Genomic DNA, 230,686 nt, shown 5'->3' with positions numbered 1-230,686 from the left:
TTTTCTCGCTGCTCTCGAACCGGGCGGCCGCACGTCTTACTTCGAGATGGTGCGGCAGTTCATCTCGGCTTACCAGAAGCCGGGGCTGCTGATTGTCGTCTCCGACTTTCTGGACGACGGGGAAGTGTTGAAGCCCTTGCAGTATCTTGCCGATTTCGGCCATGAACTGATGCTGGTGCAGGTTTGGACCGACTCCGACCGGTCGCCGAACCTGAAGGGGGATGTTGTGCTGAGCGACGCGGAATCGGGCGGGTCGCTGGAGATCTCCCTGGACGAGGCAACTTGCCAGGCCTATACGGAAGAGTTCGATCGGTATGCGGGCGCCATAGAAAATCTTGCACTGCGCTCGGGCGGACGTTACGCCGGCTTCTCGACATCCGTCCCATTGGAAGAGGCCATTTTTTCGGCCTTGAATCAAGCCGGCGCGGAACTGCAACGCGCCCCGCGGAGTGCATAGCCTTTGTTTTTTGCCAATCTGAGTGCGCTTGAGTTCCTGGCCCTCTTCACGGCGGTGTCGGCGGCCACCGTGGCCTTGTACCTGCTCATCCGGTCGCGGCGCCAGTACACCGTCGCCACCCTGCGGTTCTGGCAGAATGCCCGGCAGGACGTTCAGCAGAAACGGCGGCGCAAGGTCGACCAGCCGTGGTCCCTGTTGTTGCAGTTGCTGGCCATTGCCTGCCTGCTGCTCGCCATTGCCCAGCCGCGGTTGGGCCGGCCCGATACATCCGGGCTCGACCATATCCTGCTGCTGGACAACTCCGCCTGGCTCCAGAATCCAGCCCTGCATGCCGATTCGCAGCGGTTGGCGCTGGCCTGGTTGAAGCGCGTGCCGTCGCAGGACCGCGTGATGGTGGTGCGGGCCGATTCGCTGGCCACGCCGGTGACGCGGTTTGAGTCGAACCACACGGCGGTAGAGGCCGCGATCAAAGGCTCAGTCGCGTCATCCTCCGCGCTGGACCTGCAGCCGGCGTTCGACCTCGCCCAGCAGGCGATGCGGCTGGAAGCACGCAGCGCGGGCGAGATCCTGTATGTCGGACCCGGGCAGATCGAGCCCTCGTCGTCGCTGAATCCACCCAGGAATCTGCGTGTCCTGAGTACCAAGGCCGTGCCGGCCAACCTGGGGCTGACGCGCGTGACCGTCCGGCGCGATGCCAACGACGCCACCCTGTTCAATGCGTCCGTCACCTCTCGGAATTACTCGTCCACTCCCTACAATGTGCCGTTGACTGTCGGCCTGGGCGGGGCGCTGGTGTCGAACCAGTTGGTGACCCTGGCGCCGCACAGCGACGCTGTTTCGAACTTCTCGTTCCGTTCCACGGCCGCCGGATGGCTGGAAGCGCGGCTGAATGCGCGGGACGGCCTGCCGGCCGACGACCGCGCGCTGCTCGAGATCCCCGTACCGCGCCGGCTGCGCGTCGCCGTCTATTCCAGCGAACCGGACCTGCTGCGGCCCATGCTGAGCTCCGATGCGCGGGTGGAGCCAACTTACTACCAGCCGTCGCAATATGCCTCGAACGTCGACGCGGACCTGGTGATTCTCGACTCCTTCTCGCCCGCCACCTTGCCGCTGAAGGCAAGCCTGCTGATCCGCCCGGGGACGAACGACGCCACCATCACCCGCTGGAACTCGGGCCAGCCCATCGCTTCCGGCATCCACTCCAAGGACATGAAGCTGAAGGGCGCGCGCGTACTGACGCCTGGCAGCGGAGACGTTGTGGTGGCAGAAACCGCGCAGGGGCCGGTGATTCTGGCCAGCGCCGTCCAGGGGCAGCCGAAGCGCGTGACGCTGGGTTTCCATCCCCTGCATTCCGACCTGCGCTACGAGCTGACGACGCCATTGCTCTTCGCCAACCTGATGCAGTGGATCTCGCCCGAGACATTTCTGCGGCAGGAGGTGTTGGCCGCCACTCCGGGCTCAGTCAGCGCGGACCTGAATGAACTGGCGGCTCCAGACCAGATCCGTGTACTCGACTCCGATGGCGCGGCGCTGCCGTTCACCGTGGACGGCCGCACGGTACGGTTCTTCACGGCTTCGCCCTCCACCGTGCGCGTGCTGGCGCCCAATTCGGAATTGATGTTCGCCCTGTCGCTGCCCGGCCTGGGCTCCACTGCCTGGGAGATCCCGTCGAGCGCCGCTCGCGGCCTGGCCGCGCCCGTGGCCACCACGCCGCTGCCCAAGGAGATGTGGCAGATCCTGGCCATCCTGGGCGCGCTGCTCATCGCGCTGGAATGGTGGCTCTACCGCAGCAAGCCCGCCGCTCCGCTGGCCATGGTGTTGAAGCTGGCGAGCATCGCCGCTGTCTTGATTTCGCTGTTCCAACCCGGCCTGCCGGTGCACGAGACGAAACTGGGCGTGGCCGTGCTGGCCGATACGTCGGCGAGCATCTCCGGCGGAGACCTGGCTCTGGAATCCAAACTGGTTTCGAGCATAGATGATGCCCGCGGCCGCCATATCGTGCGAGTGCTGCCGTTTGCGCGATCCATCCGGATGGCCCAGCCGCAGGAGTACGCGTCCGGCTGGAAGCTGCGCGGTACGGGCGGCGAGATGGGCCGCGAGACGAGCCTGGAAAGCGCGATTCGCGAAGCCTCGGCGACCCTGCCCGCCGGCCTGATTCCGCGCATCGTGCTCATCTCGGACGGTAAGGAGAACTCGGGTTCCGTGGCGCGCGCCGCCTGGCAGGCACGTCAGTTGGGCATCCCCATCGATACCTTCGCCTTGCCCGGCCAGCCGGAACCGAAGTTGAAGCTGGAATCGGCCCGCCTGCCGGAAGTGGCGTTCACTGGCGAACGTTTTCCCATCGAGCTGAACGTCGAAAGCCCCTCGAAAGCGTCCGGCACGTTGGAACTGCTGGCCGAGGGCAAGCCGCTGGGGTCCACCCAGGTGGCCCTGGAACCGGGCATGAATCATCTGCGGGTCAGCGCCGCGGTGGCGACGCCCGGAGCCATCGATTTCCTGGTCACCCTGAAGTCGCCGGAACTGGGCGAACTGCGCGTCGAGCAGGCCGTTTCGCTGCGCCGGCCGCGGCTGCTCTACCTCTCCCAGGACGCCTCGGGCATGGAGTCGCACCTGTTCGGCACGCTGACAGCGGCCCAATTCGACGTGGTCTCCAATGTCCTGTTCGCTGATGCGCGCTTCGACGACTACCAGTTGGTGCTGTTCAACAACTGGGACATGGAAGCGATGCCGGCCAGCCGGAAGGCAGACCTGGAGCGTTTCGTGCAGCAGGGCGGCGGCCTGATGGTCATCGGCGGCGAACACAATATCTACGTCGACAAGAAGAACCTGCCGCAGGACGCGCTCGACCGCACCCTGCCCGCGCTCATTGCACCGCCGCGCAGTCCGGAAGGCGCCTCGGTCATCCTCATCGTCGACAAGTCTTCCTCCATGGAAGGCCGCAAGATGGAACTGGCCCGGCTCGCCGCCATTGGCGTGGTGGAGAACCTGCGGCCCATCGACCAGGTGGGCGTCCTGATCTTCGACAACTCATTCCAATGGGCGGTGCCGCTGCGCCGCGCCGAAGACCGGACCCTCATCAAACGCCTGGTGGCCGGCATCACTCCGGATGGCGGCACGCAGATTGCCCCGGCCCTCACCGAGAGCTACAAGCGGATGACCACCGCCACCGGCGCGTACAAGCACATCGTGCTGCTGACGGACGGCATCTCGGAAGAGGGCGATTCGATGACGGTGGCGCGCGATGCGGCCAACAACCGGATCACCATCTCCACCGTGGGTTTGGGCCAGGATGTGAACCGCGCCTACCTGGAGAAGGTCGCCCTCACCGCCAAGGGCAAGGCCTACTTCCTGACGGATCCTTCCGGCCTGGAACAGATCCTGCTCAAGGACGTGATGGAGCATACGGGTTCCACCACCATTGAGAAGACCATTCAGCCCAAGGTCGCGCACCAGGCGGAGATCCTGGAAGGCCTGCCCATGGACAAGGCGCCTGCTTTGAAGGGCTATGTCCGCTTCCAGGCCAAGCCGACGGCTGAGACCATCCTGTCCATCACCTCGTCGACGGCTGGCGAGAAGGACGACCCGCTGCTGGCCCGCTGGCAGTATGGGCTGGGCCGCGCGGCCGTGTTCACCTCCGACGCGAAGTCGCGCTGGGCGGCGTCGTGGGTCACCTGGGCTGGCTACGACAAGTTCTGGGCGAACGTGCTGCGGGACCTGCTGCCGCACTCACAGCCTGGTCAATCGACATTGACCAACGACTCCGCCAACGGCAATCTGGTGGTCGAATACCGGCTGTCGCAAGCTGTGCCCGCGCCCGACAAACTGCCGGCTCTGTTTGCAATCGGGCCGGATGGATTTCAGGTTCCGGTGACGCTGGAGCGCCTCAGCGCCGATCACTTCCGCGGCAAGATCCAGGTGGGCAACCGCAAGGGCCTGTTCCGCGTACGCCCCCTGGTGGAATCGCGGGCCTTCCCGGAGGTCGGTTTGTACCTGCCCGAGCCGGAAGTGACGACCTACGGCAACAACACCCTGCTGCTGCAGCAACTGGCGGCCTACACGGGTGGACGGTTCAACCCCGCGGCCAAACGCATCTTTGACTCGACTGGTCCGGGCCTGCCTTCCTCCATGCGTTTGTGGCCGGGGCTGCTGGCCGCGGCCCTGCTGTTCAATCTGCTGGAACTCGCCTGGCGGCGCTTGTTCCCCGGCCTGAAATGGGGCGGTTTGAAGGCCCGCCTGCCGCGCGCGGCTTAGCAGTCCGTGGCAGAAGTCCCGCGAGCCCCGCGGCAAGAGCTTGCGAGCCCACGGCGCGAAGAGCCGACCGAACTAGTGCCGGCCACTCGGAGGAAGGCTCGACAAAGCCGTGGGCCGCAACCTCGTGCCGCCCTTTGGGTTCGCTCCGCCGCCGCTCCGCACTTTGGTCATGGCTCCGCTTTGTTGAAACTCATCTAGTCCCTGGTTAGTTACCGATGCAGTCCAGGCGGCGGTGCGAACGGGGCCGCGCGACTTCTGCCACGGGCTGCTACGGCTTGGCGCCGGCCGCCATGCGGGTGTCGATGGCTTCGATCACCGGCAGCAGGTCCTGCACGCTTTCGACGACGAAATGAGCCCCGGCCGCGCCCAGGCGGTCAGTCGCCCGGGTGACGCGGCGGGTGAGTTCGTCGGGTCCCAGGGATTCGCACTCCTGTTCGGTGAGGCCCACTTCATTGCCGGCCCAGGTGATGCCGATGGTCCACATGCCCGCGTTCAGGCCTTCTTCGATGTCCGCCACCGTGTCGCCTACCTTGACGCAGGCTTCGAGCGGATAGATCCCCATGCGCATGGCGGAAGTAACCGCCATCCACGGTGCAGGGCGTCCGGCCGGCACTTCGTCGGCGCAGATCAGATTGTCGGGCTGGAAACCATGCGGCGCCACGTCGCGCAGCAGGCCCTTGATCATCTCCCGCGTATAGCCGGTGGTCGCGCCGATGCGGATGCCGCGCTTGCGCAGCTGATTGATGGTTTCACTCACCCCGGGAATGACATCGGCGTGGCGGCCGATGGCGGCCGTCTGGATGGGGATGAACTCGGTGAACAGCCGCTCCGCGTCCGCATCGTCCGGCGTCTCCCCGTGCGCCGCGCGCCACTGCTCCACCACGCTGCGCGACTGCAGGATCGCGCGCAGGTGATCCTTCTTGTGGATGCCCATGGCCTGGCGCACATCTTCCACCGCAATCTGGATCTGGTGCCGCTGAAAGAGTTCGATCAGTGCGTCGACCGGAGCGCGGCAGCCGAAATCGACCGTGGTGCCGGCCAGGTCGAAGATCACGGCCCGCACCCGGCCGCGATAGCTGCGGCGATAGACGAAATCCATACTCACCCCCTCACCATAGTGTCGCTCGGGACGGCCGTGGCCGCAGGACGGGCCCAATCGACGCCCATGGAGGTGAGAATGCCGTGCGCCGCGCGGGTGAACCGCTCGAAGTCCTCGGGGTACAGATCGCCAATGGCGGCTACCCGGAAATAGCCGCCCGGGTGGGTATCGCCTGGATCCAGGACAAAGCCTTGCTGCTGCAGAAGGGCGGCAAACAGGTCGAACTGGAAACAGGGGTGGCCCGGTTGACGGAAGGCCGTGACGAGGTGGCTGCGCAGCGGCGCGGGCAGCAGCGGTTCGAAACCCAGCGCACTCATGCCCGCCAGCAGCGTACGGGTGTTGGCGGCATAGCGCGCCTGACGCCCGGGGACCCCGCCTTCCTCCCGCAGTTCCCGCAGACAATGATGCAGCGCCAGCATCACCTGGACCGGCGGCGCGGTCCGCATGCGGCCGGTCTGGCTCTGGGAGAGCCACTGGGCGGCCAGGTCGAAAGTGAAGCCCCGCGCCCGTCCCACACAGGGTTCCAGCGCCGTTCGCCGGGCCAGGACGAACGCGGCGCCCGGAACGCCCTGCAGGCAGCCTTCCGAGGACGCCGTCAGAAACTGGATCGCTCCGCTCTCCATGCCAAGCGGCGCGCCGCCCAGGCTGGCTGAGGCGTCCACGATCAGGCCGCGGCCGTGACGGGCCGCCAACCGCCCGATCTCACCGATGGGATTGAGCAGGCCGGTGGACGCTTCGCAGTGGACGGCGGCGACATGCGTGATGGCGGGGTCGCTCTCCAGGATCAGTCCGATCTGGCCGGGCTCCAGCGGCGCCTGTTCGGGCCACTCGATGCGCCGCGTGTCCACGCCCAGCGCGGCTCCAATGCGGGCAATGCGGCGGCCGCCGCCACCGTTGATCGCCACCAGCAGCCGGCCGGTGCGCGGAATCGCTGAGCCCAGCACGGCTTCCAGTGCGGCGGAACCGCAGCCCGGGAAAAGCACCGCGTCGTACTCCGCCTGGCTCAGGCCCGATACGGCCAGCAACTCGCGGCGGATCTCCGGGACCAGCGCCTGAAACTCACCGTCCTTTTCGCCCAGGTCCCGCAGCATGGCGGATCTGACGCCCTGGCTGACGGTGGCCTGGCCGGGCGTGAGCAGCATTCTTCCACGGCGCGGACGCTCCAGCGCCGTCACGACAGATTTCCCATGTGAGCCAGCAACCCTCTTTCCGCCTGTTGACTGTATCGAAAGAGTATTGCCGTTCAATGACGAAACAAATGCAGCGTGATGACGATTGCCGGTTACGGCTTCTTCGTCCACTCCTCCACCCAGTCCAGGAACGTGGAGTACCACAGCAGCGAATTCTGCGGCTTCAGCACCCAATGGCCCTCATCCGGGAATACGAGCAGCTTGGAAGGCACTTTCTGCGCCTGTAAGGCCGTGAACAATTGCAGGCCCTGGCCATAAGGCACGCGGTAGTCCAGTTCGCCGTGAATCACCAGCGTGGGTGTCTTGAAGTTGGCCGCGCTACGCGAGGGCGACCACTTGTCGTACATCTCCTGGTTCTGCCAGGGGAAGCCTTTGAACTCCCAGGTGGAGAACCACAGCTCTTCGGTCTCGCCGCCCATGCTGGAGAGGTCGTAGACGCCTGCGTGCGATACCAGCGCCTTGAAGCGGTTGGTGTGGCCTGCGATCCAGTCCACCATGTAGCCGCCATAGCTGCCGCCGGAGGCCGCCATGCGATCGCCGTCGGCATAAGGCAGTTTGGCGACATAGTCGGCCACCGCCATGATGTCTTCATACGCCCGTCCACCCCAGTCACCGTTGATGTCGTCGGTGAACTTGGTGCCATAGCCGGTGGAGCCGCGCGGGTTCGGCATCACCACCACAAACCCGGCCGTGGCGAACACCTGCTGGTTCCAGCGGTAGCTGAAGGTCTCGCCCCACGCGCCCTGCGGCCCGCCATGGATTAGGAACAGGACCGGGTACTTCTTGTTCGCATCGAAGTTCGGCGGCTTCAGCAGGTAGGAGTGGACCTGTGCGCCCTCGGCGCCGGCCACAGTGAACTCCTCCAGCTTGCGCAGGTCGTGGCTCGCCAGGAACGCCTCGTTCAGCCGGGTCAACGGCTCGGGCGCGCCGCCGGAACTAGCCGCCTTGTAGATCTCGGTCGGGCTGGCGCCGGTCACCTCGGTGTAAACCAGGGTCTTTCCGTCGGCCGTGAACTGCAGGTCGTCGACATGCGTCGCGCCCTGCGTCATGGCCCGCACTCCGCCGCCGTTGACAGAGATCAGTTGCGCCTGCTGGCGGCCGCGGTCTTCCACCGTGAAGGCCAGGCGGCGCGAGTCGGGGTGCCAGGTGAATCCGGTAACATGCCGGTCGAGATTCTCGGTGAGCACGTTGATCCGGCCGGACTCGCGGTCCATCACCACCAGGCGCCAGCGGTCGCTCTCATAACCCGCGCGCACCTGCATGCGCCACGCGATCCACTTGCCGTCGGGCGAATACTGCGGGCTGGCATCGGCGCCTGGACTCGTGGAAATCTTCTTCGGTTCGACGCCGTCCGACGGGCCCTCGATCGGAATCGTGTACAGCTCCCAGTTGGTGCTGGTGGCCTGGTCTTCGTCCAGGTTCGCGGCGTAGCAGACTTCCTTCCCGTCGGGCGAGATGGCATAGTCGCCGCCGCCGCCCAGGGAGAAAGGCGGCACGTCATACCTGAAGCCGGGTGTGAGGTCCTTCACGGCTCCGCCTTCCAGTTGGGCCGTCATCAGGTGCTTCACGCGCTTGCCGCGCCAGGCAGTCCAATGCCGGTACAACAGGCTGGTGTAGGTGCGCGCCTTGACCTTGTTCTTCTCTTCCGCCGCGATCAGTTTGGCGTTGCAGGCGTCGTCGGCGTTGCACTCAGGGTAGACCTCGCTCGTGAAGACCACCGACTTGCCGTCCGGCGCCCAGATCACCCCGTCCGCCTCGCTGCTCAGCTTCGTTACCTGCCTGGGATTGCTCCCGTTGGCGTCCATGATCCAGATCTGGCCGGAACCGCCCCGGGTAGAGATGAATGCGATTGATTTAGAGTCCGGGGAGAATCGGGCGCCGGTATTCCGGCCCTCCGTGGTGATCTTGCGCAGGCCGGTTCCATTCGGCGAAACGAGCCAGAGCTGACGATCCTGGGCGTTCTTGTCGACGTCCACTTCGCCGACGGTAAAGACAACAGCGTGTCCATCAGGGGCGACATTCGGTTCCGAGATTCGCTTTAGCTTCAGCATCTCGGCCGCGGTGAAGGGCGCCTTCTGTGCGTAGGCCGCCACATTCGCCAATAGCAGCACCGCCGTGAACAGCAAACAGAGCTTCATACTCTCGATGATACGATGGTAGTTTCTTGCGGGAACATCTATGATTCGTCCTTACCGGGGTATCTACCCCAGGATCGCCCAGACCGCCTACGTCGACCAGGCCTCCACTGTCATTGGGGATGTCACGATGGGTGAGCGTTCGTCCGTGTGGCCCAGCGCCGTGCTGCGCGGCGATGTGAACAAGATCGTGATTGGCGACGAGACCAACATCCAGGACGGCTCCGTGCTGCATGGAGAGCTGGACCGGTACCCCGTGATTCTGGGGAACCGCGTGACCGTCGGCCACATGGTCTGTCTCCATGGCTGCGTCGTGGAAGATGACGTTTTAGTCGGGATTGGCGCCATCGTCCTGAATGGGGCGAAGATCGGGCGAGGATCGGTGATCGCCGCCGGCTCGCTGGTGCCCGAAGGCATGGAGATCCCCCCAGAGTCGATGGTGATGGGCGTGCCGGCCAAGGTCCGCCGCCAGGTGACGGAAGAAGAGAAGGCGCGGTTCAAGGAAAACGCCCAGCGCTACATCCGTTATCGCCAGGACTACCGCGACGAAGCGGCTCACTAAACAAATCCAAATGATCAAAGCAGTCCGAGGGACCCGAGACATTCTGCCGCCTTCATCGGCCGTGTGGAACCATGTCGAAGCCGTGACGCGCGAGGTGTTTCGCTCGTTCCACTACCACGAGATCCGCACGCCCATCTTCGAAGAGACCGCTCTGTTTGCGCGCGGCGTCGGCGAAGAAACCGACATCGTTTCGAAAGAGATGTATACCTGGGACGACCGCGACGGGTCGTCCATCACGCTGCGGCCTGAGAACACGGCGTCGGTGATCCGTGCCTACATCGAGCATCGCCTGGACCAGATCCCGGGGCTGACCAAGCTCTACTACATCGGGCCCATGTTCCGGCGCGAGCGTCCGCAAAAGGGCCGCTACCGGCAGTTTTCACAGATCGGCGCGGAGTGCATCGGCACCGAAGCCCCGGCCGTCGATGCGGAAGTCATTGAACTGGCGATGGAGATCCTGACACGTTGCGGCGCGCAGAATCCAACGCTGCTGCTGAACTCGGTCGGCTGTAAGAAGTGCCGCCCGGTGTTTGTGGAAGCGCTCCGCGAGCGGCTGCAGTCCGTGAAGGACACCATGTGCACCGATTGCCAGCGCCGCGCGGATACCAATCCGTTGCGTGTGCTCGACTGCAAGGTGCCCGAGGATCAGCCCATCATCGACGCGCTGCCGTCGATCCTCGACTACCTGGACCCGGAGTGCTCCGCGCACTTCGAGACGGTGAAGTCGCTGCTGTCGGCACGCGAACTGAAGTACGAGATCCGGCCGCGCCTGGTGCGCGGGCTGGACTACTACATGCGCACGACCTTCGAAGTGACGCACGGTGCACTGGGCGCGCAGAACTCCATTCTGGGCGGCGGACGCTACGACGGATTGGCGGAGTCACTCGGCTCCAAGGTGCCGGCGCCAGGCATCGGCTTCTCGATCGGCGAGGACCGCCTGGTGATGGCCATCGAGGAGCAGACGAAGGCCGAGGACCTGGCCAGGCTGGATGTGTTCCTGGTGCCCATGGGCGACGCGGCGGTGAAGCATGCGGCCCTGCTGGCCCGCGATCTGCGGCGTGGTGGGCATATTGTCGAGGTCTCAACGGATCACAAGCTGAAGCGCGCGATGGAGACGGCCAACAAGCTGAAGGCGCGCTATGCGCTGATCCTCGGAGACAACGAGATCGAAGCCGGGGTCTATGCGTTGAAGAATATGGCTACCGGCGATCAGCAGAATTTGACGAGGGAGCAACTCCCGTCCGCGCTGCTGTAGTAGCAACCCAATGCCGTTCTCAGGCGCTGCTTGGCAGCACATTCCTCCTGTTGCCGGGGATTTGTATGCTGTACGAGGAGTCCTGCGGAAATTGGACATTGTTGCTCACGGGCTATACACGGCGGCTGCGGCAATATTCGTGAATCGGAGGCTGGCTGCGCCTGTTCGTTTGGGGTGGGCGGTATTCTTCGGTGTCTTCCCCGACCTCGCCAGCTTTACGGTTCCAGCGGTCTTGAGAATCTGGTGGCGCCTGACGGGCGCAACGACGACTCTATTGCCACAGCCTGGGGGGCCGCGCCTCGATTGGGTCTTTGGACTCTACAACTGCGTTCACAGTTTGTTGATCTTCGTTCTGGTCTTTGTGGCCGCATGGATCATTGCGCGGAGGCCGGTGTGGGAGCTACTGGGCTGGTTGCTTCATATCGCGGTCGATATCGTCACGCACCGCGGCTGGTTTGCGATCCAGCCTCTGTGGCCGGTTTCGTCCGTCCACCTCGATGGAATCCCGTGGGAGACGCCCTGGCTTCTCGCAGCCACATACGCGTTTCTGGTGGCCATCTTCTTCGCATTGTGGCGAACTCGCCCTCAGCCATTCCACCAGGGGACCGCGCACAGGCAGTCGCTCTGATTCGCATAGACCCGATGCGAGCAGGGCCGCCAGGCGAAACCCGGACCGATCCAGAGCCGCTGCCATGCCGGCCGCAGCATGGCCGAACAGCCGTCTGTTATCTCGCCAATCCGCCCAATCACGCTAAACTCTGCACCGGAATGAGGGATCTCTCACCTTCCTGCTACTCAGTCTCGCGACCCCGGCCCTGCCGCAAGCGGCGGAACACCTCACCGCCGAACACGAGGTGCGGGAAACCACCAGTCGCTACTTCGCGGCCTGGCAGGACTGCAATCGCGAAACCCTGGCGTCCCTGATTCGCCCGGCCTCCACCGGCTTCAGTTCGGGCGCAACCCGGCTGGGCAACCTGTTCGGACGCACGTCCGGTGACCAAAGAAAGCTCGCCCACTTCATCCGTCACCTGGAATTCCTGCGCCCCGACGTCGCGCTCGTCGAAGCTCTCGATGCGGATAAAGGCTGAGCCACGCAGCGTGGTCACGATATCCTGAACGTCCGCTCCTTCAGCCACCAGGATCTCAGGCAGGGCCGGAGAGGGAATCGCGACCTGTTCCCGGCTAGGGTCGCCAGCGCTGCAGCAGAAGTGGCGGGAATTGGGGTGGTGGCGGCGGGCTCTCAGGTAGATCCGCAGGCGCAGGCCGGTCCGCATGTCGATGCCTGCACTTCATGCTATCGTGCAGGCATGAAGAAGCAGGCACCCGTGGTGCCGTACACCATTCGCGGTGTGCCGAGCGAAGTGGACCTCATCCTCAGGCGCCAAGCAGCCAAACGCAAAGTAAGCCTCAATCAGATGCTTGTCGAAGAGTTGAGCGAAGCGGCCATCGGCACCAGGAACCGGGCCGACTTTTCCGACCTGGTCGGCAAGTGGACACCCGACCCGGCATTCGATGAAATCCTGGCGGCCGGCCGGCAACTTGACCGGGATAGATGGAAATGAGAGTCGCGGCCGGCACGAACCGCCTCACTGATCTATTGCGGGGCGATGCCCGGTTGGCGGAGCGTCTGGGAACGTGGGAGGAAGTTTGGGTTCCGCTCCCGGTGCTAGGCGAACTCAAGGCTGGATTCCATCGTGCCGCACAATGATCTTTGGATCGCCGCGCTCGCGCTGGAACACGATCTCACCCTGATTACGCGCGACCGGCATTTTGAGCGAATCCCGCAACTTCTCCGTGAGTCCGAATGATCAGGTCAAATCATCCAACATGAATCAGAGCCGCCTCGCTTTCCTGTTTCTGGCTTTCACGAATATTGCTCTTCCACAAGCGGCGGATCACGTCACCGCCGAACGCGAAGTGCGGGACACCATCAGTCGCTACTTCGCGGCTTGGCAGGACGGCAGCCGCGAGACCCTGGCTTCCCTGACGCGCCCCTCCTCCACTCGCTTCAGTTCCGGCGCAACCCGGCTGGGCAATCTGTTCGGACGCACGACCGGGGACCAAAGAAAGCTCGCCCACTTCATCCGTCACCTGGAATTCCTGCGCCCCGACGTCGCGGTGGCCGTGGGCCTGTGGCGGGATACCACCCCTGGCGCAGCTTATGCCTCGGGCGCCTTCAACTACACTCTCGTTCATGAGGGACAGTCCTGGAAACTGGCCACGGTCCACGAGACTCTGAATCAGCCGCTCCCCGCGCTCGACAGCTCCGTTCCGGCTGAACCTCTCAAGAAGGACGGAGACTGGGAGATCCTGTTTGACGGGCAATCCTCCGGGCATTGGCTCACACTCGGCGGAGCACGCGATCTGGGGCAATCCTGGCGCGTCGCGGAGGGCTGCCTCATCTCGATGCCCGGCAGCCAGGGCGCCGACCTGCGCAGCGACCGCGAATATCGGTCCTTTGAGATGAAGTGGGAGTGGATGGCCTCCGCGCGCAGCAACTCCGGCGTGAAGTACCGGCTGTTCGGCGCCGACACGATCAACTTTGGACCTGCCCGTTATGCCGCTGGCTGGGAATACCAGATGGCCGACGACGCAGGCGACCCCGGAGCCCGCGTCGACGACCGCCAGAAAAGCGGAGCCCTCTACGGCGTCGTCCCGGTTGCCCAACCAGCCGCCAGGCCGGCCGGTGAGTGGAACGAATCCCGCTTACTGGTGACCGGCGACCATGTGGAGCACTGGCTCAATGGAATATTGACCGCGCGCTACCCAGTGGACTTTGCGTTCGACAGTCCTGTCCTGCTGCAGCACCACGCTTCCGAGGTCCGCTATCGCAACATCCGTGTGCGCAGGATCCTGCCCAACTGACCATCCGCAGGGGCGGCTCCTCGCGGTCGCCGCTGAGCCGCCCCTGTGGCCGGCATCTCTTGCCCGCTCTATTTCCGCGGCTCGTATTTCACTTCCACCTCGGTTCTCACCTTTACCGGTTTGCCGCCCTGGACCGGGGGCTTGTAACTGAATTGAGACCACGGCACCGCTTCACAAAGCTGCGCGCCGGTTTCCAGTTCCGAGATCTTCCCGTCCGAACCAATGATGACCTTGCAGCTCACCGTTCCTCCGGCAGGCTCCCAAACCGGTGCGGGTTGAACGCCCACGCCCGAAATCAGCAGCGCCTTCTGCTTCTCAGCCGGCACAGTGACGATGTTGAGATCCTCATCCTTGTCCACAATGGGTTTGTCGCCCTTCTTGGCGGAGACGTGCAGGATCTTCGTCACCAGCAGGATCGGCCGCGCGGGATACCGCGAAATACGGCCGCGCAAGGCCGAAGCCTTCACATCGACTTCCTCGAAAGACATGCCGGGCCATGCCGTCTTGACGACACGCTCACAACTGGACAGCGGCGGGTAGCCGCCCTTGCCCCCAGCGACGTCCCCAATCTCCTCGATCATCTTTTGCGCGTGGATGCCCTCGACGATGTACTGGTCACCGTCGATCACGTTGGCCGTCCGCTTGGAGAACAGCCGGTATTGCTGTATGCCTTCCCAAACGAACACGGAGCCGCCGCCTCCATTGAGGGCGGAATCGCTCGTCGAGCCCGTGAGCGGCAGAACCCGGAGCTTGCCCTGAATCTTGAAGGGCGGCGGCGCGGCCTTCTTCGCTTCATCAGCCGATGGGCTGCTGGAGCATCCGCTCAAGGCGGCGAGTGCGGTCAGCGCGATTGAGAAACAAACGATGTGAGCTTTGCGGTTCATTCGACATGTCCTCGATTTTGAGATGATTTAGTCCGAATCGAGGCTATCACGCTGCATGACCGCCTGCAACGCAACCGCGAGCGGCCCAGCGGATCGCAAAACCACCGCAACCCAACGGAGCCGCGAACGTAAGTGAGTCGGATAGCCAACCGAACCACCGCACCCAACCCAGTCGGCCCGCCAAACCACCGCAAAACGCAACGAACCACGACCGTCAGGGAGTGGTCCCCACCGCGCCGCCAAACCAGCCGAAGTCGCAAACGGAGCCGTGAACGTCAGTGAGCGGATACCCACCCAAAGCCTCCACTCAGTTCAGCAGTGCGACCCATTGCCTGCGCGTCTTCAACGGATCGGGCCCAACCTTCACCAGAGCCCCCAGTCCGCCGGGTCTACGGGGTCGTCGTGCCCGCTGCCGCCACCACCAGTTCCGGCCGCTCAGTCAACAACGGCTCCGCCAGCCACGCCAGGGCAGACCGGAACAGCGCAATGTTTCCGTCATAGGGAAGACCCCGGAGGAAGTCGTCAGTAAAGGTGCGCGCGCTCGTCGCCAGCACGCGCCCCTTGCCCAACTCCGCCCCCGCGACAACGACGAATGGACCGAAAGGCTCGCCGGGTTGAGGCGTGGAGAGATTCAAGACGCTACGCCACTCGAGTTCGCTGGTCCAGGCCAACGGCTTCGCATCGGCCGAGAGGATTAGGCTCCCGGCCCAATTCACGCCGAATGCGGCATCAACCGCGATCGCAGGATGGTTCTCGAGGCGTGTGAGGAAGAAGCAATCCAGGCACGAATTGGTAGTGGGTTTGGTGGAAGTCTTCAGCAGGCCCGCATCCAGCCGGATCCCCAATGGTCCAAGAAAAGACTCGGCCGCCGGGGCCATGCTCGGATTCGCATTGAGCAGGTAGAGTACTCCGCCGCCTGACCGCACGAACTCCTGCATCGCTGTCAGTTCAGCCGGAGTGAGTGCGCTCCTCGCGCCCGCGAGGACAACAACGTCTACATCCCGCAGCACCGGGCTGGTCAGGCGGTTTGACGCGGCCAGCCGGCCAACTTCATACTCCCTTCCCAGGATCTCAGCCAGCATCGCGTAACTCACCCACTCCGGGTGTCCGGGACTGATCTGGTTCGCCACCTCAAGATTGATGGAGTTGATCTCCTGGTGTGTCTCGTCGAAGAGAATCCGCGCCTTTCGCGATGGTTGGATCCTGACCAGCCAGGAATACTGTGTCGTGCGGGTCCCGTCCGTAACAGTCGCCATCACGGAATAACTGGTGCGCGCCGATGCTGGAACTTTCAGTGAGAAGTCCGGCCCAAAGAAGTTGCTGATAGTCTCCCCATTCACCGTCCACGTGCAGGAGAGGGGATTCCCATCTGTGTCGGAGGCGTCGAGGTTGAACGCGAGCGTGGATCCGGCCTTCACTTCGATCTCCGGAGCCGGCGCTGTGGCCGTGATCAGCGGCGGAGCGGCATTCGCCTGCAGCGATAGCACAGCCCAGGCCTCCAACTCCGGTACGGCGGTTGTGACCGTTTCTCCATTCTGGGTGAATACAAGCGGCTGGGCCTGCGGCGAGTCGGGGGTTCTCAGAATCACCTCTTCGATCGTCTGCCCGCCAACCTGGACGGTCACCGTGAGATCCTTCTTCCCCTGGAACTGATCTGTCTCGTCGTCGTAGTCGTAATTGACGAGGTGAACCAGCAGGGTGCCGGTCCGGTCAGTGTAGTAGTAAGGGGTAACCCCGGGTTCACGGAAGAGGGCGGCGGGTCCGGCAACTTCTACTTCCGGTTGCGTGTAAGCGCGCAGGAACGCATGAAAGGTCTCGCGAGCGGTTCGCTGGCTGGCCGCGTCCGGCCGCTGGTACTGCACTCCAAAGGCCGTAGGGTTGTAGACGATCCGGCCCGCACCAAAGCGCATCTCTCCCGGCGTGGTGAGCAGGCCGCGCAGTTCGCTGCGCGCCGCCAGCGAATGGTCAGACTCGTTGGTGCCGAAATCGCCCAGGATGATCAAAGTGCCTCCCTGTTCGGCAAAACCCAGCAGGCCTGCAACTTGCGTGTCGTCTAGTGCAAACAGCGACGGCGCGATGAGCGTCTGGAAGCGGGCCAGTTGCTGCGGAGTGGGCGAGGGCAGGTCGGAGTATGTTGTGTCGGGCAGGAAGAGTGATTCATAGCTGAAGCCCCCATCGATCAGCAGCCGTGCCGTGCCGGTATACGCATCTCGGCCGTCCCTGGCATTCGCCTGTCCCGGCGTCGCGACGATGTTACCCAGCATCGACGAGGCGCCCTGAAGCAGCCCCAGCCGTTTAGGGATCGTCAGCTGTGTCATCAATTGGGGGTTCTGCAGAATAAAGCGGGCATACCGCGCGACCACCTCGGTATCCACAGCCTGCGCCGACTCGTAGCCTTGGTTCAGTTGCATCTGGGCTCCGCCAATCCCGCCCGAGGCATAAATGTCCGCCAGGATCAGGCGTTCCAGATTCACCGTTGGTTTGGAAAGAGGGCGGGTAGCGCCCCACTCCTTCACCAGCGCCAGGGGAATGACAATCATCGGCTCCTTCCAGCCCTTGGCGGCCTTGATGTCGAGGGCCATGAAAGGATGGTCCCGGCCCTGAAGGTAGGAGAGTTCCGACGTATTCATGTCCATCACATCGCGGTAGAAGAAGCTCGCCGGGTCGTTGTTCGCATTGGCGGACATCCAGATTTCCCGGCCATAGCGCTCCCGCGCATAGGTCTTTGTTTGTGTCGCAATTTCACGCAGGAAATTGCGGGATTCCTCCCTGCGGAACACGTAAAAGTCCAGCGCCAATCCGGTGAGAGGTTGCGCGTTCCAGGTCGCCTGTGTTCCTTGTGACCGGATGTAAGCGCCGAAGTCGAAATTGTCCAGCGCGGCGCCAAACTGCTCCTGGAACGCCTGCGGCTCATATTTAGCGAGCAGATACGCACGGAAGGCCGCCATCGTGATCCCGTCGAACGAGCCGGCATTGTTGCCCGTGCTGCCCACAATCCTTCCAATCTGCCAGCCGATATCATCGATGACCATTCCATCGGCGCCCAGGTCGATGAATCGCATCGCCGCGGCGATGGTGTCCTCCCGAAAGGTCCTGGCGGAGATGGTGTAGGTGTAATTGAGACCCAGATGGTCTACCTCATCGGTGTAGCCGCCGCTCACCGTGCGCATGCGAAATTCATCCCACTCCGGCCGGGGCAGCTTCTCAAACCGGTTCGACATGGAGATGATGCCGAAGTACATTCCGCCCTGCGAATGGAAAATGCCCACTTCCCGACGTGCCGGCACAGCGAAATCGGGGTTGTAGCCCAGCCAGCCGATGGCCTGGCCGGTAAAGGGGATCCCTGAAGCTTGCTCCTGACGGGAGTATGCGCCATAGGAGAAGAATTGAGGACGGCTGTACCAGTCGGGCGAAGCTTGTGCGAAACAGCCAGTCGCGACAATTAGAGATAAAAAGAGTCCCTTGACCATAACCGCCCCGCCTCATTCTATTCCAACTTCTGGGAAACAGACGTTCCCCAAAACGGACAGCGATCCGGGATAGCGTCGCCACTGCCGGCGCGGAGCGTCGCTGTCGTCAGGAGGTTATCGGCTCTTCTGCGCTCAAAGATTTCTGTGGGCGGTCCGTGTCACTGCCTGGATGTCTCCGCTCAGGGGCAATCCATGCCGCGGTCGCCGTGGCAGGAATGCCGGCGGGTTCGAACACTCAATGCAGGCGCACATGACCTCAGTGGGCGAAGTCGTATGCATCCGAGATCTCATGCTGGCCCACCCAGGCCCTCAGCTCGCCTTGCATATAAGCGCGCTGGTCATCCTCTGGCGGTGTCGTGGCGTTCTCGTCCCAACTCGCCCAGGGTGGTACCAGGAACCTCCACCCTCCGTTGGGTCCACAGCTCAGGCGCTGGATCCGAACGTAACCCAACACGTGAAAGAACGGTATCTTCCTATACGCTTTTTCGCCTGGGCGCCAGTGCCAGGGGCCATGCGGCATATGCAATTGACGTGCTTCGGTGTCGCAGCCTCGAAGCCCTCTACAGTTAATGGCCCACAAATAGAACCAGCCCCGGCTGTTCCGTTCAGGAAACGCCGCTGCGCCAAATAGACTGCGGCTGACACACACCGCCGTTTCGTTGAAGATGTCGTGATTCCCCGTCCAGATCCGTGCTCGCGGATCCGTCCGGATCACGGTCCGGTCCACACGCATCCCTCGGTGGTTCAGCATGAAATCATCGCTGAGCCGTTGCTGGCTCATACCCCCTGCCTTCACCCGGTTGACGTCGTCGTGGGAAGAGCCCTCAATGCGGAAGCCGACGCCAAACCGCTGGAAGGCCGGCCCCGGGACGCCCTGCGCCAGGGGTCCGCCCCCTGTCGGACGCATCGAGGACGGTAGGGGTGCGGGCGCCCCCGCCAATACTGCCGTGTCCTGCATGTTGTCGCAGACACAGTCGAAAGCATAGGGTTCGCAACTGGCCTCCCAGATGGTGTCAATGAAGTGCAGTTGCTGAAGCTCCGTATACTGGCGAAACTGGCGAATGGTGCAACCGGCAATCGCATGGTCTACCCGTTGAGGATCGGCTGTTCTGCCGCAGCATGCGAGCACGGTGAGCAACCGCTCCACCATGGGAATACTCACCGCGGGCGCCACCGGGGCGGTGGCCATCGGGCCTCTCAGCAATCCCTCGCCACCCAGGTTGCCGAGACGAGCGATCTTTGGGCTGTAGTGGTGCATCGGCTGCGTTCCATTTGGGCAAGTGGACCTGCCAATGGAACGAGTCGCCCAACAGACTTCTCCAATGTTGGCCGCCCAATAGTCGGGAGGGGCAGCAGCCATCGGCATGATTGGAGGAGGGGGAGGGGGCGGAGGCGGGGGAACCGGCTCACGGGACATCTTGAGAGCCTTCCTTTCAGTACAACTTAGTCACCGGGACAGGTCGGCTGGCCGCCCGGCTCGCGCAAATTATACACCTCTCTCTGAGTGCCGGCTCGACGTTTCTCTCTATCCCTTCCGGGTCCGGCCGGCCAGTTGAAACAGCGACGGAATTTCGGACGGGCACCATTCGGAACGCCCCAGTTCATTGCACCGCGTGCTGTCCGCCTGAGCCACCCTCGTGCTGGTTCCGCACGGGCTTCGCTGCACCCCGCTTCATCAGCAATTCGCGGTGAAATGCGGTAATCGTGGTGGATATGCGCGCCATCCTTCTCTTCGCCATACTCGCCTTGCCCCCAGCCCATCTTCTCGCCTGCGATTGCAGCGGCCCCATCACCCCCTGCGCCGCCGCCGGGAACGTGGCCGCCGCGTTCACCGGTACCGTCCTCTCCATCGCTGCCCCCGTGTCCGATAGCCTGCGCGCCACCCACGCCCTGCCCACAAAACCGGTGCCCCTCCGTCTCGTCCGCTTACGGGTCGGGTCCGTGCTTCATGGGCTACCCGCCGGGCAAAAGGAGGTGGAGATCGGTACGGGCCGTGGAGGCGGCGACTGTGGCTACATCTTCCAAGTGGGCACGGAGTACGTTGTCTATGCGACCTGGAACAGGGACGGCTGGCTGCAGACATACCTCTGCTCCGGCACACGCCCGGTATCCGAAGCGGCCTCGGATCTTGCCTATTTTCGCGCCATGGAACATGCTCCCAACAGCGGCAGCCTGCGCGTGCATACGTGGTCGAAAGGTGCGCCCCCCAACGCAAACCTGACAATCGCCCTCGAACAGGGCGGCTCACGTACGGCTACCTCCGCCGTCGACAAGCGCGGTATTGCCCAATTCCCAAGTCTGCCGGCCGGCACCTACCGCGTGCACGCCGTGCAGGATGGCGACCAGCCGGACGATCCCATCGTGGAAGTCCGGCCTAGAGCCTGCAATGAGGCACCATTCCCCCGCAGTCCGCGCATCACCGGCCGCGTCGTCACGAATTCCGGAGCGCCTGCCGCCAATATCGAAATACAGGCCCTGGCTGCCGGCGGTGGCTTCGACTCCAGCATCAACACCAATGAGGACGGTAGCTTCGATCTGCGCCTCTCCCAGCCCGGTTCCTATATCCTCGGCGTCAAATTGACCCACTCCGCGACCGTCGGCGTACCCTACCCGCGCTGGTTCCACCCGGGCGGCACCGATCCCGCCTCTGCCACCAGATTCACCCTCTCGGGACTGCGCGAGGTCCAGAACACCAGAATCGTCCTGCCCGCCCGCCTCGCCGAACGCACCATCAGCGGCATCGTCCTCAATCCGGACGGTTCACCCAACGGGGATGCGGAGGTACGCTTTCTGGTCGACGGGAACATGCAATCCAGCAGCAGTGGCGGCGGAGGCCGGTTTTCCATGTCCATGCTCTCCGGCACCAGGTATCGCGTGCACGCAATCTGGAGAGGCCGCAACGGCCAGTCCGACGTCTCCGCCGAGCCGGTCGATATTGCCCCGGGCTCTGAGCCGGTCAACCTTACCTTTCGTCTCACCCGGCCGGGTGACTCCTATCAGGACGAACTCCTGCAGCCGAAACGCAGTGGCCAATAGGTACGCACCCTCTCCCCAGGGGGTCTCGTGCGCTAGTGCAAAGCCGGTCACACGCTTTCAAAATAAATCAGAAGCTCCGATAACTGTTTGGTTTTCTGTGGCTTACGGGCTCTGTATCGCCCACTCCTGTAGCCACTTCCTTGGGCCTCGTCCACTACAATCCCGGCCAAGGAGATTTATGAAGCGACGGAATGGATCGGACCAGGCTCGAGTGAATGCAGTGGGCGCCCTCGGACCCGCTGCGCCCGCAGGCACGACGCAACCCATCTCGGAGCGCCGCCTCGCCGCCAACCGCGCCAACGCCCAAAAATCGACCGGCCCCCGTACGCCGGAAGGCAAGCTCCGTGTCGCCCAAAACGCTGCCCGCCACAACCTCTATTCGAAACTCCATCACCTGCCCGAGGAGATCGCGGACCTCCTCTACCGCCAGGCCCTGGAAGAAACAGCCAGCATCGCCGAACCGCGCTTCCGGGCCCTCCTCATCCACCGCTTCATGCTCCGCGGCCACGAGCGCCGCCTCTTCCAACTCGAAGGCAAACTCTGGGCCGAAGCCCTCCGTGTCAACCACGGAGTCGTCCCTGATGCCTCACTCTGGATCCGCCACAACCACGGCGTAATCGTCCAGGCCCTGGGCCGCTACCATGCCTGGATCTGCGTCCGCATCCGGCAAGTCCAGAAATCCGTCTTCCCCTATCTCATAGGAGACGAAGCACATCAGGCATTCATCCCCGCCAGGGTCCAAACGATGCTCGCCTCCGCCGCCGGCTCCGCAAGGCCCATAACCGTATCTGTCCAGGCAGCCCCACCGTGCGAATCCGAGCGTGCGTCATCAACCGCCGGCAGTCCGCAGGCAACCCACCCGAACCCGGGCCTGCAACTCCTCCTAAGAGGCCGCGGCTTCCGGGCCGTCCGCCCGGTCCCGGCGCCCCAGGCAGTAAAGGCCATCCGCCCGCCCACCGTCCCCGGCCTAAGCCTCCGCTTCCTAAACAAAACCCGCAAGCCCACAAACGGAACCGTGACACCAAACGGAGCCGTGAGCGTGAGCGAGCGGATAGCCAACCGAATCGCCCCAATCACCAAATCCGAAAAGCCCGCATCCCCCCAATCCACTCCCCACGAAGCATCAAACCCAACTCACCCCGAGCCCTTCACCACAACCACCAACCCCAACCGACGCTCTACCACCCCCCAGCCCGAGCAGGTTCACAACCCCCGGAATCCCGCCCCCCACGCAAACCCCCAATCCACTCCCTACGAGGGAACAAAGCCAATTCCGCTAGCCCCAGCCCGCCGGCCCCCGTAAGCCGCTCAGTCAACCCGCCCAGCTCCAAAACCAGCCCCGGCTCAACCTCTGAGTGCCGCCGGGCGTGCTCTTTGACAACCAAACCTTTCCAATCGGGCGCCCGGTCCCCCCCCACGCCCCTCACTCCCGGGAGGTGCTAACCTGAAGACGTCGAACTCCCTGTGGAAGCAGGGGGGCGGGGGACCCAAGTCCCGGGGCGTATCGGCCATGTCTGGCCGTAGGGTACTTTTCAGCCCGAGCCCGTCAGCTAACCTCGCAGACGAATTGAGAAGCCGCGGCCCTCATGGGGGCGCGCGCAAGGAGCCGTTTGTGGAAGCGTCACAGCGAGTGGCGATGACCCCGAATCGGGTTGTCATCGCCTCAACGATTGCCCTCTCGTTCATTTCCTTCTGGCGGGCCGCCGCCATCGTCCTCTCTGACCTGGCCTCCTCGGCCTACTACGTCGGCGGCATCACCGAAAAAGCCATCGGCAAGTCCGCCCCCTGGTTCATCCTGGCCATCATGCTCTTCTCGTACGCGGTCCGTGCCGTGTACATCGAGGGCTGCGCCATGTATGTCCGTGGCGGCGTGTACAGGGTGGTCCACGAGGCCCTGGGCTCGAGGATGGCCAAACTGGCCGTCTCGGCCCTCATGTTCGACTACGTGCTCACCGGGCCCATCAGCGGCGTTTCCGCGGGTCTCTATCTGGCGGGGTTGATCAACGAGACGGCCGAGCACTTCTTCCACCAGCAGCACCTCATCAATGACGCGGGGTTTGCCGTCGTGTTCGCGCTGGTGGTCACCGCCTACTTCTGGCGCAAGAACATCATCGGCATTCATGAGTCGAGCCACAAGGCTCTGCGGATCATGCAGGTCACCACCCTGATGGTCGTGATTCTCATCGCCTGGTGCCTGTACACCATCTTCCGCGGCCACTTCCAGGCAGTGCCCCTGCCGGTGCTCGGCAATATCAAGCTCAGCGAAGAGTCGCTCGGCTGGCTGCCTGGCTCGTGGGTACAGATGATCCCCGCCGTGGCGATTCTGGTCGGACTCGGGCATTCCCTGCTGGCCATGTCAGGTGAGGAGTCACTGGCGCAGGTCAACCGCGAAATCGCGCACCCCAAGCTCAAGAATCTCGAACGGGCCGGTCTGGTCATCTTCATCTACTCCCTCGTCTTCACCTCGCTGGTGTCTTTCTTCGCGGTCATGATCATCCCGGATACAGACCGCAAGATGTTCCTGGACAACCTGATCGGCGGCCTGGCGATGCACCTGGACGGGCCGATGCCGTTGCGCCTCCTGTTCCATGCCTTTGTGGTCTTCGTGGGCGCCCTGATCCTGTCCGGCGCCGTGAATACGGCCATCATCGGCTCAAACGGTGTACTCAACCGCGTGGCCGAAGACAACGTGCTGCCCAACTGGTTCCGCAGCCCGCATAAGAAGTTCGGTACGACGCACCGGCTGGTGAATATGATCGTCGCGCTCCAGATCGTGACCATCATCCTCAGCCGCGGGGACGTCTACCTGCTGGGCGAGGCCTATGCCTTCGGTGTTGTGTGGAGCTTCGCGTTTAATGCGACCTCGGTCCTGGTGCTGCGCTTCAAGGACAAGCGTCCGCGCGAGTGGAAGGTACCGCTGAACCTGCGCATCGGCGGCATCGAGATCCCCGTGGGCCTGGGCCTCATCGCACTGTCGCTGTTCACCCTGGCCATCACCAACGTCCTCACCAAGAAGATCGCCACAATCTCCGGCGTCATCTTCACCCTGGCCTTCTTTATCCTGTTTACGGTTTCCGAGAAGCTGAACCGCCGGCGTTCCCTGGACGTCGATGCCGGCCACGAGCAGTTCCGGTTGGAGGATGCCGAAGGCGTCTCCACTGAGATCCTCGACGTGCGGCCTGGAAACGTGCTGGTGGCGGTACGCAACCCAAACCGCCTGAATCACCTGCAGCGCGTCCTGCAGAAGACCGACGTGCGGAAAATCGATATTGTCGCCGTCTCCATCTCCGATGAGGAGGCGCCCTTCACGGCGCGCGAATCGGAGTTGTTCACCAAGGTGGTGACCCTGGCCGAGAAGGAAGGCAAGACGGTGAAACTGCTCACCGTGCCGGGCGACGATCCCAATGGTGCGCTGGTGGAGACAGCGGCGCGGCTGCAGTCCTCGAGAATCGTCATCGGGACATCCCCGAAATTGACCACCGCCCAGCAGGGACACGCCATCGGCATCCAGTGGGAACGCCTGCCGGAACCCAGGCCGGCCATGTCGCTGGAAGTGGTGCCCGACAATCCCGACGACCGGCCCAACTTCGTGAACCTGGGGCCACACCCGCCGCGGCTCTGGCCTGAAGACATTGAACTGCTCCACGAACTCTGGCTGGACCTCTCCTCGTCCGGTCCCGGACACCGTCTGCGTCACCGCGATGTCGTGGGAGTGGCTCTCCGCAGGCTCAAGGCGGAGCTCAACGACAAAGAGCGGGAAGAGATCCTGAAGGACATCCAGAAGTCGTCGGGACTGTAAGCGGCCCACGCCGCGTGCCATGATCACAGAGTGAGCGCGACAACCCGGGCCATGAAAGAGGTTGAGCAATGAGCATATGGGGCCGCCGACTGGGCGTGTGGGGCACCGTTCTGCGCTCCCTCGCCGGAATCGCGCTCGTGCTGCTGGTCTCCGCCGTGGCCCGGCTCGGCTTCGGCGTGAACGCCACGACGGTGGGCTTCGCGTTCCTCATCGTCGTTCTGGGCCTGGCGACGGCCTGGGGGCTGCACGAGGCCGTCGTTGCCTCGGTCGCGGCGATGCTCTGCTTCAACTTCTTCTTCCTGCCGCCCGTGGGCCTCTTCACCATCGCCGATCCACAGAACTGGGTGGCCCTGTGTGCCTTCCTGGCGACAGCCCTCGTCGCCAGCCACCTGTCGAACCGGGCCAAGATGCAGGCCGTGGAAGCGCGCGAGCGGCAGCAGGAAACTGAGCGCCTCTACTCCTTCAGCCGGTCGATCCTGTTGACGGATACATCACAGCCGGTAGGGCAGCAGGCGGCCCGTTTTATCGCCCAGACCTTCGAATGTCCCGCCGTAGCCCTCTACGATTCGGCGGAAGGCGAAGTCTACCGTGGTGGCGCCGGCGACCTGCCGGCCATCGACGACCAGTTGAAGCGGGTTGCCCTGGATGGGGTGCGCACTTCGGACCCTTCGCGCCTGCTGATGATCCTGCCCATCACGCTCGGCGGCCGCCCCATCGGTAGCGTGGCCATGCTGGGCCTGTGCTGCTCCGACGGCGCCATGGAGGCCCTCGTCAATCTGGTGGCGATCGCCCTGGAGCGCGCCCGGTCGGCCGAAATCGCCAGCAAGGCCGAAGCGGCACGCCAGAGCGAAGAGTTCAAGTCCACCCTCCTCGATGCCATCGCGCATGAGTTCAAGACGCCGCTCACCTCCATCAAGGCCGCCTCCACCTCCATCCTCAGCGAGCCGGAACGCGTGGCGCCGGACATCCGCGAGTTCACCGAGATCATCGACGAAGAGACAGACCGCCTGACGCTGCTGGTCAATGAAGCGGTCCGGATGTCCCAGATCGAGGCAGGCAAGGTGCTGGTGGAGAAGCAGGCCCAGCATGTGCCCTCCTTCCTTGCCCATGTGCTCTCCACCTTCCAGTCGAGGTTGGAAGGACGTACGGCGGTCGTCGAGGCGGCGGACGATCTGCCGCCCGTGCGCTTCGATCCGGACCTGATCTCGCTGGCGCTGCGCCAGTTGATCGACAACGCCCTGAAGTACTCCCCGCCGGAGACACCCATCCGGCTGACAGCGGCGGTGGCCGGTGGCGCCATGGAGATCCGGGTGATCGACGCGGGCAAAGGCATCCCCGAGAAGGAGCGCGAAAAGGTGTTCCAGGTTTACTACCGGCGCAATACATCGAAGGGCACAGTGCCGGGCACGGGCCTGGGCCTGCACATCGCCCGCGAGATCCTGAAAGCGCACAACGGCAGCCTGCATGTCGAAGGGGCCGCCGGCGCGGGCGCGGAGTTCTGCCTCCGGCTACCCTTGGAGGAAGCACGGGTATGACTTCCGGCAAGATCCTGATTGTGGACGACGAACCGCAGATCCGGCGCGTGCTGCGTGTCACATTGACCACGCACGGCTATGAGGTGCAGGACGCGCGCAGCGGGGAAGAGGCGATGCTGCGGCTGCGCGAGTCGCGCTTCGACCTGATCCTGCTCGACATGAACATGCCGGGCATGGGCGGGCTGGAAGCATGCCGGGAGATCCGGGCCACCTCCGAGGTCGCCATCATCATGCTAACGGTGCGCAGCACGGAGATGGATAAGGTGGCGGCGCTGGATGCCGGCGCGGACGACTACATCACCAAACCGTTCAGCACTCCGGAACTGCTGGCGCGCATCCGGGCCGCCCTGCGGCGCCTGCCGGTGAGCGAAGAAAGCAGCACGGAGGCCCTCCGGTTCGAAGACCTGGAGATCAACCTGGCCACGCGCCGGGTGATCGCCAAAGGCAAGGAGACCCGCCTGACCCCGAAGGAGTTCGACCTGCTGCGCTACCTGGTGGCGAATCCGAACATCCCCATTCCACATGGCAAGCTGCTGCAGGCCGTCTGGGGTCCCGACTACGGCGATCAGGTGGAGTACCTGCGCGTGTTCATCAACCAGTTGCGTAAGAAAATTGAGCAGGATCCCTCCCATCCGCGCTACCTGCTGACCGAACCCTGGGTCGGATATCGCTTCGCAATCCCCTCAAAATAAAGTAGTTCTGGTTCGGCGGGCGAAGACAATGGAATCCTTACCCCACCCTTATGACTTCCTTATGGCCTGCTCCGTAAGCTCGAAATCGGAGATAGGACATGATTCCGCAACGGGCGTTTCACAGCGAAGAGGCGGGGCAGGCCAGACAGAGTGCACCGCATTCCTTTGAGATTGTGGTGCTGTTCACGACAGTCCGCGAGACGCTGAGCGCCTTGCAGGCTGCCGGGCGCCTGGCCCAGGGCGTCGCTACCGGCATCCGTCTGCTGGTGCCCCAGGTTGTACCCTACCCGCTGCCCCTGGACGAGCCGCCTGTTTCGTCCAGCCACCTGATCCGCGAGTTTCAACTTGTGCTCGAGGACAGCCAGATGGAGACGCGTATTGATGTGCGGCGCTGCCGCGATCAGTGGCAGACCATCCGCGAGGCGCTGCGGCCGCGCACCGTGCTCGTCATCGGCGGTCATCGCGGATGGTGGCCCGGCAGGAAATTCCGGCTGGCGTCGCGGTTGCGCTCAGCCGGCCATCAGGTGGTCTTCTCCGATCCAGAGTGAGGTGCTCAATGCTTGATCTCTTCTATATGGCCATCGCAGTGGCCTTCTTCATCGCCTGCTGGTGGTTCACGAGGGCGTGCGAAAAACTTTGATGCCCGCCTGAGAGGCGCGAGCTGGGAGAAAGGAAAGTTGAGATGGACTACGTGATCGCGGGGATCGCTGCTGTACTGCTGTTCCTGTACCTGATCTATGCGCTGTTGAAGCCGGAGCGCTTCTAAGGGAACTGCCATGACTACACTGGGTGTACTTCAGATTCTGGTCTTCTTCGCGGTGATCCTCGCCGTGACGAAGCCGTTGGGCGTCTTCATGACGCGCCTGTTTTCAGGGGAAAAGACCTTCCTGCACCCGCTGCTGCGGCCTGTGGAGAAACTCATCTACGTTCTGTGCGGAGTGGATGAGAAGGAGGAGCAGCGCTGGACGAAATACGCGGCCAGCCTGATCTCCTTCAGCATGTTCAGCTTTATCGTGCTGTACCTGATCCAGCGCCTGCAGGGTGTGCTGCCCGTGAATCCGCAGGGCTTCTCCAGTGCGCACGCGCCCGGCGGTGCCACGGCGATGACGCCGGACCTGGCGTTCAATACCGCCGTCTCTTTCGTCACCAACACCAACTGGCAGAGCTATGTGGGCGAGACCACGCTCAGCTACCTGGTGCAGATGGCCGGGCTGACGGTGCAGAACTTCGTTTCGGCGGCGGCCGGCATCGCTGTTGCGGTAGCCGTGATCCGCGGCTTCGCCCGGCAGCAGGCCACGTCGCTGGGCAACTTCTGGGTGGACCTGGTGCGCGGCACCCTCTACCTGTTGCTGCCGCTGTCGCTGGTGGGCGCGTTGTTCCTGTGTTCGCAGGGCGTCATCCAAAACCTGAACCCCTATACGCAGGTGACGACCGTGGAAGGCAAGACGCAGGTGCTGGCGCAAGGGCCGGTGGCGTCGCAGGAAGCCATCAAGATGATCGGCACCAATGGCGGCGGGTTCTTCAATGCGAACTCGGCCCACCCGTTTGAGAACCCGACTCCTTTGACGAACTTCGTGCAGATCCTGATGATCTTCATCATCCCCGCCGGGCTCACCTATACCTTTGGGCGCATGGTGGGGGACACGAGACAAGGCTGGGCGCTCTTCGCGGCCATGAGCCTGCTGTTCTTTGCCGGGGTTTTCGCACTCTACGCCTCAGAGCAGGCGGGCAATCCGATCCTGGCCAAGATGGGGATCCAGACCGCGGCCACGGCCAACCAGCCGGGCGGCAATATGGAAGGTAAGGAAGTGCGGTTCGGTATCGCCGCCACCGCACTCTTCGCCACCGTCACCACGGATGCCAGTTGCGGCGCTGTGAACGGGATGCACGACAGCTTCACGCCGCTGGGCGGGCTGGTGCCCCTGTTCAATCTCCACCTCGGCGAAGTCATCTTCGGCGGAGTGGGCGCCGGCCTCTACGGCATGCTTCTGTTCGCTATCGTGGCGGTCTTCATCGCCGGCCTGATGGTGGGCCGCACGCCGGAGTACCTGGGCAAGAAGATCGAGAGTAAAGAGGTGAAGATGGCCATGCTGGCCATGCTGGCGACCTCGGCGGCCATCCTGCTGTTCTCCGGCATCACGGCGGTGATCCAGTTCCCGAAGGATGCTTACTGGAACGGGTCATACGGCCCGGGCGTCGGCAACCTGAACAACAGCGGTCCGCACGGCCTGGCGGAGATCCTCTATGCCTACTCCAGCGGCGCCGCGAACAACGGCAGCGCCTTTGCCGGCATCAGTGCCAATACGCCCTGGTACAACCTCACCATCGGATTGGCCATGCTGGTGGGCCGCTTCCTGATGATCATCCCGCTGCTGGCCGCGGCGGGCAGCCTGGCGGCCAAGAAACGCGTGCCGGTCACCAACGGCACCTTCCCGACGCATGGTCCGCTCTTTGTGGGCCTGCTGGCGGGCACCGTGGTGATTGTGGGGGCGCTCACGTTCTTCCCGGCGCTCTCACTGACGCCCATCGTCGAACACTTCCTGATGCAACAGGGGAGGCTCTTCTAACATGCCGCAAGCTACTAAAGAAGTACCGGTGGAAACACCGCAACACCCCGTGGACGGCGGCGAACTGCTGCCGAAGAAACTGGCCCATGCCCGTCCGCTGTTTGATCCGCAGATCCTGCGCCGGGCCATTGTTGAGTCGTTCGTCAAGCTGAACCCTAAGGTTCTGCTCAAGAACCCGGTCATCTTCGTGGTGGAAGTCGGCGCCCTGATGACCACCATCTTCATGGTGCGAGACATCGCGACAGGCGCGGGCGGCATCGGGTTCACGGCCCAGATCTCCCTGTGGCTATGGTTCACGGTCCTCTTCGCCAACTTCGCCGAAGCAATGGCCGAAGCGCGCGGCAAGGCGCAGGCCGATGCCCTGCGGAAGACCAAGACGGATTCCGTGGCGAAGCGTGTGAAGTCGGGCGGGGCCACGGAATCGGTTGCGGCCTCCATGCTGAGGGCGGGCGACGTGGTGATCTGCGAAGCGGGCGACATCATCCCCGGCGACGGGGAAGTGATTGAAGGCATCGCGACGGTGGATGAGTCGGTGATCACGGGCGAGAGCGCTCCGGTGATTCGCGAGTCCGGCGGCGACCGCAGCGCGGTGACCGGCGGCACCAAGATCCTCTCGGACCAGGTCCGCATCAAGATCACGTCGAACCCCGGGGAGACGTTCCTGGACCGCATGATCGCGCTGGTGGAGGGCGCCGAGCGGCAGAAGACCCCCAACGAGATCGCGCTGAACATTCTCATTGCCGGGCTGACGCTGATCTTCCTGCTGGCCGTGGTGACGCTGCAGCCGTTCGCGCAGTATAGCGCCGGCGCCTCGGGCACAGGCTCTGTCCCGTCGGTGGCGGTGCTGGTGTCGCTGCTGGTGTGCCTGATTCCGACCACGATCGGCGGGCTGCTGTCCGCCATCGGCATCGCCGGCATGGACCGTGTGATGCAGCACAACGTGCTGGCCATGAGCGGCCGCGCCGTGGAAGCTTCCGGCGACGTAAACACGCTGCTACTGGACAAGACCGGCACGATCACGATTGGTAACCGCGAGGCGGTGGAGTTCCTCCCCGTTCCGGGTGTCACGGAGAGCGAACTGGCCGATGCGGCCCAGTTGTCCAGCCTGGCGGACGAGACTCCGGAAGGACGCTCCGTGGTGGTGCTGGCCAAGCAGAAGCACGGCCTGCGCGGCCGGGAAGTGGCGCACCATGAGGCGCACTTCATTCCGTTCTCGGCCTATACCCGCATGAGCGGCGTGGACATCGACCAGCGCCGGCTGCGCAAGGGTGCGACGGAGTCCATCTGCCAGTTTGTGAAGGAGCAGGGCGGGCGCGTGCCGCAGGAGTTGACCGCGATCTCCGAGCGCATTTCGCGCCTGGGCGGAACGCCGCTGGCCGTGGCCGACGGCGCCCGCGCGCTGGGCGTGATCTACCTGAAGGACATCGTCAAGGGCGGCATGAAAGAGCGCCTGGGGCAGTTGCGGGCGATGGGCATCCGCAGCGTGATGATCACAGGCGACAACCCGTTGACGGCGGCGGCGATTGCGGCCGAGGCCGGGGTGGACGACTTCCTGGCGCAGGCCTCGCCGGCGGACAAGCTGGAGTACATCCGCAAGGAGCAGAGCGACGGCCGGCTGGTGGCGATGACGGGCGATGGTACAAACGACGCCCCGGCGCTGGCGCAGGCCGATGTCGGGTTGGCGATGAATACCGGGACCATGGCCGCGAAGGAAGCGGGCAACATGGTGGACCTGGATTCGAATCCCACCAAGCTGATCGAAGTGGTGGCCATCGGCAAGCAGTTGCTGATCACGCGCGGAGCACTCACCACGTTCTCGATTGCGAACGACGTGGCGAAGTACTTCGCGATCATCCCGGCGATGTTCATGGCGACGTATCCGGCCCTGGGCGCGCTGAACATCATGGGGCTGCACAACCCGCAGAGCGCGGTGCTTTCGGCGGTGATCTTCAACGCACTGATCATCATCGTGCTGGTGCCGCTGGCGCTGCGCGGCGTGAAATACCGGCCGGAATCGGCGGCCAGCCTGTTGCGCCGCAACCTGCTGGTCTACGGGCTGGGCGGCATCATCGCCCCGTTCCCCGGGATCTGGCTGATCGATCAACTGGTGCACGTGTTGAGGCTTGCGTAAGGAGCTTATATGTGGAAGCAAATTCTGCCAGGACTGAGAGTGACGCTGGTGCTGACCGTGCTAACCGGCCTGGCCTATCCGGGCATCGTGACGCCGTTGTGCCAGGTGCTATTCCCGAAGCAGGCGAATGGAAGCCTGGTCTCCCTGCACGGAAGGGTAGTGGGTTCGAGCCTGATCGGCCAGAACTTCAGCCAGCCGGGCTACTGTCATCCGCGGCCCTCGGCGGCCGGTTCCGACGGGTATGACGGTGGAGCGTCCAGCGGCTCGAATCTGGGGCCGACGAGCCAGAAGCTGGCCGATCGCGTGAAGGCGTCGGCGGAGCAGTTCCGCAAGGAGAATCCGGGCTATACCGAGCCGATTCCGGCGGACATCCTGACGGCGAGCGGCAGCGGCCTGGACCCGCACATCACTCCGGCGGCGGCGCTGGCCCAGGCGGCCCGCGTGGCTTCCGCCCGGGGAGTGGGCGCGGAGCAGGTGAAAGCACTCATCGACCAGGCCACGGAAGGACGCGACCTGGGCGTGCTGGGCGAGCCGCGCGTGAACGTGCTGGCCCTGAACATGGCGATGGACCAGAGGTTCCCACCGGCCAAATAAGCCTTGCGGCTGGTGTGACGAAGAAGGGAGCCATCTATGACAGGAGTGGATCGCAGGCCGAGTCCGGAGAAGTTCTTAAGGCAAGCGGAATTGGAAGAGCGCCACGAGCGGCGCGGGAAGCTCAAGATCTTCCTGGGGTACGCGTCCGGAGTTGGAAAGTCATACCGCATGCTGGACGAAGGCCGGCGGCGGAAGGAGCGGGGCCAGGACGTTGTCATGGCCGCCGCGCAGCATACCGTGTCGGAGGACGTGGAGGAACTAATCGAGCGGCTGGAGGTGATTCCGCCGCGGATGGACCTGGGCGCTCCGGCACTGGACGTGGCGGGCATCCGGAAGCGTCACCCCTCGGTGTGCCTGATTGACGGACTGGCGTACAACAACCCGCCTGGTTCCAGGAATCCCTACCGCTGGCAGGATGTCGAGGAGCTGCTGCGCAACGGGATCTCCGTGATTACCTCAATCAACCTGCAATATGTGGCGGAGCGGCAGGAACAGGTGGAGGCGATTCGCGGCCGGGTGGTGAAGGAGTCGGTGCCACTGGCGTTTCTGCTGACGGCGGACGAGATTGAGATAGTGGACGCTCCGCCGGAGTATTGCGTGGATCGTGCGAACAGCCGGACTGGCGTGCGAGTCGCGCCGGAGGAGCTGTCGAGGCAGCTCTCGGAGCTGCGGGAGATTGCGCTGCTGCTGGCGGCGGAAGTAGTGGATCATCAGCTGGAGGAGTACCTTCACCGCAACGGTGTGGAGCAGCACTACGGAGCGAATGAGCGTATTCTCGTCTGCCTCACGCCGCGTTCCAATGCGGCGCTGATGATCCGGCGCGCGCGCCGCCAGGCGGAGCGTTTTCACGGGGAGCTGTATGCGGTATATGTTGAGCAGCCCGACCTGGAGGACGAGGACAGGAAGACGCTGGACTTGAACCTGGCGCTGTCGCGGGAGGCGCGCGCGCAGGTGCATGTGCTGCATGGAGAGGATCCGGTGGGCGCCATCCTCAAGTTCGCCGGGGAGCAGGGTGTGACGCAGATCTTCGTCGGGCATAGCCAGCGGACGCGCTGGTGGAACAGTTGGCGGCCCAACCCGGTGGAGCGTCTGATACTGGAATCCGATGGCATTGACGTCAGGATCTTTCCCCATTCCGGAGGGGCGATGTGACTGAACCTTCGCCTCGCCCCGCGGGGCGGTTGAAGATCATTCTCGGGTACGCGGCCGGGGTCGGCAAGACCTTCAAGATGCTGGAGGAAGGCCAGCAATTGCAGAAGGACGGCCACGACGTGGTGGTGGGTTACTTTGAGCCGCACGGCCGCCAGGACACCATCGCCAAGCTGGAAGGGCTGGAGCTTGTGCCGCGGCGCACGATTGAGTACCGGGACCGGGCCTTCGAGGAGATGGACACGCCGGCGATTCTGGCGCGCCATCCGGAGATCTGCCTGGTGGACGAGTTCCCGCACACCAACGTGCCGGGCGCGGAGCGAAGCAAGCGCTGGGAGGACGTGATGGTCCTGCTGGAGGCGGGCATCGAGGTTCACACGACGATGAACATCCAGCATCTGGAGAGCTTGAACGACCAGATGCGCGAGATCACGGGGATCCAGGTGAGGGAGACGATTCCCGACTGGGTGGTGAAGCAGGCGGCGGAACTGGTGCTGGTCGACCTGCCGCCGACGGCGCTGCTGAACCGGCTGCAGCGTGGGGTGGTTTACGCGCCGGACAAGGCACAGCGCGCGATCAGGAATTTCTTCAAGGAGCCGGCCCTGGCAGCACTGCGGGAGCTGGCGATGCGACAGGCGGCGCACGAAGTGGACATACGACAGAGCGAAATTGAATTGCCGTTTCATCCGGCACGCCAGGCGATGAATGGCAGCCATGAGACGCAGCGGGAGAAGATTCTCATCCATATCACGGAGGCTCCGACGACGGCGGCCCTGATCCGGCGCGGACGCCGCGTGGCCGACTACCTGCAAGCGGACTGCTTCGCTGTGTGCATCCTGCCCGTGGCGGATCTCTCGCAACTGGCCGCGCCGGCGCGCCTGGCCCTGGAGCAGCATCTGGAGTTTGCGCGTAAGCTGCGCGTGGAAACGCGTGTGCTGGAGGGCGAGGATCCAGCGGACGCGCTGGTGGAGTTTGCGCGGCGCAACGGGGTGACGCAGATCTTCCTGTCCAAGCCGGCCAAGCGCCTGGTGGGCCTGGTGTCGCTGCGCGACTTCGTGATGAAAGTGGTGCGGCTGGCCAGCGATATGCAGGTGACGGTGGTGGCGGAACGCGCCAGCCGAACGAACTGATGCCGCGTGTGTCCGGGCATTCGCCGGAAGGCCATCTAGTACAATGACGCAGTGACGCAGAGTAAGGGCTCCGATGCTCCCGTATTCGCAATGCGGCTGTCGCTGTGGACCGGCGTGGTCATGCTGGTGGCCAAGAGTGGGGCGTGGCTGCTTACCGGATCGTCGGCGATCTTCTCGGATGCGCTGGAGTCGATCATTCACCTGGCGGCTGTTGCCTTTGCGTCATTCAGCCTGTGGCTGAGCAGGCGTCCGGCCAACGAGCGGTTCCACTATGGGTATGAGCGCATCACATTCTTCTCGGCCGGTTTCGAAGGGGCGCTGATTGCCGCGGCGGCGGTGGCCATCATCGTGACGGCCATCTACAAGTGGATGCAGGGATTGCAACTGGAGGCGCTGGGCCTGGGCGCTCTCATCACCCTGGCGGCCGGTTTGTTGAATGGTGGGCTGGGCTGGTATCTGATTCGTACGGGCCGCCGGAACAACTCAATCATCCTGATTGCCAACGGGCAACATGTCTTCACCGACTGCTGGACCAGCCTGGGCGTCATCGTGGGCCTGCTGCTGGTGATGGTGACGGGTTGGAAGCCGTTCGATCCCATCTGCGCAATTCTGATGGCCGTGAATATCTTATGGTCAGGTGGAAAGCTGATGTGGACCAGCGCGAGAGGCCTGTTGGACTATGCCGATCCCGATACGGAGAAACAATTGCGCGCCCGCCTGGCCAAGCTGGCCGATGAGCTTGGTGTGGAGTATCACGAGCTGAAACTGCGCGAGACAGGGGGCCGGGTGCTGGTGGAACTGCACCTGCTGTTTCCGGATCAGATGCCAATTGTACAGGCGCATGCGATGGCGACGCAGGTGGAGGCAGAGCTGGCTGGATGCCTTGACCGGCCTGTAGAAATCATCACGCATCTCGAGGGGAAAGACGATCATGAAGAGAGGCACCCGCGCCGGCGGTGAGGTGCTATTCTTTGGGAGTTCTGAATTATGGCATCCGGCGTCGACAGGCCCTACACCGTGCAAGAAGACCAGGAGCGCATGCTCCGTCACCTGGCTCATGAACTTCGCCAGCCGCTGAGCGGGATTGAGTCGATCGCCTACTATCTGGACATGGTGCTGGCGGCGGAATCGCCGGAGATCCAACTGCAATGCGAGCGGCTGCGGCGCATGGTGCAGCATGCTCACTGGCTGATAGAGGATGCCGCGCTGGCCCTGCGGCTGCAAGGGGCGGAACTGGGGCCGGTCTCGTTGCAGGACCACCTGATCCGTATTGGAACCGAGATGGCGCTGCACGAGGAGCGGAACCTGGAGATCTGCGTGGCTGAGCCTTTGACCCGGGCCTTGATGCCCGTGCAGTTGACGGGCGCTTTCTGCCAGCACCTGCTCGTTTTCTTCCGGGGTGTGGCCCAGGCGCGGGATCCAATTCGGGTGAATGTCGAGAATGAGGGCGCCTTTGTGCGGCTGGATATCCAGGCCGAGGTCCAGGCTGAACTGGACGATCTATTGCGGGCCATCGATCCACCTTCGCCCGGCAGCGGGGTGCGCCGCTTCGTCAAGTACTGTTCGGGCGAAATGCAGGCGATGGCGGAGGGGCAGACGCTGTCGTTATCCGTCCACTTCCCCTCGATCGAGTAGGCCGAGCAGCTTCTCATCTTCCATGTGGGCTGGATCCACGGCGAGCAGGGCGAAGTCGTGCTTGAGGTGGCGGATGGCCGTGCCGGATTCGACGATCCAATTGGGCGCGGCGGCCAATAATACCTGGAGTTCCGGTAGCGCGCTGAGCAGGTCGCCGCGCAGCCAGAAGGCGTGTGCCGCGCCGGCCTCATGAAAGCGTTTTGTGTCGCCCGCCGCGGCGTCGGGCAGCAGCGAATACGACGCGCCATCGGGCGGCGGGTGGTGCGAGATTTTGACGGCCGTCCAGTTGCGTCCTGGCGAAAGGGCGAGGATCCGGCAGATGAGTGTCGTTTTGCCGGTTTTGCGCCCGAGACCGCCGACGATGATCCTCACTCGTCTTTCTTTTCCAGGGCCTTCAGCCGTTCCTGGAGGTCCGCTATTTCGCGTTTGAGCTGCGGGATGCGGGCGACATTGGCCAGGGACTCCAGGTACTCCTTCAAAGGACGGGCCGGAGTGCCCCAATAGACTTCGCCGCCACCGCGGATGATCTTGGACGAGAGGACACCGGCACCGGAGCCGAGGATGGCACCGGACTTGATGGTCACGTTGTCGCCGAGCCCGACCTGGCCGCCGATGACCGCATGGTCCTCGATCACGGTGCCGCCGGCCATGCCTGTCTGGGCGACGATGATCACGTGTTTGCCCACACGGCAGTTGTGGCCGATGTGGACCATGTTGTCGAGCTTGGAGCCGTCGCCGATGCTGGTGATGCCGAGCGCCGCGCGATCGACGGCGCTGCCCGCGCCGATCTCCACATCGTCGCCGATGACGACGCGGCCGATCTGCGGGAATTTGGTGTAGCGGCCGTTCTCGAAGACAAAGCCGAAGCCATCGGCCCCGAGGACTGCTCCGGCATGGATGAGGGCGCGCGCTCCGATGGAGACATCCGAGTAGACGGTGACGTGGGCGTGGAGGCGGCTGTGGGGGCCGATCTCGACACGGTCGCCGAGGACGCAGAAGGGGCCGATGGTGCAGCCCTCACCGATGCGGCAGTCCTTGCCGATGACGGCCGTGGGGTGGATGCCGGGTTCCGGGGACTCCAACTTGCGGAGACGGGGGATGACTTTGGAAAACGCGGCGCGGGGGTCCTTACAGCGGATCACGGTGCGGCCACCGGTATTGGCGAAGTCAAGGCCGACGATGAGGCAGCCGGCGGCGGACGCCTGGGCGTCGCGGGCGGCGCGGCGGTTGCCGACGAACGAGATCTGATGGCTGCCAGCCGAATCGAGAGGAGCGACGTCCTCGATCATGCGTTCGCCATCGCCCTCAAAAGTCGCGCTGAGTTGCTCTGCAATTTCACGCACCAGCAATCGGGTTCTCTCCTTGTCCCGGGAGGGACCTGTATCATTAATAGTTTATGCCCGTTGATCCTTCGGCCTATGTGGCGCCGACGGCCCGAGTCCATCCGGACGCCGTCATTGGGCCGCAAACGAGAGTCGGTGAGTTCGTCGTCGTCGAGCAGGATGTCGAGATTGGAGCCGGATGCCTGCTGGAGCCGTACGTCCTGGTCAAGCGTTGGACCACCATTGGCGACCGCAATGAGTTTTCGGCCGGCGTGATTCTCGGCACCGATCCGCTGGATAAGAACTTCACGGGCGAGCGCAGCTACCTGATCATCGGCAGCGGCAACAAGATCAGGGAGCATTGGACTATCTCGCGCGGCACGGCGCCCGAGAGCAAGACGATTGTCGGCAACGACAACTTTGTGATGACCTCGGGCCACATCGCGCACAACTGCATCGTGGGCTCGAACATCGTGATTGCGAGTTGTTCCCTGCTGGCGGGCTATGCCGAAGTGGAAGACCAGGCGTTCATCAGCGGCGGCGTGGTGGTGCACCAGTTCTCGAAGATCGGGCGGCTGGCGATGATCGCGGGCAATGTGCGGGTGAACAGCGATGTCCCGCCGTACTTCATGTACTCCGACTTCAATATTGCCGCCAAGGGTTTGAACCTGGTGGGGCTGAAGCGGGCCGGATTCAAGCTGGCGGAGGTGTCCGCGTTGAAGACGGCTTACAAGCTGCTGTTCCGGTCCAATCTGAAGCTGGAGGAAGCGCTGGCGCGCATTGAGGCGGAGGCGCCTACTCCGCACACGCTGCATTTGACGGAGTTCGTCCGCGGCAGCAAGCGCGGCATCTGCCGCGAGTAACTCCTCAGCCTGGGTGCTTCATGCGGCCATCCGGCAGAAGCTCCGTTTTGCCGTTGCGCCAGTGGACTGTCCGGCCCATCAAGCCGGCCAGCCAGACGACGAAGGCCCACAGATCCCATAGCGGAATGAGCGGTGCGGCGAAGAGCGCGGGCCAGTGGCGCAGCACGAGGAAACCGCCGGTGACGCCCATGCTGATGCGGGCGACCACCAGGACCAGCGCCATGGAATAGTGTCCGGCGAAGATGTTGAGCAGCGCCCAGAGTCCGGCCTGGGTCACAGGCAGCCCCAGATAGCCTCCGCCGCGGGAGACGCGGATGGTGCGGGCCCACCGCAACTGGTGGCGCCAGACGGACAGCCAACCCGGATCGGAAAGAGTGGTGCTGACGGTGACTTCCGAGAGGAAGGAGTGCCGCCCCAACTGGGTGATGCGCCGGGCGAGTTGGTAGTCGTCGGCGATGAATTCCCTGATGGCCTCGAAGCCGCCAATGGCCTTGAGATCCGCGGCACGGAAGCAGAGGGTGGAGCCGAGGCCGAACTCCTTGACGCCCACGAGAGGAGCGACGAGGGTGGAGGGGATGAAGTCGGTGGCGATGCCGAGGGCTTCCCACTGGCCGGCGAGGGAGTTGGCGGTGGCGCGGTAGAGGCAGGTGACGACGCCGGTTTCCTTCATCTCCAGCGGACTGACGACGCGTTGCAGGTAGTCGCGGGGCACGGTGATGTCGGCATCATTCACGAGGAGGATGGCGTGTTTGGCGTGCTTCTCGAGTTCCAGCAGGATGGCGACTTTCCCATTGGGCGCATCGGCCGTGCAGTGGATGAGCTGGATGGGGAGCAGGGGGAACGACTCGATGAGGCTGCGAATGGCGGGCACGGCGGGGTCGTCCAGGTCGCGGACGCCGAAGAGGATTTCGTACTCGGGGTAGTCCTGTTCAGCGTGGCTGCGGATGGCCGCGGCGAAGCCGGAATCGAGGCCGCGCACGGGCTTGAGGATCGAGATTGGCGGCTTGGGGGTAGACGGAGGTTTGCGGTAGCGGAGGCGGGCGACACCCCAGTGGATGAGCGATGCCAGCAGGGCGGTGGCCTGGTAAGCCACTGCGATGGCGCCGGCGAAGAGGATGACGAGAGACAGCATTGTGGGGCTACAGCTTCAGTGCGAGAGGAAGAAGACTCCGGCGGCGACGAGACCCGCGCCGATCCAGCGGCGCAGGTCCACCTGCTCTTTGAGGATCAGTTTGGCCAGGATGGTTTCGAGTACGATGCTGGCGGCGCTGGCCGGCACGGCGAAGCTGAGGTCGGCCACGGTGAGGAGCTGGGTGAAGGAGAAGAACGAGGTGGCGAGGAAGACGAAAGAGAGGGGTACTTTCCAATTGGCGCCGCCTCGGCGCATGCCGTGCGACTGCAGGAGGTCGGCGCAGACGGTGGAGAGGACGACACCGGCGACGAAGAACCAGGGGGTCATCGTTTGGGGTCCTCATCGGTGGCGACGGGCGTGAAGCCGGTCATGGCGGCGCCGGCGAAGATGAGGACGGTGCCGCCCCAGCGCTGCAGGGAGACGTGCTCGTTCATGAAGGCGGCGCCCATCACGGCATTGAGAATGTAGCCGATGGCAGTGACTGGCAGGACGTAGCTGAGGTCGGCCAAGCCCAGGAGTTTGATGCGCAGCAAGGTCCAGGCGATGAGGGTGACGATCCCGAGGATGACGAAGGGCTGCAGCAGCGACAGGATGGGGCCTGCGCCGGCCGGGGCGTGCTTCATACCCCAGCCGAGCGCGAAATTGCCGAGGACGTTCAACACGACCACCGCCGCTGTCAGGAGCAGGGTGGCGGGTTTCATGGCCGCACTAGTCGCCGTTGGCCATACGCGCGGCGGCGGCGCCGCTGGCCGCCTGATCGGCCACGAACTGTTTCCGCTTGCTGCGCAGGTTGAGGTACTCGCGGGCTTCCTTGTAGAGCCGTTTGACGTCGCCGTTCATGACGGCCTTGCTGACGACGCGGAAGGCGGCCTTGGGACGGTAGTAATACTCGTCGTAGAAGCGCTGCACCCATTCCACGAGTTCGCCGCGGTTCAGGCCGGGATAGACGATGTTGGGCAACTGGTGGCCGGTTTCGTCGGTCATGGAAGCGCCGAGCTGAATCAGGTTGTTCTTCTGGGCGTAGTCGTAGAACTCGGTGCCGGGGTAAGGATGGGCGATGGAGACCTGGATGGTCTCGCAGTCGATTTCCTTGGCGAAGTTGATGGTGTTGCGGAGCGACTCGCGGCTCTCGCCGGGCAGCCCGACGATGAAGTCGGCGTGGATGGTGAGGCCCAGCTTATGAGCGTCGCGGGTGAAGCGGCGCGCCATGTCGATGGTGGCGCCCTTCTTGATGTTCTTCAGGATCTGCTGGTCGCCGGACTCGTAGCCGACGATCATGAGGCGGCCGCCGGCATCCTTCATGGCGGACAGGGTGTCGTAGTCGGTGGTCACGCGCGACGTGCAGGACCAGGTGACGCCGAGCGGAGCCAGTTTCTTGCAGAGCTCGATGGTTCGGGCGCCCTTGTAGTTAAAGGTGTCGTCGTCGAAGAAGATTTCCTTGAGGCCGGGGAAGTTCTCCTTGGCCCAGCGGACCTCGTTCACCACGTCGTCGGCGGAACGGAGGCGCCAACGGTGGCCGGAGTGGGTTTGGGGCCAGAGGCAGAAAGTGCACATGGCCGGGCAGCCGCGCGAGGTGTAGAGCGAGATGAAGGGGTTCAGAAGGAACGGGACGTTGTAGCGGCGGAAGTCGAGATCGCGCTTATAGACCTTGGTGACCCAGGGCAACTCGTCGAGGTTCTCGATGTAGCCGCCTTCGGGGTTGTGGACAAACTCGCCGTTTTTGCGATAGCTGACGCCGGGCAGTTCCGACAGCGGTGTGCCCTTGGCATAGTTGACGATCTGGTAATCGAACTCTCGGCGGACGACGAAGTCGATGGCCGACTCCTTGAGCGCCTTCTCCGGTTCCGTGGTGACGGGCGGCCCTACGAAGCAGACCTTGAGCTTCGAGTTCACGTCCTTCATCATGCGGGCCATCTTGACGTCGACATCGAAGCCCGGTGTGGAGGTAAAGAGCACCAGGAGCTCGAAGTCCTTCGCCATGGCGACGGTCTGCTCAATGGAGATCTTGTGCGGAGGCGCGTCCACGACCTTCGAATCGGGCAGCAGACCGGCGGGATAGCAAAGCCAGACAGGATACCAGTAGGATTCGATTTCACGCGTGGCCGGCCAGCGGGAACTAGCTCCGCCGTCGAAACCTTCAAACGAAGGAGGATTCAAGAAAAGAGTTCGCATTCACCCCTACCCAATTTTGATCGAACTTCCCAAACCATCATTGTATCAGGGCAGTTGATAGTAACGTCTGCACGGACGGGTGGGTGAGGGATACCCAAATGTGGGCAGGGCGGGGAGGTGAGCGCTCCGGACTGGCCGGAGCGCTGCGGAGGGACTAACGTTGAGTCGCGGCGGATGCAGCGGACGCGGCCGATTCGCTGCCGTGCGCGCTGTTGCTGAAAAGCACCAGGCAGCAGCAGATGAGCATGATGGCGGCGGCGATGACCCAGCGTGAGTTGAAGTGGAAGGAAGAAGGAGGCGGGACAGGCAGCTCGATGGGCGGCAGGGTTTCCACCACCACCTCGGGCTGGGGCTCTTCCAGGCGTTGCGGTTGTTGTTCAACGAAGGCCGGGGCATAGCCACCCAGGGGTACTTCGATGCGCAATTCGTGAGTGGCGCCCTCGCCTTCGTAGTACTGCTTCAGGCGTTTCCTGAGGCGATGCGCCTCGACTCGAACGATGGAATCTTTCTTAGGATCGAAGCCTTCGACGCGGCCCAGTGCCTCCAGGGCGATATTGGTTTCTTTGATGAGGTGCTGTTCGCCGGCGAAGTGCTTCTTACAGATATAGGAGAGGAATTGTGCGAGAGACGGTGCCCGGGCGAAGATGCCGGAAGCAATCACTGCCTCGAGTTCCGCCTGCTGTGCGGAGGTATGAATTTGAAGGTCCAACTTGGGACTCCCTGATAGCGGACTTAACGACTGGACAGAATATATCACCATCCTGACCAAGGCGTAAAGCCGGTATCGGCGTGCCATGTTAATGTTGCTGTGAAACGTTTGTAACTAGATTGAAAACAAACGTCTTACTCGAGAAGGTGGGGGTAGGCCGCGAGGACCCGGTCGATCTCCTGAGCCTGTCCCGGCGACAGGTCTTCGCTGGGGTTAAGGCACCAGCGGCCTGCCATTCGCTGCTGTCTGACGAGCACCTCGTGGATGCCCGCGATGCAGCCGCGGAAGCCGTTGGAGACGTCGAACAGGGCGGAGTTCAGGTCTGTGAGTTGTGCGCCGAGAGCAAGAAGTAACGAGGGGTTAGTGCCCTCGTGAATGCGTCGAAGTAACTGTACAGCGCTCTTCGTACCGACGGCCCATTGACCCAGGAGCCCGCCGGCGAAGCGTACCGTCGTGCCGCCGAAGGTGAAGGGGGTGAGGAGGTCGGCCACGATGTTGTCGTCGTTTCCTGTATAAAGCGCAATGTCGTTTTCACGACCGGATTCCGCTACCGCCCGTACTACATCCAGCGTCTGGTACCGATGGAACGGCGCGACTTTGATGCCGCACAGATTCTCGATTTCACAGAAGCGCTTCCAGAACTCGTGGGGCAGGATGCGCCCTCCCACCGCGGGCTGGAGGTAGAACCCGAAGACGGGGATGATTTCGGCGACGGCGCGGACGTGGTCGATCAGCTCATCGATGGAGGCGTCGCGCAGGGCGGAGAGGCTGAGCAAGCCGGCGTGGTAGCCGAGGTCTCTCGCCTGGGCCGCTTCGCGGAGCGCCTGGCTGGTGGGTCCGCAGACGCCGGCGATGAGGATGGCCGAAGAACCGCGGGCCTCGAGGGCGGCCAGTTCGAGGACGGGACGCAGCAGGCCGCGTTCCCGGATCTCGAACTGCGTCGTATGGACGCCCACGGCAATGCCACCTGCGCCCGAGTCGAAGTAGTAGCGGGTGAGCGCGCGCTGGGTTTGTTCATCGAGAGTCCTCTGCGCGGTGAGGCACAGCGGATGGGCGGGGATGACCAGCCCCTGGTGCAGACTATCTCGCCAGGACATGATCAGAAGCGCCCCTCTCTGTTCTCGAAGTGTGTGGGTTTGTTCAGCAGCCGGCCGTCCCGCTGGATCCATTCCGCAATCCAGGCGATCATTTGCGCGACGCTGACCTGGGGTGGACCGAAGAGGGAGTGGCAGAGGGCGGCGTTGTTGAGGAGGGCGGTGGGCGACTCGGCGCCATGAAACTCGACGGGGCGGCCGAGGCGGGTGGAGAACTCCTGTGCGATGTCGCGCACGGGCAGCGTGCCGGGTCCTGTGAGATTCAGGACGAAGGCCGGGCTGGAGCAATGCGCGAGGGACCGGATGGCCACGGAATTCGCATCGCCCTGCCAGATGACATTGACGTGCCCCATGGTGACATCGACGGGCGTGCCGCTGAGAACCTTGCGGCCGATGTCGACGAGGACGCCGTAACGCAGTTCCACCGCGTAGTTGAGGCGGATGAGGCTGACGTTGGTGCCCCATTCCAGGGCGGCGTGTTCAAACAGCCGTTCGCGGGCGAGAACGGATTGAGCGTACTCGCCGATGGGCTGCGGCGGGGTTTGTTCCGTGGCGCCGCCGGATTCGACGGGGACGAGGGGATAGACGTTGCCGGAGGAGAAAGCGGCAATGCGAGCCGCGCGATAGCGGCGGGCGACGAGGCCCGGCAGGAAGGAGTTGATGGCCCAGGTGAGCGAGGGGTTGCCGGTGGAGCCGAATTTGCGGGCCGCCATGTAGATGACGTTTTCAGCGTCGGGCAGTTGCTCAAGGGCGCCGGGCTGGAGCATGTCGCAGGAGAGCGTTTCTATACCCCAGGATTCGAACAGGGCTCGTGATTCCGGGGCGCTGAAACGCGAGACGGCGAGCACGCGGCCGGTGTTCCCCCCTGCCAGCATTGCGCGTTTGAGCCGGCGGGCCAGCGAGGGGCCCATTTTGCCGGCGGCCCCCAGGATGAGGATGGGCCCGCGCAGGTGGCGGACCGCTTCAATATCTTCCGTTGAAGGAGTGCTGAGCACGTCCTCCAGTTGGTCTTCCGTTTGAATCATACGCGAGTGATTGTCACAGTGTATCCACCTTCCGCCGGCGGCGTGGTGGTGGAGAGACGGATGCGCCGTACCAGCGGGCCCCAGATGGGCTGGAGGCGTGCATCGGCGGAAGAGTGGTCGTCGATGACCGCCCGCAGCGACTTGTCATAGCGCAGCACAAAGCCGCCCTCCAGGTGCAGTTCACCGGGCGCTGCTTCCTTCGGCTGGCGGATCGTCATGAAACTCAATTCAACCGACTGGGTCCGGGTGAGCTGGAACTGATCCTGAATGGAGACCGAGTTGGCTGTGCGATCGAGCCGCACTTGGCGCCGCCACAGTTTCACTCCGGCTTCCGGCGGGTAAGCGTGCTGCAGTTCCAGGGCGAAGAGGGCCGCGCGGTCATCGGTGGAGCTGGTGACGGAGCGAGCTTCGAACCGCCGCCCGGCCTGCTGGGCCACGCCATTAATGGTGGGGCAGTTGTGCCAGCCGGACTGCATGGTCCAGATCTCATAGCGGCGGCTGGAGAAGGTCTTGGCCGTGTACATCTCCACGCCCACATCGATAAGCACGGGTTCGCCGTTGTGGAAGACGATGAAGTTCCCCACGTCGTTGTGGTTGTGGCTTTCCGCGTTGTGACCACCCTGGGCGGCGACGTAGAAACCGTCCGTCGAGCCCTGCCCCTGGCGTGCCGCGAACACCTGAACGCCGGGCAGGAAGACATCCCGCACCAGCGGCGGCCTGGCCGCGGCGCTGGCCGCGCGCAGGTCCTTGGCATGGAAGACCACGTCGATGGCCCGGCCGAGGGCATCGGGTTCGACTTGCGGCTTCGGGTGGGCGGCGGCGATCCAGGCTCCGTGTGCGATCATGCCCGGATCCTGGATGCGTTGTCCGTAGCGCCAGACCAGATTACCGATGGGGACGACGCGAGCCGAAGCGTCGGCGAAGTTCACATACCAGTCGGCGGCGATGTGGGCTTTGTAGATATAGGTGCCGATCGCATGGACGAGGGGTGCGCCGAAGTAGTCGAGACGGCCGGAAGAGGCGGAGTGCAGCAGTTCCAGGCAGTCGAAAAGAGAGGCGCCGGCGCGGCTCCAATAGCTGGGGCCTTCGTCGCAGCCGCCGTCGGGGTGGTAGTAGTCGAGGAAGCGGTCGATCGAGTTGAGGATGCGGTAGGCAGTGGCGGAGCGCCTGGTCTCATCCTGCTCCATGAGGAGATTCGCCGCCAGCCAGTTGGAGTCGATCCACGGGGTCCAATTGTTGAGAGGACTCTGGTGTTGCGGGTCGAGACCCATCCAGCCGAAGTTGTTGCGAGTGGCGCAGGGATCGAGCATGCGGCGGCGGACCTCGGCGAGGAGCCGCGGCCGGATGAGCGGAGACAGTTTTTCCAACTGGGAGCCCAGCAGGTAGTCGGTCCAGGCCACGGTATTGGCTGTTTCCGCGGCGAAGAGGTCCACGATGGGTTCGCTGATATCGGGCAGCCCGTTGCCGGCTTTTTGCGCGCCGATGTGGGCCGGTACGCCCCAGAAGCTCTCCTCGCAGACTAGCCAGAGGCCATCGAGGATGTCGTCCAGGAAGCGGCCTTCGCCCTCCATGCACTCCGCCAGGACGGCCTGCCGGAGGCGATTGCGGCGGCCGAAGCTGAGGGCTTCGAAGCGGGTGCGGTTGCCATTGCGCTGGAAGTCGAGAAAGACCGTGGCCGGCAGGGAAGGCCAGGGTTGCCCTTTCTGGCGGTTGGCGGCTTCGATGAAAGCGGTGCGGAGGTCGGGCGGCAGGGCCTGCCAGGCGGCGCGATCGGTGGCGCGAGGGTAGGGGTTCCAATGGGACCGAGGCAGGAGGAGGGCGGCGAAACGGGCCGCCTCGTACTTCGAGGAGAGCAGCCGGCGCGATTCCGGCGGTAGTTTGACGTCCTGGGCATCGGCCAGCAGGGCTGCGGCGGGCGCCGCCAGGATGGTGCGCCGGGTTGGAGTGAACATAAGACATTCATACACAATTGCCCGCTTGTGTGTAGCCTGGAATAGATGAAGCTGCCTGAACTCAACGCGTACCTTCACCTGCTGGGGCCGACTCCGCTGGCGCCGATCCAGTTGAATGATGAGGGTCCGCTCATCTGGTGCAAGCTGGAATTCCTCAATCCCAGCGGTTCCACCAAGGACCGGATTGCCCGCCATATCCTGACGAAAGCCTGGCGCGAGGGGCACATCCAGCCCGGCAGCGTGGTTTTGGAGGCTTCCAGCGGATCGACGAGCATTGCCATGGCGCTGGTATCCGCCCAGTTAGGATTGCGTTTCATCGCCGTGATGCCCGAGGGCGTCAGCAATGAGCGTGTTCTGATGATTCGCGCGTTTGGGGGCGAGATCCGGCTGACGCCGAAGGCATTGGGGATTCGCGGCTCCATCGCCGAGACGGAGCGTCTGGCGGCCGAACTCAATGGCTTCCTGCCCTGCCAGTTCTCCAATCCGGAGAATGCCGTGGCCCACGCCCACACGACGGCCCGTGAGGTGCTGGACCAGATTCCCGGCGGACAGGTGGATGCGGTGGTGAGCGGGGTCGGTACAGGCGGTACGCTGGTGGGGCTCTACCAGGGCATTTGCGAGAGTGGCTGCACGCCGATTCCGGTGCTGGCCAAGCCGGTGGATTTGGGAGAGGCTCCGGAGTTGGAGTGCTGTAGCTTCAGCGCACGCATACCCGGCGTGATCGACTGCGTCTCCACGATCCTGAAACCGGAGGAGATGCCGGGCCTGGAGATTCTGGAGGTACGCGACAAAGAGGCTCTTGCCACGACCCGGGCTTTGATGCGGCGCGGATTTCCAGTGGGCGCCAGTTCCGGATTAAACTATGCAGCGGCGGTCCAGATCGCCCGGCGGCTGGGGCCGGCGGCGCAGGTGGTGACGGTGCTGCCCGATCGCATGGAACGATACTTCACGACCGAAGTGTTCGAGCCTATGCGTGCCGCCACATAGCTTCTCTGGGAGGACGCGATGCGACGAAGGGTGTTCCTGGCGGGCATGCCCGCCCTGGCTTTGCAGGCCCAACCGGAGGGGATGAAGCTGTTTCTGCTGGCCGGGCAGTCGAACATGGCGGGTCGAGGGGTGATCACACCCGAAGACCAGGCACCGATCGCGGGTGTCTTCGCGTTCAATAAGGAGATGGCCTGGGCGCCGGCGGTCGATCCTCTCCACTTTGACAAGCCGATCGCGGCGGTGGGGCTGGCCCGTTCGTGCGCGCGAACGCTGCTGCGGTTCGCTCCCCAGCAGAAGATTGGGTTTGTCCCGGCGGCGATGGGCGGCTCGAGCCTGGACGAGTGGAAGCCGGGTGGTGCGCTTTTCACCCAGGCGGTGCAGCGTGCGAAAGCGGCGGCACCGGCCGGAACGTTCTGCGGGATTCTATGGCACCAGGGCGAGGCGGATAGCGGAAAAGAGGAATTGGCCCGTTCGTACACGGCGCGTTGGGTGCCGATGATGACCGCTCTGCGCGGAGAGCTGGGTGCGCCGGAACTGCCTGTGGTTGTCGGACAATTGGGCGAGTTCCTGCGGACGAACGAGGGCGGCAGCCCGTTTTGCGGAGTGGTGAATGAGCATCTGGCGCAGTTGCCGCTGCGAGCGCGCCGGGTGGCGTTTGTGTCCTCTGAGGGCTTGAAAGACAAGGGCGACTCCGTCCACTTCGACACAGCGGGGCTGCATGAGTTCGGACGGCGCTATGCGCTGGCATACATGGGACTGGATTCTTCCTGGGGCTGAGCGGCTCAGGAGTTTGGAGTCGATCAGTCCTCGAGAAGACATCGCGGTCTGCTAGCCCTGCCGGTGGGGGGTGGCGCCGAGTCTGGCGACATTTGCCGGTTCGCCCGTTTCCCCCTCCATCAATCTACTGAGCAGCCGGGCCAGTTGCTTCATTGAACTGGACTGGGTCGACAATCCGTCCACGACAGCCCTGCTGCTTTCGGCGTGGGTTGCAGTTTCCTGTGTCACCGTGCCCATCAGGCCGATCGATCTCTCAATCTGCTCGATGCCCTGGGTTTGTTCGCTGCTGCTGAGGCCCATCGCCTCCACGAGGGTTGTGATCTTGGCGGACTCTTCGGTGATCGTGAGGATGACGGCCACCATTTCGTCGAGCTTGATTTTGCCGCCACTGGACTTGCCGATGGAGTCTTCAATGAGTACGGTAGTGTCCTGCGCTGCCTGGGCGCAGCGTTGGGCCAGATTGCGAACCTCGTCGGCCACCACGGCGAAGCCCATGCCTGCTTCTCCGGCGCGAGCTGCCTCCACCGCCGCGTTGAGGGCCAGAATGTTGGTCTGGAAGGCTATTTCGTCGATTACCTTAATGATCTTGGAGATTTTGCTGCTTTGCGCTTCAATCTCGCTCATGGCCTGCACCATGCCATCGAGGGCCTTGTTCGCCAGTTGGAATTTGTGCTGGGACTGGACTGCAAGATCAGCGACCTCCACCGAACGGTCTGAATTCCGGCGGGTGGCCGCGTGCAGTTTCTCGCTGGCCGACCGCGTCTCCAGGATGGATTCCTCCTGTCGGGCCGTACCCTCGGCCAGCCGGTTGACCATCTGGCCAATTTGACCTCCGGCTGCGTCCACCCGGGACGAACCCTGGCGCAACTCGTCGATGACGAGGCTGACGCGCTGATTCACCCCGCGCATCAGGAAGAGGACAAGAACTCCCACCAGCAGGGCGACGGGCACTACCCAGGCCAACGCGGTGAGCATGCCTGCACGGACCTCCGCTTCCAAGGGCGCTGTGCTGGCGTGCAGGACGAAGATGCCATGCAGTTGACCTGCTTTCCAGCCTTCCATCCGGAAGCCGACCAGGTCGCGGCCATCCTTCGAAGGGCTGGCCGAGGGATCCCCATGACAGGAGAGGCAATCGCCCGTCAGCCGCACCGGGCGTGCGAACACCATCTCGTGCCGGGTGTCGTCGACGTGGAAATACTCTTCCTGCCGGTGATCTTCCAATTTGGCGAGGATCGCGACTTCGTTGGCGCGCGGCTGATTCGCCGGGTTGCGTGGCGCATGCGCCGCGATCCGGAAGCGATAGCCCTGGCTCGCGGCGACGGTTTCGATGCTCTTCCAGGCTGAAACGACCGGCACGGTGCGGTAGAGCTTCGAGAACCGGTAATCGGACGTCCGTGTGTCCGCCGTCGCCAGGTCTGGGTTGAAGACGCCGGCCTCGCGCATGGCCGAAACAGACTGACGGACATTCTCCGCACCCAGGAGCACGCCGCGCATCGCGCCGCGGGTCAGTTCAATGCCCTGGCGGCGCAGGATGGAACGCTGAATCAGCAGGCAGGACGTGGCCGTGGCGAGCACCGCCCCCAGAGACAACAACAGTAGTTTGGTCCGAATTGACAATGATTTGTGAGACACCGCAAAGCATCCGTTCCAATAGCTTCTCGGCGGATCGAGGCGGAGTCAGAGGAAAACTTCCAGGTGGGCGTGTGGGCAAGGGGAGGACAGGCGGCAGGTTCCTGGCGCGCCCGGAGAGACTCGAACTCCCGACCTGCTGGTTCGAAGCCAGACGCTCTATCCGACTGAGCTACGGGCGCGCTCGATTTGTATTCTATCAGCCCGCGCAGGCAACGGGGCCGGCTGAACGCGGTCGGGTTATCAGGTTAAGGAAGCCCATCCGCCGGTCTTCTCGGCGGCCTCTTCCCAGTCGGCTTCCGACGTCCGGGTGAAGATCTGCTTCATGCGCTGGGCAGCGGGGACGCCAGTCTCGGCCAGCACCTTGCCGATCTTGGGATGGGTGTCGAAATCGGGCGCGACGAGGAACATCAGCGACACATACGCGGTGATGGCTTCGGGTTGTTCGATGCCGTGGCCCTGGGCCCGGCGGATGCCCAGCGAGGCCCTGCGGCGAATCTCATCGTCGGCAATTTCGGCTACCGATTCCGGCTGTTCCTCGCACAGGTAATCGAATACGTGGTCGAGCAGATCTTCCTCATCCGGCGTCATGACTCTTCATGGTACAGCGCCGCGCTGGCGCCCACCCACTCCATATTCTTGTTATGGTCCACGCCCATCATCTTGCCGCGACCCATCCGGATGATGTGGGTCACCGGGCGGCGGTTGATGTACATTACGCGGATCTCGGCCTTGGTGAGTCCAAACGGGGTCTCGACGACGGGAGTAAAGTCCACGCGTTCCTGGAGGATGAAGTTGGCCCGTTCCGCGACGGGGATGGCGTCGATATCCGACTTCTCGGGCCCGATCAGGACGCCCAGCCCGGCGAAGGAGTAGAGCGGTTTCAGGACCCACTTCGACAGGTCGTCCGGCAGCCGTTCCACACGGTCCAGGAAGATGGTTTGCGGCACCGAGGGATGGTGGAGGTAGGGGATGGAGAACTTCGAGACCCGGAAGTAGAAGTTGGGGTGCCCGGCCCACTCCACATCCAGGTCGTCGCGCCAGTCGAAGGGCATGCTCACCTGACGGCGCTCGATCTCGTCGACGATCGCCCGATTGTAGATCCGGCGAATCTCGACGGTGCGGCCGTCCCTCTGGTAGTAGAGTTTGCGGCCCTCTTTTCGGACCTGGGTGATACACACGGCCCGTACCCCGAGCATGCGTTCCGTCAGGAGGAAATCGCAGAGGGTCTTCTGGTGATCGGGATCCACCTCCAGCAGGACGACATTCTCAGGGTCGTGGCTGCCGACGATCGACTGTTTCAGTAACGCCCAGTAGCGCGGGTTGTCCAGTCCGTCCAGCAGGTAGTGGAGGTCCGCGGGCATTTCATAGGCGTCGATGTAGCTTTGCGCCAGCACCGGCTGGAATGCATAGAGAGAAGGGAAGCCCTGTATTTCCACCAGTTTGGGATGCAACAGGCCGTCTTCTCCACGGACGACGCCGAAGTCCACTTGAACAAACATGGGCTCGGCGGGTTCGTTTGGTACTTTGTACTGCTCCGGCAGCGAGGCGTCAGAGATCTGGCGGTAGGCGGGATCGTCGACCAACTGCCCGATGAGTTCGCGGCCTTCGCGGGAGATGCGCTGCATGAAGTCCGAGTCGAAAAAACAGGGCGTTTCGCAGAGCCGGAACGAGACGTGAGTCCCGCTGCGATCGTCGATCAGGGACTGGAAGCGCACGTAGCGTTGCGGCGTGAAGTGGTCGTTGAAGAGGCGCCGGAGTTCGTCGCCTTTCACAGCGCAAACTCCCCGTCTCGCATAATCAGGCGATCGTCGGCATGAATGGTGAACTTCCGGCCCACGACGTCGATATGAGTCGAGGAGTACCACTGCGCGCCGGTATGGTCACCATAAGGATTGCCGAAGGCGATGTGGACGCCCGGGATTTTCTCATCCTGCAGGATGTTGCCGATGACGTCGCGCACGCCCAGGTTGGTGCCGATGGCGAACTCGCCCACGCGGTCTGAGTTCTCATCGGTGTGGGTGTACTGCCAGAATTCGGTTTCCAGCTCTTTGTTGGCGCAGTGCGCTTCCTTCAGCCGGTTGCCTTCTATGATTAGCGTCAGCGGGGTGGGGCCCAGGTCGCCGTATTTCGCACACAGATAGTCGCCCACCACCCCATCCACGACAAAGCGGCCGTTGACTTCGCCGGGCGTGGTCCAGACTTCGCCGCCGGGCAGGTTGCCCCACGTATTTTCGCTGATAATCCCACTTGTTTTCAACCACTTATAGTCTGGATTCATGGTGGCGACGATGTCCGTGCCGGCTGCGTTCCGGGCGCGGATCTGTTTCGCCGGCCGGGTGATGTCCAGCAGGCGCAGGCTGAGGTCGTCGACGGCCAGGTAGTCGGCCCGCATGCCTTCGAGCATGATGCGTTTCTCGATGTTCACCATGTGGGCGTGGCGGATCTTGCGGCGGTTCACCACATCCGTCATCTGCATGCGGCTGCGGAGTTCGTTGCGCTGGGCCACGACGGCGAAGATGCTCACCTGGCTCGATTCCATGTCGTCCAGCACGACCTGGGGCATGGCCTCCAGCGGCCGGGTGGCGCACTCCTCCAGGACAAATGTCTGGTAGGGTGCGCCGATTTCGACCAGGGCCGCCTCCAGCGCGGCTGCGATTTCGCGGGAGACGTGATCCGTGATGACCGTTACTTTTTCGTACGGTTGGACGCGCAGGCAGACCCTGACCGCGTTGCGCGCGCCTTGGGTCAGTTCGGGGTCGAATGGGATCAATTGAGCCCCGCCTCCGTTTCCTGAATGATGTAGTCCACGACGGCTTTCAGGTCGCGTGTTTCGTGGAAGACCTTCAACTGGCGGTCGGCTCCGGTGCCTTCTTCCAGGATCCGCCGCAGGTAGTTGATCTCGTTCAGGCTGCCCAACTCTTCGGCCACCGGCGCCACCATGTTGAAATACTCTTCCATGAGGTCTCGGAACGGGACTTCCACCCGCTTGCCGAAGTCGATCAACTTGCCGTTGATGCCGTAGCGGACCGCACGCCATTTGTTTTCCATCAACAACATACGGCGGTAGAGCCGGAAGCCCTGGTTGTTGGAGTGGAGCTTCCACAGCATGACCACGGTGGCTTGGATCAGCGCCGCCAGGGCAATGGTCTCGTCCAGCCGCATGGGCAGGTCGCAGATGCGGAATTCGATGGTGGAGAACGTCGGATGGGGGCGCAGGTCCCACCAGATCTTCTTGGCATTGTCGATGCAGCCGGTCTGGATGAGCAGGTTTACGAGGCTTTCGTACTCGCCGTAGCTCTGGAAATAGTCCGGAATATTGGTTCGAGGGAACTTGTCGAAAACCTTGCAGCGGTAGCTGCGCAGGCCTGTTTCGTCACCCAGCCAGAAGGGCGAATTGGTGGAGAGCGCCAGGATGTGGGGCAGGAAGTACCGCGCGGCGTTCATGATGTGGATGGCGGTTTCGCGGTCCTCGATGCCCACGTGGACGTGCAGCCCGAAGATCAGGTTGGCGCGCGCCACGTTCTGCATATCCTCGACGATCACCCGGTAGCGCTCGTCGGGATAGATGCTCTGGTTCCGCCAGTGGGAGAAAGGATGGGTGGCGGCGGCGGCCAGCCTGAGGCCGTTGGCCTTGGCGAGTTCCACCATGTGGCGGCGGATGGTGGTGATCTCGGCGCGCGCTTCGGCGATGTTGTGGCAGATCTCGGTACCAACCTCGACCACGCACTGGTGCATCTCCGGCTTTACGCGCTCACGCAGCACCAACTTGCCCTGCTCGATCATCTCCGCGTCGATGTGGCTGCGCAGTTCCCGTGTCACGGGATCGACGGTCATGTACTCTTCTTCGATTCCGATGGTGAAGCTTGGGCGTGTCATCAGAGTCTCCTCGTGCCAACTTATCGTTGTCCGCCGGCCAGGAACCGGCCCCAATGGTAGTCGTCCTGCGGCAGGGCAGGGCTCAGCGCCGTGGCAATAGCGAGGTCGGCCATGGCTTCGAGAATCCACTCGAAGTTCTCTTCCCCTACGGAAAACCGGTCGGCATCCGGGGCGGGGTTCAGGTAGTCGATGGCATAGGGGATGCCGTCGCGCACCGCGAATTCCACCGTATTCATGTCGTAACCCAATGCACGACAGAGCTTTAGCGCGTCGGCGACGATCCGGTCGTAGAGCGGGGACTGCTTGGGGTCGGCCGTGGTGACATAGCGCTGCTCATGCGGCAGGCGCGGGTCGTAGGCCATGACGTGGACTTTTTCGCGGCCGATGACGTAGCAGCGGTAGTAGTCGGTGAAGTCGATGTTCTCCTGCAGCACCATGCCCAGGTCGCCGGTCTGGTTGTAGGCGGCATAGAGGTCGTCGGGCGAGTGCACCTTGTAGACATTGCGCCAGCCGCCGCCCAAATGCGGCTTCATGAAGGCCGGAAAGCCAATGTAGTCAAAGACTTCCTGCCAGTTGAGCGGATACATCAGGTTGCGCATCGACTGCGACGTGGTGCCCGGCGGGTGGGAGTGATGCGGCAGCATGACGGTCTTGGGCACGGCCACCCCAATCTGCTCGCCCAGCGCGTAATTGAAGAACTTGTCGTCGGCGCTCCACCAGAAAGGGTTGTTGATCACCTTGGCGCCGTGCAGGATGGCGTTCCGGAGGTAGGCCCGGTAGAACGGGATGTCGTGCGAAATCCGGTCGATGATGACCTCATAGCCGCTGGGCCGGTCCATGCGGAAGGCGCCGGTCATCAGGCTTTCGGCCATCACTCCGTCCACCTGGCGCGCGTTGATGCGGTCCACCAATGCCATCGGGAAGGTGTTCTCCATCCCGTACAAAAGCCCAATCTTCTTCATCACTTCGTCCTCCGTTGAAGATGATTCCGCGTTCTAGCTAAAGTACTTCTTTGACATGAGCTGCCACAAGGGCCAATCGTGGACCGCGCCCAGGCCCCAGTAGTCGAACCAGTGCGGGATGCCCTTGGCGTCGAAGATTCCGGAAATGCGGCGGTTCTCTTCCAGGCAGATGTCGTGCTCGCCCGCGCCGAATACCCAACGGATCTCCCGGCGGTATTGGTCCAGATACCAGGCGTCGTGCGTATTGGGTACGAAGTCCACCGGGTTGTTGAAGTAGCAGTCGTTGTCGTAATAGCCGCCCAGGAATTGTTTGATGTCGTAAGCGCCGGACATCGAGACACAAGTGTGGACACATTCCGGGTGGCGCAGGGCGAAGTTGGTGCAGTGATAGCCGCCGAAGCTGCAGCCGGTGACGGCCACGCGATGATGACCGCTCTTGGCCCGCATCAGGGGTAGTACTTCCTTCACGAGGTACTCCTCGTATTGCACATGTCTACGCACGCGGTCGGCTGGATGAATACCCTTGTTGTACCAGCTTTCCTTGTCGACGCTATCCACGCAGAACAGCATCGCCTGGCCCGTATCCAATTGCCATTGCATGGCTTGCACCATGCCGCGGTCCTCATATTCGAAGAAGCGGCCCATGGAGCTGGGGAACACCAGCATGGGGATTCCTCCGTGGCCGAACTGGAGGATCTCCATCTCACGACCCAGCCTTTGGCTGTACCACTTGTGATATTCGCGATTCATCGACGATCCCGGCGCCGGCCCCCTTCCCAAGGTATTCTCCCAGTGTAGAGCAGGAGATTCGCCGTTTGATGACGCCAGGCGGTCAGCGGAGCCTTGTCAGTGTAAAAGACTTGTCAGCTTGCCTACACAGCGCTCAACTTTCTTCCCCGTTCTGTCGATAATCCCGACATGGACATGCGCGCGAGCAGCCTTCGGCTGGCGGCGTGCCTGGCAGTGGTCTGCCTGGCACCCTCCCTGCATGCCCAGAAATTTGCGTTTCAGGAGTTTGGCTACGCCGACGGCTTGTTGAACCTGGCTGTCGAGCAGGTGATTCAGGACAAAGACGGTTTCCTGTGGGTGGGCACGCAGAACGGGCTATACCGTTTCGACGGACACAGCTTCGCCGAATTCGGTGTGAAGGACGGGGTTCCGGCCACCTCCCTGCAGTCGCTGCACCAGAGTCCGGATGGAACGATCTGGCTTGGGACGCCGGTGGGGTTGTGGGTCCAGAATGGCGCCCGGTTTGAAAAGGTGGACATTGCGCCCGCCAGGAAGGTCGTGGGCGCGCAAGGTGTCGCTTCCGACCGTGCGGGTCGGGTATACATCGCGACGCCGACCGGTTTGCTGCTGGCCGACCGGCAAAAAGCCGGCAATTGGAAGTTCCACTTTGCGACAGGTGTAACAAGTCCGGTGGCGAGCGTCATGGTGAATCGCCGCGGGGAGGTCTGGTTCGGGTGCCTGAACTCCATCTGCCGGTTGGAAGGTGAGAACCAGGTTCCGGCCGCGTCGTGGAAGGAGAAGCCGAAAGAGCCCTGGCAGTACATGTTGGAGGACAACGACGGCAATCTCTGGATCCGCAGCCGGGTTTCGGTGATGGTGAAGCGAGCCGGGGCGGAGTCCTTTGAGACAGTGCCGTGCGACCGGTCCCTCAGCAGCCCATGGGTGCCTCAACTGGCGCTGGATAACAAAGGCCGCCTGCTGGTGCCACTCAAAGAAGGTTTCGCGATTCTGGAAGAGACCCGCTGGCGATTTGTCACCCGTGGCCAGGGCCTGGCCGCCAATGACGTTTCGATGATCTTCCGTGATAAGGATGGGGCGATGTGGGTGGGCCTGCTGGGCCGCGGGCTGTTCCGCTGGATCGGCTACGGCGAATGGGAGGGCTACACCTACACCGAGGGGCTCAACGACGAACTCGTCTGGCAGATCCTGCCGGACGGCCGGGGCGCCGTCTGGGTGGCTACTCGCGGTGGTCTCTACCGAGGCTGGCGGAAATCGGAGAGTTACTTGTTCGAAGCGACGCCTGCGCTGCAGGGCGAGGAGATCCAGGCGCTGGTGAAGGATGCCGACGGCAGCCTATGGGCTGGATCACGCGGCTTTGGCATCGTACATCTATTCCCGGAAACAGGGCGCGTGGACCGGTTCCCGCTGCCGCAGTTGGCGCCGAATCACTACATCTCGCACATTGAGATCGACAAACAGGGACGGATCTGGGCCTCGGCCACCACGCGGCCCGGGTTGTTCCAGTTCAACCGGACGGCGCGCCGCTTCGAGGCGGTTGAGGTTCCGGGGGCGGAGAAGTCGACAGGGCTGACAATGAGGATCCTGCCGGACGGCGAGATCTGGTACGGCACGACCCACGGTTTGTTCCGGCACACCGGCGATCACTGGATCCGGTACGGCATGAAGGATGGGCTCAAGGACGAGAGCGTGTGGTCGATCGGCGACGGGCCGGACGGCACCCTGTGGCTTGCCTACCAGACCGGCATGGGCCTGACGCGCGCCGTGCGCGAGGGCGACAAGCTGCACTTCTCGCATCTCAACCCCGCCGACGGGCTGCCGTCGAACCAGGTCTACTTCACGCGGTTCGACAACAAGGGCAATATGTGGGTGGGCAGCGATCGCGGAGTGGGCGTCTTCAACGGTAAGCAATGGTCTCAATACCGGCGCGGCGACGGCCTGGTCTGGGACGACTGCAATTCCGATGCCTTCGCGTCGGAGCCGGATGGCACGGTCTGGATTGGCACGAGTGCCGGACTTTCGCGATTCCACGAGTCCGAGGTCAAAGCCAGTCCCGGCCCGCCGCGCGTTGTGCTGACTTCCATACAACTGGGCGGACACGCGCAAACCGTGACGACCAAAGCCAAGGTGGACTACCGCTGGAACACGCTGACGGTCCGGTTTGCCGTCCTGTCGTTCTCCCGCCCTTCCAGCCAGCGCTTCCGTTATCGCGTCGTCGGGCTTTCGTCGGAATGGCAGAACACGTCGCAGCGCGAGATGCAGTTCGCGGAAATGCCGCCCGGGGACTATCGCCTGGAGGTGTACGGGTTTGATGGCTACAAGGAATGGAGCAGGGAGCCGGCTGTTTTCGCCTTCACGATCATGCCTCCGTGGTGGGCCAACCGGTATCTGCAGGGCCTGGTGGTTCTGCTGCTGATTGCCGCCGGCATCTGGCGCATCGAGCGCGCGAAGAACCAGCACCGCGAGGAGACTGAACGGCTGGAGAGCGCGGTGGAAGAGCGTACGAAGCAACTGCGCCTGGAGAAGGAGCGCAGCGACCGGGCCAACCGACTGAAGGACGAATTCCTGGCCAATGTCAGCCACGAGATCCGGACGCCCATGAACGGGATCCTGGGGATGACGGAGCTGGCGCTGGGTACGACGCTGACGACGGAGCAGAAGGACTACCTGGAGACCGTCAAGATCTCGGCGGACAGCCTGCTGGCGCTGTTGAACGATATTCTCGATCTCTCGAAGATCGAGGCCGGCTATATGGAGATCGGCCACGAGGAGTTTCCGCTGCGCGACACGGTGCAGCAGGCGGTTCGCACGCTGGCCGGCCGGGCGGCGGCGAAGCGCCTGGAACTCACCTGTTCCTTCGACCGGCAACTGCCCAACCGCATGATCGGCGACAGCTCGCGGCTGCGCCAGGTGTTGTTGAATCTGCTGGGCAATGCGCTCAAGTTTACCGAAAAGGGTTCCGTCTCGCTGACCGTTGCGCTGGACCGCACCGCGGGCAATGACGCGGAGGTCCGCTTTGAGGTGAAGGACACTGGTATCGGCATACCGCTGGATCAGCAGAAGTTGATTTTCGAGGCCTTCCGCCAGGCGGACGGTTCCGTGACGCGGCGTTACGGCGGCACGGGGTTGGGTCTTGCGATTTCGGCCAAGATTGTCGATGGCATGGGCGGCCGGCTGGAGGTGGAGAGCGAGCCGGACAAGGGCAGCATCTTCCGTTTCTGGGTGAAGATGCAGTTGGTGGGGCCGCTGGAGAAGCAGCCTGAGGCTGAACCGGAGCCGTTGCCTGAGCCTTCGGTCCCAGGCCGGTTGAGGGTGCTGGTGGCTGAGGACAATCCCGTTAACCGCAAACTGGTGGAGCGGCTGATGAGCAAGCGTGGTCACGAGGTGGTGGCGGTTTCCGACGGCAAACAGGCCGTCGATAAGATCTCGGCTCAACCTTTTGACGTGATTCTCATGGACGTCCAGATGCCAGGCATGGATGGGTTGGAGGCGACGCGCCAAATCCGCAGCCTGGAGGCGGCACTGGGCGGCCACGTGCCCATTCTGGCGCTCACCGCCAACGCGATGAAGGGTGACGAGGGCTCCTGCCTGGAGGCCGGCATGGATGGCTTCCTCACCAAGCCGTACGAGGCCGAGAAACTGTTCGGTGTAATTGACGAGATGACCCGCCGCAACCCGGTTCCATGAAGCCTCGCGCCCATGCGTGGTAGTGTTCGATAGATATGGTTTCTGCATCGAACCGCTGGTGGATTCATGAAGATTGGCTGGCCGTCTGGTTGGGGTTGGCGACCCTGATTCTTGTGCCCCTTGGCTTGCGGCCTGCATTGCCCGCATTCAAATGGGCTTCCACCACCGCGCTGGGCGGTTTATTCAACGCCGCCAACATACAGACATCGCTGATTCTCTGCGCGATTTTGTTCGTGATGGCGCTGCCTGGCGCCCTGGCGCTGGGCGCGAAAGCCGGAAAGTTCGCACTAGGCTTCCTCGTCGTTTTCGCCCTGTCCTGGCTGGCTCAACTCATAGCCGGCAACAGTACGATGGCCTACTGGGGCATCGAGTACGTCATCTTCGCGCTGGTGCTGGGCCTGCTGTTCAGCAATGTGATCGGCTGCCCGGCCTGGTTGATGGAGGCGGTGCGTACGGAGTATTTCATCAAGAGCGGCCTGGTCATCATGGGCGCCACGATCCTCTTCCAGGACATCATGGAAGCCGGCGTCCTGGGCATGCTCCAGGCGGTGTTGGTCGTCGTGGTGGTTTGGTATTTCAGCTTCTGGCTGTGCCGCCGCCTGAAGCTGGACGATGAGTTCTCGGCGATGCTCTCCACCGCTGTGTCCATCTGCGGAGTGAGCGCAGCCATCGCGGCCTGTGGAGCCATCCACGGCGACCGCCGCCGGCTCAGTTATGTGGCCAGCGTCGTGCTGATTGTGGCCGTCCCCATGATCGTGATCCAACCCTGGCTGATCAAGACAATGGGACTCTCCGATGTCGTTGGAGGCGCATGGCTGGGCGGGACGCTCGACACGACGGGCAGCGTGGTGGCCGCCGGATCGCTGATCAGTGAGACCGCCATGAAGATGGGCACCATCGTGAAGTTCTCGCAAAACGTGCTTATCGGCGTGGCGGCGTTCCTGCTATCGGTCTGGTGGTCGATGAAGTCCGGCAATGGCAATCAGCCCAAGGCCAGTGCGCGGGTGATCTGGGAACGGTTCCCCAAGTTTGTGATCGGATTCGTCGCCGCGTCCCTGGTGTTCAGCTTCCTGGTGGATCCGGCTGTCGTGAAGGCGACCAAGGGCACCCTGACTGGACTGCGGACCGCCTGGTTTGCGCTCGCCTTTGCCTGCATCGGCCTGGAAACGAAATTCACCGATCTGCTGACGATGGAGAACGGCCGGCCGTTCTTTGCCTTCCTGGGCGCTCAGACGGCCAACGTGATCTGGACGCTGATCCTGGCCTGGTTGATCTTCGGCGGCATGTTCTTCGCCGTGCCGAAGCTCTGACGCTCTACAGGAAGCCCAGCCGGCGGCGGTACCCGCGGCTGATCTTGAGCTCCGTGCCATCCGACAGCACGGCGCGATGTTCGCCGTCGACGCCCAGTTGCACCTCGCGGATGCGGTCGATGTTGACGATGGTCGAGCGGTGCACGCGTACGAACTTTTCGGGATCCATGCAGCGCTCCATCTCGGCCATCGACTGCCGCACCAGGTGGGCGCGGCCGGCCACATGCAGCCGGACGTAGTAGTCGGCGGCTTCGATCCAATCGATCTCGGGGGCCCGCACGAGCACGAGGCGGTTGCCGGTCCGCACAATAAAGCGGTCGGTAAACGCGGCCTCTCCCTCTTTTACCTGCCCGGGACGGGCAGCCGCCAACGCTAGCAATCGTTCGCCCAATTGTTCCATTTCGCGGCACCTCACCTGTCTCTTGGCGTTCTCCAGCGCCTTCGCGAATCGCTCATCATCGAAGGGCTTCAGTACATAATCCACGGCCTGCACTTCAAAGGCACGGATGGCGTGCTGGTCATAGGCAGTCACGAACACAATCACCGGCATATTCTCCGGATCCAGCGTCGCGATGACGTCGAAGCCGTCGGCCTCGGGCATCTGCACATCCAGAAACACGAGGTCGGGCTCGAGTTTCGGAATATCCTCCATGGCTTCCAGCCCGCTGGCGCTTTCGCCGGCGACCTCGATCTCCTGGTCGCGCTCCAGCAGCAGCCGCAGGTTTTTCCTGGCCAGCGGCTCGTCGTCCACCAGCAGGGCGCGGATGCGGGGCGCGGCCGTCATGCCGGATCCTCGCGCAGCGGCAGGTGGATCACCGCCTCCACACCGGACGGCCTCGCATCGTGCACGTCCAGTCCGGCGCGCTCACCGTAGAGCGTCGCCAGGCGCTGGCGCGTGTTCGCGATGCCCACCCCGGCGCGCCGCGGGTTCTCCTGCAGCGACGGACCATCGTTATTCACCGTCAGCCGCAGCACGCCGGAAGCCTCGGCCGCGCTGACACGGATGTTCACCGCCGCGTTGCGGGCCGCGACACCGTACTGGATCGCGTTCTCGAGCAGCGGCTGCAGGATGAGGCTCGGCACCCTGGCTCCGCCCAATTCCTCCGGCACCGACCAGTTCACGCCCAGCCGTTCGCCATAGCGCATCTGCTGAATGTCGAGGTATTGCTTGGCGAAGCGAATCTCCTCGTCCAGCTCCACTTCCAGGTCCGGCGGGCTGTCGATTACATAACGCAGCAGATCGCTCAGGCCCACCAACATGCGGATCGCGCTGTGCTGGTTGCCGTCGCGCACCAGGGCGGAAATCCCGTTCAGGGTATTGAACAGGAAGTGCGGGTTTAGCTGGGCGCGCAACGCCCGCAGTTGGGCCTGCGAGAGCTGCGTCTCGAGCTGCGCCTCGCGCACGTCCCGTTCCTGCAGTCTCTGCTGCGACTCGCGCCACGCGCAAAAGATCATCACGCCCACATAGGCCAGCAGATCCATGTGAAGCTGGGCCAGGAATTGCCCGCCCAGACGCTCCAGAAACGTGCTCTTGCCTTCATTCGGCCAGTACTTCAGCAACTCGGTCGCCAGCACAACCAGCAGCACCGCCCGGGTTGCGGCAATGCAGATCCAGGTCACCAGATGCAGCGGCAAGGCCACAGCGAGGCCCGGCCTGCGCAATGGGTAGCGCCGGCCCAACTCCACCACCAGCGGCGTCGCCATAGCCCAGATCATCCAGCCCAGGAAGGCCCGGATGAAGAGAGGGGTGCCCGGCACTTCCGGCATCTCCGCCTTGACGCTGAGCACCACCTGGGTTGCATTGAACAGGGCAAACGCTACCCAGACGGCGGACAACTTCCACCACGTCACACGGATGCGCGACGGATCACGCGGTACAGCCGGATTCATGCCATGCATTCCATCAGATTGACGCACGCCGGGGATCCAGGTGCAAGGAGAGGCGCACCACGACCCCCTGCCTGCTCACCGTATTCGGCGTTACTTCCAGGACTCCGCGCCAGCTGCGGTCCCGCTCATCCCGAAAGCGCCACTGGCTGCGCAAAGGGGCGTCTTCGCCGTCGATCCGGGTCCATTGCGGCGTCGACTCCATCCAGGTCACATGTTGGCGGATGGCGGTCTGAAACGCCTCAAAGACCACCTCGGGCGAAGAGGGGTCTGTGACGGACCACTCATTCACCCACTGCTCTTCGTCGCCTTCCCGCCGGATCGACTGCGCGCTGGTCACCGCATAGCGAAAAGCGCACAGCCTGTCGGCCAGTTGCGACCTGACGAAGGATCCCTCGGGATCCCAGTTGTATTCCACGGCCAGGGCGGCCATCTGGGCCGCGCCGCGTCCGTCCAGCTTCTCCAGCACGTGCAGCGCCGCGTCGATGCCGGCGGACAGGCCCGCCGAGGTCACATACTTGCCGCTATCCGTATAGCGGACATCGTCGACGACCCTTGCCAGCGGGGCGATGCGGCGCAGGCCGTCCGTCAGCCCGAACGTGGCGGTTGCGGTCTGATCGTCCAATAGTCCGGCCTTGCCCAGGAGAAACGATCCATTGCTCACCGAGAGCACGACCTGCGCTTTGCCCGCCTTGTCCTTCAGGAAGCGGAGCAGCCGCGGATTCTCCAGTTCGGCCTTGAGGTTGCTGCCGCCGGGCACCAGCAGGATGTCTGGATCCGGCGCGTTCTCAAAGTTGTACTGCGCGTTCACGCTGAGATCGCCATTGGTCATCACGGTGGGTTGCTCCGCGACCGTGAATACGCTGGTTCCGCCATAGCGCAGAATGTCGATGGGGGCGGCGTAGCCCATCACCTGCGCTCCGGGAAACAGCACCACGGCGGCCGTCCGCTGCGGCAGCGTGCCGTCTCCACGGACGGCTGCCAGCGGCAACAGGACGGCGAAGAGAAGTCGACTGCATGTTTGGCTCATTACGGGGCCTCCCAGTCTCACCTGGATACAGCATGCGGCCAGGGGCGCGGTTCAGGTTACGGAATGCAGGGAGAGGCGGGGGATTTGCAGCGAATGGCGGTATCCGGTCAGGCGAGGGGATCCCACCCGCGGGGTTGTAAACTTTCTCCGGCGAGTGTGACGTGGCCGGGTTTGCCCTTCACGATGAGCCCCACGCGGGTCAGTTCCGGGGGCGCGCGGCGGCCAGCCGGCAGGGTGCAGAGCAGTTCGTAGTCTTCGCCCCCGAAGAGGGCGTGCTCCCGCGTGGCCTTCGGCGCGGAGGGCAGTGGACCATCCAACTCAGCCGCCACGCCGGACTCCACGGCGAGGCGGTGCAGATCCATCGCCAAGCCGTCGCTCAAGTCCATGCAGGACGTGGCTTTGCCGCGCAGCTTACGCCCCAGTTCCAGCCTGGGGATGGGACGGTCTTTGTATTCCCTGACTGCGGCCCTGCCCAGTTGGCCGCTGACATAGATCACGTCGCCCGGTTTCGCCCCATCGCGCCGCAGCGCCTTGCCGCGCGGCGTGGAGCCGATCACGATGATGTCGATGCTGAGCTTCTCCGTCCGGGAGACGTCTCCGCCGATGATCTGCACGCCATGCAGGCCGGCCAGTTTGTTGAAACCCTTATACAGATCCCGGACATAGTTGTGACAGCACCACGGCGCCAGGGCCAGGGAAACCAGGGCGTAGCGCGCATCGCCGCCCATCGCGGCAACATCGCTGAGACCGCGGGCGAGGGCCTTCCATCCGGTATCGATACCCGTTTGGGCGGCCCGTGTGAAATGGACATCCTCGATCACGAAGTCTGTCGTGAAGAGCAGGTCTTCGTTGGCCCGGGGGCGGATGATCGCACAGTCGTCGCCGATCCCCTTCACCACGCCCGGGGCTGCCGACCGGGGCGTCGACCACTTCCGGATCGCTGTGATGAGGCTGAGCTCGTTCATTCCTGCGCGGGATCCACCAGCACGAGCCCGGAGGGCAGTTCTTCACCGAAGACACGGGCCATCGAGTCGAGATCGCTGGGCGTGTCTCCTTCAAACAGCGACAGCAGTTCGGGCGAGCCAGCCAGCGTGCGCCGAACCATCTCCAGCGAAGCCGGCGGCAGATCGCGCGTTGCGTCGCCGGTGCTCTGCGCCAGCCGCGCAATGCACTCTTCACCGCCCTTCACTTTGCCGATGCCCTCAATCCAGCGCACCGCCGTTGCGGCCGGCAGCACCTGATTCAATGGTCCATAGAAGAGCTTACGGGCGCCAATGCGGGCCAGGCACCAGAAATCCGATGCATTTGGTTCGGAACGCAGCCGCTTCACCAGTGTGTTGCCGAGGTCGGTGCGCGTGCCCGCCGGCAGCAGTTCCAGCGACGCGGCGCAGCGCCACATTTCGCGCTCCAGGCTGGAGTTCAGCCGCTGCGGCTTGCCCTTCGGCAGCAGCGCATAAGCGGTCCGCTGGAAGACGTCGGCCTGCTGGTTCCGGTTCAGCCCGCCGGCCACGCGGCCCCAGAAGATCCACCACTGGGTTTCGTTCTCGGGTTTGTTACCGAACGCCGGACCTTGCGCCCAGACGCGTCGCGCCAGTTCAATGCGGTAGTCGTCGCCGGGATGCCCGAAGCCGGGGCGCAGGCACAAGCCGCCCAGGTTCAGCCAGCGTACCTCGTGGGCTGGTGACTTTCTCCGGCCCTCGTTCAACTCCAGGAATATGTCCGCCAGTTTGCGGATCACTTCCAGGGGCCAGGAATTGCGGCCCAGGGCAAGAGTCTGTTCCAGCCTTCCGGGGAGTTCCTCGGGCGCCAGCGTGCCATGCTGGAACACTGCCCGCACAGCTTCCTCTGCCGCGGTGAGGGCTTCGGCGCTGATCACCGCGACCGGCCGCGATTTCTTTATCTGCTCCGCCAGGACGGGCTTGCGCAGTTCAAACTGCAGCCGCCAGCGGTGTTCGCTGATCTTCGACTCCGCCCAGATCTCCAGCGTGCCCACTTCGCTCAAATGGACGCCGAGCTTCACGGGCACCAGGCGCTCTTCCGCTTTCTTGCCGAAACGAATGACCGCTTCCAGCGGAGCATGCTGGTGCAGGTTCTCGGCCACTTCCTGCATCGGGAACTCCACCACTTCGCCCACCTGGTCTTCCGTGCGCAGCAGGGAAGAGTAGAGCTTGAACTTCACCGGCTTGTTGGCGACCAGTTGCAGGTTCTCGAGATCCAGCGTGAGCGTCGAACCTTCTTCCGTACCACGCGGGACCAGGCAGACGGTCTTGAGCGTCGCCGCATCGGGGGAGTCGACACCCAGGAAATAGGCCCGGGGCAGGCCGCCGCGCACCAGCACGCCGCTGCCGGTTCCACGGACATAAGAGTAGTAAGCCGCGCCGACGGCCACGGCCAGGTCCAGGTCGTTGTTCTCGAAGACGAGGGGGCGCTTGCCATACCAGCTCTCCACCACGTCGGTGACCCGCTGTCGTAGGATCTCCGGGATGAAGAATCCGCCGTTGAAGAGGATCGCGTCCGGCGCCGGCGATTGCGACGACTGCAGGAACGCCGCCAGATGGCGCGTTACGGCCGGGTCGCTGACATACGGCAGGCCGATCTCGCGGAACAGGCTCTTCTTGTCTTCCTGCGGCTTTTCGTCCAGCCCGCAGAACGGCAGGAAGCCCTCCATCGCCAATTCCATTGCCTCTTCGCGCAGTACGGTCGCTTTGAGCGTCCCGCCGATCAGCGAAGTGCCGCCGCCGAGCACGGTGATATCCACGCTGGCCAGGTCCGCCGAGCCCAGTAGTCTTTCCTTGGCGGCCGAACACTGACGGCGCAATGCGCTTCGCTGGCGCAGCGAGAGCTGCTTGTTGAGCTTCGATTCCACCAGCCATGCCAGCGTCAGGTCCAGATTGTCGCCACCCAGCAGCAGGTGCCGGCCAACGGCGGTGCGCGTGAAGTTGACGCGGTCGCCTTCGCGGCCCACCCGGATCACGGTGAAGTCGCTGGTGCCGCCGCCCACGTCGACCACCAGGACAGTCATGCCGTCCGTCAGCGACTTCTGCGACTGCGACAGGTGGTTGGCGATCCACGAATAGAATGCGGCCGCGGGCTCTTCCAGCAGCGTCAGGTTCTCGATGCCCGCCTCGTGGGCGGCTTGTACTGTCAATTCCCGCGCTTCTTCGTCGAACGAAGCAGGCACGGTGAGCACGACCTCGTGTTCCGAGATGGGTCCGCGGCCTGTTGCTTCCCAGGCGTCGCGAATGTGTTTCAGATAGCGCGCGGAGGCTTCCACCGGCGACACCACGCGGCCGGCCTCCTGTGCGTCCCACGGCAGGATCTTCGCGGTCCGGTCCACCTCGGAGTTCGACAGCCACGACTTGGCGGAATGCACGAGCTTGGTCGGTACCAGCGCTCCCTGCTCGCGCGCGTTCTCACCCGTGAGTCCATCGCCTTCGAGATAGAGGAACGAGGGCAGGGAACGCCGGGGCTCGATCTGGCCGCCGATTACTTCCTGGGGGATCGACAGGATGTGGACTGGCGGGAAATCGGCGCCGTCCGCCTCGTTTGGGTCGATAAACGCGCACGCGGAGTTCGTCGTGCCGAGGTCAATACCGATCTTCATGGTTTTCGTTTCTGTCCAGCTTCGCGCACCTGAAACTCGAGCTTCCAGCGCCGGCCATCGCGGGCCACGCACCACAATTCCAGCACTCCGGTTTCGGTCACATGCGTCTCCAGGGACACACGCACCATCTGGCCTTCCTGGCCTTCCAGATGGACCTGGATGGGCGCGATCTCTTCCAGGTCGGAATCAATCTCTTCCAGCAGCGTCCCCGCCTCGTCGTGCTTGCGCGCCGAGGACGAGAAGAACCGGAACTCCGCCGGCTCGCCCACCACCAGGGCGAATTCGCGATTCGGAACCGTGGTGCCGGTCCCCTCTTCCATGCCGAACGGGACCACGGTTAGAGCTTTCATCGGAGCGGCGAATCCAGGCACTGCGGGCATGGCTGATTCGATGCCGATGTAGTAGGTCCGAGGGACACCGCCGCGAATCCGGATGCCGCGCCCTTGCCGCGCCCGGCCGTAATAGGCGGCCCCGCGGGCGACAGCATGCATCAGATCGTCGCCTTCCAAGGCGATAACCGGCGGCTTACCCTCTTCCGCCAGGAAGGCGTTGAGTACCTCGACTACACGCTCGCGCAGATGGCCGGCGCGGAACACGCCGCCATTGAAAAGGACGTGAGTCGGGCACGCCATTCCGGATGCGTCGCGCCGCAGGAATCGCGCCAGGTGGCGCGTGATGGCGGCGTCGGGTTCGTACGGCAGCCCCACTTCCATAAGGCCGGATCGCCGCTGGCGGGCCGGCATATCGTGCGACGTGACTACAGGGAAGAAGCCGTCCACCAACAGTGTCTCGACCTCGGTTCGGGTCAGCTTCCCTTTGATCGTTCCGCCGATCAATGAGGAGCCGCGGCCGAGGATAGTCAGCGGCGCTTCCTGCAGTTCGTCGTTCGACAGCAGGTTTTCCTTGGCCAGCCGGCACTGCTGCCACAGCGTATGGAACTGCATCGCGTCGAGCTTGCCCATGCGCGCGGCGGCGGAATGCGCCAGCGCGAGATCCATGTTGTCGCCGCCCAGCAGCAGATGGTCGCCCACCGCCACACGTTCCAGTTGCAGGGCGCCGGCCCCTTCCGTGACGCTGATCAGGGTAAAGTCCGTGGTGCCGCCGCCAACGTCGATCACCAGGATGAGGTCGCCCGGCTGCACACTCTCCCGCCAGTCCTCATGCCGCTCCAGCCATGCATAAAACGCGGCCTGCGGCTCTTCCAGCAGGATCAGGTTGCGGTAGCCCGCCTGCTCGGCGGCCTTCTGGGTCAACTGGCGTGCCACTTCGTCGAACGAGGCGGGTACCGTCAGGACAACCGATTGATCCACGAAGGGCTCATCCGGATGCTCGTAATCCCAGGCGGCCTTCATGTGTTCGAGGTAGCGCTGGCTGGCCTCGACAGGGGACACTCGCGGAGCCCCTTCCGGCGCGTTGACCGGCAGGATCGCGGCCGTGCGGTCCGCCCCGGTGTACGACAGCCACGACTTGGCCGAGGTCACCAGCCGCCCCAGGGTCTCCACCCCGCGGCGCGCCGCCAGCCGGCCCGTGATGGTCCGGTTGCCATCCAGCCAAGGCAGGTCCAGCGCACCTTCGGCGAACTCACCTTCCCGGGCCAGATAGAGCGCCGATTCCAGCAACGGTTCGGCCTGCACCTCGCCAGGATTCGTCAACTGCGGAATCGCAAACAGCTCCACCTGGGCCTCCGCATCGGCGGACGTCGAGGCAAACCCGCAGTTTGTGGTGCCGAGGTCGATACCAAGAAATCGCACGAAACTTCGCCGGCCTTTCCTATTCGACTTCCAGTTCCGCCGGAGCCAGAATCGACAGGTTCGTCTTCGGATTCAGCGTGGGCAGCAGAACGGAATCCACCCGCCAGCCCTTGTGCCGCAGCAATCCGCCGGTGGGTTTGCCCTGGGCCGGCAAATTGCCTACAAACTTGATGGCCGAGGCGTCCTTGGCCAGCGCGCCGGCGGATTCGGGCTTCGTGAACGTGCCTTCCACGCCGTCGATCACCGGGGCCAGCTTGAAATACTTCCGCAATGCTTCCTGAGACTGGTCGTGCAGCGACCGCACCGCGGCGCCCACCTGGTCGTCCGAATACGGCGCGATGTCTTCCATGACAAAATCCAGCAACCGGGCGTCCCGCTGAAGGATGCCAAGCACCTGCATGGCTCCGGCCTCCGGTTTCAGCGCCGGCTCCTTGGGCGGTTCAGGCGCCTTCTTTACCGGGGTCTTCGAATAACCGTGCGCCTGTGCGATGTCCTCTGCGAGAGAGCCTCCCAGAATCCCGAAAAACGCACGAAAAGCCATACCAATGCGGCTCAAAGCGGATCTACCTCCAAAACTCAAGGATACAACGGGCTTCAGTGGCGGACGCTACGTTAATACCTCGTGTCCTGGACCAGGTTCTGGATTGCGGCTCGATCTCTTTTGTTTTCTCTTGATAATCACATCTTGACGATCAAGAGAAGTGTGCCTTACGCTGAAGAAGCGGAATTGCTGTGACGGAACTCATGGACGAACAAAACACAGATCTTATCCAGGGCACGCTGGACATGCTCATCCTCAAATCACTCGACCTGGAGCCCATGCACGGCTTCGGCATCGCCCGCCGTATTGAGCAGGTGTCCCGTGGCGTTTTCAAAGTGAATCCCGGCTCGCTGCTGACGGCGTTTCAGCGGCTGGAGCGGATGGGCTGGCTCGACTCCGAGTGGCGTCAGACTGAAAATGCCCGCAAGGCGAAGTACTACCGGCTGACGCAAGCGGGCCGGATGCAGTTGGGCATCGAAACCGCGAGTTGGAACCGCCGTGCGTCTGCCATCGCACGTCTGCTGAAAGCCGAGGGTTGATCCATGTCACTCTGGCGCCAACTCTCCCGCGGCCTGCGCACGCTGACGAACCGGAATGCCGCCGACCAGGCGATCGACGACGAGATTGAGCATTTCCTGGAAGAATCCACCGCTGCCTTCACGGCAAAGGGCCTTCCGCCCGAAGAGGCCCGCCGGGCCGCGCGCCTGGAACTCGGCGGTTCCCTGGCGGCTCGGGAGGAAGTGCGTGCCTATGGGTGGGAGAACCGTGTCGACAACCTCTGGGCCGACCTGCGCTATGCGGGCCGGACCCTCACCGGCAACCCGGGTTTCACTGCCGTCAGTATCCTCACCCTGGCCCTGGGCATTGGGGCGTCGACTGCCATCTTTTCCGTTGTGGATGCTGTACTGCTGCGTTCGCTACCCTATCCGGAGCCGCAGCAGATCGTCCGAGTCTGGGAGCAGGCTCCGAACGGGCACCGCATCAACCTCGCGGATGGCAACTTCGACGACTTCCTGAAGCAGAACCATACCTTTGCATCACTGGCTGCCTATAACGAGCGCCCGGCCTCGGTCTCGGGCGGTAGCGAGCCGGTGCGCGCCAAATGGTCGGAAGTGTCCAGCGGATTCTTTGGCGCCTTTGGCGTCAAACCGCTGCGCGGGCGGGTCTTCTCCCCCGATGAGGGCCGGGCCCAGGGAACTCCCGCGGTGATCGTCAGCTTCCACTTCTGGCAGCGCTACTTTGGAGGCGCGGAAGATCTTTCGCCCCTCCACTTGAAGATCGAAGGCAAGGACTACGCCGTGGCCGGCGTGATGCCGGAGGGGTTCGACTACCCGGCTGGCAATGCACTGTGGACGCCGGTCGAACTCCAGTCGCAATCGCAGAGTCGCTCCGCGCACAATTGGCGGGGCATCGGGCGGATCCGGGCTGGCGTCACGCTGGCGCAGGCGCGTCAGGATCTCAGCGCCATCGCGCATCGGATCCGCGCCGAGTATGGAAAGAAGGTGGATCTGCAGGACGCCGCGGTGGTGCCGCTGGATAAGGCGCTGGTGGGCGACGTGCAGACCGCGCTACTGACCTTGCTGGGCGCGGTGGGCTTGCTGCTGCTGGTGGCGTGCGCGAATGTGGCTGGCCTGCTGGTGGCTCGTGGTGCGGCGAGGCGCAAGGAGTTGGCGTTGCGTGTCGCCTTGGGCGCCGGGCGCGGCCGCCTGTTACAGCAGTTTCTGGTGGAATCGTTGGCGCTCTCCCTGGCCGGTGGCACGCTAGGCGTTCTCCTGGCGGCCTGGGCAGTGCGGTTGCTGCCGGCGATCCTCCCTGCAAACCTGCCCCGGCAGCAGGGCATCGCCATGAACACGGGGGTGCTGCTGTTCGCTCTCGCTGCGACGTTCGCGGTGGGAGCGGTCTTGGGCGCACTGGCCGCCTGGCGGGCCGGACGCGGCAACGTGCAGCAGGCGCTTGCCTCGGGTTCCCGGGCCTATACCGGCACAGGCGCCAGCCAGCGGCTGCGCGGTGTCGTGGTGACGGGCGAGATCGCAGCAACGCTGGTGATTCTCATCGCGGCCGGACTGCTGGGCCGCAGTTTCCTCCGCCTGGTTACGACCAGCCCGGGGTTTCAGTCCCGCAACCTGGTCACGATGCAGTTCTCGGTGCCCATCGAGACGCAGCCGAATGGAGCGCTGGGGCCGGACGCCGTGGCGCGCCAGGCTCGTCTGCTGGAAGGTGTCTCGGCCCGCTTGCAGGCTCTGCCCGGAGTTGAGGCTGTGGGCGTCTCCGGCGCGATGCCGGTGGCCGAGGGGGACAACCTGGCCGAAGGCGATTTCCTGATTCTCAATGGCCGGAAACCTCCTGCCGATTTCGAGGAGTTCCAGCGCATGGGCCAGAATTCCGGACAGACGGGGCACGCCCTCTATGCGGTGGCCGGAGAAGAGTACTTCCGCACGATGGGCATTCCACTGGTGCGCGGACGGATGTTCGCTGCCCAGGATCAGGCGGATGCCCAACACGTCGCCGTGATCAGCGAGGCGCTGGCGCGGCAGCGCTGGCCGGGGCAGGACCCGTTGGGCCAGGTGCTGGAGTTCGGCAATATGGACGGGAATCTGAAGCCCCTCACCGTGGTCGGAGTGGTCGGCGACGTTCGTGCGCGCGGCCTCGATGCGCCGCCTGGTCCGGTGGTCTATGTCAACTACCGCCAGCGTGGGATGAACCTGAATTCGACGCCCACGCTTCTGCTGCGCACCGCTGCGCCGGCGAAGGAGGTCGTGCAGCAGGCGCGGGCGATCGTTCAGGAAATGGCGCCCGACGTCCCGCTCAAGTTCTCGACCTTCGAAGAGCAGATGAGCGGCTGGCTCGCTGACCGCCGGTTCCTGCTCCTGCTGGTGGGCGTCTTCGCGGCGGCAGCACTGTCCCTGGCGGCGATCGGGATCTACGGCGTGGTCGCGTTTTCCGTGGCTCGGCGGACGCAGGAGATCGGCATCCGCGTGGCGATGGGCGCCAGGCGAGGTGACATTCTCCGTTTGGTGGTCGGCGAGGGTGCACGGTTTGCCGTGTTGGGCGCCGCTATCGGCATCGCCGCCTCCCTGCTGATCACGAGGCTGTTGACCACTCTCCTGTTCGGGATCAGCAGCACCGATCCTGTGACCTTTGCGGGCGTGGCGCTGCTTCTGGGTTTGGTGGCCGTGCTGGCGTCGTACCTGCCCGCGCGGCGCGCCATGCGGCTGGATCCCAATACCGCCCTGCGGTATGAATAGACCGGCCGATTCCGCCTGACAGCCATCAGAGGCCGGATCAGCGGAGCCGGGCTAATCGAGAATCCGAGTGCTCCCGGCGGTCAGGTCTTCTTTGCTCGTCGGAGTCTGTGCCGGGCGCAGGATGTACAGCAGCGTCCCCATCACACCCTGCCAAACAGCGAAGCCGACAGCGAGACGAATGGTCTGGTCGGTGCCCTGCGGGGAGTTGATGTGCAGACGAAACTGAGTCAGCCACGGGCCGAGGGCAACGGCGGAAGCAATTGCTGCGGCACAGATCTTGGCGCTGATGGCGAGATTCGATTCGCGCTGGGATATCGCACGGCAAACTGAGAGTCCCATTCCTCCAATGAGCCCGCCTAGCAGCATCGGAAAGTATAAGAAATCGCCCAAACTTATGCCCATCAAGGTTGCGACATGGTAAGCCAGGTACCACGTCCCGACGATGATTGGAATCATCAACGCGCCAGCGATGCTCCTCCAGATCAAGGCGAACACCAACAGCCCGAACGAGAGCCCCACCAAGCCGATCAATGCTTCCGAATGGGATTCGAATCCTTCCTTAAACGCCGGTGCGGTCACAGCTCCGCTGAGTGCAAACGATAACGCAACGCCGCAGCGTTTCCAGTGTTCCAAAGAGAATTATATATTGAAGTCTGAATATCTGCGACAAAATTGCCAAAATGCCTTCGGCGGATCTGTCGAAGTTGACGCCTTCAATCGGTGATCACCTCTCGCCCGTTCCGCTTCCCGTTGTATCCTCGCCTCATGGTGTTCACCAAACGCCTCCGCGACGGCGTGCGCCGCGGCGAAATCACTTGCAGCGTCCGGATCTGGCAGCGTCCGCACGTCAAGGTCGGCGGCCGGTACGCAATGGAAGAAGGTGCGATCGAAGTGGACTCCATCACTCCTATCGGCCTGCCCGACATCACACCGCAACTGGCGCGCGAGTCCGGCTTCCTGGGCGTGGTCGATCTCCTGAAAGTTGCCAAGCATGGCCCCGGCGAGAATATCTACCTGGTCCACTTCCACTACCTGCCTCCCCATTCCAAGCCGGAACCCGTTTAGCCTGCCCAACAGGAGTCGTCCAGGGAACACTCGCCGCAGATACGGTGTCAATACCACGAGCATGAATTCAAAGGCCGCCGTACCCGTAGCCCTCGCCCTGTGTCTCTCCAGTTTGTGGGCCCAGCCGCCCCGTCCGTTGGACCCGGCTGCGTCCGTCCCCGCCTCCATCGTCAGTCTCTTTGACAGTCACCGGATCGTGATGCTGGGTGAGCTGCATGGCTCCGTCCAGCAACACGCGCTACTGAAGCAACTGGTGGCCGATCCGCGGTTTGCAGAGCGCGTCAACGACATTGTCGTGGAAGGCTGCAACTCCTTCTACCAGGAGGCCATGGATCGCTATATTGCCGGCAGTGAAGTTCCGCGGGAGCGGCTCCGGTTGGCGTGGGAGAACGTCGTTGGTGCGCCCGGCGGAGCACCCGTACCGCCCTACCACGGACTCTTCGCCGCAATTCGATCCGTCAACCTGAAGTTGCCGCGGGATCGCCGCCTCCGCGTCCTTTGCGGAGACCCGCCCATTGACTGGACCCGCGTCGAGACCAGGGAAGACATTGCTCCTTTTCTGGGCTTCCGCGACGAGCACTACGCCAGCGTGGTCCGCTACCAGGTCCTCGCCCTCCGCAGGAAGGCGCTGCTGATCATGGGCAGCGGGCACTTCCAGAGAAGGGAAGGGAAGCCGGGCCTCATTGAACAACAGATGATCATGGCCTTCGTGAAGCCTTACGTGATCCTGCCGGGCAGCGACATCGTGGGTGGCTACGACGACCTCGATGAACGATTTCAGCAACAGCCTGCACCTTGGCTTGCAGAGATGAAGGACCACTGGGTCGGCGCCTTGCCCCGTTGGCAGGAGTCGCCCGTTGTCGGCTACCCCGCAATGACCCCAACCAAAACGAAATTGGGCACCTGGGCGCAGACCGGCGATGCCTACCTCTACCTCGGGTCCCGCGACAAGCTCACGCAAGGCGGTGAAGCATTCGACCTGGAGGGCACGCCGTACGGGGCCGAACTGCGCCGCCGTTGGAAGATCATCTTCCCGAAGCCGCCCCAGGAATTGCCGAAGTCAGATGGCCAGGAGCGGCCTCTGTTCCCGAAGATGGCGCCGCCCGCTCCGGCTCTGCCTCGGGTACCCTCGCCCAACTAATTCGGATGACAGCCGTGGGAAGGAGACGGTTTCCGCCTGGCCTGCGGAATCTCCTTTCATCGCGCTGCCATGGATCGCCGTGATCCGGAACTGGGCTGCCCGGCTGCCCAGCGAGGGGCTGATGCCAGGCACTCAAAAGGTTGTCCGCATCAGCCGCATGCGTCCATAATGGCTGAAAGGCTGGGGCTCAACGGCCCGCCCGGATGCCCAATGCTTCCGAAGAGAAGGGCGCTGAATCACAAATGGCCTGGAATCCATCGCACCCATCGATACCCATGCTGGCGCCGGCCGTAGCTCAGCCCGGTAGCCTTCCCGCCGGCCTCTGCCTGTTCCGGGCGTCGATGCAGGAAGTGTCCCGGTAATGAACCTCGCCCTGGATCCACACCTCTCCATCCACCACGTCCACCTCTACGTCGGCGATCTGGATCGCAGTCTCCACTTCTTCACGCAACTCCTGGGCCTCCGGTTGATTTTTGACTACGAGGCTGAGACGGTTGGCCGCTTCATCGCCGTGGCCCCGCGGGACGGCACCGCCATCCTCGGCCTGCTCACCCCGCGGCCGGGCACGCCTGAGCATGACTTGATTGGCCGCTCCGGCCACACTGTTTTCGTCACAGACGACATTCAGGCCAAATACGAGGAGTGGATCAAACGCGGCGTCATCTTCCGCTCCGGCCCGGCGGAGACCGACTGGGGCGGAGTCTTCGCCACCTTGACGGATCCGGATGGCAACTCATTCGCCCTCATGAGCCACAACGAACTGAGCCGCCGCCTGGAGGATGAGCGCCGCGCCCTCGCTGACCGTGCGGAAGAGGAACGCCGCTCCCTTCGCGAGATGGCGATTGCCCGCGAGTTCCAGGCTCGCCTGTTGCCCCAGGAGTTGCCGGCCTTGCATAGCGTCGACTTCGCAGGCCGCTGCATCCAGGCGCGGCAGATCGGCGGCGACTACTTCGATTGCCTCTCCCTGGGCGGTGACGCTGTCGGATTCGTCATCGGCGATATCTCCGGCAAGGGCATCGCCGCCGCCCTGGTCATGGCAAACCTGCAGGCCGTCGTTCGCAGCCAGTTAGCGCTCGCCGTCGAAGATCCGCCGCGTTTCATGCAATCCGTGAACGGGCACCTGTTCGACAACACGGTGCCCAATGCCTATGCCACGATGTTCTTCGGCGTGTACAACGAAGGGTCCGGACGTTTTCGATATGTGAATTGTGGTCACCCGCCGGCCCTGCTGCTCCGCGCCAACGGAACTGTCGAACTGCTGGGAGCGACCACCACCGTGGTTGGGCTCTTCGCTGTCTCTGAATGCCCGGCCGCCGTCACCCAACTGAGCCCGGGTGACACGCTGCTGCTCTATACCGACGGCGTGACGGAGTGCTTCGATCCCAATGGCGTCGAGTTCGGCATGGAACGCCTGATGGCCCTCCTTCAGGGAACTCGCGAACGGAGCGCCGCCGAAATCCTCGAGGAAATCGTCACCGCGGTGAGCGAGTTCGGCGGGCCGGAACAACAGGATGATGTCACCCTCATCGTGGCCCGCTGCCGTCCGGCCTGATCTCCGCCTCTGGCTGCACTTTCGCCTGTGCTTCGCCTTTCCACTGAATCGAGTGCGATCTCACAATCGCCGGCAACAGGCCCGGGAACCGCTGCTCAATCTCCGCGCAGCGCGCGGTGTTGAACATCTCCACTCCACCGCGCTCACTCCGGATGAGACCCGCCGCCCGCAACACTTTCAGGTGCTGCGAAAGCGTGGACTTCGGGATCTTCCGCTTTCTAACCGTCAGAAAACCCGAACTGTTGCGCGGACACGCCTGCTCGAGAATCTCGACGAAGAGCGCCGCCCGGACCGGGTCCGACAGCGCATGCAGAATGCCCTCCACCGTGATTTCACCGATCAACGGATGGAAGAGGGGTCGCACACCTATAAGAGCATCCGCACCCTCCATATAGTTTCATAGTTCATAAGTACGGAACAATTGAATCTTGCGGGGCGTCTCGCCCATCTATCCAGCTGAACCAGAGGGCAGGCCCCGTAGAGGCAGACCCAAAACGGTTTCAGATTTCACCAGCGGTACCGGATAAGGACAAACCAATGAGCAAGCTCGCAGGAAAAGTCGCGGTCGTCACGGGAGCCTCCAAAGGCATCGGCGCCGCCATCGCCAAGTCACTCGCCGCTGAAGGCGCCTCTGTCGTCGTCAACTACGCGTCCAGCAAGACCGGCGCCGAGACTGTCGTCAAAGCGATTACCGCTGGCGGCGGGAAAGCTGTCGCCGTGGGTGGCGACGTATCCAAGGCCGCGGAGGCCAAGGGCATCATCGACGCAGCCATTCAGCACTTCGGCCGTCTCGATATCCTCGTGAACAACTCCGGCGTCTATGAGTTCGCGCCGGTCGAAGGATTGACTGAAGAGCTCTTCCATAGAACCTTCAACATCAACGTGCTCGGTCTACTCCTGACCACCCAGGCCGCGGTCCCCCATCTGGGCGAAGGGGCCAGCATCATCAACATCGGCTCGGCCGTCACCAGCCTGACTCCGCCGAACACAAGCGTCTACTCCGGCACCAAAGGCGCGGTGGACGCCATCACAGGTGTCCTGGCCAAGGAACTCGGACCGCGTAAGATCCGCGTCAATTCCATCAATCCCGGCATGGTCGAAACAGAAGGAGTCCACTCCGCGGGCTTTTTGGGTAGCGATTTTGAGAAGGACCTCGTCAAGCAGACTCCGCTCGGCCGCATCGGCCAGGGGGACGACATCGCCACTGTCGCTACCTTCCTGGCCTCCAGCGACTCCAAGTGGATCACCGGCGAACTCATTCGCGTCAGCGGTGGCATCCGCTAAGCGCTATCCGGAACAGCCCGCCGCCTAGGCCAATCCGGCGGCGGGCCTCAACCATCCACCCGCGATCAAGGAAAGAGGAATCAACATGGGAAAACTCGAAGGAAAAGTAGCGGTCATCACCGCCGCCACCTCCGGCATGGCTCTCGCCACGGCGAAGCACTTCGTCCAGGAGGGCGCCTACGTCTTCATCACGGGCCGCAACCAGGCCAAACTCGATGAGGCCGTGAAAACAATTGGCAGGAATGTCACTGGCGTCCAGGGCGACGCTGCGAACCTGGCAGACCTGGACAGGCTCTACGAGACCGTCAAGCGCGAAAAGGGTAAGATCGACATCCTCTTCGCCAGCGCCGGGCAGGGTGAGTTCGCCAAGCTCGAAGAGGTGACCGAAGAGCACTTCGACAAGACCTTCAACCTCAATGTGCGGGGAACTCTCTTTACTGTCCAGAAGGCCCTGCCGCTCTTCAACGACAACGGCTCCATCATCCTCAACGGCTCCATCGCCAGCATCAAGGGCTTCCCGTCATTCGGCGTCTACAGTGCCAGCAAGGCCGCCGTCCGTTCCTTCGCCCGCACCTGGCTCCTGGAACTGAAGGAGCGCGGAATCCGCGTGAACATCCTCAGTCCCGGCACCATCGACACGCCAGCGCTGGATCCACTGGGACCCGACGCCAAGGCGTTCTTCAAAACCCAGATCCCTCGCGGCGAAATGGGACGCCCGGAAGAGATCGCCACCGTGGCCCTATTCCTTGCCTCCAGCGACTCGAGCTTCGTCAACGGTATCGAACTCTTCGTCGACGGCGGTACGGCCCAGGTCTAGCCCCGGTGTCGTCCATCCCGCGCGGCGGCTCCGAACAACTGGGGCCGCCTCAGCTGGGTCCCTGCATAAGCCTTTTATGACAATCAGGTGCGATTACCCAGGCGCGGACCCTCACAACCCGGCCCTCGAGAATTTACTTCGCCAATAGCCTGCTTCCCGCTACGATCCCATTGAAAGGATCCCGTTCGACGGACCTTTCACAATCAGGGAAAGGATGTGATGAGCACCACACGGAGAGGCTATGTGCGCGGCGCTGGAATGGCCTGCGCGGGTATGTTCATGGAGGCGGCAGCCTCAACGGCCGCGGAATCGCCGGACCTCCTCTCGCTCTTTGCGAAGCGTCAATCAGTGCGACGCTACAAGCCGGACCCGGTTCCGCAGGAGCACCTGACTCGCATCCTGGATGCGGCCCGTCGCGCGCCCACCTCGGGGAATCAACAGCCCTGGAAGTTTCTGGTCGTTCGCGACCCTGCCAAAATCGCCGCCATGAAGGCGCGCTGCCTGCAGTCGTACGAAAGCCGCCTGCTGGAATTGCCCGAAGACAAACGGGTGGCCAGAAGGCGTGAGATCGAGAAGAGCGCCGGCGGCTACTTCTCGGCGCCTGTGTATGTTGTCGTGTTGACCGACTCTCAGTCGGAATACCCGTCCTATAACCATCACGATGGACCCCTGGCCGCCGGTTACCTGATGCTCGCGGCGCGTGCGCTCGGCTATGGCACCGTCTACATCACCGATGCCATCCCTGAGAAGGTGACCCGCGAGGTGCTGGCAATCCCCGATCGCTACCAGCGCGTCTGCATCACGCCCATCGGCATGCCTGAGTCCTGGCCCGAGCCCAAGGCCAAGAAGAAGCTCGAGGAACTCGTGGCCTACGAGACCCTGTGACGGCCCGCTGCCAGTTGGCCGCTTAAAAAATAGTTACAGGTGCAATAATCTCTAACACGGTCTTCAAGTGCAGGCAGCCAGCCCAGCGCGGCGCGGCTCTTGGGGTCGCCACCGTATTCGGGAAAGGCTGGTGAACCTTCATGATGAGGCGCCGAAGCTTTCTAAAGAGCTCTCTCCTGGGCAGCGGAGCACTTCTCGATACGCCAACAGCGCTCTCCGCGCCCGCCGCGAAAGCTTCACCTCAATTCCCGAAGGGCTTCCTCTGGGGCGCCGCCACGGCCTCTTACCAGGTGGAAGGAGCCTGGAACGCCGATGGCAAGGGCGAATCTATCTGGGACCGCTTCGCGCATACACCCGGGAAGATCCGCGACGGTTCCACCGGCGACGTGGCCTGCGATCAATACCGCCGCTTCCACGAAGACATCTCCATCATGAAGCGGCTCAACCTGAAGAGTTACCGCTTTTCCACCTCCTGGCCGCGCGTCCAGCCAAGCGGGCGCGGAGCCGTCAACGCGAAGGGCCTGGACTACTACAGCCGTCTCGTCGATGCACTGTTGGAGGCCGGCATCCGCCCGTTTTGCACCCTCTACCACTGGGACTTGCCCCAGGCTCTTGAGGACCTCGGCGGCTGGCCGAACCGCGACCTCGCTGACTACTTCGCCGACTTCGCCGCAGTCCTCGCCCGGCGCCTGGGCGACCGCCTCACCGTCTGGGCGCCTTTCAACATGCCCTGGACCTTCACCCGCAACGGTTACGGCGGCACAAGCCTGCCGCCTGGCCGGAACGACCTCGGGTTGGCGCTCAAGGCGGCCCATACCGTGAATCTGGCGCAGGGCAATGCCTTCCGGGCCATCAAGGCGGCCTCCCCCAAAGCCACGGTTGGCAGCGCCTATGGCACTGAGCCGATGTATCCCAAAACCAATAGCGAAGCCGACCGCGCTGCCGCCGCGCGCTGCCACGCGTTCCGGAATCTCTACTTCCTCAACACCGCCATGCACGGCGACTATTCAAAGGCCGCCTTCCCTGGTGAAATCCCATACGAGGCGATGGGCTTCCGCGAGGGCGACGGCAGCACTATGAAGGTCCCACTCGACTGGATCGGGATCCACTACTACCTGCGCCTCCTCGTGTCGGCGGTCCCAACCGCAAAGGCCCCTGCCGGCGCGAGTATTGATCCACTGGCTGGCATCAGGATCGAATTAGCCAATGAAGGGCCCAGGACGGATGGCGGCCTCGAGGTCTGGCCGGCGGCCTTCTACGATCTGCTCATGCAGTTCACCCGCGGCTACAGCAGCCCGGTTCTCGAGATCACCGAGACCGGGTGCGCCTACAACGATGCGCCCGATGCCGGCGGACGCATTGCCGACCAGCGCCGCATCGCCTTCTATCGCGATCACCTGAAGCAGTTGGCCAGGGCGATGGCGGATGGCGCCAAGGTGCGCGCCTACCATGCCTGGACCCTGCTCGATAACTTCGAGTGGCAGCACGGCTACGCCAATCGAATGGGGCTCACCTATGTGGACTTCGCGACCCAGCGGCGCACCATCAAGGACTCGGGCTGTTGGTATGGGCGGGTAGCCGCCACCAATCGCGTCCAGGAATGACGCGCAGCTTTGCCGCTGATCCAATTCGCACTATCCCTTCGGGTGGAAATGGCCTTTGGGACAAACTGGTCTGGCAAGACCACCCGCTCAGGCGAGCATATCCGTTCAGGGACAGGCACGCCCTGCGGCCTGCCGCCTCAACCAGCGAAGTGTCGCGAGTCAGGGATCCATCGTGCACCGCCCCATTCCCGCTCCCAGACCTCCCAGTGTCCATCCAATAGGAGCTCGGCCAGTATCTCTGCTTCGCCTCGGCTGTCGAACTGGACGGTCATCGGATCATTCGGTGAATCCTGGCTGATTGCCGCAAATACCGCATTCAGCAGGGCCTCCGCCTGCAGCCAGTCTTCCCGGTTGGTTCCGAGGGGACACCCCTTGGCCACCCAAAGCTGATAAGCCAGCGCGGCGATTTCACTTTCTGTCGGCCCCTCCCGCCTGGCCGGCGGGACGGGTTCACGTACGGCATTAGAGACAAGAGCCATTCTTGCGGAGCTTGACATGGTCGCCTCCCCGAAAGCCCAGCGTCGGGGCCCGGCAAGGGTCACCCATAGGTCTGGCGGCTTTCAACCTGATTGATATCTGTAAGAACCCGGAGCGGCACACGTCCGCAAAATCGCGGAATTGTGCGCCATTTGGAATGGCCCGAATAGTACTGAGGCCCTATGCGCTGGCCCGATTATGCGGCGGTTCCTGCCAATATGCAAGCGAAGGGATGAGCTTTAATCCAAGTACAATTGTACGGTTTCTGGGCCGGCTACTGGCGGCGCGCCGCGTTGTCCAGCGCAATCACCAGCTTGGCCGCGCGCTTCCCTTCGTCCGGAAATGTCTTCACCACCTGCTGGTGCAACACCGTTTCGTCCTGCATCACGGTCAGCAGGTACGTCGTGTGATTCAGGCCTGAAATCAGGAAATGACCCGTCTCAGCGACTCGCGCCTCACCCCCGCCGACCCCGCGCAATGGTACAACTTTCACCCAGAGCTCTCCCTGCCTGCCGTCGCGAACTACCCGGCCGCCGATGTCCGCGTGCGTGGTCAGACAGCCCTGGTCTCGAAACTCGAGATCTACCCGCACCCTCAGGGTCTGCTGGTCGATATTCACTTCGCGCCACGCGGAGTGAAACCCGCCAGAGTAGATGCGCAGGTGGTACTTGCCATACAGCACCCGCGTCACGACGGAGTTCGACTTCTGTCGCAGGGCGCCGGACTCGGGTTCATAAAACTCAACCTCGACATTGGACAGCCGCACACCCTCCAGGTCTGTCGCGATAATCTCCACATCGCTGTAGCGGGTCTCAATGTACACGCACTCACCAAACAGGAGAAGTGCCGCATGCCCGAGTGCGAACAACCAGTTGTGAAGCATTTGCCCGAAATTGTAGCGCAGCCTCGCAACCTGCACCGGGGCGCGCATTTTGCTGGAGTTAAACCCGTTCGCCAGCCATCCCAATTCCGGCACACCACCGCCGTCAGCTATCCTGTCCCCATGCTGCAGCGAATCGCCGACGGCCGCACTGATCTGGTGTTTGAATATGTCGCGCAGGGCAATCCGCCAACAGCCATTGCGGATGGCCACTCCTTGCTGCAATGGTGTGCCTACTACGGCGACGTCAGCGCCATCCGGTTCCTTGTCGCCAGCGGTGCGTCGCTAGCCTCCCTCGGCGATAATCTCGATCTGAATGGCGCCTGCTTTCACGGGCACTGGCGGCTCTGCGAATACCTCATCGAGAACGGAGCCGACGTCAATCAGGCACTGCCGGAGACAGGCGAAACCCCGCTGCATGCCGCCCTGTCCAAGACCAACCGTTGGAAATACTCCACCGTGGTCAAGCTCCTCCTCTCTCGCGGCGCCGACCCGAATCGCACAACGATCCCGGGCCGCGAAACTGGTGGCTTCATGCGGGATTGCCGGACCAAAGGGGAAACCGCCCTGCATCGTGCGGCCGCTTTCGGCAACGAGGAAGACATCCGCAACCTGCTGGCCGCCGGCGCCAAGACTGATGCCCTGGATGCCAACGGTGACTCGCCGCTGTCCTGGGCGAGTTGGTACCTCCGGCCCGGAGCCGTGTTGGGGCGCTTATGTTACGGGCCCTTTCGCATCCACCCTGACCGTCAGAAGGACGTCACCTGCGAACCGGCTACCGGTTCAATGGAACGCGCTCTTCTCGGCCGCCCGCACTATTGATCCAAACCGGGCGGCACTCACTCATGCCGCAGCGCCACCTGCGGATCCACGCGCGTCGCCCGCCACGCCGGTGGGTAGCACGCCAGCAGCCCGATGGTCAGGAACCCCATCGAATCCACCGCCAGGGCTACCCAGTCGATGCCGTTCATTCCATACAGCAGCCCGCGCGCCGAGTAAGAACCGGCCGCTGCCAGCAATAAACCAGCCGCCAGCCCGCCTACAATCGGCCGGACGCTCTCCTTCAGGATCAGTTGCAGCACATCCTTCCGCTGCGCCCCCATCGCCATGCGAATGCCCACTTCCCGCGTGCGCAAGACAACGATATAACTCACCGTGCTCCAGATCCCCAGCAGTGCCAGCAGCAGGGCCACCAGCCCAATCGAAGAGGCGACCAGCGCGGTCAGGGCAGCCACTATGAACGGCGCCGTCTGGTGTTGCATCTCCGCCAGCGTGGAGCAGTCCGCCATCAGGTTCGGGTCCACTGAAGCGAACAGCGAGTCTATGGCGCGGATCAACTGTGCCGGCGCGATTCGGGTGCGCACCAGAATCGGGTAGTTCCTGATCTCCTCCTCTGGCAGGGCGATGTAGATCCGTTGTGAATCGCTCGGACGGAACTCCACCGCGCGCGTGTCGCGAACCACACCCAACACCGTGTAGGCCGGACCGTTCGCCACCAGGTCGTCCGCATTGTGGCGGCGGTCGTCAACTGGCCCCGGGCGCAGGCTTCGGCCCACCGGATTCTGGCCAGGCCACAGTGCTTCGGCGGCCGACTCGCTGAGAATCACCCCGCGTGACCCTTGCTTCGCCAGGCTGCTGCCCCGTTGGAAAGGAATGGAGAGAGTCTCGAAGTAGTTCGGCTCCACTCGGGTGTAGTGCAGAATCGACTGGTTCGAACTGGGCTCCAGCGTGGCCGCGACGGTCCGGTAGCCCGCATCCACTGGCGTCTTCGCGCTGGTGATGCTCGCGACTCCTGGCAGACTGGCCAGCCGTCTGCGCAACTCCTCAGTAATAAGGTGTTTCTGCGGAGCCGAGTATTTCAATGTCTCCGGGTACTGCACGGTCAGTGCGAGAACCTGCTCGCTCTCATAACCTGTGTCGATGGTGACAGAGCGCACAGAGCTCCGAATGGCCATGTTGGCGGCGGCGACCAGCACCAGCGATAGCGCGACCTGCGCGACGACCAGCGAATCCTGCAGGCGTCGGCTGCGCGACGAGGATGTTCCTCCCCGAGTGCCGGAGCTGAGTCCGAACCGCGAACCTTCCATCGCCGGTGCCAATCCGGACAGCATCCCGGCCGCCAGTGAAACCGCACAAACAAAAGCAAAAATCTGCAGGTCGGGAGTGACGTGGAACACCAGGCCCCCGTATTCCCCAGGCACTGCGTTGGCCATCACCGCGGCCGCCTGCCGCAACATCACCTGGGTCAGCACCAGCGCCAGCGCGCCGGCCAGCACGCCGATCAAGGCGCTTTCCGTGATCATCTGCCGGACCAGGCGCGACCGGCTCGCCCCCAGTGACAGCCGCGTTCGCATCTCGTTCTCCCGCGCTCGCGACCGCGCCAGTTGCAGGCTCCCCACGTTCGCGCTGGCCACCACCAGGACCATCCCCGCCGCGGCCAGCACGAGAATCGTGGCCAGCATCAGCCCACCAAATTCCCGCAGCGGAAGAGGGAACGGAGAACCCGGCCATACGAGCGCCTTGGCTGGCTTCCCCCAGGCCGATCGCACGGGATGAAGCGAGCGAAGATGTTCCGCTGCCGCTGTAACCTCGGCCTCCGCCCCCGCTACTGTGACGCCCGGCGCCAGGCGGCCGAAGAGCCTGTAGGGCTGCTCCTCCCGATTGAGCAGCCATTGCGGGTCGCCATGTACCAATGGTTCGGCGCTCAATGGCAGCCAGAAGGCCGGCGCCCCAATGTTCGTACCCACGAAATCGCGCGGCGTGATCCCGGTGATGGTGAAGGCCGCGCCGTTGAGATAGACCGTCCTGCCGATCGCCGACAGGTCTCCTCCAAACCGCCGCTGCCAGTAGTTCTCACTCAGCAGCACAGGTGGAGTGGCCGCCAGTTCGGTGGGCCCCATCGTCTCGAACCCTCGGCCCTGCAGAAGGCTAACGCCAAGAACTCGGAAGTAGTTCTCCGAGACCATGAAGACGGTTGCGGTCTCCGCGCTGCCTACGCCTTGCCGCAGCAGCCCGAGTTGCCCCAGCGCACCGCCCGGACTCGTAGTCCGCTCTTTCCGCGCACCGCTCACCGCGGAATACACCAGGTGCGCCGGACGCACGGCCACCAGCCCGCTGAAGCAGTGCAGCGAGTCCCGCAGCACCTCGTAATCGGGGTAACTGAAGGTATACTGCGGCGCGGAAGAATCTCGCTTCAGGGCGATATTTGCCATCTCTTCTGGCGCACGGGCATCCAGGGGGCGCGCGACCATAGCCTTGTAGCCTGTGAACACGGCTGTGCTCACTCCGATACCCGCCGCCAGCACCAGAACTGTGACAATCGTGGTGCCCGGTGAGCGGCGCAGCATCCGCAGGCCATACCGCAGGTCGTGGATCACTGTTTCAGGCAAAGTCATGGCGTCGCTCCCGCTAAGTCAGGAGAACGGATCCAAAGCCCGTTTATTGCGCCAGCCACCAGAAAAACGGCCCGCGGCGCTGAGCCGTCAATCTGCTCGCAGCGATTTCACCGGATCGATCCGCGCCGCTCTCCACGCCGGAAACGCCGCGGCCAACATCGCCACGCCCAGCACCAAGGCCGTGACTAACGCGAATGTCAGCGAGTCGGTTGCCGCCACGCCATACAGCAGCGCGCCCAGAAAGCGTGTGAGGGCCATTGCGGTCAGGATGCCGCCGGCAACTCCGTATAAGGAGACCCTCAGCCCCTGGGCCAGGATCATCGAAACAATCTGCCCGCGTGTTGCTCCAATCGCCACCCGCAAACCGATCTCGTACATCCGCTGGCTCACCCAATAGGACATCAAGCCATAGATCCCCACGGCCGCCAGCACAATGGCCGCGCCCGCAAAACTGAGGAACACCTGCATCATCGAACGGAAATCCGAGATCGACTCCGAGACCATCTCCTTCAGGATGTGGATTTGACCCACCGGCACGTTGGGGTCGAGGTCCACTGCCAGTTGCCGCAGGTGGGCTCGCGTCGGCCCGTCGTACGTGTCCACTTTTGCCACCAGCGTCATCGCCGCCGGCAGCTTGCCGTCCTCTGTCTCCGCCTGTGGGTAGGGCAGGTAAATCGCCCCCTGGATCCAATCCGGAAGCCCTTTGCTCAGCGTTGCATGACGCACATCACCCACAACACCAACCACGGTGCGCCACTGCTTGCTGCCCGCCGGCCGGATATGCTTCCCAATGGCGTACTCCATCGGCCAGAGATGTTTCGCCGCGGCCGCCGAAAGCACCGCCACACTACCGGAGTTCGCTCCATCGGACTGCGTCAGGTAACGCCCGGCCACAAGTGGGATACGCATCATCTCCAGATAACCCGCACTCACAGCGCCCAGCAGCAGCATGTCGGCGGGATGATCGTTCGTGTTCGCTCGTCCGTCCACGACCACCGGAATCGTGGGCAGTTGGCCATCCAGCGGGACCGAATTGGCAACGGCCGTTTCTCTTACCCCGGCAACGGCCCTCGAGCGTTGCAGCAGTTGATCGTACAGCGCAATGCACAATGCCCGTTGCGCGCATAACGACCCATTGGGGCTCACCTGCACCGTCACTACACGCTCCGCATCGAACCCCGGTTTCACATCCGTCAGCTTGTACAGGCTCCTCATCAGCAGTCCGGCGCTCACCAGCAGCACCAGCGTCAGCGCGACTTCACCGGCGATGATCACCCCTCTCATCCGCGTCCAGAAGCCTGAGGTCGAGCGCTGGCTGCCCGTCTTGATCGTCTCCGTCACGTTGACCTGATACGCGCTCAACGCGGGCGCAATCCCCGCCGCCAGGCCAGTCAGCAGAGCCAGCCCACTGATCGCCGCCACGATCTGCCAATCGATCACAGCCTCCGTCAACCCCGGCAGCGACGCTGGCAACATTGCCTTGAAGACGGTGAGTCCGCCCGCTCCCACCAGGATCCCCAACCCGGCGCCCGTGAAGGCAAGGCCGACACTCTCGGTCAGCAATTGCCGCACGATCCGCCCGCGGCTGGCGCCCAAAGCTGCACGCAGCGCCAGTTCCTTACGCCGTGTCGTGGCCCGCGCCAGCAGCAAACTCGCTACATTGGCGCAGGCGATCAGCAATACCAGCCCCACGGCCGAAAGCAGAATGATCAGCTTGCCCCGCACATCGCCGACAATGTCCTGCTGCAGCGGAATGACCGTGGAATCGGCATTCCAGTCACGCGCCATGGCGAACGGGAAAATGCCTCTCAGCTCAGTGACCAGCCTCCTCACTTCCCCTTGCGCCTCGCTCATCGTGGCCCCCTGGCGCAGGCGTGCCACCAGGGGCATGTACTCTGTGCCCCAGTACTCCACGAAGTTCGTTGGATCCAGCCGCATCGGAATCCATAGCTGGACGCTGGCCGATGGATAACTGAATCCTGCCGGCAGAATGCCCACAATCTCGCGGTCGACCCCGTTCAATCGAATCATCCGGCCCACCACCAACGGGTCGCCTCCGAATAGGCCTTTCCATAAGGAGTGGCTCAGGATGACCACGTTGCCCCGCCCGGGCGACTCGTCTTCCGGCCTGAACTGCCTGCCCCTCTCCACCGATACGCCCAGCACGGATAGAAAATTCGGAGACGCGCTGCTTCCGGTCACGCGGATCGCCGGCCCCTGGCCCGCCAGGTTCAGCTCAGACCCGACGCTCACCGCGGCAATCTGCATCGCTCGCGATCGCTCTCGAAACAGCGGCACCGCCGCACGCGGATATGTCCCTGTGATCCGAATCAGATTTTCCGGTTGGGCATAAGGCAACGGGCGAACCAGTAGTGCATTCACCAGGCTGAACATGGCCGCATTCCCGCCAATGCCCAGCGCCAGCGAAACCACCGAAATCGCAGTGAACACCGGGGTGCGCGCATACATGCGGAGCGCGTACCGCAGATCCTGCAGCAATCGCTCAATACTCATGAAGCTCCACATGCCGCGGCATTCCTCCCTGGCCAGTGTGAAATTTCCTATCCGCTGGCGGCTCTGCGCCCACACCAATCCCGGCTCCAGTCCTTCGCCGTGCAGTTCTGTCTCTATCTGGTCTAGGTGAAACGAGATCTCTTCCTGCAACTCCTGCTCAAGCCGGTCACGCCGCCATCGAAACAACAACCGGTTCCAGGCTCGGGTGAGCAACGTCTCAAATGAGCGGTTCATGCCATGTTCAGGACCTTTTGAATCGCCTCGATCACACGCGAGAACTCCTCGCGCTCCGCCGCGAGCTGCTTCTTTCCTGCGGCCGTCAACGAGTAGAATCGCGCCCTGCGATTGTTCTCCGACGCCCCCCATTCCGCCTTCACCCAGCCATTCAGCAGCAGCCGCTGTAACGCCGGATAGAGGGAGCTCTCGCCCACTTGCAGCACATCATCAGAGACACGCTTCAATCGCGAAGCGATGCCGTACCCATGCATTTCGCCCGCTACCAGCGCCCTCAGAATCAGCAGGTCGAGGGTTCCGGGCAGCAGTTCAGGTGTTTTCTTTGGTGCTCCCATCGTCTATCGATGGATAATAATGAGCTTGCGCTGGGATGTCAAGCAACATTCTTTCCACCAGCGCATCTCAGCGCTTGGCTCTCCCAAGCAGGCCAAATAACCGCCGTTTCCTCCGACATGGCGGGTCGCCATCTTCCATCCCGCCGCGAGCAGACTCGATCCCCGGTAGCTCGTCTGCGCCCCCAACCCACGTGCGGAACCTCGCGCAGCCTATTTCGGCCGCGGGGCTTTCCCGAAATGCCGCTCGAAGAGCACGCGCGCCCGCTGCAAGCCCTCCGGACTCAAGACCACCGATTTGGCCTTGCTCTTTGGGTCCGAGATGTACCCCTTGGCGTGCAGCCGGTCCAGGGCCGCCCAGTCGTGCGACTTCCACGCTCTGGCCTCCCCCTCATCCAACTCGCAAATGGTCAGGTACAACAACGCCAGCACAGCCTCGTCAACTTTCTCCTGGTCGTACTCCATCGGTTACTCGCCCTCCTTCGCGATCCGGACCATTCCGGCTACCCGCCCCGTGTCCGCCGCGCACACCACTCCTCCGCCCGGATCTCCCAGATCTCACTCGGCAGCCGCCCACTGACGAAATCCCGTTCCTCCACGGCAACCACCCGCATCCCGCTCTTCTCCGAAATCCTTCGCGAGGCCGCATTCTCTATCGCCTTCGGCGCCCGCAGTACCGGGAACCCCAGTTCGCCGAACCAGTAGTCCGTCACTGCCTCGACAGCCTCCGTCATCAGACCCTGTCCCTGCCACGGCAGGCCCAGCCAGAACCCCCGATTGTTGTTCTCGCCGCGCATGAGACAGATGCACCCGATAAGTTGCTCGGGCTCCGTTTTCAGCCGCAAGGTCCAATGCCACTCCTCGCCCCGCTCGATGGCCGGCAGTGCGTGATCGCGGTAGTAACTCAAGGCTCCGTCGGCGGGGTACGGCCAGGGCACAACGTTTGCCAGATGGCGGACAATCGCCCAGTGCGGGAATAACACCTGCACTGGCCCGGCATCCGCCAGCTCCAAAGGGCGCAGTTCCAAACGCCGCGTCTCCAGGCGCGGTGAGGCTTGCATGCCATATTTTAACAATCGCCCCATCTTGCGAACGACTCGGAATCTAAATCCAGACGTTATGGTCCATAATCAACCATGCCTCTGCGAATCGCCATCCGGGCCGCCCTCGTCTGCCTGCTCTCCGCCACGGGCATCTTCTCCCAAACAATGGCCAGGCCCGCCGGTCCGGCGCAACCGCCAGCCCTCACCGCCCTCAACAACGCGTTTCGCGCTGCCTACTCCGAGGCGAAAGTCCGCATTCTCTCCAACGCGGGTCCAACAATTCTAGTCAACGGCGACAATTTCTCTTTGCTTCGCGACGGCCGGCGTGTCGAGGCAAACACCGCCGTTCCCATCTATGACCCCGTTAAGTCCATCGCCCACATCCCTCTCGCCATCTATGTCACCCTCACCCCGGGCGACGGAGCCATCGACGATGCTCGCCTCAAGTCTCTCGCGGCCTTGCGCGCACTCATCCCACCAGCCGAAGCCAGCCTCGACAGCCTGGTCCTCTCCGCCGCAACACTCGCCCGTCAGAAGAAGATCCTGGCCGCGTCTCTATCATTTCTGGATGAGGTTGCCGCCAGCCATACGTTCCAGCGCGCCCACCTGCTTGCCTTCACTCATGCCATGGCCCAGCCCGTCCTGGAAAACTCCAGTGAGGCCGCGCGCGCACAATTGGATGCCATTCATGCTCTCGTGTCGGCCTGGCGCCGCGACCTCGGCCCGCACGAATTCAGCCGGCTTCACGTGGTGATCGTCGGCCCTCATATGCCGCGTGAGAATCTCACCGTTACTCAGTACTTCCTGCGCCTGCTGCATGAGCCCGCGGAAGGTGGCCGCGTCGTCTATGCCGAAGCCCTCTGGGACGAACCCAAGGCCCTCGACCTCCTCGCCACTCACGTCCTCGACGGTAGTGTAGGGGAAGCCTTCTTTGGTGAGGCCCTGCGCATGCACCGTGACATGCTGGGCGACGCCGCCGGCCAATACATTCCCACTCTCCTGCCCAATTAGGTGACTGCTCGACACGCAGCCCGGAGCTCTAGGCCAGGCTGCGATAGATCGCGCTGTCCGCCACTGAGCGCGCAAACGACGCCCCCGTGAACTGGTCCTTCGGAATCGTCTGCAGATGCTCGGCCGCGGCCCGGATCAACTCGAAATCCTCCGCCTTCCTCGCGGCTTCCTCCAGGTTCGAGTAGAACAGAGGATACTCCTCGCCTAGTAACTCCACCAGCGCCGGCAGGCGGTTGCACACCAACGGAGTACCCCGCACGATGCACTCAACCACCGTATTGTTCACCACCGTGTCGTACAGATCCAGGAACACCACGCTCTCGCTCAGCAGGCCGTCGAATGCCTCGGCATCGTGGTAGGGCAACACCTCGACCGTAGACCAGTCCGCGTCGTAAACCCCCGGCTCGTGTGCCCGTTCCTTCTGCACCAGCGCCTGCAAATACTCAGCGCCGTCCTGCCGGGGAATCAGGCACGACTTCCTCAACCGCGTGACATCCAGCCGGGCGATGGAATGAATGCGCCGCAGCCACGCGCCCACCTGCACAATCCTCGGCCGCTCCAGGGCGAAAAATCGCGCACTGTCGAATACGCGCGACGGACACTCGGTAGGATGGATCAACGCCTCAACCGGGACCTTCAGTCGTGCCATCAGCCAATCCCGCATCGCGGTGGAAAAGGTGAACAGCCCGCGGCATTGCGGCAGGCTGTCCTGCCACGCCGGCAGGGACAGAATGTACTGCGGAGCCGACGTCGTCTCGTGCCACTCCGGAATCCCCGGCGGATTGTGCACAAAGCCCGTCCACGGACGACGGTAGGGCAGAAATTCTGAGTCCTTGTGCCGGGACAGGTTCCAACAGAAAGTATCTTCCACAAAACTGTCCAGCAGCACTCCGTTCGTGGTCAGCAGGGGGCTCAACGCCTCCATGGCATAGCCCCAGCCGCTTCGATGATGCGCGAAGCTGAGCGGTCCCTCTAACGAAAATCTCGGAACGAAGTTGTCCATCATGGGGCCCAGTGCCGATAAGTATAGCCCAGGCCGCCAGAATGAGGGCCTGCTTCGGCGGCGGCGCAAACGCCAGGACCCGCACCCCGTTTCCTGCGGCCCGCCGATCTCGTCAGCATTCCCCTGGATCACCTTGTACACTGACACAATGCGAATCTTGGGCTTGCTGTTGATTTGGGTTGCGTTGGTCCACCGCCCAGCCCTTGGCCAAAGTGCAATCGAGGCCTTGTCCAAGAGCACTCCCGCCAGTTCCACCGAAACCCCTCGCGTGAAAGCCGGTGGAGTCGAACTGGCCGTGCCCGGTCCCGGCAACTTCCCAGAGGTCGGCGACCGTCTCCGCACGACCCTCTTCGAGGTGCTCACCCCCAGTACCAACCGCCTCTTGTCCGCCTATGTCCCCCAGGCAACCCTCACCGAATTGACCACCGGCAAAGTCGGCGACGGGCTGCGCCATTACGCCATGCTGCAGGTGCCTCGTCAGGCGGAATACGTCGAATGCACCCCCGAAACCTTCACCCAGGTGCTGCAGGGTGTCGAGTCCTCGATGGGCAACCTCGACGCGAAGATCGTCGGCGATCTCGGCGATGAAATGAACATGCGCCTGAAGAGCCTGGGCTCGAAATCAATCGAGATCAATCGCCCCGAAATGTTAGGCGGCATCTTCAAAAAGACCGACGTGTCCGGCTTCGCCATGTTGGTGGCGTTCAAGCAGGGCGAACGGACAGTCACCATGGCGACGACCCTGGCCATCCTGCGTGTGAAACAGAAGCTGCTCTTCGCTTACTTCTACAAGAAGTACGAGTCGCCCGAAACGGTCCGCGACCTCAGCAAGGACCTCGAAAAGTGGACGGATGCTCTCCTCTCCGCCAACAAGTAACCCTTAGGTGGTTCAGTCGAAGGCGCGACCGAATTGAGCCGCGACTCCCACGGACCGCGACTCCAAGAGAGCCGCGACCGCAAACGGAGCCACGACCGCAAACGGAGCCACGACCGTCAGGGAGTGGATAGCACGCCATAAATCCCCAGCCATCCCACCCAAGAGCCCCCACCGCGCTGCGAACCGCGACTGGGAAGGAGCGGGCCTCGGCGGTACATTCCAAGCACACAGGCAACAAAACACTCCAAGCACATAGCTAACAGTCGGAAAGGGAACTCCGGCGTATTCGAGGGGACTCCGGAGTATCCGACAGTGTCGATCCAACCCAAGGCCCTCCTCCGTGGGGTATGCGCCCATCCCCAACCGCGGCTCCTCATTCAGAAGAACGTCGACCAGGCTCCAGTCGTCCACCCCTTCGCGAACCATCTCCAGCCGTCCTGCCCGAAACGATCTCATCAGCCCGCCCGGATCGCCCGAATCTCCGCTAACTCCCACCGCGAATACGGAATGTTCGGCAATCAGCAGCAGCAAAACACCGTAGGGACGCGCGCCTGGACCCGCCTCTCCGCAACCTCTTCCGACGGCTCCGGACAGCCCGGCCCGCCACCAGGACTTACCCGATCAACCCACTTCTCCCCCATTTCCCCCATTAAACCCTTTTCATTCACAGGACTTCAAGATCTTTTTATCCTTTATTATCATCACCACCCTCCCAAAACCACCCCTTTCCCCTTGACCCGCCCCTTATCCTGAAATCGCGCCGGCCACCAAGCCGGCCATTTTCATTTACAAGGAGATTGACATCATGGCGACCGCAGCTCAGATCACCGCCAACCAGGCGAACGCGAAACATTCCACCGGACCCGTGTCCCCCGTCGGCAAGGCCCGCGCCTCCCAGAACGCCCGCAGCCACGGCTTCACCGCCCGCAACCTCGACATCACACCCGAGGACCGCGCCGAATTCAATGCCCTCCAGGCCACCTTGCGCCTCGACACCCGCCCGTTTGGCTGCCTCGAAGAGGAGATCTTCCACCGCATCCTCTCCCACACCTGGAACCTCCGCCGCATCGAATACTTCGAATCCCTCATCCTCGCCGAAACGGACCCATTGGCGGAAACCGACCCTCACGCCGCCAAACTCGACCGCTACGCCCGCTACCGCCGCGACCTCGAACGCGGCCTCTACCGCGCCATCAAGGAAATCAGCAAACTCCAAACCGAACGCGCCGCCCTCGGCCAGCAGCATCCCGACGTCGTCCAGGGCATCCGCGAAAACGTCCCCCTGGCCGAAGTCACCCGGCTGACCAAGAACACCGAAGAACTCTTCTTCTATGAGGGGTATGGCCGCCCCCGCAGAGCCCTCGAATACCTCACCACCGGCACCGACACGAACCACCCCGACAACCAGGATCCGATCGCCGATCTCCAACCGGTTCTCGTTCCGCGAAATGAACCCAACAGCCCCGTCCTGGACGGAGTGCCCCTCATGCTCCACAACGTGTCCAGCATCTAAACACCACAACCAGGCAGGGTGGCCGCGCCCTCACGAAACGAAGCCGCCTGCGAACTTCACCACAGGTCGCACCCAAAGCCGGAACGTCCGCCGGCCAAGCTCTTTGACAATCAAACCTGTACCCCGCCACTCCGGAAACGCCAGTCCCGCATCCTGGACAACAGGAGCAAACGGAGCCGCGACTGTCAGGGAGTCCCGCACGGCCCTGCGAGCCGCCAAAGGGAACGAAGCCGCTGCGAACCCCGACCGTCAGGGAGGGGTCCCCACCGCGCTACGAACCGAGCACGGCAGTAAGCCGGCCCCCGCACAGTCGCATCTTCAACGGAGTCCCCCCTGGCCGGCAGAACGCCAAACCGAACCGCCGAAACCAACCCAATCCAGCCCGGTCAGCTTTCCGAATGCATCAACTACTTCACGGAACGAAGCCGTTTCCGGATCACGGCCGCCACAGCTTCTCAATCTCCTCCAACGTGTGCCCCTTCGTCTCCGGAGTGAACTTCGCCACAACCCAGATCGTCAATATGCACATGCCGCCATAGATCAGGAACGCGCCCGTCGGTCCCAGCGCCGAAGCAATCGACAGGTAAGTGAAGGTGAGAATCACGCAGGCGATCCAAAGCGCAACCGTTGCAATCGACATCGCCCGGCCCCGGATCCGCGTCGGGAAAATCTCACTCAGCACCACCCAGACCCCCGGTCCCAGGCCCACCGCAAACGAAGCCGTGCACAGGATCATCAACCCCATCACCAGCATGGCGTTCGGCGGACTCTGCAGGAACGCGAACGCCAACCCGGCATGGGCCACCACCATCCCCCCGGCCGAGTACATCAGCAGCGGCCGCCGGCCCAGTTTGTCGATCAGCCACAGAGCCACAATCGTCGACAGGCAATTCACCAGCCCGATGAACACATTCGCCCCGATCGCCGCCGACTGCGAATGCCCGCCCACCTGCTCCTTTAGAATCACCGATCCGTAGAACAACACCGTGTTCACGCCCGTCCACTGCTGCAGAATCGCCAGCCCGACCGCCAGAATCAGCGCCCGCCGGTATCCCGGAGCAAACAGCTCCGCCAGGGTCCCGCTCTCTTCCTGGATCGCCTCCCGGATCGCCGCCAGTTCGATATCGGCCTGCGCCCGCCCACTCACCTTCGCCAGCACGGTGTGAGCCTCCTCGTCCCGGCCCTTCTCCACCAGCCACCGCGGGCTCTCCGGCACGAAAAACAACGCCAACAGGAAGAACAGGGAGGGAATCGCCGCCACCGCGAACATCCAGCGCCACGCCTCCGCACCCATCGAAGACAGCGACCAGTTCACCAGGTAGGCCAGCAGGATCCCCGTCACAATCGCCATCTGGTTCAGCGAAACCAGCCGGCCGCGCATATGGGCTGGAGCCACTTCCGCGATATACAAAGGAGCCAGCAGCGACGCCATCCCGATCGCGATTCCGCCCGCCACCCGCGCCACAACGAACTCGGTCAGGTTTCGCGGCAGTGCTGCCCCAATCGAAGAAAACGCGAACAGCACTGCACAGAAGATCAGTACCTTCTTCCGGCCCAGCCGGTCGCTCCAACCCCCGCCGCACGCCGCGCCGAATACACACCCCACCAGCAGGCTCGATGCGGCAAATTCCGTCTGCAGCTCGGACAGCGCGAACTGCTGCTTCAGGAATAACAACGCGCCATTGATTACCGCGATGTCGAACCCGAACAGTAGCCCGGACGTAGCCGCTACCAACGACGCCAGGTAGACGTAAACCAGGTTCACTTGGATGGGTCGGGTGGGGACGGAGACTGGCCGTAGGATGGGGCCGGGCATGGCGCTGCCATCATATCAGTAGACTTTGTCTGAAAAGGTTCCCGGCCTGGGCTCAGGCCTGCACGCCGCCCACAACCGCTTCCTGCCTCAGACGGGTCAGTTCGCGCCGGGCGATGCCGGCCCAGTATCCGGCCGGGTCAATCTTTAAATAGGTGCGCCAGTGGCGAACAGCCTGCAACAGGTCCCCACGACCCTGGTACAGCAACGCGATGTTGTAGTGGGCGTCGGCATAGTCCGGTTGAATCTCCAGCGCCTTTTTGTAGCACTCCAGCGCCGCCGGCCACTGGTTCAACTCATCGTGCAGATTGCCTAAATTGAAGTGCGCCAGCGCGTACTGGGGCTGCAACTCAATGGCCGCCCGGTATTCCCGCTCCGCCTCCTGCCACTTCTTCAAATGGAAATACACCGTACCCAGGTTCGCATGCGGACCCGGAGCCTCCGGATTGTACTCAATCGCCTTAAGATACGCCGCTACGATGTGCTCCGGCGGACCCCCCGTCTGCTCCAGGTCGATCGCCTTTTCAAACCACTTCTCCGCCTCACGTTGCTTCGAGGCCAGGTTGTCCGCCAGCGTCTGCTCCGCCCTGTTGCCAGGGAATTGCAGAAGCCGGCGAATTTCAGCCTGGTCGAAATCCAGCAGCAGTTGCCCGGTCAGTGGCTCCATCCGGCGTCCGTCCACCTGCACCGACAATCGCTTCCCATCAGTAAAGATTTTTAATTCGCTCAGCGGATCGCGGATGTGCGCCAGCTTCTCCCGCAGCGAATCCAGGATCAGCCGGATGCGCTCCGGACGCAGCCGCTTGCTGCGCAACTGGCGCAGCGTCTTCAATGCGACAAGGTCTTGAAACTGATACGGATCCAGCGGTTGCACAAATCCGTGCGACTCCCAATCGGCCAAGACCCGCTCCTGTACGCCCAGCAGACGGCAAACCTCGTCCCGGGAGTACGTGCGTTTAGGAGCTGGATCGGACACGAGCGCCATTGTAGCATCGGCGCAACGATCACTAGGCGCAGCGTACCGAACGGGAGTATACTGGAATCGAAATGCAACTCAGTGTCAAAGATGGCGCTGCAGGAATAAGCCCCTGGACGCTGGCCGACCTCCGGGATAACGAAGAAGCCATGCTCGACCATATCGAGCTGCCCACTGACTTCGCTCTCCGCCTGATGGAATTAGGCTTCCTCCCCGGGCATCCGGTATCCGCCGCGCACTCCGCCCCCGGCGGGGATCCGCGGGTCTTCCGGGTCGATGGTGGCGAGATCGCTCTGCGCCGCGAAACTGCCCAGCACATCTTCCTGAGAAAGCACTGATTCCATGAGCGACTGCCACGATTGTGGGATCGCGAAAACCGTTCCTGCTCTCGGTGTAGTACCTCCGCCCAAAGCCGCGATCCAGCGCCTGGTCGCCATCGTCGGCCCACCCAATTCGGGTAAATCAACACTTTTTAATAGACTTACCGGGCTCCGCCAGAAAGTCGCCAACTTCCCTGGGGTCACCGTCGAGCACCACCTCGGCAAGGCCCACCTGCCTGGCCACCACGACGTCGACCTCATCGACCTGCCCGGTGTCTATAGCCTCCAGCCCCGCTCCGAAGATGAACGCGTCACCTTCGATGTGCTGAACGGGAAGAAGGATGGCCTGCGGGCCCCCGACGCCGTCGTGGTCGTGTTGGACTCCACCAACCTCGGACGGCACCTGCCTCTGGTCGCCTCCATCCTTGGCCTGCGACTGCCCACCTTCGTTGTCCTGAATATGGCCGACGACCTCCGCCAGCGCGGCGGCAGCGTCGATGTCGAGTCGCTCGCCAACGAACTCGGCGTACCCGTGGCTCTCATCAGCGCCAATACCGGCGAAGGCGTCAGCTCCGTTCTGCGCTTCCTCACCGGCGGCATCGCCATCCCCAAGCCAGTGCAACTGCCGGTTTTGAACGACCTGCCGGCCTGCCGCCAGTGGGCGCGCCGCGTTTCGGACGACTCCGGCTACAACAGGCCTGCGCCTCCCTTGTGGACGCGCCGCCTCGATAGCGTCTTCCTTCACCCCGTCTGGGGTCCGCTGGTCTTCATCCTCGTCGTCGGTGCTGTATTCCAGACCATCTTCACCGGAGCCCGCCCCCTGATGGAAGGCGTTCAGGCCGCCATCGGCCACTCCGGCCAGTGGCTGCGCGGCGTGATGCCGGACAATATCATCCGGTCCCTCCTCATCGATGGCATCTGGAGCGGCGTCGGCGCCGTGCTCGTCTTCCTCCCCCAAATCCTGCTGCTCTTCCTGTTCATCGCCGTCCTGGAAGACTCCGGCTATCTGGCCCGCGCCGCGCTGATTGCCGACCGCACCATGGCCCGCGCCGGCCTGCAGGGCAAGAGCTTCATTCCGCTGCTATCGGCCTATGCCTGCGCCGTGCCCGCCATCATGGCCACGCGCACCATCGAGAGCAAACGCGACCGCATCGCCACCATCCTCGTCGCCCCGTTCATGACCTGCTCGGCGCGCCTGCCCGTCTACACCCTGATCATCGCCGCCTTTGTGCCCGACAAACCCTTCATCGGCCCGTTTATCTACACCCGTGCCGCCGCCATGATGGGCTTGTATGTTCTTGGGTTCGCCGCTGCCGTCTTTACTGCCCGCGTCCTCAAGTCCTCCATTCTCAAGAGCGAACGGACGCCCTTCGTCCTCGAGATGCCTGCCTACCGCATGCCCACCTGGAACTCCATCGGCCTGCGCCTGCTGGACCGCACCAAGGCGTTCCTCAAACGCGCCGGCACCGTCATTCTCGCCGTCACGGTAGTCCTCTGGATCCTGTGCAGCGTCCCCATGATCGACGGCAAAGCCCCGCCTATCGAACAGAGCCTGGCCGGAACCCTGGGCCGCACCATCGAACCCCTCATCAAGCCCCTGGGCTTCAACTGGAAAATCGGTATCGGCCTGATCACTTCGTTGGCCGCCCGGGAAGTGATCGTCGGCACCCTGGGGACAATCTACGGTATGGAGCCGGACCGTGACGCCGCGGGTCTCCAGGCCGCCCTGCACCGCGACCTCACGTTCGGGGGTGCCTTGGCTCTTCTGGTCTTCTTCGCCTTCTCCATGCAGTGCATGTCGACCCTGGCTGTCGTGCGTCGCGAAACCGGTGGCTGGAAGTGGCCCATCATCCAGTTCACCTACATGGGTGTCCTGGCCTATATCTGTGGTTTCGCGGTGAATCGAATCTGGGGCTAACTGCCTCTATTTGAGGACTTCCCGCGACATGCGGGCCAATGAGTCGCGCATGGACTGCAACTCGAGACCCTCTTCTGAGCTGTCGGTCTCGGGTGCAAACAGCGCCGCCGACCGGGCTACGAAATTGGGCTCCCGCACCATCTCGACAAAGACGGAGACGAGTTCCGGATCGCGCCACCCCATCTCCGACTCCTTGCCCAGGATCTTCATCGCCTCGTCCGGCGCAAAGGCCGACTTATAGCTGCGGCGCGAAGTGAGCGCGTCGTAAATGTCCGCCAATTGCAGGATCCGCGCCAGCAGCGGAATCTGTTCTCCGCCCAGCCCATCCGGATACCCTGTGCCATCCCACTTCTCATGGTGATTGCGGATGATGGGCAGCACCGGCGACAACGACCTCATGCGCCGGCAGATCTCCTCGCCCTTCCATGTGTGGGACCGCATGATGGTCCATTCTGCTTCCGTCAATACCCCTCGTTTGAAGAGGATGGAGTCCGGAATCGCGATCTTGCCAATATCGTGCAGGAAGCCGCCGCGATAGAGCGCGACCAAGTCCTCTTCCGGCAAGCCCATCGCCGTGCCCAGGGCAACGCTTAAGGCGGCCAATCGCTGGCAGTGATTCCCCGTCTCTTTGTCCCGCTGCTCCACGGTCTGCGCCAGGGCGAAGAGGATCGTTTCGGCCTCTTCCAGCGAGTCGATGGTCCGTTTGTTGCGGAGCATCGTCCGGATGCGCGTGCGCACCACGGCCGGCTGCAGCGGCTTGATCAGGAATTCGTCGGCGCCCGACTCCAGCCCCGCCACTTCGTTATCAATACCTTGGACGCTGGTCAGGATCAGGATGGGAATCAGCCGGGTGCGGCGGTCCGCCTTCACCTGGCGGCAGAACTCAAAGCCGCCGTACATCGGATGTCCCTGGGCCGGCATCATCATGTCGGCGATGATCAGGTCGACCGGTTCCCGTTGCAGGATGTGGAAGGCGTCCCCCGGGTTGCGGGCATCCAGCAGCCGGTAAGGACCTGCCTTGAGGATCCCCTTGATCAGCTGCCGGTTGATGTCCACACTGTCGACCAGCAGAATCGTCGCGCGGCCCAGCGTTTCGCTCACCAGCGCGTTGGCGGGCAGAAACAGGCGCGGCGCTTCTGGCGTCGCGGCCGGGGCCTCGACTTCTACCGGCGGTACTGCGCTGTCGTGCGGGTCCATCCCAAATACATCCAAGTGATTCATCGGCCGAATGCGTAGGCCGCTTTAGGTGTATATGGCCAGGAGGAATGCTACCTTCAATAACATGAGTCGCTATCTGCTCAGCCTGCTCACTCTTGCCGTTACCCCGGTGGTTGCCCAGTCGCTCGCCCAGGGTGAGAGGGACTACGCGCTCAGCGCCCTGCACGCCTCCCGCAAACTCATGCTCGACACGGTTTCCGGTCTCAGCGAGGCCCAGCTCAAATGGAAGCCCGCCCCGAACTCTTGGTCCATCATGGAGATCGCGGAACACATTGAAATCACTGAAGAGACGCTGCCGCAGCTGGTAGCCGCGGCGATGAAGTCGCCCGCTACCCCCGAGAAGAAGCAGGCGGATCCCCGCCAGACGGACTACGCCCTCATGAAGAACGTGCCGTTGCGCGACAAGAAACTCCAGGCGCCCGAGAACATCCAGCCCAAAGGCCGCTTCACGAAGATCGCCGATCTCGAGAAGGCGTTCCGCGCCGCGCGCGACCGCGATATCACCTACATTCGTGAAACCAAAGACGATCTGCGCAATCACTTCAGCACCCATCCAGCCTTGGGCGACCTGGATGGATTGCAGTGGTACATTCTGATCGCCGCCCACACGGAACGCCACGTCAATCAGATGAAGGAAGTCCTGGCGAGCCCCGGTTTTCCGAAGAAGTAGCCCTTTTATTTCAATTGTTTGAGAGCCCAGCCGAGGGCGTGCAGATAGTCCACATGATCCGGCGCCGAGTTGCCGGCAAAGCCCAGCACGCGGAGACGGCCGGCGCGTGTTTCGCTGAGCATCTGCATCCCCAGCGGGCCCCACTTGAGAATCGCCTTCTGCTTGAGGCCCAGCTGGGCCAGCATCCAATCCGTCGTCTCCGTGGTGCTGGCGAAAGTACCTGGGAAGACCTCGGAGTGGAGCACCAGCATCCGCTTCTGCCCCGCCGTGGCCAGCCTCGCATACTCGAGAAACACATCCAGGTCCGCCGCGAGCGGGCGCCGTGCTTCGGCCGGCGGTTCGTAGTCGGAGTGCAACCCGTCCAGCAGGATCACCCCGTCGACCAGCGCGGCATTCCGGGGCTGGCGCAGGAGCTGCCGGATCGCCCCATAGCCCGCGCTGAAGCCCGAAAGATAGATGGGCCCGAATTGGCGGCCGCCGGCTGCATTCAGCACGGATGCAAGCATTTCCGGATCACGTACCCCTTCGCCGTAGACGCGCGAACCGGAACCGAGCTGGACCGCCAGGACCGCTGCCTTCGGCATTGCCTTCCGCACCGATTGTTCGGCCAGCCACGGTTCGCCGTGGAAGTGGATGACCAGCGGGAGCTTCCGCCCACCGGCACGCTCCGGCAGTAGGATTGAGCCCAACTTTGTCTGGATTCGCTCGCCGGCGAGGTTAAGGCGTAGGATGCGTTCGTGGGCCCGGGTGTTCTCCACCATCGGCGAGGGCGCCTGGACGAGCTGGAAGGCAAGGATCGGAATCAGCATTCAGGGCGAGTTTACCCTGTCTACTGGATCTTGCGCATGATGCTGTTGACGTAGTTCTGGGTCTCGCGAATGGGCGGGATTCCGCCTGCCGCGTCTACCCGCGCCGGACCGGCATTGTAGGCGCCCAAGGCCATGGGCACGTCGCCTTTGTACTTGTCGAGCAGCACGCGCAGGAACTTGCTGCCGGCGAAGACATTCTCCTGCGGATCGAACGGGTTGCCGACATTGAGGCCGGCCGCGGTGTCGGGCATGAGCTGCATCAGCCCTTGCGCCCCGGCACTGCTGACGGCACACGGTTTGTAGCCGGATTCCTGGGAAATTACGGCCCGTAACAGGGCGGGCATGATCGAGTTTTGTTCGGCCGCCTTGGTGACAATTGGCCCCAATTGACTCTCTTCCATCGGGGCGCAATCCGTGGACGCGACTGGTGAGCTATCGGGCGATGGGGCCGTTGTCGGCTCCCATTTTCCGGCAGGCTGTTTAGCAACCGAGGCCTTCTGTTTCTCGACGGAGGTTCGCTGGTTTGTGAGGGCGCCGGAAGTGCCGGAGAGCGCATCCTTCTGCTTCTCGATGGCGGCCCGCTGGCGTGCGATGGCGGCCTCCTGCGCGGATTGCGCGCAGCCCGGCACGGCCGCCAGACACACGAACGCGCAAGTGGCAAGTAGTCGCCTCACATCGAGAATATCGGCTACTGCTGCAAGAACATTACGGTTTACATTCATTTACATACCTTCCAGCCCGAAATGTAATCTTCGTCTCCGCACATGGCGTCTTCACTAACGTGCACGCCATTTCCAGGTTGATTTTCTGCGCCATGCTGCTCGGCATCGGCTGCTGTGCCACTGCGCAAACGTCCTGGAGCGGCCGCGTCGTGTCCGGCGGTGCGCCGCTGCCCGGGGCGGTGATCACGGCGAAGCAGGGTACGCAATCGTGGAGCACGGTGACGGACGAGTCGGGCCACTTCACGCTCGAGAACCTGCCCGCGGGCACGCTGAATGTCGAAGTCCAGCAGTTTGGATTCCAGCCGCTGCGCCGCGAGGTGAAGGTGGAGGAACGGGCAGCGCCGCTGGACCTGGCGATGTCGCTGCGGCCATACCGGCCGGCGGGCCTCGGCCGCGGAACGATGGCCGCTGGCCAGCGCACACAAGCTACTGAGAACACGGCGGAAACACAGGTTGCACAAGCAATGGAGCAGAGCTCGGTGGCTGCCGTTCCGGCGGCCGGCGGCGAAGGCGGCGAGGTGTCCGAGTCGTTCCTGGTGCAGGGCTCGCTGAGCCGTGGATTGCAGCAGCAGGACAACCCGAACATGATGGCCTTTGGACCCGGCGGCATGATGGGCGAAGGCGGCCCGGGCGGGATGATGGGCGGCGCCGGCGGCGCGATGCCGGGAGGGGAAGGCGGAATGGGCGGCGGTGGCGCGGCCATGGGTGGAGGAATGGGCGGTGGCGGCGGCTTTGGCGGCCGCGGCGGCGGAGGCGGGTTCCCCGGTGGCGGCGGTGGTCCCGGTGGCATGGGCGGCGGCCGTGGAGGCCCCGGCGGGCAGGGCGGCCCCGGCATGATGGGCGGCGGACGTCCCGACTTCGCGAACATGACCCAGGAAGAACGGGAGAAGATGCGCAAGCAGTTTCAGGACCGCATGCGACAGGCGAGTGCCGAGGGGTTCGGCAACCGGTCGCGCCGGGTAAGGGACCAGATCCGCGGCGGCGCCTTCTTCACCTTCCGCAACGCGTCCCTGGATGCTTCGCCCTATGCCCTGAACGGGCGGACGGTGGAGAAGCCGGGCTACTCGCAGGAACGCTTTGGCGTCTCCCTGGGCGGTCCGCTGAAGCTGGGCAAGCTCCTCAATGATGATAAGACCTTCTTCTTCCTGAACTACTCCGCTTCGCGTGGCGACAACGCCTACAATTCTTACTCGGTGCAGCCGCTGACGGCTTACCGTACGGGCGATTTCAGCAGCCTGGCGTCGACGATCTACGATCCTTTGACCGGCTCGCCGTTCCCGGACAACAAGATCCCGGTGACGCGAATCAGTTCCGTGGCCAACGGCCTGCTTTCCTACATTCCGGCGCCGACCGATAGCGGCTCGCTGCAGAACTACCACTACACGACGACACAGCCGCAGTCCAGCGACACGCTCAGCTTCCGGCTGAACCGGACCCTGACGAAGAAAGACAGGCTGGCCTTCGACACGAACTGGCAGCGGCGTTCCGGTGAGAACGTCCAGCTGTTCGGGTGGCGGGACCCATCGAGCGGCCGCGGCATCAACAACAACCTGAGCTGGTCGCGGTCGTTCTCTCCGACGCTCATCCAGAACCTGCACATGCGGTACAACCGCAACTACAACGAAGTGATCCCTTATTTCGCCAATGGCACGGATGTGGCGTCGCAGCTGGGGATTGCGGGCACCTCCAGGGATCCGGCCAACTATGGGCCGCCGAACCTGAGCTTCACGAATTACGGGGATTTGACGGACGGCAGCCGGTCGCGGCGGTCGGTGAATACCTTTGTGTTTGGCGATGGTTGGACGTTCGTCCGCAAGAGCCATACTCTTTCGGCCGGGTTCGACTTCACACGGACACAGCAGAACAGCCTGGCCGATTCGAATGCCCGGGGCACGTTGTTCTTCGGCGGCCTGGCGACCAGCGCCCTGACTTCGGCCGGCCTGCCGGTTTCGAACACGGGCAACGACTTTGCCGATTTCCTGCTGGGGTATGCGCAGCAGAGCACGATCCGCTATGGCACTCCGGACACCTACCTGCGGTCGTCCCAATACGGCGTGTATGTGCAGGATGAGTGGCGGGCGAAGCCGAACTTCACGCTGAACCTGGGGCTGCGCTGGGAAGATTGGGAGCCCAACACGGAGAAGTACAATCGCCTTTCGAACCTCGACCTCGCGGCCGGGTATACGGCGGCGGCGGTGGTGACGCCGGGCAGCAGCAGCACGTTCGGCAACGGGACGATTCCGACGGGCATGGTGCGGCCAGACCGCAACAACTTCGCTCCGCGCGTCGGCCTCTCCTACCGGCCATTCAAGAAGAAGCGGACCATCATCCGCGCCGGATACAGTCTGTTCTACGACAGCTCAGTGATCAGCCGCATCTCGTCCCGGCTGGTGGCCCAGCCGCCTTATGCGGTGAGTTCGACGTTCAACACCAGCACGGACAATCCCCTGCTGATCACGAACCCGTTTGTCGGCCCGGCCGATACGACGATCAAGAACTCGTACGCGGTGAACCCGAACTTCAACCTGCCGTATGCGCAGACCTGGAGCGGCTCAGTGCAGCACGATGTTCACGGCTTCGTCGTGGAGTTGGGCTATGTGGGGACCAAGGGCAATGGGCTGGTGATTTCGCGCCTGCCGAACCGGGCGGCGCCCGGGTCGCCGTTGACCTCGGAAGACCGGCGTCCGATTCCATATGCCGTGGGCTTCACCTACGACAGCCCGGAGGGGAGTTCGATCTTCCACTCGGGGCAGCTGCGGGTGGTGCGGAGGATGCGCCACAGCATCGGCTGGACGGCGATGTACACGTTCTCGAAGTCGATTGATAATGCGTCGACGATCGGCGGGTCGGGCAGCACGACGGTGCAGGACGAGAACAACCTGGGGGCGGAGCGCGGCTTGTCCTCCTTCGACAAGCGGCACCAGCTCTCGTTCAACCTGCAGGCATCTTCTCCGTTTGGACCGAATGCCATGTGGATGAAGCAGCGCAACGTGCTGTCGAACATCCTGAAGGACTGGACGCTGAGCTCCAATGTGGCCGTGAGTTCAGGCAGTCCGTTGACCGCGAGGGTTTCTGGTTCGGTGGCGGATGCGGCTGGCAGCGGGGCGACGGGCAGTGCGCGGGCCGACGCGACGGGTGCGGCGATTGATTCGGGCACGGGGTATTTCAATACAGCGGCCTTCACGACGCCTCCAGGTGACCGGTATGGCAATGCGGCCAGGAACACGATTCCGGGGCCGGGTTCGTTCAGCCTGAACGCCTCGTTTGGACGGTCGTGGCAGGTGGGTGAGAACTCACGCCACCGGCTGGAAGGCCGGATTGAGACGACGAATCTGTTCAACCACGTCAATATCACCAGTTATGGAACGACGGTGAATGCCGCGAACTACGGCCTGGCCACGGCGTCCGGCGCGATGCGCAGTATTCAGTTCACAGTGAGGCTCCGGTTCTAGCCATGAAGCGCACACTACTCAGCCTGCTCACCTGTACCGCGCTGCTGGCGCAGAAACAGGACGAGACGCCGGTCTTCCGGACCTCGTCGAACCTCGTCATTGTGACGGTCTTTGTACGGGACAAGGACGGCAAGCCGCTGAAGAACATGAAGCGGGAGGACTTTGTCGTCACGGAGAACGGCAAGCCGCAGACGGTGAGCGTCTTCGATTTCCAGGAGTTGAGCGGGCCGCCGCGCGAGGTGCAAACCGTGGTGGAGGCCAGGCCGGAGGGGCCCGTGAAAGCGGCCGCGCCGGCAGCGGCGCCGACGGGCAGCCAGCGCTTTCGCGACCGCCGTCTGCTGATCCTGTTCTTTGACTGGAGTTCGCTGCCCGAGGCGGACCAGGTGCGGGCCAAAGCGGCGGCGGAGAAGTTCCTGCGGGAGCAGATGACGCCGGCGGATCTTGTCGAAATCGTGAGCTTTGGCTCCAAGTTAAAAGTGGAGCAGGAGTTCACCGACGATAAAGACGACCTGATGCGGGTGATCAAGCGGTTCCAGACGGGCTCGATGAGCGAGTTGGCCGCCGTGGGCGCCACGGACGTCGACAACAGCGACGATACGGCGTCTTATACGGCGGACGACACCGAGTTCAACATCTTCAACACGGACCGCAAACTAGCCGCGCTGGACGACTTGGCGCGGACGCTTTCGGCGCTGCCGGAGAAGAAGGCGGTGATTTACTTTTCGAGCGGCATCAGCCGGACGGGCGATGACAACCAGGCGCAACTGCGGGCGACGGTGAACTCGGCGGTGCGTTCGAATGTGAGCTTCTACCCGATCGACGTGCGCGGGTTGACGGCGGACCCTCCCGGCGGCTCGGCTTCGAGTGGCGGAGGCGCGCGCGGCACGGGGCTGTATACAGGACAGACGCAAAGCAACCAACGGCAGTCGATGTACGATTCGCAGGACACGCTGACGATGCTGGCCTCGGACACGGGCGGCAAGGCGCTGCTGGATAACAACGAGCTGGTGATGGGCATCCAGCAGGCGCAGGAAGACCTGCAGAGCTACTACATCCTGGGCTACTACTCGAGTGACGATCGGAAGGACGGCCAGTTCCGGAAAGTCGACGTCAAGATTGCGCCCACTTCCGCCATGCGGCAGCAGGCCAAGCTGGACTACCGCAAGGGCTACTTCGCCGAGAAGGAGTTCAAGAACTTCGGCACCTACGACAAAGAGAAGCAGCTTTCCGATGCCCTGCTGCTGGGCGATCCGGTGACGGAGCTGCGGCTGGCGCTGGAGGTGAACTGGTTCCGGATTGGGAAGGAGCGCTACTTTGTACCGGTGGCGGTGAAGATTCCCGGATCGGCAATCCCGTTGAAGAAGCAGGGCAGCGCGGAGACGACGACGTTTGACTTCATCGGGCAGATCACGAACGCCAAGGGCTCGATCATGGGCAATGTGCGCGACGCGATCAAGATCCAGTTGAGGGATCAGAACACGGGGCAACTGGCGAATCGAAGCCTGATGTACGACACGGGGTTCACGCTGCTGCCGGGGGACTACACCATCAAGATGCTGGTGCGCGAGAACCAGACGGGCAAGATGGGCACGTTCGAGACGAAGTTCCAGATTCCGGATCTCTCGGCGGTGAAGAGCGGGATGAAGATGTCGACCGTGGTGTGGAGCGGCCAGCGGATTCCGGTGACCGAGGCGGTGGGCCTGGCGGATAAGAAGCTGAAGAAGCAGGACACGCATCCGCTGGTGGAGAATAACCAGAAGCTGCTGCCGAGCGTGACGCATGTCTTCCGCAAGGGTCAGAGCATGTATGTGTACGCGGAGATGTACGACCCGGCGGCTCCGGAGCCGGCCAACAAGCCGGCGGTGACGGCGGCGGTGACAATTTACCAGGAGAAGAAGCTGGTGATGCAATCGCAGCCGGTGCAGGTGTCGGTGCTGCGGGCGAACCGGATGAATACGGCGGGCGTTTTGTTGGAGGTATCACTGGCGAGCCTGGCGCCCGGGGAGTATACGGCGCAGCTCAACCTGGTGGACCAGGCGGGGCAGAAGTTCTCTTACTCGCGGGCTCCGCTGGTGGTGATGGCGCGATAGGCGGATGGGTCAGACCAGGAAGAACCAGTCCCAGAAGGCGTAGAGGAGCAGGGCGTTGGCCAGGAGGAGGATGCTCCATACGAGCGCCATGGCCGCGGTGTTGCGCAGCAACTTGCCCGCGGAGGCGAAGGCTGGAAAGACGGGTAGGGCGTAGCGGACGAAGCTGTGCAACGGCGGCCGCGCGTTGGCGGTGAGCAGGAAGCACAGGGTGCCGAGAGCGTACCAGAAGTATTCCCAGCGGACGGGTCGCGAGAGCGCCGTACCGAACACCAGCAGCAGGGCCACGGCATTCATCCATACAAACCAGGTGATGTCGCCGGTGGTGTAGGTGAACGCGTCAGCGATTGTGGTCCACGGCCACGCCATGGTGGTGTGCCAGTACCGGGGGTAAGCGGCGGCGGAGAGGCCGAGACCCTGCCAGCGCAGCCACACGGGAAAGAGTAGGGGTCCGGTGAGAGCCAGCAGCAAGGGCGCAAAGCGGAACGGCCGCTGGCGCCATGCGATCCAGAAGAGCGGGGCCAGGACGACCATGCCGACGGCGCGGGAGAGGCAGGCAAGCAGGGCGAACAGCGCTGCCAGCCACCAGCGATCGTTGCGGGCAAACCAGAGGGACCAGACAGTGAAGCAAATGAGCAGCGGCTCGGCATAGCCTCCGAAGAGGACGAAGCTCATGGGCCAGACGAGCATGAGCGCCAAGGCGCGCTTCACATCCTGATCGCCAAGGTCCGATTTGAGGAGCAGGACGAGGCCCCAGAGGAGGAAGAAGGTGGCGATGCGGGCGGAGAGAACGGCTGCGGCATCAGTTGGCAGGCCCAGGGAGGCGAGCAGCCGGATGGCGGCGGGGTAGACGGGGTAGAAGACGGTGGAGGCGGGCAGGTCGTAGCCATATTCCGCTACATGGCGGTACCAGAGGGTGTCAAAGCGCTGCCAGACGCCCCAGGTGAGGTAGGCAGGGGTGAGCGAAGGCGGCGCGACATGATCGGCCAGGGAGGCGTTCATGGCGATGCGCTGGGGTGTCGCGCTGAAGGTAGGGACGAGCACGAGGGCGGCGAGCAGGTAGACGACGCTGAGGATCAGCGTGAGCCAGGCAGCGGTTTTTGCGGGATGGGACGACAGGTTCATCCGGGGCAGGACGCTCCCTGAGGCAGGATACTCCGTGAGGGGCGGGGTAGGGGAGCGGTCACTTGGACTGCTCGCGGTAAAGGTCGACGACCCAGGAGGGTGGGTCCGGTTCATCGCGCAGGCGGCTGGGTTTATTGGCGGCCACGGCCCAGCGGTGGAGCCACGAGGGGCCGCTTTCCCCGACATACCCATCGCGGCGGCGGTAGGCTTCATCCTTCATGGCTTTTTCCAGACTGATGAACGAGTAGCCGCGGCGGGTGAGCATGGCGGTGAGAGCGGGCAGGGCATCGGCGTTGAGCTGGTTGGCGTGGATGAGGAGAATCTGGGGCAGTTCGTAGCCGAGGGTGTCCTGGGAGAGGCGTTCAAACCAGGAGAACATGCGCTCTGAGTAGTCGACATAGCCGGTACGGATGCGGGTGGCGGCGGCCTGGTCGCCTTTCTTCAGGGCATTGTGATAGATGAGCGCAAACATGTAGTCGGAGGTCTCGACAGTGAAGGGCGCGATGCGGTAGCCCTTGCGCTGGAGGAAGCCTTCGAGGGTTTCGCGGGCCTGTTCCGTGTTGCCGGTGTGAGTGAACGGGTGGCGGAACCAGGAGAGTGTCTGGCCATGTTCCTTCATGAGCCCGCTGATCACCTGCTCGCCCTTGAGAATGTCTTCCTGGTAGCTGAGCATGGGCACCTTGTTGATATCGGGGTGGGAGTAGGTGTGATTGCCCAGGGGGAAGCCGGCATTGAGCCATTGCTGGAGGAGGGCGATGCGCTGGGGGCGCTCTCCTTCGACGTCGAGCTTGTTTTCGTTGACGAAGCCAATCGCCGGGACTTTGGCCTGCTTGAGTCCATCGACCAATTTGGTGGTCATGGCCGTGAGCTGGTCGAGGGGCAGTTGCGCTCCGCAGTTGGGCAGGTCGTCGTAGGTGAAGGCGACGCTGCGCTTGGGGGCATCCTGCGCGGCGAGAGGCAGGCACAGGAACACGATTAGAAATAGAATCATGGGATGCGTTTGGCTCTAATCTTAGTCTCTATCGTCTCGTTCGCTTTTGCTCAGCAGATCCCCCGGCCCGAACACCCTCAACCCCAGTTTATGCGCAATGCGTGGGTGAGCCTGAACGGCCCGTGGGCGTTCGAGTTCGACGATGCGGGCAAGGGGCTGCAGGAGGACTGGGCGGCGGCGGGCCGGAAGTTCTCGAAGTCGATTGTGGTGCCGTTCTGTTTTGAGAGCAGCCGGAGCGGGATTGGCGACACGTCGTTCCACCCGGTTGTCTGGTACCAGCGGAGTTTCACGGTGCCCGCGGAATGGAAGGGGCGCAGTGTGCTGCTGAACTTCGGCGCCGTGGACTACCAGGCGGAAGTCTGGGTGAATGGGCGGAGCGCGGGTTCGCACGAGGGCGGGAACACACCGTTCAAGTTCGATGTCACGCCGATGTTGAAGGCGGGTGCGAATACGGTAACGGTACGGGCCTGGGATCCGCCGACGGACCGGGCGATCCCGCGCGGCAAGCAGTATTGGGAGCCGAAGTCGCGCAGCATCTTCTATACGCGCACGTCGGGCATCTGGCAGAGCGTGTGGCTGGAGGCGACGGGCGCGAGCCGGATCGATTCGCTGAAGATCGATGCGTCGACTACGGGCGCGGTGGATTTCCAGACGCGGATCGCGAATCCGGAAGCGGGTTTGACGCTGGCGTATACGGTGAAGAGTGGCGAAACGGTGGTGGCGACGGGGACGGGCGCTGTGTCGGACGGGAAGTATGCCGCGGCGGGGGCTTTTGTGCGGAGCCCGCGGTTGTGGTCGGTGGAGCGGCCGAATCTCTATGACGTGACCTTGCAGCTGAAGAAAGGCGAGACCGTGATCGATATGGTGCAAAGCTACTTCGGCTTCCGCAAGATCGGGCTGGAGAACGGGCGGGTGACAATCAACGGCCGGCCAGTTTATCTGAAGTTCGTGCTGGACCAGGGCTACTGGCCGGAGAGCCTGCTGACGCCGCCGTCGGACGAGGCGATCCAATACGACATCCGGATGACGAAGGAGATGGGATTCAACGGAGCGCGAAAGCACCAGAAGCTGGAAGATCCGCGGTTTCTGTACTGGGCCGACAAGATGGGTTTCCTGGTGTCGGACGAGATGGCCAACGCCTATCTGTTCGATGAGCAGTATGTTCAGCGATTCCAGAAGGAGTGGATGGAGGCGGTGGAGCGGGACATCAATCACCCGTCGATCATCATCTGGGCTCCGCTGAACGAGAGTTGGGGCGTGCCGGACGTGACAGACCCGCGGCAGCAGAGCCACCTGCGGGCGTTGTACCACATGACGAAGTCGATGGACCCGTCGCGGCTGGTGATCGACAACGAGGGGTGGCAGCATACGGAGGCTACGGATCTGTTCGCGGTGCACGATTATACGGCGAACTACGACGGGTTGAAGGCGCGCTGGGCGAAGGTGGAAGTTAAGCCGGGGGCGGCGCTGCCGTCGCATGGGATGAACTATCTGGCTCCGGGGAATGTGTATAACGGGTCGCCGCTGTACCTGAGCGAGTTTGGCGGGATTGCGTATATCCTGCCGGGGTCCAAAGTGCCGGCGGAGGCGTGGGGCTACTCGGGTGTCGAGAAGACGCCGGAGGCGGCGCTGGGCCGTCTGAGCGGGCAGTATGACGCCATCGCACAGAGCCCCATCATGGGGATCTGCTACACGCAGATCACCGATGTGGAGCAGGAGATCAATGGCCTGATGAGCTACGATCGCAAGCCCAAGTTCGACGTGAAGAAGCTGAAAGAGCTGAACGACCGGCTGAAGTAGGGCGCTACTTTTCGGCTTCGAGCAGGCGTTTGGCTTCGGCCAGCGCCTGTTTTTGCGGTTCGGAGACGGTGGGGTAGTGCAGTTTCAGGCCTCTCAGGGTTTGGTAGATGATGCGGGACACGGCGAGCCGGGTTACCCATTTGTTGTCGGCCGGGATGACGTACCAGGGCGCTTCTTTCGTGCTGGTGGCACGCAGACACTCTTCGTAGGCCTGCATGTATTCGTCCCAGTGGCCGCGTTCCTTGGCGTCGGCGGTGGAGAACTTCCAGTTTTTCTCTTCCTGGTCGATGCGATCGAGGAAGCGGCGCTTCTGCTCGTCGCGCGAGACGTTCAGGAAGAACTTGAGCACGACTATGCCGTTGTTGAGGAGGTACTCCTCGAAGTTGTTGATCTCGCGGTAGCGGCGTTGAAAGATCTTCTTGTCCTTGAGATGGGGCGGAAGTTTCTGGCCCTCGATGATGGCGGGGTGGACCCTGGTGATGAGGACTTCCTCGTAATAGGAGCGGTTGAAGATGCCGATGCGGCCGCGTTCGGGCAGGGCCTTGTAGCAGCGCCAGAGGTAGTCGTGATCGAGCTCCTCACTGGAGGGCGCTTTGAAGCTGTACACCTGGCAGCCTTGCGGATTGAGGCCGCCCATGACGTGCTTGATGGTTCCGTCCTTGCCGGCGGCGTCCATGGCCTGGAAGATGACGAGGAGCGCGTAATTGTCCTGGGCGTAGAGTTTGTCCTGGAACTCGGCCAGCAGATGGATGCCCTCCTCCAGGGCGGCCGTGGCCTGTTTCTTGTCCATGGATTTCGGTTTCCAGGCGGCATCGAAGTCTTTGGTGATCGACAGTCTTTTGCGGCCGGGCGGGACGATCATCCTGTCGATGGAACCGTCGATCCGGGCGCCTTCCTGCTTCTTCATTGAGCCTCCTCCGGGAAGTGAAGCGAGCTGTTGAGCCCGCTGCTGATGAGTATCGGAAATGAGTGGGAGGGAGTCAACGGAGGCAGCGGGCAAAGTGGCTAAGATGAACAGGTGCTCAGTAAACGAATCCAGGCGCTGTTGATCTCCGTGGTGTTGCTGATCCCGTGTTTCTGGCACAAGAGCATTCAGGCGGGCGACCTCTCGAGTCATCTGTATAACGCCTGGCTGGGGACTGAGATTGCCGCAGGGCGGGGGGCCGGGCTGGAGGTGGTGACTCCGGCGACGAACGTGCTGTTCGACGGGCTGCTGCTGGGGCTGATGAAGGCGGGCGGCCCCTGGGCGGCCGAGCATGTGAGTGTGGCGCTGGTGGTACTGATTCTGTTCTGGGGCGCTGTGGCCTGGCTGAGGGCGGCGACGGGCAGAGAGTCCCGGGCGTTTCTGCCCTGCCTTGCCATGCTGGCCTACGGCTGGGTTTTTCACAACGGCCTTTTCAATTACTACGTGTCGTGCGGGCTCTGTTTCTGGGTGCTGGCTCTGGCTTGGCAGCCGAAGCGGGGCCGGCTTGCGGCCGCAGCGGGATTGCTGGTGCTGGCTTATGCGGCGCATGCGATTCCCGTCGCGTGGTGCTGCGGCGTGCTGGTCTATGTGTGGGTGGCGCGGAGGGTGCCGGCACGGTTCGTGCTTTGGCTGCCTGTTGCGGCGATGGTGGTGGTAGGGGCGGGGCGCGTGCTGATCGAGATGCGCTACCAGACGCTTTCGACGTTCCACCAGGTGCTGGAGATGTCGAGTATTGACCAGGTGTGGGTATTCGGGCCGAAGTACATTGCACCGGCCGTGGTGTTGGGGATGGTGTGGGGGTTCCTGCTGTTGCGGCTGTTGTATTCGCGGCCGATCCAGGAGTTTCTAGGGAATGTGCTGGTGCAGTTGTGCGCGGTGATGGTGGTGGTAATTCTCGTGGCGCCGACGCGGGTGGAACTGGGCGGTTACCGGATGGCGCTGTCGTTTATTACCGAGCGGCTGACGCTGCCGTTCGCGGTGCTGATCTGCGTCATGCTGAACCAGATGGAGGCGCTGCCGTGGCAGAAGGTGGTGCTGGGCGTGGCGGCCGCGTTGCAGTTCTCGTTCCTGTATGTCGACACCCGGGCGTTGAACGGGTGGGAGGAGCAGGTGATCGCGGCGATCCGGCCGCTGCCGCCAGGCTCGAGGGTGGTGAGTTCGCTGCACGACTGGACGAGCCGGTCGCTGCTGTGGAGTCATGCTCTTGACCGTGCGTGTATCGGCCGCTGCTACAGTTATCAGAACTACGAGCCGGGTTCCCTGCAGTTCCGGATCCGGTCTGTCAGGCCGAATGGAATCGTGATGCACGATCCGGCGGATTCCAAGCAGGTGGACAACGGGGCGTACGTGGTGCGTGCCGCGGATCTGCCGTTGTACCTGCTGGCGCCCTGTCCGGAAGGGCGGCTGTGCGTCAGGAGCATGGCGGCGGGCGAGCGGGTGCCGTCGTCGGAATTGATGCTATTACCCGCATTTTGGTAGGGGCGCGATCCGGACAAACTGGCTAAGATAGGCTGGTGATCGGGAAGCGGCTTCGGGCTTTGGTCATCTCGGCAGTGTTGCTGATCCCCTGCTTCTGGCAGAGCCGGATCCAGGCTGGGGATCTCTCCAGCCACCTGTATAACGCCTGGCTGGGCACGGAGATCCAGGCCGGGCGTGGTGGAAGCCTGACGGTGTCCGCCCCTGCCACCAATGTCCTATTCGACTATGTGCTGCTGGGGTTGATGCGGCTGGGCGGGCCGGGCGTGGCGGAACGGGTGAGTGTCGCGGGGGCGGTGCTGATCCTTTTCTGGGGGGCGATGGCCTGGCTGCGGGCGGTGACGGGCAAGGATTCCCGTTTCGCGATGCCTTGCCTGGTGATGCTGTCGTACGGGTGGGTGTTCCACGTCGGGCTTTTCAACTTCTATCTTTCCTGCGGGCTGGTCTTCTGGGCGCTGGCGCTGGCATGGCCGCAGGAGCGTCCACGGCTGACAGCGGCCGGGTGTGTGCTGGCCCTCGGGTATACGGCGCATGCGCTGCCAGTTCTTTGGGGCTGCGCGTTGCTGGCTTATGTGTGGACGGCTCGACGGCTGCCGGGCGCCTGGAAGGTGTGGCTGCCACTGCCGGCGATTGCCGCCATCCTGGCGGGACGAATGTTCGTGGTCACGCACTATAGGACCGCATCCTCGGCGCACCAGGCGCTGGAGATGTGGGGCATCGACCAGTTCTGGGTATATGGGGCAAAGTACGCGCTGCCGGTGGTCCTGGTTGGCTTCCTATGGGGGGCGCAGATGATCAGGCTGATGAAAAAGCTGCCTGGGCGGCTGCTGGCGGTGAACGTGCCGCTGCAGTTCTGTGTAGTGATGGCGATTGGAGTGGTGGCGGCTCCGACGCGGATTGAGCTGCCGGGGTACCGGATGCCGCTGACGATGATCACGGAGAGAATGACATTGCCGTTGGCGGTGCTGATCTGCGTGATGTTGAGCCAGGTGCGTCCGGCCCGCTGGCTGCCGTGGGGGCTGGCGGCGGTGGCGGTGCTGCAGTTCTCCTTCCTGTACGCGGATGCGCGGGCGCTGAACTGGTGGGAAGACGAGGTGGTGAGAGCGATTGCGGCGTTGCCCCGGGGCTCGCGCTTAGTGTCGGCGCTGAACGATCCCACGACGCGAGGGCTCCTGTGGAATCACGCGATCGACCGTCCCTGCATCGGCCGCTGCTACAGCTACCAGAATTATGAGCCGGGTTCCTTCCAGTTCCGCATCCGGTCGACCGGGCCGAATGGAATCGTGATGCACGAGCCGCGGGACGCAGCGGCGGCGCAGCATGGGGAGTATGTCGTGAAGGCTACGGACCTGCCCCTGTATCAGGTGATTGCCGGCCAGGACCGCCGGCTGAGCGTGGTAGGGATGTCGGCTGGAGAGCGGATGCAGGCGACAGCGTTGTCGATTGTGCCGGCGTGGTGGTAGGGCGGGTGCGGCAGGCAAAAGAAAAGAGCGCCGGCGAGTGGCCGGCGCTCTTTTTGTCGGAGGGTGGATTGGGTTATTTGCCTTCGATGCGCATCCCGTAGAAGGAGCGGTAGACGAAGACAGTCGAGATGAGGAAGAAGATCACCGCCAGGATGTGCGACAGCGGGGAGGAGGGATCAGACTTCCGCATGGAGACGGCCAGTTCGACGGCCAGCAGGCCGAAGAGGGTGGTGAACTTGATGATGGGGTTGAGGGCCACCGAAGAGGTGTCCTTGAAGGGGTCGCCGACGGTATCGCCCACGACGCAGGCGGCGTGGAGCTCGGTGCCCTTGGCTTTCATCTCGGTTTCAACGATCTTCTTGGCATTGTCCCAGGCGCCGCCGGCGTTGGCCATGAAGATGGCCTGATACAAGCCGAAGATGGCGATTGAGATCAGGTAGCCGATGAAGAAGTACTCTTCGATGAACGCGAAGGCGAGGGTGGAGAAGAAGACGACGAGGAAGATGTTGAACATGCCCTTTTGGGCATACTTCGTACAGATCTCGACGACCTTCTTGGAGTCTTCCACGGAAGCCTTTTCCGTGCTTTCCAGTTTGATGTTGTCCTTGATGAACTCGACCGCGCGGTAAGCGCCGGTGGAGACGGCCTGGCAGGATGCGCCGGTGAACCAGTAGATCACCGCGCCGCCCGCGATCAGACCGAAGAAGAACGGGGTGTGCAGGATGGACAGGTTGCCGACGAGGCTGGGGTCGAGGCCGTTGGTGAGCGCCACGATGATGGAGAAGATCATGGTGGTGGCGCCGACGACAGCGGTGCCGATGAGCACGGGCTTGGCGGTTGCCTTGAACGTGTTGCCGGCGCCGTCGTTCTCTTCCAGGTTGTCCTTGGCGACTTCAAAATTGGGTTTGAAGCCGAAGTCCTTCTCGATTTCCTTCTCGATTCCGGGGATGGATTCGATCATGGAGAGTTCGTAGACGGACTGGGCATTGTCGGTGACGGGGCCGTAGGAGTCGACGGCGATGGTGACCGGGCCCATGCCGAGGAAGCCGAAGGCGACCAGGCCGAGGGCGAAGACGGCCGGAGCCATCATCAGGCTGGCCAGGCCGAGCAGGGAAACGCCATAGGCGATACCCATCAGGCCGAGCATGGCGAAACCGAGCCAATAAGCCGAGAAGTTACCGGCAATGAGGCCGGAGAGGATGTTCAGCGAAGCGCCGCCTTCCTTGGAGGAGATGACGACTTCCCGGACGTGGCGGGATTCGGTGGAGGTGAAGACCTTCACAAACTCGGGGATGAGGGCGCCGGCGAGCGTACCGCAGCTGATAACGGTGGCAAGTTTCCACCACAGTGACGTGTCGCCCTTGAGTTCGGGCACCATCATGTAGCTGACGATGTAGGTGAGAACGATGGACAGGATGGAGGTGAGCCACACCAGAGTGGTGAGGGGGGTCTCGTAGTTCATCTTGTCGACGTTTTCGTACCGCGCCTTGGCGATGCCGTGGTTGATGAAGTAGCTGACGCCGGAAGCGATCATCATCATGACGCGCATGACGAAGATCCAGACCAGCAGCTGAACCTGGATGGTGGCGTAAGTGGGGCCCGCGACCTTTTCGTTGATGCCGAGGAGGATGAAGCTGATGAGCGCGACGCCGGTGACGCCGTAGGTTTCGAAACCATCGGCCGAAGGTCCAACCGAGTCGCCAGCATTGTCGCCCGTGCAATCGGCGATGACGCCGGGGTTGCGGACGTCGTCTTCCTTAATCTTGAAGACGATCTTCATCAGGTCGGCGCCGATGTCGGCGATCTTGGTGAAGATGCCGCCGGCCACGCGCAGGGCGGCCGCGCCGAGCGATTCGCCGATGGCGAAGCCGATAAAGCAGGAACCGGCCAGTTCACCAGGGACAAACAGCAGGATGAAGAGCATCAGGAGCAGTTCGACAGAGATCAGCATCATGCCGATGCTCATGCCGGCCTGCAAGGGAATGTCGTAGCAGGGGAAGGGCTTGCCGCGAAGGCTGGCAAAGGAAGTGCGCGAGTTGGCGAAGGTGTTGACGCGGATGCCGAACGCCGCTACGCCGTAGCTGCCGCCGATGCCGACCAGGGAGAACAGCAGGATGATGATGACCTTGTAGAGGGGCATCGCCTGCAGGTAACCAAAGTAAAAGAGAATGATCACGCCGATGAAGCACTCGAGGATCATGAGGAACTTGCCCTGCGTGGTGAGGTAGGTCTTGCAGGTTTCGTAGATCAACTCAGAGACTTCCAGCATGGACTTGTGCACCGGCAGGTTCTTCAGCTTGGTGTAGAAAATCAGGCCGAAGAGGAGACCGAACACGCAGACAACGAGGCCGCCCATGAGGAGCGTACGGCCGCCGATGCCGCCGAGGAAGGTTGCGGAATTCAGATCGGGCAGGACGAGATTGGCTTCTCCGCCGTGGTGTTCAGCAGGCTGGGCCAGCAATGGCATCGAGCCCGCCATGGCCAGGATGGCCATGAGGAGCAATGGTAGGATCGCCCGCAGGGAAGTTCGAGAGAAACCCCGCGCGGCGCCTCCTGTTTGACTTGAGGATGCCTTCCGCCCTTGGGCGGACACGGCTTCAGTGGATAACATCGATCAATCCTCCCGGTCCGTCGGATTTTTGGTCCCCGTATGAGTTGGGTCGACTCGTTGAGGAGTATCAGACCTTAAATGAGAACTTGTAAAAGACCCAAGAATCACTATATAAGACTCAGGTATCGGATTCAACCGCCGCACGGCAAGCATCTTACCAGACTTGAGGGTCCGCTATGATGGGGCGGATGAGACGCATTGGGACCGCGGCGTGGATGCCGCTTGTTTTCACGCTGCTACCGATTTTGGCGGCGGCTGCCGCGCCGGAGTACGGATACCGGATCGTCAGAACATTTCCACACGATATTTCCGCGTTTACGGAGGGGTTGGAGTTCCGGAGTGGCCATTTCTACGAGAGTACGGGCGAGTATGGAAGCTCGAGCCTGCGCAAGGTGGAGGTGGAAACGGGGCGGGTTGTGCAGCGATTGGCGTTGTCTCCGAGCCTGTTCGGAGAGGGCCTGACGGTCCTGAACGGGCAGATTGTGCAGTTAACTTATCGCGGCGGATTGGGGTTTGTGTATTCGCAGCCTGATTTCCGCCTGCAGCGCACGTTCCGGTATGAGGGGGAGGGCTGGGGGCTGACGAACGACGGCAGCACGATCTACATGACGGACGGGACCAGCGAGATCCGGTGCCTGAACCCGCTGACGTTGAAGGAGCAGAGGCGGTTCCAGGTCCACGATGGGGCGGAGAAGATCCCATACATCAATGAGTTGGAGTTTGTCCGGGGGGAACTCTGGGCCAATATCTGGAGGACCGAGAAGATTGTCCGGATCTCACCGAAGGACGGAAGGGTGCTGGGCTGGGTGGACCTGTCCGGGATTCTGCCGGCGGCCGAATTGAACCGCGTGGACGTGATGAACGGGATTGCCTACGATGCGATGGGCGACAGGCTCTTCGTCACCGGTAAGTACTGGCCCAAGGTATTTGAAATCAAAGTGATACCGAAGAGCCCGGGTCGCCGGTAGGGCTACTGGACGACGATTTCCTCGCCTTCCTGGACGCCGCCGGTAAGGACGGCATCGGGGCCGTAGACGCGGCCACGGGTGACGGATCGCTTTTCCAGCGAATCGCCCTTGCGGACATAGACGAAAGTCTCACCGTTTTCGCGCTGGATGGCTTCCGCGGGGGCGAGCAGGACATCCTTCTCCCGATCGATGACGACATCGGCCGAGGCGGAGAGGTCGGGCAGCACTTTTTCGTCAGCGTCGAGGATCTCCAGGCGGATAGGGATGTTTCGCAGGTAGTATTGGGCACGGCCCGGGGTGGTGGCGAGCGCGCCGATGGCGTAGACCTTGGCCTTATAGACCGCCTCGGGATAGGCCTCCAGGCGGACTGTCGCTTCCTGGCCGATGCGGAACTGGGCGTTCTGCGACTGGTTGATGTAGCCTTCCACCTGCATGCTGTTGCGGTCGATGACGCGCATCATCAGGGTGCCAGGAGTGACGCGGTCTCCGACGGCCAGGGCGACGCGGTCGCCTCCGGGCCGGACGATGTCCTGGATGACCACCATGCCTTCAGCGGGCGCTTCGATGGTCATGCGTTCGATGTCGCGGCGATGGCGCGAGACGTGCAGGACCTCGATATCGCGGGTTATCTCATTGATTCTCAATGCCGCGGCTTGGGATTGCAGTTTAATGGCGAAGTCGTTCTCGGCCGCTTCGTAACCGGCCTGGGCCTCTTCCACGGCGATTTGGAACAACTGCTGTTGGATGGCGGAGCGGACCTCCAGTGTTTTGAGGTCGAGCCGGGCGCGGTCGAGTTTGGCTTTGGCTTTGCGCAGATCCTGGACCCAGGCTTCGCTCTCCACTTCGAGGAGGGAGCGGAAGCGTTTCAGGGAGTTCTCGCGGGCATGGAGGCCGTCCACTGTGTCGTCGAGGTGGTCGCGAGCGCCCTGGGGATCGAAAGCGGCGACAATCTGGCCCTTATGGACGAGGGACCCGGAGGGCATGAGGGTCATCAGGGTCAGGGGTTGGTCCGATTCCGGCATGGTGAGTTTGGGCACCACGATGTTCGAAAACTCGCGGGCGGAGGTGGCGCCGCTGACGCGGACCCGCATGAGCAGGTCACCACGCCGGATACGGGCAAAGTGCTGAAACCGGCTGGCGTCGGCCCGCCGGGCGTCGGCCTGGCGGGCGGTAAAGTAGTTGTACCCACTGACCCCGCCGATGGTGAGAATCAACAACAGAAGCCAGGACCAGGACCGTCCAGGAGAGGGCGGCGCCTCCGGTTCCAGCGGCGGCTGAGGTTTGGGTAGTGGCGAGAGCACAGAGGACATGACGAGTAGCTGAAACTACAGAGTATCGGATCTGTAGCTAATTTTCAGGCATCCTGTGTAGAGTTTACTTTGCTCCTACTTCGCTTTGTGGTAGTTGGGGTATTCCGGCTTCTCGTACTTGGGCAAAGGACTCTTCTTCAGGCTGTCCATCAATATCTCGACGGCCTTCTCCAGTTGCGGATCGTGGCCCTGGCGAACGAGTGCGGGATCGTTCTCCACTTCGACATCGGGATCCACGCCATGGTTCTCCACATCCCACTGTTTCTCGGTGTTGTAGAAGGCCAGGTTGGGCGCGGTGACTCCGCCGTTGTCGATGAGCGGGGGGAAGCTGAAGATCCCCACCAGGCCGCCCCAGGTACGCTTGCCGACGAGCGGTCCAATCTTGAGCTTGTGGAACATCCAGGGCATGGCGTCGCCGCCGGAGCCGGCGTATTCGTTCACGATCATGGCTTTCGGGCCATAGATGCCGTTCATGGGTGTTGTGAATTCGTGTCCGGCGCGAGTGGTGAAGAAGTTGAGGAGGGGCCGGCGCAGGTAGTCGATGATGTAGTCGGCAACATAGCCGCCGCCGTTGAAGCGTTCATCCAGCACCATGCCTTCCTTTCCGACCTGCGAGAAGAACCAGCGATTGAAGTTGGTATAGCCCTGGTTGGAGGTGTTGGGCAAGTGCACATAGCCTAGGCGCCCGCCGGAGAGTTGTTCGACCTTACGGCGATTGCCTTCGATCCAATCCATGTAGCGCAGGCCCGTCTCGTTCGCGGTGGGAACGACGGTGACTTCGCGACTGCCCTCGCCGTTGGCGTTGGGGCCGACCTTTAGGATTACGCTCTTGCCCGAGGTGGCTTCGAAGAAACTGTAGACATCGTCGGTGGCTTTGACGTCGCGGCCATTGACCGCCAGCAGGAAATCACCGGCTTTGACGTTGACGCCGGGCGCGGTGAGCGGGGCACGCAAGCTGGGATTCCAGTTTTCCCCGCTGAAGACCCTCGCGAACTTGTAGCGGCCGTTTTCGACGCTATAGTCGGCGCCCAGAAGCCCGCCGGGGACGTTCTTGGGGTTGTTCTGGGTTTCCCCGCCGTTGACGTAGAGATGCCCGACCGACAGCTCGCCTAGCATGTCGCGGAACAGGTAGTTGAGATCCTCGCGGTGGGCGATGCCGGGCAGGAATTTCTGGTACTTCGTCTTGTAGTCGGCGAGATTGACGCCGTGCAGATTGGGGTCGTAGAAGAAGTCGCGTTCGATGCGCCAGACTTCGTTGTAGATCTGGGCCCATTCGGCGGCAGGTTCGACACGGACTTCCATCTGGTCGATCTTGAGGGCGCCGTCGCCGGGTTTCGGTGCTGCGGCGGTGGCGGTGATGAACCACTTGTTGCCGGGCTGCGAGTAGAGGATCTTCTCGCCGTTGAAGCTCAACTCAAAGTCGGAGGCGCCGGCGAGGAACTGATCGGTCTTGCGGGTTTTGAGGTCGAACTTGTGGAGGGTACGCGCGGGCGGCCCTTGCGGGGCCACGGGCGGGTCTTCGCGAAGGAAGACCAGGCCTGTCTTGCCCGCGACCAGCTTGGAGTAATTGCGGGCCGGAATGGGGAGGGAGAGGATTCGCTGGGAGATGCCATCGAAATCGATACGAACTTCGACTTTTTCCTCCTTCTTGGGGTCCTCTTTCTTGGCGTCGTCCTTCTTCGCCTCATCCTTCTTGGCCTCGTCCTTTTTGGCGGCCTCGGTCTTCTCCTCGTCGCTCTCGGGTGCGAGTGGCGAAGGGTCCTCTTTGCGCAGCACGGCGATGTAGACGCTGCGATTCGAGATGCGGTCGATGGAGGACATGTCGAGCCAACCGGTGGAGAGGCCGGTATTGGTGCTGGCTGTGAAGTAGATGAAGCGTCCATTGGCGTCGAAGGCGGCGTGGCGCTGGTCGCTGAGGCCGTCGGAGACCTGGGTGGCTTTCGCGGTTTCCAGCGAGTAGACATGGACGGCGCGGAGGAAGTTGCGCTGCAGTTTGTTGTAGACGATCCACTTGGAATCGGGCGACCATCGGGGGCCCATTTCCTCGCGGTCAGGCACGTCGTAGTAATCGGTGTCGACTTTGGTCACCTTCTTCGATTCGAGATCGAGGAAGCAGGTGGTGACGGCGGCATCGCGGAAGAGGATCTTCTTGCCGTCGGGCGACCAGGTGGGGTCGTAGAAGAACGACTTCCAGCCGATATCGTACTTTTTGACTTCACCGCGACCGTTCTGTGGGGCGATGTGGAGCTGGTATTCGCCGCTCTCATCGGAGAAGTAGGCGATGCTCTGGCCATCGGGCGACCAGGCGGGGTAGCGTTCGGCCGCACCGGGCGTGTTCGTGATGTTGCGGATGTCGCCCTTCTCGGCAGGTACGGTGAGGACTTCGCCGCGCGCTCCGAAGATGGCACGGGCGCCGGTGGGTGAAAGGGCCGCGGACTCGATGGTCGAGGCGGCCTTTGCGTAGTAGGGCCGGACCTCGGGTAGATCGCCGTTTAAGGCGACGTTGACGGGGGTGAGTTTGCCGCTCTTCAGATCGAAGAGTTCGATGGCACCGAAGTGTTCGAGGACGATGGCGTCGGGGCCGAGCGAGGCGCTTTTGTACTCGTAGCCCGTGTTTTTGATGGCTTCGGTCACCTTCCTGGATTTGGTATCGAAGACGCAGAGGGTCATCGGGCCGAAGCGGTCGGAGAGGAAGTACACCTTGTCGCCAGCCCACATGGGGTAGAAGTCGTTTGAGTTTTCGCGGGGGATCTTCTCGATTTTCGAATCCGAGAGATCGGCGAGCCAGATGGGGCTGGTGCGTCCGCCGGCATAGCGCTTCCAGGAGACGAAGGCCGGCGCCAGCGGGGTGTAGGCGAGGCGCTTACCGTCGGGCGAGTAGGCAGCCTGGTAGCCCATGGGGAGGGGTTCGATTTCAGCCGGGCCGCCGTCGAGACTCATGGTGTAGAAGTGATTGGCGACGATGGCGGTGGAGCGGTCGGACCGGAACAGCAGGCGCTTGCCGCCGCTATCGAAGGCGAGCGGCACATCTACTCCGGGGTGCCACGTGAGACGGCGGGGCACGCCACCGTTGATAGAGACGAGGAAGATGTCGGTATTGCCGTCGTACTGGCCGGAGAAGGCAACGGTCTGGCCATCGGGGGAGAGGACCGCGTTGGACTCGAAGCCGGGTGCGGTGGTGAGGCGGGTTGCCTCGCCGCCGGAGCGAGCTATTTTCCAGAGGTCGCCGGCATAGGTAAAGACGATGTGGGTCTTATTCATGGCCGGCTTCTGGAGCAGCAGTGGTTGCTGAGCCCAGGCAGAGCAGGACAGGAGCGCGAGAAGAAGGGCGGTCGATCTCAAGGTGGTGGCCTCCAATGGTCGATTGTAAACGGGCGGCGGGTTAGGCGTCGTAACATTCAGTTTATGAACAGCGCGCTGATCTGGGTGGCCCTGCTGCAGGCGGCAGCCTTCTTTCGAATTGAACCGGTGCGTCCGGTGGCGGAGCTGCGGGCGCAGGCGCAAGGATTGAAGCCTCCCGCGGAAGCCGGCCAGTTTCTCGAGACGGATCTGGCGGAGTTGACGGCACTGGACTCGACGGTCCACCTGGACATCCGGTATGCGAGCAACAGGAACTTTCTGGCGACCCCCATTTACACGCAGGCGCGGGCGTTCCTGCAGCGGCCGGCCGCGGAGGGACTGGTGCGGGCGCACCGGCGGCTGAACCAGGCGGGGTATGGGATTCTCGTGCACGATGGGTACCGGCCCTGGTGGGTGACGTGGGTGTTCTGGGAGGCGACGCCGGCGGCGCAGCATGATTTCGTGGCCGATCCAGCCAAGGGGTCGCGGCACAACCGCGGGTGCGCGGCAGACATCACGTTATATGACTTGAAAACGGGGGCGGCGGTGGAGATGCCGAGCCTGTATGACGAAATGTCGGAGCGGGCCTACCCGGACTACCCGGGCGGCACGGCTGAGCAGCGGAGGTTGCGCGGCCTGCTGCGGGACGCCATGGAAAAAGAGGGCTTCCAGGTCTACGAGTATGAGTGGTGGCACTTCGACTACAAAGACTGGCGCCGGTACCGCGTGGCGAACGTCAACTTCGAGGCGATTCCACGGCAGGCACGCTGATGCGGCCGCTGCGCTCGAGCCAGGAACGGAACATGAGGGCGTAGTCAGCGGCTTTTTGGGAGCCCGCGAGGTCCTCCACGCTGAAGAGCGTCTTGCGGCGCCAGTTGGGGTACTGCCAGGTGGTGCCTGGCAGATTCTGCTGGTCGGGCTCCTTGGTCAAATCCTCCTGGTTGAGGAGCATGAGCCGTGAGGGAGTGCTGACGAGATAGCCGATGACTGCATTGTGGAGTTCGCCGGTGAGTTCCGGCCAGTCGGCTGCCTCGCGTGGAAAATGGCCGGGCAGAAAGCCCTCGCGCACGAGGGCCTCGATCATGCGGTGCTTTTCCTCGCGCCTCTCACGCTTCTGGCGGGTATACAGTTCCTCGTCGTTCAGGATGCCGGAAGTGTGGCGTGCCTCGATGTCCCTTCCGGCCCAGAAGCCTGCGATCGTGGGCAGATCGTGGGTGGTGGAGGAGACCAGGGCGTTGCGAGGGTAATCGCGGGGCGGCAGGGGCAATCCGTCGCTACCCTTTTCGAAATAGAAGAGCTTGTAGCGCAGCATGGAAAACTGCTCCATGGCTTCGCGCAGGACGGGCGGTACGGTGCCGAGATCTTCACCGACGACGAGGAAGCGGCCGCGGACGCTCTCGAGGGCGAGAATGCGGAGCAGGTCGCGCCAGCGCTCGTTCACATAGGTTCCATGGGCGGCGGTGGCGCCGTCGGGAATCCAGAAGAGACGGAAGAAGCGCATCACGTGATCGATGCGCAGGGCGCCGCCGTGGCGGGCATTGCGGCGAATGGAATCGACGAACAAGCGGTAGCCGTTCTCGCGGTGCGTCTCGGCATTGGGCGGCGGGAAGGCCCAGTCCTGGCCATCCGGGGCGAAGTCATCGGGCGGGGAGCCGACGCGGGCGCCGGTGACAAAGAACGGGCGGTAAGCCCAGAGGTCGCAACCGCAGCGGTCGGTAGCGAGAGCCACGTCGTGATAGAGGCCGATGGGCATGCCCAGGCCGCGGGCACGGTTCTGGACGGCATCGAGCTGCTGGTCGATCTGCCACTGCACGTACTTGTGGAAGAGGATGCGGCGCCAGTGGGCCTGGGCATATTCGCGAACTTCGGGCGACTCCGGGTTGCGATAGGCCGCGGGCCAGTCCGGCCAAATCCAGAGATCCCGGTTCTGTTTGTGTAGCGATTCGTCGAGGGAGCAGTAGGTGGAGAAACGGTCGAGCAGATCGCCCTGCGCGGCGATCCACTTACGGAAGGCCTGGGCGCGGGCGGTGTTTTTGGCCCATTCCGATCGCAGGAAGCGGCGGAAGAGGAGGCGGAGGAGGCCCAGCTTGAGGCGGGCTACGCGCTCGTACTCAACGAACTCGGAATCGCGGACCGCGGTGAGTTCCGACTGGAATTTTGCTCCCTGGAAGATGGCCAGGGCGGCGGGGCAGAGTTGGAAGTCGGGGACTTGTTCTACATCCAGATAGAGGTAGTTGCGGTGGAAGGAGGACAGCGGAAGATAGGGGCTCGTATTGTAGGGCTGCCGGTTGTGCAGGGCGTGCAGCGGATTCAGGGCTACGAATCCGGCACCCAGGGCGTGGGCGACCCATTCGGTGAGGGTGGCGAGATCAGTGAAGTCACCGGCACCCCAGTTGCGGGCGGAGCGAAGCCCGTAGAGGCTGACGGCGAGGCCTGCGGCGCGACCGCCATGCTTGAGTTGTTCGGGCAGCCACGCGGTTTCCGGAGCGACGATGATGCGTTGGGTTGAGCGAAGGTCTGGCTGGCCGGGCGCCTTAAAGACCACCTCGAGGTCGTGGTAACCGAGGCGGAGGGGTGATGGCAGGGCTAACGAGAACAGGCCGGAATCTCCGGCGGCCAGTGAAGAAATATCAAAGTCGCGCCGCTCGGTCCAGCCGTCCTCCCAGGTGAGGGCCAGGGCGCCCTTGCCGGCCGCCTGATAGGCCGATGGCACGCGAATGGGCACGGCCGCAGAGGGTTCGGCCACATTGAGGACGGTCACCGGGTCCAGCGGACGTCCGGCGATACGTTCCGCTCGCAGGCGAGCGGATTTGGCCAGGCTTTCGGGCGAACTGGTGTCGAGGCCGAATGAGCCAAGGATCGAGAGCAGGGTGGGTTCCTCCACAACATGGTGGCGACCCCAGATATCCCAATACTCCGTGTCGACTCCGAAGTCCTGGCAGAGGGCATGGATGAGTTCCGCGAAGGGGGAAGGCATGGACTTCTACCATTCTATCCAGCCGGCCCGCCATGGGATAATCTAAACAGAGGGGATATGGAAAACAAGATCCGCGAGAACCAGATCACGCTGGGAGAGCCGCCGGCCGACCTCTTCAGCCGGATTGACACGGATGCCGTGGTCAGCCCGAGCGATGGGATCCTGATGACGACGGTAGACAGCGTCATCAACTGGGGGCGGAAGAACTCTATCTGGCCAATGACGTTTGGATTGGCCTGCTGCGCGATTGAAATGATGGCGATGAGCGCCTCGCGGTTTGACATCGCGCGATTTGGCGCCGAGGTGTTCCGGGGCAGTCCGCGCCAGTCGGATTTGATGATCATTGCCGGGCGGGTATCGAACAAGATGGCTCCTGTGATCCGGCAGTTGTACCAACAGATGCCTGAGCCACGCTGGGTGATTTCGATGGGGGCTTGCGCCACCTCGACAGGCGTATTCAGTAACTATGCACTGATCCCGGTGAATCAGGTGATTCCGGTGGACGTGTATGTGCCGGGTTGTCCGCCGCGTCCGGAGCAGTTGATCTACGCGATTATGATGCTGCAGGAGAAGATCCAGAAGCAGACCGGTGTGGTGAAGGATGTTCTGAATCTGTCGTAGTGTAATCCAGGTTCAATCCAGACTATGAAAGCGCCGGCTACAACGCCGGCGTTTTCTTTTGCTCATGTCCATGGATTGCCGACCGATACGCCTGTTGGGAAGACACTTCCCGGATGGAGGCAGGCTATGGAAATTGGACGAATGGACGCAATTGGCGAGTTGCCGACCGTCTCGACGACCTTCCCAATGACACCTCAGCAACGGTCTGAGCAGCGGCAGTTGGTGAAGGCGGTGCAGGCCGTAAACGGAGCGCAGATCTTTGGCGAAGGCACCGAACTGACCTTTGCGTTCGACCGGTACACCAAGGGACCGGTGATGCGGATCGTAGACAAGGAGACCAAAGAGGTGATCCGCCAGGTGCCACCGGAGTACGTACTGCGGTTGGCGGAAGACTTGGGCGGGTAGCTGCGTACGTCATTTGAGTGCCAGGGTGCTGGGAAGCGCCAGTGTCCGCGTCGACTCACCTGTCGAGATGGCGGGAGCCGGATCGCTGGCACGAGTGAGTCCCTGTTGAATCAGGGAGGCGAGGCCAAAGCCGCCCTGCTGCGCCATAACCTGCGCAAGATGCTGTTCCGCGAAGTCTCCCATGGTCGAACCGGCCTGATCCTCGCCTGTGCCCATCCAGCCTCCACCCGAGGATGCCCGCATGGAGTGCATGATTTGCCCGATGAGCAGGGATTCAAATTGCTCGGCGGTTTGCTTCACATGGCGGTTGTCCATGGATTCTCCCCTGGAGATTTGGATTGGATCCGCTGTTGATGGTTGGGGGGCTTGCCTGAGTGAACTGATCATAAGACCTCAATTTCCGCGTCGAGCGCGCCGGCTGCTTTCAGATTCTGGAGGATCGCGATGATATCGCGTGGTGTAGAGCCTACGGCCGTGAGGGCGCGAACGAGATCTTCGACTGTGGCGCCTTGTTTGAGATGAATGCTCTTCGCCGGATCCTCCTTGGCGACAACGTTCACGGTAGGCGTAGTGGCGGTTTGGCCTGCGGAAAGCGGGGCTGGTTGCGTGACGTCGAGCGTAGTTTCCACAGCAATATTGAGGTTGCCGTGCAGGATGGCGGCGGGACGAATGCGGATGCCGGAACCGGCGGTGATTGTGCCAGTCCGCTCGTTGATGATAATACGGGCGGGGCGATCCGCCTCGAGAGTGAGCCCCTCGATCTCGGCCACGAACTCCACGGGTTTCTGCGTCCAGTCGGGCGGGATCGCTACAGAGACGAGTCCGGCGCTCTCGCAGCGGGCGGTACCATCTCCGAATCTCTGATTGACGACGGAGGCGAGTCGGGCGGAGGTGGTGAAGTCAGCCATACGAAGCTGCAGGTTAATCCGCGCGCCCGGCTTCAAGACGGAGGGCGGGGCCTTTTCGACGATGGCGCCGTTCGGGATGCGTCCGGCGGTTGGGTGGTTGACGGTGGTGGAGTTGCCGCCCTTTCCTGCCACAAACCCTCCGGTGACGACCGCACCCTGTGCAACTGCGAAGACCTCGCCGTTGGCCGCTTTGAGGGGTGTCAGGATTAGAGTTCCGCCCTGCAGGTTGGAAGAGTCCCCGATGGCAGAGGCTTGCACGTCGATGCGGGTGCCGGGTTGCGCATACGGGGGTAGGTTAGCAGTGAGCATGACGGCGGCCATGTTCCGGACTTGTATGGCAGATGGTGCGACCTGGATGCCCATGCGGTCCAGCATGTTGGCCAGTGATTGCGCCGAGAAGAACGTTTGTCGCTTGTCGCCGGTTCCGTTGAGTCCGACGACAAGCCCATAGCCGAGAAGCTGGTTGTCCCGAACGCCCTCGATGGAGGCGATTTCCTTAATGCGCGTGCCGGTCCTCGTGGCAGGGGCAATGGCCAACATAGGGATAAGAACGGCTGCAGTGAGAATGAGCATCATGAGGTCCACTTAGAAGGGAAGAAGGCCAAGAAACAGCCTGTAGAGGAAGTTGGGCCGCCGAATGGCGTCATTGACGACGCCCCTGCCATCCACGCGCACCTCCAGATCGGCCAGCCGGTCGGAGGAAACAGTGTTGTCCGTTGAGAGATCCTTGCCCTTGAGGATTCCTCGGATCGATACCTTTTGCCGTTCTGAGTTGATCATGACGTCCTTGATGCCCTCCACGACCATGTTGCCGTTGGGGAGCACGTAGATGACTCGGGCCGACAGCGTAGTTCTGAGCTCAGTTTCCCGGGAGGTCTGTCCCGAGCCTTCCAGTTTGTTACTGCCGCCGAGACCGGCCAGGGAAGAGAGCGGACCGGGCGTTTTCACGGGACCGCCCATCGCGGAGATGGATGCTGACGCGTTGGACTTCCGGCTCGTACTGGTAGTGCCCTTCGAAATGGCGGAGGCTTTATCCAGGATGACGATCGTGACGAGGTCGTTGAGTTGGGCAGCCCGGGAATCGCGGGCGAGGTCAGCCAGGCGGCCTGATTGATCGTAGAGCGAACCGGGCGATGTGACTGGCGGCGGAGCCTGCCGCTCAGCGTCCTGAAGGTATCTGTCGAGCGAGCTCAGTTCCTGTTTCTTTGGCTTTCGCGCCGCGGGCCACAGCGGGACGGCGGAGACTGCCAGCATGAATGCCAGTACGATCGGGGTTCTGATTGTCATTGTTGTCGGAGATCCGAATGATGGCTTGTCCCGGCGCTTCAATGAACGCCTTGAGCCGTTTACCGGTTTGCGTGTTCTCGACGAGGATAGATTCGCCCTGCCGGCCCGTGGCCAAGGCGCGACCCTGGAATTTCACTTGCGCGGATCCTGACTCCACAATCACCTGCAGGTCGTCTCCGATTGCCACTGCGGAAGGACGGGCCAGGAGATCCCCCCGCAAGGGAATCCCCGAACGGATAGTCCGGCGGCACACCAGGCCGATAAGGTCGGCTTCCTCAGTGGCGGGTTTAGGGTCGTGCGGCGACGCGAGCCGAGTGTCATGCCTGATGTCAGCCGGTGTGATCACGTGGCCTTGCGGGAGATCGGCCGCGGCGTAGAAGCCTTCGTGAGGAACGGAGACGCGGACATTGGCCCAGAATGGCGCGCTACGGTGGGCGTCGTACCTGACGTGTCCTTTCCAAAGGAGCGATTCCCGGGTTGATTGAACCGCGGGCCGGGCTAGAGACTTCAACTCAAAGTGGAGCTCTCCCGTGGGCATAGGCAGGCGGCAGAAGTCGATGAGTTCAAAGCGGGCTTCCGGCGGGAGTGCTGCCCGCAGGGCCTGGACGACTTCCTGGGCAGTGTAGGTTCGGGACGGACGTTCCACGCAGACAGTTACCGGCGGCTGTGCGGTAAGCGGCAGGACAGGCGCCCCATGACGAGCCAGCATTGCATTCAGCTGACTGGCCGACCAGAAGCGCCTCAGGCCAGGGGCTGGCGTGTAGCCCAGAACCGCGCCGGCAGGCAAGCCGGCGAAGGCTGGCAGTTTTGCGGCGAGGTCGCCTGCCTGCACCTGCAGGCGATCGACCTGGAGGCAGTCCGAGGCGGTAGCAATGTTGCAGCCGAGTGCGAGTAGGAGAGGTATCTTCATCGGGTCATGTTGTTCACTTGCTGGTACATCTCGTCGGCCGCCTTCACGACCTTGGAGTTGGCTTCGTAGGCGCGCTGGCTGACGATCAGGTCGACAAAGGCCTCCACAACGGAAACGTTGGACTGTTCAACGTAGCCCTGGAGGAGCGCGCCGATTCCCTCCTGGCCTCCGGGTGTGCCGATGGTCGGCTCACCGGACGCATCTGTTGGAGCGTAGAGGTTCTTCCCGATGCTGTTCAGGCCTGCTGGATTGGTGAAGTTGGCGAGTTGGATCTGCCCGCCCAGTTGCGTGGCAGTCTGCCCTGGTAGGGTGTAACTGACGGTCCCATCCGATCCGATAGTGATGCTCTGTGCCTCGGGCGGTACCGTGATTTGAGGCTCCAGCGCATCACCATCACCGGTAACGATGTTTCCATCGCTGTCCATCTGAAATTGTCCGGCACGAGAGTAAGCGATCTCTCCGTTCGCGCGCCGGATTTGGAAGAATCCTCGACCTTGAATCACGAGGTCCAGCGGATTTCCGGTGGACGAGAAGCTGCCCTGTGCGAAGGAAATCTCGTTGGCGGAGACACGAGTGCCGAGGCCGATTTGAAGGCCGCTGGGTACAACGGTCTGGGAGCCTGCCGCCGCGCCGGGCTGCACCATCGTCTGATAGAGCAAGTCCTGGAATTGGGCGCGGCGCATCTTATAGCCGACGGTATTGGCATTCGCGAGATTGTGCGCGATGTTGTCAACATTCGTTTGCTGCGCCTCCATACCGCTGGCGGCGCTGAATAATGCTCGTATCAAAAGTTCACTCCTTATTAGCTAAGCGGTGACGCGGGCGACCTCTTCTACGGCGCGGCGGCTCATCTCAGCACCGAGCTGGCTGGCACGTTGCAGCGCCTCGAATTGCCTGAGTACTCCGACGAGCTTGACGGCCGCCTCGGCAGCGGAGTAGTTGGATGCCTCGAGGCTGCCTTGCCGGACTTCGGCGCTGGCCGGGGTGAGGCCCTGCGATCCACCGCCATCCAGCGAAAAGTAGAGACCCTCCCGGCGTGCGGCCTGAGTCTGAGGATGGAGATTTACGAGCTTGAGACGGCCCATGGCTGCGCCGTCCTGACGGACAGTGCCGTCGGGATCGACCGAGAACGGCGCGTCCGGGTTCAACCGGATGCGGCGTGGTTCCAGTGTGGAGAGTTCGTACCCGTCCACAGTTGTCAGTTGGCCGTTGCGAGCCACCTGCAGCCGGCCGTTGCGTGTCAGCAGCGTACCATTGGGCCCATCCACCTGGAAGAAGCCGGGTCCCGAAAGGGCGAGGTCAGTGCTGTTGCCTGTAGAGGTCAAGAGTCCTTGTGAATAGTCGGTGCGATTCGTCTCAATCACGGGAGCGCTGACCTGGGGAATTCCGCCAGCCTCTGCCGCGAGCAGGCTTTCCTCCGCCATATAGAGGGAATACGCTTCGCGATCCGCCTTGAATCCGGGAGTCGAGACGTTGGCGAGATTATTGGACAGGAGGTCGAGCGTTTCGAGGCGAGAACGCATCCCCGCTGCTGCAGTTGTGGTGAGTGGGTCCATTGGAGACTCGATGAATACCTGAGCAATTGCAGGTCCAGAAAAAACCGGGAATTTCGTCTGGAAATGCCGATGAGGAATCCAAAGCGGAACAAACCTGTACTCCGCGAGATGCCAATTCGGCACACCGTTTCAATTAGGGAAAATGCAACCTATTGATGTGGAGGGCTCTTGCGGATGGCCTTCAGAATGCATGATTGACTTGCGTGAATGCGATCGCCTTCAGCTCTGCAGCCCCTCTGATCAACCCCATCTCGATCCATGACGCCAGGAATGCTCCGGGGGCATCTGCGTTGCCCTCGCAAACGACTGAGGAACTTGGGGCATTCATTTCGGCTTTGATTGAAAGTTTCGGGGTAGACAACACTGGTTGCTCAAGTCAACAGCCTGCCACCGGTGCTTTGGAGGGCGCCCCCTCATTTGCGCGGAAGTGCGGTGAAGAGAATCAGGATCGGCCTGACCCGGCGGCGGAGCAGGGGGCTTCTCGAGAGTCAGATCCCCTAGCAGGACTCAACCTGTATCCTCCAGCCGCCTTCGCGACACCAGCAGAGCATCCCCTGACTTTCGCTTTGCCGCCCAGTGCGGAATTGCCGGAGGATCCAATCGCAGCTTCGAATGGCTCCCTGTCCGAAACGGAACGCCAGGATGAGCAGGATGCCTGTCCTCCAATGGCCTCGCAGGCAGGGGCAGTCAGCCCTCAACTGGTGCTACCGTTCACCGATTCGATCAAGCCGGATGCGCCGTTGAGTTCGCCGCCCGATTCGCTTGAATCCCAATCGGAGCGTCTGGCGCAGGCAGCGAGTGGCATCCCCTCCGCCATGGCGGGGAGCGATGGCTTAGAGGATTCCGGCGTTCCGGTGCAGAAACACCTTCCAATGGGGATCGAGCGCGCCGCTCTCCCCCCTGAGGTCATGAGAGGAGAAATGCGGGCTCATCCTGCCCGGCCTGAGAAGCCCGTCGCACCTCTCTCGCAATTCCCATATCGCATCGCAGGGACGGTCCAGGACCCGGCGCCGGCACTTGCCCTGCCGCGTGTGGCGGCGGCTCACCAAAAGGATCAGTCCATCGCAGGGAGCGCCCAGCGCGAGCCGTCGATCCTGGATACCAAGAGCTTTCTTCCAGAGGCGCGCAATCTCAAGCAGACATCTGCGAGTATCGTCGGGCCTGTGGAGAGAGGTGACTATCCGAGCCAGAACTGGGATCGGGGGGCGGATCGCCCCGACGAATCTGGGGCTGGGGAGGCGGAAGCTCGGCAAACGGTTCGCAAAACGACCGAACCTGTGCCTTTGAGCGAACTGAGCCACACGCGTCCTGAATTCCAGCCAGGTGGGAGTAGCGGTCTTCCGGGTACACCAGGCGCAGAGCAGAAGCTCCCCGTTGAGCGCGAGATCCGCGCACCACGAAGCAACACCGCGAGCGGCGCCTCCGCACCGGATCGAACCACCTCAAGCGATATCGAAACGCCTCTTGTGCAGAGCGTTCAGATCCAGATGGACGACGAGTCCGGAAGCGGAATCAACTTGCGCTTTGTGGAGTCGGGCGGCGGGGTGCGGGTTTCCATACGTACCCTGGATGCCTCCCTTGCCGACTCACTGAACGCGAACAGCCACGCCCTCGAGGGGCGGCTGCAGGCAGCCGGGTGGAGTAGTGAATTTCATCCGGTGGCGGAGCGGCTTTCCGGGCCGCTGGATCGCATTGCACCCGATACGCGAACCGGGCAGGAGATCAGCCCCCGAAGCGAGGCGGCGACGTCCCAGGTGCGAGGGGCACAAATGGAGTTCGGCGCGGGCACCGGCGATTCATCCGGTGAGCGGTCTTCCACCTGGGCTGATCGGAATGAGGATCTCTTGAACGCCATCGCGCTGAGACGGCTGGCGAACAAAGGAGCATTGAGATGAGCACGGTTACCAACATTTACGGCCCGCAGCTGTGGGCTGACATCAACGCGACAGACAAAAGCGATTCACCGGCCAAGACGGCCGCGGCCGGGCAGGATGACCTGGCCAGCAAGGATGTTTTCCTGCAGTTGCTGGTCGCTCAGCTGAAAAATCAGAACCCGATGAGCCCCGCCGACGGCGTTGAGTTCGTTGCGCAGTTGGCGCAGTTCACAGAGCTTGAACAGTCGCTGTCGATGAGTCAGGATCTGGCGGCAATTCGCGACGCACTGATTCCGGCCGTTGACGCCGCCGGGCAGGACACAGATCAGCCTTAGGCCGCGGACGTACCACAGAGGAGAAAGATGTTTACTTCATTTTCGACGGCGCTCAGCGCTTTAGGCGCGCATACCACGGCGATCGACGTGGTTGGCAATAACCTGGCGAATCTGAACACGCCGGGCTACAAAGCCAGTGTGGTCGCATTCAGTGATCTGGTCACACAGTCGCTGGGGGCGGGATTGGGTGAGACCCAAGTCGGCTTTGGCGTGGCCCGGCCCACCACCATCCGCCAGTTCTCGCAGGGCGCTATCCAGGCCAGTTCTGGACCGCTGGATGTGGCCATTCAGGGTGACGGTTTTCTGGTCGTACGTGATCCGAACTCGGACAGCGTCCTGTACACGAGGGGCGGGAATCTTCAGGTCAATAAGGCAGGCAGCCTGGTGACGGCGACAGGATTCCGGCTGCAGGGCTGGAACGAGGTGAACGGCGTACTGGACACGACGCAGCCTCCGACGGATGTAAGCGTTCCGGTAGGCACCTTGCGAGCGCCCGTGGCGACCACTGGCATCTCGTTCGACTTGAACCTGGATGCATCCGCCACCGCGGGTCCGCCGGCGACGACGTTCTCCACATCGATTGAGGTGTTCGACTCACTGGGTGAATCGCACACAGTCTCCACCACCTTCACCAAGACAGCCAATCCAGGGGAGTGGACTTATGGGATGTCAGTGCCTGACGCTGATCTGACGACTCCTCCTTTCACCGCTGTGACGGGGACGGTTCAATTTGACTCTCTGGGTAAGATGAGCGCTCCTCTGGTGACCGACCCCAAGCCCGGGTTGGTGGTGACGGGGCTGAGTAATGGCGCCGCGGATCTGTCCATTTCCTGGAGCCTCTACAGTGGGGCTGCGCCGCGGCTCACTCAGTTTTCCGAGGCTTCCGCGGTTTCGGCAAACTCGCAGGATGGATTCGCTGCCGCGCAGCTGGTGCGGGTTGGCATTGGAGACGGTGGACGTGTTCTGGCGCAATATTCCAACGGGCAGCAAGTGGCCGTGGGCCAACTGGCCATGGCTTCGATCCGGAATCCTGAATCGATGATCGCGGTTGGCAACAACAACTATCAGCTCAGCGCCCGGACGGCGCTTCCGGCCGTGGGACTGCCTGACACGGGCGGCCGCGGCAAGATCATGGGCGGCGCCGTTGAGTATTCCACCGTGGACATTGCCAAGGAGTTCACGAATCTGATTGTTCTGCAGCGTGGTTACCAGGCGAATGCGAAGGTTGTGACCGCAGTTGACGAAATCAGCCAGGACACCATCAACTTGAAGCGATAGGCCTCTCTCCGGCCTTTGCCAATGACCAGCCTTCAACAGATCAAGCCGTTGTCCAACGTTCCCCTGGATGTCGAGGTGGAGCTCGCCCGGCGGATGATGACCCTGCGAGAGGTATTGGATCTCGAGGTCGGAAGTGTGATCAGGATGCCTCGTTCCGCCGGCGAGAACATCGACATTGTGATCTGCGGCGCCCTCGTTGGTTTCGGAGAGATCGTCATCATCGAGGACACGATGGGCGTCCGAATCACGGATTTCAATGTGGAGGAGTAGACGTGCCACTCGCTGATCAGTTGCTGGCTGTCGGATTTGTTCTGTGTATTGCGCTGGCTGCCGCGTGGGCGATCCGCCGGAAGCAGGGGCGGCCATTTCGATGGCCGGCGTCCAGGAAGGACGACCAACGCCAACTCACCGTCCTGGAGAGACTCCCGTTGACTGGGCAACACACGTTGCACCTGGTCAGGGTTGGAAGTAACACCATCCTGGTCGGGACGCATCCGATGGGGGTGGCCTTCGAAGGGGCAGTGGCGGCAAATTTCCAGGATGTTCTCGTCCGGGCTACGCGCGAGCAGTTGGCGCAGGGAGGAGCGGAATGAAGGCCTGTCTCATCGGTATGCTGGCCGTTCCGCTCAGCGCCGCGCCATCGGGGTCCGCGGGCGCATTTCCTGGCGGCCTGAAAAGCGGGGAGGCATTGACGGTTCCCCTGCAGATCCTCGTCATGATGACGGCACTGACTGTGCTACCGGCTCTGCTCGTGTCAGTCACTCCGTTCCTGCGGATCACAGTGGTGCTGCATTTCCTGAGGCAGGCACTCGGTACGCAGACGATTCCTTCGAACCAAGTGGTCGTAGGCCTGGCCCTTTTCCTGTCTCTGCTTCTCATGCGGCCTGTGCTAGTGGAGGTGTATCAGACTGGCTGGCTGCCACTGGAGCAGGGCCAGGTTACGCGGGCAGAGGCGTGGGAGAACGGGTCGAAGCCTCTGAAGAAGTTCCTCATCCGGTTTGTGCGGGAGAAAGACATCGCCCTGCTGCTCGAGATCACGAAGACGCCGCCCCCTCGCTCGGCCAGCGAGCTGGACCTGGGTGTCCTGGCGCCGGCCTATGTTCTCTCGGAGCTGAAAACCGGGTTCCAGATTGGCGCCGTGCTGTTCCTGCCCTTCCTTATCATCGACATTGTCATTGCTTCCGTGACCTTATCCATTGGGATGGTGCAGTTGCCACCTGTGATGGTCTCGGCTCCATTCAAGATCCTGCTCTTCGTCCTGGTGGATGGCTGGAACCTCGTCGTTGGTTCCCTGATGCGTAGCTTCAGTTGAGGATGTATGAACTCCCAAGTAGTGGTGGATGTTATTCGCCAGGCGTTGATGGCGGCGTTTTGGCTGAGCCTGCCTTTGCTCGCCATCGGATTCGTGGCCGGGATTGTCATCAGCCTGCTCCAGATCGTGACTTCTGTACAGGATCCCGCCTTTGGCAGTGTGCCGCGCCTGGTCGCCTTCCTGGCCGGCATAGTGCTTTTCCTGCCCTGGATGCTGATGCGCCTCTGCAGCTATACCGTCGGCCTGTTCAGTGACTTTAGCCGGTATGCCCGCTGAATTCCACTTCGAAATTTCGACTGTCCTGGGCTTCCTGCTGGTGGTGGCGCGTCTGGGCTCCGCTTTGCTATTCGTTCCGATCCCGGGCGTCAAGGCTGCACCGGAACTTACAAGAGCATTCCTGATTTGTGCAATCTGCGTATCGCTCTTCCCGATGTGGCCTCGCTACAACGCTTCGGAGTTCGGCCCTGCCGTCTACATTCTCTGGCTTGTGGGAGAGATGATCTTCGGGCTGGCCGTCGGTCTGCTGGTGGCGTTCCTCTCCGACATGCTCGTCTTCACGGTCCAAGCCGTGTCGGTGCAGGCCGGCTTCTCCTACGCCTCTACGATTGACCCAAACAGCGAGGCCGACAGCAGCGTGCTCCAGATTGTCGCGCAGTTGATGTCGAATCTGCTGTTCTTCACCGCAGGCGGGGACAGGTTGGTCCTAATGGCGTTTGCGAATAGCTTGCGCGAGTGGCCGCCAGGCCATGTTGACCTGACCTGGTCCGCGGCCAGGGTTGTGGTGACCGCAGGATCGATGATGATGGAACTCGGCTTGCGGCTGGCGCTTCCGATCGCGGCCCTCCTGCTGTTGGCCGATGTCACTCTGGCTCTGTTGGGCCGGATCCAGTCTCAGTTGCAGCTGCTGTCGCTCGCTTTTCCGGTGAAGATGCTAGGGTCGCTGGCCGCGCTGGCCACGCTTGTCTCGCTGGCTCCGCTGCTGTTCCAGTCAGGACTGGATCAGGTGCGCGCCCTGCTTGGAGCGCTGATCCGGTAAGGAGGCTTGATGTCCGATCGTGACCAGCGTACAGAGAAGCCGACTGAGCAGCGCCTGAAGAAATCGCGCACCGAGGGCCGGTTCCCGGTGAGCCGCGAGTTTGTGGCCGCAGTGCAGTTCGCGGTGTTCACAGCGCTGCTCACGGGGCTCGTTGAATCGTGGTGGCCTTCTGTGCAGACAGGCATGCGGTCTGTGTTGAGCAGCACGTGCGATTGGGAGCTCAACCGGCAAGTAGTGATTGCGGCCGTTCAGAATCACATCGCTCCCCTGGGGTTTCTGGTGCTAGCGATGGGCGGGGCGTTGATGGGCGCCAGTCTGATGACCCAATTGGCCAGCACCAGCTTCGGGTTCGCTCCGTCCAAGCTGGCGCCCGACCTGAGCCGGCTGAATCCCATCAATAATCTGCGGGAATTGCCGGGCCGCAATCAACGCGCAATGGTCGAGGCCATTGTCCTGCTGCCGGTGATGCTGACCATTCTATGGCTCGTTGTGGCCGGCTGCCTGGAAGAGTTTCTGCGATTGCCGCTGATGAGCTTAACCAGTGGAATCAGAGTTGTAGGCAGTTCGCTGTCCGATCTGCTGTGGAAGGCATCCGGCGTCTTTCTCGTGTGGGGCACCGTCGACCTATTCCGCCAGCGCCAGCGTTTTCAGCGCGATCTCAGGATGACCAAACAGGAGATTAAGGAGGAGTTCAAACAGAATGAGGGCAATCCCGAAGTCAAGATGAAGATTCGCCGGATGCGGCGCGAGTTGCTTCGCCGGCGGATGATGTCGGAGGTGCCGACGGCCACGGCAGTAATCGTCAACCCGACTCATTTCGCTGTGGCGCTGCGGTACGAATTGCAGAGCATGGCAACCCCGAAGGTGGTTGCGAAGGGCAAAAACTTCCTGGCGCTCCGCATCAGGGACAAAGCCCTGGCCTGCAAGGTGCCTGTGATTGAGAATCCTCCGCTGGCGCAAGCACTGTATAAGCACGTGGAGGTTGGCCAGGAGATTCCGGCGCACCTGTACCGTGCGGTGGCAGAAGTACTGGCTTACGTCTTCCGGCTGATGGGCGGACGACGACCCGGCGCGTAGACGCCTGCACGGCCGGAATCCCCGGCGAGAGAGTAACGCAAAACAATGACCGCACCGGTATTGCCGACATCCGCCAGCAGTGTTGCCCACCCACCCCCGTCTCTGCCCGGGCGACAGAGGCAACCGGGCAATCAGCCCGCAAGCGCGCCGGGTTCTCAATCCGGGCTGGGCCTGAACTGGCGCGAGATGGTCAGAGCCGAGGTGGCCGTGCCCATCGCGGTGCTTGGCATCCTGATGGCCATGATCACGCCGCTTCCGGCATTTCTGCTGGATATCCTGATCAGCGCCAACATCACACTCTCAACCATTGTTCTGCTCGTATCGATGTACATCCGCCGACCAGCGGACTTCAGCGTTTTTCCCACCACCTTGCTGCTGATGACATTGTTCCGCCTGGCCCTGAACGTGTCGAGCTCCCGGCTGATCCTGCTGAATGGCAGCAAGGGGACCTCGGCCGCCGGTGAGGTGATCGAATCGTTCGGCAACTTTGTGGTGGGCGGCAACTTCGTGATCGGCATTGTCATTTTTCTCGTGCTGATCGCGATCCAGTACGTTGTGATCAATCATGGTGCGGTCCGCATTTCGGAGGTGACGGCACGGTTCACGCTTGATGCTCTGCCCGGGAAGCAGATGTCCATCGATGCCGATCTCAACGGCGGACTGATCAATGAAGCAGAAGCCAAGGCGCGCAGGAAATCGCTCTCCGCGGAGGCAGAGTTCTACGGGGCAATGGACGGCGCCACCCGCTTCACGCAGCGCGATGCTGTTGCCAGTATCCTCATCACGAGCATCAACATCATTGCCGGCTTTCTGATCGGCGTGTTGCAGCACAACATGCGTATGGCGCAGGCCTTGGAAACCTACACCGTGCTGACGATCGGCGACGGCCTGGTCACGGTGATTCCGGCGCTCATGATCTCGATCTCCGGCGGCCTGATCGTCACCCGGGCGAGTTCCGAACAGGAGATGGGCGCGGACTTCAAGAAACAGATGTTCGGGGCGTACCAGCCGTTGCTGCTCGCCGCTGGTGTCCTTTTCGCAATGGCTCTCTTCCCAGGGCTGCCGAAGATTCCATTCGTCCTGTTGGCGAGCGGGGTGGGCTATACGGGCTATCGGATCAGGCTGAAGCAATTGACAGCTGTTTCCGTCAATCCGGTGCCGCAGCCGCAGGCCGCGAAGGACAGCATTGAATCGCTGATGAAGGTGGAACCGCTTTCGGTGGAGGTGGGACTCGGGCTGGTGAAGATGGTGGAGGGCGCTGAGAATTCGCCGCTGCTGCGCCGCATCGCGGGGTTGCGGCGTCAACTCGCGTCCGAACTCGGATACATCCTGCCTCCTGTGCGCGTCACGGACAACCTCACGCTCAAGGTGCGCGAGTACGTCGTCCTGCTGAAGGGCGCGGAGATCGCCAGATGCGAGCTGCCGCAAGGCTGCGACCTGGCGATACCCCCTCCGACGGGATCAGTGCCGGTGCAGGGGATGCCCACGAAGGATCCTGCCTTTGGGATTCCAGCGGTCTGGATCAGCTCTGAACAGTCCGACAGGGCGCGGTCGGCCGGCTGCACGGTGGTGGATCCACTGAGCGTAATGACCACACATCTCTCCGAGCTTGTGCGGCGCCACTGTCATGAGATCTTCTCCCGGCAGGATGCGAAGAAAGTGCTGGACCGCGTTTCCGAGGAGAACCCGAGAGTGGTAGATGACCTCGTTCCGAAGCTCCTGCCACTGCCCACCGTGCAGCGGGTGTTCCAGAACCTCCTGCGGGAGCGGGTTTCAGTTAAGGACGCCAATACTGTCCTCGAGAGCCTCGGCGAAGCCGCCGCAGTGACGCGCAATCCGCTGCTTCTGACGGAGTTCGTACGGCAGTCGCTGCGGCGTTCCCTGGTTAAGCCGCACCTGAATGCCAACGGCGAATTGCCCGTGTTTTTCCTGGACCCTGACCTGGAGCGCACGATCGAGCAGGCGGTGGAGCACGGGGAGAGCACGTCACACCTGAACCTTCCGCCGCAGAAGGTGGGCGAACTGTTGGAGGCTGCCCGCTCAGCTGTGAACTCTGGCCAGTCGGGGTGGGCAATGTTGGCCAGTGCCGGTTCACGTTCGTTCGTGAGGCAGATGCTGGAGGCCAACCATCCGCAGATCACGGTCCTTTCGCATGGTGAGGTTCCGCCGGGGACGAAGGTCGTTTCACTGGGCGTACTGAGAGGCGCCAAATGATGTCAAGCCGCAGAACATACTACGGAAATAGCGTTGAGTCTGCTGTTGCGCAGGCGCGTCAGGAACTCGGGGAGGAAACCCTTCTGGTGGAGGCGGGCCTAAATACCGGTGGAAACCGCCAACTGGGCCCGTACGCGGTCACCGTGGAGTCAGAGTCCATCAGTGCCGGTCCGGCGCCGGAAGCGCCCGGCCTGGTGCAGGCGCCACGCTTGGAGCCAGAGCAGGCCGGATTGGAGGCGCTCCAGTCGGAGATTGGCCGGCTGTCTGTGCTGGTGCGCAGCCTGGCCTCCCATCTGCCGAGCTTCTCATACATGCCGGAGCTGCAAATGGCGGCGGCCCAACTCGAAGCGTCCGGATTCCCGCAGGCGCTGGTGGGCGAGGTACTGGAACGCGTCGAGCGGCGGCTGGGACTGCGCCAGAGTCAGGATCAGGCGGGTGAGGTGCGAGTTCGCCGCGGTATTGCCGCCGAACTGGAGAGCATGTTGGCGGTCAGCCCTGGTCCTGGGGGGGCAGCCGGTGGACGCCGCGTTATTGCCTTGGTCGGCCCACCCGGGGCCGGCAAGACCACCACCCTGGCGAAGCTGGCGATGCGATACGGCGTGTCGAGCCGCGCCCCCTCGGTAATTCTCAGCACGGACTGCTACCGTGTCGCCGCTGCTGAGCAATTGCGCGCCTATGCCGCTATCCTCGGGCTTCCATTCGCTTTAGCGGAGACCCCGGGTTCTCTTTCGAGATTATTGGTGGAGCAACGGCACAAGGAGGTTGTTTTCATCGATACGCCGGGCTGCGGGCCGAACGACCAGGATTGCTTCGAGGAGTGGAGCCGGGCTTTCGCCGGACATCCGGAAGTTGAGATTCACCTCGTCCTCCCAGCCACAGCCCGTTACGAAGACCTGATGCGGGCTTGGCGCCGTTGGAGCCAGCTCCAGCCAGTCAAACTGATCTTCACGCATACGGACGAGACCACCTTCCATGGTGGCTGGATGGGATTTGCCATATCGGCGGGATTGCCCATCTCCTGCCTGAGCTTCGGACAGCGGGTGCCTGAGGATCTGGAGGTGGCGTCGAAGCCCCTCCTGATGCGGATGCTCTTCGGGAGCACGGCCAGAGCTGCAAACGCCTGATGTTACGAGGTAATCAGAGATGAACCCCTATACCAAGTCTGCCGTCATCTGCGGCGAAGATCGTGAGCAAATGATTCTGGAGCACCTGCCTCAGGTACGGCTGATTGCCCGCAGGATCCACGAGCGGCTTCCGGAAAGCGTTAGCCTCGACGACCTCATCTCGACCGGCATAGTCGGCCTGATCTCCGCTATCGATCGCTTTGATCCCAATCACAACGTCAAGCTGAAAACCTACGCCGAGTATAAGATTCGGGGTGCGATTCTGGACAGTCTGCGGGGGCTGGATTGGGCACCGCGCCAGCAGAGGCGCCGTAGCAAGCAGATCGAGTTGGCCATCGCGGAGTTGGAACAGGAGTTGCAGCGAGCGCCCAGTGAGGAAGAGATCGCTGCGGCGATGGGCGTTGAACTGGAGGAGTACCACGAGTGGTTGGTAGAGATCCGGGGACTGAATATCGGCAGCCTGGAGGGCCATCCGGGGGAGGAAGAAGGCCGCGATCTGCTGCGCTTTGTCTCCGACAAGGAAGCAGACTGGCCCTCGCGGGTACTCGAACGAAGCGAGTTGCGGAAGATCCTGACGCAGGCAATATCGCGGATGCCGTACATTGAGCGAACCGTGATCAGCCTCTACTATCACGAGGAACTCACACTGCGGGAGATCTCGCGCGTGGTGAATCTGCATGAGTCCCGGGTTTCGCAGCTGAAGACACAGGCCATCATCCGGCTCCGCACGTTTCTCCGAAAGAAGTGGCCGACTGAGAGAGGGATCTGAGAAGGGCCGCTATGGCTGAGATTTCAGAGTGGCTGGCTAGAGAATGGGCACAGGGTATTGGTCCGGCGATTGGCGCAATGACCGGATCATCGGCCCAGGCCTTTGGGGTGAAGCGTGATCATCCGCAGGAATTGCCGGCCTCCGCCCTAATCTGGCGGCAACTGCTGGACGCTAGCGATGAATCCGCGGTTTGGGTCTGGCTGCCGGAGTCAATCTGGCTGGCGGTTGGCCGGCAGGTCCTTGAATCGGCTGGACTCTCGGGCGAGGATGGGGCAGCCGCGGACGTGTCGGAGGCACGCAGCACCTTCCTGGAGGTACTGCAGCAGTCGCTGGCCCCAATCGGCAGAAGTGTGGGCGGCCGTTTGAGCCGGGAAATCTCCCTGCTGGCCGGAGATCAGCGGGATGCGATTCCGGCAGGCTTGGAATGGCAGGCCGTGACCGTCCGTACGGATCTGGGCGAATTGGGGTGCGGCTGGATCACCGCGAACCATGATCTGGTTCAGTGCCTGACTGCTGCTGCGGGATCGTCCGAACCGGAGCCGGAGCCTGCGCCAAAACTCCCGGCGAGACCAGGCACCGGTCGGCCGTCGCGAACCCTCGATCTGTTAATGGAAGTGGAACTCCCTGTGGGCGTGTCGTTCGGCCGCGCCCAGATGAGGTTGAAGGATGCGATTAAACTTACCACTGGCAGCATTGTTGAATTGAACCGGTCGGTCGCGGAGCCTGTGGAAATTATTGTAAATAATTGTGTTATCGCGCGTGGAGAGGTCGTTGTCGTCGAAGGGAACTACGGTGTCCGCATCAAGGAGATCATCAGTCGGGATGAGCGTCTTCGCACTTTGTTCTAGCGGATTGTCGATGCCAAGGCTAAAGATTTGAACTTCAGCAGCCGTTATACGGATGGGGTTGGCCATGGACTGGATCATTCACCCGATTAGCTACTACTTTCTACTCGCTGTGGGCTTGTCGCTCTCTCTCTTTCTCTTCGTGTCCGTGAAGAAGGAGAATGCGGACTTGCGCCATGAACTGGCCGCGGAGCGGCGCCAGAGGGATGCGGCCATGATCGCATTTCAATCCTCACTCAGCCGTCTGGAAGTCGCTCTCCAGGAAGCCGGAGAAGCCGCTGAAGCGCCTTTGATGCTACCCCCGTTGCCCACCGCATCGATGAATATCAACAAACGGGGGCAAGCCCTGCGCATGCACCGCCGGGGAGAGACGATCGAGCAGATCGCCGCCACGTTGCAGGTTCCGCGCAGTGAAGTGGAACTCCTGCTGAAAGTGCACCGCGCCGTCATCGATCAAGCCTGAACCGGGGATTGAGCCAATAGAAGAGAAGTGAGCCGCCCGGCTACCCAACCAGGCGGATCCAATTAGCGGACGCTGATTGCCTGGCCGCGAGGTCCAGTCCGATCGCTGCTCTCCTCATCCACGGCGACCGTCAGCGTAAGCTCCTTCTTTTCCCGCATTAGCAGGACAGGGTAGGATTGGCGCGAATTCGTCCGGGCGGCCCGGATGGCATTCGTGACGTCGCGCGGGGAGGTTACCCGGGTTTCGTTGACCTTCATCAGCACGTCGCCCGCCTTGATTCCTGCCTTCTCGGCGGCGGTACTCTTCATGACCGATCGCACGAGGACGCCTTCCTTGACCCCGAAGTACGTCGCCAGTTGCGATTCACCGAGAGACTCCGCCTCGACGCCCAACATGGTGCTGCGCCAGGACATCATGGCCTTCGGAATATCTGGCATCGACATTTCCCTGGGCAGTTCAACGCGAAAGCTCTCCAAGGGAGCCACGCTGGAGATGGATGATTTCCGGGAGCCGATTGTAGCGGCCAGAGTCTGATTCGAGCCCGCGCGGTTGATGGTCAGTTTCACGGTCCGGCCCGCCGGTGTTTCGCGGACGAACCGGACGAACTGTTCAGTGCCTTCCACGCGTTGTCCGTTGTACTCGAGCACCACATCGTGGACTCTCAAACCAGCCTTGGCGGCGGGGCTCTCGTCGTCGACGCGAGTGATCTCAACCCCGTACTCGTCCTTCAACTTCAAGGACTTGCTGCGCTCCGTTTTGATCTCCTGGACACCAACACCCAGGAAACTACCGCCCATTCCGTAGATCTTGACTATTTCAGGTCCGTTCGAGGCCGCCGGCGCGGGCGTCTGAGCGGAGAGAATCACCGCGGAGGTTGATAGAAGAACGATCCGGGTGAGCTTCGAGGCAATTTGAAAATCCCACTGCATGTCACTATTCCCTTCTTGCTTCCGGGCGATCCCGGAGCGCTTCGTCCCGGTCGAAGCCGGGACGGCAAGTGCGCGGTTCAAGTGGAATCAGCGGCGCGCCGGCTACCGCCAAATCCTGCTACTTCATACGCCGAAGAAAAATCGCCCCGTTTGTCGCGGAGAGCATCAATACCGGGCCGCCACCGTTCAGCGAGCCTTGCGCCAGTACTGTGCGGCTGCGTCCAACCTGGGAGGGCTGGATCTGGATCTCCGGAAAGTCGGAAACCACACGACCAAGCCAGGTCGATGACTCATTCAGCGCTTTGACCGTCACTGGCATTTTAGACGGAACCGAAACCGTAATGTCACCCCTGGAGGTTGCAAGAAAAGAGTTTTCGATCATCAGGCCGGGAGCGAGTGTGGCGTAGATATTGCCGCTTGCTGTAGCGGCCCGGAGAGCTCCGGAAACGCTTTTCAAGCGAATGGTGCCGCCGCCGGATTCACAACGGACGCCGCGGGCACTGCCGATCTGGATAGTGCCGCCGCCGGTCTCGGCTGTGACGACGCCTCCGGCCTGTTCGACCTCGATCAGGCCTGCGGAAGTGTGTGCGAATACCGATTCGGCTACCTTGCCGACATGAATATTGCCAGCTGTGGACAGCCGCAGCCAACTTGCCGCTTCCTCCACCAGAATCTCGCCACCGGCAGACTCCAGCACCGCTTCTTTGCCTACTTTGCCGACTTTGATGCAGCCCCCGCCGGACAGGCCACGAATGCTACCGGTGACAGACGAAAAAGTAAGGCATCCACCACCAGTGCGGGCAATGACGTTGCCATCGATGTCATCCATGTCGACGTTTCCGGCTGCGGTGACCGCCTCAATCTCACCTTTCAGGTATTTGCCGCTCATCGAGCCGTTACGACTCTCCATGTATACCTGGCGCATGGTGCGCGGTATGGTGACGACCAGTTCGGAGGTGATTACCGGTCCATCCGGCGCGGTGGCCACCAAGACGCAAACGCCGCCCTGTTCATGCGCCCGGAGGCGAGCCACCTGAATCTTACGTTCAGCTTCCGGTTGGGACCCGCCGGCCGTCTTGCAGGTCCATTTGAAGCCCACGTCGCGGCGATCGTCCGTGAGGACGGTCAAGCGCCCCTGGGTGACGACCTTGAGCTTTGAGGTTTGCCGGCAGGCAGATCCGACGCTCGTGCGGCTCCAGCCGGAAGGATCAGAACTCCAGGCCGATTCCTGTGCATGACCGGAGAGGCCGGTTAGCACCAGGATCGGAAGCAGATGCCGCATGACTAGAAGGTACCGACAGAAGCCCTCATCTCGGTCAGAGCCTTCTGGCTTCTTGATCGGACGTAGCTATTCTCTTCACGGCGAAGGAGTTCCTGCAATACTCCGGCCACTTCCGGCTCTTTGTTCTGAACCAACAGATCGATGGCCTGGGTGCGCACGCCCGGGTTGTCGTCCGAAAGCAGAACCTGGGACAGAACCTTGCGGGTCTCCGGATCCTGTGCGTAGGCTTTGAGGCCTTCAAGCGCTTTCAACCGGACCCCAGCGTTGGGATCGCCCCGCAACGCGTTGAGCAACGCGCGCCGGACCTCGTCGTCAGAACATTGACGCTTCAGTATATCGATGGATTCGACGCGCAGGCCGGGATCGCCGGGGTCCACCGCAGCCGCCAACAGGAGTCGCCGGATATTCGCATCCTTGACATCACCGCTGACTTCACGCTGGTGGGTTTCATCGAACATGACCCGAACTCGCCCGGATTCGCCCGGATCCACATAGCGCACACGGCTTACCATCGGAGCGGTGTCACTGGAAGAACCCATATGGGAAAGGACGGGGGAGTCGGAGGGAACCAGGCGGGCTGCAAAAAAGCCGAGTGCCAGCATAAGGACGGCGCCAATTGGTCGAAGCCACATCGGCGGAGCGACCACCCAGTTTCGCCAGATGCTTGCCAGGGCGATCCGCCTGCGGGGCGCCGTGCGTTCGTCCTGAACCTTCGCGGCCAGATCACGGCGGCAGCGGGCCAGAAGGCCGGCGGGAATCTCGGCTTCCCCCGGTTCCAACATTGCGTTCATGGCTTCCAGTCGGACACGCTCAATCTGGCACTCTGTACAGGACTCAAGGTGCTGTTCGACCAATTCCTCTTCATCGAAGGACAGTTCGCCGTAGACGAAGAGCACAAGTTGCTGCCGGGCAGTCTCGCAGGTCATACGAATTCTCCCAATGCCGAACGCATCTTTTGGGTGGCGCGGAACAGGCAATTCTTGGCGGCTTCCTCGGTTGTGCCCAAGGCTTCGCCGATGGCACGCAACCGCATGCCCTGATAGTGCCGCATCTCGAAGACCATGCGTTCCCGGGCCGTCATGCCCGTGAGCGCTTCTTCAATCTTGCCGCGCAATTCTCTACTTAGGAGTGAACGTTGGGGGTCGCCATGAGCACGCTGTTCGGGGAGGGAATCCAGACGATCGAGGGGGCCGTCCTCGGTCTCCATGATGGTGGATTCGGTCTTGCGTACTTTCTTCTTGCGGAGATGATCCAGGCAGAGGTTGGTAACGATGCGGTACAGCCAGGTGTGAAAACTGCAATCGAAGCGGAAACTCTGCAGGTTGCGGTAGACCCGGAGAAACGCCTCCTGATAGACGTCGTAGGCGTCTTCCGGGGACCGCAACAGATTCATTGCGAGGCGTAGCACGTTCTGATCGTAGTTCCGGACCAAATGCTCAAATGCATCCTGGTCACCCGCCTGAGCGGCACGGATCAGCGCGGCCTCGTCCATCCTTGATGTCGACTCGGCGGTTCGGGCCATGCCGACCTCGATCGCCAAAGAAGCTCCACTTTTCACCGTTACCTCTTGCGGGGCGTTCCCCGAAGAGTCTAGACGAGGTAGACGAGAAAAGGTCTCGTTAAGTTCCGTCAATCCGCCAGTTCGACCTCAATCCGGCGGTGGGCCGACTCCATCGCCGTAATGCGGAAGCGGCGAATCTGGCCGATGCGCAAAGTGTCCTTGGAGGTGGCGGCTGCCGAGGAGGCTCCACCCTTCCAGCGAGAGGCCAACATGGCGGCGAGATCGTCCACATCGGCGGCCGAAGGACCGGCCGCTTGAGCGGCGGCAACGTCCTCGCGCGTCTTGCAGCGAGCGTGGACGCCTTCCCCGAGTTCGATTTTGGCGTGCGAACTGTGCACTTCGACCACGCGGCCGGTGAGCAGTTCCGCAATCTGGTGTTCTGAGATAAAGGTGTCGGCGGAGGTGGGTTCCAGCTGCTTCATGCCCAGCCGGATCCGCTTCTTTTCCTTGTCGACTTCGAGCACTACGGCCTTAACCTTCTGGCCTGCGTTCAGCATCTCCTTAGGGTGCTGAATGCGCTTTTCGCGAGTGATGTCGCCGACATGGATCATGCCTTCGATTCCATCGCCGAGGTCGACAAACGCTCCAAACTGGGCCAAGTTGGTGACCGCCGCTTCCACCACGGTGCCCGCCGGGAACTTGGTTTCCACCTGATCCCAGGGATTACCGAGAGCCTGCTTGAGGCCGAGCGAAATGCGCTTGTCGGCAGCCTTGATCTCAATCACCACGGCTTCAACTTCTTCGCCGATTTGCAGGACATCGCTGGGCTTGCGTATGCGCTTGGTCCAGGACATCTCAGAGAGATGGATGAGACCGTCGACGCCGGGCGCGATTTCGATGAAAGCGCCAAAATCAGCCAGGCGGACAACCTTGCCCTTCACGCGGTCGCCAGCCTTCAGCGTGGCGATTGTCTGCGACCAGGGGTCAGGCGTCAACTGCTTGAGGCCGAGGGAGATCTTCTTGGCCTCCCGATTGATCTTAAGAATCTTGGTCTCGATGGACTGGCCGGGAGTAAACAGCGAAGACGGCTTCTCCACGCGATGCCAGCTCATGTCGGTAACATGCAGCAACCCATCAATGCCGGGCGCGATTTCCACGAACGCGCCGAAGTCGGTCAGGCTGCGGATGCGGCCCTGGACGACCATCCCTTCCTTCAGGCCGGAAAGCGCGGCCTGCTTCGCCACGGCCGACTGCTCTTCGAGGACAGACCGGCGGTCCACCACCACGTCCGGACGATCGGGGTTGGCGACGTCCAGCTTTGTGATGCGGCACTCGATCTGCTGGCCCACGAGGCGGGCCAAGTCGCTCATTTCACGGATTCCACTACGCGAGGCAGGCAGGAATGCGTGTACACCGTCCGCCACCTGTACCCGCAGGCCGCCCTTCACCAGTTCGCTCACCATGGCGGCGATGACGTCTTTGGCTTCGTAGGCCGCCTGGAGACCGGTGAAGTCCCTGGGCTGTTCCACGCGAATCGTAGAGAGGGTGTAGTACCCGTCATCCGTACGGCCGCTGATATTTACCAGGAGGACGTCGCCGGGGGCCAGATTCGCGGGCAGGCCGGGGGTATCGGGCTTAAGGATCCCCTCCATCTTACGGCCGACATTGACGACGATGGCTTCTTCCGACACCGATACGATGGTGCCTTCCATAGCCGCGTCGTGGCCTTCTGCGCCGTGATGCTCGGCTTCGAACTGCCGTAACACGTCCCCGAAGCTGGTTTCTTCGGGTGTAGCGGCCGACGGTTCAACCGGATTAGTGGCGTCGATGTTCTGTGGGGATTCGAGGGAATTCATGGACAAACTCGCGAGACGATACCTATTGTGCCACAACACGGCAATAGGTTGGCGTGAGACGTTCACAGCCAGCTGCGCTAAGGCTGCGCTAAGATGGCGGCTTGCAGGACGAATCGCCCACTCCCAGGTGGAAACGGATTCTGTACCCCCAGGATCTGGTTTGGCTGCTGTTGTTCTCCGCGCTGGCGTGGGTGAGCCCCACGCGGGGTACGGCGGAGCTGGAGATGTTGACGGCGCTGGCCATACTCCAAGTGGTCGCGCCGCGACTTGAGGCCCTCAGCTCCCGGAAGGGCAACCTGACGGTTACTGCGGTCAAGCTGGTTCTGGGCTTTCTCCTTATAGGCGTCACCGGCGGGATCGCATCCAGTTACTACCTGATTCTCTTGCTGCCGGTGGTCTCGGCTGCAACTACCCTCGGGGCGCTCGGTACTACGGCTGTAACCGCAGTGGCCTGCATCGCTTATCTCGCCTTCATTCCCTTGGCTTATAGCCTGGACTACATGATGGATTGGGTATACCTGCGGGATTTGAGCCTTCGCGTCATTTTCCTGCCCGTGGTGGCGTACCTTACATACGGATTGGTGGAGGCGAACCGCAACGAAGCCCGGCGGGCGCAGGGGGCGGCGGCTGAGCTAGAAGAAGCCAATCGACGGCTCCGAGAGGCAGAGGCATCGGTCCGGCGGAGTGAGCGGCTGGCGGCACTGGGGCAGTTGACGGCCGGATTGGCCCATGAGCTGCGCAATCCGCTCGGCACGATGAAGGCGTCCGCCGAGATCCTGCTGGAGAAAATCGAGCCCGGGAATGAACTGGGCCACGAGCTGGCGGGCTATATTTCCACCGAAGTAGACCGTACCAACTCGCTCATCACCCGGTTTCTTGAGTTTGCGCGTCCTGTGAAGCTAAGGCTGGCGCCCACGGACCTGAATGCGCTGATCGACATGGTGATCGACCAACTGGGCCGAATGACCCCCGATTCGCCACCCCTAATCCACAAGAACTATGACCCTGGAATTCCCCTCATCGAAGCCGACGCCGAGCTTCTTGAGCGGGTGATCCTTAATCTGATTCGGAACGCAGTGCAGGCATCCGCACCGGGCCTGACCGTGACGGTAAAGACCCGTGGCGGACCGGGGATTGTCGAAATCGCAGTGATCGACCGGGGCCACGGAATCCAGCCGGAACACCGCGAGCAAATCTTCAACCCCTTCTTTACCACCAAGCCCACTGGGGTTGGGCTTGGTTTGGCGATCAGCGCCAAGATCGTGGATGAGCACGGAGGGCGCATTACGGTAGAGAGTCAACCGGAGCGCGGATCGCTGTTTCTGGTGACCTTGCCGCAGGTCCCTCCGAAGGACCGCAAGGCGTCCGCTGAATCCACGTTTTAATGTATGTAAACTCGGCCGGCGAGGAAGATATTTCTTCAGTGACCCGAAACTTTCTGCGAACAATTTTCGACGCGGTCCGTCTATTGAAAGCATAGGGCCATGACGCCTTTGGCACTGACCAAGGACGGGAGCCCTAGGAACCTCACTAGAGGAGTCGAATGACCATGAGTTCGCTTGCAACTATGAATGGGCTGACAATCGGCGCGACGGCAGTGGCCGTTGCGGCACCTACGGCCGTGTCCTCCACCCGGCTGACCCGAAAGGAGCGCGAACTGCTCACCACTCTGATGCAGAATCCGGGCCGGTGTATCAGCCGGGAGACGTTGCTTCGAACGGTCTGGAAATATTCGGACGGGGCACGGACACGAACTGTAGACGTGCACGTACAGCGACTGAGGCGGAAGCTGGGGCGCGAAGCCGCAGCCATCAAAACCATTGTTCGCCTGGGCTACTGCTGGTTTCCTGAACCCGAAGTAATCAGCCGTCCGACGCCAGTCTGGTAACACCTTCCCCGCGATCCTGCGGAACCGCGCACCCGCCCGGCGACGTCTCAATTGTCGAGACGATTCGCTTGAGAGATGATAAGGGCGGGCATGATGGCGCGCATCCTAATTGTTGAAGACGAAGAAAAACTACGCCGCGTGCTGAGCCTGCAGCTTGAATCGGCTGGTTATGAGGTCGAGACTGCGGGCTCAGCCGAGGCGGCCTTGCGCATGAGCGATCGGGCAAACCTCGTGTTGACCGATCTGCGCCTGCCTGCCATGGACGGACTTTCCCTGCTGGAGGCGATTCAGAGGCAGAACGCGCGGCTACCTGTAGTCGTGATGACTGCGTTTGGCACAGTGGAGATTGCCGTCGAAGCCATGAAGAAGGGTGCGGCGGACTTCCTGCCGAAGCCGTTCTCGATGGATCACCTGATGGCGGTGGTGCGGAAGGCGCTGGAAGTCCAATCCCTGCGTGAAGAGAATACGCGGCTCAAAGAGGAACTGGGGCATCGCTACCGCTTTGAGAACATCATCGGGTCCGGCCCGAAGATGCAGGAGATTTTAGCTTCTGTGTTGCGTGTGGGGCCTATGCGTACCACCGTGTTGCTATGCGGTGAGAGCGGAGTAGGCAAGGACCTCATTGCCCGCGCCATCCATCACCATTCCCCGCGCAGCGCCCACCAGTTTGTGAAGATCAATTGCACCGCCATCCCCGAGAACCTGATGGAGAGCGAACTTTTCGGCTATGAGAAGGGCGCATTCACAGGAGCGGCCACCAGCAAGCCAGGCAAGTTTGAGCAGGCCGAGGGCGGAACGGTGTTTCTGGACGAGATCGGCGATGTGCCGACGGCGGTTCAGGTGAAGCTGCTGCGGATTCTGCAGGAGCGCGAATTTGAGCGCCTTGGCAGCAACAAGACCCGTCAGATCGACGTGCGGGTCATCGCGGCGACCAATGTGGATCTGCGCCGGGCACTGGAGGAAGGAAACTTCCGCGAGGATCTGTACTACCGGCTGAATGTATTTCCGCTGACGATCCCGGCACTCCGCGAGCGCGCGGAGGACATTCCGGTCCTGGCAGAGAACTTCCTGCGGAAGTTCGCCAGGGAACTGGGCTCGCAGGTGGAGGGCATTTCCGAGGCCGCTTGCCAGAAACTGATGGCCTACCACTGGCCGGGCAACGTGCGTGAATTGGAGAACGCGATTGAGCGCAGCCTCCTCTACGCCACCGGGACTCTGCTGCAGCCGGAAGACATACGGCTGGATCATGCGCCGAGGCGAGCGGTGCCCGGAAATGGCGGCAACGGAAACGGCGGCGCGGTAGTGAATGATTTCCTCCCGGAAGGCATTTCGCTGGAGGAGCACGAGCAGCAATTGATCCGGGAAGCCCTGCGCAGGGCGGCGGGCAACAAGAGCCAGGCGGCACGGCTATTGGGCCTGTCGCGGAACGCCCTACGCTACCGGCTATCGCAGATGGGCCTGGAGTAGCGGCTCAGGCATCGCGCCGTTCGTGCCAGAGTTTTGCGAACGTGCTCAACAGGATCACGGCCCCGCCTGCCAGCGCTCGGGAAGCTGGCCGTTCACCATGGAAGAACCAGGTGAAGATGGGATTGCACACAGGCTCGAGCAGCAGCAAGGTGGATGCCTCGAACGCCGGCACGTGTTTCATGCCGCGGGTGAGCAGCACATAGGCCAGGCCGATCTGAAGGATGCCGAGGTAGAGCAACACGGCCGTGTCCGAGCCCGAGATGGAATGAATCGGCCAGGCCACCGGCATGGAAATCGCGAAAGCCAGGGCATTGCCGGCGACAACCGTCGCGAGTGCTCCGCCTTGATTCCCCGGAGTGTGAGCCAGCCAGCGGAGGCCGGCGAGGGTGAAGGCGTACGCTGCGCCCGACAGAGCTCCGTAAATATTGCCCAGGGCTGGATTGGGTGCCGAGGCCATGGGGTTCTCGACTCCGGTGAAGAACAGGGTCATCCCTGCGATCAGCGCGCCAGTAAAGACAATGTCGCGCCTGTGAATTCTCTCCTTGAGGAAAACCGGGCCGATGAGCAGCAGGTAGGCAGGCGCGGTGGACTGGAGGAAGATGGCATTGGCCGAGGTGGTCAGTTTGATGGCGAGGACGTAGGTGACCAGTGTGGCCGCGTATGTGAGACCTACAGGCCAGACCCGCCATGTCCAGCCTTTCCGCGCCTCGGGCACAAGTGCCAGCAGCGCGAGAGCGGCCACGATGCTGCGGAGTCCCGCCGTCTCCCAGCCGCCCAATGCCGTCGACTTGATCGCCGCGCCTCCGGTGGAGAAGAGCAGTGCGGCTCCCAGGACCATGAGGCGGCTGAGGGCAATGGTGTTCACTGATTGGGCAGCTCCGAATAGGAGAGTCTAGCAGCCCGCCGTATCGCGATAGGATATTCGGGAGAGCTGTGTCTGAATGATTGATCTCAAGGAACATCCCCACCGCCGACTGAACCCGCTGACCGGAGAATGGGTTCTGGTCTCTCCGCACCGAACCAAGCGCCCCTGGCAGGGGCAGATGGAAAAGGTGCCGCGCGAGACAAGGGAGGCCTACGATCCAAAGTGCTATCTATGCCCGGGCAATGAACGCGCGGGGGGACACCGGAACCCCGCCTATTCCGGGACGTTTGCGTTTGACAACGACTTTGCCGCCCTCATTCCCGGAACACCTTCCGGTCACGTGGCTCCTCATCCGCTGCTGCAGGCCGACGGCGTATCCGGGCTTTGCCGGGTGATTTGCTTCTCCCCGCGGCACGACCTGACGATGGCCGAACTGTCCGTCGAGGAGATTCGCGGGGTTGTCGATACGTGGACTGAGCAGTACATGGAGCTGAACGCGAATCCGGACATCGGCTATGTGCAGATCTTCGAAAACCGCGGCGAGATGATGGGGTGTTCAAACCCGCACCCACATTGCCAGATCTGGGCAAGCTCCGCCATTCCGAACGAAATCGCCAAGGAAGCAGCCGCACAGGAGGCCTATTTCCAGAAGAACGGACGGACGTTGCTGGCCGACTATCTGGAATTCGAACTCTCCGCCGGCGAACGTCTGGTCAGCGTCAACGAGCACTTTGCTGCCCTGGTTCCGTGGTGGGCCGTGTGGCCCTTCGAAACCATGGTTGTGAGCCGGCGCGCTGTCGCCGGCCTGGACGAGTTGACTTGGGACGAACGCGGCGGCTTGGCGGACATCCTTAAGCAACTTACGACTCGTTATGACAACCTGTTCGAGGTGTCCTTCCCCTATTCGGGCGGATTCCATCAACGTCCTGCCGCCGGCAGCAGGGACGCCTGGCATTTTCACGCGCACTATTATCCGCCCCTGCTGCGGTCCGCCACTGTGCGCAAGTTCCTGGTAGGGTACGAGTTGCTGGCATTCCCCCAGCGTGATATTACGCCTGAAGCCGCTGCATTGCGCTTACGCGAAGTGAGCGATGTTCATTTCAAGTCGAAGATCTGACAGGAGCCCAATTCATGCTTTCGATCCGAACTCCCGGCCGGGTGCTGGTTGTCCTGACGATGCTGGCCTGTGCCGTCATGGCGCAGCCGGCGTTCTATCTGAAATCCGGCGACCGCGTCGTCTTCTACGGCGACAGCATCACGGACCAACGGTTGTACACCACATTTGTCGAGACGTTTGTCCGGACGCGGTTCCCTGGACTCGACGTCAGTTTCGTGCATTCCGGATGGGGTGGCGACCGTGTCACGGGCGGAGGCGGAGGGCCCATTGGGCTGCGTTTGCGACGGGATGTTGCGGTCTACAAGCCAACAGTAGTCACCATCATGCTTGGGATGAATGACGGCCGCTACAGGCCGTACGACCAGATGGTCTTCGACTGGTACAAGACAGGCTTCGAGTCGATGGTGCAGGACCTGAAGTCGCTGGCGCCAGGTTCGCGAATCACGCTCATCCGTCCATCTCCTTACGATGAAGTCACGCGTCCCGCGATGGCCGGAGGCGGCTACAATCCCGTGCTGGTGAAGTTCGGAGACCTGTTGCAGGAGATGGCCACGAAGCAGAGCATGCATGTGGCGGATCTGAACGGACCAGTTGTCAGAATGCTGGAGCGGGCGCAGGCCACCAATGCAGAATTGGCAGCGCGCATCATTCCTGACCGGGTGCATCCCGGTGCTGCCGGCCACCTGATCATGGCAGCTGCGCTGCTGGATTCCTGGGGGGCTCCGGGAATTGTCAGCGAAGTGGAGATCGATGCCAAAGGGACGAAACTGACGGCAGGGAAGAACACGGTGGTCAGCGGACTGGTGGGGACGAACGGGTTGAGTTGGAGCCAGTTGGATTCCTCGCTGCCGATGCCAGTTGATCTCAACGACCCGGCGACGGCCCTGGCGGTCAAGTCAGCTGATTTCCTGGAGAAGCTGGACAAAGAGACGCTGAAAGTTAGCGGTTTGAAGGCCGGTCATTACGCGCTGCGAATCGATGGACTGCAGGTGGCGGTCTTCTCCGCGGAGCAATTGGGGGAGGGGTTGAATCTGGCCGCCTGGCCTACTCCGATGATGAAGCAGGCGAATGACGTACACGCCCTGACGCTGAAGCGCACCGGTATCCACAATACTCGCTGGCGGACAATTGAGGTGCCGCTGGAGGCGGATCACCTGGCCGGTGCAAAGGCGGTCATGGACGCGCTGGATGCCCTGGATAGTGAGCTGGACGCGAAGCAGCGGGCCGCCGCGGTCCCGGTAAGCCGCAAGTACGAACTGATGCCAGTCACGGCCGACGAGGCGCGCATTCCTGCCGGCTTCACTCCGATCTTCAATGGTAAAGACACAACCGGCTGGCACATCAGCACCACGAATCACCACGGTACAACGCCCGACTGGCACGTCGAGAATGGCGTCCTGGTGGGCATGCAGAAGCCGGCCGGCAAGGGCGGCATCCTGTTGACGGACAAGAAGTACAGGAACTTCGAAGTCTACCTGGAGCTGAATCCGGACTGGGGCTGCGACGGTGGGTTGTTCCTGCGCTCCAGCGAGCGCGGCGAGGCGTACCAGGTGATGCTCGACTACCGGGAGGGCGGCACGCTGGGTGGAGTCTACGGCGAGCGGCTGAAGGATGTCACCGCACTCAGCATCCAGGACTGGGAGAAGTACTACAAGCGCGGGGAGTGGAATGTGATCCGGGCCCGGATCGAAGGTGAAATCCCGCGAATCTCCGTATGGATCAACGGCACGCTGGTCACGCAGTGGTCCGATGTGGCGAACCATTCGGCCGATGCCGCGCTGGACGGCATGATTGCGGTCCAGGTGCACGGCGGTACCCAGATTTGGAAGGAAGGCGGCAAGCAGAAATTCCGCAACATCGCTGTTCGGGAACTGCCTTAGCGCCGCAGGCTACTTCCTGACCGCTGCTGCCTCGGCGATCAGCTTGCGCAGGTCATCGAGGCGTCCCTTGATCACCGCATTCGCCGGGTCCTCCTGCACCTGCAGCGTGGCCCGGCGTTCCGCTTCCCGGTAATCGTCCAGCGCCGCGGTGGTGTCGCCAGCCTGCTGGTAGATGTCGCCGCGCGATTTCAGGAAGGTGACGAGACCGTAGCCGAACTGCCGATTTTGCGGATCGCGCTGGTAGAGGCTCCTCAGGGTCTCGATGGCCGGATTCAGCACAGCGACGGCTTCTTTAGGGCGCCCCAGGTTCAGCAGCGTTGCGGCCTGTCCTCGCACCAGTGTGGTGCGGATCCGCATATTGGCTAATGAGGAATTCTCCACGGCATCCATGCGATCCAAGGCCTCGATGGAACGGCGATACCAGGGCAAGGCTTCCTCATTTCGGCCATAGTCCTGCATACATTGCCCCAGTTTCATGCAGGCGATACTGACGCCGCGCCTCGCACGGGTGAGCACCTCAGGAGCGATGTCTGTTCGTTTGGAGAGCGCCTCGACGGTTGCCAACTGGCTCTTGAACGCCGCGATGGAGCCCTCTTTGTCCAGCACGATGCCGGTGCCGATGCCGGCCAGATGATCGCCCAGCGTGCCGCGCGCGCCGGAAAGTTCGACCAGGATCTCCGCCGAATTTGGCACGCGGGCATCCAGGGCTTCCAGCAACCGGATGCAGTGCCGCATGTACTCCACCCCTTTGGGTGTTTCTCCTGAATAGGCGGTCACTTCACCAAGGCTGGAATAGAGCAGGGCGCGGGACTTCTCCAGCGGGATCGGGCCGGTCCCTTCAGGGATTCCTTTCAGCAACTCCAGGCCGCGCCGGTAAGTCTCGAGCGCCTTCCTGGTCTCGCCGATGTTGGTGGAATACGGGTTGCCGTATAGGTTCCCCAGGCGAGAATAGGCCTCTGCCAGTTCTCCCAGCATCTCGGGATCGCCCGTCGCTTCCTTCGCCAGATTCTCATAGTGCGCCAGCGATTTGGTGATGAGTAGTTGCTGGGCTGTTGTGGAGCCCGGCATGTCCTTGACGATGTCGAAGAGATCGAAGAGACTCAGGCGAGCAAGATCGCGCACCTGGACGAATCGCTTTTCGGCCCTGAGCCGTTCCGTATTGGCGATGTGCGCTTCCCAAAGTGTGGTGACGAGGCCGGTGATGAGCAGGAGGATTGCGGCTGTGGTCGTCATGACACCCACCCTGTGGCGGCGGACGAACTTCCCAATGCGATACGCCGTGGTTTGGGGCCGGGCCATGATGGGCCGCCCTTCTAGGTAGGCCTGCAGGTCGGCGTCGAACTGCTCGACGCTCGCATAGCGCTCCTGCGGGTCTTTGCGCAGCGCCTTCGCGACGATCAGGTCCAGGTCACCGCTGAGTTCCTTGCGCAGGGCGGGGGATTGGACCGCATGGCTCGGCGGTGGGCACTCTTCGTTCTGGATCGCAATAAACCACTCAGCCACTGTGCGTTGAGTTGTGGTGTAGGGGCTGCGGCCGCAGAGCAACTCGAAGAGCATTACGCCCAGAGAGTAGACGTCGGACTGGGCGTTGACCAGCTTGCCCATGGCCTGCTCCGGACTGGCGTAGCGCGGTGTCATCATGACCGAAGTTGTGGAGGTCATTTCCCCGTCGTCCGGCTCGTCCAGTAGTTTGGCGATGCCGAAGTCGAGCAGTTTCACCTCGCCGCTGGTCGCCACCATCACATTCGATGGCTTCAGGTCCCGGTGGATCACCATATTGTGGTGGGCATAGCTGACGGCCGCCTGCACATGGCGGAAGATCTCCAGCCGCGCTCGAATTCCAAGATTACGGCTGTTGCAGTAGGCGTCCAGCGGCTGTCCCTCAACAAACTCCATGATGAGGAAGGGCATCCCGTCGGCCGACAACCCACCGTCGAGCAGGCGCGCGATGTTGGGGTGTTCCAGGCCCGCCAGAATCTGGCGCTCGGCGAGAAAGCGGCGCCGCAAGTGTTCGGAGTGGAATCCACGCCGCAGCAGCTTCGCGGCGGCCTTCTTTTGAAACTGGTCGTCAGCCCGATGCGCCAGGTAAACGTCGCCCATGCCTCCCGCTGCCAGGGCGTGATCGATGCGCCAGACGCCCAGCATGGTGCCCAGCACGGGGTCGGCGACGGTTTGCTGCGGCGGGTCGATGAGTGCCGCCAGCGCGGCTGGATTCTCGAACAGGGCGTCGGCCGCGGAAGTGGCGTCGACCATCCGGAGCACGGCGTTCAACATGACATCATCGCCGGCGCAAACCTGGCTGAGGAATTGGGCCCGCTCGTCCTTGGGCAAAGCCCTGGCTTCGTGAAACAGTTGCTCGACGCGTTGCCAGCGCGAATCGGTCATATTCTCTATAGCGGACCGGAGCGGTGCGATTCCATCTGAATTTGTAGCCAACTCTTTGCAAAAGCCCAATCGCGCTCGACTGTGGCACGCCCCACGTTGAGCACACCGGCGATCTCGTGCTCGGTCAGGCCTGCAAAGAACTTCATTTCGACCACGCGCGCCTTGCGGGCATCCAGTGCCTCGAGCCGCGCCAAGGCCTGGTCGATCGCCAGGATGTCCATGTCTGGATTTGTGGAGGCGATAGCGTCTTTCATCTCCACCTGGATCGCTCCACCGCCGCGCCGTTGGGCCTGGCGGGCGCGCGCATGGTCCACCAGGATGTGGCGCATCACGGTAGCGGAGACGGCGAAAAAGTGGCCCCGATCCCGGATATCCACGGCGCTCTGCCCGATCAGGCGGACATAGAGCTCATGGACCAATGCCGTCGGTTGCAGGGTGTTCGCATTCTGTTCCCTGGAAAGCGCGCGTCGTGCCAAGGCGCGCAGTTCGTCGTACACCTGCGACATCAGCACATCGCGAGCACTCAGGTCGCCGTCACTCCAGCGCCTGAGCAATTGAACCGTATCGTCCGGAGTAGACCCAGGAGAGGACATGATTTTGAGGAGCCGAGGAACCCCTACTAGGGTATGAGCATAACAGGGATCGGAATCGTCGTGGTGGGGTGAGGGGGCCTGGTGTGTTTCCACGCTTACCTGGATGAAGGCGGTCACTCGGTGGCCGGCGCTGGCCGGATCGCCGGCTTGCGGGCAGATTCGGCTGCCCGCTCCTTCGTGTGGGGAGATGGACCTATACCTATTGCCGATGCGGGCGCTGTGCTAACGTGTGATTCGATGCGGATCCTTCAATCGGTACTGTGGTCCAAAGGGACATTTCTGACGCCTCAGCATCTGCAGGCGCAGGACCGGTTCATTGAGAGTCTGCTTCACTTTCGAGCGGAGGCGCTGCACTACAGGCCTTGGGGTTTTTCGCGGTTGAAGCTCGATCACGAGGCGCTGAACGGGGGCGCAGCCGGCCTCCGGGAGGCTAGCGGTCTCTTTCCTGACGGCTCTCCATTCGAGATCCCCGGAGCGGATACGCCGCCGCCGGCCAAGCATCTGGCAGAGTATTTCCGGCCCGGCCAGGAATCACTGGATATCTACCTGGCTATCCCCGAATACCGTGAGAACACTGTCAACGTCTCAGTGGCGGGGCGTGGGCTGGATACCCGCTATCTGGCTGAGGTGGCGGTATTTCGGGACGAGAACAACGGCCAGACTGAGCGGCCGGTACAGGTCGCCCGAAAGAACTTCCGCATCCTCGTGGAGGGAGAGAACCGGCAGGGTCATTCCCTGCTGAAGTTGGCCCGTATCCGGCGGACCGCCGCCGATACCCTGGAGTTCGACCCCCGCTTTGTCCCGCCGCTGCTGGATATCCGTGCCAGCGAGACTGTGGTGGGTACGGCACGGCGACTGCTGGAGATCCTCTCCGCGAAAAGTTCGATGCTCAGCGCGCTGCGACGGCAGAAGAACCAGAGCCTGGCCGAGTTCACTGTCGGCGACATTGCCAACTTCTGGTTGCTGTATTCCGTCAACTCTCACCTGCCCGGACTGAGGCATCTATACGAGACACGCGGTGGCCATCCGGAAGAGTTGTTCGCGCTCATGCAGTCCCTGGCTTCGGTCCTGACCACCTTTTCCCTGGAGGTCCAATCGAGGGATCTGCCTTCTTACGATCACGAGGAATTGGGTGACCGGATGGCGGAGCTCGAATCCGTGCTCATGCATTTGCTTGAGACGGTGGTGCCCAGCAACTTCGTATCGCTGCCATTACGGCTGGTCCGCCCCTCGATCTACGGGGCAACCCTGAGTGAAGAAAAGTATCTCCAAAACACGAAATTGTACCTGGCGGTTGCGGCGGATATTGGAGAGGCCGAGTTGATGGTAAAGGGGCCGCAGCTAATCAAGGTGTGCTCCGCCACGCACATCGAGCACCTGGTACGGCAGGCCCTGCCCGGGGTTCCGATCACTCACCAGGTGGCTCCGCCGAGCTCGATTCCGGTGAAGCTGAATTATCAGTATTTCAGCTTGAGCCAGTCAGGTCTGGCATGGGAAGCCATTGAGCGGGCGCGGAACCTGGCCGTGTATGTGCCGGGCGACTTCCCGAATCCGAAGCTGGAATTGATCGTTTTGCTGCCTACTTCTTAAACACCAGCACCACTACAGTGATTAACAGGAGAATGAGCAGGAAGCTGAGTACGGCCACCAGGATTCCAAGCAGATTGCTCTTCTTGGGTGGAGCGGGCAGCGGTACGGCCCCCGGCATGGGCGCCGAATTGAACGGCGGGGCGGGAGCCATGTCTCCTGATTGCTGGAGATGAGGACCTTGCAGGACCCGTGTAAATTCGCTCGGGCCGGCCGGCCGGGTGGTTTGCGCCAACGGCATGGATCCGGGCCGGTCCGATCCGGAAAACAGGCCGGTCGCGCCTGCCGGCAGCGGCGAATGAGCCGGCGGGGCGGGCGCATGGCCTTGAGCGGGCAAGCCCTGCTGATCCTTGCCGAACTGGATGGTGAAATCGCTGGGGCCGCTGAATGGACGGCTGGCGGGGTCGGACGGGGGCGGCGCGACAACTCCGCGCTCAATGTCCTCGACCGGCAATGCGTTGGCTCCGAGGGGCGAGCCGAAGAACTTGGCGAAATCTCCTTCATCCGTCCTCGGCGGGGGCGGCGGCTGCTGCAGGGGGGAGCGCCCATCGGGCGCGCGATAGGCAGGGGGCTGCTGAACGGGAGCCCTGGGTACCTCATTCACCAGCGGGCGATATTGAGGTTGAGGCTGGGCCTGCGGCGTCGACGGCTCAGGCTGGAAGGGCGGTTGTGCGGCCGGGGACGCCGGCTGGGCTACGGGGCCGCCGAACATCCGGGTAAACTCTCCTGGCGTGTGTACGCTCGCAGGCGGGGCGACGGGCTGGGCTGGCGTCACGGGCGCCGGAGGCGGGAAGCCCGCACCCGGGACATCGGGAGGCGGTGCGGCCGGTTGGGCAGCGTCGAAAAGCCGAGTGAACTCACCGGGCTCCGCTTTGGGTGCTGGTGGGGGCACTGGAGCCTGCGCGGGCGACCCGACGAACATCCGTGTGAATTCGCCTGGCTCCGCCTTCGGAGGCTGCGGCATGGGGGCGCTGGCCATTGGCGGTGGAGCGGGGGGGAGAGGGGGCGGTTGCGGGATGGCCTGCATTGGCGGCGGTTCGTCAACGGCTCCATGGAGCTTCGTATTGATCCACTGTTCGAGATTCGTGAACTTCTCATCGAACGTAGTGACCACGTAGGGAGGCTCGGCGCCCTCCTGAACTTCAACAACCACACCCATCAGGATTGTGGGGTCCATTCGCATCTGGTCTCTCAGGTGGAGGAGGAGCGGTGACCGCCTGCTGTCGTCCCCCATCCCCCAGAGGTGGAGCAGAACGCTCCGGCCCGTTTGGATCTCCCGGGCTTGGAACGACTTGGGTTCTCCGTTCCGGACCAGCTTCACCAACTCGTATCTGCTATAGAAGCTCATGGTTCCCGCCGCCTCGATCGAGTACTATTATAAGTCTCGCGGAGGAGACGGCTCGCCAGAAAATGGAGTGCATATGAAGACGTTGAGCCGTGTAGTCTGGTCGGAGGGAATGCACCTCGGACCACAGCATTTCCAGGCTCAAAATCGCTATTTCGAGAACCTAGTCCACTTCACGGCCGCGAACCTGGCGTACGAGCCATGGGGTTTCGCCGCGTTTCAATTGGACAAGGACGCCATCCGCAATGGGCTCGTGACGGTGATCCACGCCAGCGGGATCTTTCCTGACGGGCTGGTCTTCGCCGTCCCCGACCCTGACTTCGCGCCGGCGTCACGCGCAATCGCCGAAGTATTCCCGCCAATGCGCGAGTCAGTGGATGTGTTCCTCGCCATCTCGCCATTTCAGGAGATCAGCGCCAACTGCTCAGCCGGCGAGCAAGTTGAACCGGGATTGAGGTACGCTCCGCAGACCGTGGATATGCCCGACGAACTCACGGGCATGGATTCGAAGCAACTGCGGTTGGCGCGGAAGAACCTCCGGATTCTGGTGGAATCGGAACTGCACGGAGAGCTCGCCATCCCCATTGCGCGGGTACGGCGCGATGCCGCCGGACAGTATGTCTACGACGCGACCTTTGTTCCTCCGGTGTTGCGCATCCAGGGCAGCGAGCGGCTGATGGTGCTGCTGCGCCGACTGGTGGAGATTCTTGATGAGAAGAGCCGCGCAGTGGCGAAACCCAAAGATCTTTCGGCAGGTACAGCCGCCGGCTTCTCCGCGCAGGGAATCAGCAATGCCTGGTTCCTGCACTGTGTGAACGCTTCGCTTACCCCCCTGCGTCACCTCTGCTTCAGCAAGTCGGGGCACCCGGAAGAGCTGTACACCGAGATGGCCCGTCTGGCGGGATCCTTGTGCACTTTCGGGCTCGACTCGCATCCAGCGAACCTGCCGCTCTACAACCACGCCAAACTGGCCGAGTGCTTCGATACACTCGATCATCACATCCGGACCCACCTCGAACTGGTGGTGCCGAGCAATTGCGTCAGCATCCCGCTCACGAAGTCTGCGAATTATTTCTGGGACGGCCCAATTGCTGATTCGAGGACGCTGGTGCACTCCCGCTGGATCTTCTCGATCCGATCAAAAATCGGGGAGGCCGAACTGATCTCAGCCAGTCCCCGTCTCGTGAAGGTCTGTTCGAAGGAGTTTGTTCCCAAGCTCGTTGCACGTGCCCTGCCGGGGATGACGCTAAAGCACATCCCAGTGCCGCCGCCCGCGATCAACCCCCGCGTCGACTACCAGTACTTTAGTGTTGATAAAGCAGGACCTTGCTGGGAGCACATCGTCCACTCCCGTCAGGTGGGCGTTTACGTGCCCGGCGAATTGCCCGATCCTGAAATTGAGCTGCTGGTCGTACTGGAGTCATAAAGATAAGGAGCCGGAGCACCGTCAGAATTCTATGAATGCATCGCCCACGGCAGTCCCCTCACCGGAAGCCCCGGCCCAACGGCGCACCGAGAACCTCGCGTTAATCTTCCAGGAGATGATTACGGCCGTCGTGAGGCTTCGCTCGAACCGCCAGGCGGTCAACGATGCGGAATCGTTTCGCAATCAGGTGCGGCAGGCCATACGCCTGGCCGATCAGGAGGGACGCAAGCTCGGATACACCGAGGACGACATCCGGCTGGGAGTCTTCGCCGTTGTGGCATTTCTGGATGAGTCCGTCCTCAACCTGCAGAATCCCGTCTTCTCTGATTGGGTGCGCAAGCCGCTGCAGGAAGAGCTGTTCGGCCGCCATACGGCCGGTGAGATTTTCTTTGAGCAGCTCCAGCACCTGATGGGACGGCGCGAGACCACAGAACTGGCCGACCTGCTGGAGGTTTACCAGCTCTGTCTGCTCCTGGGATTTGTCGGCCGTTATTCGATCAGCGGCCGTGGCGACTTGCGGGCCATCATCGAGGCTTTGAGCGACAAAATCCGGCGCATCCGCAAGCCCTGCGGTGAGATCTCCCCTGCCTGGCAGGTACCGGAACAGAAATTCTCGCAGGGCGGCGGAGACCCCTGGGCGAAGCGGTTGCAGTGGGTGGCTCTGGGCTCCGGGATTCTCGCTCTGCTGCTCTTCGTGACCTATAAGGTTCTGCTCGGCTCCGGGCTCACTTCACTCCAGGGACTGGTGCGCTGAGGCAATCATGCTTCCGACCTCTTATTACTTAATTGCCGCGTTCGGCATGGTTTCGTACCTGATCCTGACCTGGTTCCTGGTCGATCTTCTCAAACTGCCTTACTCCACGGTCTGGATCGCCCGCATATTGATCTCGGCGTTTGGACTCCTCGCCGGAGGACTGTTCCTCTGGTGGAAGGCCAAACGTGGTGTGGGACGGGGTGATGGCGCCGCCTCGCCGCTTCCTTCCGAATCCGAAGAGATGGATCCGCTGTTCCGGGACGCAGAGGCACGGCTGGCCGCCTCTACGCTCGGGCATGACGCGAAGGTCGGCACGCTCCCTGTCATTCTCGGTATCGGCGATCCCGGGTCCGCCAAGACCTCCACCTTTGTGAATTGTGGAGCCGAGCCGGAACTGATCGGCGGCCATGTCTATCAAGAGGGCTATATTATCCCCACGCGTTCGGTGAACCTGTGGTTTGCCCGGAATGCGGTCATGGTGGAAGCAGGTGGACAGGTCTTCTCCGATGGGAACCGTTGGAACGCCCTCCTGCAACGGCTGCGCGCCGCCCGGCTGCGTTCGCTGTTCTCCAAGAAACAACAGGCGCCGCGATCGGCCGTCGTATTCTTCGATGCTGAGGCTTTTCTCAAGCCCGGCGCCCAGGAGAATGCCACCGTCGTCGCGCGCCGCCTGAACGCCCGGCTGGGCGAAGTGAGCCGGACGCTCGGAGTCCAGTTACCCGTATACGTAATCTTCACTCGCTGCGACAGGATCCCGTTTTTCTCTGAGTTCGTTGGCAACTTCTCAGAGGACGAAGCGCGGCAGGTGGTGGGCGCGACTGTACCGATGGCATTCAATGCCCGCGTGGGCGTCTATGCCGAGGAAGAGATCCGGCGCCTGACCTCCGCCTTCCACGACATTTTCCTGGGGATGGCTGACCAGCGGCCGGTTCAACTGGCGCGTGAGGCGCACGCACAGAAGCTGCCAGGCGTCTACGAATTCCCCCGTGAGTTCCGCAAGATTCGCGCGCTTGCCGTACAGTTCATGGTCGATCTATGCCGGCCCAGCCAGCTGCAGACCAGCCCGTATCTACGCGGATTCTACTTCTCCGGTGTCCGGCCGGTGGAGGTCCGGGAGGTGGTCCAAGCTCCGCGGCTGCAGGAGGGGTCCTCCAGATCCAGTGGCGCCACGGGCATTTTCTCCCTGCATGGCGACAAAGGCGAGGTGGCAGAGCAGCCTCGCCAGAGCGTTCAAATGCGGCGGGTACCGCAATGGGTCTTCCTCAGCCGGTTGTTCAACGAAGTCATTCTGCGCGACCAGGCAGCATTCCAGGCCAGTGCCGCCGGAGTCGGCAAGGACAATGCGCGCCGCCTGATCCTTGGCGCCGCGGCCGGGTTGGCGCTGGTGCTCGGAATCGGTTGGACGACATCTTACTTCGCGAATAGGAACCTGCAGAAGCAGGTTTCTGAGGCGGTCGCAGGCATCGGTTCGGTCTCCGGCGGAGGCCAGGATCTGGCACCCCTGGATGCATTGAAGCGGCTCGACTCGCTGCGTGAGCACGCGGAGATGCTCTCCCGGTACAGCCGGGAGGATGCCCCATGGAGTTTGCGCTGGGGCCTGTACACCGGCGACGATCTGCTGCCGACGGTCCGCCGTTTATATTTCAGCCGGTTCAATCAGTTGATGTTCGGCGCCACCCAGGCCGATCTGCTGGATCACCTGCGGAAACTGCCGTCCAGTCCGGGGCCCACCGATGAGTACTCATTTACTTACGACACGCTGAAGGCGTACCTGATCACGACGTCGCACCATGAGAAGAGCACGAAGTTGTTCCTCTCCCCCTTGCTCGTGAAGCGTTGGTCTGGCCAGCGGACCGTTGATGCGGACCGCCGCCTGCTGGCACAGAAGCAATTTGATTTCTACAGCGAGGAGCTTAAGTTCGCGAATCCGTTCTCTTCAGAGAACGACACGCTGGCCATCGAAAGGGCTCGCAAGTTTCTAGCTCAGTTCGCGGCCACCGAGCGGATCTATCAGTTCATGCTGGCCGAAGCGAGCCGCAGGAACCCGGCTGTCAATTACAACCGCCAGTTTGCCGGCTCCGCCCAGGTGATTTTGAACGGGAAGGACGTTGCGGGGGCATTCACCAAAGATGGCTGGGTGTTCATGCAGGACGCCATCAAAAACTTCGAGCGCTTCTTTGCAGGAGAAGAATGGGTGCTGGGTTCGCAAGCCTCGGCGGCCCTCGACCGGGCTAAGATCGAACCGGAGTTGCTGGCTCGCTACCAGGCTGATTTCACGGGCAACTGGCGAGAGTACCTCAAAAACTCGACAGTCCTACGCTATGCCAGCGTGGAAGACGCCGCGCGCAAGCTGGGCATGATGTCGAACAACACGTCCTACCTGCTGGCGCTGTTTTGCCTGGCGAGTGTCCACACTTCGGCGTCGACGAATCCGGACATCAAATCCGCCTTCCAGCCTGTGCAGTACGTGACACCCCCAGCCTGCCCCGACCGCTACATTGAGGCCGCGAACCAGAACTACATGAACAGTCTGGTGGCATTGCAGTCCTCACTGGAACAGGTCGTTCGAGCCAGGAATCCCGGCGATCCCTCCGTCAACGCCACCCTGCAGGAAGCGTCCCGGGCAAAGACGGCGGCCCGCCAGGTGGCGCAGAGCTTCCGCATCGACAAGGAAGGCCATGTCGAGCAGATGGTTCAGAAGCTGATGGAAGACCCCATTACTTATGTGGAGGCGCTGTTGGGCCGTCTGGGGCCGGCACAGATCAATGGCGAGGCGCGCCGCTTCTGTGTCGATTTTCAGGGAGTGGTCAACAAGTATCCCTTCAATACCTCTTCCCAGACCGACGCTTCACTGGAGGAGATCAATGCCGTGTTCAAACCGGGCAGCGGATCGCTCTGGACGTTCTACGAGCAGACGCTGAAGAACCATCTAGTTCGCCAGGGATCCCAGTATGTCTCCGGCGGCAACGACACCAGCATTCGCATGACCCCGCAATTCCTGCGATTCTTCAATCGGGCGGCGGCTTTCAGCGACGCCCTGTATCGCAGCGGCGGTTCCCAGGATCCACAACTCAGCTACACACTCAAGGCACTGCCGGCGGAAGGGATTCAAGGACTCACTCTGACCCTCGACGGACAGACGCTCAAGTCCACCGGTGCAGGCGGGCAACAGGCGTCGTTCCAGTGGCCGGCACTGAGAACCCGGGAGGCTCGCCTGGCCGGCAGCCTTGGCGGGACTGAGTTGGGCTTCCTCAACTACAACGGTTTGTGGGCGGTCTTCCGCTTCTTTGGAGATGCGGACAGGTGGCAGGCTTCGGGCAGCGGATACAACTTCGAATGGGTGCCGCGACAGGGTCAATCCGGCCAGCCCATGACACTGTCCACCGGTAAGCCATTGACTGTGCGGTACTTCCTGGATATGGGGACGACTGCGCCCATCTTCCAAAAGAATTATTTGTCAGGCTTCCAATGTGTGAGTCAAGCCGCCCAGTAATTGCGCTTGATCAGATGAAGCGTCACAGAGTGGGTCCTTGACTCCGGTCATGGATGGTTTTAGATTAGGCGACAGTCTGAAGCGAGCCTACTAGGGAGGGCTCGCGGAGACGGAGGAGACAAATGGCAAGAGAGAGTGTCCATGCAAAGCTGGAACGCGTGCGCCCGCCGCGTGTCCATGTGACTTACAACGTAGAGGTTGGTGACGCTGTCGAAATTAAAGAGATCCCCTTCGTGATGGGGGTGCTCGGTGACTTCAGCGGCCAGCCGGAAGAACCGCTGCCTCGGATCCGGGAAAGACGCTTCGTCGAGGTCACTCCCGACAACTTCGACGGCGTCCTGGCCAGCATGAAACCGCGGGTGGCCTTCACCGTTGAGAACAAACTCAGCGACGACCCGAATGCCGGCAAGATTGGCGTGGACCTCAGGTTCTCCAGCATTGAAGACTTCGAGCCGGAGAAGGTCGCCCGCCAGGTGAATCCCCTCCGTGAGTTGCTCGAACTCCGGACCAAACTCAGCGATCTGCGAGGAACCCTCCAGGGCAACGAGAAACTGGAGAAACTGCTCCAGGATGTGCTCGGCAACTCGGAGAAGATGCAGCAGATAAAGGATGAGATGGACGGCGCTGAGGGAGGCGAATCTAATGGCTAAGTCGAAACCGGCAGCGGCAGCCGCTGCGCAGAATGTCACGGTGGAAAAGACCAGGCAACCAGGCCTTCTCGACCAGATTGTGGACCAGGGGCGCATGGCCCGCGATCCCGCGCAACGCCAGTGGGGGAAGTCCCTGGTGAGCGAGTTCGTCAACCAGATCCTACAGGGCGAAATGACTGTTTCGCATGATCTGGAGGCGATGATCAACCAGCGCATCTCTCAGATCGACCACCTGCTGTCGCTCCAGCTGAACGAGATCCTCCATCACGAGAAATTCCAGCAACTGGAGTCGACCTGGCGCGGATTGCGGTACCTGCTCGATCAATCAGAGACCGGGACCCAGCTGAAGATCAAGGTTCTCAATGTCGGCAAAAAGGAACTGCTGCGCGATCTGCAGCGCGTCCCCGAGTTCGACCAGAGTCAGGCGTTCAAGAAGGTGTACGAGCAGGAATTCGGAGTCTTCGGCGGTGAGCCGTTTGGCGCCCTGATCGGCGATTACTACTTCGGCCGCGGCCCTGAAGATATCGAACTGCTGGAACGGATGTCGCAGGTTGCCGCCGCGGCGCATGCGCCGTTCATCTCGGCGGCTTCGCCTGAACTCCTGAACCTCGAGGACTTCACTCAGCTCGACAACCCGCGCGATTTGGCCAAGGTGTTCGACACCACTGACTATGCGCGCTGGAAGGGCTTCCGGATGAACGAGGACTCGCGCTACATCTGCCTCACCATGCCGCGAGTGCTGATGCGCGTGCCCTACGGCCGCGAGACCAGGCCGGTGGATGAGTTCGCGTACGAAGAGAATGTCGACGGGCTGACACACGAGCGTTACCTCTGGGGCAATGCGGCCTACGCGCTGGGCTCCAAGATGACGCAGGCGTTCGCGCGCTACGGCTGGTGCGCGGCGATTCGCGGCGTGGAAGGTGGCGGACTGGTGGAAGGACTGCCGGTTCACACGTTCTCCACCGATGACGGCGACACCGTCATGAAGTGTCCCACTGAGACGATCATCACCGATCGGCGCGAGAAGGAATTGGCCGACCTGGGGTTTGCTCCGCTGGTTCACTGCAAGGGCACGGACTACGCGGCCTACTTCAGCGTCCAGACCTGCCAGAAGCCGAAGTTATACGACAAGCCGGAAGCCAACGCCAATGCACGGCTTTCCGCGCAGCTGCCGTACCTTATGGCGGTCAGCCGCTTTGCGCATTATCTGAAGTCGATGATGCGGGACAAGATTGGAAGCTTCACTTCGCGGGCCGAGTGCGAGATGTTCCTGGGCAACTGGATCGCGAACTATGTCACTTCGGACGATTCTGCCTCGGCAGCGGTTAAGTCCAAGTATCCGCTCCGTGAGGCGCGGGTGGAAGTGGCGGAGGTGCCCGGCAAGGCGGGTGCGTACAAGGCAGTAGCGTTCCTGAGGCCGCACTTCCAGCTGGACGAGCTAAGCGTTTCGCTCCGGCTGGTGGCTGATCTGCCTCAATCGGCGCGCAAGTAGACGGCGCGCTGGGCACACAGGGGAATCGAACAGGAGGAATGAACTATGTCTGCGATTTGGCATCTCAAGATTCCAAATATCGATGGCGAAAGCGAGATCCAGGGTTACCAAAACCAAATCCAGGTTCTTAGCTTTAGCTGGGGCGCCAGCAACACGGCGGGGGTCTATGGATCGGGCAGCAGCCATGGCGGCAGCCAGATTCAGGAATTTCAGTTCACGAAAAAAGTGGACTCGGGCAGCCCGAAGCTGTTTGCTCACTGCGCCAGCGGCAAGCACATCAAGGAAGCGGTGCTCACGGGCACACGGTCCGGGACAACCGGTGGCCGCGAAGAGTACATCAAGTACAACTTCTCTGACCTGATCATCTCTTCCATAAACTGGTCGGCTGGATCGGACCAGCCCTCGGAAAGCATCAGCTTCAATTTCGGCAGTATTAACGTCCAGTACTTCCAGATCGAGGGCGGCAAGAAGACCGACCAGGTCTTGGGTGGCTGGGACATCCAGCAGAATGTGGCGCAATAGGGGGCATGAGTCATGGCTGATACTCCTCATCTACTTCAGGTTGAAGGCATCAAGGGCGAGTGCAGGGAAACGAAGTACCTCACCTGGATCAACATCGAGTCGTTCTCCTGGGGCATTTCGAACGAAGTGACGACGAAGGGTACCGCGCGCAGCGCCGGTGTCCCCGACTTCGCCTCATTCACTGTCACCAAACCAACTGACAAGGCTAGCCCTAAGCTCTTCCTCGCCTGCTCCAGCGGTCAACACTTCAAATCGGCGAAAGTCGTCTTCCGGCGCATGGGCAAAGCGGTCACGGCCGGCCAACCCTCCTCTCTCGATGAGTTTTTCGAATGGACCTTTGGCGACGTGATGGTCAGCAGCTATCAGAACGGCGGGTCTGACCAGGCTTCGGCTAGTGAAAGCATCTCGTTTAGCGCTGCCTCGGTCTCAATGAACTACTTTGTGATGAAGAACGGCCAGCGCACCGGCGGTGTGATGGCGGGCTACGACATCCGCAAGATCACCGAGAGCGTAGGCACATAGGGTTTATGGGTGATAATGCGACAAGCTCGCTATGAACCCCCATCAACTGTTCAATGAAGGCAGGCTGACCGACGCGATCAACGCCGTGGTCAGCCTGCTTCGCGACAACCCCGGCAATGCACAGCAGCGGACATTTCTGTTCGAAATGCTGTGCTTTGCCGGAGAGTATGATCGCGCGGACAAACACCTGGATCTGCTCGCCGGAGGCACGCACGACCGTCAGATGGGTGCGATGCTGATGCGCGCCGCCGTCCAGACGGCTCGCACCCGCGACGACATGTTTGCCAACGGTGAGGTTGCACCCGCCGCCGAAGCTCCGCCGGTTTCCGGTGTCCTCAATGGCAAACCATTCCATTCCATCTCGGATGCCGATCCGCGGGTCGGACCCCGCATCGAGGTCTTCGCGGCCGGCAATTACCTGATGCTGCCCATGGCGCATCTCGCTGAACTCGACATGGAGCCGCCCAAACGGCTCAGAGACCTGCTTTGGGCGCCCGCGCATCTGCGCTGCGGCGCCAATTTCGGCGGCGGCCAGGATTTGGGCGATGTGATGCTTCCCGCACTCTCACCGCTCTCCAGCCGTCACTCGGATGATCTCGTTCGCCTGGGCCGCGTCTCCTCATGGGAGTCGGATGGCTCGACGGAAATGCTGTTCGGCCAGAAACTGCTGCTCGTGGATGGCGAGGAATTCCCGTTCCTGGAGATCCGTTCGCTCAAGATCGCCGCGCCTTCCGGAGAAGCAGATGCCGTTACGTGAGGACATCCTAAGTCCCATCCCGGGTGACAACCCAAGTGGTCAGGATATCCGCTACACCCCGCTCTTTGAACAGATCAAGGAGGCCCGCCGCGAAGAAGAGGCACTGGCCCTGGGCGTCTGGCAGCGGGTGCTCAAAACCGCCGACTGGCCTCTCGTCATCCGGCTGATCTCGGAAGCGCTGGCAAAGAAATCCAAAGACCTCCAGCTTGCGGTCTGGCTGACAGAAGCGCTGGTCCGGCGCGATGGCTTCACCGGACTACAGGAGGGCGTGAACCTGTGCAATTCCCTCCTCGCTGAATTCTGGGATACCCTCTATCCGGAGTTGGAGGATGGGGACTCCGAACTGCGTTCAGTGCCGCTGGCCTGGCTCTCCTCGAAGCTCGATACCCCGCTGCGTCAGGTTCCGCTCACTCCGCACGGGATCAGCGCCCTGCAGTTCACCGATTCCCTCCAGGTCCCCACCGAAGAGGAAGCCGGTGGGAGCTCGAACAAAGCGGACACCCGGCGCGAGGCCATTAACGAGGGGAAGACTACTCCGGAGGCGGTCGACGACGCTCTGCGCGCCACCCAGTCGGCCTTCTTCGAACAGAACACCGCGGTACTGGAAGCAGCCCGCGAGACGATCGATCAGTTAAATTTGATCTCGGACGAGCGCTTCGGCGAATTCTCGCCCAGCTTCGGCGGCCTGAAAGACTGTCTCGATCAGCTCATCAACGCGACTCGCATCCTGTCCCAACGCCGCGCCGGGCCCACTGCGACCGCACAACCAGTCCAGCGTGCCGAGCGCCAGCCGCAGGCCTGGGTTGAGGACGACAAACCCCTGTGGTCGCAGTCGCCGGCGGACGACGATACGCCGCTTTGGCAGACCACCGACTCAACTTCTTCCGGAGAAACGCAGCAAACAGAGTTTCAGGAAGAAACGCCGCTCTGGCAATCCTCGGTAGAGACTACGCCGGAGCCTGCTCATGTCTTCGAAGAGACCCCGCAGCAGCAGCTTTGGGGCCAGGACAACGGCCACTCCGGCGGCTTCCAGGCCCGTGAGCCCGCCGATGCCGTGGATTGCGCCGCGCGTCTGAATTCCATCGCGCAATGGCTGCGCAAGGCCAACCCGCGCAGTCCTGCGGCCTACTTGCTGCTGCGCGGCTTTCGCTGGGGTGAACTGCGAGCCCTGGGCCCCACGCTCGATCCCGAGTGGCTGGAGGCGCCGCCCACCGATATCCGGCAGCAGATGCGCCGCCTCGCCCAGGAAGAAGACTGGATCCAATTGCTGGAAGCCGGCGAGGAGGCCATGGCCCAGCCCTATGGGCGCGCCTGGCTCGACCTGCAGCGATACTCCCTCCTGGCCTGCGACGAACTGGGCGAGGAGTACGGTTTGGTAAGCCACTCGATCGTGGGGGCCTTGAGCTCGTTGCTGCAGGAATACCCAGACCTGCTGGAATCGACCCTTACTGACGATACGCCCACCGCCAACGCCGCCACCCGCCAAATGCTTCTGGCCAAGGGCTGCCTGCCCACAGCCAAGGGATCTGCGCGGCCGGCGCCGGCGATACCCGACCGCAACGACGACACGATGATCGAGGACGCCATCCGTCGGGGACGAATTGAGGTGGCGCTCGAGCTCGTGTCCCGCCGTATGGCCCTGGAAAACAGCGGCCGCGGCCGTTTCCAGAGAAGAATACAACTGGCGAGGATTCTGGTGGCGTCCGGACGACATACGGTCTCCTTGCCGCTCCTGCGCGAATTGTCGGCGGAAATCAGTCAGCGCGGGTTGTTCGATTGGGAGATGCCGGCGATCGTAGTGGAACCGCTGGTGCTGTTGCATCGCTGTCTCGAGCACGAACCGGAGGCGGCGGACGAGCGCAAGTCCGTTTACACCCTCATCTGCCGGCTGGATCCTGTCAAAGCATTTGAGTTGTCCTGACGCGGAGCTTGGGGACCATGGCGGAACGGCGGACTCGTCAAGAAATACTTCCCTCGCTCCTCGACCGGCTTACTGACGAGGAACCTCGCAACCGGTCTGAGGGCGAGGTGTCGCGCGGCCAGGCGTTGCGCGACCTGAAGGCCAGCCTGCGCCGCGACATCGAGTGGCTGCTGAACTCCCGCCGCCGCATCACGGAGATCCCTGCGGGTTCGGTCCAACTGCCCGAATCGCTCTTCAACTACGGACTGCCCGATCTCACCGGATACGCACTGAATACTGAGCGCGACCAGTCCGAACTGGTCAGCCTCATCGAGCAGGTCATCGCCACATTTGAACCCCGGCTCCGCACCGTCATCGTTTCCATGCAACCCATCACCGCCGCCGCCCGCATCATCCGCTTCCAGATTGAGGGGATTCTGCGTGTAGAGCCTGGCCCTGAGCGCATACAATTCGATACCCTACTGGAACTGACCAGCGGAACCTACAAAGTGGAGGGGGGGCCCGGTGCGCAGTGATCTGCTGAACTATTACGAACGCGAACTAGCCTACGTCCGTCAACTTGGCGCGGAGTTTGCCTCCAAGTATCCGAAGGTCGCCTCGCGCCTGCTACTGGAGCCAAACCGTTGTGAGGATCCCCACGTCGAGCGCCTCATCGAGGCCTTCTCATTCCTGGCCGCCCGCCTCCACCTCAAACTCGACGACGAATTTCCTGAGCTCACCCAGGCCCTGCTCGGTATCCTCTTTCCGCATTACATCCGGCCGCTGCCGTCGATGACAGTGGCCGAGTTCTCCCTCGACTCCGAACGCTCCGGATTAACCACGCGCACGGTCCTGCCGCGCGGTTCCGCTCTGTTTTCCCGCGCCACTGGCGGAGTCCGGCTCCAGTTCCGCACCGGATTCGACCTCGAGCTCTGGCCCATTCGCCTCGCCGCCGCCCAATGGGTGACACCCGAGCGATTGGCTCAGCCCATTCGCAGCACCGATGCCCCCGGCGCGCTCCGCATCGAACTCGCCTGCGGCCATGGCGCCTCGTTCTCCACCCTGCCGATTAACTCGCTCCGGTTCTTTCTCAATGCCGAAGCGAGCATTGTCTACCCGCTCTACGAGATGCTCGCCGGGCGCTGCCTGCGCATCATCGCCCGCGATCTCAATCCGCGCTCGCACAAAGCGCCGGTCGTGCTCCCTGCATCCTGCTTGCAGCCTTGTGGGTTCTCTCAGGAAGAGTCGCTGATCCCTTACCCGCGGCGCTCATTCGATGGGTACCGCCTGTTGCAGGAGTACTTCGCATTTCCCGAGAAGTTCCTCTTCTTGGAGTTGAAGGGGCTGGAGGTTCTGCGCGAGGCCGGATTTGGTGAGAATGTCGAACTGGTCTTCCTCTGCGGCGACTGCGAGCGGCCAGATTGGCTGCCCATGCTGCAACTCGGTGTCAGCGAACGAACATTGCGGCTTGGTTGTTGCACCCTCGTTAATCTCTTCCCGCACACAGCCGACCCGGTCACCCTCGACGGCACACGCTTTGAATATCCCGTGGTGCCGGATGCCCGCCGGCCCGATTCCTACGAGGTCTTCTCCATCGAATCCGTTGTCGGCACCAACCCCATTACCAGCGAAGTGTTCAACTTCGATCCTTTCTACTCCGTCCGCCACAGCCCAACCGGACGGCAGGGCGAGCTCTTCTGGCACGCCACTCGCCGCGACTCCAGCGTACGCATGGACGACAACACTGATCTGTGGCTGTCCACCGTCGATCTCGCCGGTCAACCACGCCGCCCCGATATTGACACGCTCACCGTCCGCTGCTTGTGCACGAACCGCGAGCTGCCTTCCCGCATGCCGTTTGGTGAGGATACTGGTGACTTCGAACTCGACGTCGCATCCACGGTCACCCGTGTGATCGCGCTGCGCAAACCCACCCCCACCATCCGTCCTTCGCTGGGCGGAGCGGTGCTCTGGCGGCTCCTTTCCCAGCTTTCCTTGAACTATCTTTCGCTGATCGAAGAGGGCCGGGACGCCCTCCAGGAGATCCTGCGTCTCTACACTCCACCGGCCGGATTCGGAGAGCGCCAGGTGGAGGGGCTCTCCACCCTCACCAGCCGCCGGCACTTCGCCCGCGTGATGGGCGACTATGGCATCTCGTTTGTACGGGGCATGAAAGTCCAGGTCGAACTCGACGAAGAGTGCTTCGTCGGAGCCAGTGCTTATCTTTTTTCCAGTGTCCTCGATCGTTTCCTCGGACTTTATGTCAACATGAATGGGTTCAGCCAGCTCGAAGTGTGGAGCCGGCAGCGTAAGGAGATCCTGAAGCAATGGCCCGCAAGGTCAGGCTACGGAATCCTGCTCTAAAGCAGCGGGCGGCTGGGGGCGCGCCGGATGTGCCGCCGACCCCGCACGTCCAGTCGCAGACCAATGTTTCCCCTGGTCCCGCCGAGCCCAAGACTGTGCTGCCTCAACACCTCCTCGATCGCCCCCAGGACTACCGGTTTTTCCAGGCTGCCCGGCTGCTGCAACTGCTCCAGCCCGAGCGTGCATCCATCGGCCGGTTTGAAGACCCGTCACGGGAAGCCGTTCGGTTCTCCGCTCATCAGACGCTCGGCTACCCGGCGAGTGAGATCCAGTCGCTTGAGGTCCCTGATTCCGGTACGCCCAAAATGAGCGTCAACTTCCTGGGGGTCACCGGACCCGTGGGCGAGTTGCCCGTCACCTACACGGCTTACGTCACTGAACGCCTCCGCGCTGGTGACAAGACCGCGGCCGAGTTCTTCGACCTGTTCAACCACCGGCTCACGTCGCTCTTCTACCGCAGCTGGGAGAAGTACCACTTCCAGGTGCCCTATGAGCGAGGGGAAGATTCCGGCCTCAGCGACACCCTGCTCCACTTCGTCGGCCTTGGAACCCCAAAACTACAAAACCGCCAGGACATCCCCGACGAAGCCCTCAAGTTCTATGCCGGCCTGCTGTCCCAGCAGCCTCGCTCCGCCATCGCCATGCAGCAGATCCTGACAGACTATTTCGACGTCCCCGTCGAAGTGGTTCAATTCGTCGGTTCGTGGCGCAAGCTGGATCCGGGCAGCCTGTGCCTCCTCGACGACGACCCTGACGCTGTACCCGCCGCCCGCCTTGGACAGGGCGCCGTTGCCGGTGACGAGGTCTGGGATCAGCAGTCCACCATGCGGCTCCGCATCGGCCCGCTCACGCTCGACCGCTATCGTGAGTTCCTGCCCGATGGTGTCGCCTTCCCCGCGCTCCGGGCCCTCGCCCGTTTTATCAGCCGGGATGAGTATGATTTCGAAGTGCAGCTCGTTTTAAAGCGCGAAGAGGCCCCTGGCTGCCTGTTAGGAGCCGAGGGAGAGGACGCGCCCCAGCTCAGTTGGTTGAGCTGGATCAAATCAAAGCCAATGGATCGGGACCCTGACGACACGGTCTACCGGTTATGGGAGGTTGCTTAACAGATGGCCGCTAATCTCAAGTCGCTTGTCAGCAAGCTAAATGACACCGCCCGACAGACCCTGGAATCCGCCGCCGGACTCTGCGTGGCGCGTACTCACTACAACGTCGAAATCGAGCACTTCCTGCTTCGGCTTCTCGAAAACTCAGACGGCGACAGCAGCCGCATCTTTCACCACTTCGGGCTCGACCCATCCCGCCTCGACGCGGAACTGAATAAGGCCCTCGACCGCTTTAAGCGCGGCAACGGACGCACGCCTGCCTTCAGCGAGTCGCTGATTCAGATGTTCAGCGACGGTTGGACGCTCGGCTCCCTGGAATACAACGCGTCATCGATCCGCACCGGCTTCACGGTCCTTGCGCTCACGCAGAACGATGCCCTGTGGCGGATGGCCCGTGAATCCAGCCGCGAGTTGGGCCGCATCCAGCCCGAGCAGCTGAAAAGCGAACTCATGGGCATCATCGCCGGTTCCATCGAGGACGGCGAAGGGGATGAGGCGCTCGAAGAAGGAGCAACACCAGCCCCGGCGCGCAAGACCGGCGGCAAAACTCCGAACCTCGATCAATTCACCGTCAACCTGACGGAGCACGCCAAGGCTGGCAAGATCGACTCCGTTCTCGGCCGCGACACCGAGATCCGCCAGTTGGTCGATATCCTGATGCGCCGCCGGCAGAACAACCCCATCCTTACCGGTGAAGCCGGCGTCGGCAAGACGGCCGTCGTCGAAGGCTTTGCCACCCGCGTGGCCAATGGGGATGTGCCCCCGGCGCTCCGCAATGTTACGGTCCGCACGCTCGACTTGGCTTTGCTTCAGGCCGGCGCGGGCGTCAAAGGTGAGTTTGAGAACCGCTTGAAGGGCCTCATCGAAGAGGTGAAGTCCTCCGCGACGCCCATCATCCTGTTCATCGACGAAGCCCACACCATGATCGGCGCCGGCGGCCAGGCTGGCCAGAACGACGCCGCCAACCTGCTGAAGCCCGCCCTCGCCCGCGGTGAACTGCGCACCATCGCCGCCACCACCTGGTCGGAGTACAAGAAGTACTTCGAAAAGGACCCGGCCCTGGCCCGCCGCTTCCAGGTCGTCAAGGTGGAAGAGCCCACTGAAGATGTCTGCTGCACCATGCTGCGCGGCATCGTCACCTCGCTCGAGAGGCACCACAATGTACGCATCCTCGACGAAGCGGTGAATTCGGCGGTTCGCCTCTCCCATCGTTATCTGGCTGGCCGCCAGTTGCCCGACAAGGCCGTCAGCATTCTCGATACCGCCTGCGCCCGCCTGGCCCTGGGGCAGAACTCCACCCCTCCGGCCATCGAGGACGCTACTCGCGAACTCGACGATCTCGCCGTACAGCAGCGTGTCCTCGACCGTGAAGTGGCTGTTGGCGCCGATCACTCCGAACGCCTCGCTAAGATTGCCGAACGCAAACAGAAGGTCGAAGCGGAACTGGCCACCCTGCAGGAGCGCTGGACCAAGGAGAGCGGCCTCGTTCTCAAGGTCCGCGAACTCCGCCAGGCCATCGAAACCGCCACGCCCGGGGCCGATGTCTCCGCCCAGCGTGCCGAACTCGACAAACTGTCCGCCGAAGTAGCCGCACTCCAGGGCGAGACTCCGCTCACCCGCGCCTGCGTCGATGCCCAGATCGTCAGCGAAGTGCTGGCCGCCTGGACTGGCATCCCCGTGGGCAAGATGCTCAAGGACGAGATCCAGACCACTTTGAACCTTGCCAGCCTCATGGGCCAGCGGGTCATCGGCCAGGACACCGCCCTCGATGTCATCGCCCAGCGCCTGCTGACTTCCAAGGCGTCCATGGACGACCCCAACCGCCCCATCGGCGTCTTCATGCTCATTGGGCCCAGCGGCGTCGGCAAGACCGAAACCGCGCTCGCCCTGGCCGACCTGTTCTATGGCGGTGAGAAGAGCCTCATCACCATCAACATGTCGGAGTTCCAGGAATCGCATACAGTGTCCACCCTGAAGGGCTCGCCGCCCGGCTACGTGGGCTACGGCGAGGGCGGCGTGCTCACGGAAGCTGTCCGCCGCCGGCCTTACTCCGTCGTCCTGCTGGACGAAGTGGAGAAGGCGCACCCCGATGTGCTCGAACTCTTCTACCAGGTGTTCGACAAGGGGCACATGGAAGATGGCGAAGGTCGCGAAATCGACTTCAAGAACACCATCATCCTGCTCACCTCCAACGCCTGCACCGATACGCTGATGAAGCTTGTCGCCGATCCGGAAACCGCGCCTTCGCCCACCGGGCTCATCAAGGCCATGAAGCCGGAACTCGACAAGATCTTCAAACCGGCGTTCCTGGGCCGCATGGGCCTCATCCCTTACTTCCCGGTTCGCGACGAAGCGCTGAAGTCCATCATCCGGCTCAAGGTCGGCAAGGTGCAGAAGCGCATCCTCGAGAATCATCGCATCCCGCTCTCCTACGACGAAGCCGTGGTGGACGAGATCGCCAATCGCTGTACTGAAGTCGAAAGCGGCGCCCGCAACATCGACAACATTCTCGGCAATACTGTATTGCCCGAGATCTCGCGGGTCCTGCTGACTGAGTTTGCGGAAGGCCGCCGGCCCGCTGCCTTCCAGATCGCCGTGGGCGAAGGTGGGCAGTTCGTTTACACTTCAACGCCCGGTTAAACCAAGCCGGGTGCGCGGAGGCACTGTGTATGGGGGATCTGAAGCAGGCGAATCGGTTTCTTCAACTGGAAACGCCTCTCGGGGAAGACCGGCTGCTGCTCAAGTCGTTCGAGGGGACCGAGGAAATGTCCGGGCTGTTTCGCTATCAGCTCGAGATGGTTTCCGAGGAAAATGACCTCGATCTCGATCAACTTGTCGGCAAGCCGGTCAGCTTCGGTGTGCGTCTTCGGGAAAAGAAGGAATTCCGTTGGTGGAATGGGGTTGTCAGCAAGGCTTGGCATCATCCGGATGAGGACCGGTTGGTGCACTACGGCGCGGAAGTCGTGCCCTGGTTGTGGTTCCTCACCCGTTCCACCGACTGCTTCATCCGCCAAAAGATCGAGGTGAAAGAGGTCCTCAAGGATGTCTTCCGCCGCTTTGGGTTCAATCAGTATTCTGACCAGGTCAAACGGCCGCACACGCCGTGGCCCTATCTCACTCAATATCGCGAGACTCATTTTTCCTTTCTCAGCCGCCTCATGGAGGAAGAAGGAATCTACTACTTCTTCCAGCATGAGAAGGGCAAACATACCCTGGTGTTCACCGACGACAACGGTGTGCACCAGCCTTGTCCCCATCAGGCGCGGATGAAGTTCCAGACGAACCGCGGACCCGGTACTTTCCATGCCGAAGACTCCATCTACCATTGGGAGTTTCACAGTCAGTTCGAGTCCGGAAAGTACTCGCATGCGGAATGGAATTTTCTCACCCCGGAGATCAGGCTGACTTCCGAGGTCCCCGCCAAAACCAAGAAGGCAGCGGTCAAACAGTACGAAATTTACGACTACCCGGGCGAGTACGAGGAACGTCCCGAGGGCGACAGTTGGGCCACGACGCGCATGGAAGAGCAGGAGCTTGACGACGAGTTTTGCCGAGGCTCCGGCGACAGCCGGGCGCTTTCTCCCGGCTTCAAGTTCGATCTGTACGGGCACGATCGCAAAGATCAGAACCGGCAGTACGTTGTCACGGAAATCAAGCACACCGCCGAGGAAGGCAGCTTCTTCGCCGGTGACTTGAGCGGTCCGGGCCGCTATACCAATTCTTTCAAATGCATCCCGGCCACCGTGCAGTACCGTCCGAAGCGGAAGACCCCCAAGCACATCATGCGTGGCGTCCAGACCGCCATCGTCGTGGGCCCCAAGCCCGAAGAGATCCACACGGACGACCATGGGCAGGTCAAAGTCCAGTTCCATTGGGATCGGGAGAAGAACAAGAAGGACGAAGACCGCTCGTGTTTCATGCGCGTCGCCCAGCCCTGGGCCGGCAAGAACTGGGGCGCGATGTTCCTGCCTCGTGTTGGCCAGGAAGTGCTTGTCGATTTCCTCGAGGGCGACCCCGACCGGCCCATCGTCGTTGGCCGGGTCTACAATGCGACCCAGAAGCCGCCGTGGGAACTGCCCAAGAACAAGAACTGGAGCGGCATCAAAACCCGCTCTACGCGCGAAGGCTCGGCCGACAACTATAACGAGCTGCGATTCGACGACACAAAAGGCAAGGAAGAGTTCCTGCTACACGCCGAACGCGACATGACCATCACCGTCGAACACGATACCAACGAGCACGTCGAACACAATCGCTATCTCACCGTGGATGGCATTCAAAGCGAGCAGGTCAAAAAGGATCTCCACTCCGATGTGGAGGGTGAACGGCGGGAGCAGGTGGGCAAGAACCTCTCGCTCAACGTGGGCGGACAGGCACATCAGAAGGCTGCCCTGTTGTATACCCTCGAATCCGGCGGCGAAATCCATCTGAAGGCCAAAGGCCGCATCGTTCTCGACGCAGGCGCCGGGATCACCTTCCTGGGCCAGGGCGGCTCCTCCTACATCGATGTCACCGCCGCGGGCATCGTCATCCAGGGTCCCATGGTCTACTTGAATTGCGGTTTGCCGAACGCCGGCATGGGCATCCCCTCCCTGCCCGAACTGCCCATCAAGCCCGGCGACCTCCTGCAGGGAGGCCTCACTGGACTCACCGGTCCCCTCGCCGGCGCTGCCTCCGGAGCCCTCGGTGGCCCGCTGGGTGGCGTTGCCGCCGGAGCTTCAGGGGCACTCGCGTCGGCAGCCTCGCAAGTGGGTGCCTCCCTCGGTGGCGCGATGGCAGGCGTAGCTGGCGGTCTCACCTCTTCGCTTGGACCAGCCGCCGTCGCTGGCAGTGCCTCCGGCATTCTCGCCGGAGCTGCCGCACAGGCGGGAGTCTCGCTCGGACCAGCCACGGCTGGCCTCGCCGAGGGGGTATCACAATCGGTTGCCGGCCAGTTGGGGCAACCGGCGGCAGGCTTCACTTCCTTAGGCGGCTTAGCCGCAAAAGCGCAGGAAGCCGTGGGGCAGGTAGCCGGCCAGGCCCAGCAGGTGGCTGGGCAACTCGCCGGTGAGGCTCAGAGAGCATTTGCGGAAATTTCCGGCCCGGTCCAGCATGGGCTCGGACAGTTTGTTGACCAGGCCCGGCAGGCCGTGTCCCAGCTTGCAGGGCAGGCCCAACAGGCGTTGGGGCAAGCCATTGGTCAGGCCGCCCCCGCGGCCGGGCTGTCTTCGGAAAAACCCCCGCCTTCAGGTGGTGCTGCCGCCGGCAGTGCCGCGGGACAGGCGGCCGGTCTGTCTTCTCCTGGGTCGACCGCCCCGGCCGGCCCACCCGCTCCCCCGGCCACATCCATCAGCGGTGGTGAAGTCTTCCTGCCCGCGGTGGAACAACCCGTCGCTCGCCCGGACCCCAGGCCGCGAGCCGCCTCCAAGGAGGACGAAGAGCCGCCGCGATAAAGACCCTTCGATGACGGCCTGGTGATTTGCCAATCGTGCGCAACCCGAACCGCAGGCCGTTCGTCCGACAATTTGGCATCTCCAGCCGCCGGGATTGCGGCTCCGCGCCACGTTTGCGAGGTGGAAACCCTAGATTTTACGCTGTAGATTGATATAGTACTCTGACTGAATTCGTAATCTGAAGGAGAGATGCAATGCATCCCCCGGTGTCCGGCCGCTCCCGCTACGAGCTGCGGGAAGTCCTCGGACGTGGCGGCATGGGCGTTGTCTACAAAGCGTACGACACGCTCATGCACCGCGAGGTGGCCCTAAAAACCATTCTCGACGTTCAGAGCAAAGCGGCTCTGGACCTGTTCTACCGCGAGTGGGGCCTCCAGGCCTCCATTACGCATCCGAACATTGCCGAGATCTACGACATCGGTGAGATGCAGCATGAGGGCGCGGTGCGGCCCTACTTCGTCATGCCGCTCCTGCCCGGCACCACCCTCACGGAGCTCATCCGGACTTCCAGCGCCCGGCTCACCATCGATCGTGCCCTCGGCATCCTCACTCAGGTCTGCCGCGGCCTCCAGGCTGCCCACGACCGTGGCCTGATCCACCGCGACCTTAAGCCCAGCAACGTCTTCGTCCTCGAGGATGATTCGGTGCGGATCATCGACTTCGGCATCGCTCACGTTGAGACTTCCGCCCAGACCAGCGTACGCGGAACCCTGGCCTACATGGCGCCGGAATTGCTCCAGATGAAGCCCGCCAGCGTCGCCAGCGACATCTTCGCCCTCGGTGTTCTCAGTTACGAATCGCTCACCCGCCGCCGCCCGTTTGAAGGCAACAGCGACGCGGAACTCTCCCGCGCCATTCTTTACAGTAGTCCGCCACCCATCTCGGAACTCGTCCAGGGTGTGCCGCTGAACGTCTCCCGCACCATCCACAAAGCGATGGCCAAACAGCCCTGGCACCGCTATGCCAGTGCCCGCGAATTCGGCGAGACGCTCACCAAGGCCCAGCGCGGGGAGCCCATCGATTTCTTCGATTCAGCCAAGGTCCTGCCGCGCGTCGAGCGCGCTTCCCGCGCCTTCGAACGCGGCGAATACCAGGTCGCCACCGAAATCCTCAACGAACTGGAGTGCGAAGGTCACATCGAGCAGGAGATCCTCCTCCTGCGCCGGCAGGTGGAACAAACCCAACGCCAATTGACCGTCCGGGGCTTCCTGGAAAGTGCCCGCCGCTTCGCCGAGGAGGAAGAGTTCGCCCTTTCTCTGCGGAAAGTGCAGGAGGCGCTTGACCTCGATCCCGAAAACACGGACGCTCAGGCGCTCCGCAATGAGGTCGAGAAGCAGCGCCGCGCCCGGAAGATTGAAGAATGGGCCGCGCTGGCCAAGAAGCACCTCGAGAACAATGCCTTCACCCACGCCCGCACCGCCCTCCAAAGCCTGCTGGAACTTCGACCAAACGAACCCAACGCCCTGGCCCTGCTGGCCGAGATCCAGCGCAAGGAGCAGGAGTTTGAGAAAGTCCGCCAGGAAAAGAGCAGGTTGGTCGCCAGCGCACGCGACGCTTGGCAGCGCGGCGAAGTCACCAGCGCCCTGACAAACCTGGAGAAGTGGGTCAACCTCGACGGCCAGGCGCCCGAAACCGACGCCGAGCGCATGCTCGCCCTGCAGAACTTCTACAAACAGGTGCGAGGCGAGCACGAAGCACTCAAGAACTCCTACGATAAAGCCCGCCATCTGCTCTCGGAAGGCGACCATGCCGGATCGCTCGCCATCTGCAACCAGTACCTGGCCAAGTATCCCGGCCACGCCCTGTTTCAGGCTCTCAAGTTCGACGTGGAAGAGCGCCAGAGGCAGAATCTCTCCGCCTACATCGCGGAGACCGATCGCCGCGTCGACAATGAGGCCGATCTCGACCGCCGCGTCGCCGTTCTCGAAGAAGCCCTCCGCCAGCATCCCGGCGAAAGCCACTTTGAACGCGCCCTCAAACTGACCCGGGACAAGCGTGACCTCGTTTCCAGCGTCGCCTCGCGGGCCCGCCTCCATGAGGACGAAGGAAGATTCGGCGAAGCTCTCGACCAGTGGGAGGTATTGCGGGCAATCCATGCCTCGTTCCCCGGTCTGGAGTATGAGATTGACCGCGTTCAGAAGCGCCGCGACTCGCAGGCCCTGGTCGATGCCCGCTCCGGCTGGATTCGACAGATCGACCGCCACATCGAGGCGCGGGACTTCCCCAAAGCGGCCGCCTCCGCCTCCCAGGCGCTCGCCGAGTTCCCGGGCGATCAGGAACTCATTGAACTCCGCAAAATGGCGGATGAGAAACATGCCCAGGTCGGCCTCGCGGTCTCATTGCTGGAACAGGGCAGGGCAGCGGCCGCCGAAGGGCAGCCGGAAGCAGCGCTGGATCTGCTGCGGCGGGCGTACCAGACCGATCGTGACAACCCCATGATCCGGTCCGCATTAGTCAATTCCCTGGCTTTGCGAGCCAAGAACGTGGCCGACACGGACCCCGGCAGCGCCGACGAACTCGTCGGGCAGATTCTGCAGATCGATCCCGGCCACACGATCGGACTGAACCTGCGCGCGTTACGCGCCGACAAGAAGAAGGAAGAGTTCATCGGTTGGTGCACCGCCCAGGCTCGCAAGCTCCAGGCGGCGGGCGACCTCGAAGGCGCCATTGTTATCGTGCAGGAGGGCTTGTCGAAGTATCCGAATGACGCCCGCCTGAATCAGCTCTACACCACGCTCGACCGCACACAAAGCGGCGTCCGCAAAGTACCCCAACCGCCGCCGCTGCCCGCACCGCCGCCTCCGGCCGCCTCAACCCCGGGCCCGCCGCCGTCCATCGTGCCGCCCAAACCGGCGCAGCCGCCAATTGTTCCCCAGCCGCCCACCCGCGTGCCCACCGTGGCGCCCCCGGTCATACCGCCGCCACCCGGCCCCATTGGCAACGTGCCCCCGCATCAGCCGGTGCAGCCTCCTCCCCTCGTCGTGCCACAGCCCCCTGCACCGCTACCCGTACCGCCTCAAACCTCAGTCAAGGTACCGCCGCCGCCCGCACCTTCCCCCGTGCCGGGGGTTCCCCCGGTTGTCCCTGTAACGGAGCGCCCCTCCGCCAGTAAGCCCATTGTCCCGGGCGTGCCCGGCATGGCGCCGCCGGCTGCCATGCCCCCCGCATCGCCCCCGCCTGTACTCGTATCCCAGGCTCCGCCGCCACCGCCAGCTAAGCCGTCCTCACTAGCGACCCTCGTCAATGGTTCAAAGGCCATACGCTACGGCTTGGTTGGCGCCGCCGCCCTCATTCTCATCGCCAGCGTTTTTGCCATCTTCAAGAAAGCGCAGCCCGTGGGGCCCGTGTTGGTGAAGGTGGAAGTCCGTACCACGCCGCAGGGCGCCAGAATCGCCATCAGTGACAAGGATCGCGGGGTCTCCAACCTCAAGCTGGATCTGTCGCCCGGCGAATACCGCGCAGCCGCTGAACTGGAAGGCTACCAGCCCACATTCAGTACTTTTACCGTCCGTCCTGGCGCGCCAATCGTCGTTGACTTGACACTGCAGCCATGGAAACCCGCTGTCCGCGTTGTGAGTGAAGCGGAGGTCACCCAGGCCACTCTTTCCGGGCAGACCATGAACCCCGGCGCACCCGGCGAGTTTGCGGTCGATTCTCTGGGAGAAGGCTCTTATCAGTTGCGAATCGTATCGCCTAAGGGCGAAGTCAGCGCAGGCATCCAGCTCTCGCCTCGCTCCGTGGCCACCCTGGCTGGGCCCATTCAGGTGAAGGATCTGGGTCTGATGCTGGTGAATCAGTACCTTGACCGAGTCGTCATCTACTACAGCGATGCCACCAGCAAGGTCAGCCTGGATGGTCAACCGGCTCAACCGGTGCCGGTGGATGGACTTTCGATCACTGGCGTTAAGCCCGGAGCCCACACGGTCAACGTCGAAGTCGGAGCCACCACTCGAACTCTGACGTTCACGATGGCGCAAACCCCAATCGTTCAGGCCTTTGTTCTCGGCAAGGCCGAGGCAGACATGGGTACGATTCTGGTGAAGGCGGGCGAAGATAACGTCAATGTCACCATCAACGGCTACCCGCACTACCTGAAGACCCGCCAGGGGCAGGTTCGCCTGGTCAGTATCAAACCCGGAAGTTACAAACTGGCCATCTCGAAAGACGGATTCGAAGTGCCGCCCCCTCAGAATGTGGAGGTCAAGAAGGGCGAAGAGGCCGTCGTCGAATTCAAGATGAAGCAGATCGCCCGCCTGGCCACAGTCAAGATTCAGGGATCCCCGGGCGCCCAGCTTTTCATTGATGGCCAAGCCGCCGGTTCCCTGGCCCCGGATGGCAGTTTTTCCGTGGACGTGGCGCCGGGCAACCATAGCTTTGAATTGCACCGTGGCGCTGCCAAGTCCAAACCCGTCAGCCGGGATTTCAAATCTGGTGAAACTGTACAGGTTACCGTGGAACTGCCTGCACAGCAGGTCAATGGAACCGTCCGTTTCGACATCACCCCCTCCGACGCCGCGCTGACCATCCGCCGCGCGAACGAACCCGAATCGCAGGCTCGTCCCGTGACCCAGAATCCCCTGTCGCTGCCGGAAGGCTCCTACATCGTTTTCGCATCTTCACCCAGGCACACGTCCTCGGTTGTGAACCTCAACGTACAGAACGGCGTGAGCCAGACGCTGACCCTAGCCCTGCGTACGCTGGAAGACCGCCAACCCAAGAAACCGGCCGAAACCCATGGATTGGGTGACTTCGACGATCCCAATGGCTGGTCCAATGACGGGGAGTGGAATGTCCGCAAAGGCGGCAAGAATGTAACTTACCGTCTCCCGAACACGGCTGGAGTGTTCCAGTTCCAGATCCAGCAGCGCAAGGGCAAGCGTCTGCAATGGTTCCTGCACTACACCGACGCCCGCAACCACGTCCTCTTCCGCCTGGACAAAACCAGCTTCTCGCGCGTCCTTGTGGCGAACGGCAAATCCACCGATCAAACCCGGATCGAGCATCACATTCAGGACACAGGGATCTTTGAAGTTCGCATTACGGTCGATTCCGACCGCATTGTCCACGAGCTAAAGAACGGCGATCGCTGGGTGGTGGTGGACTCTTATAATGACAAAGCGTCTGACCTGGCGGCGGGTAAGTTTGGATTCTACGTGCCGGAGAGTCTCATCCCCGGTCATGACGAATATGCGGTGAAGAAATTCACCATGGTCACCAAGGCCCGCTGAGTAGTCGCTCAGTCGGTGCCGCACGACGCAGGGAAGATCAGGCAAAGCAGGCGCCGGGCCACGGGCATCCGCCTGGCCTTCCCGGCTCGGGCCCGTGTCTCGCTGTCCTGGATCTGTGCGCCGCTCTCTCTCATCCGGTTCAATAACTTGCGGCCCACGTCATCCACTTCCGTGATTCCGCTGATGTCCACAACCAGATCTTTCTTGCCCAGTATCGACTGCGCTGTCAGCCAGCTACACTCCAACTGGCGGGCCGACCGTTCATCCAGATGGCCTCGTAATTGGAATCGAAAACAGGCGCGTTCGTCGTGTTGATAGATCGTCAGCGCTTCCATGGCTTACAGATTTAGACGCGTTCACCTTCAGGGACGTTGCAATTCGTCTGCGAATCGTCAGACGGGCATTCTCTATCGAACCAGTGGGCTTTGGTGGGTCGAGTGGCTTCTATTCCAGCGGGCTGTCCAGCTCTTCGCTGGCGCTTGCCGCCAGCACTGGTCGCTGCCTCCGCTTCCAGTGGGAGCTGAATCCCTGGTAAGCGAGATAGTACAGATTGCCGCGGATGATGGCGTGGCGATTCTCCAGGATGAACCGGCGCAACAGCCGTGCTGAGGGCCGGATTCGCTCAGCCGGAACCTGGGATGCGGCCGTCAGGCCCACCGTGGGGGTGCAGGTTTTAAGCCGCACAACCGCCATCCGCCCGTCCGTGGAAATCCGGCCATATGGTTCGTCCGAGAAGTCCGGCCGCTCCACCAGGTCTTCGTCCTCCACGCAGCCGGCGAAGTTCAGATCCTCCACCACTTTGCGCCGCTCTTTGTCAATATAGGGGTCGATGCGGTGAGTGTAGGACATGCCGGCGGCCCGCACCTGGATTCCCGTATCGTGCGTGGCGGCGGCCACCCACACTTCGCGGCCCTCAAAGGGTTCCGGCTGCTTCCACACCCGGATATGATGGCGCTTGGCGATGGTATTGAGCGACCGCTGGAAAACGAGGTCCGGCGGACGCCCCTGCAACTGCAACAGCGATACAGGTGCTGTGGGGTACTTGTCCTGCGTGGTCATTGCCTTATAGGCCCGCAGCACCGTTTGCGGAGCCATCGTGTCGGCGGTATGCCAGCCTGACTTCTCAAAAGCCTGCTCCAGGTCCTCGCGAGATCCGATAAACAGCAGATTCGTAATATCCGCCGACTTGCCGCTGGTCCCCCGCGTCGTCAGCAACGGCTGCGCTGCCGCCAGGGAGACCAGTTCAGCCGGAGGCCTCGGCAACAGCGACGCCGGAACCGCGGGCATGGGCTGGAATCTATTCCTTGTCGTCAAGACCAGGTCGGAGCCCGCCGGCAGGTGGATTTCCGGCTCCGGAAAACGCACCAGCAGCATCCGCAGGGCCGCGATGCCGGGCGCCATGGCGGGGTGAAAGTTGGATTGGAGCCAAGTGAAATGGGCGATTCCAGAAAACCCGATGGAGGCCCGGCCGAACATCGTCAGGTCCGGGCGGCGCCACATGCCCAGCAGCAGGCCGGGCGGCCCGCTGGTCGCCAGAATCCCCTTGATGCGGCCGTTTTCCAAAACCTGCTCACGGGCGTTGTCCACCTCAGTCAGGCGCGCGGAGAAGGCCTGCTTCTCCCCGCCTGGCGGCTGCCACTGTAGAAATTCCAGTTGCATGGACGCCCGCTCATGGATGAAGCCGCGCCCCACCTTCGTCGTCTTCGCAACACGCCCAAACACGATACTGTTGCGAGGCATCAGCATCCGCCCGTCCTGCTCTACCGGAGCCACCACGATGGCCTGGAACTCATCTCCCGGTTTGGAAGAGAAACTGGACAGGGGCGAAAGAAGCCGGACTGTCACCACAGTACCCGAATTTGTAGGAAGGGTATTGAATGCGCCCGCAGTCGCCAGTTCCGGCGTCAGCAGCAACACCCAGACCAGAACAGCGGCGGCCCTACAGGCCAGGAACGTGAATATACTAATCACGGCTGATTCTCCGGCTGATGCCAATCGCAATCATTGTCAGGACAATGCTGGCGGCGCCGTCCACCGCGTAGTGGTAGCGCCCGTACACGGTGGCGGTAGTAATGAGGACCGCCAGGATCAATAGAAACCGGCTCAGCCAGGGCTTTTCCGGCAGCGCATAGCGCATGCTCAAGGCGCACGAAAAGGCCGTCGCCACATGGCCGCTGGGGAAAACGCCGGTGCGAATGTCGCCCCAGGAAAGGACCCATAGATTGAACCGCCGGAAAACCGTATCGACGGCGGGCAAGTCCATGTTTGGGAATTCAATGCGAGGAGAAGCCGACGGGAAGAATGGCAGCAGGGCGTAGACCAGCAGCGTGCTGAGCAGATAGGGGAAGAGGAATTCGTCCACACGCCGCCGCTGGCGATATAGGTAGAGCGCGGCGATCGACAATGGAGGAATTGAGTAGAGCAGGGAGTATGCGAGCTCCAACAAGGAGGGAATCACCCGTCCCTGGCTCTCGATCAGGCTTCGCAGTGACCAGCCATACAATACTGTTCTGTCCCACGTCAGCCAACTGGATTCCAAGCCACGCAAAGTGTGGGACGAGGTGAACCAGTCCATCTGCCAGTAAGCCAGCAGGACCAACGGAGCCGGGGCCCAATCCCGGGCGATATCGGCCGCTTTTCGCCCGCTCGAAGCGGCTGCGTAACCCAATGCCAGCACGATGACAGGCGCCGCATACGAAACGAACCGCCGGGCCGGAGTCAATTCGAAACGGGTGGCGAGCACCGCGGTGTAGAGGAAGAACAGGACTAGCAGCCATTCCGTGGGACGAATGGACGCAAGCATGTCGCTCCAGATGCCTGGAGCGGCGTTAGCTCCGCCCGATTCTGAGAGGCTGCGCCGGCCGGCCTCGTTCATCCCAATTTCTGGTTGCATCGCCGAACTGCTTGGCTCTTGCCCATGCTCAACAGCCCTTAACCCGTTACGAGGTTGGGGAACAGACTATTCAGCGTACTCTATCAGAGCGCATGCCCCAATGGGGTAGTTTTTCGCTCCCCTTAGTCAAATTTAACGATGTCCAGTACTGGCTGGTACTCCTCCTGAACGCTGTTCTTCGTCCCTGTTTTCAGGGGTACACCTGTCAACAGATGGCCTCCTTTGGACGCACTTAGGCCATTCCGTTCGGGCGTCCCGGGTCCGGATTGCTGTATTGTTGGAATAAGGCGATGCGCCTCCAATCGAGACACGCGCCGCCCTCCCCGAATTGAGCACAGCGAATGCCGAGAAACCTTGAAGAAGTTGCCAAACTGGCAGGGGTCTCCACCTCCACCGTCTCCCGAGTGCTGAACAACGTCAGTGTGGTGAAAACATCCACCCGCACGCGCGTCCTGAAGGCGGTGGCGCAGCTCAACTATCATCCGAATCTCCATGCCCGCACGCTGGCCGGCGGCAAAAGCCGCACCATCGGCATGATCGCCTCCAACATGGAGAATCCCTTTTTCTTCGACGTGTTCAAGGCGTTGGAAGCGAGCGCTCAAGCCAGTGGATATGAAGTCGTGGTGGCCAATACCGATTACGATCCCGAGCACCTCGTGAGCAGTATTCGCCTGATGATCGGCCGCCGCGTGGCGGGCCTCGCCGTCATCGTCTCCGAAATGGATCAGGAACTGATTCAGGAATTGGCCCAGTCGCAGATTCCCTGCGTGTTCTATGACGTTGGTTCCGCGCGCCGCAACATCACCAACATTCGAGTGGACTACCGCAAAGGCGTCGAACGCATCGTCGAGTACTTGTACGATTTGGGCCATCGAAGCCTGGCCTTCGTCGGCCACCACTCGGGTCTGGGGCCCACCAGCGAACGCGAAAAGGCTTTCGTCGCTTCGGTTTCCCGCCACGGCAACGATGTCGAATGGCGTACTGTGGTCGACCGCGACGGTTTGGATGGCGGGCGCAATGCAACCCGCGAACTGTTGGATGGCGGCTTTCAGCCCAGCGCCATCATCTGCGTCAACGACTTCATGGCTGTCGGAGTCCTGCGGGAATTGCGCGAACGCGGGCTCGCTGTGCCCGGCGACGTGTCAGTCACCGGTTTCGACAACATTAAGCTCTCTGAATACAGCGCGCCGCCGTTGACCACGGCACATATTCCGCGAGCGAGGATCGGCGAATTGGCCTTCACGGCTCTAATGCAGAATGAGGAGCCGGCGGTGGCCAGCGGACGGGAAGTGGTGATAGAACCGGAACTCGTCCTAAGAGGCTCCACCGGTCCCGCGGGACGTGGCGCCGCCAGGCGCAAAGTCTCCTGACCGGCCCTGCTGCGGGGCAGTTACTGGATGTTGGCCTTCAGAATGCGCAGGCTACGCAAAGCTTCGCGCGCGACTGCTGGATCTTCGTCCTTCGTGAGCGCTTCCAGCGGCGCAATGGCGTCTGGCGTCTTGGTACCCGACAACACTTCCGCGATGCCGATCTTCTCTTCCTGCGTGGATGTGGGCTGAATCGCGGCGATGATCGCTTTGCGAGCGGCCACCTGTTTCAGTGCCAGTTCGCTGAGAAAAGGCAGCGCCACATTGCGCCAGGCGCGCTGATTGAGGTTATTGATCAGGAACCCGAGCGGCTCCAGGCTCCCCGTCTCGGTATCGCCCAGCATCGCCAGCGCGAACGCCTGGCTCAACCGGGGCGAGGCTTTCTTCTCACCGGACCACGCCTTCACAAGCAGCGGCTTGTCTTCCGGAGTCATCAACCGGCCCAGGCCTTCCGCCGCGCCACCACGCACGTCATCGTCCTTGTCGCCCAACAATTCAACGAACAGGGGATGATTGGCCGGTTCCGGGATCTGTGCCAGCGCGACTACGGCCGCGCGCCGCACTTTCTTGCTCTTCGTGTTGTCCAGGACACGCTTCAGCTCCGGGATAGCCTCCCGCGGCCCCAGGATACCCGCCGTCTCAATCGCCGCCAGTTGAACTTTCTCGTCCAGATCTCGAATCAGGAAAACCACGGACCGCCCCGCCGACTGGTCGCGAATCTTCTGGATTGCGATCAACGACTCATACATCAGCCGGCTGTCCTTCGAGCGCAAGGCACCGGTCAGCGCCGGCAGGCCCGCCTTAGCCCTCAGAATCCCCATAGCCCGGGCTGCATTGGCTCGCGAATCCATGGACGACCCACCCGACACGAGCCGCGAAAGAGCATCCGTGATCTCGCTGCGGATCGGCGTGTCCGGGGCGATCGCTTCGTCGTTGCCGTCGACCCACTTGCCCGCCACCATGTCACCAGCGCGCCGCAAAGTGGCGGAAATGCCGTGATCCACATAGCCGGGCAGGTAGAAGTTCACCAGCCCGTCCGTGGCTCGAATCTGCACTTCCGGGTCATTATCCCCACATACTTCCGCCAGCGGCTCCAGGCTCCGCTGCGTGCCAATCTCGACAACCGCCTTCACCGCCTCGCGACGCACCTCTGCATCGATGTCCTTGAAATAGGGCGTGATCTTCGGGATGGCGGTGGAGCCCTGCTTGGCGTATTCGCGAAGCCCCTTGATCTTCAGCTTATTCGCGTCCTTGTCCTGCCAGGCGAAGGAAGGAGCGCAGATCACAAGCAGCCCCGCGCCGAGCAGCTTCACTGACAAACTGACGGGAAATTGCATTGGAAATAAAGCAGTTAACGAACGAACTCCACTTGGACCCGGTTCGGAATCAGGCCCGCCTCGAACCCCAGGTCCAGCAGCTTCTGTGCCGCCTTGGGAATAATCTCGCCGGCATCCACCGTGTAGTGGTTGACGTACATGCCGACGAACTTCTCTGCCAGGGCCGGCTCCATGTCACGGGCGAACTGCATCGCGTAGTTCAAAGACTCTTCGTGATTGTCCAGCGCGTAAGTGATGCTGTCCCGCATCAGGCGGCTGCACTCGGTCCTGATGTCGTCCGGCAGCTTCCGCAGCAAGGCATTGGCGCCCAGGGGCAGCGGCAGGCCATAGGTGGACTTGAACCATTTCCCGAGATCGGTGATGTGGTGGAAGCCGCCCTTGGAGTAGGTCAGCTGGGCTTCGTGGATCACCAGGGCTACATCGACAGTCCGCTCGCGCAGCGCGTCCAGCACCTTGTCGAACGGCACGACCACCGCTTCAAAATCGGGCTCCATGATCTTCAGCGTCAGATACGCCGTGGTCAGTTTGCCGGGGATTGCGACCCGCTTCCCCTTGATCTCGTCGATGCTCATCGGCGCATTGGAGACGAGCATCGGGCCGTAACCGTCACCAATGGACGAGCCACTGGCCAGCAGCATGTACTTATCGGCAACGTAGGGATAGGCGTGATAAGAGATCGCCGTCAGGTCGTACACCCCCTCCATCGCCTTCCTGTTGAGCGACTCGATATCTTCCAGCACGTGGCGGAACTGAACCAGACGCGAGCGGATTTTGCGCGTTGCCAGCGCGTAGAACATGAACGCGTCGTCAGAGTCCGGGCTGTGCGCGCAAACGATTTCCAGCGGAGAAGAAGGCTGCATAGAGGGAGAAACCTTAAATATACCAGACGGGGTCCCCCCTGGCAGTTCTCAGTCAGATCAAAAACACCGGCATTACTGTCCGGCCAATGCTTTGAGCTCCGGGTGGACCAGTTGCATCAGTTGCACAAGTTCCTGGTTTGCTGCGGCCGCGGCAGTCAGGTCGCCCGCCTTCGCGAGTTGTTCTACACGCAGGGCGCAGGCCCTCGCACGCTCGGCCCCAAACTGCGCCAGCAAGCCCTTCAATTGATGGGCCGCGCCGAGGATGATATCTACTTTCGACTGATCAAATCCTGATTGCACAGTACCCATAAGCAATGGGTACTCCTCCAGAAAGAGGCCGGCTAACTCGGCCAGAAGCTCCGCGTCGCCTCCGACGCGATCCAATGCTGATTCCTGATCTAGTTCTTTCATTTGTGATTCCCGTTCCACTGTGGGGGGCTCTCTTTCACTTTCGCGCTTTGAGGGCGGATTGCCAAGTGCAAGCGCCTCTATCTTGCGAATGAGCTCCAGCATTCGAATCGGCTTGCTCAGATATGCATCCATGCCAACCTCCAGGCAAAGCTCGTCGTAGCCGGGCATGGCATGTGCTGTCATAGCGATAATCGGTAGATGGACGCTGGTCAGGGCCTCCTCCTCGCGGATTCGCCGCGTTGCTTCAAGTCCATCCAAATCAGGCATTTGCACGTCCATCAGGACTATATCGAAATGGCCCGTGCGGGCCGCCTCCACCGCCTCTCTTCCTGTACCTACCAGCTCTGTCCGGTATCCCGCCTGCTCCAGCATCCTCACCACCAGCCGCTGATTCACCGCATTGTCCTCAGCAACCAGAATCCGGAAGGCCCGGCTGCCTTTCGGCAGTATGAGGTCCGAAACTGGTGCTGGCGGATGCTGTGCAGGATGCGGCGCATCGGCCACCAACGGAAAACCGACCGTGAAGGCGAAGGTGCTGCCAGCCCCCTTGATTCCGGTGACAAAAATACGCCCGCCCATCAGGCTGACCAACTGATCGGAAATCGACAGGCCCAAACCGGTGCCGCCGCGCAGCCTCGTACTCGAATGGTCACTCTGTACGAAAGCGTCAAATATTGCGGAGCGGCTCCCCTCGTCGATTCCGATGCCCGTGTCTTCGACCACGAAACGCAATAGCGCCACGGCGCCTGGGGCGGCCAACCGCTCAACTCGCAGCCGCACCGTGCCGCCGTCGGTGAACTTGAGGGCGTTGCCCACCAGGTTGATCAGCACCTGCCGCAGCCGCCCGCTGTCGCCGATCAGCCGCTCCGGGACATCCTCGGTAATCTGCCAGGCGACATCCAAGCCGCGCGACGCCCCGCGGTGCACCAGCGGCCGCATCAGGTTCTCCACCAGGCGCCGCAGCTCGAACACATCCGGCCGCAACTCAATGCGGCCCGACTCGGCCTTGGACAGGTCAAGCAGGTCGTCCACCAGGCTCAGCAGCGACTCAGTCGAGAGCCTGACCAGTTGCAGATACTCCCTTTGCTCCTCTGTCAGGTTGGTGGCCAGTGCCAGTTCCGTCATACCAAGGATTCCGTTCATTGGAGTACGGATTTCGTGGCTGACGTTCGCCAGAAACGTGGTCTTGGCCGCGCTTGCCGTCTCCGCGCTCAGCGCCACTTCCTTGGCCCACTGGGTGGTGCTCTCCAGAAATTCATTCGCGGCGCGCAGTTCCTGTTCCACCCGCACTCGTCCGGAGATATCCCGCAGCACCATCAGCAACAGCGTGGGCTGCCCCGGCCGGTCGAGAAAGGAGTTCGTAATCTCCAGCCACAGGCGCCGTCCAGAGGAAAGCTCAAACTCCCTCACCACCGCGGATTCCAGCGAACGCGCCCGGAATGCCTCCTGGAAGCGCAGTAGTTCCTCGTCCTCGTGACCCGGCCATTCCCGCCAGGCATGAGTGAAGAGCCGGCCCTCCAGTTCCTCTCTCGACCGCTCCGCCAGGCGGCTGAACGCCGGATTCGCTGCAAAAATCGCGCCCGATTCCTCCACGAACACCATGGCATCCCCCGCGCTGTCCCAGATAAGCTGGAATTCCAGCGCCGCCTCGTGCCGCCGCCGTTCCGCCTCCAGTTGCAGGGTCAGGTCGGTGGCCGTGACGACCACAAACTCCGGAACGCCCTCCTCGTTGCGCAAAAGTGACGCGGACCACGAGATCTGCACCGTTCCAGACGTCTTGTGGCGTAGCGTGGCCAGGCCGAATTGCGGACTGCCTCCCGCCGCCAGTCGACCAAGGCAGGCCTTCGCGCTGGCCCGGTTCCCCGGCGCGATCAGGTTGGCCACGGCTTCCGGTGCCCTCAGTTCCGACTCGTGGTAGCCCGTCAGCCGCTCGCAGGCCCTGTTCCACCGCACCAGGCCGCCCTGCATGTCCAGCACGGCGATGAGTGCGCTGGTGGAGTCGAGGACCACGCGAGTAAAGTCACGCTCCCGCGCCAGCGCGAGTTCGATCCGCTTCTGGCTGGAAATATCCTGCCCGACGCCCAGCAGAACCCGGCCCCAGTATGGCGAGTCCATCAACGTCTTCGTCAGCAGCAGGGTGCGCCCAGGCGGCGGTCCGTCTCCGTCCACTTCCGTCTCAACCTGCAGCGATTCGATCGCACCCTCGAACACCCGCCGGTCCTCCGTCTGGATGGCGGAAGCCTTGTCTCCTGGTACGAAATCGATATCTGTCCGCCCGACAATTCCCTCCAGGGTTCGATTCACGCCACGCCTCACCAGCGCATTTGCAAAGACAAATCGCGATGCATTGTCCTTGACGAATACCCAAAGCGGCAGCGCATCCAGGAACCGCTGGAGTTCCGTCCGGACCGCCAGTTCCGTGCGCTCACGCTGGTCGCGCAGCCATCGCCGCCGCAGCATCCAGCCGATGCCGCAGGCCAGCACAATGCCGGCTGTCACAATTAAGAAGATCGCGGGACCTTCAAATCTCAATCGAATGCCTCCCCCAATTCGCCACGTCCGCCACGCTCAGAACTTCAGGTATGGGCCATGTTACAACACCTATCATGTTCTCTTCGTCGGTAAGTGGGGCATTTTCGATTCGTCGTCCTGCCCGGTTTCTGCTGGACGTTCCGGAGCTGGACGGTCATGCGAACCCCGTTCTGGTCGTAGCCCTGCACGGCTACGCGATGAACCCTACGGAAATGTTGGGATTCACCCGGAGTTTACTTGGGCCATCCCCAGTGATCGCCGCGTTGGAAGGGCCGAATTCCATATTTCTCGGTAAGGATCCGCGCGCAACACGCTCCGGTTTTCACTGGGGTACGCGGGAGACGGTCGATTTTCACATCGACGTTCATCATCAAATGGTCCAGGGCATGATCGACCAGCTCGCCAACCAGTTCCCGGCCACCCGGCCGAGGCGCCTGCTGCTCGGCTACTCCCAATCGGTTGGCTTGAACTACCGGTTTGTCGCCCGGAATCCGGCAGTCTTCCAAGGCGTGGTCGCCCTGTGCGGTGGAATTCCAGGAAACTGGGATGCCGATGGAGCTGAGCCGGTTGAATCCGCCATCTTCCATCTGGCCAGGACCGAAGACGAGTTCTTCCCCGCCGCCGAAGCGCCCGCTGTGGAAGCCCGGTTGCGCAGGCGCGCCGCTGATGTCACTTTCCACATGGAGCCCGGCCGCCATCGATTTCCGCTGAAGGCGTCGGCGCCTGTACGCGCCTGGGTCGAACGGGTCTTCCCGCCGCAATCGGTGGGTGTGGAGATGTAGGTCTCCAGTCCTATCTGGCGGCCTTGCGGAGTTCCAGTATCGGGACGGTGCGGTTTGATTCGCTGGTACGGGATACTCCGGCAAATCAGGCAGGCATACTCAATTCAACAGAGAATACAATTTCTCCTCCAAACCTTGGCCGGCCTTCAACCTCCTCCGAAGGCCGGCCACGATCATTTCGGGAAACCGGCGCTCAGTAGCCGCCCGGCCACGGTACGTGAAAATGCGTGGTCAGAAGTTCGGGCTGCAACATCAGTTCCGCTATGCCCGCTGAGGGCAATGGGTTGCCGATGAGGTAACCCTGTACCATGTCACAGCGCGCGGCCCGCACCAGTTCCAGTTCCCCTTCCGTCTCCACCCCTTCGGCCACCACTTCCAGTCCGCGATGGTGCGCCAGCACCGTGATGGTATGCACCACCGGCAGGCTGCCCGACGGTTTCGTAATCTCGCTGACAAATGTGCGGTCGACTTTGACTACATCCAGCGGCAGCCGGTGAAGATAGGTCAGAGGCGAATATCCTACGCCGAAGTCGTCAATTGCGATACGCACACCCTCGGCGCGCAATTCCCGCATACGTGCGGCCGATTCTTCAATGTCCCGCAGGATGGTGCCTTCCGTGATCTCAAGTTCCAGCGCATCTCCGTTCAGGCCGGTGTCGCGCAGGACGCCCCGCACCATATCGACAAACCCCGGACAGGCAAATTGAAGTGGAGAGACATTCACCGCCACCCGCGGAACGGCCAATCCAGCCTGCCGCCACGCCATCATCTGGCGGCATGACGATTCCAGCACCCAGGCGCCGATCGGCGCGATCACCCCAATCTCTTCCGCCAGGCGAATAAATGTTTCCGTCTGTACGCGCCCCAACTCCGGATGATTCCAGACCAGCAGCGCCTCCAGGCCGCGCAGCTTTCCGTCGCGGTCGACCTGCGGCTGATATCGCAGCGAGAGCTCGTTGTTCTCCAGCGCCCGCCGCAGCGCCCCCTCCATCTGATATCGCTCCTCGGGGCGCAGGCCGTTCGGATTGGTCGCCCGTTCCAATACCCCGCCGCCGCGTGCCTTCGCCCGCGCTACCGCCAGGGAAGCCCTCCGCAACAGCATGGCCGCCGACCCGCCATCTTCCGGATACAGACTCAGGCCCAGGCTCGCGGAGGCGAAGATCTCGCGCTGGTCGAGCGCGATGGGTGGTTCGAGAATATTGAGGATCGCTGCGCCGCTCAGCATGGCCGCCCGCTCTTCCAGTCCTGGCAGCACGATGGCAAACTCGTCGCCACCCAACCGCGCCAGCGATCCGTTGGCTGGCAACCATCGCGACAGCCGGTCCGCCACTTCTCTTAGAATTCGATCGCCGGCATCATAGCCGAGCAGGTCGTTGATGTGCCGGAAGCGGTCGATACCCAGGACACAGACGCCCACTGCCTGTTCCGGCCGCTCATGGATCCTTCGTTCCAGGACTTCCTCCAGGGCTCCGCCCCGGACCAACCCTGTCAATGTATCTATCTCCACAGGGTTGCGTTCCTGCACCTGCTTTGTTGCTGCGTTAGCGGGCATGGGACTATTCTTAGCCAATTCGGGTAGTTTTCCTACGGAAAAATGCAGCTAAATGACTGACAATTGTCCCACTTTTCCTATCCGGACTAGGCGGGTGGCTTCTGCCTGTGCCAGTCCGTCCGGGACTGCGTATGATGCGCTGCCTGCAATAGGGAATTCTCGCAATTTGCCTTTGCAATCAAGCACATAGACTCGGAACTGCCCTCGCCGGATGGTCCCGGCAACACAAGTACCGGTAGCCCGGCGAGATCGGCCGCCGCCATATGACCAGACAAACCATCCCGTCGTCCAGGCGTACTAGGACCCCCGCCTCCCGGCAATTCGTCCCGCTGCGCCCGCCCGGTGGCTGCAACCAGCAGATCCAATGGCGCAATCAACTCGTTCATGGCCGACTGAATTTGCCGCCGCACCCGGGCGGCTGTCAGGTATTGGACCGCGCTCAATTCCATTCCGGCCCGCAGTCCTTCCGCCTGGCCATGATCGGAAAGTCGGTCGACCGTACCTGCGGCAATGAGGTCCGCGAAGGTGGCCGAACTTTCTGCCGCCAGGATCGTGCGTGCAGCGGAATCGAAGGGCAGGTCCGGCCATCGAATCTCCACCAGCGTTGCACCCGCTTGTTTCAGTACGTCAAGCACAGCGCGCAGGGGCGCCGCGGAAGGTCCCTCGAATTCAGCCGGCGCGAATCCGATCTTCATATCCGATACCGGCTTCTCGTACTGCAGCGCGAAGTGGAACGACTGCCCGCTGGATCCTGCGTCCCGATCGTCGCCGCCCGCCACGGCGTGCAGAACGTGACCGCAATCTTCGGCCGAGCGAGCCATAATCGCGATCCGGTCGAGCGTCCACGAGACTGGCATGGCTCCAAAACGGCTCACCAGCCCGTAGGTCGGCTTGATAAATGTTAACCGGCTGGCGCTCGCCGGTAGCAGCAGTGCCCCGCCGGCCTCGACCCCCAGCGCATAGGGCGTCAATCCGCTGGCCACCGCCTCGGCAGCGGGGCTGGCCGTTCCTGGAGTCAGGCTCCCCGCTCCGCCCAGTTCCAGCGCCGTGGTCTTGGCGGCCAGGATGGCGCCCGTTTTGCCCAACTTGTCCACCACGGCCGCGTTCTCTTTGAACACCTGCTTGGCAAAAATGGAGGAGCCCCACGTAGTAGGCTGTCCAGCGACGCTGAGAGAGTCTTCCACGCTGAATGGCACGCCCTGCAACGCGCCGCGGGTCCGGCCGCGCTTCAGTTCCCGGTCCACATCCCGGGCCTGGCGGTGCGCCGCATCTTTCAGTGACAGCGCCAGAGTGGGCGGGCCCTTCGATTCCATGCGTTCACTGAAGGCGCGCGCCAGTTCGACGGCCGTGAAGTCCTTCCTGATGAGCCGCTGATTCAATTCGACGGCGGTTGCGAAGAAAACTTCAGGTGGAATCGAAGCCATGGCATCAGGGTTGAAAGCGGAAGGCCGGCGCGCAGTCGCGCGGAAGTTTCACTTTCGCCAGTTCCTCGGCGTCCTGGCGCAGAATCTGCCTGCGGTCGGCACGGGCCGGCTGTTGCGCGGCCGAGTTCAAGGGCAGGGCCGGCAGCCCGAGGATCAGGGCCAGTGAGCGCCGGGACAGCTTCAAATCCTTGCGCATCAGTGCGCCGCCTTGTGATTCTGATGGTTCGTAATCGCCTGCTGCTCGGCCAGCGCTTCGATGGCGGCGCGTTCCATTACAGCCTTTGGGGCGCTTTCGCCCGTAAACAGCGTGAACTGCCGGGCCGCTTGCTCCAGGAACATCTCGAGCCCGTGAATGACTGCCTTGCCCTGGCTCGCGGCACGCCGCAGTAGTTCCGTCTCATGCGGCGTATAGACCAGGTCGAATACCAGATCCGCCGGGATCGTGTCCTCGAAGAAACAGGTCTCCGTATGCGGCCACATTCCGAGTGGCGTCGCGTGGATCAGAGCGTCAAAGTGCCTTTGCTTGGCCTGCTCCGGCAGCAGCGCCTCGGCATCGCAGATTTTGGCCAGCGCCCGGACCCGGTCCGGATTCCGCCCCGTAATTGCCAGCTTCGCTCCAGCGTCTGACAGCGTAAACGCGGCCGACCGGGCTGTTCCGCCATTGCCCACCACCAACACCGACGACTTGGCCACACGGATCCGCTTCTCCAGCGGCACGCGGATCCCCTCGGCGTCCGTGTTCGTACCCCGCCACTTGCCGGCCTTCTTGTAGACCGTGTTGATTGCGCCAATCCGCTTCGAAAGCGGATCCACGGCGTCCAGATACCGCAGCACCCGCTGCTTGTGCGGGATCGTCACACTGAAACCGGTCAGCGGGAGCTTATCGGCCAGGACGAAGAAGTCTTTCAACTGGAGCGGGGAAACCAGGAAGGGGAGGTATAGCCCGGCAATCCGCCGAGCCTGCAGCGCACGGTTGTGGACCGCCGGCGAAATACTGTGCCGTACCGGATCCGCAATCACGCCAAACAGCTTCGGCGCCTTGAGTGTCTTGTCCACTCGGTACAGATTGCGCAGCGTCCGTGCGGAGACCTGTCCCGCTGCCGTACCCTCCACCGCCGACGGCGCCGCATAGGTATAAACCCCGCCCATAAACGGCGAGAGAACGCGCGTCGGAAAGCCTGTCTCGCTCATCGCCAGCAGGATCACCGGTACTTTGGGGTACGATTTCGCCAACGACAACACTCGCAGGTTGTCGGACGGTTTCCTGGCCGTGGTGACAATCTTGTAGGCCGCGGCCGGCACCTTCAACATCCGCCGCATGACGGGATCCATGGCCGGGGTGCCTTCGAAGTTGTGATAACTGACGATCACCTGGGCACGGCCTTCCAGCAGGCTCATGTGCGCCATCGGAGTCTCGGCGCTCTCGATCTCAACATCCACCGCGCGGGCGCCGGCATCCACCGCCGCGGCCAGAATCCGGAACTCCTCCTCGATGCTGCCGTTGAACCGCCCGTGGTTCTGGTGCCTGCGGCAGGTGGCCAGCAGGAAGGCATCGGGATAGAGGTTCATGAACTGCCGGATCACGGCCATGCCGTCCTGCGGGCGGTGCAGGTAATCGAGCCTGAATTCAAGGAAGCGTTCGCCGGCATCGGCTTCCTTGCGCGCATGCTCCAGCAGCTTTTCGGGGTCGGCCAGACCCAGGGCAATGCAGATGCGCGGAAGAGAAGAAGGAGAAGGCATTGTTACGATTTACTTCGATTGAAGTGAGGATATCATTTGACCCGCCCCCGCCGTGGGTTAGTTCGTGGGGGGAGGCTCGCCGTTACCGGCCGCCTGCTGCGCCTCGAGCCGTGCGCGCCATTCCGCCAGAAGCGCAATTGGATCCGCAACATGCAGGCGATCCGCGCCGGCGGCACAGGCTGCCAGCGCTTCGTCGACCGTTGCGACACCGCTCGAAACCTTCATCCGGCAGACGTCCTTCAGGATCCGCTTCCCCAACGGTAGGTCGGCTGCCGCCAGGCTCACAAATGTGACCTCGCAGCGCTTGCAGATCTTCATGGCAATCACCTTGAGATCTTCCGTCAAACGCTCGTGGTCCACGATCACTTTCAGCAGCACGCCCGCTTCCAGGCACGACCGGCCCATCTGCAGCAGTTCGGTCTCCACGTGCTGGAACTGCCGGGAAAGCAGCTTGCCCAGGTTGGGGACGGTCTCAATCTCTTTCGCTCCGCGCCGGATCAGGTCGCGCGCTTCGTACAGCTTGACGCCCGTCGTCTGGCCGCCCTCGGGATAGCCTGCCGTGGACGCGGGCAGAATCGGAGAGCCCGCCAGCATCCGCACCGCGAAATCCAAATCGGAAGGCCGGACAGTCACGCAGGCCACGCCCGCCGACTGGCCCCGCTGGATTCCGTCGGCTACTTCTTCATCCGTAAACTCGGGGCGCAATACTGCGTACTCCAGGCGCTGCGCCAAGTCTTCATATGTCTTGAACTCGACCGCAGGCTCGGTAGCTGGATTCATTTGGATCTCCCGGTGCAACGACTCGGGCGGAGACTCATCACTTCTTCCGGGTCGAACTCCGCGGAGTCGAACTCAGGCCCAGATCCTTCAGCTCGGCGCGGGCCCGGGTGGCTGCGTCAGAATTCGGGTTGGCCGCAATGATCGCCCGGAACTCCTTCTCGGCGTCGGACCGGCTGCCCAGCCGCAGCAACGTGCGGCCCTTCATCAGGTGCGCATCGTTCGTCTTGGTGTTCTTCGTGTACGCCACCAGCACTTTGTCGAACGCCGGCAGGGCTTCTTCATACTTCTTCTGGTTGTACAGGATCTCGCCGATGTGGAACTGCGCGCTGGAGGCAAAATCCGTATCGCCATACCACGCCAGGTAGTCGTTGAATTCCTTGAGCGCCAGGTCATAGTTGCCGCCCGACTTGTCCCGGAATGCGTCCTGGTACAAGCTCTGGGCGGACATGCCGGGCGGCGGCCCGGACGAGGACGGCGCCATCGTGCCTCCAGCCGCGGGAGGCGGAGGCGGGGCCTGCATCGTCTTGATCGTATTCTCGAGATCCACCATCCGCTGGTCCAGTTTCCCGATGCGGGTATTGATCTCCGCCACGGTTTCCCGGATGTAGCCGAAGTCGTTCGCAAGGCTGTCAACCTTGCCGCTGACACCCGACAGCGGACCATTCATCTGCTTCTCCAGCCGGTCTTTCAATCCGCTGTCGAGGACCGTAAGCGCGCGGCTCGTACCGGCGAGCTGATCCTGGATTGCCTTCAAGGTCGCTTCAATACCGGACAGCCGGTCGCTCTGCGACTTCGCATTGGTGCGGACCTCTTCCTGCAGAAGAGCCAGGTCGCGTCCCAGTTCGACAATTTCCTTCTTCTGGGCAAACGAAGCGAACGGCAACGCTAGAACAAGCACGGAAGCAATTGCGGTGATTCTCATGGACGATCCTTTCTCATTTGACACCCCGCCCGGCGGCAGGGGCAAAACGGGGGTGCGTCCGGACAACGCACCCCCTGGATTGATAAACAGGCTACTTACTGGACACCGACGAAATGAGCCCGGCGGTTTTTCTGCCAGCAAGCTTCATTCGAATCCGTGCAGAACGGCTTTTCCTTGCCATAGCTGACGGTCTTCAGACGATCCGCTGGAACACCCATCTGCGTCAGGAACTCCTTGACGCCGGCCGCGCGGCGATCGCCCAGCCCGATGTTGTATTCGGCTGAACCGCGCTCGTCGCAATGGCCTTCCAACGAAAGCACGGCCGACGGGAAGTCGTTGAGGATGGCCTTCAGGGCATCCGCGTCGCGCTGCAGGATCGCTCGGCCGTCTTCCCGGACTTCGCTCTTGTCGTAGTCGAAGAACACGTCCTGGACGTCCTTCGCAAGCCGATCAGACAGCGAGGCCGTCTGCTTCGGTTCCGGCGGCGGAGGCGGCGGAGGGGTAGTAACCGTCACAGTGACGGCGGAGACGGCATCGCCTCCATCGCCCTTCGCGGTCATCCTGTATGTCGTGGTGGCGGATGGGAACACCTGACGGCTGCCCGAGCCCGCCACAACGCCGATCCCGTTGTCGATGGTGACTTCTGTGGAGTTGGCCACATTCCACCGCAAAGTGGACGACTCGCCCCGCACGATGGTGGAAGGTTCGGCCGTGAAGCTGCTGACGACCGCAGCCGGGCCCCTCTCCACCTTCGGTGCTTCCTTCACTGCCGGAGGCGGTGGTGGGGTGACGACCGGCTGTTTCTTCTTACAGCCTGCCGCGAAAAGAAAGAAAGACAGGGCCAGCATCGTGCCAGCGATGTGACGTTGTTTCATGACGACCGATGAGCCTCCTGTGCTCGATTACTCAATCCGGCTCGGAACTCCATAGTGGCCTACTTGGTCCACACCGGCTTATCGTTCTGGCCCTGTGTGGTGAGCTGTTTCACTTCAGTTCCATCAGCCAACATCGTGAAAATCTGACTTCCTCCGGCTCGGTTTGAAGAGAACACCAGGTGACGCCCGTCTGGCGCCCAACCCGGATTCTCATTCCTGCCCTGGCCATGAGTCAGCTGTACGGTCTCCCGGGAGGCCACATCCATCAGGAAGATGTTCCAGTTACCGGGAGCAAAGCCGCGGGTCCAGGCGAACGCAATGGCCTTTCCATCGGGGTGCCAGGCTGGATTGGAAGCTTCACCTTCCCCCGTTGTCAGGCGCATCGGGTCCGCACCGTCCATATTCATTCTATATATTTGCTGCAGTCCGCCGCGCCCCGATACGAAGACCATGTCCGTCCCGGTCTTTGGATTCACTTTGGCTTCCACCTCGATGGCCCGCGAGTTGGAGAGCCGCCGCAGGTTCCGGCCATCCTGGTCCGCAATGTAGATCTGCGCGAAACCGCTGATGCTCGACGAGAACAGGATCTGCTGCCCGTCCGGCGAAAACGATGGCGTCGCGTTCATGGGCGCTTCCGGATTGAGGAAGGGAATGAATCGCTTCGTCTCCGTCGAGTACACCATGATCCGGGGCTGCCCCTTGGCATAGGTCGTAAAGGCCAGCCGCCGGCCGTCCGGAGAAATAGCCGGGAATGTTGTGATCGACCGGAACGATGTGATCTGTTGCTGGTTCGACCCGTCGAAATCCATCGACCAGATCTCCTTCGAGCCCGATCGGGTCGAGATGAAGTAGATCTTCGACCCCGCCAGCGAAGGGGCTCCAAACTGGGCCAGGATGTCCGCCGCGTAATCATGCCCCAGCTTGCGCGCGCCGTCTGCCGTCAGCGGAGCGTTGTACAGCTTCCGGAACAGCTTCGCGCCCGACAAATCCTGCACGGCCACGTTGTACAGGTGTCCGAACACCACCAACTGCCCGCCCTGTTCCGCCGCGTAACCGAAGCCCAGCAGGCCGGTGTTCACCGGCGATCCGCTCCAATCCGTCAGACACCGTCCGCCGCAGTTGGCCGGAGTTGGCGGCTCACCCCGCCGTCCGGGTGTTGGCGCCGGGGTGGGCCGCAAGTCTGATTCCTGCTGAGGCGGATTCAGCGGATAGAAGCTCTTCGAGGTCATGTCGAATAGACCCGAGCGCTGGATGTCCTCAAAGACTGTCTGGTTGAACGCATCCACCAGGGGCGCGGCACCACCGGCACCGCGGAAGTCCGGCAAGGCGATTTTCTGCTTACCCTTGCTGTCGATGATGATCTTGATCCGGTCCTGCGACTGGCTGTAGGCCAGTGCTGCCAGAAACCCGACGGCGAGCAGGCTGAGTGAGATTGTTTTTTTCATCGCTTCAGTTGGAACCAGAATTCAATGTGCGCCGGGTTCCCTTCGCACTCCCGGGGAATGGGCGGGAAGGGCGCGGCTTCGGTGATGGCGCGTTGCGCCGAATAATCGAGCGTCCGATTGCCGCTCGACTGGGAAACACTAATAGCCGTCACCTGGCCCGATCGGGCCAGGTCAAAGTTAATGATCGCCGGCGGCAGCGTATGAATGCGGGCATCCACCTGATCAGTCCGCCACCGCTGGCCTACCCGGTCACGCAACAGCGTGGCAAATGCGCCGCAGTGGGTTCCAAACGGAGAGTTAGTCCCAACACCAACCCCGCCCGACCCGGGGGCCATCCCGTAAATCGGCGAAGTGGCCGCCTGCCCGGCGTTGCTGTAAACCTGATTGTTCTCGTACTCCGGCTTGTCCTTCCGGTTGGATGCCCGTTCCGTCCGCTCCGCCTTCGGCCGCTTCTTCGACTTCATCGGAATCGCGTCCGGATCGTCCTTGACCGCCTGCTTCGTTTTTGGCTTGGGCTTTACTTCCTCGGGGATCTCCGACTTCGTATCCTCGGCCACCTGATTCTTCGGTCCTGTCCGCCCGGGCAGGGGAATCTTCTGCACCGGTGTCACTGAGACCGCTCCGCCGCCCATGGAGTTCGGGTCGCCCCAGGTGATGGTCTTACCGATATTGAACACGGTCAGCAGCCCGATGGTCCCAAACAGGGCACCATGCAACACGAGCGAGCCGATGAGTGGTCTCTTCAGCGAGTCTCGTTCTGCCAGGACGTCGACGTGTTGGTCCATGTGCCGGTTACTTAGCGGGTCCTGAATCGTCGGGTTGCGTTACCAGCCGCACATCCAGGCCTGCCTGGCCCAGGGCGCTCACCACCTGGGCGATCGGATCGTAAATGGTCTGGCGGTCCGCGCGCAGATACACCGCTTTGGCGTTCGGGAACCGCCGCTTGAACTCCGCGCCCAGTTCGTGGATGTTCACCTGCTTCTCGTTCAGAAACAGGTTGCCCGAGCGGTCGAGCGAGGCCGTGGGCAGTTCCTGCGAGCTGTCCTTCACCTGCTTCACCTTCGGTACCTCCACTTCCAGCCCGAACTCCACTACGTGCGCCGTCAACATGAAAATCACCAGCAGCACCAGCACGACGTCCACCAGCGGGACGATGTTGATCTCGGCCAGTGCGCCGCTGCTCCTGCCGTTGCGGCGTCCGAATCCACCGTTGTTCATCGAGAAGGCCATCAGCGTTTACTCCTCGAAGTGGCGTTCAGTCAGGTTCAGGAATTCCAGCGCGAAGTCTTCCATCCGCGCGCCAATCTCTTTGATCGAATGGCCCATCACGTTGTACGCAATGGCCGCCGGGATCGCCGCCGCCAAGCCTGCAGCGGTGGCCACCAGCGCGTCCGCGATGCCCGGCGCGACGGCCCGCAAGCTGGCATTTCCGGCTGAGCCCAGGCCCTGGAACGCATTGATGATGCCGAGCACGGTGCCGAACAACCCAATGAACGGCGATACCGTCGCCGTCGTGGCCAGCCAGCTCATGCTGCGCTCCAAACGCGTGACTTCCTCGCTGATGCCCAGTTGCAGGGTCCGCTCCAGCGCAATCTTGTTGACGATCTGGCCCCTCGACTTCATCTGCCGCACCACTTCCTCATACCCGAAGTCGAATACTCCGGTCAGCGGCGCTTTGTTAAACTGCTCCGCGGCCACCGCCACGGCATCCAGGTTCGGAGCCTTACGGAAAGCGCGCAGGAAAGTGGCGTTCGCTTCGGCAGCGGTCTTGAATTGGCTCCACTTCGCGAAGATGATCGTCCAGCTCAGCAACGAACCAATCAGCAGGAGGGCCAGGACGAACTTCGAAATGAGGGAGGCGCCCAGAACCAGTTCAACAATGGAAAGCTGCAGGAACGCGCCAACGAATGGCATGGTCAACGATTGACTCCTTCAATGTCCTTCAAATTCCATGATATCCAAGGATCGCCGGATGAGCAGGCGCCCGGAACAATTTAAGCTCTTTATGTAGGATGCTCCCCGGCTCCGGAAAAGTTGCCAACAACCGGCTGGGCCGATGAATTTATACTTGGTCTGAATGCTGGTGGAACTCGTCGTCGAGAACTTCGCCGTAGTGGAGCGGCTCCGGTTGCCCCTGCACGCAGGGCTAAACGCCCTGACGGGCGAGACAGGCAGCGGTAAGAGCTTGATGGTGGACGCCTTAAGTCTGCTGTTGGGAGGGCGCGCCTCGGCTGATATGGTCCGTACAGGCTCCGCTCGGGCCTTCGTCTCGGGGCGCTTTGAAGTGCCGGCCGACCCTGACTTCAGCCGCGTCCTGGAAGGCGCTGGACTCGAGGCCGAGGATGGAGAAATCCTGCTGGAGCGTGAGATCCTCGCCTCCGGAAAATCCCGCGCCTTCGTCGCCAGCCGTCCCGTAGCTGCCTCATTTCTCAAGGAGATAGCGCCCTTCCTGGGCGACATTCACGGCCAGCACGATCAGCAGAAACTCTTCTCCGGCGACTCCCAGCGCGAACTGCTGGACGAAGCCGCCGGCGTCTCTGAGCCCTTGGCCGAGGTCGAAAGCGCTTACCAGGAATGGCACTCCCTGGTCCGTACCCTGCAGGAACTCAACCGCACGGAACAGGAAAAGCTCCGCATGGCCGACCTCTGGAACATGCAGAGCAAGGAGATCGAGGCTCTCGAGCTCAGCGCCGGCGAAGACGCCCTGCTCGAAAACGAAAAGCGAGTCCTCAAGAACGTCGCCCGCCTCAGCGAAGCCGCCACCGTCGCCCACGATGCCCTCTCGGAATCGGAACATGCGGTCGCCAACGGCTTGGGCTTGGCACTAAAAAAAGTTGAAGAATTGGCGAAGATTGACGAAAGTCTCTCCGGCCTGCTCGAAACCCTCCGCCCCGCCCAGATCGCGGTCAAGGAAGCCGCCATGGAGCTCAGCCACTATCTGAGCCATCTGGAAGCCGACCCCAAACGGTTGGAGGACCTCGAGAACCGCCTCGCCCAAATCGAGAAACTGAAGCGCAAGTACGGCTCCTCCATCGACGAGATCCTCGCCTTCCACGCCCAGGTCCGCGACCAGTTGAACGCGGTGGAGTCGGCCGGTGAACGCCGCGCGGAACTCGAGGCCGCCATCGCCACCCGCGAAACTGAATACAAAGTGAAAGCCGAACGCTTGCGGGCGTTGCGGACCAAGGCGGCAAAGAAATTGGAAAAGGCGGTGGAGAACGAACTCGGCGGTCTGGCCATGAAGGGCACCTCGTTCCGCATCGCCCTGAAGCCGGCTGACCCCGCTCCGCACGGCATCGACGCCGTGGAATTCCTGGTCTCGGCCAACGTCGGTGAGGAACTCAAGCCCCTCGACAAGGTGGCCAGCGGCGGTGAACTCTCCCGGGTCGCCCTGGCCCTCAAGACCTGCATCGTGCCCAAAACCAACGGCCGCATCGCCCGTACGCTCGTCTTCGACGAAGTCGACTCAGGCGTCGGTGGCGCCGCCGCTGAAACCATCGGCCGCCGCCTGAAGAAGATCTCCGAATCGAATCAGGTGCTGTGCGTCACGCACCTCGCCCAGATCGCCGGCTTCGCCGATCATCACTACGTCGTCTCCAAGCGGGAGTCCGCCGGCCGCACCTCGGCCAAGGTCGACGAGATGCTCGGCGACGAGCGGGTCCGCGAGATCGGCCGTATGCTCTCCGGCCAGCACCTCAGTGCCGAGGCCCTGCGCCATGCCGAGAAACTCATAGAGGAGTATGCCCGCCGTGGCTGACGTCCAACTGGTCACTACTGAGCTGATTGAATCACTGCGCGTCCGCGCCGCCGGCACCCCGCGCCTGCGTATCAATCACAACTTCCACAGCGGTCCCCAGGACAACCCTCACCGCTTCCTGAACGTCATGCTGCGCGGCACCTACGTCCAGCCCCATCGCCACAAATCACCCGCCAAAGCCGAGAGTTGGGTGCTGCTCGATGGCAGCGCGCGCCTCTTTACCTTCGACGATCAGGGCATCGCCACCGGCAGTTGGCTGCTCTCCGCCAATGGACCGGCCAGAGGCATCGACGTCATCCCCGGCATCTGGCACACCATCGCTGTCACCAGCGACTGGGCCGCCGTCTACGAGGTGAAGCCCGGACCGTGGGATCCCGCCACCGACAAGGAATTCGCGGCCTGGGCCCCCGCGGAAGGCGATCCCGCGGCGCCCGGCTATCTGGAGAGCCTGCTCGCCCTACCTTAGCCTCAATTCCCGCTAGCATAGAGGTAAGGAGCGGGCGCAAATGAATCGAACTCTGTCCAGAAGAGCCTGGCTCTCCGTGTCTCTACTGCCGGCCGCGATCCTGGGTGGCTGCCATGCCGTGGGTTGGCAGGCGGGCGAACTCTGCAAGGCGTGCCAGCGCCCTGTCCATAAGAACTCCCGGACCGTAGCCCTGCTCGACGGCAAACGAGCCGTGTTCTGCTGCCCCGCCTGCGCGCGGTCCGAGCACCTGCAGTCCACCAAAACCGTCCAAATCGTCGAACTCACCGACTTCAACACCGGCCAGCCCCTCGCGACCGCCGGGGCCTACGTGGTCCGCAACAGCGACGTGAATCCCTGCACCGAACACACCCACGCTCCGGGTCCGGATAAGCGGCCCATGCAGACGACCTACGATCGCTGCAGCCCCGGTGAACTCGCCTTCGCCGGCAAACCCGCTGCCGAAGCCTTCGCTCGCCAGCACGGCGGCCAGGTCATCGATTTCGCGAGCCTGGCCCGCTAGCCCTACTTCGCCGCCTCGATCTTCTCCACCTGGATCGTCTTGCCGCTCAGCGTGCCCGTCACCTTCACCTTCGCCGCCGCAAACTTCTCCGGAGCCGCCTGGTCGCTCAGCGTGTACACGTTCTTCCCGTCATACAACGCGTACTTATACCGCTTGTCCATCTTCACGCAGTCGCGCACGCACTTGGCATCGTTCGCGGCGCCCATGGCCTTGTGGTCGCCGCCGCACATCGTGTCCGTAATCACGCCAGTGAATACCTGCGCGGCACTCGCGCTCATCAGCAGCCCGGCATACACCAGGGTGAGGGGAATCAGTTTCTTCATGATCAATTGCCTTTCTCAGGGATAGAAGTCAGCAGCTCAAGGCCGTGAACGGTGTTGAGCTTGCGCCAGACGATGTTGAACCGCTTCTCGTCCAGCGGCTGCTTGAGTTGAAAGTTGAAGCCCTTGCGGCTGCCGTAATGCGTCGTGGCGCGCTCGAAGGACGTGATCGTCAGTTGATAGGGATCGGAACTGCTGATGTTCTCGATGTCCTGATAGCGCCAGGTGCGGGATGCTTCCTTGCGGTCGGCGGCATACACCACCCGGTCGCTCGCAAACCGCAGTGTCCCCTGCGATCCGCTCAGCTTGCCCAGTAGTTTCACCGGCAGTTCCCACAGCGCCTGCACCTGCTCATCCGCCACTGCGGCAATGAACCTGCGGTCCAGTTGGACCTTCAGCATTTCGTAAACCGGCCGAACATCCTGGCCCGGCAGCAGCTTGAACTCGTACTCCTGGTCGAGCCCCAACGCCCACTTCCGGTCCTGATACGTCACGATCCGGATCTTCTCCGATGAGAGGTACAACTGCTCAATATCCTGGTACCTCCAGTGTCCGTGGTGCAGCGCATCCGGAGTCTTCTTCTTCCGGCTCTGCTCCTGGAACGTGATGCCGTGTTCATCCACCACCAGCGTCGCCGGCTGATCTTTCCGCACCAGCAGATGGTCGTGCAGCGCCTGGAACCGGAACTCGGCTGCCTGCAGCGATACCGCCGCCAGCGCGAATGCGGCTAGGCCTGCGCGGGTGATTGCTTTTTGACTTCGCTGTTCCATTTCCAAACCTCGTAAATTGCGGGATACACCACCAGCTCCAACAGGAACGATGTAAAGATGCCGCCGATCATCGGCGCCGCGATACGCTTCATCACATCGCCGCCCGCTCCAGCCGACCACATGATCGGCACCAGCCCCAGGAACATGCAGGCGACCGTCATGAACTTGGGCCGGATGCGCTTCACCGCGCCGTCGTGAATCGCCTCCTGCAGTTCGCCCAGCGTCGACATGCGCCCCTCCTTCTTGGCCTTCTCATAGGCCAGGTCCAGGTACAGCAGCATGAAGACCGCGGTTTCCGCATCGACGCCCATCAGCGCAATCAGCCCCACCCACACGCCGATGCTCATGTTGTAGCCCAGGGCATACAGGAACCAGATCGCACCCACCGCCGAGAACGGCACGGCCAGGATGATGATCAGCGTCTTCGTCAGCGATTTCGTATTCAGGTACAGCAGCATCAGCACCAGGAACAACGTCACCGGCAGGATCACCGTCAGCCGCTCCTTCACCCGTTGCATGGCCTCATACTGCCCGCTCCACGCGATCGTGTACCCCGGCGGCAGCTTGATGTGGTCGCGGACCAGCTTCTTCGCCTCTTCCACGTAACTGCCCACATCCCGGCCCGCCACGTCGACATACACATACCCGTTCAGCAGCCCGTTCTCATCGCGCAGCATGCCGGGGCCCGTCACCGTCTTAATAGTCGCCAGCTCCGAAATCGGCACCTGCTTCGTCGAGTCCATCGTCGGCACCAGCACCCGGCCCAGCATGTTCACATCGCTGCGGAAATCGCGGAAATACCGCACGTTCACCGGATACCGCTCACGGCCCTCGATCGTCGTCGTCACGTTCTCGCCGCCGATCGCGCTCATCAGCACATCCTGTGCGTCTGCGATCGTCAGCCCATACCGCGCCAGCTCGTCCCGCTTCCAGTCGAAGTCCAGGAAATACCCTCCGCCCGTCCGCTCCGCGAAGACGTTCCGGGTCCCCTCGATCCGCGGCAGCAGCGCTTCCACCTCGCCGCCCAACCGCTCGATCTGCCGCAGGTCCGACCCGTAGATCTTGATCCCCACCGGTGTCCGCACACCCGTCGTCAGCATGTCGATACGGCCCTTGATCGGCATCGTCCACGCATTCGACGCCCCCGGCAGCTTCAAAGCCGCGTTCATCTCTTCCACCAACTGCTCCTGGCTGATGTGATCGGGTGTCAATCGTCGGAACACGCCCTTCGACCACTCCGGAGCCCAATCCGAATACCACGTGCTCACCTTCCGCCACTCGGCTTCAGGCTTCAGCACGATCACCGTCTCCATCATCGACAGCGGAGCCGGATCCGTCGACGTCTCCGCCCGCCCCGCCTTACCCATCACCGACTCCACTTCCGGAAACTTCTTGATGATCCGGTCCTGCACCTGCATCAGCCGCTGCGCATCGTTCACCGAAATGCCAGGCAATGTCGACGGCATATACAGCAGCGAGCCCTCATTCAACGGCGGCATGAACTCCGACCCCAACCTCTGGAAGATCGGGATCGTGACAACCACCATCGCCACGGCCGCCGTAATCACCGCATACTTCCAGCGCAGAGCCCAGCGGCACACGGGATCATAAACTCGAATCAGGATCCGGCTGATCGGGTGCTTCTCTTCCGAGTGAATCGTCCCCACCAACACCGCATTCGCCACACGCGCCAGCCAGGCCGGGCGAAATTGGAACTTCTGCATGTGCGTGAACAGCAGCCGCATGGCCGGGTCCAGCGTGATCGCCAGCAGCGCCGCCACGATCATCGAGAAGTTCTTCGTATACGCCAGCGGCTTGAACAGCCGCCCTTCCTGGGCCTCCAGTGTCAGCACCGGCAGGAACGACACCGCAATCACCAGCAGCGCGAAGAAACTGGGCCCGCCCACCTCCTTCACCGCGTTCACCACCACCCGGTGGTAATCTTCTTTGCGGCCCGTCCGCTCCCACTCTTCCAGCTTCTTGTGGGTCTGCTCCACCACCACAATCGCCGCATCCACCATCGCCCCAATCGCGATGGCAATGCCGCCCAGCGACATGATGTTCGACGTCAGCCCCATCATCTTCATCGGGATGAACGAGATGATGATCGCGATGGGGATCGTGAACACCGGGATGATCGCGCTCGGCACATGCCACAGGAACACCAGGATCACTAGCGAGACGATAATCATCTCCTCGGTCAGCGTGCCCTTCAGGTTCTCCACCGAGCGCAGAATCAGCTCCGACCGGTCGTACGTGCTCACAATCTTGAGCCCGGCCGGCAGCCCCGGCTCCACTTCCTTGATCTTGGCCTTCACCCGCTCAATCACGTTCAGCGCGTTCTCGCCCTGCCGCATCACAATGATCCCCGACACCACGTCGCCCGTGCCGTTATAATCCGCCACGCCGCGCCGCATGTCCGGCCCCAGTGTCACCGTACCCACATCGCTGACTCGGATCGGCACCCCGTTCTCACTTGCGCCCAGGGCGATCTTGCCGATGTCTTCCTCGCTTTTGGCGTACCCCCGCCCGCGCACCATATACTCCGCCCCGGCCATCTCGATCAACCGCCCGCCTACGTCGTCATTGCCCTTCCGCACCGCCTCCACCACCCGCATGATCGGGATGTTGTAAGCCTGCAGCCGGTTCGGATCCACGTTCACCTGATACTGCCGGACAAACCCGCCGATCGGCGCCACCTCCGCCACGCCCGGCACCGACTTGAACTGGTAGTTCAGGAACCAGTCCTGTAAGGACCGCAACTCCGCCAGCGACCGCTTGCCCGTCGTATCCACCAGCGCATACTGGAACACCCAGCCCACGCCCGTCGCATCCGGACCCAGTTCCGTCTTTACGCCCTGCGGCAGCCGCGGCAGCACAGACGATAGATATTCCAACGTGCGCGATCGCGCCCAGTAAATGTCCGTTCCTTCTTCAAAGATGATGTAGACGAACGAATACCCGAAGTCCGAAAACCCGCGCACATCTTTCACCTTCGGCGCGCCCAGCATCGTCGTGACGATCGGGTAAGTGACCTGGTCCTCCATGATGTCCGGACTGCGGTCCCAACGCGAATACACGATCACCTGCGTGTCGCTCAAATCGGGAATCGCGTCCAGCGGCACCGTCCGCATCGAGTACAGGCCGCCCAGCACCGCGAACCCCACCAGGATGAACACCAGGAACTTGTTCGCGGCCGAGAACTCAATAATCCGGTCGATCATTGCTTCCCGCCCTGCCCGTGGTCATGCGCCGCCGCACTCGTGCCCGGTGACCGCATCTGGCTCTCGCTGTCGATCAGGAAGTTGCCCGAGGTCACCACCTTCTCGCCTGCCGCCAACCCCTTCAGGATCTCAATGCGGTTGCCGATCCGGTCGCCCGTCTCCACCGCGCGCGGTTCCAGGTACCCATCTCCGCGATCCACAAACACCGTCTTCCGCAAACCCGCGTCCAGCACGGCATCCGCCGGAACACTCACGCGCCGCGGCGACGACACCGTGAAATCGACATCCACGAACATGTCCGGCTTCAGCAGCAGGCCCGAATTCTCGGCCTCCAGCCGCACCTTCAATGTGCGCGTCATCGGATCCACCTGGGGCTGGATGTAATTCACCCGCGCCGCGATCTTGCGCCCGCCGGCGTAACTCAGCGTCAGCGTGGCGCCCATGCCTTCGCGGATCATGCTCATCTCGTTCTCGAATACGTCGGCCATGATCCACACCCGGCTCAGGTCCACAATGGAATAGAGTTCCGTATCCGGCATCACACGCTGCTTCGGAAACGCATTGCGCGTCATCACATAGCCGCTGATCGGCGCATGCAACGTGATGTTCGTCACCGGCAGCCGCGACTTCTCGATACCCGCAATCTGCTCCGCGGTCAGGTCCCACAACTCCAGGCGCTTGCGGGCCGCGTTGATCAGCGACTCGCCCTGCGCCCCGGTCCCTGCCAGCGTGCTGTTCTTCAGAATCTCGCGGCTCTTCAACGCCAGCAGGTACTCGTGCTGGCTCGCCAGCAATTCAGGGCTGTATAGCGTCAACAGTGGCTGGCCCTTCACCACCAGCTTGCCGGTGAAGTTGACGAACACTTCGTCAATCCAGCCTTCTGTCTTCGACTGCACCCTCGCCTGGCGCGTCTCGTCAATCGCCACCTTACCCACCGCCCGGAAACTGTGCGACCCCGCCGCTTCTTCCGCCACCCCATACCGCACGCCAATCAACTGCTGCTTCTCCGCCGACACGTGGATCGTACCCGCCGGCATGCTCGCCAGATCCTCGCCCGCCCCCTTCGGAGCCGCCGAATCCGCCTCGTCCGGCACCAGCCGCATCCCGCAGATCCCACACTCGCCCGGCTTGTCCGACCGGAAGTTCGGATGCATCGGGCAGTGATACCCGTGCGGCTTCTCCGCCTGGTGCAGCCCCTTCGCCTCGCGCGGACCATACCACCGGCCATACCCGAATCCGCCCAGAAACGCCGCCGCCAGCAGCACCAGGCCCAGCACTACTTTCAAGGCCTTCATGGCAGCAGGTTCCTCCCTGTCATCTCTTCCAGCCGGCTCACGGCGAGGTAGTAGTTCTGCAGCTCCTCGTAGTAGTTCATCTCGTACTCGACCACCGTCACGTAATTCATCAGCACCGTCAGAAAGTCCACTGAACCCGTCTCGTAGGACGACAGCGACGACTCCAGTGCCAGGCTCGACTGCGGGATCACTGTCTGGCTGTACAGCTTGATCAGTTGGTTCGACGTCTCCGCCATCAACTGGTCATCCTTGATCCGGAAATGCAGCGACTGGTTGCTCGCCTCGTAGTCGCGCCGGGAAGCCGCCAGTGTCTGCGACTGCTCCGTCACCGCCGGCCTCTGCTTGCGGAAGAAGTACAGCGGGATCTTGAAGTCGGCGCTCAGCTGGTACATGGGCGGCATTGAGCCCATGTTGAAGTAGCCCGCCTTGATCGTGTAGTCGGGATAATACTCCTTGCGCGCCATGTTCACCGCCAGCTCCGCGCGCTGGATCATCTTCTCGTCCTTCAACAGCATCGGCGAGTTCTGCTTCGCCGCCTCGTACAACTCCTCCAGCCCCACCTTCATCTCCTGCGGCAGCAGCCCATCCGGCTTCTCCAGCGACGACCCCGGAGCCCGGTTCAACAGGCTCACGATCTCCGCCTCCCGCGCCCGCTTCTCCCGTTCCAGCTGGATCCGCTTCGTCGCCAGAATCGAGATCTGAGTCTGCGCCTTGAACACGTCCTGCTGCGCCGCCTTGCCCACGGAGTACCGCGCCTCGGTGATCTTCAGCAGCCGCCGCAGCAGGTCGATGTTCCGGTCCAGCACCTCCACCACCTCAAACGCATACGCCCGCCGGTAGTACGCCTGCTTGATCCTCGACACCACGCTCAACTGCGCCTGCGTGTAGTTCTGGAACTCGGCCTCATACTCCTTCACCGCCATATCGCCCTGCAGCTTCCGCTTGCCCGGCCAAGGCACTTCCTGCGACACCATGAAGCCGATATTGGACGTCGGTTCCTTCCCGAGTCCGGCCCCGGGCCACGGCCGCCCGTTGCTGGCGAACCCCGGCGAAAACATCGGGTCCGGCAGGCTGCTCACCTGGCTCGGCCGCTGCCGTGCCGCTTCATACCGCTTCTGCGACGCCAGAATCTCCGGATTGTTGTTCAGGGCTTCAGCCAGCAGGGCCTTCAGGCTGCCGGGCGGTTCGGCGGCCCGCAGCCACCCCAAGGCCATCAGCATCATCAGGCCAAGCCGGATTGCGACGATTGGTGCGCGCGTATCCATCACTGCCCACACAAGGGCAGTTCTGTGCCCATCCTCTCGGAGTTGTCTATCTCTTTCCGGGTCAATGCTTTGACCTGCGACCAGGCCCGTCGCCGCCACTCGGTTTGGAGACTTTCAGACGACGATTGTCCAAAATGAGGCACCCCCGAAGGCCCGCCCGGCGCGCCCATCTACGTTACACTCCCTACATCGGGACCCCTGTGGAGCCAGAACGCCAGAAAACCAATTGGGTCGCCATAGCCCTGGTCGCGGCCGCCATTGCCGCCATCAGCGCCGGCCACTACTTCACCCCGCCCAGTCAGTTGATGTGGCACGGCTTCTTCCAGCGCGCTTACTACCTGCCGGTTGTCTTCGCGGCCATCACTTTCGGCTGGATCGGCGGGCTCGCCGCCGCCGCCACCGCCGGACTCGCTTACCTCCCGCACATCATGACCGCCTGGACCGGCATGCGCCACTATGAGCTCGAGCAATACGTCGAGATCATCATGTTCTTCGCCGTCGGCGCCGTCACCGGCATCCTCTCCGACAAAGAACGCCATCGCCGCCTGCAACTCCAACAAACGGCTCAACAACTCAGCCACGTTTACCAGGAGCTCCAAAGCACTTTCGAACAGGTGAAACGCGCCGACCGCCTCTCCGCCATCGGTCAACTCGCCGCCGGCCTGGCCCACGAAATCCGCAACCCCCTCGCCAGCATCGACGGTGCCGCCGAGGTCCTCCTGGTAGGCGGCGAGCCCGAAGAGGTTCGCCAGGAAACCCTCGGCATCATCCGCAAGGAATGCGCCCGCCTCAATCGCCTGCTCTCCAGCCTCCTCGACTTCGCCCGCCCCCGCCGTCCGGAATGGCGCGAAGTCAACGTCGCCGGAGTCCTCGACAAAGTCCTCGACCTCGTCGCCCATTCCGCCAGGAGCGGCATCCGGTTTGCCAAGGAGTTTCATGGCGGACCGCCGCGCCTGGTCTGCGACGAGGAACAGTTGGCCCAGGTCCTCCTCAACCTCATCCTGAACGCCACCCAGGCCATGCCGCGGGGCGGGGAAGTGCGCGTCGATGTCGAGTCCAGCGCGGAGAGCCTCGAAATCCGGGTCAAGGATCAGGGCGAAGGCGTCTCCGAGGAACTGCTCGACCGCATCTTCGATCCCTTCTTCACCACCAAGGACACCGGCACCGGCCTCGGCCTGTCCGTCGTCCACCAGATCGTCTCCCAACACGGCGGCAAAGTGGCTGTCGCCCGCAATGCTGATAGAGGACTGATGTTTACCCTTTCGTTCCCGCAGAAACAGGCCGTGCAGCTGTGACCGGCAAACGCATCCTGATCGTCGATGATGAAGAGAGCCTGCGCCGCGTCACCCAGCTCCGCCTGCAGCAGGCCGGCTATGAAGCAGCCACCGCCGCCGATGGCGACGAAGCCCTCGCCTTCCTACAGCGCCACCCTCAGGACCTCGTCCTGACCGACCTCCGCATGCCCGGCATGTCCGGCCTCGACCTGCTTAAGCGCATCCGCCAGGACTTCCCCGAGATCATCGTCATCGTCGTCACCGCCTTCGGCACCATCGAATCCGCCGTCGAAGCCATGAAGCAGGGCGCCTTCGACTACATCATCAAACCCGTCAATTCCGACGCACTCCGCATCATCCTCGCCCGCGCGCTCGAACACCACCAACTCCGCCGCGAAGTTCAGTCCCTGCGCACCGCCATCGACCGTAAATTCGGCTTCGAAAGCATCATCGGCCGCTCCAAGGCGCTGCTCTCCACCCTCGAGAACGCCGCCCGCGCCGCCCAAAGCGCCTCCACTGTCCTCGTCCGTGGCGAGACCGGCACCGGTAAGGAACTCCTCGCCAAGGCGATCCACTTCAACAGCCCGCGCCGCGACCGCCCCATGATCGTCATCAACTGCGGCGCCATCCCCAGGGAACTCCTCGAATCCGAACTCTTCGGCCACACCCGCGGCTCCTTCACCGGAGCCATCGCCGCCAAACAAGGCAAAATCGAGATGGCCGACCAGGGGACCCTCTTCCTCGACGAAATCGGGGAAATGCCGCTGGAGCTTCAGGTGAAACTGCTGCGCCTCATCCAGGAGCGCGAGATCGAGAAAATCGGCGCCAACCAACCCGTGAAGGTCGATGTCCGCATCATCGCCGCCACGCACCGCAACCTCCAGGCCATGGTCGAAAACGGCACCTTCCGCGAAGACCTCTACTACCGCCTCGCCGTCATCCCCCTGGAACTCCCGCCCCTCCGCGAGCGCCCCGACGACGTCCCCGAACTCGTCGCCATGTTCTTCCACAAGTTCAAACAGCGTCTGGAGCGCCCCGATCTCATCCTGCCCCAGGCCCTGCTCCCCCACTTCTCCGCCTACCGCTGGCCCGGCAACGTCCGCGAATTGGAGAACGTAGTCGAACGTCTGGTAGTCCTCTCCCCCGGTCCTGAAATCACGATCGGAGACCTGCCGGAAGACCTCCGCCGCCAGCGCGACCCCCTGGAAGCGATCCAACTCGAACTCCCCCCGCAAGGCATCAGCCTGGAAGCGGTAGAGAAGGAACTGGTTTTGCGGGCCCTCCAGAAGTGCAACTGGAATCAGACCAAGGCGGCGGACTACCTGGACATCAGCCGCAAAGTCCTGATCTACCGTATGGAGAAGTTCGGATTAAAGAAGGACTAGCGGTCCTTCAGCTAATCAGACCTGTGTAGGAGGGCGGACCCCCAGGTCCGCAGGCGATCCCCCGATCGCCTTCTCGCCCCAATCGAGGCCCCCATCGTTGCGGAACCCCCCTGGATTCAGCTAGTCTAGTGTGTGGTGAGGTGCGAGAGTGGTTGAATCGGGCGGTCTCGAAAACCGTTGAACTCGTAAGGGTTCCGTGGGTTCGAATCCCACCCTCACCGCCAGTTCCAAGGCGTTCGCGACAGGAACTGGCTCCGGCCGTTAGCTTCTCCAAACAAACTCTACTGTCGGCCACAGGTTTGTCCAAACTGCCAGCAGTGGCTCTCCTCCTACTTCATCACGACATCCCGAATAATCCGATAGCCCGATCAGCGGGCTGCCCGCGCCACCTAACCCCGTACACCCCACGCGACGGATCGCCCGAACGTTCGACCGCCGGCGTCCTTTAATTGCAGGTGGCGGTATTAAAGGAAACGCCGCTTCTCTCTAATTGCGCGAGGGTGAAGTCCAGCCAGGGGATGCGTCTGGCCGTACGCGGAGGGCAAGCAGCGGGGCATCGCCTTTGAGCCGCTGTACAAGACGGCCCCTATCGCCGCTCTGCGCGACTCCTGTTTCTACGAGTATCTGGCCCTCGCCGACGCCTTGCGGGACGGCCGCGCCCGTGAGCGGAAGGCGGTCGAGACGGAACTGGGCAGGCGCTTCAGGGAAGCAAATGAACGACTCAAATCGTGAGCAGTTAGTTGTCGCTGCACGGCTCCTGCGCCCGCTGCTGGGGGAACTCGTGTTTGTTGGCGGGACCGTCACGGGCCTTCTGATTACGGACGAGGCCGCGGCCGGACCGCGAAGCACATTCGATGTGGGTGCGATCGCCGGGATCACATCGTATGCGGAATAGGAAGCGTTCGGCGAGCGGCTGCGAGCGCTGCAATTCCACGAAGACGCCCGGGAAGGGGCGCCGCTGTGCAGATGGGTCCAACACGACACGACGCTCGATGTGATGCCCCTTGACGCGAATATTCTTGGGTTCTCCAACCGCTGGTATCGGGCTGCGATGGAATTCTCGGTCATTGAACGGCTTACGGTCGACCTCGAGATCCGCATTGTCACAGGTCCGGATTTTCTTGCCACGAAGCTCGAAGCGTTCAAGGGCCGTGGCCAGGGTGACTTCTTCGGAAGCCACGATCTGGAGGACCTCATCTCGGTCGTGGATGGTCGTGCAGAACTGGTCGCGGAGGTGCAGGCGGGTGTCGCTGACCTCCGCGCATACTTGCGCGGCGAGATCACTGGCCTACTGAAGACACCCGGATTCCTCGACGCATTGCCTGGCTATCTCCTTCCGGACGCGGCGAGTCAGGCGCGAATCGACATCGTGCTCCGGCGCCTGGAAGCGCTCGCCTTGGCATAGGCGCTTGGCCGGCTAAGGAACGTGCAGCGCTTGGCCAGTCGAGCCGCCCCAACGCGATGACCTGATGATGTTCTTCTTCGTTCGAGACATTGCTCACGGCGACGGAGGGTATCCTCCATCGCGGTCAATGTCCTGCCTCAGTTCCCGCCGGTTTCCGCCGTTCCTCCTTGGCGGATTGTGGGTATCCCTCGATGTGGCATAGACCACCGCGGGGAATCCACACCGTGATCCACCAGGCCCGCCTTCCTCGCCCGACTTCTCGTCCGTTCTGGCCCAATCACTCAGTAGGTCAAGCCCCAAGGTGCAAGCAACGTCTGACCCGCTCCGCCGTTTACATCCGCGTTCAACGCGCTGGCGGGTCTCGCACCACACGAGGGACCAGATTTGCCACGCTCGATGCTCCGTCGTGATTTCGGACTGGACGCAGATGCATTGTTGGTTCGCGGGCGCCACGGCTCCGATAGGCCGACGATGCTGCCCAACAGGGCCTCAGGTGCTGGAGGACACTCCTCTCCTGGGTACAACTGTTTGCAATTCCATGCTGCCCGTGACCACGATTGGGTGGCTTCACTAGTCGTAATACAGAAGAGTAGAAGCGTGTATAGTCGATTCTGGCCTATGGCCGTAAATACCTGGGTGTACTGGTCGTAGTCAGATCCCGTGCCTTGGAGATCGACCCGAGAATAGAAAAGAGGTGGGCAATCTGGGCCGGCAACACTTCCACCGCCGCCGCATGTTCCAGTCGCCGGAATTTCAATGTCCGTCCTGTCAGAGATGTGTGATGGGCACGAAGTTGAGTACTGGACAATCCTGCTCACTTTGTACTTCTTTGTCTCCGTCAGAGAAGTCCAAGGTAAATTACACGAGAAGGTCGGTGAACTGGTTTCATCGACCAAAAACTCACTGCATAGTGTCTGTCCCGAACAGGCCGATATCGATAAGAGCAGCAACGCCAGAGTGGCCAGCCATTTCTGATGCTGTGGAATCCTCATTGTCGGATCTCCCTCGGTACATGCCCCGAACCATTCTGGATACGCAACTGCAGGAAACGTAGGCACGCCTCCAAGCTCTCGCGATCTGCTAGGTCCCTTTGTCCATCTGTCGCCCGAACTGCCTTGATCAAAGAAAACACCTCCTTCTCAACCATCTGTGCTGCAAGGCGAGCGGCCCCAGGCCGATAGTCGTCAACGTGGCCCCGCCCCTTCAGCGAACTGACATCGATTTGATCTACACCGTGAGCCTTAGCTTTGTCGAGTTCAGCGCTCACGATGGCTTTCCAACGGTTCAACTCGCTGAGACTGGCCACGCGCTTTTTTAGTATCTCGTCGATCGCCTCGGGGTCACCGACGGAACGCAGGTCCTCGAAGACATATGCAATGACGCTCAAAACCGGAGCTGAAGCTATGAGCGCGGCTGATTCGTCGCGTGGAATGCCAATCGAGGTCATATGGGACTTGCCTTGCCGAATGCCGCCGGTTTCGTCCACGCGACTCTTCGGGACGAGGTTCTCCATTCCAATAGAAGGCCAAAAATCAACGGAAACACCTCCACAGTTCTTCATGGATCCGTCTGGCATTCTGCACATCGCACGAAGTGCATACGCGGTTACCTGGCTGGCACATCGACTCTCGACTAAAGCCTTTTCAAGACCCCTGGCGGAGTCCCACTCTTGCATCGAAACTGACAGGCATCCCGTCTGTGGTGGATTGACCGACTGGCTCCAGAGCAGACAACCAGCACCCAAACAGAGCATCAATTTAACTGGTACTACATTGCTTCGCATGATAGTTCTCACGAAAATCCACTGAAATGGAGCATAGCTCCAATGGCAGTGCGAGTCAATAAGAGCATTATCCAACGCAGTTTTCTGAACGTTCAGCTGCAGGCGATAACATCATCCAGACGGCCGGCCGTCTCGTCCTGGGTGCATCGGCGCTGTTTACGCATTTTGAATTTCGCGCCTGTAGTGAAATACTCGCTCCATGGCTCGACCAGCCAGGGCGCTTCCTGGAGCGCTCGTGCGCTCAACGACACCGGAGTCATCGGGAATTCGATCCTCATTTCATCGTCACCCCGGCGCCACTCTCGTTTGGCGGCATTGCTAAGCGCAACACTTACGCTTCCTGAGGTCGATGATCCATGGATTTTGCCCAGGTCCGAAGGCTAACGATTGTCGCCCTGTTCTCCGATGACGAGCTCTTTGAGCAACTCGTGCTCAAGGGCGGAAATGCGCTGAGCCTGGTCTATGGACTCAGTCCGCGGACATCGCTCGACCTGGACTTCTCAATCGACAAGGATTTCGCGGACCTTGACGACACGAAGCGTCGGATCTTCAGGGCGGTCAAACAGCGCTTTGCCTCCGCGCGCTTTGTCGTCTTCGACGAGGCCTTCGAGTCGAAGCCTCAGGTGCTTGCCCCTCACCAGCAGCCGTGGTGGGGCCGCTACGAGCTGAAGTTCAAGCTGATCGAGGAGTCCAAATATCGCACCCTGGGCAAGAGCCTGGAGTCACGAACCGTGGCATCGCCACCTTCGCCGACAGGACGGCGCACACCCAGAACGTCCACGCACTGCAAGCCCCACTCAGGCATTGCCGCAAGACAGATGGACGCCCGTGGCCCAGCACGCCGCGCGTGTCATCCGGAATTCCGGCGCCAGCGGGCAACCAGCTCTCGGGCTGCCGAGGGCCACTCGGGAAAAGCGAACGGAAACCCGGCGGCCAGCAGGCGGCCCGGCACAACACGGCGGCTTTTGAGGACGAGCTCCGATTCCGTGCGCATCAGGAAAGTGCCAACCTCAATCAGCCACTGCGGATTGGGCAAGGCAAACCGGGCGCCCCACGCCGCGCGCAAGGCTCGCAGGAAATCAGAATTAGGGAGCGGTCCCGGAGAGGAGACGTTCACAACGCCGCTCAACTCTTCGCGTGCGATCAGGAACTCGATCGCCCGGACGAAGTCTGCTTCGTGAATCCAGGAAACAAACTGCGTCCCCGCGCCGTGTCTGCCGCCCACACCATGGCGGACCAGGCCCAGCAGAGTATCGAACACTCCTCCGCGGTCCGGGCTGAGAGTCAGGGCGCTGCGGATAGCGATCTTGCGCGTGAGCGGAGTCGGCGTCGAGAAGAACGCCTCTTCCCATCCTTTCGCAACTTGAATCGAAAAGTTCCACGTATCGGGAGCGCCCGGCTCGTTACCGCCCAACTCGCCGTCTGCTTCCGTCATCGCGCGATCCAGGGCGTGCCGGTAAATGGTCGCAGTGCTCGCGTTGATCCACAGCCGGGGCGGCTCGGTCAGAGAAGAGACGATCTGATTCAACAACCGGGTGCTGAGGATCCGCGACTCATAAATATCAAGTCGATTGCGAGCGGTGTATCGGCAGTTTACGCTCCTTCCGGCGAGGTTGACGCACACATCGCTCTGTTCGAGGTCGGCTATCCAGTCGCCAGGGGTGACGCCGTCCCACGCGCGAACGCGCCACGGAGCTGGACCAGGATTCCGGCTCAACACCGTGACGATGTGCCCGCGCGCGTGGAAATGATGGGCCAGCATCCGGCCAACCTGGCCGCTGCCGCCCGGTATGACGATTCTCATGCAGGCAGCAGCCTTTCCCAGGCGCCGGATTCCGCGAGTTCCTTCAAAACGGCATTTCTCTCGCGCAGCAGGCGCCGCATGTACCTGCGAAGCACCAGGATCTCGGCCACGCGCCCGATGACCGGCAGCGGGGCGGCAAAGCGAAATATGTCCTCCATCTCCGTTATGTCCGGAGAGGTCGCACGGAAAATATGATCGTGCTGCATGGACTGAAAGGGGCCTTCGACCATCGTGTCCTGAAAGTACACGGGCCCATCCATCGCGGTGATCTCGCTCGTGAGCCGCTGCCAGACGGCAAAATGCTTCGCGCGCCAGGTGACACGTTGTCCAAGGTCGACCAGCCCGGAATGGATGCCGCCCTCGGCCACGGCCGCTTCACCCCAATGAACATTTCCGGTGAGGTGTGCCTCGACGCTGCGCGCTAGGTCGAAGCAGCGTGCAATGGGCGCCCGGATGACAGTAAGTTCTCTCAGCGTGACCATAACCGCACCTATACCTCAGTGCCCTTCACGATCTGGACTATCTCCAGCGCGGCTTTGCGTACGGGCCGCATCAGAGGCAGTGCTGAAACTCGAATCAGCAAGGCAATGCTCCTGGCCGCGATCGCGAGAAGCCGATAGCTGTTCTCCTGGTTGGGTGACTCATCGATGACCCAGAAGTAGATGGCGCCCATCTGAAAGAACCAGAGAACGTCGGGCAAGTGCGGTTCGAGGTCCTTCGGGATCCGCAGGCCGCAATCGATCACGATGCGGCGAAACCAGTCGATGTCGATGGCCCGGATCTCCCTGGTCTGCGCGCTAAAGGGCGACAGCGGATATCCGGGATCGGCGCCGTTTCGCAGCAGCGCGCGCATGATTCGTCTGTGAGGCGCAAAGTGAGCCCACTTCACTCGAATCAGTGCCAGTAAACGATCCTCCAGTCCGCTGACGCCATCCAGGGCCGCTTCGATCTTGCGCTGCATTTCGTCCGAGGAACGCCGGTAAAACTCCATGACGATCGCGTCCTTGGACGGGAAGTAGTAGTACGCAGCGCCGGTGGCTACGCCCGCCTCGTCCGCTATGTCTCGCATCGTGGCCGCCTCGAACCCGCGGTCATGGAACAGCTTCAGGGCGGCGCTCAGAATCCGCTGGCGCGTCTCCTCGCTCTTCGGCGCGGTTTTTACTTCGACCCGGTCTGGCATCGCGGAGCCGCCACCTTCCTGAGCTGTTGCTCAAAGTCCCGCTCGCTTCTGAGACGCAGCAGGCTGGAGAGCGCGAGACGGTTTCCGGAAACGGCGGCAAAAGCCTCCCGGGCCATCAGCAATAGCGCCGGGCTGGTCAACCGGAAAGCAAGATCGCGGTAGTCTCTCAACGCCCAAAGACAAACGATCCAGCCGTGATCTCCTAACCACACTTCACCGGTATCCGCCACCACCGACAGCTCGCCCGGCGGGAGCTGCGGGAACGCACGCTGCGCTTCCGCGGATCCGGCCGCCACGAACCTAAGTCCAACCAGGGGAACTTGCCCTCTGATCCAATCCTTCGCAAACGTGCAGAGACCGCAGGCCGCGTCGTAGAGGATCGTGATGCTTGTGACAGGCGGCATCACGACTCCGAAGGAATGGGTATCCGGGCGTCGGGCGGCATCGGCGGCCGCAGCTCGGCCTGCCCTCGCCGTCTCAGCCGGCTAAAGACGTAGATATTGAGAAAGTGCATGGCGCCCAGCACGATCAGCACCAGGCCGAGTTTCTCGCACACGAGCTCCATCGCAGCCCTCGCATCCGCCACTTGGACACTCGTGCGCAGAGCCAGTGCAACGTAACCCACGTTGATGAGATAGAACCCAACAACCAGCAAATGGTTCACGGAATCGGCCAACTCGCGGTTGCCGTGGAAAGCATCGATCAGGAAACTACCGCCATTCCGCCGCAGCGTCCGGGCCACCCAGACCGTCACGGCAAGGCTAATAGCCAGATAGGTGACGTAACAAACGACAATGTACATTCGCTCCCTCTTTTCGTAGACAGCACAAATGTTGAACGCGTTCAAATTAAAAGGTACTCCTCACGCTCGCTCGAGTCAAGAGAAATATGAACACGTTCAAAACTGCATCAGCTGCAGTATTCTGCGCACGGCGATCCGGCGCCGCTCGGTGGGATGTGGATCGTTCTGCGAAGCCGCGGGGCCGCCACTCGCTGAAGTTCAACCTGATCGAGGAGGCCAAATACCGCAGCCTGGGCAAGAGCCTGGAGGCTGTCCGCGGAAACGCCCTGGTGACTGGTCCCGAGCAGCGGCGCAACTTCTCTGTGGACATGAGCAGGTTCGAGTACGGTGAAGGCAAGGTCGAGCGCGAGTTGGACTCCTACACGGTCTACGTCTACAGCACCGAGATGATCGTGATCGAATAACTCCGGGCAGTCTGCCAGCAGATGCCCAAATACACGTTGCGCGCTCAGCCAAGCCCGATAGCGCGGCACTTCTAGGACATCTGGCGCATTGTGACCGAGACCAGTTTCTCAGTCGATGCCTTCGCCGCCACTTGAACAGGTGGCACTAAACAGCAAGCACTTTGCCGTTCCTCTTGTACAGACTGCTCTGCAGTTTTAGTGGGAAAGCGAGCGGAGGGGCCTGCTCGCGATCATAGGACGGAGCAATCTCATCCAGGCATCTCGCGCTTTGGTCAGGTTGACGGATGGGCGTCGGAGTACGACGTTCGACGCTCCGGCTCCCGGCGGAATCCCCCTCATCGCCGGCGCTGTATGATCAGGGACGAAAGGACCCGCATGGCATT

193 protein-coding genes, 2 tRNA genes, 1 pseudogene and 1 riboswitch (1 of these 197 cut by a window edge) are annotated in these 230,686 nt (G+C 62.4%); of the genes and pseudogenes, 99 read left to right on the top strand and 97 right to left on the bottom strand.

From position 1 onward, the window contains the following. On the top strand, positions 1-457 hold the final stretch of the coding sequence (locus ACR9Y2_RS39545) for a DUF58 domain-containing protein (protein WP_435047441.1). The gene continues 458 nt to the left of window position 1, outside the view; only the last 457 of its 915 coding nucleotides appear in the window; its start codon lies off the left edge, out of view; the stop codon is at positions 455-457. Positions 458-460: 3 nt separating this feature from the next. Next, a complete protein-coding gene (locus ACR9Y2_RS39540) occupies positions 461-4,708 on the top strand; it encodes a VWA domain-containing protein (protein ID WP_435047440.1) in 4,248 nt (1,415 codons plus the stop codon). 268 nt (positions 4,709-4,976) lie between these two features. Here the strand turns inward: ACR9Y2_RS39540 and phnX are convergent, their stop codons facing one another. The 3 genes from phnX to ACR9Y2_RS39525 form a co-directional block, all read right to left on the bottom strand. Beyond that, on the bottom strand, positions 4,977-5,807 hold the full coding sequence (gene phnX / locus ACR9Y2_RS39535) for a phosphonoacetaldehyde hydrolase (RefSeq protein ID WP_435047439.1): 831 nt from the start codon (positions 5,805-5,807) through the stop codon (positions 4,977-4,979). A gap of 2 nt (positions 5,808-5,809) precedes the next feature. Beyond that, on the bottom strand, positions 5,810-6,949 hold the full coding sequence (locus ACR9Y2_RS39530; protein WP_435047438.1) for a 2-aminoethylphosphonate--pyruvate transaminase: 1,140 nt from the start codon (positions 6,947-6,949) through the stop codon (positions 5,810-5,812). A 140-nt stretch (positions 6,950-7,089) separates the two neighbouring features. After that, a complete protein-coding gene (locus ACR9Y2_RS39525) occupies positions 7,090-9,135 on the bottom strand; it encodes a prolyl oligopeptidase family serine peptidase (RefSeq protein WP_435047437.1) in 2,046 nt (681 codons plus the stop codon). 40 nt (positions 9,136-9,175) lie between these two features. Here ACR9Y2_RS39525 and ACR9Y2_RS39520 point away from each other — a divergent pair, with 40 nt between their 5' ends. The 3 genes from ACR9Y2_RS39520 to ACR9Y2_RS39510 all read left to right on the top strand — a co-directional run bounded on the left by ACR9Y2_RS39520 (position 9,176) and on the right by ACR9Y2_RS39510 (position 11,577). Beyond that, positions 9,176-9,694 carry a gamma carbonic anhydrase family protein gene (locus tag ACR9Y2_RS39520; RefSeq protein ID WP_194448574.1) on the top strand — a complete coding sequence of 173 codons (519 nt, stop codon included), beginning with the start codon at positions 9,176-9,178 and terminating at the stop codon, positions 9,692-9,694. A 10-nt stretch (positions 9,695-9,704) separates the two neighbouring features. Beyond that, entirely contained in the window at positions 9,705-10,949 is a 1,245-nt protein-coding gene (hisS, locus tag ACR9Y2_RS39515; RefSeq protein ID WP_435047436.1) for a histidine--tRNA ligase, read from the top strand. A 91-nt stretch (positions 10,950-11,040) separates the two neighbouring features. Then, on the top strand, positions 11,041-11,577 hold the full coding sequence (locus ACR9Y2_RS39510; RefSeq protein WP_435047435.1) for a hypothetical protein: 537 nt from the start codon (positions 11,041-11,043) through the stop codon (positions 11,575-11,577). Positions 11,578-11,740: 163 nt separating this feature from the next. On the opposite strand, the gene ACR9Y2_RS39505 is transcribed toward ACR9Y2_RS39510, so the two are convergent. Next, complete coding sequence (locus ACR9Y2_RS39505) at positions 11,741-12,223, bottom strand: hypothetical protein (protein ID WP_435047434.1); 483 nt, start codon at positions 12,221-12,223, stop codon at positions 11,741-11,743. Between the two features lie 33 nt (positions 12,224-12,256). Here ACR9Y2_RS39505 and ACR9Y2_RS39500 point away from each other — a divergent pair, with 33 nt between their 5' ends. From ACR9Y2_RS39500 to ACR9Y2_RS39490, 3 genes are all read left to right on the top strand, one after another. Next, the gene (locus ACR9Y2_RS39500) at positions 12,257-12,511 is read left to right on the top strand and encodes a hypothetical protein (RefSeq protein WP_435047433.1); all 255 of its coding nucleotides are present in this window, start codon (positions 12,257-12,259) and stop codon (positions 12,509-12,511) included. Positions 12,512-12,643: 132 nt separating this feature from the next. After that, entirely contained in the window at positions 12,644-12,757 is a 114-nt protein-coding gene (locus ACR9Y2_RS39495) for a PIN domain-containing protein (RefSeq protein WP_435047432.1), read from the top strand. Positions 12,758-12,776: 19 nt separating this feature from the next. Beyond that, on the top strand, positions 12,777-13,814 hold the full coding sequence (locus ACR9Y2_RS39490) for a family 16 glycoside hydrolase (RefSeq protein WP_435047431.1): 1,038 nt from the start codon (positions 12,777-12,779) through the stop codon (positions 13,812-13,814). Between the two features lie 68 nt (positions 13,815-13,882). Here the strand turns inward: ACR9Y2_RS39490 and ACR9Y2_RS39485 are convergent, their stop codons facing one another. From ACR9Y2_RS39485 to ACR9Y2_RS39475, 3 genes are all read right to left on the bottom strand, one after another. Continuing rightward, a complete protein-coding gene (locus ACR9Y2_RS39485) occupies positions 13,883-14,698 on the bottom strand; it encodes a hypothetical protein (RefSeq protein ID WP_435047430.1) in 816 nt (271 codons plus the stop codon). A gap of 389 nt (positions 14,699-15,087) precedes the next feature. Further along, positions 15,088-18,168, bottom strand: a complete 3,081-nt coding sequence (locus ACR9Y2_RS39480; protein ID WP_435047429.1) for a hypothetical protein — start codon at positions 18,166-18,168, stop codon at positions 15,088-15,090. 256 nt (positions 18,169-18,424) lie between these two features. Beyond that, complete coding sequence (locus ACR9Y2_RS39475; RefSeq protein WP_435047428.1) at positions 18,425-19,426, bottom strand: hypothetical protein; 1,002 nt, start codon at positions 19,424-19,426, stop codon at positions 18,425-18,427. Between the two features lie 455 nt (positions 19,427-19,881). On the opposite strand from ACR9Y2_RS39475, the gene ACR9Y2_RS39470 reads away from it, so the two are divergent. The 14 genes from ACR9Y2_RS39470 (at position 19,882) to ACR9Y2_RS39405 (ending at position 36,436) form a co-directional block, all read left to right on the top strand. After that, a complete protein-coding gene (locus ACR9Y2_RS39470) occupies positions 19,882-21,204 on the top strand; it encodes a carboxypeptidase regulatory-like domain-containing protein (RefSeq protein WP_435047427.1) in 1,323 nt (440 codons plus the stop codon). 178 nt (positions 21,205-21,382) lie between these two features. After that, entirely contained in the window at positions 21,383-22,507 is a 1,125-nt protein-coding gene (locus ACR9Y2_RS39465) for a hypothetical protein (RefSeq protein ID WP_435047426.1), read from the top strand. Between the two features lie 138 nt (positions 22,508-22,645). After that, a riboswitch (cyclic di-AMP (ydaO/yuaA leader) is annotated at positions 22,646-22,783 on the top strand. 33 nt (positions 22,784-22,816) lie between these two features. After that, on the top strand, positions 22,817-25,003 hold the full coding sequence (locus ACR9Y2_RS39460; protein WP_435047425.1) for an APC family permease: 2,187 nt from the start codon (positions 22,817-22,819) through the stop codon (positions 25,001-25,003). Between the two features lie 68 nt (positions 25,004-25,071). Then, positions 25,072-26,538: a sensor histidine kinase gene (locus ACR9Y2_RS39455; RefSeq protein ID WP_435047424.1), complete on the top strand. Its 1,467-nt coding sequence runs from the start codon at positions 25,072-25,074 to the stop codon at positions 26,536-26,538. Further along, complete coding sequence (locus ACR9Y2_RS39450) at positions 26,535-27,230, top strand: response regulator transcription factor (protein ID WP_435047423.1); 696 nt, start codon at positions 26,535-26,537, stop codon at positions 27,228-27,230. Before ACR9Y2_RS39455 ends, ACR9Y2_RS39450 begins: the two co-directional genes overlap by 4 nt. A 98-nt stretch (positions 27,231-27,328) precedes the next feature. Next, positions 27,329-27,778, top strand: a complete 450-nt coding sequence (locus tag ACR9Y2_RS39445; protein ID WP_435047422.1) for a hypothetical protein — start codon at positions 27,329-27,331, stop codon at positions 27,776-27,778. Positions 27,779-27,912: 134 nt separating this feature from the next. Continuing rightward, the gene (gene kdpF, locus ACR9Y2_RS39440) at positions 27,913-27,996 is read left to right on the top strand and encodes a K(+)-transporting ATPase subunit F (protein WP_194453844.1); all 84 of its coding nucleotides are present in this window, start codon (positions 27,913-27,915) and stop codon (positions 27,994-27,996) included. 10 nt (positions 27,997-28,006) lie between these two features. After that, entirely contained in the window at positions 28,007-29,797 is a 1,791-nt protein-coding gene (gene kdpA / locus ACR9Y2_RS39435) for a potassium-transporting ATPase subunit KdpA (protein WP_435047421.1), read from the top strand. A 1-nt stretch (position 29,798) separates the two neighbouring features. Next, positions 29,799-31,928, top strand: a complete 2,130-nt coding sequence (gene kdpB, locus ACR9Y2_RS39430) for a potassium-transporting ATPase subunit KdpB (protein ID WP_435047420.1) — start codon at positions 29,799-29,801, stop codon at positions 31,926-31,928. A 9-nt stretch (positions 31,929-31,937) separates the two neighbouring features. Then, positions 31,938-32,522 (top strand): potassium-transporting ATPase subunit KdpC, encoded by a 585-nt coding sequence (gene kdpC / locus ACR9Y2_RS39425; RefSeq protein ID WP_435047419.1) that lies wholly within the window; start codon positions 31,938-31,940, stop codon positions 32,520-32,522. Between the two features lie 36 nt (positions 32,523-32,558). Further along, on the top strand, positions 32,559-33,674 hold the full coding sequence (locus ACR9Y2_RS39420; RefSeq protein WP_435047418.1) for a hypothetical protein: 1,116 nt from the start codon (positions 32,559-32,561) through the stop codon (positions 33,672-33,674). Further along, positions 33,671-34,801 (top strand): histidine kinase, encoded by a 1,131-nt coding sequence (locus ACR9Y2_RS39415; RefSeq protein ID WP_435047417.1) that lies wholly within the window; start codon positions 33,671-33,673, stop codon positions 34,799-34,801. Before ACR9Y2_RS39420 ends, ACR9Y2_RS39415 begins: the two co-directional genes overlap by 4 nt. A gap of 51 nt (positions 34,802-34,852) precedes the next feature. Beyond that, on the top strand, positions 34,853-35,761 hold the full coding sequence (locus ACR9Y2_RS39410) for a cation diffusion facilitator family transporter (RefSeq protein WP_435047416.1): 909 nt from the start codon (positions 34,853-34,855) through the stop codon (positions 35,759-35,761). 27 nt (positions 35,762-35,788) lie between these two features. Then, a complete protein-coding gene (locus ACR9Y2_RS39405) occupies positions 35,789-36,436 on the top strand; it encodes a hypothetical protein (RefSeq protein WP_435047415.1) in 648 nt (215 codons plus the stop codon). On the opposite strand, the gene ACR9Y2_RS39400 is transcribed toward ACR9Y2_RS39405, so the two are convergent. Further along, on the bottom strand, positions 36,407-36,808 hold the full coding sequence (locus ACR9Y2_RS39400; RefSeq protein ID WP_435047414.1) for a hypothetical protein: 402 nt from the start codon (positions 36,806-36,808) through the stop codon (positions 36,407-36,409). The genes ACR9Y2_RS39405 and ACR9Y2_RS39400 overlap by 30 nt on opposite strands. Continuing rightward, the gene (gene lpxD, locus ACR9Y2_RS39395; RefSeq protein ID WP_435047413.1) at positions 36,805-37,779 is read right to left on the bottom strand and encodes a UDP-3-O-(3-hydroxymyristoyl)glucosamine N-acyltransferase; all 975 of its coding nucleotides are present in this window, start codon (positions 37,777-37,779) and stop codon (positions 36,805-36,807) included. Before lpxD ends, ACR9Y2_RS39400 begins: the two co-directional genes overlap by 4 nt. Before the next feature lie 53 nt (positions 37,780-37,832). On the opposite strand from lpxD, the gene lpxA reads away from it, so the two are divergent. Next, the gene (gene lpxA, locus ACR9Y2_RS39390) at positions 37,833-38,621 is read left to right on the top strand and encodes an acyl-ACP--UDP-N-acetylglucosamine O-acyltransferase (RefSeq protein ID WP_435047412.1); all 789 of its coding nucleotides are present in this window, start codon (positions 37,833-37,835) and stop codon (positions 38,619-38,621) included. 4 nt (positions 38,622-38,625) lie between these two features. Here lpxA and ACR9Y2_RS39385 read toward each other — a convergent pair whose 3' ends face one another. The 8 genes from ACR9Y2_RS39385 to ACR9Y2_RS39350 form a co-directional block, all read right to left on the bottom strand. After that, complete coding sequence (locus tag ACR9Y2_RS39385) at positions 38,626-39,753, bottom strand: glycosyltransferase (RefSeq protein ID WP_435047411.1); 1,128 nt, start codon at positions 39,751-39,753, stop codon at positions 38,626-38,628. A 15-nt stretch (positions 39,754-39,768) separates the two neighbouring features. Continuing rightward, a complete protein-coding gene (locus ACR9Y2_RS39380) occupies positions 39,769-40,080 on the bottom strand; it encodes an EamA family transporter (RefSeq protein WP_435047410.1) in 312 nt (103 codons plus the stop codon). Beyond that, the gene (locus ACR9Y2_RS39375) at positions 40,077-40,454 is read right to left on the bottom strand and encodes a hypothetical protein (RefSeq protein WP_435047409.1); all 378 of its coding nucleotides are present in this window, start codon (positions 40,452-40,454) and stop codon (positions 40,077-40,079) included. Before ACR9Y2_RS39375 ends, ACR9Y2_RS39380 begins: the two co-directional genes overlap by 4 nt. Positions 40,455-40,461: 7 nt before the next feature. Beyond that, complete coding sequence (gene hpnJ, locus ACR9Y2_RS39370) at positions 40,462-41,925, bottom strand: hopanoid biosynthesis associated radical SAM protein HpnJ (RefSeq protein ID WP_435047408.1); 1,464 nt, start codon at positions 41,923-41,925, stop codon at positions 40,462-40,464. Between the two features lie 154 nt (positions 41,926-42,079). Continuing rightward, a complete protein-coding gene (locus ACR9Y2_RS39365) occupies positions 42,080-42,634 on the bottom strand; it encodes a hypothetical protein (protein WP_435047407.1) in 555 nt (184 codons plus the stop codon). 134 nt (positions 42,635-42,768) lie between these two features. Next, positions 42,769-43,731, bottom strand: a complete 963-nt coding sequence (locus ACR9Y2_RS39360; protein WP_435047406.1) for a dihydrodipicolinate synthase family protein — start codon at positions 43,729-43,731, stop codon at positions 42,769-42,771. 2 nt (positions 43,732-43,733) lie between these two features. Next, positions 43,734-44,753, bottom strand: a complete 1,020-nt coding sequence (locus ACR9Y2_RS39355; protein ID WP_435047405.1) for an NAD-dependent epimerase/dehydratase family protein — start codon at positions 44,751-44,753, stop codon at positions 43,734-43,736. Continuing rightward, positions 44,750-46,705 (bottom strand): heparinase II/III domain-containing protein, encoded by a 1,956-nt coding sequence (locus tag ACR9Y2_RS39350; RefSeq protein ID WP_435047404.1) that lies wholly within the window; start codon positions 46,703-46,705, stop codon positions 44,750-44,752. Before ACR9Y2_RS39350 ends, ACR9Y2_RS39355 begins: the two co-directional genes overlap by 4 nt. 45 nt (positions 46,706-46,750) lie before the next feature. On the opposite strand from ACR9Y2_RS39350, the gene ACR9Y2_RS39345 reads away from it, so the two are divergent. Together ACR9Y2_RS39345 and ACR9Y2_RS39340 are read left to right on the top strand one after the other, a co-directional pair. After that, positions 46,751-47,692, top strand: a complete 942-nt coding sequence (locus ACR9Y2_RS39345) for a PLP-dependent cysteine synthase family protein (RefSeq protein ID WP_435047403.1) — start codon at positions 46,751-46,753, stop codon at positions 47,690-47,692. Positions 47,693-47,710: 18 nt separating this feature from the next. After that, the gene (locus ACR9Y2_RS39340) at positions 47,711-48,469 is read left to right on the top strand and encodes a sialate O-acetylesterase (protein WP_435047402.1); all 759 of its coding nucleotides are present in this window, start codon (positions 47,711-47,713) and stop codon (positions 48,467-48,469) included. 51 nt (positions 48,470-48,520) lie between these two features. Here the strand turns inward: ACR9Y2_RS39340 and ACR9Y2_RS39335 are convergent, their stop codons facing one another. The 8 genes from ACR9Y2_RS39335 to ACR9Y2_RS39300 all read right to left on the bottom strand — a co-directional run bounded on the left by ACR9Y2_RS39335 (position 48,521) and on the right by ACR9Y2_RS39300 (position 55,689). Then, positions 48,521-50,086 carry a methyl-accepting chemotaxis protein gene (locus ACR9Y2_RS39335; RefSeq protein ID WP_435047401.1) on the bottom strand — a complete coding sequence of 522 codons (1,566 nt, stop codon included), beginning with the start codon at positions 50,084-50,086 and terminating at the stop codon, positions 48,521-48,523. 117 nt (positions 50,087-50,203) lie between these two features. Continuing rightward, positions 50,204-50,280, bottom strand: a tRNA-Arg gene (locus ACR9Y2_RS39330). 61 nt (positions 50,281-50,341) lie between these two features. Beyond that, positions 50,342-50,689 carry a hypothetical protein gene (locus ACR9Y2_RS39325; RefSeq protein WP_435047400.1) on the bottom strand — a complete coding sequence of 116 codons (348 nt, stop codon included), beginning with the start codon at positions 50,687-50,689 and terminating at the stop codon, positions 50,342-50,344. Further along, a complete protein-coding gene (locus ACR9Y2_RS39320; RefSeq protein ID WP_435047399.1) occupies positions 50,686-51,873 on the bottom strand; it encodes a hypothetical protein in 1,188 nt (395 codons plus the stop codon). The genes ACR9Y2_RS39325 and ACR9Y2_RS39320 overlap by 4 nt, the downstream gene beginning before the upstream one ends. Next, complete coding sequence (locus ACR9Y2_RS39315) at positions 51,870-52,871, bottom strand: aminopeptidase (RefSeq protein WP_435047398.1); 1,002 nt, start codon at positions 52,869-52,871, stop codon at positions 51,870-51,872. The genes ACR9Y2_RS39320 and ACR9Y2_RS39315 overlap by 4 nt, the downstream gene beginning before the upstream one ends. Further along, entirely contained in the window at positions 52,868-53,977 is a 1,110-nt protein-coding gene (locus ACR9Y2_RS39310) for a carboxylate-amine ligase (protein WP_435047397.1), read from the bottom strand. The genes ACR9Y2_RS39315 and ACR9Y2_RS39310 overlap by 4 nt, the downstream gene beginning before the upstream one ends. A 20-nt stretch (positions 53,978-53,997) precedes the next feature. Then, complete coding sequence (locus ACR9Y2_RS39305) at positions 53,998-54,939, bottom strand: ATP-grasp domain-containing protein (RefSeq protein ID WP_435047396.1); 942 nt, start codon at positions 54,937-54,939, stop codon at positions 53,998-54,000. A 33-nt stretch (positions 54,940-54,972) separates the two neighbouring features. Further along, the gene (locus ACR9Y2_RS39300; protein ID WP_435047395.1) at positions 54,973-55,689 is read right to left on the bottom strand and encodes an esterase family protein; all 717 of its coding nucleotides are present in this window, start codon (positions 55,687-55,689) and stop codon (positions 54,973-54,975) included. A gap of 168 nt (positions 55,690-55,857) precedes the next feature. Here ACR9Y2_RS39300 and ACR9Y2_RS39295 point away from each other — a divergent pair, with 168 nt between their 5' ends. Together ACR9Y2_RS39295 and ACR9Y2_RS39290 are read left to right on the top strand one after the other, a co-directional pair. Beyond that, positions 55,858-59,373: a two-component regulator propeller domain-containing protein gene (locus ACR9Y2_RS39295; RefSeq protein ID WP_435047394.1), complete on the top strand. Its 3,516-nt coding sequence runs from the start codon at positions 55,858-55,860 to the stop codon at positions 59,371-59,373. A gap of 35 nt (positions 59,374-59,408) precedes the next feature. Continuing rightward, positions 59,409-60,683 carry a YeiH family protein gene (locus tag ACR9Y2_RS39290; protein WP_435047393.1) on the top strand — a complete coding sequence of 425 codons (1,275 nt, stop codon included), beginning with the start codon at positions 59,409-59,411 and terminating at the stop codon, positions 60,681-60,683. Positions 60,684-60,687: 4 nt separating this feature from the next. On the opposite strand, the gene ACR9Y2_RS39285 is transcribed toward ACR9Y2_RS39290, so the two are convergent. The 7 genes from ACR9Y2_RS39285 to ACR9Y2_RS39255 form a co-directional block, all read right to left on the bottom strand. Then, positions 60,688-61,467, bottom strand: coding sequence for a LytR/AlgR family response regulator transcription factor (locus ACR9Y2_RS39285; protein ID WP_435047392.1), 780 nt, complete (start codon positions 61,465-61,467; stop codon positions 60,688-60,690). Continuing rightward, the gene (locus ACR9Y2_RS39280; protein WP_435047391.1) at positions 61,464-62,573 is read right to left on the bottom strand and encodes a sensor histidine kinase; all 1,110 of its coding nucleotides are present in this window, start codon (positions 62,571-62,573) and stop codon (positions 61,464-61,466) included. The genes ACR9Y2_RS39285 and ACR9Y2_RS39280 overlap by 4 nt, the downstream gene beginning before the upstream one ends. 13 nt (positions 62,574-62,586) lie before the next feature. Then, positions 62,587-63,600, bottom strand: a complete 1,014-nt coding sequence (locus ACR9Y2_RS39275) for a DJ-1/PfpI family protein (protein WP_435047390.1) — start codon at positions 63,598-63,600, stop codon at positions 62,587-62,589. A 107-nt stretch (positions 63,601-63,707) separates the two neighbouring features. Then, complete coding sequence (locus ACR9Y2_RS39270; RefSeq protein ID WP_435047389.1) at positions 63,708-64,565, bottom strand: thiamine-phosphate kinase; 858 nt, start codon at positions 64,563-64,565, stop codon at positions 63,708-63,710. Beyond that, positions 64,562-67,204, bottom strand: a complete 2,643-nt coding sequence (locus tag ACR9Y2_RS39265; protein WP_435047388.1) for an Hsp70 family protein — start codon at positions 67,202-67,204, stop codon at positions 64,562-64,564. The genes ACR9Y2_RS39270 and ACR9Y2_RS39265 overlap by 4 nt, the downstream gene beginning before the upstream one ends. Beyond that, positions 67,201-68,955, bottom strand: coding sequence for an Hsp70 family protein (locus ACR9Y2_RS39260; protein ID WP_435047387.1), 1,755 nt, complete (start codon positions 68,953-68,955; stop codon positions 67,201-67,203). The genes ACR9Y2_RS39265 and ACR9Y2_RS39260 overlap by 4 nt, the downstream gene beginning before the upstream one ends. A gap of 19 nt (positions 68,956-68,974) precedes the next feature. Next, the gene (locus tag ACR9Y2_RS39255) at positions 68,975-69,511 is read right to left on the bottom strand and encodes a DUF2760 domain-containing protein (RefSeq protein WP_435047386.1); all 537 of its coding nucleotides are present in this window, start codon (positions 69,509-69,511) and stop codon (positions 68,975-68,977) included. Positions 69,512-69,699: 188 nt separating this feature from the next. On the opposite strand from ACR9Y2_RS39255, the gene ACR9Y2_RS39250 reads away from it, so the two are divergent. Together ACR9Y2_RS39250 and ACR9Y2_RS39245 are read left to right on the top strand one after the other, a co-directional pair. Next, on the top strand, positions 69,700-70,035 hold the full coding sequence (locus ACR9Y2_RS39250; protein WP_435047473.1) for a PadR family transcriptional regulator: 336 nt from the start codon (positions 69,700-69,702) through the stop codon (positions 70,033-70,035). 3 nt (positions 70,036-70,038) lie between these two features. After that, positions 70,039-72,741 (top strand): ADOP family duplicated permease, encoded by a 2,703-nt coding sequence (locus ACR9Y2_RS39245; RefSeq protein ID WP_435047385.1) that lies wholly within the window; start codon positions 70,039-70,041, stop codon positions 72,739-72,741. 51 nt (positions 72,742-72,792) lie between these two features. Here ACR9Y2_RS39245 and ACR9Y2_RS39240 read toward each other — a convergent pair whose 3' ends face one another. Next, positions 72,793-73,374, bottom strand: a complete 582-nt coding sequence (locus ACR9Y2_RS39240; RefSeq protein WP_435047384.1) for a hypothetical protein — start codon at positions 73,372-73,374, stop codon at positions 72,793-72,795. 132 nt (positions 73,375-73,506) lie between these two features. Here ACR9Y2_RS39240 and ACR9Y2_RS39235 point away from each other — a divergent pair, with 132 nt between their 5' ends. The 3 genes from ACR9Y2_RS39235 to ACR9Y2_RS39225 all read left to right on the top strand — a co-directional run bounded on the left by ACR9Y2_RS39235 (position 73,507) and on the right by ACR9Y2_RS39225 (position 76,499). Beyond that, complete coding sequence (locus tag ACR9Y2_RS39235; RefSeq protein ID WP_435047383.1) at positions 73,507-73,806, top strand: ASCH domain-containing protein; 300 nt, start codon at positions 73,507-73,509, stop codon at positions 73,804-73,806. A gap of 61 nt (positions 73,807-73,867) precedes the next feature. Then, positions 73,868-74,947, top strand: coding sequence for a hypothetical protein (locus tag ACR9Y2_RS39230; RefSeq protein ID WP_435047382.1), 1,080 nt, complete (start codon positions 73,868-73,870; stop codon positions 74,945-74,947). 361 nt (positions 74,948-75,308) lie between these two features. Continuing rightward, complete coding sequence (locus ACR9Y2_RS39225) at positions 75,309-76,499, top strand: PP2C family protein-serine/threonine phosphatase (RefSeq protein ID WP_435047381.1); 1,191 nt, start codon at positions 75,309-75,311, stop codon at positions 76,497-76,499. Here the strand turns inward: ACR9Y2_RS39225 and ACR9Y2_RS39220 are convergent. Further along, positions 76,471-76,863, bottom strand: coding sequence for an ArsR/SmtB family transcription factor (locus ACR9Y2_RS39220; protein ID WP_435047380.1), 393 nt, complete (start codon positions 76,861-76,863; stop codon positions 76,471-76,473). The two genes, ACR9Y2_RS39225 and ACR9Y2_RS39220, sit on opposite strands and share 29 nt — an antisense overlap. Before the next feature lie 173 nt (positions 76,864-77,036). On the opposite strand from ACR9Y2_RS39220, the gene ACR9Y2_RS39215 reads away from it, so the two are divergent. The 4 genes from ACR9Y2_RS39215 (at position 77,037) to ACR9Y2_RS39200 (ending at position 81,089) form a co-directional block, all read left to right on the top strand. Further along, entirely contained in the window at positions 77,037-77,783 is a 747-nt protein-coding gene (locus ACR9Y2_RS39215; RefSeq protein ID WP_435047379.1) for a glucose 1-dehydrogenase, read from the top strand. Between the two features lie 85 nt (positions 77,784-77,868). Then, on the top strand, positions 77,869-78,600 hold the full coding sequence (locus ACR9Y2_RS39210) for an SDR family NAD(P)-dependent oxidoreductase (RefSeq protein ID WP_435047378.1): 732 nt from the start codon (positions 77,869-77,871) through the stop codon (positions 78,598-78,600). A 219-nt stretch (positions 78,601-78,819) separates the two neighbouring features. Next, a complete protein-coding gene (locus tag ACR9Y2_RS39205) occupies positions 78,820-79,485 on the top strand; it encodes a nitroreductase family protein (RefSeq protein WP_435047377.1) in 666 nt (221 codons plus the stop codon). A gap of 140 nt (positions 79,486-79,625) precedes the next feature. Continuing rightward, a complete protein-coding gene (locus ACR9Y2_RS39200; RefSeq protein WP_435047376.1) occupies positions 79,626-81,089 on the top strand; it encodes a GH1 family beta-glucosidase in 1,464 nt (487 codons plus the stop codon). A 137-nt stretch (positions 81,090-81,226) separates the two neighbouring features. Here the strand turns inward: ACR9Y2_RS39200 and ACR9Y2_RS39195 are convergent, their stop codons facing one another. Together ACR9Y2_RS39195 and ACR9Y2_RS39190 are read right to left on the bottom strand one after the other, a co-directional pair. Further along, complete coding sequence (locus ACR9Y2_RS39195) at positions 81,227-81,568, bottom strand: DUF2934 domain-containing protein (RefSeq protein WP_435047375.1); 342 nt, start codon at positions 81,566-81,568, stop codon at positions 81,227-81,229. A 272-nt stretch (positions 81,569-81,840) separates the two neighbouring features. Further along, positions 81,841-82,671: a hypothetical protein gene (locus ACR9Y2_RS39190; protein WP_435047374.1), complete on the bottom strand. Its 831-nt coding sequence runs from the start codon at positions 82,669-82,671 to the stop codon at positions 81,841-81,843. On the opposite strand from ACR9Y2_RS39190, the gene ACR9Y2_RS39185 reads away from it, so the two are divergent. Then, positions 82,663-83,268, top strand: coding sequence for an ankyrin repeat domain-containing protein (locus tag ACR9Y2_RS39185; RefSeq protein ID WP_435047373.1), 606 nt, complete (start codon positions 82,663-82,665; stop codon positions 83,266-83,268). The genes ACR9Y2_RS39190 and ACR9Y2_RS39185 overlap by 9 nt on opposite strands. 17 nt (positions 83,269-83,285) lie before the next feature. On the opposite strand, the gene ACR9Y2_RS39180 is transcribed toward ACR9Y2_RS39185, so the two are convergent. From ACR9Y2_RS39180 to ACR9Y2_RS39160, 5 genes are all read right to left on the bottom strand, one after another. Next, on the bottom strand, positions 83,286-85,841 hold the full coding sequence (locus ACR9Y2_RS39180) for an ADOP family duplicated permease (RefSeq protein ID WP_435047372.1): 2,556 nt from the start codon (positions 85,839-85,841) through the stop codon (positions 83,286-83,288). Between the two features lie 87 nt (positions 85,842-85,928). Beyond that, positions 85,929-88,589, bottom strand: coding sequence for an ABC transporter permease (locus tag ACR9Y2_RS39175; protein ID WP_435047371.1), 2,661 nt, complete (start codon positions 88,587-88,589; stop codon positions 85,929-85,931). After that, complete coding sequence (locus tag ACR9Y2_RS39170; RefSeq protein WP_435047370.1) at positions 88,586-88,924, bottom strand: PadR family transcriptional regulator; 339 nt, start codon at positions 88,922-88,924, stop codon at positions 88,586-88,588. The genes ACR9Y2_RS39175 and ACR9Y2_RS39170 overlap by 4 nt, the downstream gene beginning before the upstream one ends. Before the next feature lie 210 nt (positions 88,925-89,134). Then, positions 89,135-89,386, bottom strand: a complete 252-nt coding sequence (locus ACR9Y2_RS39165; protein WP_435047369.1) for a DUF6429 family protein — start codon at positions 89,384-89,386, stop codon at positions 89,135-89,137. Between the two features lie 38 nt (positions 89,387-89,424). Further along, positions 89,425-89,982 carry a GNAT family N-acetyltransferase gene (locus ACR9Y2_RS39160; protein ID WP_435047368.1) on the bottom strand — a complete coding sequence of 186 codons (558 nt, stop codon included), beginning with the start codon at positions 89,980-89,982 and terminating at the stop codon, positions 89,425-89,427. Between the two features lie 75 nt (positions 89,983-90,057). Between ACR9Y2_RS39160 and ACR9Y2_RS39155 the strand changes: the two genes are divergently transcribed. After that, positions 90,058-90,975, top strand: coding sequence for a hypothetical protein (locus tag ACR9Y2_RS39155; RefSeq protein WP_435047367.1), 918 nt, complete (start codon positions 90,058-90,060; stop codon positions 90,973-90,975). Positions 90,976-91,003: 28 nt separating this feature from the next. Here ACR9Y2_RS39155 and ACR9Y2_RS39150 read toward each other — a convergent pair whose 3' ends face one another. Beyond that, positions 91,004-91,981, bottom strand: a complete 978-nt coding sequence (locus tag ACR9Y2_RS39150) for a hypothetical protein (RefSeq protein WP_435047366.1) — start codon at positions 91,979-91,981, stop codon at positions 91,004-91,006. Positions 91,982-92,204: 223 nt separating this feature from the next. Here ACR9Y2_RS39150 and ACR9Y2_RS39145 point away from each other — a divergent pair, with 223 nt between their 5' ends. Beyond that, positions 92,205-92,855, top strand: a complete 651-nt coding sequence (locus ACR9Y2_RS39145) for a hypothetical protein (RefSeq protein ID WP_435047365.1) — start codon at positions 92,205-92,207, stop codon at positions 92,853-92,855. An 805-nt stretch (positions 92,856-93,660) separates the two neighbouring features. After that, a complete protein-coding gene (locus ACR9Y2_RS39140) occupies positions 93,661-94,368 on the top strand; it encodes a hypothetical protein (protein WP_435047364.1) in 708 nt (235 codons plus the stop codon). Positions 94,369-94,804: 436 nt separating this feature from the next. Here the strand turns inward: ACR9Y2_RS39140 and ACR9Y2_RS39135 are convergent, their stop codons facing one another. Together ACR9Y2_RS39135 and ACR9Y2_RS39130 are read right to left on the bottom strand one after the other, a co-directional pair. After that, positions 94,805-96,184 carry a sugar porter family MFS transporter gene (locus ACR9Y2_RS39135; RefSeq protein WP_435047363.1) on the bottom strand — a complete coding sequence of 460 codons (1,380 nt, stop codon included), beginning with the start codon at positions 96,182-96,184 and terminating at the stop codon, positions 94,805-94,807. Between the two features lie 52 nt (positions 96,185-96,236). Further along, on the bottom strand, positions 96,237-97,157 hold the full coding sequence (locus ACR9Y2_RS39130; RefSeq protein WP_435047362.1) for a tetratricopeptide repeat protein: 921 nt from the start codon (positions 97,155-97,157) through the stop codon (positions 96,237-96,239). Positions 97,158-97,228: 71 nt separating this feature from the next. Here ACR9Y2_RS39130 and ACR9Y2_RS39125 point away from each other — a divergent pair, with 71 nt between their 5' ends. Both ACR9Y2_RS39125 and feoB read left to right on the top strand, forming a co-directional pair. Continuing rightward, positions 97,229-97,495, top strand: coding sequence for a FeoA family protein (locus tag ACR9Y2_RS39125; protein ID WP_435047361.1), 267 nt, complete (start codon positions 97,229-97,231; stop codon positions 97,493-97,495). 4 nt (positions 97,496-97,499) lie between these two features. Further along, on the top strand, positions 97,500-99,395 hold the full coding sequence (gene feoB / locus ACR9Y2_RS39120; RefSeq protein WP_435047360.1) for a ferrous iron transport protein B: 1,896 nt from the start codon (positions 97,500-97,502) through the stop codon (positions 99,393-99,395). A gap of 6 nt (positions 99,396-99,401) precedes the next feature. On the opposite strand, the gene ACR9Y2_RS39115 is transcribed toward feoB, so the two are convergent. Then, positions 99,402-100,592 carry an HD domain-containing phosphohydrolase gene (locus ACR9Y2_RS39115; protein WP_435047359.1) on the bottom strand — a complete coding sequence of 397 codons (1,191 nt, stop codon included), beginning with the start codon at positions 100,590-100,592 and terminating at the stop codon, positions 99,402-99,404. An 85-nt stretch (positions 100,593-100,677) separates the two neighbouring features. Between ACR9Y2_RS39115 and ACR9Y2_RS39110 the strand changes: the two genes are divergently transcribed. Beyond that, the gene (locus ACR9Y2_RS39110) at positions 100,678-101,283 is read left to right on the top strand and encodes a DinB family protein (protein WP_435047358.1); all 606 of its coding nucleotides are present in this window, start codon (positions 100,678-100,680) and stop codon (positions 101,281-101,283) included. A gap of 5 nt (positions 101,284-101,288) precedes the next feature. Here the strand turns inward: ACR9Y2_RS39110 and ACR9Y2_RS39105 are convergent, their stop codons facing one another. Both ACR9Y2_RS39105 and ACR9Y2_RS39100 read right to left on the bottom strand, forming a co-directional pair. Further along, on the bottom strand, positions 101,289-102,092 hold the full coding sequence (locus tag ACR9Y2_RS39105) for a hypothetical protein (RefSeq protein ID WP_435047357.1): 804 nt from the start codon (positions 102,090-102,092) through the stop codon (positions 101,289-101,291). A 20-nt stretch (positions 102,093-102,112) separates the two neighbouring features. Beyond that, entirely contained in the window at positions 102,113-102,814 is a 702-nt protein-coding gene (locus ACR9Y2_RS39100; RefSeq protein ID WP_435047356.1) for a lytic transglycosylase domain-containing protein, read from the bottom strand. Positions 102,815-102,906: 92 nt separating this feature from the next. Here ACR9Y2_RS39100 and ACR9Y2_RS39095 point away from each other — a divergent pair, with 92 nt between their 5' ends. Further along, positions 102,907-106,266: a carboxypeptidase regulatory-like domain-containing protein gene (locus ACR9Y2_RS39095; RefSeq protein ID WP_435047355.1), complete on the top strand. Its 3,360-nt coding sequence runs from the start codon at positions 102,907-102,909 to the stop codon at positions 106,264-106,266. 2 nt (positions 106,267-106,268) lie between these two features. After that, entirely contained in the window at positions 106,269-108,356 is a 2,088-nt protein-coding gene (locus tag ACR9Y2_RS39090; RefSeq protein ID WP_435047354.1) for a VWA domain-containing protein, read from the top strand. A 9-nt stretch (positions 108,357-108,365) separates the two neighbouring features. On the opposite strand, the gene ACR9Y2_RS39085 is transcribed toward ACR9Y2_RS39090, so the two are convergent. Together ACR9Y2_RS39085 and ACR9Y2_RS39080 are read right to left on the bottom strand one after the other, a co-directional pair. Then, on the bottom strand, positions 108,366-109,478 hold the full coding sequence (locus tag ACR9Y2_RS39085; RefSeq protein WP_435047353.1) for a hypothetical protein: 1,113 nt from the start codon (positions 109,476-109,478) through the stop codon (positions 108,366-108,368). 58 nt (positions 109,479-109,536) lie between these two features. Continuing rightward, positions 109,537-110,469 carry a polysaccharide deacetylase family protein gene (locus tag ACR9Y2_RS39080; protein WP_435047352.1) on the bottom strand — a complete coding sequence of 311 codons (933 nt, stop codon included), beginning with the start codon at positions 110,467-110,469 and terminating at the stop codon, positions 109,537-109,539. A 3-nt stretch (positions 110,470-110,472) separates the two neighbouring features. On the opposite strand from ACR9Y2_RS39080, the gene ACR9Y2_RS39075 reads away from it, so the two are divergent. Next, positions 110,473-112,269, top strand: coding sequence for a glycoside hydrolase family 2 protein (locus ACR9Y2_RS39075; RefSeq protein WP_435047351.1), 1,797 nt, complete (start codon positions 110,473-110,475; stop codon positions 112,267-112,269). A 4-nt stretch (positions 112,270-112,273) separates the two neighbouring features. Here ACR9Y2_RS39075 and ACR9Y2_RS39070 read toward each other — a convergent pair whose 3' ends face one another. Next, the gene (locus ACR9Y2_RS39070) at positions 112,274-113,176 is read right to left on the bottom strand and encodes a polyphosphate kinase 2 family protein (RefSeq protein WP_435047350.1); all 903 of its coding nucleotides are present in this window, start codon (positions 113,174-113,176) and stop codon (positions 112,274-112,276) included. Positions 113,177-113,287: 111 nt separating this feature from the next. Between ACR9Y2_RS39070 and ACR9Y2_RS39065 the strand changes: the two genes are divergently transcribed. Both ACR9Y2_RS39065 and ACR9Y2_RS39060 read left to right on the top strand, forming a co-directional pair. Further along, the gene (locus ACR9Y2_RS39065; protein ID WP_435047349.1) at positions 113,288-114,712 is read left to right on the top strand and encodes a hypothetical protein; all 1,425 of its coding nucleotides are present in this window, start codon (positions 113,288-113,290) and stop codon (positions 114,710-114,712) included. Between the two features lie 59 nt (positions 114,713-114,771). Then, on the top strand, positions 114,772-116,172 hold the full coding sequence (locus ACR9Y2_RS39060; RefSeq protein ID WP_435047348.1) for a hypothetical protein: 1,401 nt from the start codon (positions 114,772-114,774) through the stop codon (positions 116,170-116,172). A gap of 73 nt (positions 116,173-116,245) precedes the next feature. Here ACR9Y2_RS39060 and ACR9Y2_RS39055 read toward each other — a convergent pair whose 3' ends face one another. Further along, positions 116,246-118,666 carry a sodium-translocating pyrophosphatase gene (locus ACR9Y2_RS39055; RefSeq protein ID WP_435047347.1) on the bottom strand — a complete coding sequence of 807 codons (2,421 nt, stop codon included), beginning with the start codon at positions 118,664-118,666 and terminating at the stop codon, positions 116,246-116,248. Positions 118,667-118,971: 305 nt separating this feature from the next. Here ACR9Y2_RS39055 and ACR9Y2_RS39050 point away from each other — a divergent pair, with 305 nt between their 5' ends. Then, positions 118,972-119,751, top strand: a complete 780-nt coding sequence (locus ACR9Y2_RS39050) for a glutaminyl-peptide cyclotransferase (RefSeq protein ID WP_435047346.1) — start codon at positions 118,972-118,974, stop codon at positions 119,749-119,751. A 2-nt stretch (positions 119,752-119,753) separates the two neighbouring features. On the opposite strand, the gene ACR9Y2_RS39045 is transcribed toward ACR9Y2_RS39050, so the two are convergent. Both ACR9Y2_RS39045 and ACR9Y2_RS39040 read right to left on the bottom strand, forming a co-directional pair. Beyond that, entirely contained in the window at positions 119,754-121,061 is a 1,308-nt protein-coding gene (locus ACR9Y2_RS39045; protein ID WP_435047345.1) for an efflux RND transporter periplasmic adaptor subunit, read from the bottom strand. Between the two features lie 75 nt (positions 121,062-121,136). Further along, on the bottom strand, positions 121,137-124,322 hold the full coding sequence (locus ACR9Y2_RS39040) for a S41 family peptidase (RefSeq protein ID WP_435047344.1): 3,186 nt from the start codon (positions 124,320-124,322) through the stop codon (positions 121,137-121,139). A gap of 144 nt (positions 124,323-124,466) precedes the next feature. On the opposite strand from ACR9Y2_RS39040, the gene ACR9Y2_RS39035 reads away from it, so the two are divergent. Then, positions 124,467-125,171: a M15 family metallopeptidase gene (locus ACR9Y2_RS39035; RefSeq protein WP_435047343.1), complete on the top strand. Its 705-nt coding sequence runs from the start codon at positions 124,467-124,469 to the stop codon at positions 125,169-125,171. Here the strand turns inward: ACR9Y2_RS39035 and malQ are convergent. Further along, complete coding sequence (gene malQ, locus ACR9Y2_RS39030; protein WP_435047342.1) at positions 125,137-127,377, bottom strand: 4-alpha-glucanotransferase; 2,241 nt, start codon at positions 127,375-127,377, stop codon at positions 125,137-125,139. The genes ACR9Y2_RS39035 and malQ overlap by 35 nt on opposite strands. Positions 127,378-127,434: 57 nt before the next feature. On the opposite strand from malQ, the gene ACR9Y2_RS39025 reads away from it, so the two are divergent. Together ACR9Y2_RS39025 and ACR9Y2_RS39020 are read left to right on the top strand one after the other, a co-directional pair. Continuing rightward, positions 127,435-127,998 carry an NADH-quinone oxidoreductase subunit B gene (locus ACR9Y2_RS39025; protein WP_435047341.1) on the top strand — a complete coding sequence of 188 codons (564 nt, stop codon included), beginning with the start codon at positions 127,435-127,437 and terminating at the stop codon, positions 127,996-127,998. 126 nt (positions 127,999-128,124) lie between these two features. Next, positions 128,125-128,403 carry a flagellar protein FlaG gene (locus ACR9Y2_RS39020; RefSeq protein ID WP_435047340.1) on the top strand — a complete coding sequence of 93 codons (279 nt, stop codon included), beginning with the start codon at positions 128,125-128,127 and terminating at the stop codon, positions 128,401-128,403. Between the two features lie 9 nt (positions 128,404-128,412). On the opposite strand, the gene ACR9Y2_RS39015 is transcribed toward ACR9Y2_RS39020, so the two are convergent. The 6 genes from ACR9Y2_RS39015 to ACR9Y2_RS38990 all read right to left on the bottom strand — a co-directional run bounded on the left by ACR9Y2_RS39015 (position 128,413) and on the right by ACR9Y2_RS38990 (position 133,064). Then, positions 128,413-128,718, bottom strand: coding sequence for a hypothetical protein (locus ACR9Y2_RS39015; RefSeq protein WP_435047339.1), 306 nt, complete (start codon positions 128,716-128,718; stop codon positions 128,413-128,415). 68 nt (positions 128,719-128,786) lie between these two features. Then, positions 128,787-129,851, bottom strand: coding sequence for a flagellar basal body P-ring protein FlgI (locus ACR9Y2_RS39010; protein ID WP_435047338.1), 1,065 nt, complete (start codon positions 129,849-129,851; stop codon positions 128,787-128,789). 45 nt (positions 129,852-129,896) lie between these two features. Beyond that, complete coding sequence (locus ACR9Y2_RS39005; RefSeq protein WP_435047337.1) at positions 129,897-130,565, bottom strand: flagellar basal body L-ring protein FlgH; 669 nt, start codon at positions 130,563-130,565, stop codon at positions 129,897-129,899. Next, positions 130,471-131,508 carry a flagellar basal body P-ring formation chaperone FlgA gene (gene flgA / locus ACR9Y2_RS39000; RefSeq protein WP_435047336.1) on the bottom strand — a complete coding sequence of 346 codons (1,038 nt, stop codon included), beginning with the start codon at positions 131,506-131,508 and terminating at the stop codon, positions 130,471-130,473. The genes ACR9Y2_RS39005 and flgA overlap by 95 nt, the downstream gene beginning before the upstream one ends. Next, on the bottom strand, positions 131,505-132,296 hold the full coding sequence (gene flgG, locus ACR9Y2_RS38995) for a flagellar basal-body rod protein FlgG (RefSeq protein ID WP_435047335.1): 792 nt from the start codon (positions 132,294-132,296) through the stop codon (positions 131,505-131,507). The genes flgA and flgG overlap by 4 nt, the downstream gene beginning before the upstream one ends. An 18-nt stretch (positions 132,297-132,314) precedes the next feature. After that, positions 132,315-133,064, bottom strand: a complete 750-nt coding sequence (locus tag ACR9Y2_RS38990) for a flagellar hook-basal body protein (RefSeq protein ID WP_435047334.1) — start codon at positions 133,062-133,064, stop codon at positions 132,315-132,317. Positions 133,065-134,095: 1,031 nt separating this feature from the next. Here ACR9Y2_RS38990 and ACR9Y2_RS38985 point away from each other — a divergent pair. From ACR9Y2_RS38985 to ACR9Y2_RS38920, 14 genes are all read left to right on the top strand, one after another. Continuing rightward, a complete protein-coding gene (locus ACR9Y2_RS38985; protein ID WP_435047333.1) occupies positions 134,096-134,959 on the top strand; it encodes a hypothetical protein in 864 nt (287 codons plus the stop codon). Beyond that, entirely contained in the window at positions 134,956-135,273 is a 318-nt protein-coding gene (locus ACR9Y2_RS38980; RefSeq protein ID WP_435047332.1) for a flagellar hook assembly protein FlgD, read from the top strand. The genes ACR9Y2_RS38985 and ACR9Y2_RS38980 overlap by 4 nt, the downstream gene beginning before the upstream one ends. A 27-nt stretch (positions 135,274-135,300) precedes the next feature. Beyond that, the gene (locus ACR9Y2_RS38975) at positions 135,301-136,551 is read left to right on the top strand and encodes a flagellar hook protein FlgE (RefSeq protein WP_435047331.1); all 1,251 of its coding nucleotides are present in this window, start codon (positions 135,301-135,303) and stop codon (positions 136,549-136,551) included. Positions 136,552-136,572: 21 nt separating this feature from the next. Then, complete coding sequence (locus ACR9Y2_RS38970) at positions 136,573-136,821, top strand: FliM/FliN family flagellar motor switch protein (RefSeq protein WP_435047330.1); 249 nt, start codon at positions 136,573-136,575, stop codon at positions 136,819-136,821. Between the two features lie 2 nt (positions 136,822-136,823). After that, positions 136,824-137,144, top strand: a complete 321-nt coding sequence (locus ACR9Y2_RS38965; RefSeq protein WP_435047329.1) for a flagellar biosynthetic protein FliO — start codon at positions 136,824-136,826, stop codon at positions 137,142-137,144. Beyond that, the gene (gene fliP / locus ACR9Y2_RS38960) at positions 137,141-137,863 is read left to right on the top strand and encodes a flagellar type III secretion system pore protein FliP (RefSeq protein WP_435047328.1); all 723 of its coding nucleotides are present in this window, start codon (positions 137,141-137,143) and stop codon (positions 137,861-137,863) included. Before ACR9Y2_RS38965 ends, fliP begins: the two co-directional genes overlap by 4 nt. Positions 137,864-137,869: 6 nt before the next feature. Then, positions 137,870-138,139 carry a flagellar biosynthetic protein FliQ gene (locus tag ACR9Y2_RS38955; RefSeq protein ID WP_435047327.1) on the top strand — a complete coding sequence of 90 codons (270 nt, stop codon included), beginning with the start codon at positions 137,870-137,872 and terminating at the stop codon, positions 138,137-138,139. Continuing rightward, positions 138,129-138,899, top strand: coding sequence for a flagellar biosynthetic protein FliR (locus ACR9Y2_RS38950; protein WP_435047326.1), 771 nt, complete (start codon positions 138,129-138,131; stop codon positions 138,897-138,899). The genes ACR9Y2_RS38955 and ACR9Y2_RS38950 overlap by 11 nt, the downstream gene beginning before the upstream one ends. Positions 138,900-138,908: 9 nt before the next feature. After that, on the top strand, positions 138,909-139,976 hold the full coding sequence (locus ACR9Y2_RS38945) for an EscU/YscU/HrcU family type III secretion system export apparatus switch protein (protein WP_435047325.1): 1,068 nt from the start codon (positions 138,909-138,911) through the stop codon (positions 139,974-139,976). Positions 139,977-140,162: 186 nt separating this feature from the next. Beyond that, entirely contained in the window at positions 140,163-142,190 is a 2,028-nt protein-coding gene (flhA, locus tag ACR9Y2_RS38940) for a flagellar biosynthesis protein FlhA (RefSeq protein WP_435047324.1), read from the top strand. Between the two features lie 86 nt (positions 142,191-142,276). Further along, a complete protein-coding gene (locus ACR9Y2_RS38935; RefSeq protein WP_435047323.1) occupies positions 142,277-143,314 on the top strand; it encodes a hypothetical protein in 1,038 nt (345 codons plus the stop codon). 19 nt (positions 143,315-143,333) lie between these two features. Next, entirely contained in the window at positions 143,334-144,083 is a 750-nt protein-coding gene (locus ACR9Y2_RS38930) for a sigma-70 family RNA polymerase sigma factor (RefSeq protein WP_435047322.1), read from the top strand. Positions 144,084-144,094: 11 nt separating this feature from the next. After that, positions 144,095-144,931: a flagellar motor switch protein FliN gene (gene fliN, locus ACR9Y2_RS38925; RefSeq protein WP_435047321.1), complete on the top strand. Its 837-nt coding sequence runs from the start codon at positions 144,095-144,097 to the stop codon at positions 144,929-144,931. Positions 144,932-144,995: 64 nt separating this feature from the next. Continuing rightward, positions 144,996-145,391, top strand: a complete 396-nt coding sequence (locus tag ACR9Y2_RS38920; RefSeq protein ID WP_435047320.1) for a hypothetical protein — start codon at positions 144,996-144,998, stop codon at positions 145,389-145,391. Positions 145,392-145,453: 62 nt separating this feature from the next. On the opposite strand, the gene ACR9Y2_RS38915 is transcribed toward ACR9Y2_RS38920, so the two are convergent. From ACR9Y2_RS38915 to ACR9Y2_RS38895, 5 genes are all read right to left on the bottom strand, one after another. After that, complete coding sequence (locus ACR9Y2_RS38915; protein WP_435047319.1) at positions 145,454-146,320, bottom strand: PDZ domain-containing protein; 867 nt, start codon at positions 146,318-146,320, stop codon at positions 145,454-145,456. Positions 146,321-146,438: 118 nt separating this feature from the next. Continuing rightward, positions 146,439-147,602, bottom strand: coding sequence for a DUF4097 family beta strand repeat-containing protein (locus tag ACR9Y2_RS38910; RefSeq protein WP_435047318.1), 1,164 nt, complete (start codon positions 147,600-147,602; stop codon positions 146,439-146,441). A 2-nt stretch (positions 147,603-147,604) separates the two neighbouring features. Continuing rightward, positions 147,605-148,528 (bottom strand): HEAT repeat domain-containing protein, encoded by a 924-nt coding sequence (locus tag ACR9Y2_RS38905; RefSeq protein ID WP_435047472.1) that lies wholly within the window; start codon positions 148,526-148,528, stop codon positions 147,605-147,607. Continuing rightward, positions 148,525-149,124: an RNA polymerase sigma factor gene (locus tag ACR9Y2_RS38900; RefSeq protein ID WP_435047317.1), complete on the bottom strand. Its 600-nt coding sequence runs from the start codon at positions 149,122-149,124 to the stop codon at positions 148,525-148,527. The genes ACR9Y2_RS38905 and ACR9Y2_RS38900 overlap by 4 nt, the downstream gene beginning before the upstream one ends. A gap of 107 nt (positions 149,125-149,231) precedes the next feature. Next, positions 149,232-150,959 carry a S1 RNA-binding domain-containing protein gene (locus tag ACR9Y2_RS38895; protein ID WP_435047316.1) on the bottom strand — a complete coding sequence of 576 codons (1,728 nt, stop codon included), beginning with the start codon at positions 150,957-150,959 and terminating at the stop codon, positions 149,232-149,234. A gap of 101 nt (positions 150,960-151,060) precedes the next feature. On the opposite strand from ACR9Y2_RS38895, the gene ACR9Y2_RS38890 reads away from it, so the two are divergent. The 3 genes from ACR9Y2_RS38890 to ACR9Y2_RS38880 all read left to right on the top strand — a co-directional run bounded on the left by ACR9Y2_RS38890 (position 151,061) and on the right by ACR9Y2_RS38880 (position 154,314). Then, the gene (locus ACR9Y2_RS38890; RefSeq protein ID WP_435047315.1) at positions 151,061-152,344 is read left to right on the top strand and encodes a sensor histidine kinase; all 1,284 of its coding nucleotides are present in this window, start codon (positions 151,061-151,063) and stop codon (positions 152,342-152,344) included. Positions 152,345-152,502: 158 nt separating this feature from the next. Next, positions 152,503-152,847 carry a winged helix-turn-helix domain-containing protein gene (locus tag ACR9Y2_RS38885; protein WP_435047314.1) on the top strand — a complete coding sequence of 115 codons (345 nt, stop codon included), beginning with the start codon at positions 152,503-152,505 and terminating at the stop codon, positions 152,845-152,847. A 90-nt stretch (positions 152,848-152,937) separates the two neighbouring features. Beyond that, positions 152,938-154,314, top strand: a complete 1,377-nt coding sequence (locus ACR9Y2_RS38880; protein ID WP_435047313.1) for a sigma-54-dependent transcriptional regulator — start codon at positions 152,938-152,940, stop codon at positions 154,312-154,314. A gap of 4 nt (positions 154,315-154,318) precedes the next feature. Here the strand turns inward: ACR9Y2_RS38880 and ACR9Y2_RS38875 are convergent, their stop codons facing one another. Next, positions 154,319-155,179 carry a DMT family transporter gene (locus ACR9Y2_RS38875; protein ID WP_435047312.1) on the bottom strand — a complete coding sequence of 287 codons (861 nt, stop codon included), beginning with the start codon at positions 155,177-155,179 and terminating at the stop codon, positions 154,319-154,321. Positions 155,180-155,255: 76 nt separating this feature from the next. On the opposite strand from ACR9Y2_RS38875, the gene ACR9Y2_RS38870 reads away from it, so the two are divergent. Both ACR9Y2_RS38870 and ACR9Y2_RS38865 read left to right on the top strand, forming a co-directional pair. Then, positions 155,256-156,296, top strand: coding sequence for a UDP-glucose--hexose-1-phosphate uridylyltransferase (locus ACR9Y2_RS38870; protein WP_435047311.1), 1,041 nt, complete (start codon positions 155,256-155,258; stop codon positions 156,294-156,296). A 14-nt stretch (positions 156,297-156,310) separates the two neighbouring features. Further along, the gene (locus tag ACR9Y2_RS38865; protein ID WP_435047310.1) at positions 156,311-158,176 is read left to right on the top strand and encodes a family 16 glycoside hydrolase; all 1,866 of its coding nucleotides are present in this window, start codon (positions 156,311-156,313) and stop codon (positions 158,174-158,176) included. Positions 158,177-158,185: 9 nt separating this feature from the next. On the opposite strand, the gene ACR9Y2_RS38860 is transcribed toward ACR9Y2_RS38865, so the two are convergent. Continuing rightward, a complete protein-coding gene (locus tag ACR9Y2_RS38860; protein WP_435047309.1) occupies positions 158,186-160,561 on the bottom strand; it encodes a protein kinase domain-containing protein in 2,376 nt (791 codons plus the stop codon). Between the two features lie 5 nt (positions 160,562-160,566). Beyond that, positions 160,567-161,115 carry a sigma-70 family RNA polymerase sigma factor gene (locus tag ACR9Y2_RS38855; RefSeq protein ID WP_435047308.1) on the bottom strand — a complete coding sequence of 183 codons (549 nt, stop codon included), beginning with the start codon at positions 161,113-161,115 and terminating at the stop codon, positions 160,567-160,569. A gap of 276 nt (positions 161,116-161,391) precedes the next feature. Between ACR9Y2_RS38855 and tssK (ACR9Y2_RS38850) the strand changes: the two genes are divergently transcribed. Further along, a complete protein-coding gene (tssK, locus tag ACR9Y2_RS38850) occupies positions 161,392-162,744 on the top strand; it encodes a type VI secretion system baseplate subunit TssK (RefSeq protein ID WP_435047307.1) in 1,353 nt (450 codons plus the stop codon). Here the strand turns inward: tssK (ACR9Y2_RS38850) and ACR9Y2_RS38845 are convergent. Continuing rightward, positions 162,734-163,918 carry a hypothetical protein gene (locus ACR9Y2_RS38845; protein WP_435047306.1) on the bottom strand — a complete coding sequence of 395 codons (1,185 nt, stop codon included), beginning with the start codon at positions 163,916-163,918 and terminating at the stop codon, positions 162,734-162,736. The genes tssK (ACR9Y2_RS38850) and ACR9Y2_RS38845 overlap by 11 nt on opposite strands. A 244-nt stretch (positions 163,919-164,162) precedes the next feature. Between ACR9Y2_RS38845 and tssK (ACR9Y2_RS38840) the strand changes: the two genes are divergently transcribed. The 15 genes from tssK (ACR9Y2_RS38840) to ACR9Y2_RS38770 all read left to right on the top strand — a co-directional run bounded on the left by tssK (ACR9Y2_RS38840) (position 164,163) and on the right by ACR9Y2_RS38770 (position 189,729). Beyond that, complete coding sequence (gene tssK, locus ACR9Y2_RS38840; protein ID WP_435047305.1) at positions 164,163-165,512, top strand: type VI secretion system baseplate subunit TssK; 1,350 nt, start codon at positions 164,163-164,165, stop codon at positions 165,510-165,512. 31 nt (positions 165,513-165,543) lie between these two features. Continuing rightward, positions 165,544-166,266: a DotU family type IV/VI secretion system protein gene (locus ACR9Y2_RS38835; protein WP_435047304.1), complete on the top strand. Its 723-nt coding sequence runs from the start codon at positions 165,544-165,546 to the stop codon at positions 166,264-166,266. 7 nt (positions 166,267-166,273) lie between these two features. Beyond that, positions 166,274-169,759, top strand: a complete 3,486-nt coding sequence (locus ACR9Y2_RS38830; RefSeq protein WP_435047303.1) for an ImcF-related family protein — start codon at positions 166,274-166,276, stop codon at positions 169,757-169,759. Positions 169,760-169,881: 122 nt separating this feature from the next. Then, positions 169,882-170,409, top strand: coding sequence for a type VI secretion system contractile sheath small subunit (gene tssB, locus ACR9Y2_RS38825; protein WP_435047302.1), 528 nt, complete (start codon positions 169,882-169,884; stop codon positions 170,407-170,409). After that, entirely contained in the window at positions 170,402-171,901 is a 1,500-nt protein-coding gene (tssC, locus tag ACR9Y2_RS38820) for a type VI secretion system contractile sheath large subunit (protein ID WP_435047301.1), read from the top strand. Before tssB ends, tssC begins: the two co-directional genes overlap by 8 nt. A 45-nt stretch (positions 171,902-171,946) precedes the next feature. Then, positions 171,947-172,423, top strand: coding sequence for an Hcp family type VI secretion system effector (locus ACR9Y2_RS38815; RefSeq protein ID WP_435047300.1), 477 nt, complete (start codon positions 171,947-171,949; stop codon positions 172,421-172,423). 12 nt (positions 172,424-172,435) lie between these two features. Further along, a complete protein-coding gene (locus tag ACR9Y2_RS38810; protein ID WP_435047299.1) occupies positions 172,436-172,945 on the top strand; it encodes an Hcp family type VI secretion system effector in 510 nt (169 codons plus the stop codon). A gap of 31 nt (positions 172,946-172,976) precedes the next feature. Next, the gene (locus ACR9Y2_RS38805; RefSeq protein ID WP_435047298.1) at positions 172,977-173,702 is read left to right on the top strand and encodes a type VI secretion system accessory protein TagJ; all 726 of its coding nucleotides are present in this window, start codon (positions 172,977-172,979) and stop codon (positions 173,700-173,702) included. Beyond that, positions 173,689-175,623 (top strand): type VI secretion system protein TssA, encoded by a 1,935-nt coding sequence (tssA, locus tag ACR9Y2_RS38800; RefSeq protein WP_435047297.1) that lies wholly within the window; start codon positions 173,689-173,691, stop codon positions 175,621-175,623. The genes ACR9Y2_RS38805 and tssA overlap by 14 nt, the downstream gene beginning before the upstream one ends. Before the next feature lie 17 nt (positions 175,624-175,640). Then, entirely contained in the window at positions 175,641-176,138 is a 498-nt protein-coding gene (tssE, locus tag ACR9Y2_RS38795; RefSeq protein ID WP_435047296.1) for a type VI secretion system baseplate subunit TssE, read from the top strand. Beyond that, entirely contained in the window at positions 176,128-177,966 is a 1,839-nt protein-coding gene (tssF, locus tag ACR9Y2_RS38790) for a type VI secretion system baseplate subunit TssF (protein ID WP_435047295.1), read from the top strand. The genes tssE and tssF overlap by 11 nt, the downstream gene beginning before the upstream one ends. After that, positions 177,930-179,069 carry a type VI secretion system baseplate subunit TssG gene (tssG, locus tag ACR9Y2_RS38785; RefSeq protein ID WP_435047294.1) on the top strand — a complete coding sequence of 380 codons (1,140 nt, stop codon included), beginning with the start codon at positions 177,930-177,932 and terminating at the stop codon, positions 179,067-179,069. The genes tssF and tssG overlap by 37 nt, the downstream gene beginning before the upstream one ends. Before the next feature lie 3 nt (positions 179,070-179,072). After that, positions 179,073-181,709, top strand: coding sequence for a type VI secretion system ATPase TssH (tssH, locus tag ACR9Y2_RS38780; RefSeq protein ID WP_435047293.1), 2,637 nt, complete (start codon positions 179,073-179,075; stop codon positions 181,707-181,709). A 29-nt stretch (positions 181,710-181,738) separates the two neighbouring features. Next, positions 181,739-184,501, top strand: a complete 2,763-nt coding sequence (tssI, locus tag ACR9Y2_RS38775) for a type VI secretion system tip protein TssI/VgrG (protein ID WP_435047292.1) — start codon at positions 181,739-181,741, stop codon at positions 184,499-184,501. Between the two features lie 194 nt (positions 184,502-184,695). Beyond that, the gene (locus tag ACR9Y2_RS38770) at positions 184,696-189,729 is read left to right on the top strand and encodes a protein kinase domain-containing protein (protein ID WP_435047291.1); all 5,034 of its coding nucleotides are present in this window, start codon (positions 184,696-184,698) and stop codon (positions 189,727-189,729) included. An 8-nt stretch (positions 189,730-189,737) separates the two neighbouring features. Here ACR9Y2_RS38770 and ACR9Y2_RS38765 read toward each other — a convergent pair whose 3' ends face one another. The 3 genes from ACR9Y2_RS38765 to ACR9Y2_RS38755 all read right to left on the bottom strand — a co-directional run bounded on the left by ACR9Y2_RS38765 (position 189,738) and on the right by ACR9Y2_RS38755 (position 192,622). Continuing rightward, positions 189,738-190,064, bottom strand: coding sequence for a hypothetical protein (locus tag ACR9Y2_RS38765; RefSeq protein WP_435047290.1), 327 nt, complete (start codon positions 190,062-190,064; stop codon positions 189,738-189,740). A gap of 109 nt (positions 190,065-190,173) precedes the next feature. After that, on the bottom strand, positions 190,174-191,700 hold the full coding sequence (locus ACR9Y2_RS38760; protein WP_435047289.1) for an LssY C-terminal domain-containing protein: 1,527 nt from the start codon (positions 191,698-191,700) through the stop codon (positions 190,174-190,176). Then, a complete protein-coding gene (locus ACR9Y2_RS38755) occupies positions 191,693-192,622 on the bottom strand; it encodes a phosphatase PAP2 family protein (RefSeq protein WP_435047288.1) in 930 nt (309 codons plus the stop codon). Before ACR9Y2_RS38755 ends, ACR9Y2_RS38760 begins: the two co-directional genes overlap by 8 nt. A 341-nt stretch (positions 192,623-192,963) precedes the next feature. On the opposite strand from ACR9Y2_RS38755, the gene ACR9Y2_RS38750 reads away from it, so the two are divergent. Next, positions 192,964-193,992 carry a LacI family DNA-binding transcriptional regulator gene (locus ACR9Y2_RS38750; protein ID WP_435047287.1) on the top strand — a complete coding sequence of 343 codons (1,029 nt, stop codon included), beginning with the start codon at positions 192,964-192,966 and terminating at the stop codon, positions 193,990-193,992. Between the two features lie 20 nt (positions 193,993-194,012). Here ACR9Y2_RS38750 and ACR9Y2_RS38745 read toward each other — a convergent pair whose 3' ends face one another. The 3 genes from ACR9Y2_RS38745 to ACR9Y2_RS38735 form a co-directional block, all read right to left on the bottom strand. After that, positions 194,013-195,326: a HEAT repeat domain-containing protein gene (locus ACR9Y2_RS38745; protein ID WP_435047286.1), complete on the bottom strand. Its 1,314-nt coding sequence runs from the start codon at positions 195,324-195,326 to the stop codon at positions 194,013-194,015. 14 nt (positions 195,327-195,340) lie between these two features. Then, complete coding sequence (locus ACR9Y2_RS38740) at positions 195,341-196,186, bottom strand: MqnA/MqnD/SBP family protein (RefSeq protein ID WP_435047285.1); 846 nt, start codon at positions 196,184-196,186, stop codon at positions 195,341-195,343. 72 nt (positions 196,187-196,258) lie between these two features. After that, positions 196,259-199,129: a PAS domain S-box protein gene (locus ACR9Y2_RS38735; protein WP_435047284.1), complete on the bottom strand. Its 2,871-nt coding sequence runs from the start codon at positions 199,127-199,129 to the stop codon at positions 196,259-196,261. Between the two features lie 74 nt (positions 199,130-199,203). Between ACR9Y2_RS38735 and ACR9Y2_RS38730 the strand changes: the two genes are divergently transcribed. Beyond that, the gene (locus ACR9Y2_RS38730) at positions 199,204-199,911 is read left to right on the top strand and encodes an alpha/beta hydrolase (protein WP_435047283.1); all 708 of its coding nucleotides are present in this window, start codon (positions 199,204-199,206) and stop codon (positions 199,909-199,911) included. Between the two features lie 193 nt (positions 199,912-200,104). Here the strand turns inward: ACR9Y2_RS38730 and ACR9Y2_RS38725 are convergent, their stop codons facing one another. The 11 genes from ACR9Y2_RS38725 to ACR9Y2_RS38675 all read right to left on the bottom strand — a co-directional run bounded on the left by ACR9Y2_RS38725 (position 200,105) and on the right by ACR9Y2_RS38675 (position 210,563). Then, entirely contained in the window at positions 200,105-201,463 is a 1,359-nt protein-coding gene (locus tag ACR9Y2_RS38725; protein ID WP_435047282.1) for a putative bifunctional diguanylate cyclase/phosphodiesterase, read from the bottom strand. Positions 201,464-201,549: 86 nt separating this feature from the next. Further along, on the bottom strand, positions 201,550-202,887 hold the full coding sequence (locus tag ACR9Y2_RS38720; protein ID WP_435047281.1) for an amidase: 1,338 nt from the start codon (positions 202,885-202,887) through the stop codon (positions 201,550-201,552). Between the two features lie 4 nt (positions 202,888-202,891). Next, positions 202,892-203,083 (bottom strand): hypothetical protein, encoded by a 192-nt coding sequence (locus ACR9Y2_RS38715; protein ID WP_435047280.1) that lies wholly within the window; start codon positions 203,081-203,083, stop codon positions 202,892-202,894. Further along, entirely contained in the window at positions 203,083-204,627 is a 1,545-nt protein-coding gene (gene aroE, locus ACR9Y2_RS38710; protein ID WP_435047279.1) for a shikimate dehydrogenase, read from the bottom strand. Before aroE ends, ACR9Y2_RS38715 begins: the two co-directional genes overlap by 1 nt. A 57-nt stretch (positions 204,628-204,684) precedes the next feature. Continuing rightward, positions 204,685-205,407, bottom strand: coding sequence for a hypothetical protein (locus tag ACR9Y2_RS38705; RefSeq protein WP_435047278.1), 723 nt, complete (start codon positions 205,405-205,407; stop codon positions 204,685-204,687). Positions 205,408-205,444: 37 nt separating this feature from the next. Next, entirely contained in the window at positions 205,445-206,329 is an 885-nt protein-coding gene (locus ACR9Y2_RS38700) for a tetratricopeptide repeat protein (protein WP_435047277.1), read from the bottom strand. Positions 206,330-206,424: 95 nt separating this feature from the next. Then, positions 206,425-207,204, bottom strand: a complete 780-nt coding sequence (locus ACR9Y2_RS38695) for an OmpA family protein (RefSeq protein ID WP_435047276.1) — start codon at positions 207,202-207,204, stop codon at positions 206,425-206,427. A 59-nt stretch (positions 207,205-207,263) separates the two neighbouring features. Beyond that, positions 207,264-208,649 carry a translocation protein TolB gene (locus ACR9Y2_RS38690; protein ID WP_435047275.1) on the bottom strand — a complete coding sequence of 462 codons (1,386 nt, stop codon included), beginning with the start codon at positions 208,647-208,649 and terminating at the stop codon, positions 207,264-207,266. Further along, positions 208,646-209,434, bottom strand: a complete 789-nt coding sequence (locus ACR9Y2_RS38685) for a TonB family protein (protein ID WP_435047274.1) — start codon at positions 209,432-209,434, stop codon at positions 208,646-208,648. Before ACR9Y2_RS38685 ends, ACR9Y2_RS38690 begins: the two co-directional genes overlap by 4 nt. A 7-nt stretch (positions 209,435-209,441) precedes the next feature. Continuing rightward, a complete protein-coding gene (locus ACR9Y2_RS38680) occupies positions 209,442-209,879 on the bottom strand; it encodes an ExbD/TolR family protein (protein ID WP_435047273.1) in 438 nt (145 codons plus the stop codon). A 6-nt stretch (positions 209,880-209,885) separates the two neighbouring features. Then, positions 209,886-210,563, bottom strand: coding sequence for a MotA/TolQ/ExbB proton channel family protein (locus ACR9Y2_RS38675; protein ID WP_435047272.1), 678 nt, complete (start codon positions 210,561-210,563; stop codon positions 209,886-209,888). Between the two features lie 163 nt (positions 210,564-210,726). On the opposite strand from ACR9Y2_RS38675, the gene recN reads away from it, so the two are divergent. The 3 genes from recN to ACR9Y2_RS38660 are packed head-to-tail and all read left to right on the top strand — an operon-like array spanning position 210,727 to position 213,392. Then, a complete protein-coding gene (gene recN, locus ACR9Y2_RS38670; RefSeq protein WP_435047271.1) occupies positions 210,727-212,406 on the top strand; it encodes a DNA repair protein RecN in 1,680 nt (559 codons plus the stop codon). Continuing rightward, positions 212,390-212,872 carry a WbuC family cupin fold metalloprotein gene (locus ACR9Y2_RS38665; RefSeq protein ID WP_435047270.1) on the top strand — a complete coding sequence of 161 codons (483 nt, stop codon included), beginning with the start codon at positions 212,390-212,392 and terminating at the stop codon, positions 212,870-212,872. Before recN ends, ACR9Y2_RS38665 begins: the two co-directional genes overlap by 17 nt. A gap of 40 nt (positions 212,873-212,912) precedes the next feature. Next, a complete protein-coding gene (locus ACR9Y2_RS38660) occupies positions 212,913-213,392 on the top strand; it encodes a hypothetical protein (protein WP_435047269.1) in 480 nt (159 codons plus the stop codon). Positions 213,393-213,394: 2 nt separating this feature from the next. On the opposite strand, the gene ACR9Y2_RS38655 is transcribed toward ACR9Y2_RS38660, so the two are convergent. Genes ACR9Y2_RS38655 through ACR9Y2_RS38635 form a run of 5 tightly spaced genes read right to left on the bottom strand, consistent with a single transcriptional unit; the run spans position 213,395 to position 220,266 of the window. Continuing rightward, the gene (locus ACR9Y2_RS38655) at positions 213,395-213,715 is read right to left on the bottom strand and encodes a hypothetical protein (RefSeq protein ID WP_435047268.1); all 321 of its coding nucleotides are present in this window, start codon (positions 213,713-213,715) and stop codon (positions 213,395-213,397) included. Between the two features lie 2 nt (positions 213,716-213,717). After that, a complete protein-coding gene (locus ACR9Y2_RS38650; RefSeq protein WP_435047267.1) occupies positions 213,718-214,482 on the bottom strand; it encodes a hypothetical protein in 765 nt (254 codons plus the stop codon). Continuing rightward, positions 214,440-217,706: an efflux RND transporter permease subunit gene (locus tag ACR9Y2_RS38645; RefSeq protein ID WP_435047266.1), complete on the bottom strand. Its 3,267-nt coding sequence runs from the start codon at positions 217,704-217,706 to the stop codon at positions 214,440-214,442. Before ACR9Y2_RS38645 ends, ACR9Y2_RS38650 begins: the two co-directional genes overlap by 43 nt. Then, positions 217,703-219,001 carry an efflux RND transporter periplasmic adaptor subunit gene (locus ACR9Y2_RS38640; protein WP_435047265.1) on the bottom strand — a complete coding sequence of 433 codons (1,299 nt, stop codon included), beginning with the start codon at positions 218,999-219,001 and terminating at the stop codon, positions 217,703-217,705. The genes ACR9Y2_RS38645 and ACR9Y2_RS38640 overlap by 4 nt, the downstream gene beginning before the upstream one ends. After that, a complete protein-coding gene (locus ACR9Y2_RS38635) occupies positions 218,998-220,266 on the bottom strand; it encodes a TolC family protein (RefSeq protein ID WP_435047264.1) in 1,269 nt (422 codons plus the stop codon). Before ACR9Y2_RS38635 ends, ACR9Y2_RS38640 begins: the two co-directional genes overlap by 4 nt. 200 nt (positions 220,267-220,466) lie before the next feature. Between ACR9Y2_RS38635 and ACR9Y2_RS38630 the strand changes: the two genes are divergently transcribed. The 5 genes from ACR9Y2_RS38630 to ACR9Y2_RS38610 all read left to right on the top strand — a co-directional run bounded on the left by ACR9Y2_RS38630 (position 220,467) and on the right by ACR9Y2_RS38610 (position 224,330). Further along, on the top strand, positions 220,467-221,561 hold the full coding sequence (locus ACR9Y2_RS38630) for a two-component system sensor histidine kinase NtrB (RefSeq protein WP_435047263.1): 1,095 nt from the start codon (positions 220,467-220,469) through the stop codon (positions 221,559-221,561). Further along, entirely contained in the window at positions 221,558-222,925 is a 1,368-nt protein-coding gene (locus ACR9Y2_RS38625; RefSeq protein ID WP_435047262.1) for a sigma-54-dependent transcriptional regulator, read from the top strand. The genes ACR9Y2_RS38630 and ACR9Y2_RS38625 overlap by 4 nt, the downstream gene beginning before the upstream one ends. Before the next feature lie 134 nt (positions 222,926-223,059). Beyond that, positions 223,060-223,149, top strand: a tRNA-Ser gene (locus ACR9Y2_RS38620). Positions 223,150-223,637: 488 nt separating this feature from the next. Beyond that, complete coding sequence (locus ACR9Y2_RS38615; protein WP_435047261.1) at positions 223,638-223,820, top strand: hypothetical protein; 183 nt, start codon at positions 223,638-223,640, stop codon at positions 223,818-223,820. A gap of 102 nt (positions 223,821-223,922) precedes the next feature. Next, positions 223,923-224,330 carry a hypothetical protein gene (locus ACR9Y2_RS38610; protein WP_435047260.1) on the top strand — a complete coding sequence of 136 codons (408 nt, stop codon included), beginning with the start codon at positions 223,923-223,925 and terminating at the stop codon, positions 224,328-224,330. Between the two features lie 988 nt (positions 224,331-225,318). Here ACR9Y2_RS38610 and ACR9Y2_RS38605 read toward each other — a convergent pair. Next, entirely contained in the window at positions 225,319-225,891 is a 573-nt protein-coding gene (locus ACR9Y2_RS38605; RefSeq protein WP_435047259.1) for a hypothetical protein, read from the bottom strand. Between the two features lie 578 nt (positions 225,892-226,469). On the opposite strand from ACR9Y2_RS38605, the pseudogene ACR9Y2_RS38600 reads away from it, so the two are divergent. Further along, positions 226,470-226,721, top strand: a pseudogene (locus tag ACR9Y2_RS38600) (nucleotidyl transferase AbiEii/AbiGii toxin family protein); the annotation flags it as partial. A 242-nt stretch (positions 226,722-226,963) separates the two neighbouring features. On the opposite strand, the gene ACR9Y2_RS38595 reads toward ACR9Y2_RS38600, so the two are convergent. From ACR9Y2_RS38595 to ACR9Y2_RS38575, 5 genes are read right to left on the bottom strand one after another with little or no spacing between them, the layout of a single operon-like run. Further along, positions 226,964-227,917, bottom strand: coding sequence for a TIGR01777 family oxidoreductase (locus ACR9Y2_RS38595; protein ID WP_435047258.1), 954 nt, complete (start codon positions 227,915-227,917; stop codon positions 226,964-226,966). Beyond that, positions 227,914-228,399 (bottom strand): SRPBCC family protein, encoded by a 486-nt coding sequence (locus ACR9Y2_RS38590; protein WP_435047257.1) that lies wholly within the window; start codon positions 228,397-228,399, stop codon positions 227,914-227,916. The genes ACR9Y2_RS38595 and ACR9Y2_RS38590 overlap by 4 nt, the downstream gene beginning before the upstream one ends. Before the next feature lie 8 nt (positions 228,400-228,407). Beyond that, positions 228,408-229,097, bottom strand: a complete 690-nt coding sequence (locus ACR9Y2_RS38585) for a TetR family transcriptional regulator (RefSeq protein ID WP_435047256.1) — start codon at positions 229,095-229,097, stop codon at positions 228,408-228,410. After that, positions 229,076-229,501 carry a DCC1-like thiol-disulfide oxidoreductase family protein gene (locus ACR9Y2_RS38580; protein WP_435047255.1) on the bottom strand — a complete coding sequence of 142 codons (426 nt, stop codon included), beginning with the start codon at positions 229,499-229,501 and terminating at the stop codon, positions 229,076-229,078. The genes ACR9Y2_RS38585 and ACR9Y2_RS38580 overlap by 22 nt, the downstream gene beginning before the upstream one ends. After that, entirely contained in the window at positions 229,501-229,899 is a 399-nt protein-coding gene (locus tag ACR9Y2_RS38575) for a hypothetical protein (protein WP_435047254.1), read from the bottom strand. Before ACR9Y2_RS38575 ends, ACR9Y2_RS38580 begins: the two co-directional genes overlap by 1 nt. Before the next feature lie 155 nt (positions 229,900-230,054). Here ACR9Y2_RS38575 and ACR9Y2_RS38570 point away from each other — a divergent pair, with 155 nt between their 5' ends. Continuing rightward, a complete protein-coding gene (locus ACR9Y2_RS38570) occupies positions 230,055-230,303 on the top strand; it encodes a hypothetical protein (protein WP_435047253.1) in 249 nt (82 codons plus the stop codon). Positions 230,304-230,686: the final 383 nt, after the last annotated feature.

Source organism: Paludibaculum fermentans (genome assembly GCF_051172195.1).
Lineage (GTDB): Bacteria > Acidobacteriota > Terriglobia > Bryobacterales > Bryobacteraceae > Paludibaculum > Paludibaculum fermentans_A.
This window is presented reverse-complemented; position numbering and strand designations above follow the sequence as displayed.

Excerpts from the sequence above, each read along its gene's own strand:
- phnX (WP_435047439.1), bottom strand. The coding sequence starts at position 5,807 with ATGGATTTCGTCTATCGCCGCAGCTATCGCGGCCGGGTGCGGGCCGTG.
- ACR9Y2_RS39530 (WP_435047438.1), bottom strand. The coding sequence starts at position 6,949 with ATGCTGCTCACGCCCGGCCAGGCCACCGTCAGCCAGGGCGTCAGATCC.
- ACR9Y2_RS39525 (WP_435047437.1), bottom strand. The coding sequence starts at position 9,135 with ATGAAGCTCTGTTTGCTGTTCACGGCGGTGCTGCTATTGGCGAATGTG.
- ACR9Y2_RS39520 (WP_194448574.1), top strand. The coding sequence starts at position 9,176 with ATGATTCGTCCTTACCGGGGTATCTACCCCAGGATCGCCCAGACCGCC.
- hisS (WP_435047436.1), top strand. The coding sequence starts at position 9,705 with ATGATCAAAGCAGTCCGAGGGACCCGAGACATTCTGCCGCCTTCATCG.
- ACR9Y2_RS39505 (WP_435047434.1), bottom strand. The coding sequence starts at position 12,223 with ATGCGGACCGGCCTGCGCCTGCGGATCTACCTGAGAGCCCGCCGCCAC.
- ACR9Y2_RS39500 (WP_435047433.1), top strand. The coding sequence starts at position 12,257 with ATGAAGAAGCAGGCACCCGTGGTGCCGTACACCATTCGCGGTGTGCCG.
- ACR9Y2_RS39490 (WP_435047431.1), top strand. The coding sequence starts at position 12,777 with ATGAATCAGAGCCGCCTCGCTTTCCTGTTTCTGGCTTTCACGAATATT.
- ACR9Y2_RS39485 (WP_435047430.1), bottom strand. The coding sequence starts at position 14,698 with ATGAACCGCAAAGCTCACATCGTTTGTTTCTCAATCGCGCTGACCGCA.
- ACR9Y2_RS39480 (WP_435047429.1), bottom strand. The coding sequence starts at position 18,168 with ATGGTCAAGGGACTCTTTTTATCTCTAATTGTCGCGACTGGCTGTTTC.
- ACR9Y2_RS39475 (WP_435047428.1), bottom strand. The coding sequence starts at position 19,426 with ATGCACCACTACAGCCCAAAGATCGCTCGTCTCGGCAACCTGGGTGGC.
- ACR9Y2_RS39470 (WP_435047427.1), top strand. The coding sequence starts at position 19,882 with ATGCGCGCCATCCTTCTCTTCGCCATACTCGCCTTGCCCCCAGCCCAT.
- ACR9Y2_RS39465 (WP_435047426.1), top strand. The coding sequence starts at position 21,383 with ATGAAGCGACGGAATGGATCGGACCAGGCTCGAGTGAATGCAGTGGGC.
- ACR9Y2_RS39455 (WP_435047424.1), top strand. The coding sequence starts at position 25,072 with ATGAGCATATGGGGCCGCCGACTGGGCGTGTGGGGCACCGTTCTGCGC.
- ACR9Y2_RS39450 (WP_435047423.1), top strand. The coding sequence starts at position 26,535 with ATGACTTCCGGCAAGATCCTGATTGTGGACGACGAACCGCAGATCCGG.
- ACR9Y2_RS39445 (WP_435047422.1), top strand. The coding sequence starts at position 27,329 with ATGATTCCGCAACGGGCGTTTCACAGCGAAGAGGCGGGGCAGGCCAGA.
- kdpF (WP_194453844.1), top strand. The coding sequence starts at position 27,913 with ATGGACTACGTGATCGCGGGGATCGCTGCTGTACTGCTGTTCCTGTAC.
- kdpA (WP_435047421.1), top strand. The coding sequence starts at position 28,007 with ATGACTACACTGGGTGTACTTCAGATTCTGGTCTTCTTCGCGGTGATC.
- kdpB (WP_435047420.1), top strand. The coding sequence starts at position 29,799 with ATGCCGCAAGCTACTAAAGAAGTACCGGTGGAAACACCGCAACACCCC.
- kdpC (WP_435047419.1), top strand. The coding sequence starts at position 31,938 with ATGTGGAAGCAAATTCTGCCAGGACTGAGAGTGACGCTGGTGCTGACC.
- ACR9Y2_RS39420 (WP_435047418.1), top strand. The coding sequence starts at position 32,559 with ATGACAGGAGTGGATCGCAGGCCGAGTCCGGAGAAGTTCTTAAGGCAA.
- ACR9Y2_RS39405 (WP_435047415.1), top strand. The coding sequence starts at position 35,789 with ATGGCATCCGGCGTCGACAGGCCCTACACCGTGCAAGAAGACCAGGAG.
- lpxA (WP_435047412.1), top strand. The coding sequence starts at position 37,833 with ATGCCCGTTGATCCTTCGGCCTATGTGGCGCCGACGGCCCGAGTCCAT.
- ACR9Y2_RS39385 (WP_435047411.1), bottom strand. The coding sequence starts at position 39,753 with ATGCTGTCTCTCGTCATCCTCTTCGCCGGCGCCATCGCAGTGGCTTAC.
- ACR9Y2_RS39380 (WP_435047410.1), bottom strand. The coding sequence starts at position 40,080 with ATGACCCCCTGGTTCTTCGTCGCCGGTGTCGTCCTCTCCACCGTCTGC.
- ACR9Y2_RS39375 (WP_435047409.1), bottom strand. The coding sequence starts at position 40,454 with ATGAAACCCGCCACCCTGCTCCTGACAGCGGCGGTGGTCGTGTTGAAC.
- hpnJ (WP_435047408.1), bottom strand. The coding sequence starts at position 41,925 with ATGCGAACTCTTTTCTTGAATCCTCCTTCGTTTGAAGGTTTCGACGGC.
- ACR9Y2_RS39360 (WP_435047406.1), bottom strand. The coding sequence starts at position 43,731 with ATGTCCTGGCGAGATAGTCTGCACCAGGGGCTGGTCATCCCCGCCCAT.
- ACR9Y2_RS39355 (WP_435047405.1), bottom strand. The coding sequence starts at position 44,753 with ATGATTCAAACGGAAGACCAACTGGAGGACGTGCTCAGCACTCCTTCA.
- ACR9Y2_RS39350 (WP_435047404.1), bottom strand. The coding sequence starts at position 46,705 with ATGTTCACTCCAACCCGGCGCACCATCCTGGCGGCGCCCGCCGCAGCC.
- ACR9Y2_RS39345 (WP_435047403.1), top strand. The coding sequence starts at position 46,751 with ATGAAGCTGCCTGAACTCAACGCGTACCTTCACCTGCTGGGGCCGACT.
- ACR9Y2_RS39340 (WP_435047402.1), top strand. The coding sequence starts at position 47,711 with ATGCGACGAAGGGTGTTCCTGGCGGGCATGCCCGCCCTGGCTTTGCAG.
- ACR9Y2_RS39325 (WP_435047400.1), bottom strand. The coding sequence starts at position 50,689 with ATGACGCCGGATGAGGAAGATCTGCTCGACCACGTATTCGATTACCTG.
- ACR9Y2_RS39310 (WP_435047397.1), bottom strand. The coding sequence starts at position 53,977 with ATGACACGCCCAAGCTTCACCATCGGAATCGAAGAAGAGTACATGACC.
- ACR9Y2_RS39305 (WP_435047396.1), bottom strand. The coding sequence starts at position 54,939 with ATGAAGAAGATTGGGCTTTTGTACGGGATGGAGAACACCTTCCCGATG.
- ACR9Y2_RS39300 (WP_435047395.1), bottom strand. The coding sequence starts at position 55,689 with ATGAATCGCGAATATCACAAGTGGTACAGCCAAAGGCTGGGTCGTGAG.
- ACR9Y2_RS39295 (WP_435047394.1), top strand. The coding sequence starts at position 55,858 with ATGGACATGCGCGCGAGCAGCCTTCGGCTGGCGGCGTGCCTGGCAGTG.
- ACR9Y2_RS39290 (WP_435047393.1), top strand. The coding sequence starts at position 59,409 with ATGGTTTCTGCATCGAACCGCTGGTGGATTCATGAAGATTGGCTGGCC.
- ACR9Y2_RS39285 (WP_435047392.1), bottom strand. The coding sequence starts at position 61,467 with ATGACGGCCGCGCCCCGCATCCGCGCCCTGCTGGTGGACGACGAGCCG.
- ACR9Y2_RS39280 (WP_435047391.1), bottom strand. The coding sequence starts at position 62,573 with ATGAATCCGGCTGTACCGCGTGATCCGTCGCGCATCCGTGTGACGTGG.
- ACR9Y2_RS39275 (WP_435047390.1), bottom strand. The coding sequence starts at position 63,600 with ATGAGCCAAACATGCAGTCGACTTCTCTTCGCCGTCCTGTTGCCGCTG.
- ACR9Y2_RS39270 (WP_435047389.1), bottom strand. The coding sequence starts at position 64,565 with ATGAACGAGCTCAGCCTCATCACAGCGATCCGGAAGTGGTCGACGCCC.
- ACR9Y2_RS39265 (WP_435047388.1), bottom strand. The coding sequence starts at position 67,204 with ATGAAGATCGGTATTGACCTCGGCACGACGAACTCCGCGTGCGCGTTT.
- ACR9Y2_RS39250 (WP_435047473.1), top strand. The coding sequence starts at position 69,700 with ATGGACGAACAAAACACAGATCTTATCCAGGGCACGCTGGACATGCTC.
- ACR9Y2_RS39245 (WP_435047385.1), top strand. The coding sequence starts at position 70,039 with ATGTCACTCTGGCGCCAACTCTCCCGCGGCCTGCGCACGCTGACGAAC.
- ACR9Y2_RS39235 (WP_435047383.1), top strand. The coding sequence starts at position 73,507 with ATGGTGTTCACCAAACGCCTCCGCGACGGCGTGCGCCGCGGCGAAATC.
- ACR9Y2_RS39230 (WP_435047382.1), top strand. The coding sequence starts at position 73,868 with ATGAATTCAAAGGCCGCCGTACCCGTAGCCCTCGCCCTGTGTCTCTCC.
- ACR9Y2_RS39225 (WP_435047381.1), top strand. The coding sequence starts at position 75,309 with ATGAACCTCGCCCTGGATCCACACCTCTCCATCCACCACGTCCACCTC.
- ACR9Y2_RS39215 (WP_435047379.1), top strand. The coding sequence starts at position 77,037 with ATGAGCAAGCTCGCAGGAAAAGTCGCGGTCGTCACGGGAGCCTCCAAA.
- ACR9Y2_RS39210 (WP_435047378.1), top strand. The coding sequence starts at position 77,869 with ATGGGAAAACTCGAAGGAAAAGTAGCGGTCATCACCGCCGCCACCTCC.
- ACR9Y2_RS39205 (WP_435047377.1), top strand. The coding sequence starts at position 78,820 with ATGAGCACCACACGGAGAGGCTATGTGCGCGGCGCTGGAATGGCCTGC.
- ACR9Y2_RS39200 (WP_435047376.1), top strand. The coding sequence starts at position 79,626 with ATGATGAGGCGCCGAAGCTTTCTAAAGAGCTCTCTCCTGGGCAGCGGA.
- ACR9Y2_RS39195 (WP_435047375.1), bottom strand. The coding sequence starts at position 81,568 with ATGGCTCTTGTCTCTAATGCCGTACGTGAACCCGTCCCGCCGGCCAGG.
- ACR9Y2_RS39180 (WP_435047372.1), bottom strand. The coding sequence starts at position 85,841 with ATGACTTTGCCTGAAACAGTGATCCACGACCTGCGGTATGGCCTGCGG.
- ACR9Y2_RS39175 (WP_435047371.1), bottom strand. The coding sequence starts at position 88,589 with ATGAACCGCTCATTTGAGACGTTGCTCACCCGAGCCTGGAACCGGTTG.
- ACR9Y2_RS39170 (WP_435047370.1), bottom strand. The coding sequence starts at position 88,924 with ATGGGAGCACCAAAGAAAACACCTGAACTGCTGCCCGGAACCCTCGAC.
- ACR9Y2_RS39165 (WP_435047369.1), bottom strand. The coding sequence starts at position 89,386 with ATGGAGTACGACCAGGAGAAAGTTGACGAGGCTGTGCTGGCGTTGTTG.
- ACR9Y2_RS39160 (WP_435047368.1), bottom strand. The coding sequence starts at position 89,982 with ATGCAAGCCTCACCGCGCCTGGAGACGCGGCGTTTGGAACTGCGCCCT.
- ACR9Y2_RS39155 (WP_435047367.1), top strand. The coding sequence starts at position 90,058 with ATGCCTCTGCGAATCGCCATCCGGGCCGCCCTCGTCTGCCTGCTCTCC.
- ACR9Y2_RS39150 (WP_435047366.1), bottom strand. The coding sequence starts at position 91,981 with ATGATGGACAACTTCGTTCCGAGATTTTCGTTAGAGGGACCGCTCAGC.
- ACR9Y2_RS39140 (WP_435047364.1), top strand. The coding sequence starts at position 93,661 with ATGGCGACCGCAGCTCAGATCACCGCCAACCAGGCGAACGCGAAACAT.
- ACR9Y2_RS39135 (WP_435047363.1), bottom strand. The coding sequence starts at position 96,184 with ATGCCCGGCCCCATCCTACGGCCAGTCTCCGTCCCCACCCGACCCATC.
- ACR9Y2_RS39125 (WP_435047361.1), top strand. The coding sequence starts at position 97,229 with ATGCAACTCAGTGTCAAAGATGGCGCTGCAGGAATAAGCCCCTGGACG.
- feoB (WP_435047360.1), top strand. The coding sequence starts at position 97,500 with ATGAGCGACTGCCACGATTGTGGGATCGCGAAAACCGTTCCTGCTCTC.
- ACR9Y2_RS39115 (WP_435047359.1), bottom strand. The coding sequence starts at position 100,592 with ATGGACCCGCACGACAGCGCAGTACCGCCGGTAGAAGTCGAGGCCCCG.
- ACR9Y2_RS39110 (WP_435047358.1), top strand. The coding sequence starts at position 100,678 with ATGAGTCGCTATCTGCTCAGCCTGCTCACTCTTGCCGTTACCCCGGTG.
- ACR9Y2_RS39105 (WP_435047357.1), bottom strand. The coding sequence starts at position 102,092 with ATGCTGATTCCGATCCTTGCCTTCCAGCTCGTCCAGGCGCCCTCGCCG.
- ACR9Y2_RS39100 (WP_435047356.1), bottom strand. The coding sequence starts at position 102,814 with ATGAATGTAAACCGTAATGTTCTTGCAGCAGTAGCCGATATTCTCGAT.
- ACR9Y2_RS39095 (WP_435047355.1), top strand. The coding sequence starts at position 102,907 with ATGCTGCTCGGCATCGGCTGCTGTGCCACTGCGCAAACGTCCTGGAGC.
- ACR9Y2_RS39090 (WP_435047354.1), top strand. The coding sequence starts at position 106,269 with ATGAAGCGCACACTACTCAGCCTGCTCACCTGTACCGCGCTGCTGGCG.
- ACR9Y2_RS39085 (WP_435047353.1), bottom strand. The coding sequence starts at position 109,478 with ATGAACCTGTCGTCCCATCCCGCAAAAACCGCTGCCTGGCTCACGCTG.
- ACR9Y2_RS39080 (WP_435047352.1), bottom strand. The coding sequence starts at position 110,469 with ATGATTCTATTTCTAATCGTGTTCCTGTGCCTGCCTCTCGCCGCGCAG.
- ACR9Y2_RS39075 (WP_435047351.1), top strand. The coding sequence starts at position 110,473 with ATGCGTTTGGCTCTAATCTTAGTCTCTATCGTCTCGTTCGCTTTTGCT.
- ACR9Y2_RS39070 (WP_435047350.1), bottom strand. The coding sequence starts at position 113,176 with ATGAAGAAGCAGGAAGGCGCCCGGATCGACGGTTCCATCGACAGGATG.
- ACR9Y2_RS39055 (WP_435047347.1), bottom strand. The coding sequence starts at position 118,666 with ATGGCCATCCTGGCCATGGCGGGCTCGATGCCATTGCTGGCCCAGCCT.
- ACR9Y2_RS39050 (WP_435047346.1), top strand. The coding sequence starts at position 118,972 with ATGAGACGCATTGGGACCGCGGCGTGGATGCCGCTTGTTTTCACGCTG.
- ACR9Y2_RS39045 (WP_435047345.1), bottom strand. The coding sequence starts at position 121,061 with ATGTCCTCTGTGCTCTCGCCACTACCCAAACCTCAGCCGCCGCTGGAA.
- ACR9Y2_RS39040 (WP_435047344.1), bottom strand. The coding sequence starts at position 124,322 with ATGAATAAGACCCACATCGTCTTTACCTATGCCGGCGACCTCTGGAAA.
- ACR9Y2_RS39035 (WP_435047343.1), top strand. The coding sequence starts at position 124,467 with ATGAACAGCGCGCTGATCTGGGTGGCCCTGCTGCAGGCGGCAGCCTTC.
- malQ (WP_435047342.1), bottom strand. The coding sequence starts at position 127,377 with ATGCCTTCCCCCTTCGCGGAACTCATCCATGCCCTCTGCCAGGACTTC.
- ACR9Y2_RS39025 (WP_435047341.1), top strand. The coding sequence starts at position 127,435 with ATGGAAAACAAGATCCGCGAGAACCAGATCACGCTGGGAGAGCCGCCG.
- ACR9Y2_RS39020 (WP_435047340.1), top strand. The coding sequence starts at position 128,125 with ATGGAAATTGGACGAATGGACGCAATTGGCGAGTTGCCGACCGTCTCG.
- ACR9Y2_RS39015 (WP_435047339.1), bottom strand. The coding sequence starts at position 128,718 with ATGGACAACCGCCATGTGAAGCAAACCGCCGAGCAATTTGAATCCCTG.
- ACR9Y2_RS39010 (WP_435047338.1), bottom strand. The coding sequence starts at position 129,851 with ATGTTGGCCATTGCCCCTGCCACGAGGACCGGCACGCGCATTAAGGAA.
- ACR9Y2_RS39005 (WP_435047337.1), bottom strand. The coding sequence starts at position 130,565 with ATGCTGGCAGTCTCCGCCGTCCCGCTGTGGCCCGCGGCGCGAAAGCCA.
- flgA (WP_435047336.1), bottom strand. The coding sequence starts at position 131,508 with ATGAAGATACCTCTCCTACTCGCACTCGGCTGCAACATTGCTACCGCC.
- ACR9Y2_RS38990 (WP_435047334.1), bottom strand. The coding sequence starts at position 133,064 with ATGGACCCACTCACCACAACTGCAGCAGCGGGGATGCGTTCTCGCCTC.
- ACR9Y2_RS38980 (WP_435047332.1), top strand. The coding sequence starts at position 134,956 with ATGAGCACGGTTACCAACATTTACGGCCCGCAGCTGTGGGCTGACATC.
- ACR9Y2_RS38975 (WP_435047331.1), top strand. The coding sequence starts at position 135,301 with ATGTTTACTTCATTTTCGACGGCGCTCAGCGCTTTAGGCGCGCATACC.
- ACR9Y2_RS38970 (WP_435047330.1), top strand. The coding sequence starts at position 136,573 with ATGACCAGCCTTCAACAGATCAAGCCGTTGTCCAACGTTCCCCTGGAT.
- fliP (WP_435047328.1), top strand. The coding sequence starts at position 137,141 with ATGAAGGCCTGTCTCATCGGTATGCTGGCCGTTCCGCTCAGCGCCGCG.
- ACR9Y2_RS38955 (WP_435047327.1), top strand. The coding sequence starts at position 137,870 with ATGAACTCCCAAGTAGTGGTGGATGTTATTCGCCAGGCGTTGATGGCG.
- ACR9Y2_RS38950 (WP_435047326.1), top strand. The coding sequence starts at position 138,129 with ATGCCCGCTGAATTCCACTTCGAAATTTCGACTGTCCTGGGCTTCCTG.
- ACR9Y2_RS38945 (WP_435047325.1), top strand. The coding sequence starts at position 138,909 with ATGTCCGATCGTGACCAGCGTACAGAGAAGCCGACTGAGCAGCGCCTG.
- flhA (WP_435047324.1), top strand. The coding sequence starts at position 140,163 with ATGGTCAGAGCCGAGGTGGCCGTGCCCATCGCGGTGCTTGGCATCCTG.
- ACR9Y2_RS38930 (WP_435047322.1), top strand. The coding sequence starts at position 143,334 with ATGAACCCCTATACCAAGTCTGCCGTCATCTGCGGCGAAGATCGTGAG.
- fliN (WP_435047321.1), top strand. The coding sequence starts at position 144,095 with ATGGCTGAGATTTCAGAGTGGCTGGCTAGAGAATGGGCACAGGGTATT.
- ACR9Y2_RS38920 (WP_435047320.1), top strand. The coding sequence starts at position 144,996 with ATGGACTGGATCATTCACCCGATTAGCTACTACTTTCTACTCGCTGTG.
- ACR9Y2_RS38915 (WP_435047319.1), bottom strand. The coding sequence starts at position 146,320 with ATGCAGTGGGATTTTCAAATTGCCTCGAAGCTCACCCGGATCGTTCTT.
- ACR9Y2_RS38910 (WP_435047318.1), bottom strand. The coding sequence starts at position 147,602 with ATGCGGCATCTGCTTCCGATCCTGGTGCTAACCGGCCTCTCCGGTCAT.
- ACR9Y2_RS38905 (WP_435047472.1), bottom strand. The coding sequence starts at position 148,528 with ATGACCTGCGAGACTGCCCGGCAGCAACTTGTGCTCTTCGTCTACGGC.
- ACR9Y2_RS38900 (WP_435047317.1), bottom strand. The coding sequence starts at position 149,124 with ATGGCCCGAACCGCCGAGTCGACATCAAGGATGGACGAGGCCGCGCTG.
- ACR9Y2_RS38895 (WP_435047316.1), bottom strand. The coding sequence starts at position 150,959 with ATGAATTCCCTCGAATCCCCACAGAACATCGACGCCACTAATCCGGTT.
- ACR9Y2_RS38885 (WP_435047314.1), top strand. The coding sequence starts at position 152,503 with ATGACCATGAGTTCGCTTGCAACTATGAATGGGCTGACAATCGGCGCG.
- ACR9Y2_RS38880 (WP_435047313.1), top strand. The coding sequence starts at position 152,938 with ATGATGGCGCGCATCCTAATTGTTGAAGACGAAGAAAAACTACGCCGC.
- ACR9Y2_RS38870 (WP_435047311.1), top strand. The coding sequence starts at position 155,256 with ATGATTGATCTCAAGGAACATCCCCACCGCCGACTGAACCCGCTGACC.
- ACR9Y2_RS38865 (WP_435047310.1), top strand. The coding sequence starts at position 156,311 with ATGCTTTCGATCCGAACTCCCGGCCGGGTGCTGGTTGTCCTGACGATG.
- ACR9Y2_RS38860 (WP_435047309.1), bottom strand. The coding sequence starts at position 160,561 with ATGACCGATTCGCGCTGGCAACGCGTCGAGCAACTGTTTCACGAAGCC.
- tssK (WP_435047307.1), top strand. The coding sequence starts at position 161,392 with ATGCGGATCCTTCAATCGGTACTGTGGTCCAAAGGGACATTTCTGACG.
- ACR9Y2_RS38845 (WP_435047306.1), bottom strand. The coding sequence starts at position 163,918 with ATGGACCCCACAATCCTGATGGGTGTGGTTGTTGAAGTTCAGGAGGGC.
- tssK (WP_435047305.1), top strand. The coding sequence starts at position 164,163 with ATGAAGACGTTGAGCCGTGTAGTCTGGTCGGAGGGAATGCACCTCGGA.
- ACR9Y2_RS38835 (WP_435047304.1), top strand. The coding sequence starts at position 165,544 with ATGAATGCATCGCCCACGGCAGTCCCCTCACCGGAAGCCCCGGCCCAA.
- ACR9Y2_RS38830 (WP_435047303.1), top strand. The coding sequence starts at position 166,274 with ATGCTTCCGACCTCTTATTACTTAATTGCCGCGTTCGGCATGGTTTCG.
- tssB (WP_435047302.1), top strand. The coding sequence starts at position 169,882 with ATGGCAAGAGAGAGTGTCCATGCAAAGCTGGAACGCGTGCGCCCGCCG.
- tssC (WP_435047301.1), top strand. The coding sequence starts at position 170,402 with ATGGCTAAGTCGAAACCGGCAGCGGCAGCCGCTGCGCAGAATGTCACG.
- ACR9Y2_RS38815 (WP_435047300.1), top strand. The coding sequence starts at position 171,947 with ATGTCTGCGATTTGGCATCTCAAGATTCCAAATATCGATGGCGAAAGC.
- ACR9Y2_RS38810 (WP_435047299.1), top strand. The coding sequence starts at position 172,436 with ATGGCTGATACTCCTCATCTACTTCAGGTTGAAGGCATCAAGGGCGAG.
- ACR9Y2_RS38805 (WP_435047298.1), top strand. The coding sequence starts at position 172,977 with ATGAACCCCCATCAACTGTTCAATGAAGGCAGGCTGACCGACGCGATC.
- tssA (WP_435047297.1), top strand. The coding sequence starts at position 173,689 with ATGCCGTTACGTGAGGACATCCTAAGTCCCATCCCGGGTGACAACCCA.
- tssE (WP_435047296.1), top strand. The coding sequence starts at position 175,641 with ATGGCGGAACGGCGGACTCGTCAAGAAATACTTCCCTCGCTCCTCGAC.
- tssG (WP_435047294.1), top strand. The coding sequence starts at position 177,930 with ATGGCCCGCAAGGTCAGGCTACGGAATCCTGCTCTAAAGCAGCGGGCG.
- tssH (WP_435047293.1), top strand. The coding sequence starts at position 179,073 with ATGGCCGCTAATCTCAAGTCGCTTGTCAGCAAGCTAAATGACACCGCC.
- tssI (WP_435047292.1), top strand. The coding sequence starts at position 181,739 with ATGGGGGATCTGAAGCAGGCGAATCGGTTTCTTCAACTGGAAACGCCT.
- ACR9Y2_RS38770 (WP_435047291.1), top strand. The coding sequence starts at position 184,696 with ATGCATCCCCCGGTGTCCGGCCGCTCCCGCTACGAGCTGCGGGAAGTC.
- ACR9Y2_RS38765 (WP_435047290.1), bottom strand. The coding sequence starts at position 190,064 with ATGGAAGCGCTGACGATCTATCAACACGACGAACGCGCCTGTTTTCGA.
- ACR9Y2_RS38755 (WP_435047288.1), bottom strand. The coding sequence starts at position 192,622 with ATGCAACCAGAAATTGGGATGAACGAGGCCGGCCGGCGCAGCCTCTCA.
- ACR9Y2_RS38750 (WP_435047287.1), top strand. The coding sequence starts at position 192,964 with ATGCCGAGAAACCTTGAAGAAGTTGCCAAACTGGCAGGGGTCTCCACC.
- ACR9Y2_RS38745 (WP_435047286.1), bottom strand. The coding sequence starts at position 195,326 with ATGCAATTTCCCGTCAGTTTGTCAGTGAAGCTGCTCGGCGCGGGGCTG.
- ACR9Y2_RS38740 (WP_435047285.1), bottom strand. The coding sequence starts at position 196,186 with ATGCAGCCTTCTTCTCCGCTGGAAATCGTTTGCGCGCACAGCCCGGAC.
- ACR9Y2_RS38730 (WP_435047283.1), top strand. The coding sequence starts at position 199,204 with ATGTTCTCTTCGTCGGTAAGTGGGGCATTTTCGATTCGTCGTCCTGCC.
- ACR9Y2_RS38725 (WP_435047282.1), bottom strand. The coding sequence starts at position 201,463 with ATGCCCGCTAACGCAGCAACAAAGCAGGTGCAGGAACGCAACCCTGTG.
- ACR9Y2_RS38720 (WP_435047281.1), bottom strand. The coding sequence starts at position 202,887 with ATGGCTTCGATTCCACCTGAAGTTTTCTTCGCAACCGCCGTCGAATTG.
- ACR9Y2_RS38715 (WP_435047280.1), bottom strand. The coding sequence starts at position 203,083 with ATGCGCAAGGATTTGAAGCTGTCCCGGCGCTCACTGGCCCTGATCCTC.
- aroE (WP_435047279.1), bottom strand. The coding sequence starts at position 204,627 with ATGCCTTCTCCTTCTTCTCTTCCGCGCATCTGCATTGCCCTGGGTCTG.
- ACR9Y2_RS38705 (WP_435047278.1), bottom strand. The coding sequence starts at position 205,407 with ATGAATCCAGCTACCGAGCCTGCGGTCGAGTTCAAGACATATGAAGAC.
- ACR9Y2_RS38700 (WP_435047277.1), bottom strand. The coding sequence starts at position 206,329 with ATGAGAATCACCGCAATTGCTTCCGTGCTTGTTCTAGCGTTGCCGTTC.
- ACR9Y2_RS38695 (WP_435047276.1), bottom strand. The coding sequence starts at position 207,204 with ATGAAACAACGTCACATCGCTGGCACGATGCTGGCCCTGTCTTTCTTT.
- ACR9Y2_RS38690 (WP_435047275.1), bottom strand. The coding sequence starts at position 208,649 with ATGAAAAAAACAATCTCACTCAGCCTGCTCGCCGTCGGGTTTCTGGCA.
- ACR9Y2_RS38685 (WP_435047274.1), bottom strand. The coding sequence starts at position 209,434 with ATGGACCAACACGTCGACGTCCTGGCAGAACGAGACTCGCTGAAGAGA.
- ACR9Y2_RS38680 (WP_435047273.1), bottom strand. The coding sequence starts at position 209,879 with ATGGCCTTCTCGATGAACAACGGTGGATTCGGACGCCGCAACGGCAGG.
- ACR9Y2_RS38675 (WP_435047272.1), bottom strand. The coding sequence starts at position 210,563 with ATGCCATTCGTTGGCGCGTTCCTGCAGCTTTCCATTGTTGAACTGGTT.
- recN (WP_435047271.1), top strand. The coding sequence starts at position 210,727 with ATGCTGGTGGAACTCGTCGTCGAGAACTTCGCCGTAGTGGAGCGGCTC.
- ACR9Y2_RS38665 (WP_435047270.1), top strand. The coding sequence starts at position 212,390 with ATGCCCGCCGTGGCTGACGTCCAACTGGTCACTACTGAGCTGATTGAA.
- ACR9Y2_RS38660 (WP_435047269.1), top strand. The coding sequence starts at position 212,913 with ATGAATCGAACTCTGTCCAGAAGAGCCTGGCTCTCCGTGTCTCTACTG.
- ACR9Y2_RS38655 (WP_435047268.1), bottom strand. The coding sequence starts at position 213,715 with ATGAAGAAACTGATTCCCCTCACCCTGGTGTATGCCGGGCTGCTGATG.
- ACR9Y2_RS38650 (WP_435047267.1), bottom strand. The coding sequence starts at position 214,482 with ATGGAACAGCGAAGTCAAAAAGCAATCACCCGCGCAGGCCTAGCCGCA.
- ACR9Y2_RS38645 (WP_435047266.1), bottom strand. The coding sequence starts at position 217,706 with ATGATCGACCGGATTATTGAGTTCTCGGCCGCGAACAAGTTCCTGGTG.
- ACR9Y2_RS38640 (WP_435047265.1), bottom strand. The coding sequence starts at position 219,001 with ATGAAGGCCTTGAAAGTAGTGCTGGGCCTGGTGCTGCTGGCGGCGGCG.
- ACR9Y2_RS38635 (WP_435047264.1), bottom strand. The coding sequence starts at position 220,266 with ATGGATACGCGCGCACCAATCGTCGCAATCCGGCTTGGCCTGATGATG.
- ACR9Y2_RS38615 (WP_435047261.1), top strand. The coding sequence starts at position 223,638 with ATGAACGACTCAAATCGTGAGCAGTTAGTTGTCGCTGCACGGCTCCTG.
- ACR9Y2_RS38610 (WP_435047260.1), top strand. The coding sequence starts at position 223,923 with ATGCCCCTTGACGCGAATATTCTTGGGTTCTCCAACCGCTGGTATCGG.
- ACR9Y2_RS38605 (WP_435047259.1), bottom strand. The coding sequence starts at position 225,891 with ATGAAGAACTGTGGAGGTGTTTCCGTTGATTTTTGGCCTTCTATTGGA.
- ACR9Y2_RS38595 (WP_435047258.1), bottom strand. The coding sequence starts at position 227,917 with ATGAGAATCGTCATACCGGGCGGCAGCGGCCAGGTTGGCCGGATGCTG.
- ACR9Y2_RS38590 (WP_435047257.1), bottom strand. The coding sequence starts at position 228,399 with ATGGTCACGCTGAGAGAACTTACTGTCATCCGGGCGCCCATTGCACGC.
- ACR9Y2_RS38585 (WP_435047256.1), bottom strand. The coding sequence starts at position 229,097 with ATGCCAGACCGGGTCGAAGTAAAAACCGCGCCGAAGAGCGAGGAGACG.
- ACR9Y2_RS38580 (WP_435047255.1), bottom strand. The coding sequence starts at position 229,501 with ATGCCGCCTGTCACAAGCATCACGATCCTCTACGACGCGGCCTGCGGT.
- ACR9Y2_RS38575 (WP_435047254.1), bottom strand. The coding sequence starts at position 229,899 with ATGTACATTGTCGTTTGTTACGTCACCTATCTGGCTATTAGCCTTGCC.